Genomic DNA, 229,554 nt, shown 5'->3' with positions numbered 1-229,554 from the left:
CCCTCTATCAAGACGCTATTTTACCTTACGAACGGGAATTAAGCGATTTTCATGGGGGTATTGTCTACTTTCATAGCTGTGGTAATTTGACCAAACTACTACCCGTAATCAGGAAGCTCCCGGACCTGGAAATGCTCCATATCTCGCCGTGGACAGATCCGGGAGAGGCGTTAAAGTTATTTGCCCCGGAAGTGGCCTTTGATGTTTGCCTGGACCCGGTGGACGATGTAATTGAAGCCAGCGAGGAGCAGATGCAAAGCAAGCTGGAATACCTGGTCAATTCCCTGCGGGGTAAAGCAGCCTTCAGTATCCGGGCCGATGCCTTCCAGGTGATGAATGACCATCCGGAAGATGATTACAAGAAAATTTTACGCTGGTGTGAAATTGCCAGGCTGGTAACCGGGCAAAGTTAACAAGGCGAAGGAGAGGAAAAATGTTTAATGGCCTTTTAGATCTAGGTATAGAGGGAAGGGTTGCTATTATCACCGGTGCCGGACGCGGTGTGGGCCGCGCCACAGCCAGGGTTTTTGCTGCCGCAGGGGCAAAGGTAGTTGCTGTAGATATAGATTGTGATGAACTTAACAATACTATGTCGCAATTACCTAACAATCCAGATCTTCATTTGCGTTTGGTCAAAGATCTATCGCAAGTAGAAGAATGTGAAGACGTGGTAAAGGTAACGGAAAGTACTTATGGCCGGCTGGATATCCTGGTAAATATTGCCGCCATCATCCTGCGTATCCCCCTGGACCAGGTAGATGAAGCCTCCTGGCAACGAACCCATGATGTAAATCTGAAGAGCCAATTTTTCCTTGCCCGGGCTGCTGCTGAGGTAATGAAAAAGGCTAAATACGGACGGATCATCAATTTTTCCTCTCAGGGTGCCCATACCGGCGGCTTCGATAATTCTATTGTTTATAACACTTTTAAAGGTGCCGTATTGACCCTTACGCGCGGCCTGGCCCGCCAGTATGCCGCCGATGGCATATGTGTTAACACCATTGCCCCCGGTCCGGTAAATACCCGAATGATGGCCAACCTTCCTCCCGAAAGATTACAGGAGTTTTTAAACCTCGTCCCGTTAAAGCGCATGGCCGAACCGGAAGAAATAGCTTTATGCGCTTTGTTCCTTGCCAGTAAATGGGCGAGCTATATTACGGGAGCTGTCCTGGATGTGAACGGCGGCCTTTATATGAGGTAGCTTTCTTGGCATGAAAAACCTGTTTATGAGGTGGAACAATTATGCTTGCAGGAAGAGTTGCTATTATTACCGGTTCGGGACGGGGTATTGGCAGGGAAATGGCTGCCAGGTTCGTTAACCGGGGGGTGAAAGTAGTCGTAGCTGATTTATATAATGCTCCAGAAACCGCCAGGGAGATAGGCGATGCAGGGCAGGCCATAGGTATTACTGTAGACGTTTCAAAGGTTAAAAGCATTCAAGAAATGGTAGATATTACTCTAAAAACTTACGGCAGGATTGATATCCTGGTGAATAATGCCGGCATATGCCCGACGACACCCCTGGATAAAATTACCGAAGAAGAGTGGGATCAAGTTTTAGCCGTCAATCTCAAAAGCTGTTTTTTCTGTTCGCAGGCAGTAGCGGAGATTATGAAGGGCCAGCAATACGGGAGAATAATTAACATCTCTTCCTTTGCCGGCAGGGCCGGGGGTATAGCACCGGGTTGTCATTATTCGGCTTCGAAAGCCGGCATTATCGGGTTAACTAAAGCTTTAGCCCGGCTGTTAGCTCCCTATAATATTACGGTCAATGCCATAGCGCCCGGTACTATGGTTAGCGAAATGACCCGAGCCTTTTCTGAAGAAAAAATGGAAGAGATCCTAGCGGCCATACCTCTGGGCAAGCTGGGGCAGCCCTGGCATGTGGCCGAGATGGCCGTCTACCTGGCTTCCGATGCAGCCGAGTGGATCACCGGTGCCACCATTGATATTAATGGCGGTATGTATATGGCTTAGGCATTTTGTGAACGGGTTATTTATTACTGGGCCGGAAGGGGAAGTATTAAGTGAGTTGCCGAATCAGTCTACCTTACGGAACCGACCAACTTACCTTTCGTATTCAAAGAGAAAAAATAGCAGCAGTTTTATCACCAATAGCCATGGAAGAAATACCTCCTGCTGCTGAAAAGATTCAGGAGGCTTTAGCAAACCCTATCGGTTGCCAGGCACTGAGCAAGATAGTGTCACCGACGACCAAGGTAGTGATTCTTTGCGACGACAACACCCGCCTGACGCCGGCCAATCTCATTGTCCCGGCCATACTCAGGGAATTAGCCGGCGGGGGCGTCCGCAAGGAAAATATCAAAATCCTCATGGCCCTGGGCACCCACCGGCCCATGACGCCGGAAGAGTTGAAACACAAGCTGGGTGCCGGAGTTTTAACCGAGGTTGAAGTGATAAACCATGATTTCCGTAACCCGGCGGCCCTATATGATTTCGGCCTTACGGAAAACTGCACGCCGGTAAAGGTAAACCGCCTGGTGCTGGCAGCAGATGTCGTTATCGGTATTGGCAGCATCGTTCCCCACCATATACCCGGCTACAGTGGCGGGGCCAAAATTGTCCAGCCCGGTATATGTGGGGAGGATACCACGGCGGCCACCCATCTCTTGAGTGTGCGTACCCGGCGCAACATGCTGGGCATAGTAGAAAATAGGGTACGGGAAGAGATGGAGGCCATAGCCGACAAAGCGGGAGTAAAATACGTCTTTAATACGGTTCTGGACCCCCAGGGACAGGTGGTTAAAGCCTTCTTTGGTGATATACGCCAGGCTTTCCGCGCCGGGGTGGAGACCAGCCGTCGGGTTTATGGCATTCCTGCCCCGTGGCGGACGCCCATTGTCCTGGCCAGCTCTTACCCTTGCGACCTGGAGTTCTGGCAGGCCCACAAGACATTATACCCTTGCGATATGCTGGTGGAAGAGGGCGGCAGCATAATTATTGTTACTCCCTGCCCGGAAGGAGTGGCGGTCACCCACCCGGAGATGCTGGAATTTGCCGGCCAGAGCCCGGAGGATATTGACGCCCAGATTGAGGAGGGGATTATAAAGGATAAGGTAGCCGGGGCCCTGGCCCTGGCCTGGGCCAAGGTGCGGCAGCATGCCGAGGTTTGCCTGGTCTCCCATGGTATCAGCTCCGAGATGGCGGCCAAACTGGGCTTTAAACACGCTGCTACAGTAGAAGAAGCCCTGGACCGGGCCTGGGCGCGGTTGGGCAAAGGAGCCGGGGTGACAGTATTAACCCATGGAGCTGATACATTGCCCCTGGTGCAGGTAGATGATTAAAACGTGGCCAACTCCCAAAAGGTGGAGTTGGCCATGCTTCTTATAGAGGTTTCTTGGTCGTTTCGGTTATTTTTAGCATAGCCCAATGGCGATAAAACTATAGTTATACAGCTAGAGAGATCCAGGACTTTATCGGTTGCTGAATTTTCCAGGGAAATTACAAAGACTGCTAAAGATGCACCATCAGCGAGGTAAGCCTGATCCGCAAGAGAGCAAGAGCTACTAGGGCTTTTACTCAAAATTAATTTCCCATATGGACAGGCAACTGGTGTCTTTGCTAAAATAAGGATAAAGTGATTAGCAACCGGGAGAGATGGAAATAATGGAGGATAAAATCGAAGCCCTTTATGATCTGGTACAGCAGATAGCCGTAGAGCTTAAGCAAACCAGGCAGGAGCTAAACAATACACGGGAAGTTTTGACGTGGCAGATAGCCGGTGTGCGGGATGAGCTCCAGGGGCAGATAGCCGGTGTGCGGGATGAGCTCCAGGAGCAGATAGCCGGTGTGCGGGATGAGCTCCAGGGGCAGATAGCCGGTGTGCGGGATGAGCTCCAGGGACAGATTACGGATGTTCGGAAGGAACTTACCGAAAGGCTTGAGAGAATTGAGCGGCGGCTTAATGCTACTTTTAACCAGGTAGGTATGCTGAGTGAATTCAGGGTTGAAGTACTGCACAAATTAGAAGAACTTAGTAAAAATCAGGAATCTATTTTTAAAGTTCTCGGCGAACATGAGGTAAAAATCCAAAACTTATATAAGAACGTGGGTTAATTGATTTTAGGGGGGTTACTATGCGCTGGTTAGGACATGCGAGTTTTTACCTGGAAACCCCGGCGGGGGTGCGGCTGGTGACCGATCCTTATGGCCCGCAGGTTTCGCCGGCAGCGCCGGTGGTCACGGCTGACGTGGTGACCGTGTCTCATGAGCACTTCGATCACAATTACCTGGACAATATCAAGGGCAACCCGGAAGTCTGGCGGGGTTTGACGCCGGAGGGAGACTGGGCGCAAGTTGACGTGACCTTTAAAGATGTCCACGCCTATACGGTGCCTACATACCACGACGACGCCGCCGGGGCCAAACGTGGGAAAAACGCTGTTTTCGTGCTGGAAGTGGGTGATCTGCGCTTGGCTCACCTGGGTGACCTGGGGCACGTGCTGAATGATGAACAGGTGCAGAAAATTGGCAGGCTTGATGTATTGATGATCCCTGTGGGGGGGTATTTTACCATTGATGCCGGCCAGGCCTGGCAGGTGGTGGAGGCACTAAAGCCGCGGGTAGTCCTGCCCATGCATTACCTGGTTGCGGGCATGCAGGGCTTCCCTATTGCCGGGGTTGATGAGTTCACGGCCGGCCGGGCCAACGTGCGCCGCTTCGGGGAGGGGAAAATCGACCTGCGGCAGGAAAGCTTGCCTCAGGAAACGGAAGTATGGGTCCTGGCGGCCAGCCAGCCGCGGATTTAACCTGGTAGAGGAGATGACTGCTGAACCCCACCGGTGGGCCTTAATTCCCGCGCGGTGGGGGTTTTTATGCCCTGCAAGAGGCATTGAAGGAGCTGTTTGCATTATGAAGAGAAAAGAAGAGCAGCCCGACGGCTTAGCTGCAAAAAGTGGCGCTTCCTACCTCACTGTTGCCCGGGAAGCCACAGCCGAAATTAAAATCGAGCGTTCCCGTTTCATTGGCCATGCCCGCGAAGTTGATAGTGAGGCGGCAGCCAGGGAGTTCATTGCCAGGGTCCAGGCCGAGCACCGCCAGGCGACCCACAACTGCTTTGCCTACCGGCTGGGGATGGGGAAGCAAGAAATAGCCTATTACAGCGATGCCGGTGAGCCCAGCGGTACGGCCGGGCGGCCAATTTTAGGAGCTATTAGCAGCCTGGGCCTTACCAACGTGGCAGTAGTGGTGACCCGTTATTTTGGCGGCAAGAAGCTAGGGGTACGGGGGCTTATCGAGGCCTACGGCCAGGCGGCCCGCCGCGTCCTGGAAGAGGCAGGGAGCATCCGGCGGGTCGTGACCCGTGAGTTAGAATTAACCTGCAGCTATGCTGAGCTGGACCAGTTGCTCTACCAGATTCAGAGCCACGGTGGGAAAGTGATAGAAACGGAATACGGCAGCGAGGTCCGGTTAAAGGTTGCCGTGCCCCTGTCGGCCTGGGAGCAGGGCCTGGTGCCGGAAAAGCCGCTATCGGAATTAAAGGGCTTTTTAAAGGGAATGAAACTAGATGGTATCCGCGATGAGGAGGATCGGTAATTTACCTGGAAAGCCCCAAAGGATAAATATGCAAGTTTGCAGCCCTTTCTTGCCAAACTATACTTAAATCCTGGTAAGGAAGGGTAGAGAAATGGCCTGGCAATCCAGGTGGCGCCAGTATCTGGAGGAAAAATGGCAGCGGTTGAATGAGGTTATGGTTACCCGGCTGCAGGATGCCGGAGACACTGTTAAGAGAAAGGCACTACTGGCTATAGCGGCAGCCGCTGCCTGGTTCCGGTCAGCCTGGCAGGCTATCCGGGGCGAAATGCTGCGCACCTGGCAGAACCTCAAGCCGTTGCGCCTGCCGGAAGGCTGGCAGGCCCGGGTTTTACTGGGGCTGTTCATACTTATTATTTTAATTCCCGGTATCAATTACTACATAGGCCGCCCGGCCCTGCCACCGCCGGCGACCAAACCTTTGCCCGTAGCCGTCCGGGCTGATGAAACCAACCTCCTCGCCCGCCTGGTAGCTGCTGAAGCTGAGGATGAACCTTATGCCGGCCAGGTGGCCGTAGTAGCCGTAGTGTTAAACCGCCTGCGGGACCCGGCCTTTCCCAAGACAATACCTGACATCATCTTTGAACCCTGGGCCTTTGAAAGTGTGGCCAACGGCCATTACTGGGAGGTACAGGTACGGCCGCGGGATTATGCGGCTACCCGGGACGCTTTAAATGACTGGGACCCCAGCAACGGCGCCCTTTATTTCTTTAACCCCGCCACGGCCACCAGCGCCTGGATCTGGACGCGGCCGCAGATTACCCAGATTGGCAATCATATTTTCACCCGTTAACGGCGAAGAACCGGGCTACTTAAAAGCTGACCGGTAGTAGTAATGCCAGCAGGCGCTTGCTCGCCTGCAAGTCCAGATCGTAGCCCTAGCCACAGGGTTATCCTTGTAACCCCCGCCACAGCAGGTAAAGAGCAGCCTGGGTCGACTGCCACTTGATGTTTTCCCGCTCCCCAATAAAAAGCTCCCGCTGGACTTCTACTTTTCCCTGGATGTCCACTCCAATATAAACCAGCCCCACCGGTTTGGCCGGGGTAGCGCCGCCGGGGCCGGCGATGCCCGTAATGCCAACGCCGATATCGGCGGCAAAAGCCCGGCGCACGCCCTGCGCCATGGCGGCGGCAACTTCAGGGCTGACGGCGCCGTGGGCGGCCAGGGTTTCCTCCTCTACTCCCAGGTATTTCATTTTAGCTTCATTGCTGTAAGCAACCACGCCGCCCAGGAAGTAATCGGAACTGCCGGGGATATTGGTCACCCGGTGGGCCAGCAGGCCACCGGTACAGGATTCAGCTATGGCCAGGGTCAGGCGTCGCCCGCCCAGGATGGCGCCGACGACCCCTTCCAGGGTATCATCGTCGCTGCCAAAGATATACTCACCCAGACGCTCCCGGATGGCTGTTTCCAGGGGCCTGATTAATTCCCGCGCCTGCTCCGCGCTGCCGGCCTGGGCTGTCAGGCGTAAGGTTACCTCGCCGGGCGCGGCCAGGGGTGCCAGGGTGGGGTTGTCGCCGTGGAGCAGGTCTTTAATGGCTTCTTCTACTGCAGATTCCCCCATCCCGGCAATCTTCAGCACCCGGGAAAAGATAACCTCCCGCCGGGCACCGTGGGGTTCCAGCAGGGGCAGGAGCCGGTCCACCACCATGGGTTCAAACTCCCGCGGCGGTCCCGGCAATAAAGCATAGATCTTGCCCTCATGTTCCAGGAAAACCCCGGCCGCCGTACCATGGGGATTGTCCAGGGCCCGGGCTCCGGCCGGGAGCAGGGCCTGCTTCAGGTTGTTGGCAGTCATAACCCGCCGCCGGGCGGCAAAATAGCGAGTGATGTTTTCCAGGGCCGCCGGGTCTTCCACCAGGGGTAAATTCAGGGCGGCGGCCAGGGCTTCGCGGGAGAGGTCGTCTTCCGTAGGTCCCAGGCCGCCGCTGACGATGATCAGGTCGGCCCGCCGCCGGGCGTCGTCAATAGCTTCCCGGATGCGCTCCAGGTTGTCGCCGACTACCACCTGGCGGTAAAGGCTGATGCCGGCCGCGGCCAGCTCCCGGCCTAAGTATGCGGCATTGGTATTGACGATCTGGCCCAGGAGCATTTCCGTACCGGTAAAAATGGCTTCCGCGAGCAAGGGAAAACCTCCTCCCAAACTTAAAAAGCGCCCTGGTACTGGCGCTTAACTTAAAGTTTAATGGGCAGTTTCAGTAGCTGTAGCCGTGGGCCCGTGCTCCCCGTGAGCGCCAAGGTTATTGACGGCAGTCACCAGGAACCCCAGGACCAGCCAGCCGGCCAGGAAAAGCACTACCTGCCACTTTTTCATATTTCCCACCCAACCTTTCTGTGCCGCGGCTTCCTTGTACAAAAGTATACCAGAGGCTTTTACCAGTTGCAATGGCCAGCATACGGCTATATAATGCTAATTGATACAACCCAATTTCTTAATTTTTTCTTAGCTTGTCTTAATCGTTTTTTTACTTTTCTATTTTATAATCATCCCAGGAAAAGATAGCAGGAGGTGTGCAGTATGTGGCAGCGCGCAGGCAAAGCTAAAATTACTGTTTTAGCTGTTTTATTGATATTCCTGGCCGGGGTGGCGGCCACGGCAGGTTTTTACCAGATCACCGGAGCGACGGCCGGGACCCAGCAACCGTCCTACCAGCACGCGGTGGCTGTTAGCGACGCGGTGTCTGCCAGCATCCCGCCGGGGCTGGGACCGGAGGCTATTGCCGACATTGTCGATAAAGCCGGCCCGGCAGTGGTACGTATTGATACGGTTACGGAAACCAGGGTGGCCAGCCCCTTTAACGACCCCTTCTTCCGCCAGTTTTTTGGTGACCAGTTTAATATCGGTCCCCAGGAACAACGCGGTTTGGGTTCAGGGTTCATTATTTCTCCAGACGGCTATATCCTGACCAACCAGCACGTCATTGACGGGGCGAAGCAGGTTAAAGTAACCGTTGTCGGTTTCGATAAACCCTTCAATGCCCAGGTGGTGGGCGCCGACGCTCCCCTGGACCTGGCCGTCCTGAAAATCAATGCCGGCAAGCCGTTGCCCTATCTAACGCTCGGTGATGCCAACAAGGTCCGTGTCGGTGAATGGGCCATTGCCATCGGCAACCCCGACGGCCTGGACCATACGGTAACGGTGGGCGTCATCAGCGCCAAAGGGCGGCCCATCGATGTCCAGGACCGCCATTATGAAAACCTGCTGCAGACGGATGCTTCCATTAACCCCGGCAACAGTGGCGGTCCCCTGTTGAACCTGAAGGGGGAAGTGATAGGTATTAATACCGCCGTTAACGCCGGGGCCCAGGGGATTGGCTTTGCTATCCCCAGCAGCACGGTGCAGCCTGTCCTGAACGATCTGATGAATAAAGGCAAAATTGCCCGGCCATGGCTGGGGGTAGCCCTGGCCTCGGTTACGCCGGAGGCGGCCGACATGCTGGGTCTCCAGAGTCCCGGAGGTGCCCTGGTCGGCCAGGTAGTAGCAGGCAGCCCGGCGGCAAGGGCCGGCATCCAGAAATATGACGTCATTCTCCAGCTGGATGGCCAGAAAATAAAGGATGCCAATGACCTGGTAAATAAAGTCCAGGCCCTGAAGATCGGCCAGCAGGTGCAGCTCCAGGTCTTCCGCCGCGGCCAGCTCCTGGATATCAGCGTGGTCCTTGGCGAGAAGCCGAGCCAGTAAGCGTCCAATCACAGGTGACGCCAGGTAGAAAGGCAGAGGCCGGAAAAGAGAAGCCGTGTAGCCGGGCAAGGCCGGGTTAGCTGGTACCATTCAGCGTGGTCCGGACGACTGAAACCCCGGGAGTGATTTCTCCCCGGGGATTTTTATTTTTCTTACAGGCGGTAGTGTCTTTCGGACCATGGCTATTTTCGCCGCCAGGGCAGGCGCAGGCGCAAAAACAGGGGCGCCAGGGCCGGACGGGAGATAAAAAACGGCCGTAAAGGGGAAAAAGGCCGCGGGTCAGGCCGGGGAAGGGGTGACGGTTCTACCCTGGCCAGGACGCTGTGGTGGCGGCTGTAAGCAAAATAAACCATCAGCCCCAGGGCCATCCAGATGGCGAAACGAATCCAGGTTAAACGGGGCAGGTTGAAGAAGAGGTAAAGGGCAAAGGCCATGGTCACCAGGGACGTCCAGGGCATGAAGGGCACTTTGAAGGGGCGTTCCAGGTCGGGCCGGGTACGCCTTAAAATGAGTACACCCAGGGAAACGATGAAAAAGGCCGACAGGGTACCGACATTGGCCAGTTCGGCGATTACATTAATAGGTAAAAAGCCGCCAATGAGAGCAATGAAGGCGCCGACAACAATGGTTGTGAGCATAGGGGTGTGATAGCGGGGGTGGACCCTGGCAAAAAAGGAGGGCAAGAGGCCATCGCGGCCCATGGCCATAAAGATCCGGCTCTGGGCAAAGATGGTTACCAGGAGGACGCTGGTCAAACCGGCCAGGGCGCCAATGCCAACAATCAGCGAAGCACCCCTCACACCGGCAGCCAGAAGACCGGTAGTTACCGGGGAAGGGGTATTGAGCTGGGTGTAGCTTACCAGGCCGGTCAGGACTATAGTTACGGCGATATATAGTAAAGTAGAGATAGCGAGAGAGCCGATGATCCCCCGGGGCAGGTCTTTATTGGGATGGCGCACTTCTTCGGCGGCCGTAGAAACGGCGTCGAAGCCGATATAGGCAAAGAAGATAATGGCCGCACCGTGGATGACACCGGGGATGCCAAAGGGAAGAAAAGGACGCCAGTTGGCCGGGTTAACCCGGGGAATGCCCAGTACCAGGAAGGCCAGGATCACCAAGATTTTGATGGCCACGATAATCTTGTTGGTGGTGGCGCTGGTAGTTGTGCCGATTATGGCTAGTAGAGTCATGAGGGCGGTAATGAGGATGGCCGGCAAATTAACGAGGCCACCGCCGGCAGGAGAATTAACCAGGGCCGCAGGCAGGGAAATATCCACAGAACTGAGCATATCGGTGAAATAACCGCTCCAGCCGGCAGCTACCGCCCCCGAGGCTACCATGTATTCCAGGATCAGGTTCCAGCCGATAATCCAGGCAATAATTTCACCTAAAGAAGCATAGGCATAAGTATAGGCGCTCCCGGCCACGGGGATCATGGCGGCCATTTCGGCGTAGACCAGGGCCGCCAGCCCGGCAGTAATGCCGGAGAGGATAAAGGAAAAGACCAGGGCCGGGCCGGCATAATTGGCCGCCGCTACTCCAGTTAGGACAAAAATACCCGAGCCGATTATAGCTCCTACTCCCAGGGCAATTAATTCCGGCGTGCCGATACTACGTTTTAACTTTTCATTATCCCGGGCTTCCTGCATCAGGTCTTTTATGCTTTTAGTCCGCCAGACACTCACCCTGTTCACCCCCTGGATGTGCTTAAATTTATTATGCACCTGGCCTTTTTCCCTATGCGTGTGGCAGGAGAAAGGGTGATGTTGTCGAAATAAAGGGCAAGGCGGTGGAGCGATGCCCAAAAAAATCCTCACTGGCGCCCTCATTGTCCTGCTGGCCCTGGTCCTTTTTTCCGGCCCGGCAGCAGTACCGGGACCAATTCAAACCCTGCCGGAGGTTATTCTTAAAGAGGCCACATTTAAACAGGTAGTCCTGGACCCGCCACCCCTGGAAGCAGGGGGGCATATACTGGTATCGGCGGGGGATTTTTTACCCCTGGCCGGCGGCAGTGCCGACTGGTACAAGAACAGGGGTATTTTACGGGGGAGCAAAGGAACTGCTGTAGTCGCCGGCAGCCTGGCGGCCGAGGTCGATGGAGTACCCCGGCGACTTGACGCGGCCCCGGTTCTGGTAGACGATAAGCTTTACATACCCTTAAGCCTGGCCCTGGAGGTGCTGGGACTGCCTGCCTCCGGCAGGATGGGAGCTGCTCCAGAGCAGGAAAGTACTGATACATACCTCCCTCCCCTGAAGGGCCGGGCCGGTCTGCATTTCCGTTATTATCCCGTGTATGATCTCCAGGCCAGGTATGACCCTGCCAGAGGACAGCTTACGGGGGAACTCCTCCTGGCTTACCAAAATCCTTATCTTGTACCCCTGCGGAAACTATATTTCAATCTCCCGGCCAATGCTCTGTATGGTAATGGAGCGCAATTAACAGTTAGCAGGGTTTATATAAATAAGCGGCCTGTTCCTTTCAATTCCCGGGGCAGTTCCCTGGAAGTCTTCCTACCCTTGAGCCTTGCTCCCCGGGAAACCCTTTCCCTGGCTCTTTCTTTCACTACCCAGGTACCGGAAGAGGCAGCGCGCCTGGGCCGGACCGGAGACACCCTGATGGCGGCCGGCTGGTACCCCCTCCTCGCCCCTCATACTGGGGATACCTGGGCAGGGGTGGCCGGTACACCCTATGGCGACCCGTATTTCGCCGCTGCCGCCTACTACCGGGTGCGCCTCACTATGCCCTCCGGTTACCGGGTCCTGGCCAGTTCCCGGGAAACAGGGCGGCAGGAAGGGGGTGATTGGACCGTCTGGACCTTTAACAGCGAGCACCCCATCCGGGAATTTGCCTTTACGGCCGCGCCTGACTGGCAGTTGGCCAGCCGCCAGGTGGGGGCGGTCCAGATGGTAATAGCTTCCCGGGGAGAGCCGGCGGCGGCCGCCCTGGAGGTGGCCGGCCAGGCTTTAGACTTTTTCCAGGCAGCCTATGGACTCTATCCCTACAGTTACCTGCACCTGGCTTTTGTCCCTCTGGATAACCTGGCCGGCATGGAATACCCGGGCTTTATTATTTTAAGTAACCGCAAAAGTTATAGTCCTGCTACCGTTGTCCACGAAATCGCCCACCAGTGGTGGTACAACCTGGTAGGGAACGATAGCCTTCATGCGGCCTGGATTGATGAAGGCCTGGCCGAGTACAGCACTCTCCTTTTTTACCGCCAGGGCGACCAGGCCCTCTACCAGGCTAAACTGGCCGAGATCGGGCGCCTGGCGGGCCAGACAGCTCAACCCATTAACTTATCTCTTGAGGAATATGGTAATGAGCAGGCCTACCGCCTGGCCGTCTATAACCGGGGAGCCACATTCTGGCTGGAGCTGGAAGCCGCCGCCGGTACAGCCAGGCTGCAGCAAGCCCTGGCTTATGTCCAGCGTTATTACCGCTATGAAATCGTTCCCCCGCAAGCTATGGTTACTATTCTTACATATTATGGCAGGCTGGCAGCGACCAATTTTACGCCGTATTTACGGAACTAACGGCCCTGAAAAACGTCTAATAATGTAGAAGAAACTTCATGAGGAAAATGGGCAAAAGGGGCGAACCGGCATGAGCCAGGCAGGTAAATATGTGGTGGGGCACTGGCCCTGGGTGGCCAGGATTGGTAAGCACCCGCGGGCCGCCTGGCCGGAAGCGTTGCTGCGGCTGTGGTACCTGGTGACTATAGCTGCCTTAATGGTAGTTGTTACCACCATTGGTGGTGCCGGCTGGCAGCAGGCTGGAGTTACCAGACCGGCATTGGCCTCGCCACCTGTTGCCGGCCCTTACCAGCTGGCCGGGGGCAAGCCAGGATTGTCCATTACCCCGGTTAAACCGGTAGCTGTAGCGCCGATAACTCCACCCCGGCCGGCGCCACCCGTTCCGGAGCCGGAACCCAAGCCCGGGCTCCAGCCCCTACGCCAGGTGCCGGGGGCCGGCCACCGGGTGGCCCTTACTTTTGACGACGGCCCTTTTCCCCGGTGGACTGAACGTTATTTAACAGTCCTGGCAGCCACCAGAACCCCGGCCACCTTCTTTATGGTCGGGCGGCAGGTGGAAGCCCACCCGGAGCTGGTCAGGGCAGCCCTGGACGGCGGCCATGAAGTAGCCAACCACTCCTGGCGCCATGCCAACCTGGGGAAGGTGTCCCAGGCTGAAGCTGAGGCAGATCTCCGGCAGGCGGCTGCCGTCCTGGAGAAAATAAGCGGCCGGCCGGTAAAATATTTCCGCCCCCCCTACGGCGCCATGGGTCCCAATTTGCTGGCGGCAGCAGCCAGGCTGGGTACCCCCATAGTCACCTGGAGCGTAGATCCCCACGACTGGTCCAATCCTGGTCCCAGGGCCATCGTCCAGGGCGTCATGGCTAACGTCCGGGACGGTAGCATCATCCTCCTCCATGAAGGCCACCCCGGCACCCTGGTGGCCCTGCCGCTCTTGATTAAAGAGCTGCGGGATAAAGGCTATCAACTGGTAACCGTGTCAGAACTGATAGCTCAAGGGGAAAAACACGATAATAGCGCCCCTGCCGCAAAAACCCAATAAAAAACTGCCAGTCTCCTGCCTCCAACTTCTCAAATGGTATATCTTGCATAATAGCGAACCCCTGCGGTATAATTAAGGCGAAAATAGAAAAATTTCCCCGAAAAGGCAAACCTGCCGAAAGGCAGGGGCGCAAAGCTACAGGGTCTAAAGCCCGGTTGCGGGCCAGGACAGCCAGTTGCCGCGGGTGGGACGGGGCTACCCAGGGGGTAGCCTTTATTATTTATTTTATTAAACTAAACCGGAGGAGGGGTTTCCTTTTATGCGCTTGCACTTATTTAAGAAAAAAGGCCGGGCAGGAGAACCGGGAGATCAAGGGCCGGCCAGAGCGTTCCGCCCGGGGAAGGCCCGGGCAAGGTTTTTCAGCCGCTGGCGGCTGGGGGCTAAATTAACAGCCGGCTTTATCCTTATCATCGCCATATTTGTCGCCGTGGTAGTCTACGTCAATTTTAATCTCCAGCAGGTAGACCGGCTTTCCAGGGAAGTAACCCTTGCCCATGAGCAGAACATGCTCTTTACCGAGATGACCAATGCTATCTGGGATGCCTACCGCCGGGCCACCGATTACATAATCAACGGTTCCCAGACCCACGTCCTGGGTTTCGACGATGCCCTGAAGCGTTTCCATGATGCCCGGACCCGGCTGGAAGAACAAGAGCTCGACAGCCAGACGGCCGGGTATCTCGCGGCCATGACCCAGGCCTCCAAGAGTTTTACTGATACCTTCAAGAACAGCATCGTAAACACCAGCCGGGAAGACCGCATGGCGGCCCTGCCTATTTTGAGCTTCCAGATGGGGGCTTCCCTGGATAATATCAATAATATCGGCAACCACATGGCCAAAGAGATGACCGAGAAGAACGCTCTCGCCGAGGCCCAGCTAACGGCAGCCATCAGGCGGGCCCAGGCAACTTTGCTTGGCGGTTTACTCCTGGCCCTGGTCCTGGGCCTGCTGGTAGCGTGGTTTATCAGCCGTATGGTCGGCAAGTCCCTGGGCCAGGTGGCAGCCTACGCTACCCGGATCGCCGACGGCGATCTCACCGCCGAACCCCTTCATGTTATAACCAAAGATGAAGTTGGTAAGCTGGCCGCCGCGTTCAACACCATGGGAGAAAACCTGCGCCAGGTTATCGGCCAGGTACGGGATATGACTAACCAGGTAGCCTCGGCCAGCCAGGACCTGGCCCGCATGTCCCAGGAACTGGGGGACGCCGCCCGCCAGGTGGCGGCCACCACCCAGGAAATGGCCAAAGGCGCCGAAGACCAGGCCCAGCAGGTCAGCGAGACGGCGGCAGCGACTGACGCCCAGGTGACCAGGGTGGAAGAAGTCCACCGCAACACCGAGGATATGGCGGCCGCCTCCGACCAGGCCGCGGCTAAAGCCAGCGAAGGTGCCCGGGCGGTAGCCGAAGCTACCCAGCAGATGGAGGCCATCTCCAGGCGCATGGACAGCCTGGCCCTGGCAGTAGGCGAGCTGGGAGCCCGTTCCCAGCAGATTGGCCAGATTGTAGGTGTTATCTCTGGCATTGCCGAGCAGACCAATCTCCTGGCCCTGAATGCGGCCATTGAAGCGGCCCGGGCCGGGGAACAGGGACGCGGCTTTGCCGTCGTGGCCGACGAAGTGCGGAAACTGGCTGAGCAGTCAGCTGAAGCCACCAAGCAGATTGTCGGCCTGATACAGGAGATCCAGCGGGAGACAGAGCGTGTGGTCAACAGCATGGCCGAAGGCTCCCGGGATGTCCGCCAGGGTACGGAAGTGGTTACCCGCACGGGTATAGCCTTTGCCGCCATTGAACAGTCCATCCAGACCCTGGTCAGCAAGATCAAGAATGTGGCCGGCAAGGCGGATGAAATGTATGAGGGTTCCCGCCAGGTCAAAGGCCGGGTCGAAAGTATAGCTGCCGGTATTGAAGAAATGGCTGCCAGCACCCAGCAGGTTTCCGCCTCCACGGAAGAGCAGACGGCAGCAGTGGACCAGATTAGCCAGGCGGCCCAGCAGCTGGCTGCAGCCGCAGGTAACCTCGAAAGGGCTGTGGCCCGGTTCAAGCTATAATAGTTAAGCGAGGTCATTCAAACCTGCCGGTTTACCGGCTTCCTGCTTCCAACTTCCAATCTATGCCCGGGCCTGGAAGGTTTCGCACTCGGTATCGCGGTCGTTGTGGGCGCTGGAGTTATTCGGCGCCCCCTGGACGGCCACGGTAATACTGCCGGCGTGGCAAGCGCCATCCTGCCAGTAGATGCAGTTGGCCACCCGACACTTGACTTTAAGAGGCATATTCAATACTCCTTTCATTAATTCATAACCAGGAGGGCTAGAAACGGCCTGAACGCCAGGTCGCAAAGGCCAGGCTTATTCCCGGTAACTTTTAGCTTGGTCAACGGGGGGCAAAAATATGCCTGCTCCCAGAGGAATTTGCCTTGCAATGCAGAATTTACCTATGAGGTAATAGAAGGGTGGGATATTAATGGCAACGGAAACAGCAGCGGAAATCCAGCTGGTGGTCTTCCAGCTGGCCGGTGAAACTTACGGCGTTGATATTAACCACGTCCAGGAAATCATCCGTATGCAAAGCATTACCCAGATTCCCAGGACACCGGTTTTTATCGAAGGGGTAATCAACTTACGCGGCCGCATCATCCCGGTCATTGACCTCCATAAACGCTTTGACCTGCCGCGGGCTGAGCTCACGAATAACACCCGCATTATGGTGGTGGAGCTGGGCCAAGTGACGGTGGGCATGATTGTCGATTCCGTTTCCGAAGTCCTGCGCCTGCCGGCTGCCAGCATTGAGCCGCCGCCTCCCATGATCAGCGGCATTGATGTGGCCTATCTTAAGGGCGTGGGCAAGTGGAATGAGCGGTTGATTATTCTCCTGGACCTGGACCGGGTGCTGCGGGAAAGTGAACAGCGCCAACTGCAGCAGGAAATAGCTGCCGGGGTGGATTCAAGATGAGCGAGCTGGATATGTCCCAGTACCTGGGTATTTTCCTCGATGAAGCCGGGGAGCAGCTTCAGCAGCTGGATGAAGCCATTGTCAAGCTGGAGCAAACTCCCGAGGATCTTGACCTGTTAAACACCATCTTCCGGGCGGCCCATACCCTGAAGGGCTCTTCAGCATCAATGGGTTTTAACCGCCTGGCCACCCTCACCCATCGCATGGAGAGCGTCCTTGATCTCTTACGCCAGGGGAAGCTCGCCGTTTCCCGGGAGATCATTGACATCCTCCTGGCCAGCCTGGACAGACTGCGAGTGCTAAAAGACAGCATTGCTGCCGGCAACGGGGATGAGGGTGAGGTGGGAGAAATAGTTACCCGGCTGGAAGCCGTCCTGGCCGGCGAGGCGGGGGCCAGTCCCCGGGACAAGGCACCTGGCAGCGAGACCCTCACCCTCGACGACATTGAACAGAATGTCATCCGCGCAGCTCAAGTGAAGGGTTTCCAGGCCTATGAGATCCGGGTGCAGCTCGAAGAAGGCTGCCAGATGAAGGCTGCCCGGGCCTACCTGGTCTTCAACAACCTCAAGGAGGCCGGCGAGGTCATCAAAAGCGTTCCCCACACCCAGGATTTGGAAGCCGAGAAATTTGAGGATACCTTTACCCTGGCCTTTGTCAGCCGGGAAGATGCCGACACCCTGGCCAATATCGTCAAGTCCATATCAGAAATCAAAAATGTAACGGTGCGGCCTATTAGCCTGGAGGAAGACCGGCTGGCGGCAGCTGAAGTTTCTGCCCTTGAGCAGGAGAATGGTAGCCTTGCCGCCAGGGCAAATAGCAAGTCGGGTGAGCAACGCATTACCCAGACAGTCCGGGTAGATGTCCAGCGCCTGGAAAACCTCATGAACCTGGTTGGTGAACTGGTCATTGACCGTACCCGCCTGGCCGAAGTGGGCAATGGGTTGAAGGCCCGCCTGGGCAACGAAGAACTCCTGGAAACCCTGGAAGAAGTCTCCCTGCACATTGGCCGCATTACCTCCGACCTCCAGGAAGAGATCATGAAGGCCCGCATGTTCCCCGTTGACCAGGTCTTTAACCGCTTCCCCCGCATGGTCCGGGACCTGGCCCGGAAGGCCGGCAAGGAGATCGACTTTATTATTGAAGGCCGGGAAACGGAGCTGGACCGGACGGTTATCGAGGAAATCGGCGATCCCCTCATCCACCTGCTGCGCAACGCCATTGATCACGGCATTGAAGCCCCGGAAGCAAGGCTGAAGGCCGGCAAGCCCCGGCACGGTACGGTTCGCCTGCGGGCCTTCCACCAGGAAAACCAGATTGTCATTACCGTAGAAGACGACGGCGCCGGTATGGATCCGGAAAAAATAAAAGCCAGGGCTGTGGCTAAAGGGCTGATCAGCCGTGAGGCGGCCGCCAGGCTGGGTCACCGGGAAGCCCTGGATCTTATCTTCCTACCGGGCCTTTCGACATCAGAGAAAGTTACCGATGTTTCCGGCCGCGGCGTGGGCATGGATATCGTCCGTAACCATATTGAAAAGATCAACGGCACCATTGACATCCGCACCACCCCCGGCAAGGGAACGTGTTTCACCATTAAGCTGCCCCTGACCCTGGCCATTAACCGTTCCCTCCTGGTCCAGGTGGGCGGGCGGGTTTATGCCTTCCCCCTGGCCAATGTGGTCGAAATTATCGCCATCACCCCCGCCGACATCCAGCACGTCCACCGCCAGCAGGTGGTAGTCGTCCGTGGCCGGGTGCTGCCCCTCATTTACCTGGGCCAGGCCCTGGGCCTGGCCAGGGCTATGCCGGCGGGAGAAAATTATGCCGTAGTTATAGTAGGCCTGGCGGAAAAACAGATCGGTTTTATTGTCGACAACCTCATCGGCGAGCAGGAGATTGTCATCAAATCCCTGGGGAATTTTATTGGCAAGATACCGGGCATTGCCGGGGCTACCATCATGGGCGATGGCAGTGTGGCCCTGATCTTAGATGTCCGCAGCCTGGTGGATAACCTGGGGGTGGAGGCGAGCCGTGAACTGGCCGGTTAAGGTCCTGGTCGTCGACGATTCCGCCTTTAGCCGGCGGCTGCTGATGGACATCTTAAAAGCCGATCCCGGTATTCAGGTAGTGGGTTATGCCCGTAATGGCGAGGAAGCCCTGGAAAAAGTCGCTTCCCTGCAGCCGCAGGTCGTAACCCTGGACCTGGAAATGCCGGTCATGGATGGCCTGGCGACACTGAAAAGCCTCATGGCCAGCAGTCCGGTGGCTGTCATCATGCTGTCCGCCCATACGGCCGCCGGGGCTGAGGTGACCATTAAAGCCCTGGAGCTGGGGGCCGTAGATTTTGTCCTGAAGCCGGCAAAATCCGGGGACATAAAAGAGCTGGCCAGGATCTTACCGGAAAAAATTAAGGCTGCGGCCAGGGTACCGGTAGGGCGTCTCTGCCGGGGTAAACCTTGCCGGGAAATTATCCCGGCACCTTTTATTTCTCCCCGGCAGGGCCAGGTAGAGGTTGTCGCCATTGGCACCTCCACAGGAGGGCCGGCGGCCCTGCAGCAGGTCCTGACGGCACTGCCCGGCGACCTGCCTGCCGGTATAGTGATTGTGCAACACATGCCCCCGGGTTTTACCGGCCCCCTGGCCCGGCGCTTAAATGAACTGGCCGCCCTGGAAATCAGGGAGGCGGCAGCAGGGGATGTTGTCCGGCCCGGCCTGGCCCTCATCGCCCCGGCCGGCAAACAAATGCTCCTGGAAAGGCACGCGGGCAGCGTCCAGGTGCAGCTGGCCGCAGAGGCCGAAGTGCCTACTCTCTTTAAGCCCTCGGTAGACGTGCTCATGCTCTCCGTAGCCAGGGTATATGGTCCCAGGAGCCTGGGGGTAATACTCACTGGTATGGGGAACGATGGCGTCCGGGGCCTCAAGGCTATTAAGGAGCGGGGCGGCCAGGTTTTAGCCCAGGATGAAGGGACCTGTATCGTCTATGGCATGCCACGGGCAGCGGTGGAAGCCGGCCTGGCCGACCAGGTGCTGCCCCTGCCGGCTATAGCCGGGGCTATTGTATCCTTAGTTGCTCCTCGCCCTTAACATGTAATGCTTGGAGCGGAGGTTAAATTATACTTTATTTAACTATGGTTTATAAAACGGAGTGGGTACGGAGTGGATACGGAGATGGTAGGGTTTTGCTGTTAAGTTTGATTTAAATCTATGATATTTGCCTGTTGCCGGCCGGGTAAAGTTCATTGCCGACTTGCCGATATAGAGACTAGAGACAAAAAACATCTATCAGGGGTGTAAGGGCTTGAAGATAACAGGACAGGGACCGGTATCCTGGAACCAGGTGCGCGCAGCTTACGAGCAGCCTGCCGGCGTTAAAGGGCAGGGACGGGTGGATAAAGCTCCCCCCAGCGCCGACACCGTCCAGCTTTCCGCGGGCAGCCAGCTCATCCGGGAATTAAAGGCCCGCCTGGAGGAAGTAAACGACACCCGCGCCGGCCGGGTAGAAGCCATCCGCGCCGCCCTGGCCGCAGGTACTTATAACGTATCGCTGGAAGAAGTGGCCGGCGCCATCTTGAAGGAGATGGGCCGGTGAGGGAGCTGGCCGACGTTCTACGGGATGAGCTGGCGGCGGTACGGGAACTCCTGGCCGTGGGCCGGCAGGAACAGGAAGCCCTGATGACCGACGATCTGGCCGGCATCCGGGCGGCTACCGGCCGGAAAGGGGAACTCGCCCGCCGTTTGGCCGTCCTGGAAGAGGAGCGGCAGCAGGTGATGGAGGCAAGCCCGGAGACAAGTGCGGCAGACCCACCTGCCTCCCGGGAAAACGGCCGTGAGGACGACGAGGTAAATCGCCTCCGCGACGCCCTCCGGCAGGCGGTGCGGGAGTTCCAGGAAATCAACGAGAGCAACCGCCTGCTGGCGCGCCAGTCCCTGGCCTACGTGCAGAAGATGCTCTCCCTGTTACTACCGGAAGGCTCAGGCCCCGGAATAATGGACCGGCTGGTCTAGCCGTTGCTTACCGGTGGCAGAGGGCCCGGTTGTACTTTCACGTTTGGCGGCCAGCCAACGATAACAGGACCGGCAAGGTGACTGCAAAAACTTCTAGCAGAGGGTGAAAAGGGGTGCCGGGAACCTTTTTCGGCTTCAATACCGCCCTGCGCGGCATGCAGGCCCAGCAGCGGGGCATTTACACGACTGCCCACAATATCGCCAACGCCAACACCGAGGGCTATACCCGCCAGCGGGTGGTCCTGGCCACCTTACCTGCCTATCCCGTCCCATCCATGAACCATCCTGGCGGTACAGGCTGGCAGATAGGTACCGGTGTCGACAGCCAGGAAACCCGCCGCCTGCGGGACGAATTTTTAGACACCCAAATCCGCCGGGAAACCGGCTCCCTGGGCCAGTGGGAACAGGTCCAGGATGTTTTAAAGCAGGTAGAGATCGTCTTCAACGAGCCCTCGGACACCGGCCTGAGCACTCTAATGAGCCAGTTCTGGGCCGCCTGGCAGGAACTCTCCAAGTACGCCGAAAGTTCCCCAGTAAGGACCACAGTGGTTGAAACGGCTAACGCTCTGGCGGAGGCCTTTAACCATAGTTTCCAGCAACTGGCGACCATTATGGACGATATCAATCAAACAGTCGAATTAAAGGTCACCGAAATAAATTCCCTGGCCCAGCAGATAGCCGACTTGAACGGCCAGATCAAAAATATTATTGCCGTCGGTGACCAGCCCAACGACCTCATGGACCAGCGGGATTTGCTGCTGGACAGGTTGAGCAAGATAATTGATTTTACTATTACAACATCTAGTAATGGTACCATTACCATCACATTAGGTGGTGGCGGAAACTTAGTAGAAGGGGTAGATGGCAGTACCATTCATGAACTTCAATCATCAGGTTCAGCTGTTAGTTGGGTAGAGGCCACTCAACCGGCTTTAAATATTTCTAATGGCGAGTTGTTTGGTTTACAAAAAGCCAAGAGTGAAGTAGATACTTATATAACAAATTTAGATACTTTGGTTAGCGAGCTGGCAACGGCTGTTAATAATATACATACCAGTGGAGATGATTTATCCGGAACAGCTGGAGAAAATTTTTTCGTTGCTAACGGTGGGGGGCCAATTACAGCAGGTAATATTCAAGTAAACCCCAACATTAAAACTAATGTTACCAAAATAGCAGCTGCAAGCAGTGGTGGAGGGCCAGGCGACGGGAGTAACGCCCTGGCCATAGCCCAGCTCCAACATGAGTTGATACCAGGTCTTTCCAACACAACCTTTGACGACTATTACAAAAACTTCACCGCCAAACTGGGCGTCGACGCCCACGAGGCCGTCCGTATGACCACCAACCAGGGCGTCCTGGTTGACCAGCTTACCAACCGCAAAGAATCCATATCCGGCGTCTCCCTGGACGAGGAAATGGCCAGCATGCTCCAGTACCAGCGGGCTTATGAAGCCGCGGCCAGGATGATTACCACCCTGGACAGCATGCTGGATAAAATCATCAATGGCATGGGTGTAACCCGTTAAACCCTTTTGTCCAGGAAAATTACCGTCCATTACGGGGTGAATAAAGGTGCGCATCACCAACCGCATGCTCAACAACAACGTCGTCCGCAACATTAACCGCAACCTGGAGATCATGTCCCGCACTCAGGAACAAATGTCTTCCGGCAAGGCCGTGAGCCGCCCCTCCGATGACCCCATAGTAGTCGCGCGGGTGCTGGCCTTTAAAACCTCCATCGCTGCCAACGACCAGTATAAAAAGAACATGGAAGACGCCCGCGGCTGGCTGGACGCCTCCGAAAGAGCCCTGGACATGGCCACCGCCACCCTGCAGCGCGCCCGCGAACTGGCCGTCTATGGCGCCAATGGCACCATGCCCGATGAATCCATGGAAGCCCTGGCAGCGGAAGTAGATCAGCTAATCGACGAGATGGTGCAGATAGGTAATACCTCTTATGGCGGTCGTTTTCTTTTTGCGGGTACTGATACACCTGAGGCGCCATTTGAAAGGATAACGGATAATACGGATCCTGAATTTCCTGTGAAATATAATGGCGATACCCAGAAGCTGGATTGGGAAGTAGCGCCTCAAGTGACTATAACCGTCAACGAAAACGGTAAGTATGTTTTCAATCAGGCCATTGATACAAATGGCGATAACACCGCTGATAAAGGTATTTTTAAGCTATTGTATGAACTCTACGAGGCATTAAAGAACCATAACAATACTCAAGTATCAAATACCCTGGGCCAGTTCGATCAAGCCATCGACCATCTCCTCGAGATCCGTGCCACCCTGGGCGCTAAGAGCAACCGCCTGGAGATGGCCACTTCCCGCTTAGATGATACCCAGATCGGCCTTACCAAAACCATGTCCAGCCTGGCAGATATCGACCTGGCCGAAACCGTCATGAATTATAAAAACCAGGAAAATGTCTACCGCGCTTCCCTGGCCACCGGCGCCATGGTCCTGCAACCGAGCTTGATTGATTATCTGCGTTAAAGTCCCTGGTGAAAGACGACCCACCTTTAGCGATCTAATCGCTGGGAAGGGGAGACAATCGTTATGAGCTTTAATTTAAAAAAGAGATTAGTATTGCTGCTGGCGATGGTAGCAATATTTTTTTCATGTGGCCAGGCCCTGGCAGCCGCGGCGCCGCAGATAACCAGTATTTCTCCCTCTAGTGGACCAATGACTGGTGGTACCTGGATTACCGTCAACGGCTCTAATTTTGCCGTTGGCGCTTATGTTTATTTTGGCGCTAACCCGGCGGCGGAAGTAATTTTTCGCAGCTCAAGCAAACTTGATGTTAAGACGCCTGCCAGCGCAATTTCCGGTTCAGTAGATGTCAAAGTTGTTAACCCGGACGGCCAGGAGAATGTCAAACTGGCAGGTTTTCGCTATGATCCGGTAGTAACCGAAGTAACGACAGCGGAAGGCCGGACAGGCAGCACCGTTGGCGGCCAGGCAGTTACCGTTAAGGGCGGCGGCTTTCAGAATAACCTGACCCTATATCTCGGTACTGGCCTGGCTACGGGAGTAACTGTTTCTTCCGACGGCACAACCATCACTGCCCTGACGCCACCGGGGTCGGTGGGGAAAGTAGCAGTTAAAGTGGTCAATCCTGATGGTGGTACCGGAATTTTACCGGCAACCGACGAAAAAACATTTGAGTACCGTTTGAGCCAGCCTGTCATCACCAGTGTTTCTCCCAATAGGGGCACCTGGATGGGCGGCACCGAAGTGACTATCAGGGGGCAGGAATTAAGTTCTACAGGCGTTGTCCGTTTTGGCGGTACTCCGGCTACTATTAAACAGGCCAACGGCATTACGGAACTGGTGGTGGTGACGCCGCGCGGTTCGGTGGGAATTCAGGATGTCACCATTACCAATCCCGATGGCCAGACAAGTACCGTAACTAATGACACCAAGTACGAATTTATTATCACGCCGGTTATCGATTCAATTACACCCAACTACGGCAGTCCCCTGGGCGGGACCACAGTAACCATTACCGGTAGTAATTTCCCGCCGGCAGGGCAGGTTGGCGTCACCTTCGGGGGTATAGAGGCCACAGTAACCGAGGTGACTTATGGATATATTAAAGTGAGCACCCCGGCCGGTGCCCCGGGTGCGGTGGATGTAGTAGTATATGACACGGCGGATACAGCTAAGGCTTACAGGGTATTTCAGGGTTTTACCTATGTGACCGAAATGAGCAGTCCAGCTATTACCACCATCAACCCTAACGCGGGCAGTAAAGACGGGGGTACGGAGGTTACCATTATTGGTAGCGATTTTCGCTCCGGCGTTGATGTCCCCCTTAAGGTCAAGTTTGGTAATATCTATGCGGAGCAGGTCACTGTAAAAAGTACTACCGAACTCTTAGTTATTACACCCCCAAGCCCGGTAACCGGGCCCGTAGATGTTACGGTGGAGAACCCTGATGGAGGAAAGTTTACTAAGCCCGACGGGTTTACCTACCTGGCGCCGGAACGGGTACTGTTGATAACTAGTGTCACTCCCAACCAGGGTTCAATGGAAGGAAATACGCCAATTACGGTTAATGGGGCCAATTTTATTAATCCTGGTGATCCTACTGTTGAAAGCATTGAACTCACTATTGGCGGTAATGCTGTAAAAAATCTCACCTGGGATCCCGATAACAAAGCATATAAAGCCGTTACACCTCCAGGTTATGGTACCCAAGATGTTATTTTAATAATAAAACGATGGCAGGATTCAAATTTAATCACTGAAAAGGCCATTTTAACCGGGGGGTTTACTTACAGGGTACCGGAAAGCCGGCCCAGTATTACTAAAGTAGAACCTGCCGGTGGCCCCCTCTCAGGTGGTACATTAATTACCATTACCGGCAGCGATTTCCGGGCGCCAAAAGCGGGGGAAACGGTACAGGTCTTTATTGGCAATTTGCCGGCTACTCAGGTCCGGGTAATTAGCGATACGCAAATTACGGCTGTTACCCCGCCTTCAGCCAATACCGGCATCAGGGATGTCACCGTTATCAACCCGGATCTGGCCACGGCGGTGCTTCCCAATGCCTTTACCTATGTGGCCAACACCATGACCATCGTCAGCGTAACACCTGACAAAGGCCCGGTGGACAGACCTACACCCATTACTATTACCGGCGCTAATTTTAACCAGGATAAGGACGAGCTGGGCAATATTAATATTGTAGTAGAAATAGGCACCCAGGAAGAGGGTTTTTTACCTGCTACCAACATTAACGTTAGCCAGGACGGTTCTACCATCACGGCAGAGACGCCCATTGCTACTGCCGGTACCAAGGACGTGGTGGTGCGCAACCGTTTTGGCAGCGCGACCCTGCCCCAATCATTTACCTATTATGTGCCGCCCAGCACACCGGAAATTACCGGAATAAATCCCTCGCTGGGGCCTACTACCGGGGGTACTCCTGTTACCATTTATGGGGACAGGTTCCAGGCTAAAGCCTCCGTTACCATTGGCGGAGCTACGGCTAGCCAGGTAGAGGTGGTAAGTCCTACCGAAATCCGCGCTATTACCCCGCCCGGCCAGCCCGGACCCCAGGATGTAACGGTCACCAATCCTGATGGCGGCCAAGTAACTCTCCCGGATGGATTTACTTACATCAGCCACCCGGTAATCAACAGCGTCTCGCCTGACCGGGGGAGTGCCGAGGGGGGTACGATTGTAACCCTGCGCGGTACCGATTTTTACCCCGCGATGCAAATGTATGTCGGCAGCATCACAGAAGTAGTTTATGGTACGGTAAGCGGTAGTGTGTACCAGCAGGTACCAGCGGCAGATATCCAGGTTATTGACCAGCAAACGGCAAAGGCCCGTCTCCCGGCATGGACGGCGGGGGGTATCGATCCCCAAAAAGGTTTAAAAGTAGACATTGCAGTGGTAAATACCGACGCCACTCTAAGCGAGGATGGCGGCAGTTTTATAGCCAGGGATATATTTACTTACTATCAGCCCTTAACCTCTCCCCGGGTGGACCAGGTTACACCCAATTTTGGGCCTGCCCAGGGCGGTAACGAAGTCCTCCTTACAGGTAGCGGTTTCCAGCCGGATGTAAAGGTCTATTTCGGCTGGGAAGAAGCCAGGGTATTGGAAGTAACTCCCAATCAGGTCCGGGTCAGCGCTCCGGCCAACACTCCCGGTTTATACGATGTTACGGTAGTCAATGTTTATGATACAGGCATTTTTGTCAAAGAACATGCCTACGAATACCGCCAGCCCTTGACTGCGCCCAGGATTACCGGTGTCTTCCCCTCTTATGGACCTGCTCAGGGCGGGACCCTCTTGACCATCAGCGGGGAATATTTCTGGCCGGGCGTGCGGGTGTTTATCGGGACTAACGAAGCCTTCCTTTATGTCGATAATGAAGGCAAAATAGTACCTAAAGAGCTGGGAACACGCATGATTAATCCCCTGGTAGCCTCTGGTGGAAAGGTTATCTATGTCCATACCCCTGAGGGACCAAAAGTAGGGGATACCTACCTGATAGGGCCGGTAGACGTTAATGTTGTCAATCCCGACGGAGGCAGTGCCACCTTACGCGGCGGGTTTACTTACAAACTGCCCGACAGCCGGCCGGCTATTACCAGCGTCAGCCCCGGAACAGGGACTACCAGGGGCGGTACCCCGGTAACCATTACCGGCAGCGATTTCCGGCCGGAGCTAAAGGTTTACTTTGGCGAGGTGGAGGCCATTGTTAAAAATATCACTCCCACTGCCATTGCTGCCGTCGCCCCGGTCCATGATGCCGGCCTGGTAGACGTCACGGTGGTAAATAAGGACGGCGGCGTTGCTACGGCTTACGGGGTTTTTGAGTACCGCGTGCCGGGAAGCGAACCGGTAATTAAAAGCCTCGACCCCCACGTGGGTAGTGTCCTGGGGGGGACAACGGTGACCATCAGCGGGGAAGATTTCCGGGACGGCGTTAAGATCTTCTTTGGCGGGGTAGAAGCCGCCAATGCCGTACGGGTTGATTACCAAACCATCACTGCCACCACGCCGCCGGGGCCGGCGGGAACGGTGGACGTTACGGTAGTCAATCCCGATGCCGGTTCTTATACCTTAAGCCGCGCCTTTACCTACCAGCGTTCGGTACCCCGGATCGATGCCGTCGTGCCGGAGCGCGGTCCAAGGGAAGGCGGCATTAAAGTAGTTATCCGCGGCGCCGACTTTATAGCGCCGGTGCAGGTCTATTTTGGCAGCGTGGCGGCGCCAGTCTACAGCGTCACCGAGGGCGGCACCATGATTGAAGTTGCCCTGCCACCTGCTGCCGGGGGTCGCCTGGGGGCAGTAGATGTTAAGGTCATCAACGGTGATGGCGCCGGGGCAGTGCGGCCAAAAACCTTTACCTATGTGCTTCCCGACAGCCAGCCGGTCATTACCGGTATTGAACCCGCCAGCGGCAGCACCCTGGGCGGCAACTGGGTGACCATCACCGGCGAGGACTTCCGCGAAGGCCCGGAAGTTTTCATCGGCGGCCAACCGGCCCTGGAGGTAAAACTGGTTGACGGGCAGACCCTGCGGGTGAAGATGCCGCCCCACAGCGAAGGCCCCAAAGATGTCACCGTGACCAACTATGATGGCGGCACGGCTACCCTCCTGGCGGCTTATACCTACAAACTACCGGGAAGCCAGCCGGTTATTAATAAGGTGGAGCCCAATCGAGGTCCCCAGGTGGGCGGGACGGCCATTACCGTGACCGGCCTGGACTTTCGCGAAGGGGTAAAGCTGTATGTCGGCGGCGCCCCGGCCGGGGATGTGCGCCGGGTGGATTACAAGACCATTACGGCGCTGACGCCGCCCGGGGGAGCGAAGGAACGGCCGATGTAACGGTGGTCAATCCCGACGAGGGTACCTATACCCTGGCTAAGGGCTTTACCTATTATCACGTAGAAGCGCCAGTTATTAGCTCTGTTAACCCCAACGAAGGACCGGCCACCGGCGGGACGGCCATCAGCATCAGCGGCAGCAAGTTTGCTCGGGGGGTAACCGTCCTGATCGGCGGTACACCGGCCCAGAACCTTGAAAGGGTGGACGATACCCTGATTAAAGCCACCACCCCGCCCGGAAGCACCGGGTGGCAGGAGTTGCGGGTCGTTAACCCCGACGGTGGCTGGAGTGCCCTGGCCCAGGGTTTTCGCTACCTTAAACCTCGTGGTGTACCTGAGGCGCCTCCATGGTTTACGGCTACGGTTAGTAACGACCATAAAATAAAATTAAGGTGGGGCGCGGCGGAATTCGCCAATGACTATGAAATCTGGGCAAGCAAGGTGCCGGGCGGGCCTTATACATTTTTAACCCGGACTAAGGATACGACCTTTTATAGCGAGGCCTTACCGGAAGAAGCGGGATATTTCTTCCGGGTGAGGGCAGTCAATGAGTTTGGCTATTCTGCCTTTACCGGGGAAGAATATGCCGACGCTGAGGAAGAGAACGACGAGGAAAACGAAAATGCCCAGGTAAGCAAAACGGAGGTTGTCATTAAACCTGTTGCCGGTACAGTGGAAGCCACTTTGAGCCAGGAGGGACTTTTGACCAGAGACTACCAGCTGGACCTGAACTCTTCCCACTATAATAACATTAAACAGTACGTTATCCGGGTGGCGGCCGGGACGGCCAGGCAGGCCAGCGGCACTTTAAGTATCCGCGCCGGGGATGTGACAGTGGCCCTGCCAGGTACCGCCCTGTTTAATGTCTACCGGAGCACCCTGGCCGGCTTTGACGAGCGGGATGCCTGGGTAGAGGTTATCCTGGCGGACCTGGGCCAGGCAGAGGCTGAAGCCGCTTTAAAAGAATTGCCCCGCGGGGCGCGGGTTATCTCCCGCGTCTGGAGCATCAAGCTCCAGGGGCGCACAGGGCGCCGTCTCCATCCCCAGCTTTATTTCCCGGCGGGAACCGTCCTGTCCTTTACCTCATTACCAGTAGCAGTCAGGAAACCCGTCATGTATTTCTTTACTCCCTATAGCGATAGATGGCAACCAGTGAGTACCCTGTATGCGCCCCAGGTTGCCCAACTGCGTTTACCGGGAAAATATGCCCTGGTTGATATGGGGGTACAGTAATTTATGTCAGGTTATAGATACTTTGTTGCCGTTCTTTGTTTACTGATGCTGGCAGGTTCGTTCATCCCGGTGGCCGCTGCTCAGGGGTTAACTAACCCGGGATTTGCCGGGACGGGTTTGCCGGGAGGTATGCTATCAAGCCCGGTTGCCAGTCAGCAGGAACTGGTTACCGGCCAGACCTTCTGGGGCTTGCCCTATCCGGAAGAGCGGCTGGCGGCAGTGCGCTTTACCGATACCCGCGGCCACTGGTCCTTTTTACCTGTCCTGCGCCTGGCGGCCCAGGGGATTATCCACGGCCGCGATGGGGGTTTGTTTGCTCCTGATGCGCCGGTAACCCGGGAAGAAGCTTTGAGCCTCCTGGCGCGGGCGGCGGGCTGGGAAGGGACAACCACTTCGCCGGCAGGAGGTTCATCTAATTCCCCCCTGGCCCTGGCCGCAGCCCGGGGCCTGTTAACGGACCAGGAAAAGGCTTTTACTGCAGCAGACTGGCAGTTGCCGGCCCGGCGCCAGGAGGTGGCGGCCTGGGTAGGACGGGCTCTAGGTCTTACCCCCATAGCCGGAGGGTTATATCCCTACCTGGCCGGTTTTACTGACGGGAATGAAGTAGATAGCCAGCTGGCGCCGTGGGTTGAAGCTGTCTTACAGCGGGGGTTAATGACTGGAGTGGCAGCAGGTACCTTTGCACCACAGCGGGCCATGACCCGGGCGGAAATGGCGGCCCTCCTGGACCGGGTAGATAACGATCTGGCCGGCCGTAGGGGTGCCCGGCGGGTCGAAGGCCAGGTTATGGAACGGACAGATACCTGGTTGGGTAACAGGGAACTGCTTATAACCCTGCGGGTAGCTACCTTTGCCGGTCCCATCATCAACCTGGAAATTAAAAAAGATGCTGGCGGGAATACCCTGGCTGATTTCCTCCTTTATAAAGACGGCCGCTTAACCCTGGGTCAAGAGTTGACTGGGGGCGAGGCAGTCCGGCTGATCCTCCAGGGGGAAAACGTCCTCCTGGCTGAAAGTACTGCCGGGCAGCAATACTTAAATGGCATGGTCCTGGCAGCCGGTGATAAAGAGTTGCTGCTGGTGGACGACCAGGGCCGGCAGTACCGCTATGGCCTCAGCCCCCACCTGGCAGCAGGAAGCGGGGGAGATAGCGGCGGCCCGCCCCTGCCGGGGCAGGTAGTTAACCTTGCGGTCCAGGATGGTACCGTTACCCGGATAGTCCCCCTGGATGGAACAGGCACGCCGGCTTACAGCCCGGGCGACACCAGGGTTGTTACCGGTTATCTGCGGGCGTCAGGGACTGATGCGATAGTAATAGTTAGTGCGGCCGGGAACGAAGAAACGGTCAAAATAACCGCGGCCACAGCCATTACCCGGTCCGGGCGCGCGATAATGCCCGGCGACTTGAAGACCGGTGACCCGGTCAAAGTCCAAGTTGATGCCGCCGGGCAGGCCCTTGAAATCCAGGTGGGGAACAGTACCGGCCGCCTGGGCAGGATATTAAAAGGAAAGTTGGACCAGGTAAATTTCTATGATAATAAGCTTGTCCTCCGGGATACCAGGGAGTTTTACTATGGCACCTGGCTACCTGGGGACCCACTTCGCGCCGTGAACCTGACCCGGGAGGCGGCAACTTCCCTGGCCGGTGCTTCCCGTGACCTGTTGGCACCCTATGGCCCTTATGCAGGTGAAGTGATTGTAGTCCTGGCAGGTGGTCCTCAAGGTGAGGTTGGAGTTAAGGCCATAAAGCTGGATAACTCTACAAGGTTATATGAGGGCTACCTGGATTTCCTCTCCCTGGGGGGCAGGGAAATACTGCTGGCCGGTGTAAGGGACCCTGTTACCTTTAACCAGGAGAGTATAATCATTAAAAACGGCCGGCAGGTTGAGGCAACCGACCTGGAGCCTGGCGATTACCTCTTTACGGTAGTGGAGCCGGTCCTCGGCGGTCGCCGGGCAGTAATGGTCTTCACGGAAGATATTTTACCCTCCTCCTGGCAACTCTACCGGGGGCGGATAGAATCCGTGGCTAAAGAGAGCTTCAGGCTGGAAGATGTGGAAGCGCTGGGTGGCGAGGCAGACCGGCCCTACGACTGGCAGGAAACAGACGATTATACCATGGAGTTCCAGCTGGCCTGGGAACCGGTAATTATGGGCCGCAACGGGCCTTTAAGCCGGGATGAGTTTACCACCGGCCGCTTTACCGGTGAGTATAATGGCTACCAGGTCTATACCCTGGTACGGGGTGAGGAGGCCCAGGGTCTCTTGCTCCTCCCCCCGAGTACAATTGGTCCCACCATGACCAGCCTGGGACGCCTGCAGGAAATCGACCAGGATAGCGGTCATTTAACGATAGCGGCCGTCCGGGACTGGAGCCCGGGCTACCGCAACTGGCAGAACCGGAACTATTCCCTGGAGGTTGAGGCCGGGAAGGCTCTGGTAATGAAGGGGAGGGCAATGGCCGCCCTGGAAGACCTGGCCCCTGGTGATAACGTCTATCTCATCCACGACCAGAAGCAGGCCCTGATGGTAGTGGTTATGGATTAGGGGATAACAACCTCCCCTTAAGTTCATGGCTGGCCGCTCCCCCAGGAGTTTGGTGCGAGCCAGACAATGCCAGCCTGTGACAAAGTTATTTTGGTAGGAAGGTAGAGGTGGTTGGAGTGGTTCAAAACAGGCTAGGGGGCAAATTTTACTGGCTCACCTTTTGGGGTATATTCTTAACCATATATTTAGTTCAAGCCCTCCCGGCCGCTGCCGCCGACTTTTACCGCTACCAGGGCGGTATCAAGGGCGAAAAAGAATATGCCGAAGTCCTCTACCTTACCGGCGAGCCGGTCCTCTTGCAGGGCACGGTCCAGGAAACGACCGGCCCGTCCAGGGATGGCAAAACTACGAGCAGGGTTACCTTTACCCTGGAAAACAAGGAAAAGGCTATCAAGCTGAACCGGAGTTTGAGCTTTATTACGGAAATAGAAAAAAATGGACGCCAGGAAGTAAATACAACCAGGCTGGAACGCTTTAGCGAGACCATCACGGTAGGACAGGATAGGTACGCCCTTCAGGATTTTCAATTCTCACGTTCGGAACTCCTGGACCACCAGCCAGCGGTTGTCTATCAAAGCGGCAACTGGACGGCCCGTAAAGTTTATAGCGTTAATAACGACCTGGCTAAGGTAACTGTGGAAACCTGGGGGCATACGGTCGGCTACCGGCATGCCTGGGGCAGTACCGAGACCAGCCAGGAAGAAGGTACGGTGTTTTTTAGCGGCAAGGTGGCAATAGATAAAGAAAACTTTATTTCCACTACATGGAGCAGCAGCTTCCACCAGGACCTTTCTTACCACCGCTCCCGCTACCTGGAATACCAGGCCAATGAACCTTTGGCCATCAGCTTTCCGGGGGGCTACGTCGAGAATACCCGGACCACCGAAACCCTGCATTACAGGGGCAATTTTCCCGACCTGGAGAATGGCCTGCTGGCCAGCAGCCGGTGGCTGAGAAAAGAGGGTAGTTATGAATTAAAGAGCCTTCCCAGTAAAAAGTGGTTGCGGGTAGCGAATCTGGCCGACATCCGTGGCCACTGGGCCGAAGCGGATATTCGCCAGCTCTACGGTTTAGGCGCCTTGGGGGAGGAAGGAGATTATTTCCGGCCGGCGCTACCCTTCTTCCGCGGCCAGTTTGCCAGGGCCCTGGTAGCTGTGCTGGACCTGCCCCTGCCGGCCGGACAATCAGGGTGGTCCCCGCTCCCGGGTACCGGGGGGCTGCCTTCCCCCAGCCGCGGCTTTCCCGGCCAGCCCGGGCAGATAGGATCCCCGTTTACCCGGCCTAACTTTACCGGCCAGGCCGGGCAACCCTACGGCCAGCCGGTCTGGTCCGGCCAGTCGCCCCTGACCTATGGCAGGCCGGGCCAGCCCGCCCTGCCCCAGGAAAAACCCCTTTTTGCCGATGTGGCCACGACTGACCCGGCTTATAAGTATTACCAAGCCGTCTATGAAGCGGGAGTAATGACCGGTACGGGGCCGGGTCTTTTTGGCCCTACCGAACCCCTGACCAGGGCCGAGGCCCTGGTTATCCTGGTGCGGGCCCTGGGCCTGAAAGGCCTGGCGCCGGCAGGATATGTGCGTACTCCTTTTCGCGATGATTGGGATATACCTGCCTGGGCACGAACTGCCGTTTACGTGGCCAATAAAATCGGCCTGATCCAGGGTGACGAGTACGGCTTCCTGAAGCCCAACGAAACCCTTACCCGGGCCGAAGCGGCAGTATTTCTCAACCGGTTTATTCACTATCTCCAGGAGGAAATGACCGCCGACTACCGGGAGCGGGTGTTGAATTTTAACTAGTGCCCGGCAAGGCGATTTCATTGAATACTGGTCTCGGGTCGCAAAATGACCAGGCGATACCGTTAATTTCCTGTATCATCGTTTTGAAAGGTGGGTTTACTATGAGGGTACAGACGTCACGTTTTGGTATAGTAGAGATCGATCCGGCGGAAGTATTAACCTTCCCTGACGGCATCCCGGCCTTTGAAAACCTGCGGGAGTTTTTCTTTCACCCCATCCCGGAAAACCCGGCCTTTACCTGGCTCCAGGCCGTTAACGACCCGGAAGTGGCTTTCCTGCTGGTCGACCCCTTTCTCTTCTTCCCGGGTTACGAGGTAGAGATCCCCGGCAGCCTGCAAAGAGAGATGGAGATTAAAAATGCTGGCGACGTCCTGGTCCTGGCCGTAGTGACCGTCCCTAACGGCGACGTCCGCCGGGCCACGGCCAACCTGGTGGGCCCCATGGTCATCAACAGGGTCACCCGCCTGGGCCGGCAGTTTGTCATGGAGGGCACTAAATATACCACCCGGCACCCCCTGTTCCGGTGATTGGTCGCCGGGTAAGATGGCTGGGAGAGTGAAACAATAGGAAGTGCCGGGGAAGCCCCGAAAATTTCCAAAAGGAGCGGTAACCAGTGCTTGTCTTAACCCGGCGGGTGAACGAAACCATCGTCATCGACAACAGGATAAAAGTAACGGTCATCAGCATCGAACAGGATAAAATCCGCTTAGGGATAGACGCCCCGCCGGACATCCCCATCGTCCGCCAGGAACTCCTGGCCGCCGTGGTGGATGAAAACAAAGCGGCGGCAAGGACACCGGCCATAGCGGCCGGGGAACTACCCATAAAAACAAAGCAGCGTGAGCAGCAGTAACATTGAGCACCAGCTATTTTTATGATATGATCAATTCAGCAAATTGGTGTAAGGCGGCAGTCATGTCAACTACGTCCTGACGGCAGGTGAAACTGAAATGAGCCAACAGGATAACCATAGCCTGCTCAAAGAAGCCTACGCCCAGTACGCCGTCGCTGATGCCCGCCCTCTCCCGCCTGGCAAAATGACCTTTGAACAATTCCTTATCTGGGCCGATGAAGACACCCTGGCCGAATGGGTAGAGGGAGAGGTCGTACTTATGACGCCGGCGTCATTGCGCCACCAAAGGTTGGCGGGCTTTCTCATGGTTATTTTAAGGGAATTTGTTACTACCTATGATTTAGGCGAAGTACTATTTGCTCCCTTTCTGGTTCGACTACCAGAACCCTTAAAACGCGCCCGCGAGCCCGACTTAATCTTTGTATCTAAAGAGCGCCTGTATCTTTTAAAACCCACCTACCTGGACGGGGCGCCTGATTTAATAATCGAGATAACCTCACCTGAGAGCCTTGAACGCGACCGGGGCGTCAAATATAAAGAGTACGAACAGTCCGGGGTCAAAGAATACTGGCTGATCCATCCCGATACCTGCCAGGGGGAGTTTTTCCAGCTCCAGGAGGGCGGTTACCGGCAAATATACCCCGACGAAGACGACGTTTACCACTCCAGAGTGTTATCGGGTTTTAAGTTGAGATTAAATAAATTGTGGGAAGAGGTACAGTGACCCATGTTGGTGACCCCTGTTCACGTCGCCCCGGTACAGGCCGGGGTATTTTTGTGCCTATCAGAAACCCTGCACTCTGGCGACCAGGCCGGATAAATCTGTCTATGTTTGCAGGAACTTGGCAGAGGGATGCTGAATATAGAATTCGACGCGCTAAAAATTCTCCCGGGGGAAATTTTACCTATGAAGAACCGCTTGCGCAAAAAACAGCAAAGACAGGCCCAACAAAAAGCAAAGGCCGCCAGGCAGGAGCACCCGGTCCGACCGGTGGATGCCGGTTGGCAATTATTTCAGGCCGGGCAGTACCGTGAAGCCATCGCCGCCTGGAAGAACGCGCCCCAGGAGGAACAGCAGCGGCTGCGGCCGGTGCTGGCGGAAACCTATTTTCGCCTGGCCATGGAGCAACATGCGGCCGGTAAAGAGCAGTCGGCCCAAACCTTCCTGCAGCAGGCGGTAAACCTGGCTCCAGACCAGTGGCTCTACCATTACCACCTGGCCTTAGCCTGGCAGCGGTTGGGTAACCTGGCGCGCGCAACAGCAGCCTACCGGCAGGCCCTGGCCGGCCGGCCTGGCAACCAGCGAGTACTCCTGCACTTGGGATGGCTGATGGTTCAGCAGGAATTAGCTTCTCCCGGCTCGTTCCTGGCAGCCTGGCTGGCAGGACCAGAAGGACAGGGGCTGGCCGCCCCCGTGCGCGAGTTTTTGTCATCTCTTCCCGCAATGCTTCGCGGGGAGGTACGAGAGGATATGGGTAGCGGGGCGCCCGTGGCTGTAAAGATAATTAAGCATCCCGGGGATAACCCTTTGCCTGACGAACCCCTGGGCAGCAGTGCTGCTTTCCTCACCGGCATAGCTTACGCCCGGCAAGAGCAGTGGGGTGCGGCGAGGACCTGGCTGGAGCAGGCGGTCCACCGCGCTCCGCATCACCCGCTTTTCTGGCTGGCCCTGGGCGAAGTGCAGGCCCTGAGCGACGACCTGCACGGCGGGAAGGAATCCCTGGAACAGGCCGTAGCCCTAGGGGCCGGCGAGGAAGCCCGGGACTGGCTGGCCGCCGTCCGGCAAGGGCAACTAACCCAGGCCGCAGCTAAGGGTGACCTGAACGCTGTTATCCAACTCTTGGAAGCCGACAGCAACCCCAACGGTGCGCTTTTGGCCCTCGCCTACTTCGTCCGCGGTAACCTGCAGGCTCGTAACGAACAGTGGTCTAAAGCCAGGGAAGATTGGGAAAGGGCCGTAGCCATCGGACCGGCGGCCGAGGACCTGCCGGATATCACCCATAATCTCGCCTTGCTGGCCGAAAGGGAGGGACGACAGGAGGAGGCGGTACGCTACTGGCGGCAGACCATTTCGGGCTGGACGGAATTACTGGGGCAGGGTGAAGACCGGACCTCCCGGGAAGGCTACCTGGCCCTGGCCTACCGCCATTTGGCCGAACTCTTGCTGGCGGACGGCAACCTGACGGAGGCGGCCATTGACCTGGAATTGGCCCTCCGGTACGATCCCGAAGACGTGGAAGCCCGCCTTACCCTGGCCCATACCCAGGAGGCGCTGGAAGAACCGCAGAAGGCCATCCGCACCCTGCTCCCGGTGGTCCAGGAACACCCTGGCAACGTCGAGGCGGTAGGGGCGCTGGCTTCCCTATACATGGAAACAGAAAAGTATGAGGCGGCGAAAGAAGTCTTGCGCAACAGCCTGGCGGTAACCCCTGAGGAACCGGTGCTGATTGGCATGTTGACCCGCATCAGCAACCGCCTGGCGCGTCGGTACATAGCTCTGGAGATGTGGCAAGAGGCGCAGCGGGAGATTGAAGAGACCCTGCGCCTCAACCCCCGCGACCCCGAGGCTCTAGTTTTTACCGGGGTGATAGCCTGCCTGACAGGGAAGGAAAAAGAGGGTGAGCAATGGTTCCAGCAAGTCTTGCAGCTTATGCCGGAGGACCCACGCAGTCATCTCCTCGTTGGCCAGGCTTACTTTGTGGTTGGCCATCCCCGTAAAGCCGGTGCGCAATTAAAAAGAGCCATGGATCTGGCGGGCAATGCTCCGGAAGTCTGTTACCAGGCGGCCCAAATCTACCTGGGGGCTGAAAGGGAAAAGGCGGCTGAAACCGCCCTGCGCCGCGCCCTGGATTGCCCCGGAGCTGACCGGGAAAAGGTTTACCTGGGGGCGTTCAAGGTGTGCTGTAAACACACGGCCTGCGATCTGGCCCAACGCATCTTGCGTTTGGCCATACGTGAATTCCCCCAAAATATAGGACTACAGCTTAAGTATGCTAGGTGTTTAATCGAGACCGGCGATGAGCGGGCCAGGGCTCAATTAGCAGAGGTGGAAAGGATTATCAATACCACCGGCACCCCGGCGGACAAATGGGAATGGCAGAAACAGCGCGCCAAGTGGTACAAGTCCTTGGAAGAGTCCCTGGAAAACGATGATTTATTTTATCTTCTCGGTTGGTAGATAGACGGTCTCGGGAAAGAGTTACGGGAGAGGGTGACGAGAGTGAAGCCTACCCCTGGAAACGGCGATCCTTATCAGATTCTGGGGTTGGAGCCGGGAGCCAGTGCAGCTGCGATTAAGAGGGCCTACCTGCAATTAGTCCGCCGGCATCCTCCGGAACAGCAGCCGGAGGAGTTTAAGCGTATCCGCGCCGCCTATGAACAGCTTAAGGACGCGCGGGCACGGGCCAAAACCGACCTGGGGCTTTTTCATCTAGATACCGGTCGCCTGGCCCGCAAGTTAGGCCCCTTGCGGTGGCCGGGGCGGAGCATCATTCAATATGCTCCCGGGGAACTGTTAACTTGTTGTGGCGACCTGGGCCGCACCGATTTTCACGATGATTATAAGGAGCAGATAACAAAGGATGGGAATTAGGCAGTACTTGGAGCGGTTGAGAACCGGACTGGGATGGCAGAGGACAGCCGGCCCGCTTATGGCCAGGTTGGATAATATCCAGGTCGAAATGGCCGAGCTTACGCAGCAGGTAACCCGGCTCGCCGCTAGATTTGAGCAGTTGACCCAGGAAGTAGCGCGGTTGGGCAAAATGCAGCTGCAACTCGCCGCCGGGAACGAAGACCTGGCCCAAACCTGCGAAGAGACGTTACAAGAATTCCGCCGGGGACATGAGCGTTACCAGGAATTAGTTGAGGCCGTACGGCGGGAAGAAAAAAGGCGGCTGGAAGGGCAGGTGATCGCCGCCCTTGTTAAAGAGCTACTACCTTTATTGGACGGTTTGGAGGCCGGCATCCAGACCTTTACCCCCCCTGCCGGAGCCCGGTCGCCCCAGGCGCCGCCGGAAGGGCTGACCGTGGTCCAGGGCCTGGCCGGCCTGTGGCAGCGCGGGCAACAGGCATTGGCCGGCCTGGGGGTGCAGCGCCTGGAGGCAGTGGGGCAGCCCTTTGACCCGTACTATCACCGTGCCGTAGAGGCTGTACCGGTAGCAGAAGAGCAGCAGGACGGCAGGGTGGTAGCCGAAGTTACGGCCGGATACATCTGGCAGGACCAGGTGCTTCGTTACGCGGAAGTGATCGTCGGGAAACTGGCAGGGACGGGGGAACAACCTGAAGCGAAGGAGGGCGGCATTAGGCAACTAAAAAGTGAGTAGACGCCCACACCGTGGCGTGACACCGACAGTAGGATGAAAATTGTAACGGGGCCGGCATAGGTAACAAGAAGGAGGCTTTTAGCAGCATAATTATGAGTAAGATTATCGGGATTGATTTAGGTACAACCAACTCGGTGGTGGCCGCCATCCAGGACGGCCGGCCACGCGTATTAGTTTCTAAGGACGGAGCCAGGCTCCTGCCCTCGGTGGTGGGCCTTTCGCCGGCAGATGAGCTGCTGGTAGGGGACGCGGCTAAAAACCAGTACCTCCTGTATCCGGAACGGACGATTAAGTCGGTTAAAAGAATGATGGGCCAGGATGTAGCCCTGCCGCTGGGAGAAAAAACCTTCTCACCGCCCCAGATTTCGGCTTTTATTCTTGAGCGTCTCCGGGAGACAGCTGCAGCAACCCTCGGCGAAGAGGTTCGCCAGGCGGTCATTACCGTGCCCGCTTATTTCACTGATGCCCAGCGCCAGGCTACCCGTCAAGCCGGTGAGCTGGCCGGCCTGGAAGTGGTGCGGATCATTAATGAACCTACCGCTGCCGCCCTGGCCTATGGGCTGGAAAGCCGCGACAGCCGGCGAGCCCTGGTCTACGACCTGGGAGGCGGCACCTTCGACGTCTCCGTAGTAGAAATCAATGAAGGGGTGGTCGAGGTTATTGCCACTGCCGGTAATAATCACCTGGGCGGCGACGATTTCGATGCTCGCCTGGTGGATTTTCTCATCCGGCATCTCCAGGAGGAGTCCGGCGTAGACCTGTCCGATAACCGCCGGGCCATGGCCCGTTTAACCCGCGCCGCCGAGGAAGCTAAAATCAAGCTCTCTACCCAGCCTTTCGTGCAGATCAATGAGCCTTTTATTGCTGAACGGGGTGGTCAGGCTATAAACCTGGAGGTGGAGTTGTCCCGCAACCAATTTGAAGCGATGATCGCCGATCTGCTTCAGGAAACAGTAAGCCTGATCCAGCGCGTGCTCCAGGACGCCCAGCTGAAACCTGCAGACCTGGATATAGTGCTTCTGGTAGGAGGCTCGACCAGGATTCCGGCTGTCTTTGAACTGGTCAAAAATCACCTGGGCCAGGTGCCGCGCGGTGAGATCAACCCGGATGAATGCGTGGCCCTGGGTGCGGCGGTGCAGGCAGGCATTATTGCCGGCGAACCCCTGGATATGGTCTTCGTCGATGTGGCCCCTTATTCCCTTGGCATCCAGATTCTGGGAGAGCAGTTCGGCATAGTTCACCCTGATGTCATGCGCGTATTAATCCCGCGCAATACGGCTATTCCCACTTCCCGGGCGGAAGTCTTTTCCACGGTCCATGACAATCAATCGGCAGTTAAGATCTCCGTTTATCAAGGAGAAAGCTTAATGGCCTCGAAAAATACTTTGCTCGGCGAATTCACCCTTTCCGGCATACCCCCGATGCCCGCCGGCCAGCCTCAGATCGTAGTCCAGTTTGACTACGACGTGGACGGCATCGTTCACGTCTCGGCTACGGAGAGATCAACCGGTAAAAATGAGCACATCACCATCACCCGGGCCTCCGAGGAAATGGCGGCCGCCACCGAAACGGCTGGCGCCCAGCCTGAGGCCCCCGACCGGAGAGCGGCCAGGAGACGTCGGGCTGTCCTACGCCAGGCCAAAAAACTAGCTCAGGAACTGGAAGGTGAGGATAAAGCCGCCCTCCTCGGCCTGGTAACGGCCATTGAACGCGCAGAAAAACAGGGCGATACCGCCCAGGCCGCGGCCCTGGTCGAAGACCTCTGGGACTTACTGTATGAGAAAATGTGATTGGGTTTTATCCTGCTGCTGGTGCTGCCGGGGCGACTGGTCGAACCCCTTTGCTTATAATCCTTCATCCTGGCAAATTATCCCCTATATGGTAGCTGCCGATCTGCACCCGGAAGAAAGGGCGGGTCTCGATTTGCCGGAGGTTTGAGCAGGGCTGGATGTTTTGTGGCTTGATATTTTCCCGGATTGTGGTAAAATAATCGTAATACAGTATTACCGTAAGGAGGCATACCATGCCTGACTATACCACAATCACTGCTAAAGGCCAGGTAACCGTCCCCAAAGAAATTAGAGAACGTTTCAACTGGACTGAGGGAACCAAGTTAAGATTTTATGTTGACGGAAATGAAATCAAAGTCAAGGAAGTAACTCTCATTGATGAGATGGAAGATCTTATTATTAAGGACCTCAAGGAAGCGGGGTATAAAGGAGAAGAATTAAAAGCGAAGGTAGTTGAACGTAAAAAGATGTTAGATTCCGCTTTCAAACGACTATTGCAGGAACGAATGGAAGAAAAGACCATTCCCCTGGATGAGGCCATAAGGAGCATTGAGTAATGAATTATCACATTGAATTATCCCAGGGGGCTGTCAGGGATCTAAAAAAGCTTGACCGCCCCTTAAGGGACTTTTTGTATCAACAGTTTCACGAAATTTCCGCCAGCCCATATCATAGTCCCAAATTAAAAGGCGAATTTCAAGATCTTCGTTCATACCATTGTCGTTATCAAGGGGTTGACTACCGGATTATTTATTACATTAATGAGGCAGGCAAACTTATTATCATAGCCCTGGTAGGTAGCCGTGAAAACCTGTATAAGGAATTAAGGCGCAGAATGCAAAAATAACATTAACGCTTTTGACAGTTTCAGCGAACGGGTTGTCAAGAAGGCCGGCCGCCGGGCAGGTCAGGAGGCCTTTCGGAGGCTGGACTTGCTGGACCGGCTCATCGGCATATTAAACCGCATTACATTTAAGCGCCGACCGCCTTAAACCCGGTAACCCGGCTGTTGGAGATGAGCCGGGGCTTTCGCAGTTTCACGCCGTCGATAGGGCGCCGGTTAACTCTATAAGTGGAGTACGAAAAGTTACGTTACATGGTAAAGTTGTTTACCTTGCTCAGCAGAGTGCCAACCAGCTCTTTAAAAAACTCTACGCCAGCTATGCTGGTAGCCCGCCTGACGGGAAATCCTTGTGGAATATCAAATGGGTTACTCCCCAGAAGGAAGTTAAAGCATCATCATGCCGGTTTATAAAGTGTCGGAGATTACCACCAGGGCCTTTGCCGCTATCGGGAAGTGGAAATCCAGACCCTTTGAGATAATAGTCATAGACAACGGCACCGACCCTACTCGCAACCAGGGCCTGGCGGCAAGGGGCGAGTACTTGGTGGTCATGGATAACGGCAAAATCTTATTTCGGCTTCTACAGCCCGACTGTAAAATGTCGATAATCATAGATGTAAAAGGCTGATCAAAAAATAAAGACGAAGGAGAAAAATAATAGACACTCAAAATGGTTTATAAAGGAATCACAAAGGAAATAAAAGGAGAGATATTTTCACTTGCGTATTTTAGTAACAGGTGCCAGCGGTTTCATTGGTTCACATCTAGTGGAGGAGCTTGTAAGAAAGGGTCACGCGGTAAGGGCTTTCATCCACTATAACTCACGCAATAACTGGGGCTGGCTGGAGGAAAGCGAATTTAAGGATGACCTCGAGATCTATACGGGTGATATCCGTGATTACGACAGCGTTAAAGCTTCGTTAAAGGGAATAGAAGCCGTATTTCACTTAGCAGCTTTGATAGGTATCCCTTATTCATACGTCTCACCGATTGCTTATATTAAAACCAATATCGAAGGGACATATAATATCTGCCAGGCCTCCAGGGAGCTGGGGATTGCACGAGTGATTCACACCTCAACTTCAGAGGTTTACGGAACGGCCCGTTATGTACCTATTGATGAAAATCATCCCCTCCAGGCCCAATCACCCTATGCTGCCAGCAAGATTGGCGCCGACCAGCTGGCCCTGAGTTTTTACCGGTCTTTTGATTTACCGGTAACTATTATCCGACCCTTTAACACCTACGGGCCACGGCAGTCAGCCCGGGCCGTTATCCCTACGATTATTACCCAGCTGTTAAGCGGTCAGGAGGAGATACGGCTGGGCAATTTGGCACCGACGAGGGACTTTAACTTCGTTAAAGACACAGTGAACGGCTTTATCACAGCAGGTCTTTCACCACGGACGGTGGGCGAAGTAGTTAACATCGGGAGCGGCCGGGAAATAAGCATCGGCGAGCTGGTTGAGCTGATAGGACAATTGATTGGGACAAAGGTGAAAGTCCGGGTGGAGGCGGAACGTTACCGCCCTGAAGCGAGCGAAGTAGAACGTTTATGCTGTGATAACCGCAAAGCGAACCGGCTGGCAGGCTGGCGACCAGAATACTCCTTAAGTCAAGGACTGGCAATAACAATTGAGTGGTTTAAAAATCACCTGGCTTTATATAAAGCCGGGCAATATAACGTATAAGGCGGCGCCTTTTTGATGCAGGAAATTAAGATACCGCTGGACTGGCCCGATATCGGTGAGTTGGAGAAGGAATATATCTTAAAAGCTTTAGCTAGCGGCTATGTCTCTTCGGCAGGCCCCCTGGTGAGGGAGTTTGAGCAGCGATTTGCCGCTTATTTGGGTATCAACCATGCCGTGGCCGTTGTCAACGGCACGGCCGGCCTGCACCTGGCCCTGAAATTATTGGGGATCGGACCAGGGGACGAAGTTATTGTGCCCGCCCTTACTTTTATTGCCACGGTAAATCCTGTCGTATACGTTGGGGCCAGGCCGGTAGTGGTCGACGTTGATCCCTGTACGTGGAACATCGATCCTGCCGCGATAGAAAAAGCCATTACCAAGCATACACGAGCGATAATACCGGTCCACCTCTACGGCAACCCGGCAGATATGGATGCCATCCTGGGATTGGCCCGGGAGTATGGGCTGTACGTTATCGAAGATGCTACTGAAGCTTTAGGCTCAACTTACAAAGGAAAGAAAGCAGGTACTTTCGGCCATATAGGCGTTTTTAGCTTCAACGGCAATAAAATTATCACTACCGGAGGCGGGGGGATGCTGGTAACAGAGGACCCGGAACTGGCTCGCAGAGCCAGAATCCTGGTCAACCAGGGCAGGGAACCGGGGGAAACCGAGTACGAGCATAAAGAGATAGGCTTCAATTACCGCCTGACCAACCTCCAGGCTGCCCTGGGCCTGGCCCAGCTGGAACGCCTGCCGGAATTTTTGGCGGCTAAAAGGCGCAATGCGGCGATTTATCGCCGGGAATTGCAAGGTATCCCCGGAGTTGACTGGCAGCACGAACTCCCTGGTACAGAGAGTAACTGGTGGTTATTTTCTATATTGATTAATGCAGAAAAGTATGGTGAAAGCAGGGAAGCCTTAATGGCCAGGTTAAGTGGCCGTGGCATTCAATTTCGCCCTCTTTTTAAACCCATTCCTTTGCAACCATGTTATAGTCACTACTCCTTCCCTCCCTGTCCGGTGGCAGTAAATTTATATGCTGAGGGAATAAACTTGCCGAGTGCCAGCTTTCTCGAGAAAGATGATATTATGGCTGTCTGTGCCAATTTATTTCCAGGGTGAAATTTATGCCTCTACCTATAATCCTAATTGGCGGCGGGGGACATGCCCTGGTGATTGTTGATATTATTGAATTAAGTGGTGCCTATTGTATTGTAGGCTTCACAGATCTGCAGGAAAAATGCGTCCTTGCCGGCCGCGGTTTGCCTTATCTGGGGAACGATGAAGTGTTACCGGGATTGATCAAAGAAGGTATAACTAAAGCGGCTATTGGCGTGGGCGGCTTTAATAATAACTTGCGTCGAAAGCTATATAGCAGGTGCTTGAACCTCGGTTTCGATTTGCCGACGTTATGCCACCCCCGGGCAATAGTAGCTCGTAGGGCTTCAATTGGCGGTGGGACGGTTATCATGGCGGGTTCGATAATTAACCCGGGAGTGACCGTTAATGAAAATGTTATTATCAATACAGGAGCTATTGTGGAGCATGACTGTAGGATTGGGCACTCGGCCCAGATAGGACCCGGGGCAATCTTATGCGGTAATGTGACAGTAGGAGAAGAAGCCTTCATAGGGGCCGGGGCATGTATTATCCAGGGCGTAAATGTCGGGGCGGGAGCTTTTATTGGTGCCGGTGCAGTAGTGACTAAGGACGTACCTCCTGGAGTAACAGTTGCGGGTAATCCGGCCCGGATAATAAAAAGTATTGGAGCGATACAATGAGAAAAATAATGGTCTTTACCGCGACGAGGGCGGAATACGGTCTGCTGAAACCCGTTATCCGCCGGCTCGCTGCAAGCCCCCACTGCGAGCCCATACTTGTTGCCGGCGGGGATCATTTGAGTGAAATAAAAGGCCACACTATAGAAGAAATAATAAATGATGGTTTTGAAGTGAAGGACACCATCATTAATACCTGTCTGGGAGACACCCCTGTCAATATTGCCCAAGCAATTGCCCTGGCGACAAGTAAATTTGCTGAAATTATAGCAAGACAAAAACCCGATTTATTATTACTCCTCGGTGATCGCTATGAATTATTGGCCCCTGCCACCTGCGCCCTTCTTTATCGTATCCCCATTGCTCATATCGGAGGGGGAGAAACGACTTTCGGAGTGCTGGATGAACAGGTCCGCCATGCTTTAACGAAAATGGCCCATCTCCATTTTGTTTCAACCTGGGAATATGGCTGGCGCATCAGGCAAATGGGTGAAGAAGCATGGCGTATTTTTATCGTAGGTGCTCCTGGAGTTGAAAATATAAGGCGAACAGACTTCATGTCACCTGAGGAAATATATGACAAATTTGATATAAACCCTGCTTTACCCACATTACTAATTACTTATCACCCTGAAACTTTAACAAATACTCAAGAACCAGTTAAACAAATTAAGGAACTTATAGCAGCATTAAAGGAATTTCCCGAATACCAGCAGGTAATCACTTATCCGGGGACAGAAGTGGGATATTTAAGCGTTATCGAAGCCTGGAAAGAATATGCGGCCGGTAAATCTAACGTAAAATTATATCCCAGTTTAGGGTCCCGTGGTTATCTGGGTCTGATGCGCCTGGCTGCCGCGGTAGTGGGGAATTCTTCGAGCGGCATAATTGAAGCGCCAAGTTTTCATGTCCCTACTGTTAATATTGGTGACAGGCAGAAAGGGAGGATTAAGGCTGCCAGTGTTATTGATGTAGCCGGAGATAAAGAATCAATAGCAGCCGGCCTCAATAAAGCGTTAAAAGATCAGGAGTTTCGCCGGGGCTTATCAAATGTAACCAATCCCTATGATCCATACGGTGATGGGGATGTGAGCGAGCGTATTGTTAAAATATTAGGAACCATTCCACTGGATCGTAAACTATTAGAAAAACATCTTGAGTTTCCTCTTCCTGAGGAAAAGAGGAATTATCATGTTCAATAGGGTTTTCATCATTGCCGAAGCGGGCGTCAACCATAATGGCGATTTGCAGCTGGCCAGGAAACTGGTAGACGCGGCGGCAGAAGCGGGGGCAGACGCCGTAAAGTTTCAGACTTTCAAAGCTGAAGAAGTAGTAACCCCCAATGCTGAGCGGGCCCAATATCAAAAAGATAACATGCCCGGAAAAGACGAAAGCCAGCTGGAGATGATTAAACGGCTGGAATTGAGCTACGCCCAATTTCGGGAGCTTTATGCTTATTGCCGGCAGAAGGTGATTATATTTCTTTCCTCTCCCTTCGACCAGGAAAGCATTGATTTTCTGGCCGAACTGGGAGTGCCTTATTTTAAGATCCCTTCGGGAGAAATAACCAACTATCCCTTCTTGCGTCGCATCGCCGGGAAAAAGCGGCCGGTTATCCTTTCCACCGGCATGGCCACCCTGGGTGAAGTAGAGGGAGCATTACAAGTTTTACGGGAAGCTGGGGCGACGGATATTACCCTCCTGCATTGCACCACCAATTACCCGACCCTGCCGGAGGAGGTAAATTTAAGGGCTATGCTTACCATGAAGCAGGCCTTCGCTCTACCTGTGGGCTACTCAGATCATACCATGGGTATCGCCGTACCCATAGCGGCAGCGGCCTTGGGGGCAGAAGTGATTGAGAAGCACTTAACCTTAGATCGCAACCTTCCCGGCCCGGACCACCGCGCCTCCCTGGAACCGGGAGAATTTAAAGATATGGTCGCGGCCATCCGCCAGGTAGAAAAAAGCCTGGGGGACGGCATCAAACGGCCGGCGCCGGGCGAGCTGGCCGTCATGTCGGCGGCCAGGCGCAGCCTGGTGGCAGCCAGGGACATAGCCGCCGGAGAAATAATCACGGAATCCTGCCTGACCGCCAAAAGGCCGGGGACGGGCATCCCGCCGAATTTGTTGGACATGGTGGTGGGCCGGCAGGCCCGTCGGGATATTGCCGCCGGGAGTATTTTAAGCTGGGATATGATTTAGAGGCCGGAGGGCCCGGGTGGATATTCCGGCTGATACGGTTCTAACCTGGGATATGCTTAGTTAAAAATGTGAGCTTAACCTACAACTCCATGAAAGCAGGGGAAAAAATGGCTATCAACGTTACCTCAGTTCCTGTTAATCCTACCTACCATGAAATCGTAGTAAATGAGAGTGTGCAAGAATGGGAACGAAGTAAAGGACCGGAATATCACGAGTACAGACGAAAATGGGCTTTAAATCCCAAGCATTTTGTACTTGAACACACACCTATCCATTTGGATATTGAGCCAACAAATTCTTGTAACTTAAAATGTCCCATGTGCCCTAGAACTGTTTTAATGCATGAGGGTAATAACAAATTACCCGTCGGTTTTATGGATTTTAACGTATATAAAGAGATTATAGACCAGGCAGCCTCTTTAGGCGTTTCATCTATAAAACTAAACTGGCTGGGTGAACCTCTGCTGCACCCTCGAATTGTAGATATGGTGTGTTATGCCAAAGAGAAAGGTATAATTGATGTAATGTTTAATACCAATGCGGTGCTCCTTACAGAGCAGGTTGCCAGTGAGTTGATAGATGCAGGTCTCGATAAGCTGTTTTTTTCTTTTGATTCTCCCTTTAAAGAGGAATATGAAAATATTAGAGTAGGAGCAAATTATGAGCGGACACTGGAAAACATAAAAGCTTTACAGTTGCTGAAACAGAAAAAGGGTCGGAAATCTCCGCTAACCAGAGTATCAATGGTATTAATGCAAGAAAACCATTCAAGCCTTGAACATTTTATCAATTTGTTCAGCAATATAGTTGATATAGTTGCCTATGTGGATTACCGCCAACCCCTAAATAATAGGAAAGAGAGTTATAATGATAAAATCGCTCAGTCCCTACCCAGCTTTGCTTGTAGCCAATTATGGCAGAGGATGTTTATAGCCTGGGACGGGGAAGTAGTTGTATGTTGTGTTGATTCAGAACGAGAGTTTGTAGTTGGTAATATTAGGGATAACAATATTGACGAGATATGGCACAACGATAAGTACAAATACATGCGTGAGTGCCATATGAAGGGAGAGTATTATCGGGTTAATATTTGCAGCAAATGCTCGCTTCCCGCTAAGAATAAGGACGGCAGTCTCTAAAAGGTTGGAGAAGGGATAAGCCATGAGCTGGCATGCAACGCAATTGGCAAGTATTTTAACTTCTCCCAGAGAAAAACTAGCCGACGCTCTGCCGCGCATGGAAAAGGCCGCTCTCCAGTTGTTGCTGGTGGTGGACGAAGATAAACGCCTTTTAGGCACCGTTACGGATGGAGACATTCGGCGAGCTTTACTGCGGGGCTATGGGTTGGAAATAACCCTGGACAAAGTAATGTACCCTAAGCCGCGGGTGCTGCCGGTAGGGACCTCGCTGGACGCGGCCCGCAAGTTGATGTTAGAAAACAACATTCGCCATGTACCTTTGGTGGATAACCGGGGGCGGGTAGCCGATCTTCTGCTCTGGCTGGATGTTTTTGAACACCGCCGGGCGTCAAGATCGGAACAAGTAGTCATCATGGCCGGGGGTAAAGGTACCCGACTCGATCCCTTTACCAAAATTCTGCCGAAACCCATGATTCCTTTGGGAGATAAACCTATTGTTGAGGTAATTATGGATAAATTCTATGCTCAAGGCTTCACTAGTTTTATCCTGTCTTTAGGTTACAAGGCAGAAATAGTACGCTTATATTTTTCGGAAGAGAATGGTCGGCGGTATAACGTAAGCTTTGTACAGGAAGACGAACCCCTTGGTACTGCAGGGTCCCTGGGATTATTAAAAGAAAAAGTTAGTGGCACTTTTATCGTTACTAATTGTGATGTAATCTTGGAAGTCGATTATAACAGTCTATTAGGTTATCACCGGGAAAAAAGTTATGATTTTACAGTAGTAGGAGCGCTTAAGCAGTTCACCATCCCTTACGGAGTGCTGCGGGCTGAAGATGGAGAATTGAAAACCATTGACGAAAAACCCAATTTTCATTTTCTCGTAAACACCGGTGTTTATGTTCTGGAGCCCTCTATCCTGGATTTAGTTATGGGCAAGGAATTTATACATATGACCGATTTAATAATTCTGGCCAGGGAAAAGGGGTTTAAGGTAGGAGTTTACCCCCATTACGGTGATTGGTTTGATGTAGGCCAGTGGGAAGAATATCGGCAAACGTTAAGGCTGTTAGATACACGATAGGATATGGCTAGAATTCTTTGGAGGAGGGAAAATATTGTATCGACACAAAACTCTTTTGGGTTTTATTCCGGCTCGAAAGGGATCGAAGGGTGTGCCTGGAAAGAATATAAAACCCCTGGCCGGAAAGCCTTTGATCGTATATACCATCGAAACGGCCAGGGTCAGCGGCTTGTTTGACTACTTAATGGTTTCTACCGACGGAGAAGACATTGCTCGAATAGTCCGGGAGGCAGGGGCAGAGGTACCTTTTGTACGCCCCGCCGAGCTGGCTACCGACACGGCCAAAGGTATTGACGTTCTGCATCACGCCATGGTGTGGTTAGAAGCAAAGGGTCAAAAATTTGACTGGGTAATGTACCTGCAACCCACGAGCCCCTTGCGAAGTAGTAGAGATATTGTTGCTGCCTGTGAATTGATGCTCGAGCGAGACGCAGAAGCGGTGGTGGCGGTATGTGAGGTTGAGCATCACCCCTGGTGGAGCAATACTTTACCGGATGATTTGTGCATGGCAGATTTTCTTCGTCCGGAAGCCATTGGCCCCCAGCGTCAAGAGTTGCCCACTTATTATCGCATTAATGGAGCTATTTATTTGGCCCGCTGGGATTTTATCCGTTATCGTGACTCTTGGTATGGTCCCCGTACTTATGCTTACATTATGCCCAGGGAAAGATCGGTGGATATAGATAATCCCTTGGATTTTGTTTTAGCGGAAGCCTTGATATATCAGAAGTAACCTTTTCGCTAGGCCTCAGTGCTTAAGCGAGAAGGTGGGACTGTAGTCCTAGGACTTAAGTCCGGTTTATTTAGGATAAAAAGCTAAATGTTTCTGGATAAGTGACGATATTTTAGAAATGGGGGAACGACAGCATAGAGAAAAGATTTTTTAGGAGGTGGTAAATGACCAGAGCAAAAAGCACCCGTTTTGCTGTTGTGTTTTAGCTAGTGATTAAAGTTTGTCGCTGAACTGAAGTTTAACGGCAAGGATGCTAAACTAAAGTCAAGGAGGATGCAGTAAGTGCGTATTAATCAGAACATCGCAGCGCTGAATGCCTACCGCAACCTGACTGTAACTAATAGTGCTTTGACCAAGTCCATGGAGAAGCTTTCTTCGGGCCTGCGCATTAACCGCGCGGCTGACGACGCCGCCGGTCTGGCCATCAGCGAGAAGATGCGCGGCCAGATAAGGGGATTAAACCAGGCGGTGCGCAATGCCCAGGATAGCATTTCGCTGCTTCAGACTGCTGAAGGTGCTTTGAATGAGACCCACGCAATCTTACAGAGAATGCGTGAATTGGCGGTGCAAGCTTCAAATGATACAAATACAAATAGCGATAGGTTTGAAATTCAAAAGGAAATCAATCAGTTAGCGGAAGAATTAACCCGTATTGGTAATACCACTGAATTTAACACCAAGAAGTTGCTTAACGGCGAATTTTCTAGCGTCTTCCATATTGGGGCCAACCAAGGCCAGACAATAGCTTTAAACATAAATGATATGCGCGCCAGTGCCTTAGCAGTAACAGCCGCTTCAGCGGTGTATACTGCGGATAAAGGCGAAACTAACTATAATCAAGCTAAAGACGCCAATGTGCAGAATCTTAAAGCAGGTACCTACCGCGCGGAGGTTGCTGGGGATGGAAAGGTTATATTATATAATGAACAAGGGACCGCATTAGGAAGCGGAACATTAGCTGATAATGCTAGTTCAGTTACAATTGGCGGTCTTTCCGCGTATATGGTTACAGGCTCTTCAATTACGCTGGGTATCTCAGATACTAACCCAGCAACTGGCGTTACTACCGATGCGGGTACTATTACTATTCACGTATTGGAAAAAGGACAGGGCATTAGCGTGATGACCCAGGCAGATGCGGAAAAGGCCATAACTGCAGTTCAGGCTGCTCTGGATCGTGTTTCCAGCCAGCGTTCTAATTTAGGTGCTATGCAGAACCGACTTGAACATACCATTGCCAACCTGAGCGTCGCTTCTGAGAACCTGACCGCAGCCGAATCCCGAATTCGCGACCTGGATATGGCCCAGGAAATGATGGCCTTTACCAAGAACCAGATTTTGACCCAGGCAGGTACGGCTATGCTGGCCCAGGCCAACCAGCAACCGGCCACAGTGCTGGAATTGTTACGTTAAATTGCCAATCGCTAAGAAGGAGCCCTGATATGTTGGGCTCCTTCTTATATATATTTAAGAAAAAACGCCTTTTACCGATATACTTATTTTGAAGCTTATCTGTTTTTGAAAGGTGTTTGGAAAAATGATGCGCATACTTTTAAATGGCTCTGAGGTTGGCGCCCTGGATGACAAAAAGGGACTTAGCGATTTTTTGGAGGCCCTGGCTAGAGAAGAAAATCGAAAGGGACGGGCTATAGCCAGGATATTATTTAATGGTATTGAAACAAATAATTGGGATAAAATGGTAGACGAAATAGAAATAAATGAAATTGAGTTGGTTACTGCTCCTATAGACAAATTATTCGCGGAAACTTTAAGTGATGCCTACGACTATTTAGCAAGATTAGAGCAGGGTCTGGAAGATATAGGTACTAATCTGCAATTAGGACGAAAAAGAGAGGCTTTAGAACTTTTGGCTAGGGCTATAGAGGGTTTGGAGTGGTACACCCAGGTATTGCAATTGATAATTCAAAGTAAACCCGGTGAAGCTACCAACGTTAAAGAACGGCTTAATATTCTTAACGGCTGGCTGCGGGAAATTTTAGGAGCAGGAGAAAGAGAGGATTACAGTCTCCTGGCAGATCTTTTATTATACGAGTTGGCGCCGGAAATAAAGCGCAATCAAAAGTGGTTGGAGGAAATTATAGCCAATCTGGATTTAAAAACCTAAGGGGGAGGTCTAAATAATATGGACGCTCCTTATTTAGAAATAAATCTTAAGGTTTTACGTTCCCGTTGTTCCGGTTTTATCCCTTTCCTTAACGGGCAACAAGATAGTGAAAGGGTGAAGGTAGAATTAGCGCGTAATGGTTCACCGACTTTGCTTGTTAATCAGGAAGGGCAGGGGTTTTATATACATATACATAGTTGCTATGAGCCTGAGGTTGAAGCTCAACGCTGGTTGAAGAGTCTAGCCTGGGAAAAAAGTCAGTTAACCATAGTTTTGGGCTTTGGATTAGGTTATCACTTGGAAGCGATGCTTGCTCTATATCCTGAACTTAAAATAATCGTTATTGAGCCTGACCTGGAAATATTTTTAAATGCCCTTGCCATTCGTGACTTACGTCATTTGTTGCAAAACCCCAATATTGAAATGATATTAGGGGCAGATATAAATAGTTTAGCCAAACAAATTTTTACAATCATTACCAATGATTTAGCTGCTGGCCTTAATATTTTGAGCTGGCCACCTTACTTGCAGCTATGGGGTAGTTTCTGGCAAAAGAGCCAACAGATGCTGCTGAATTTGATACGTCAGCGGCTGGTGAATATTGCTACATATAAATCTTTTGCCACCCAATGGCTGGTAAATTTCTTTAGAAACCTCCCGATAAGTATTAATGACCCCGGTATAAAAAGCTTATTTTCACTTTTTATAAACCGGCCAGCAATTATTGTGGCTGCCGGTCCCTCCCTGGAAAAAAATATACACCTTTTGCATAGAGCTAGAGGAGCAGCTTTGATTATAGCTGCTGGTTCGGCTATCAACCCTTTGCTTAAAAACAATATCCGGCCTGATTTATTGGTTTCTTTTGACCCCGGCGAAGCCAACTATAAACATTTTACTAATCTCCAGAGAGCAGATATCCCTCTAGTTTATGCGCCTACCATTTACTCGCGGATTACTGACGAATATCGAGGGCCGCGTTTTGCAATGGGGATGGATGTTTTTCCTTTTACTAGCTGGGCTTTTCAAATGATTGGCGATGACAAAGGCATGGTAGCCAGCGGCCCTTCGGTGGCCAATGTTGCCTGGGACCTGGCAAGGCAAATGGGTTGTAATCCTATAATTTTTGTGGGCCAGGATCTGGCTTATACCAACCAAAAAAGCCATGCTGAGGGCGTAATAACAGCCCATCGTATAGAAATTGATGACCAGAACCAGCAAGACTATTTTTATACGGAGGATGTTTTTGGCGAACGGGTTTTAACTAACCGTCCTATGTATGCCATGAAAGTATGGTTTGAGCAGCGTATTGCTACCTTTGGCCATGGTCGGCTTTTTATCGATGCCACTGAAGGCGGGGCTAAAATAGCGGGTACGGAGATAATGCCTCTAGCAGAGGTACTGGAGAAGTATTGCGGGGAGCAGTTTGACCCTTATGGGCATATTATGGAGGTTTACCGGCACCAGAGAAGCTGCTTAGGGGCTAGTTCTTTGGAACAAAGACTAGACCAGCGTTTAGAGGAATGGAAAGAGCAATTGTCCCGCCTAGAAACCATTTACCAAAAGGCCATCAAAATAGCCAGACCATTAGAAATAGAAAGCGCAACCAAGCGGCTTAATGCCCAGCGATACCAGGAGGCAGCAGCTAGATTACAAAGATTGGACCGGGAGATGACAAGTATGGCTGTTTACAAAAATTTTATCCAGCCTTCTATAAAACATATCATTGAAGCCATTAATTTTATGTCTAAAGAATTGGAACGGGAAAGTGACCTGGCCAGGAAAGGCGATCAATTGGTTAAAGTTTATCTCTCTCTCTTTAAAGTTGCCCGGGATTTTGGGACTGAAATAAAAAAATTATTAATAAAGAAAGAAGCCCGCGGCTTAACTTCTTAAGCTGCTTCAGTTATAGCCGATTATAAGTTTATGGAGAGGTGGTACTGAAGGAGGGAACCATGGTGCGCATAGAAGGGGTTGACCCCATTATTTTAAATCGGGTGCAGAACCAGACCAAGGAGCCAATTGTACAGGAGATGAAGAAGATTAGCATAACAGCTGATGAAGAACGACAACAACGGGAACAAAAGGAAAAGGCCCAGGAGTATTTGGAGAGCTCAGTTAAGCAGATCAATACAGCGACAGAGCTTTTTAATATCAAGATACGTTTTAAGCTGGACCATGAGAATGACGAAATTTATGTGTTGGTTATCGATACTTTGGAAGGGAAGGTTATCCGCCGGATACCTCCCGAAAATATTCTTAAAATAGCGAACCAAATGCAGTATATAGTAGGCTTACTGCTAGACGAGTTGATATAGGGGGATTTAAAAATGTATATCAGCGGCCTGGCTTCGGGGTTGGATACGGATACCCTTATTAAGCAGTTAATGGATATTGAACGAATACCTTTAACCAGGTTACAGCAGCGTAAAAGCCAGTATAATCTTGAAAAAAATGCCTGGCATGATGTTTACGTGCGCATTTCATCCTTATGGAACACTTTAGGGGATCTCAAACTGGCATCTACTTTTAACAGTTTTAAAGCTACTTCTAGCAACGAGGCTGCTTTAACGGCGACGGCCGACAGCAATGCTGTTCCCGCTAGCTATGAAATAGATATTACGCAATTGGCTAAACCTGAAACAGTAGCGAGTAGTTCTCAAGTCAGTACTGCTGATAATGTTTCTTTAGGCTTACCTGCTGGTAAGCTTTATATTAACTTTGATGATGGCACATCAAAACAAAGATATATTGATGTTGACTCAAACAGTACTTTGCAATCAATTGTTGAAGCGATAAATATTGTTCCTCCAACGACAAGCGATCCGGGTGCAGGTGATATAGTAACCGCCAGTATAGTAGATCACAAACTGGTCATTACCAGTAAAACGAGTGGTTCGGGTGTATCAATTAGCTTTTCTGATGACGCGAGTGGTGCTATAACAGATAAACTATACCTTACTTCTCCAACTGAAATACAAAGAGGGCAAGATGCCCAATTTAGTGTAAATGGCTTAGCGGTTACCCGCTCAAAAAATACGGTTGATGATGTTATCCAGGGAGTTACTTTAAATTTAAAGGGTGTTACCAATGGTGCTGTAAACTTGCAAATAGCTAGCGATACTCAAAGAGCAATAGATGCCGTCAATGCTTTTGTAGCCCAATATAACTCCGTGATGGACTTTATTGCCACTAAATTAGGCGATAAAGGTGACCTGCAGAGTGATCCCACCCTGATGGCAATCCAAGAAAAACTCAGACAACTGGCTAGTGGTATAGTAAGTGGGGTAACAGGACCATATAAGAGCCTGCAGGATATAGGGATCAGCACGGGTGAAGTGGTGGGTAGCGGCACATTAACTTTTGACCGGAGTGGAAAATTAACAATTAATACCGATAAATTGACTGCAGCGTTGGAAAAGGATGCCGATGCTGTTTACCAGTTATTCTATAATAATTCGGGTACGGGCGGCGTGGCAGTCAGTTTTGATATTTATTTAACCTTCTTAATTAAAGGCACAGGAAATTCGACTTATACGAAAGGAATTTTGGTTGCCCAGGAAGATGCGGCCCAGAATATTATTGACGATATCGACGACCAGATCGCCCGCATGGAAGACCGGCTGGCCATGAAGGAAGAACAGCTCCGGCGGCAGTTTACGGCCATGGAGCAGGCTCTGGCGGCTTTGCAGAGCCAGGGGAACTGGCTGGCCGGGCAGATTGCTGGCCTGGGGGCCTACCAGTGGAAATAGATTAAGACGCCAAAATAGTTAAATCATACTTTATGATACTATGTTCATAAATCGGAGTGGAAGCGGCGAGGATGTGGAGAGGGTTGAAGAGCCCCGTAAGTTAAGTTTAACTTCCTGACGTAGTTTGCCGGCAGGCGTTGTAGGCTTTAAACTAGCGACCCTTTAGGCACAAGGTGAATAAAATCGAGGTGTAATAAAATGGCTGTCAACAACCCCTATCAGGCCTACCAGCAAAACCAGGTCCAGACCCTGTCCCAGGAAAAGCTGGTGCTGATGCTTTATGATGGAGCCTTGCGCTTTTGTCGCCAGGGGCTGGCTGCTATGGAAAAAAAGGATTATGCCGGAGTAAGCAATAACCTGGGCCGGGTCCAGGATATCCTGAGTGAACTGATGGTGACCTTAAACAGAGATGTGGGAGAAATTGCGGAAAATCTTTATAAGCTATACGACTTCATGTACCGTCATCTGGTCCAGGCCAATGTAAAAAAGAGCGCAACTATGATTAATGAAGTAATTGACCTGTTACAGCAGCTACGCGACACCTGGGAAGAAGCAACAAGAATTTACCAGACCCACGATTATCGCACCAGAATAGGGATGAACTGGCAGGGCTAAAAATGAGCGAAATAGAAACAGTGGCCAGGCAGCTTTTAGAGGCGTATGACCAGGAAGTAGAACTGGTGCAGATGTGGCAGCAAAACTTAAAACACCAACAGCAGGTCATTCAAGCCAGTGCCTGGGATGAGTTAAATAATCTCATTGCAGAAGCCGCTACCTGGAGGGAAAGGTTGACCCGGGTGCGGCAGGCTACCCGGCAGCTTGAAAAGCTCCTGGTAATAGTTTCGGGGTGTGAAGGTCTGGAGTGGGAAAGGGTTGAGCTCCTGCCGCTGGCAACCCGCCGGGAACTGGCCGGGGCCTCCCGGCAGGTGCGAGCTTTATGGGAGGAATGCCGGCATCTGCAAGAAGCTAATATAAAAAATATGCAACAAGCTATAGCAACAACCAGGGCTGAGCTGGAGCAAGTACAAACAGCCCGGCAAATGGCGCGGGCCTACCGGCGGGAAAATAAAACCACGGTGCCCCGGTGCCTGGACCGGCGGCTATAAGTTAAGATGAGGTAGAGAGCAGGGGCAGGGGATGGAAGACAATGGGTAAGCAGGTTGAAATAACAAAACTATCAAGCCGGGGGCAAGTAGTAATTCCTAAAGAAATCCGGCAACAACTGGGATGGGAAACAGGCGATCATGTAGCCGTGGAAGTGCAGGGGGATATGGTCATCCTGCGGCGCCTGCAGCTAGAAAGTTTCCGGGAGGCAAGGCACCAGCAGGTCAGGATGAGTTTAATCAAGTAGATGAAGAAACGGGTGCGGGGATGGCGGGAAAAGCCCGGGGCTAATCTCCCGGTATTATATCCTGGACTGGAATGTATAATCCCGGGAAAGCCAGCAACGAAATATGGTCGCCGCGCCCGTATTCTTTAATCTCTCTATACCCGGACGGCGAAGGCAGGCGATAGGCAGTCACCTGCTGCACCTGCAGGTTAACCAGCCATACTTCATTTACCCCGCCCTTCGCATACAGGTTTACCTTTACTTCGCGGTCATAGGCCACCGAAGTGTCAGCCACTTCGACTAACAATAGCACGTCCTCCGGCCGGGGGTGGAAAGAAGCATAATAATCATCGCGCGGCTTGAGTAACATCAAGTCAGGCTGGGGTTCCGAGTTTTGGTCCAAGCGTAAAGGGTTCTGGGTGTCTACCAGGGCATTATTGCCTATTTTGGTGCTAAAGATGCGATCCATCCGTCTCACACACGCGGCGTGCCGGGTCCCTATTGGCACCATCTCTATAATCTCCCCATCAATCAGCTCTACCCGGTCATTTTCTCCTAGAATGCCTGCCCGGGCCATCTGGTAAAACTCCTCAACAGTAAAACGCCGGCGGGCAACCTCGACTGCCGCCATTCTTTAGAATCCCCCTTTCTTCTGTCCTTCCTTCTGTTATATATTATACCCTACATCCTTACCAGGATGATTGTCGTATCCATACGATCCCAGGCTGATTGTGATGGCTATATTATACCACAGTTGGAATCGAAATCTTTAGAGGGATAGAAAAAAAGGAGATAACCCCATTAATCCCTAACTGCTCTTTTCCAACTTGATACCCCTTTTACCGATATAGCTGACCAGTGACTCCTCATCGGGGAAGTGCTTTTCCACCAGGGCCAGGTGCTCCTCCAGCAAGCTTTGGCTATGACCGGTAATCCGCATCATGGCTGAAGCTGGTACGTGGTAGTAGCGTAAGAGCAACACCCGGTCAAATAACCGCAGGTAGTTGTCCACCGCCTCGGGGGTGTGGTAGATCCGCCGGGCAATCTCCTGGGTGGTTAGTCCCTCCAGGGCCATCTCCACCACCAGGGCCTTATGGGTCAGGGTGCGACCCATATCCAGCACCGTACCGGCCGTGGGCAGGAGGACACCGAAGCGTTCGTGGTAGGCCTCCAGAAGCTGGCGGATGAGGCTGGGGGAGATGCCCAGGAGCCACTCCAGGTCCAGGGTAGTTAAGACACCATCCTGCCGCCATGCTTCAGCGGTAATCCGTTCGATCTGCCGTATTTTAAGCCTCTTCAGATCGGCGGTGGTGTTGAGGGGCCAGTGTTGTTCCTCCGGCGTTAGCAAGGTGAGTACTACCGGCTGAAAGAGCCTGGGGTCGGTACGCCTGGATTTCCTGGTCCCGTGGGCCAGCCACACCAGTTGGCCGGGGTCCAGTTCCTCCACCTTGGGGCAGCACCAGGTGTAGAGCCTAGCTGCCAGGGTAACCATCCCTTCGGCCTGGGCGGGCCTGGCACCCCACTGGTCCACCAGGGTGGCAATGGCCGGTTTCAGGGCTTCCGGCGGGATTTCTCCCCCAACGTGCTGGCGGCCTCCTGGCTTTAGCGTTTCAGCATCCAGGGGTCTTTCGGGCAGTACCTCCGCACTTTTACCACCGCGCTTCAGGGAAAGCTCGGCCTGGTTGACGAGATGCCAGAAGTCTTCCACACTGGCGCCGGGGTTTAGCTCCTTAAGCCTCAAGAACTGGAGCATTTCCAGTTCCCGGCGCACTGCCCGGGGAGAGCGCCCCTCTTTGAGGTGCGGCAATACCTCCTGGGTAAGGAGGGGGATGGCGATTTTCCGGCCCTCCTGTTCCAGGAGGAGTTCCCCTGGTTTCAGGCGCCGGGTTCCCTGGTTCTTTTCCCAGGCCTCTATGGCCTGGTTGGTGGCCATACAGGCCGCCTCGGCCAGTTTTGAGGCCGGGGCCAATTCAAAGCTTTCTTTCAGGTGAGCAGTTTGTACTGGTAATACATCCCTGGCAAGAAGGGTGGCGTAGCGGCTGTTCACACCCTTCTTGGCTTCCAAGAGTCTCATCCCTCCTATGCGGGTTAGTTTTTTTTAACCGGGTGGGCCTCGGCCAGGCGGCGGACCTTCGCCATCATGAAGGCGTAGTCGGGGCCGGAAAACTCCCGGTAGAGGTTGACGTATTTTTCTACCAATCGCCTGGAACAGCCTAGAACCTTCCTGATCGCCGGTACCGGCAGGCCCCTTTCCAGGAGGTAGGTGACCCGGGCGAAGTCCAGGAGGTAGTTCTCTATGGCTTCATAGCTGTGCCCGGTGCGCCGGACGATCTCGGTCTCGGTATAGCCGTCCATGTAGAGGCGGATGATCTTGTCGGTGTGGCTTAAGGCCGGTCCCATATCAGCCACCATACCCCTGGTGGGGACCACCACGCCTGGATGTTCCTTGAGCAAGGTCTGTATGGATTTGGTGGAGAGGCCCAATAGGAGGGCCAGATCCGGTTGGTTTAAGGTAGCCCCCTGGGCCCTGGCCTGGGTGGCCAGGCGCAAAAGCCTGGTCCACTTAAGCGCCTCGGCGTTGTCCCGGTTAACCAGTTCCCAGTCCTCAGGGGTGACGTAATCCAGGACTACGGCTTTCAGTTCACACTGGGATAGTTTTTTGCCGGCCGGCTCCCGGTCGCTCACGGCCTGGTACACGATGGCTCCAGGGGCTCGTTCCTGCCTGTTCAGGCGGCTGGCCAGTTCCGCCAGTTCGTCCAAAAACTGCTCTACGGCTGCCGGGGAGTAGCCGTGCCGCCGGCGTAACAGTTCGGCAAAGGCTTGGCGGCTGCCGGTACCGGGTTGTCTTAAAGCTTCCTGGTCCAGGCCCAGTCTGGTGGCTATCCCCGGGTCCTTCTCCCGGTGTTTGGTCCAGATTTCCCACCAGGCTTCCAAAAGCTCCGGCGGCTCCCCCAGTAGCCTTGCCAGTTCCGCCAGGGGTTGGTCCCGGTTTTGCACCAGTTCCTTGAAGCCCTGCCACCACCGCTGCCACCGGCTGGTACTAATGGCCAGATCTTTACGCAAGGCAGTGAGGTCCTCACCGCTTAAGTACCGGTCAATAGCCAGCGCCGCCCGGAGGTTCCGCATTAGCTGGCGGTTCTCTTTCTTCATACCGGCCACCGGCAGCAGGACTCCTTGTTGCCAGAAGGATTGCAGGATGGCGCGAATGCCCCGGTGGGTCTGGGGGAACAGGACGCAAAGCCTGGGAGTGTCCAGAATGGCATCCTGGGCATAGGCTTCTTCCACCAGGCGGGCCAGGCGGCCCCTCTGGAGAGCCACCGTCCCAAACTCGGCCATCAGCTCAATGTCTTCCTCGGCCACCACCGTTAGACTGACCAGCTTTTCCGGCTGGTTGGACCGGGAGCTCTTCTTGTGGTTCTCCCGGCCGGAGATGGCCGGAAAAATGATCTGGCCTAAAGTCCGGGTCAGCAGATTTCGCTCCAGGTACTCCAAAACGTCTCGCGCCGCCAGGACGGCCTCTTCCAGGGGCACTTCTCTCCTCGTCCTGATCTCGCTGACCAGGTAGTTGAAAAGGCCCTTGGCCTCCAGGGAGGCCGCCTGGGTAAGAATACGCCGGCGGAAAAAGGCGGGGCGACCCACGGCTTAAACCCTCGCTTGTCCAGGTTTTGCCTAAAGGGTTCGCCATGCCGGCTTTTTTTCCTGCTGGCCAGAAGCCTAATCTAAGCCGGGTAAGTATTGCCAGGTTCCGCCCTCCAGGTCAGGGGTGGCAAGGACAATTATACCGGTAGGTCGGGAACCATAACTCACCCCTGACCTGGAGGGCGGGTGATAACATCTTATCTCTTACCCTGCCGGCTGCCGCCGCTCCAGCCAGCAGGGTAGGACTAGATTAAGGCGGTGTTGACCGTGGTTCTTCTTGCCAGGGAAAGGGAGCAGAGGGGTTATAGAAGACTGTTCTTGAAGGGGTGAAACGGTTCTATTTTTTTTGGTTAATTTTCTCTCAACCTGCAGGAATTTGGCAAAACGTGTTGAATAAATATCGACAGAATCCAAGTAAAATTTTCTTACACCGGGCGTCAAGGGCAAGCTCTCCGAAAGGAGATGCGCGCAAAGCTATGGGTCTAAGGTCCGGGCAGAGTGGGACCGGACTATGATTGCCAGGCTACCGTTTCCGGTTCTTTAACTGCCCGGTAAACGGGTTTTTCTTTTAGGACCAAAGTCCCGGACAAATTTAGGACTTAAGTCGGATACCCAAATTCCCATAGAAATGCTAAAGTGGTAACTGCTGGAGAAAAAAATCATTTTTCCGGGAAAAAGGGGGAAACATGGATGTTTATGACGCCGGCTATCTATGTCCTGGAAAAGGCCCTGGATACGGCAACTTTGCGTCAGCGGGTTATTGCCCACAATATTGCCAATGTCAATACCCCCGGCTTCAAGCGCTACGAAGTTTCCTTTGAAGAGAAACTCAACCAGGCCCTGGGATTAGAGCCTGGTCTGCCCCTGTATCGTACTAATCCCTATCACCTGCCGGCAGCAGGTTCAGATCTTACCCCGGAGGTTAACCAGGATAACAGTACTAGCATGCGCCAGGACGGCAATAACGTGGATATCGACCGGGAGATGGTCGACCTGGCCCAGAACAGCTTGAACTTTAATTTTGCCACCCAGCAGCTAAACGGCCGGCTGGCCATGCTGCGCTATGTGATCAATGAAGGCAGGCGCTAAGCGGCCCTAACTCTGATAACAAGCGAGGGCGTTATATTTCAGGAAAACACTGCAATGAAGCCTGCGGGGGTTTGTGTTGGCGGCCTCCGGCGGACGAGCCCGTGGATTGGAGGTAGGAGGAGTGGAACTGTTGCCAGCCCTGGCCATCAGCGCTTCTGGCCTTACGGCTGAGCGCCTGCGCCTGGATCTCATTGCCAACAATCTGGCTAATATCAATACCACCAGGACGCCACGGGGTGGCCCGTACCGGCGGCAGGTACCCGTTTTTGCGGAGAAGCTGCGGGAAGCCCTGGGACAATCACCGGAACAGGCCCCTGGCAGGGGCGTGGAGGTGGCGGCCATTGTGGAGGATAATACGCCGCCCCGCCTGGTATATGACCCTTCTCACCCTGATGCTGACCCTAACGGCTATGTGGCTTTACCAAATATTAATATCGTTACCGAAATGGTAGATATGATCACCGCCACCAGGGCCTATGAGGCCAACGTCACCGTCCTGAATGCGGCCAAGGCCATGACCCTGAAGGCCCTGGAGATCGGGCGTTAGGAGCAGGGGGCTTGGCTGCCGCTAAAGTGAGAGGCGGAGATTTAGTTAAAGGAAGTGATTCCCATGCTTCTTACACCGGTTTCCCTGTTAATACCGGCTCCCCTCCAGGAGAGCCAGCAATCCCGGCTCATCCCCCAGGGCACAGAAGCCGTAACCAGGTCTTTTGGTGAAGTCCTGTGGGAAAAACTGGGGGAAATCAACACCCTGCAGCAGCAGGCCGATGTCCTTACCCAGGAGTACCTGGCTGGTAAAATCGAGGACGTCCACCAGGTCATGCTGGCCCTGGAGCAGGCTAACCTTTCCCTCCAGCTGGCCGTGCAGGTGCGCAATAAGGCCATTGAGGCTTATCAGGAAATCTCCCGCATGCAGGTTTAGCAGCAAGCCGGTTGTAGGCCATATTCATATACCGCAGTTGAGCTGGACTAACAGCGGTACAGTACTTCCTGGTAAATCACTCGTTTTTGGGTGGCGCGGCGGCGTGGTGTCCCTGGCTGAGAAAAGCTTTCTGGCAAGGGAGGCATTTTGTCCTGGCATTGATATTAATTATGGTTGTCAAGTAAATTTACCTTCAGGGAGCCCGAGATGAAGGTTAAAGATATACTGGAGAGGATAAAAAATTTCTGGCAGAGTTTAACCCCCGGGCGGCGTTCGGCCCTCATGGCTATGAGTATAGCCGCCCTGCTGGGGGGCGCCTTCCTGGTGCAGTGGCTGCTGAAGCCCCAGTACGCACCCCTGTTTACCAACCTGCAGCAGCGGGACGCGGCAGCGGTGGTGGAAAAGTTAAAGGAAATGAAGGTGCCCTACCAGCTGGCAGGTGAAGGGACGACCATCCTGGTTCCTAAAGACCAGCTTTACCAACTGCGCCTGGACCTGGCCAGCGCCGGGGTTTTAAACAGCGGCCAAGGGTTTGAACTCTTTGACCAGAACAAGCTGGGCATGACCGATTTTGAACGCAACCTGGATTACCAGCGCGCCCTGCAGGGAGAGCTGCAGCGCACGATTGTGGCCATGAATGAAGTGGAAGACGCCCGGGTGCACCTAGTCATCCCCCAGCCCAGTGTCTTTTTACAGGAACAGCAGCCGCCCTCGGCGGCGGTAATGCTGAAACTAAAACCCCTGGCGCGGCTGAAGCCGGAACAGGTCAAGGGCATCATGGAGCTGGTGGCTGCCAGTGTAGCGGGTCTCAAGCTCGAGAATATCCGCGTCATTGATATGTACGGCAACGTCTTGAGCGACGGCCTGGCCGACAGCGAGACGGCGCCTTTAACCCAGAAGCAGCAAACCCAGATGGAATTAAAAAGGCAGTATGAAAGGGACCTGGAACAGAGGCTCCAGGCCATGTTGACCCAGATCTTGGGTCCAGGGAAAGCCGTGGCCATGGTCACTGCCGACCTGAACTTCGACCAGCAGGAAATTAAGCAGACGGTCTGGGGCAAGGAAGGCGCCTTGAGGAGCGAGCAAATTAAAACTGAGCAGGGCACTACCGGTGGCACCGGTGGGCCGGCCGGGACGCCGCCAAACACCCAGCCTCCGGTATACCAGGCGATTAACCCTGCCCCGGGGAATTATAATAAATCCGATACTGTTCATAACTATGAGCTGGACCAGACCCAGACCCATACCATCGTGGCTCCCGGGCAGGTGAGACGGCTTTCTACGGCGGTGGCTGTCAATGGTCCGGTGAGCCCGGATATGGACAACCAGATCCAGCAGATTGTCAGTGCTGCCGTGGGTTACAACCCGGCCCGGGGCGACCAGATTACCGTTACCAGTATGGCTTTTGATAATTCTCTGCAGCAGCAGATGGCCGCCGAAATGGAGGCCCGGCAGCAGCGCCAACAGGTGCTCCAGCAGTACCTCCTCTGGGGAGCAGCAGGGCTGGGGGCCTTGCTCTTAATGGGGGTGTTAATCATACTCCTGTTACGCCGCCGGCGGCAGAAAGCTTTACAAGCGCGGCTGCCCGGCGAGGCTTTACTGGCCGGTATGCAGGCTGGTGTCCCGGTAGAACCCCTGGTAGTTCAGCCGGTAGAACCGGTGGATGTGGAAAAAGAGCGCCAGGAAGCCGAACGCAAGGCCAAACTGGAGCGTTTAAGGGAAATCATCCGCCAGCGGCCGGAGGATGCGGCTTTGTTAATCAAGGCCTGGCTGGCTGAAGATTAGGGGTGGCTTGATTGGCAAAGCAGAAGGCCCTTACCGGCCTGGAAAAGGCAGCGATTTTTTTGATTACCGTCGGGCCGGAGTTATCATCTTTAATTTTAAAGCAAATGGCCCAGGAAGATATCGAGCGCATTACTTACCAGATTGCCAACACTACCTCCATCGACCCGGCAATTATGCAGCAGATCGTCGATGAGTTCCTGCAGCTAAGCGATGCCCAGATGTTCATCCTCCAGGGAGGCATGAAGTATGCCCGGGAGGTGTTGGAAAAAACCCTGGGGCCGGCCCGGGCAGCGGAGATTGTTAAAAAGCTCCTGGCCAGCTCTAAAATCCGTCCCTTCAATATGATCCGCAAGGCCGACCCCAAGCAGCTGGTGAACTTTATTTATAACGAGCATCCCCAGACTATAGCCCTGATCCTGGCTTACCTGGAACCGGAGCAGGCAGCGGTAGTCCTGGGGGCCCTGCCGGACCAGTTACAGGCCGACGTGGCCAAAAGGATTGCCCTCATGGAGCGTACTTCCCCGGAGACACTGCGCGAGCTGGAGAGTATCCTGGAACAGCGTTTGTCTTCCCTTGTAGGCCAGGACTTTGCCGTTGCCGGTGGGTTAAAGAGCCTGGTGGATATCTTGAACCGGGCCGACCGCAGCACCGAGCGGACCATCCTGGAATCCCTGGAACAGGATGACCCTGAACTGGCCGACGAGATCCGCAAGCGCATGTTTGTCTTTGAAGATATCCTGACCCTGGATGATAACTCCATCCGCCGCGTCCTCAGGGAAGTCGACCTCAAAGACCTGGCCCTGGCCCTCAAGGCGGCCAGCGAGGAGGTGGCCAACCGCATTTACCGCAACCTCTCCAAGCGGGCCGGCGAGATGCTCAAAGAGGATATCGAGTATATGGGCCCGGCACGCCTCCGGGATGTGGAAGAAGCCCAGCAGCGCATTGTCCAGATTATCCGCCGCCTGGACGAAGCTGGCGAGATTATCATCGCCCGGGGAGGCGAAGACGCCATTGTTGTCTAGGATACTAAAAAAAGCTGGAGCAGGTTGGGGCGAAAGGGTGATCCCCCTGCGCCCCGTGCAGGTGGCAGCGGCTATAGAATATACCGGAGAGGAGGCCGGCAAGCCGGAAGCACGGGACGAAATGGAAGCTAATCCCGCGCGGGAAGTGACTGCCGCCCGGGAAGAGGCGGCCGCCCTCCTGGAGCAGGCCCGCCGGGAGGCGGCGGCCATTAAGGAGGCAGCCGTGGAGGAGCGGCAGGAAGTCCTGGAGGAGGCCCGGGCCGCCGGCGAAGCCCGGGGCTACCAGGAAGGTCTGGCCCGGGCCGAGGGGGAAGCCGAGCGTATTCGCCGGGAGGCTGAAGCCGCCCGAGAAGAAGCCCGGCAGGTCCTAGCAGAGGCGCAGAAGGCTTATCAGGAGACGATTAGCGCCGCTGAAGGTGAAATTATCGAACTGGCCCTGGCCATTGCCAGCAAAATAATAGGCCAGGAAATAGAACTGCGGCCGGACCTGGTGTTAGAAATCGCCCGTCAGGCCATCCGCCAGGTGGCCGAGGGGCAAAATTACATAATTTACGCCTCCCCGGAGGCAGCCGAGACTATCCGCCAGCGCCGCGCCGAACTCCTGGCAGAAGCAGCACCGGGAGCGCGGCTCCAGGTGATTGCCGACCCGGGCTTTAAGGCCGGTGGCTGCCGGGTAGAGACGGAAAATGGCTTTGTCGACGCCAGCGTCGACAGCCAGCTGGAAGAACTGAAAAAGATCTTCAGGGTAGACGCCCGTGCTGCACATACAGCGCCGGACTTTCTATCTGGAAGTGGCGCAGCCAGTTCCCCCAGTTTTCCGACCTCCGACTTCCAGCCGCCAACTTCTGTTTTGGCAGGTGGCCGGCCGTGAGCCTGGCCCCCGACCTCACTACCTACCGGCAACGCCTGGCAACAGCCAACCTGTGGCGTCGGGGGGGCAAAGTTACCCGGGTGACCGGCTTGACCATTGAAGCCCGGGGCCTCAAGGCTGCCGTGGGCGAACTCTGCTATATTTATAACAACGGCGCGGCGCCCATTGTGGCCGAGGTAGTTGGCTTCCGGGAGGAAGTGACCCTCCTCATGCCCCTGGGGGAACTGGAGGGCATTGGACCCGGCTGCCGGGTGATGGCGGCCGGCCATGGGCACCTCATCCCGGTGGGCCGCGGTCTCATGGGCCGGGTGCTGGACGGCCTGGGCCGACCGCTGGATGGCAGGCCCCTTGTGGGTAGCGATCTCCAGCCGGTCAACAACCCCCCTCCCCATCCCCTGGCGCGGCGGCGGATTAAAGAAATCCTGGCCACCGGGATCAAGGCCATCGACGCCCTCCTCACTTGCGGCTGCGGCCAGCGGGTGGGCATCTTTGCCGGCAGCGGGGTGGGCAAGAGCACCCTCTTGGGGATGATTGCCCGCCACAGCACCGCCGATATCAATGTCATTGCCCTTATTGGCGAGCGGGGCCGGGAGGTGCGGGACTTTATCGAAGGCGACCTGGGGCCGGAAGGCCTGTCACGTTCGGTGGTAGTGGTCGCTACTTCCGACCAGCCGGCTCTAGTACGCATTAAGGGAGCCTTTACAGCAACGGCTATTGCCGAGTATTTCCGCGACCAGGGGCAAAACGTCCTCTTGATGATGGACTCCCTCACCCGCTTTGCCATTGCCCAGCGGGAGGTAGGCCTGGCCATTGGCGAGCCGCCTGCTACCAGGGGCTATACCCCTTCCGTGTTTGCTTCCTTGCCCCGGCTGGTGGAAAGGGCCGGCAACGGGGCGAAGGGTTCTATTACCGGCCTGTACACGGTACTGGTGGAGGGCGATGATATGAACGAGCCGGTGGCCGATACCGTGCGCGGTCTCCTGGACGGCCATATTGTCCTGTCCCGGAAACTGGCGGCCCGCAATCATTACCCGGCCATTGACGTCCTGCAGAGCATCAGCCGCCTTATGCCGGAGATTACCTCACGGGAGCAACAGGCAAAGGCCGGATACTTACGCGACCTCCTGGCTGCCTACCAGGAGGCGGCCGATTTAATCGAGATTGGCGCCTACCAGCAGGGGTCTAACCCCCAGGTAGACGCGGCCTTGAAATATTATGACGCCATCCAGGCTTTCCTGCGCCAGGGCATGGATGAATACTGCGATTTTGACGATACCCTGGCAGCATTGACGGCCATTTTCAGTTAAGAATTTTTCGGAGGCGTTGCCCGGTGGCTGGTTTCCGCTTTTCCCTGGAAAAGGTACGTTCCTACAAGGCATCCCTGGAGGAACAGCTTAAACTGCAACTGGCCGCAGCCCGCCGCCACCAGGAAGAAGAAGAGAACCGCCTGGAACATTACCGGCAGCTCCGGGTCAGCTGTCCGGCCATTCAGGGGGCGTTAGCGGCAGGCGATTTGCTCCGGGAAGTAGCCCTGCTGGAAGCCCTGGATAACCGTATAACCAGCCAGCAGGAAAAGGTGGCCCGAGCCCGGCTGGTAGTGAGGGAGAAATGCGACCAGGTGCAGGTGGCCATGCAGGAGCGGAAAGTCCTGGACCGCCTGCGCGACCGCCAGCTGGCCATCTACCAGTACAACCTGGCCAGGGAGGAACAAAAGCAAATAGATGAGGCAGCAGGTAGCCGTTGCCACCGCCGCTCAGGTGAATAACCTTAGCAATAATATACATCGCCGGAAGGGGGTGAAAAAATGACCGTACAGGCTGTAACAAAGACTGCTGGCTGGGAAGCCCCGGTCCGGGAACGGGATTGGGGTTCAGGAGAAAGAAGCGATTTTACCCTTTACCTGGCCGGCCTGCTGCACCGGCCTGGCTTAACCCAATTTGCCGGCAGACAGGAACTGTCCGGGAAAGGTGAGGGCCAGCGAGAAACGGCAGCCCGGGAAAAGGTAGATACTGTAAGGCCTGACGGCGCTGGCCGGGGAGCGGCCGCTACCGGGCCGGATGACCGGGCGGGCCAGCAGGTACGCGGAGCAGGCCGGGAGGCTGCCGGTGTAGACCGGACACCGCCCGGTGTGAAATCCCAGGAACAAGGGGAAAACCAGGCTGCTCCCGTTAAGCAGGATGAAGCCCCGGAGGGGCAGCAGAGAGTCAAAGAGGCGGGAGGTGAGCCTGGTGCCGCTGCTGGTAAAGCGGCCGCTACCGCCGCCAGGGCCGGTAACTCTCACCAGAACAACATGCCTGCGGGTGAAGGAGTACCGGCAGAGGCTGCTAATCCCTTAGGCCAGGGGAAACCCCATACCCTTTTACCTGGCCAGAAAACAGCTGGCCTTGATGTTGTCACAGGGAGGTTACCTGCAACAACTGTCACGGTGACCCGTGGTAAAGAAGTGGTTACTGTGGTTGCCGGGGAAGGACAGGCGGTCTTAACTACCGCGACTATCCCTGGGGCAGCGGGGAATGAGGTTAGCCTTACTTCGGAAGGTATACTCTTAGAAAAGGGAGCCGGCCTGCCGGGCTATGGCCTTAGCCCAGGGACCACGTCTAGCTTAAGGGCCGCTGGTAGCAAGGGTAGTTTCCAGCAAGGGGTACCCGAAGTACAGGGCCAGGCTAAAAACGGCGGCATGCTATTTTCCCAGGAAGCTGGGCACCAGGCCAGAGCTCCAGGGAATATCCTTAACTCTGCTAATCCCGGCCCGGACAGGAACCATACCAGCGGGCAAAGGGGATCCGGGACTACTGGTGGGCCAGGGATAACCGGTAACGACAGTATAGTGGCCGGACAGGGAAGCTTTCCTGCCCTCTTCCCGGGGATAGGCCAGCAGGCCGGCGGGGTGGTATTACCTGTAAGTAACCTACCGGAGGTGATGGCCACTATCATAGCTTCAGCCCGGATGAGCCGGCCCGGTAGCCAGCAGGAACTGGAAATCCAGCTCCAGCCGGAAAGCCTGGGGAATATGAAGCTCAGGGCTACCCTGGAAGGAGGCCGGCTGGCCCTGCACCTGCTGGTAGAAAACAGCGAAGCCGCCCGGGCCCTCCAGGCGGCAGTACCGGAAATGCGCCAGGCTGTAGCCCAGCAGGGTTTACGCCTGGACCAGGTCCAGGTCCAGGTTGCTGGCGGGGGCCATGGGAGCGATTACCAGACCGGCAGCCGTGGCGAACACCGCCAGAGACCGGGCTGGCAGCACGGGGCGGCCTGGACCGCACATGAGGAAGAAACAGTAACTTTCGGTACCTGGTACCGCCTTGATTACCTGGCTTAGTCACAAGAAATAACTGGTAGATAAACAATAACCAATGGGAGATAGTATTTCACTAAACCCATCCAGCTCGTTTGAAATACAACCACGCTTTTGGTAAAGGTCATCCTAAAGCCTTAAAACTAAAGGAGGGATTAGCCGGTGAACGCCAGCAGTGTGACGGCTACCGGGTCGGGGACAACCACCACCGTAACCACCAGGGGGCTGGGTAAGGATGATTTCCTGAAGCTCCTGGCAGCTCAGCTGCGTAACCAGGATCCCTTAAACCCAATGAGCAACACTGAGTTTATCGCCCAGATGGCCCAGTTCAGTGCCCTGGAGCAAATGCATAACCTAAACGAGAGTTTTAACAAGTTTGGCGATTCCCTTAATGATACTTTAAACACCCTGCACGAAGAACTTAAAGCAGAACTCCAGGCAAACGTAATGCTTCAAACCGTAGGGCTCATCGGCAAAGAAGTGGCGGCCGTGGTTGACGACCAGACCTTAACGGGAACGGTGAGTAAAGTTAGCTGGACAGCAGAGGGGGTCATGCTCCTGGTCGGTGGGCAACAGGTGCCTTTGCAGGCCATTGCGGAAGTAGCTATGCCAGCAACTCCAGCCCAGACGGAGCCTGCCAGTTAAGTACCTGCCCCTGGCCGGTCAAAAGGGTTCCACTGGAGTTTGTTAATAATTGGAACTGGCATAAAGGGCAGGTGATTGCTTTTGAACCGCATCGAGTGGCAGGCCTTGACACCGCCGGTTGCCCCGGCAGCTAAACCGCCGGCAGCCGGGGTGAAGCCTGGTCAGGATTTCCAGGCAATCTTTAATGAAAAACTGGCGGGCCTGAAGTTTTCCCGCCACGCCAGCGAGCGCCTGGAAAGCCGGAAGATAAATCTCTCACCGGAGCAAATGGCCCGCCTGGAGCAGGGTGTTAACAAGGCCGCCGGTAAAGGTGCCCGGGAGTCCCTGGTCCTGCTGGACGACCTGGCCCTGGTGGTCAGTATTAAGAACCGTACGGTAATCACGGCGGCCAGCAGGCAGGAACTGCGGGAGAACGTTTTTACCAATATTGACAGCGCCGTTTTACTGTAGGGCCGGACCCCGGCGGGGAGGCCCGGGGCCGCCGACTGACAGAGGCGGCCCGTAAAAAAGGGGGAATTTACCATGATGCGTTCGCTTTTTTCCGGTGTTTCCGGACTACGTACCCACCAGCTGCGCATGGATGTCATCGCCGACAACATCGCCAACGTGAATACGGTAGGTTTCAAGCGGAGCACGGTGACTTTTAAGGACGTCTTCTACCAGACCTTGCGCGGCGGTTCGGCGGGCGATGCCACTGCCGGTATAGGCGGCACCAATCCCCAGCAAATCGGCCTGGGCGTCGCCTTAAATAGTATTGACGTGATGCATACCCAGGGTGCTGCGTCTTCTACTGGTAATGGAACAGATTTAATGATTCAGGGGGATGGTTTCTTCGAGGTTAAAGATGCCAGTGATAATGTTTATTACACTCGCGCGGGGAATTTTCATTTTGATAGCGAGGGTAATCTGGTTACTCCTGACGGCTTGATAGTTCAGGATTCCAGCGGAAATGGCATAAACATCGGTACAAATGCTACTAGTTATAGCATAGATAAGTACGGTAATGTATATGTAAATGGGACAAAGGATTCTCAGATAAGGTTAGTAAAATTCCCTAACCCGTCAGGTTTAGATAAAATCGGAAGTAATCTATATGCTGCAGCAGATGGAGCCGGTTCAGCAATACAAGGAGTGGCTGGCGATACTAATTTCCCCAACACCACCATCATCCCCTCGGCGTTGGAGATGTCCAACGTTGACCTGGCCCAGGAGTTTACCGACATGATTATCACCGAGCGAGGCTTCCAGGCCAACGCCCGGACCATTACCGTTTCCGACCAGATGCTCCAGGAACTGGTGAACCTGAAGCGCTAGTCTTTAGGCGTTTTCCAGCCGTCAATCTATCTGGCAGCTCAGGGGTGAGGGCAGGTTCCCAGAAGGCGCCCATACGTCTTGAGGCCAAGGCAAAGCGCAGGCCCTGGATAAGGACGCAGCCGGCGCCGGGAGGGTCCTGCCCACTCCCCAAGGAAAGAATGAACGTAAAGAGTTATCTCTAAAGGAGGGCGGCAAGGCATATGATCAAGGTCACCACCCTGGACAGGCGGGAGATAATCCTCAATGCCGAACTCATCGAGCGCCTCGAGAGTGTTCCCGAAACAGTCATTACCCTTACCAGCGGTAAAAAGGTTTTAGTAACCCAGACGGTAGATGAAATTATAGCCCGGGTAATTGCCTACCGGCGTCAGATCCTCCAGCAGGCAAGTTCCCAGGATGAGGTGAAATAAAGGTTGCGGCGCATTGACTACATGACGGTGGCCGGAATTATCGCCGGCATTGGCCTTATGGGTGGGGCCCTGGTCATGGGTGGTAACCCCAAACTCTTCTTGAATATCCCTTCTCTGATGGTGACGGTAGGGGGGTCCTTTGCCGCTGTCCTGATTAATTTCAGCTTCCAGGACGTTAAAAACGTCTTTGGTACGGTAAAACAGGCCTTTACCACCGATCTTATGGACCCCGAAGAACTCATCGAACTCTTTGGCGAGCTAGCCCGCAAGGCCAGGCGGGAAGGGCTGCTCGCCCTGGAGGATGACGCCAACCGCCTGAACGATCCCTTTTTTAGCAAAGGCATCCAGATGATGGTAGACGCCATGGAACCGGAGATGATCCGGGAAATCCTGGAGACAGACATGGCCTACATGGCCCGCCGCCATGAGATTGGCCAGGGCATCTTTAAAACCTGGGGCAACCTGGCTCCTTCTTTTGGCTTGATCGGCACCCTCATTGGCCTGGTGCAGATGCTGGCCAAGCTGGATAAACCGGAAACCCTGGGTCCCAGCATGGCCCTGGCCCTGATCACCACGTTTTACGGCGCTATCATGGCCTATATGATTTTCATCCCCCTGGCGGGGAAACTCAGCCTGCGTAGCGAACAGGAAATGATGCTGCACCAGATGATGCTGGAAGGCATCATCTCCATCCAGTCCGGCGTCAACCCGCGCATCCTGGAAGAGCGCCTGCGTTCCTTCCTGGCACCCAAACCCCGGCGCCAGCCAGCCGGTGAAGCGGAAATAGCTCAGGAAGAAGTATTCCGGCAGCGAACTTAAGAGGTATTTCAACCGGAGGAGTAAAGGAAACATTTAAGCAGGAGGAGAGATAATGCGGGGAAGGCAGGCTTTCGGGGATGGCAGAGATACCTGGAGGGGAAGGAATTAGTCATGGCCATCAAAAAGGAGCGAAAGAAGGTAGAAGAAGGCGCGCCGGCATGGATGACTACATACTCCGACCTCATGACCCAGCTGGTGGTCTTTTTCGTCCTCCTTTTTTCCTTTTCAGTATTGAACCAGCAAAAATTCCAGCAGTTTATTGCTTCCTACCAGGGAATGGGGATTCTGGACGGTGGTGTGTCGCCTATCGTGGAAACAGAGCCGGCGCCGGCGGACTACCCCGAGAACCTGGAAACCCCGGAGGCAGCTGCCGCCCTGGCCCGGGCCCAGGAAATGATGGAGACCTACCAGACGGTCAAAAACTTCCTGACGGCCAACGGTCTGGAGTCCATGGTTGAGGTGCGCTACGAGGAACGGGGCATCGCCCTGGACATCAAAGAGCGTATCCTCTTTGATTCCGGGAGGGCGGATTTAAAACCCGAAGCCATCAAGTTGCTGGACAAACTATCAGGCCTTTTATCTCAGATACCCAATGAGGTGCGCGTTGAAGGCTATACGGATAACCGTCCCATCCATACCATCCAGTTTCCTTCCAACTGGGAGTTATCCACGGCCCGGGCCGCCCGGGTGGTGCGTTATTTTATTGAGGAACACCACCTGAAACCGGAGCGTTTTGTGGCTATAGGTTATGGGGAATACCGTCCCCTTTACCCCAACGATACCCCGGAGCATATGGCGGAAAACAGGCGCGTAGTATTGCTGATAGGGACCACCTGATAGCTCTGGCAAGAAGATGGACACAGCTGCAATAAAGAAAGAGGTGGAAGAAGTGCCCCCCAGAGACGAAGCAGAAAAAAAAGAGAAGAAGAACCGGCCCCGGTTGATCGTTGCCTTACTCCTGGTGATACTCCTTTTAATTGGCGGTTACGTTTACTACTTTTTCTTTGGCGGCAGCAGCAGGAGCTTGACGGCGGCAGCAACGGCCGGCAATCAGGTACCATTGAATATGCAGAAAATGAGCCTGGAGCCCATTGTTGTCAACCTGGCCGACCCGGGCCTGCGCCGCTACCTGCGTTTAAAGATTACCCTGGAGTACAGTGATGCAAGATTGACTACCGAACTCAATGACAAACTTTACCGCATCCGCGATACCATTATTTCGGTGCTGCGCAGCAAGAAGACCGATGACCTGCAAAATGAAGATGCTCTGAAACGAGAACTCTTGACGGCCATTAATTCGCAACTGATTGCTGGCCAGGTGCGGGGCCTTTATTTTGAGGAATTTATCATCCAGTAGGAGAGTCTTTTTATGCCTTTGACGGACGAGGAGATCCAGAAGCTTTTAGAGGCCATGGCTGCCGGCGAGGACCAGCCGCGCATTGAAAAAGCCCGTTTTGCACCCCTGCAGCCGGCCCCGGTAGCCAGGGTGAAGGCCAGCTTTGACCGCATTGATGATGTTCCTTTACGCCTGGTTACGGAACTGGGCCGGACGCGCCTGAAGGTGAAGGAGATCCTAGAGCTGAAGGAAGGGTCCCTGATCATTCTCAACAAGCTCGCCGGCGAGGCGGTGGAGGTCAGGGTCAATGGTATCCTGCTGGCCACGGGAGAGGTGGTGGTGATTAACGATGCCTTTGGTGTCAGGATCAACAACCTGGCAGACGTAAAGAAAGAAGGGCAGGACTAGGTATGGATCGCGATTTTGTCCTGGCTTTACTGCGGCTGGTAATCTTTTTACCCCTGGTCCTGGGCCTGGCCTATGCTACGGTTCGCTTTGGCCTGGGTCGGGCTACGGGAAGAGCCGTGGGGCCGGGACAGCTGGAACTGGTTGAAAGACTACCTTTAAGCAGTAAAAGCGGCCTGGCGGTTATTCGTTGCGGCGACAGGCATTTCCTGGTCGGCCTGGGGGAAGGCGCTCCGGTTTTACTGGCGGAACTGCCTGATTATCCTGCGGTGGCAGCGACGGCGGGGGAAGTAACGGTGTACCCCCTCCAGTCCCTGGTAGAAAAGGAAAAGGAAGCTGTCACCCCGACGGGTCTAAGGGGATTATTGACCGGGTGGTTGTCAACCTGGCAGAGGTTCAGAGGCCATGGAGATTAACAGTTTAATCCAGACCACCGATCCCCGGCAGGTGGTGGATACCGTTAGAATCCTGGTCCTGCTGACGGTACTGGCCCTGGTGCCGGCCATCCTGCTGCTCATGACCTCCTTTACCCGGATTATCATTGTCCTGTCTTTTGTGCGCAGCGCCCTGGCCACCCAGCAAACACCGCCCAACCAGGTGCTGATCGGCCTGGCCATGTTCTTAACCTTCTTTATCATGGCGCCGGTATATAACCAGGTCAAGACCCAGGCCATTGACCCTTACCTGGCCGGGCAGATCACCCAGGAGCAGGCCCTGGCTGCCGGGGCAAAACCGGTGCGGGAGTTCATGTACCGCCAGACGCGGGAAAAAGACCTGGCCTTATTTGTCCGCATGTCGGGCATGGCCCAGCCCCGCACCCGTGACGACGTGCCCATGCACGTCCTCATCCCGGCCTTTATCATCAGCGAGCTGAAGACGGCCTTCCAGATGGGTTTTTTGATCTACATTCCTTTCCTGATTATCGACCTGGTAATTGCCAGCACCCTGATGGCCATGGGCATGTTTATGGTACCGCCGGTGATGATCTCCCTGCCCTTTAAACTCATGCTTTTTGTCCTCGTCGACGGCTGGTACCTGGTAGTCAAGTCCCTGCTGGAGAGTTTTTAGGCCGCTCCTGCCCGGCCGGCCTGCCGGGCGAGGATTGAAACAAACGAACGGGGGAAGAAACATGACCCAGGAGTTCGTCATTCACCTGGCCCGGGAGGCCCTGACCACCGCCCTCCTGCTGGCGGCACCGGCCTTGGGCTTGAGCCTGATCGTGGGGGTGGGGATCAGCATCCTCCAGGCCACCACCCAGATCCAGGAGCAGACCCTGACCTTCGTACCCAAGATTGTCGCCGTCATTCTGGGGATGCTTCTCCTGGGCTCCTGGATGCTCAATACTCTAATTCAGTTTACAACCCGGATCTTCGGCAACCTGGGGAGTTTGGTGAAATAACATGATCTATCTAGCCCAGGCAGAGCTTTTTTTCCTGGTCCTGGTCCGGACGACATCCTTTTTCGTGACGGCTCCCTTCTTCGGCATCCGTGGGGTTCCGCCCCTGGTAAAGGCCGGCCTGGGGTTGCTGGTATCTATGCTTCTGTTCCCTGTTTTACCGGCCGGGCAGCCAACCTTTACCGGTACCGGGGCCTATGCCCTGGCCGTCTTGAACGAATCCCTGGCCGGCCTGGCTCTGGGCTACCTGGCCACCCTGATCTTCAGCGCCGTCCAGGTAGCCGGACAGCTCCTGGACCTGCATATGGGCCTGGGGATGGCCAGCCTCTTTGACCCCCAGAATGCTGCCTCAACTACCCTAATGGGCCAGTTCTTTGCCATCCTGGGTTTACTCCTGTTCTTCCAGCTGGACGGCCACCACATCCTGCTCCTGGCCCTGCAGGAGAGCTTCCGCCTCCTGCCCCTGGGAGGGGTGCATTTTGACGGTAATATCGCCTGGGCCGTGGTCAAACTCTTTAGCGGTATGTTCAGCCTGGCGGTGCGCATCGCGGCGCCGGTAATAGTGGTTCTTCTCATTGCCGACCTGGCCTTAAGTTTAATTGCCCGGACGGTACCCCAGCTGAATGTCTTTATCCTGGGATTCCCTTTGAAAATAGGCCTGGGCCTCCTGGTCTTAATCGCCATTTTACCTATACTGGCAACAGTATTTCATAATCTTTTCAGCCAGATGGAACATGACCTGGCCATGTTACTGCGGGGTTGGCCCCGTTGATGGAAGGCAAAATAGACCTGCAGCTCTTTGCCGAAGAAAAGACTGAGGAGGCTACGCCCCACCGCCTCCAGGAAGTGCGCCGCAAAGGCCAGGTCGCCCGGAGCAATGACCTGAGCGCCGCCCTTGTCCTGCTGGTAAGTATTATTTATCTCTACTGGCGCCGGGAGGCCTTTTACCTGGAGATGGCCGGCCTCATCAGCCGTGTTTTTCAGGACGGTTGGAGACAGGACCTGGATGGGGAAGTCCTGATGGCTATCTTCAGCCACCTTGCTTTTAAGGTCGGCCTGCTCCTGGCCCCCCTGCTACTGCTGGCGGCAGCCGTGGGCCTGGCGGCCAATTTTGCCCAGACGGGTTTCATTTTTTCCCTGGACCCCATTATGCCGCGCCTGGAAAACCTGGACCCGGTGAAAGGGCTGCAGCGGTTCTTTTCCCGCCGCGCCCTCATGGAGCTCATTAAGAGCCTGGGCAAGGTAGTAGTGGTAAGCCTGGTGGTCTGGACCCTGGTCAAGGGGCAGTTTGGCCAGCTATTAATGACCGTCGATATGGGCCTCCCGGCAGCCCTGGACCTGGTGGGTCAGCTCCTCTACCGGGTGGGCCTGGGAGCCCTGGCCGTATTCCTGGGCCTGGCGGCAGCCGACTACATCTTCCAGCGGCGCGAGTTTCAACGCAATTTAAGAATGACCAGGCAGGAAGTAAAGGAAGAAATGAAGCAGATGGAAGGCGACCCCCTGGTTCGTTCGCGCCTGAGGGAGAAACAGAGGAGGCTCGCACGGCACCGTATGATGCACGCCGTGCCTGAAGCCACTGTGGTCATTACCAACCCTATCCACGTGGCCGTGGCCCTGCGTTACCGGGAAACAGAAGGGGCACCGCGGGTGGTGGCCAAGGGGGCAGGCAGCATAGCCGAGCGGATCAAGGCCGTAGCCCGCCAGCATAACGTCCCCATAGTCGCCAACCCGCCGGTAGCCCGGGCCCTGTATCGCCAGGTGGAACTGGGCCAGGAAATCCCGGTGGCCCTTTACCAGGCGGTGGCGGAGATCCTGGCCCAGATCTATCGTTTGCGGGGGAGATTATAAAGAGGCATTTATGGAGGAGCCCCTCATGGTGGCTGACGCCCCCACTAGCGAACCATGAAAATGTAGGCTGAGGCAAAGGGCTGGAGGGTGCAGGCGGAGGGCGACTTGGTTCGAGGCGTAAGTAAACTTAGCACGAAGCCGCATCGTGACGGTAATTTTGGGTGGGGATATGTCCCGGAGCCGCGAATAGCGAAGCGAAGGTCAAAAGAGCAGGCGAGGTGAGGTAACCGTTGCCGCCGCCGAGGACGCCTGAGCGTGCCTTGGCGAGGAATACTGCATGACCTCATAGAAGAATCTTGGCCAGCGGAGCAGGAAGCCTTTTCATTGGCAATCCGGAAGGCGGCGAGCAACAGTCCGAACCGAGCCGTAGTTCTGTCGGCGCGTAGCTCCTGAGCGGCGCAGGGACATATCCCTACCAGAAGGCACATTTTTGACAGAACGCTATTTCCGGAGGAAAAACTGCTCTATGGCGGCAAATACCGGCTTGATTGGCGCCCTGAGGCGCCTCAATCCATATAACGACATCCTGGTAGCGGCCCTGGTCCTGGGGGTAGTCATGCTCATCGTCATTCCCGTCAGTCCCCTGGTCATGGACTTCCTGCTCATCGTCAGCTTGGGCGTAAGCATGGTTATCCTCCTGACAACCATGTTTGTCTCCCGGAGCCTGGATTTTTCCGTCTTTCCTTCCCTGCTGCTGGTGGTGACCCTGTTTCGCCTGTCCCTCAACATCTCCTCCACCAGGTTGATTTTAAGCCGGGCCGATGCCGGTCATGTTATCGAAACCTTTGGCAGCTTTGTCGTCCGGGGGAATTATATCGTCGGCTTTGTCATATTCCTAATCATTACCATCATCCAGTTTATCGTCATTACCAGCGGCGCCCAGCGGGTGGCCGAAGTGGCGGCCCGCTTTACCCTGGACGCCATGCCCGGCAAGCAGATGAGCATCGATGCCGACCTCAATGCCGGCCTGCTGACAGAGGACGAGGCCCGGGCCAGGCGGCGGGAACTGCAGCGGGAAGCCGACTTTTACGGTGCCATGGACGGTGCCAGCAAGTTTGTCCGGGGAGATGCCATTGCCGGCCTGATCATTACGGCCATTAACATTCTGGGGGGGTTGGCCATTGGTGTCTGGCAGCTGAAGATGCCCTTTATGGAAGCCCTGCAGACTTACACCCGCCTGACCATTGGCGACGGCCTGGTGAGCCAGCTGCCGGCCCTCATGGTTTCCACCGGGACCGGCATCCTGGTGACCCGCTCCGGGGCCCTGGACAATTTTGGCAGAGAGGTAATCGGCCAGCTAACGGGCTTTCCCCGCATTGCCGGCCTGGTGGCTGCCATCCTTTTCCTGATGGGTCTTTTGCCGGGGATGCCCCACCTGACCTTTTTCATTATGGCCGGCGGGGTGGGTTATGCCGCTTATGCCCTGGCCAGGGAGGAAAGAATGCAGGGCCAGCGCCGGCAGGAAGCTGCTGCGGCCCAAAAGGCTTCCCAGCGCCAGCCGGAGAATGTTTTGAGCTTTTTCCAGGTGGACCCCCTGGAGGTGGAAATCGGCTACGGCCTGATTCCCCTGGCCGATGAAACCGAAGGGGGCGACCTGCTGGACCGCCTGGCGGCCGTGCGGCGCCAGTGTGCCACCGAGATGGGCATATACGTCAGGCCCATTCGCATCCGGGATAACCTGCAGTTACCGCCCCATGGCTATACCTTCAAGCTGCGGGGCGTGGAAGCTGCCCGGGGGGAAATCCAGCCCGGCCATCTTCTGGTCATGAACCCGGCCGGTAACGAGGGACCGCCGGGAGGTATAGCTACCCGGGAACCTACCTTTGGCCTGCCGGCCTGGTGGGTACCAGCGGCCAGGCGCCAGGAAGTGGAACTGGCCGGTTTCACCGTTGTCGATGCTACTACCGTCCTCATTACCCATTTGACGGAATTTATCAAGGCCCATGCCGCTGAACTCATGGGCCGCCAGGAAACCAGGGAACTCCTGGATAAAATCAAGGAGAATAACCCGGCAGTGGTTGAGGAACTGGTGCCAGATCTCCTGACGGTAGGCGAGGTACAGAAGGTACTGGCCGGCCTCCTCCAGGAACAGGTGCCCATCCGTGACCTGGTAAGTATCCTGGAAGCCCTGGCCGACGCCGCCCGCACCAGCCGGGAGCCGGATTACCTTCTCGGGGCGGCGCGCCAGGCCCTGAGCCGCACCATCAGCCGGCAGTATGCCCGGGAGGGCAAGCTCACGGCCATTACCCTCCACCCCCAGCTGGAGCAGAAGCTGGTGGAGGCCATCCAGCCCACCTCCCAGGGTAATTTCCCGGCCCTGGCCCCGGAGATGGCCCGGGAACTCTTTAACAGGCTGGGACAGGCCGTGGAGAAAGCCGCCATTGGCGGCGTCCAGCCGGTGATCTTATGCTCGGCCAGGGTCCGCCTGCCTTTGCGGCGGTTGCTCCAGCGTTCTTTACCCTATGTCCCGGTCCTGGCCTATAACGAACTGGAACCCGGCCTGGAAGTTGAGGCCGTAGAGGCGGTGAATGTGGCGTGAAGATCAAACGCTATCTCGCCCGTGACATGCAGGAAGCCTACCTGGCCATCCGCCGTGACCTGGGGCCGGAGGCAGTTATTGTGGCCACCCGCCAGGTACGTCAGCCAGGGCTGAAGGGTCTCTTTTTACCGCCCCGCCTGGAAGTGACGGCGGCCCTAGAGGAGGCGCCGGAAAGGAAACTGCCGGAACCGGCGGCGCCGGCAGGTAAGGCGGCGTTACAGCCAGGGAACGGCAAGGGTCAGGTAACGCCTGCCGGGGCAGTGAACCCTGCCGGAGGAAGAAATAACGGCCTGCACGGCCTGGAGGGGCTACAACGGGAACTGGCCGAGATCAAAGCCGCTCTTAACCGCCTGGTCCGGCCTGGCAGCCCTCCGGTACCGGAACACCTGTTAGCCTTGCGGCAGCGCCTGCTGGCCCAGGAGCTGGAGGAGGAGCTGGTGGCTTTACTTTTAGATGGCATTGAGGCCACCGGCGGGACAGAAATTATCGGCGATGTCATCCGTAGCCGCCTGGCCGACCACTTAAGCCACCAGGTAGCGTCCCAGTCCCGGCAGCGGGTTCAGGCCTTTATCGGCCCCACCGGCGTGGGCAAGACAACTACCCTGGCCAAGATAGCGGCCCGCTACAGCCTTTACCAGGAGCAAAAGGTTGGCCTGATTACCCTGGATACTTACCGCATAGGGGCCGTGGACCAGCTCAAGACCTATGCCGAAATTATGGGCCTGCCCCTGGAGGTGGCCATGACACCACGGGAATTGCGCGCATCCCTGGAACGCCTGGAGCACTGCGATGTAGTTCTAGTTGATACTGCCGGCCGGGCCCCGGAAAATAAAGCTATGCTGGCGGAAACGCGGGGGTTCCTGGAGGTTATCCCTGAGCGGGAGGTATACCTGGTCTTGAGCTGTACCACCAGGCGCCAGGACCTGCTCCGGGCGGTGGAAAATTTCCGCAGCCTCAAATACAACCGGTTGATTTTCACCAAACTCGACGAGACAAGCTGCCCGGGGGTAATGCTCACCGTAGCCGCAGCGGCGGGAGTACCCCTGGCTTATATAACTACCGGCCAGGATGTACCTGATGACCTCGAACCGGCCGATCCCCACCTCCTGGCCCGGCGCATCTGGGAAGCGGTGACAAAAGATGGACCAGGCGGGCAGGCTGCGTAAACTGGTGTACAAACGGCTGGAGGAGCGGTCCCGGGTCATTGCCATAGCCAGCGGTAAAGGCGGCGTGGGCAAGACCAATATTGCCGTTAACCTGGGCCTGATCCTGGCCCGCCAGGGCCGGCGGACCCTCCTCTTTGATGCCGATCTGGGCCTGGCCAATGTGGATATCCTCATGGGCCTGGTACCCCGTTACAGCCTGAGGGAAGTCATCGGTGGGCAGTGTAGTTTAGAGGAAGTGATTATCCGCGGCCCCCATGACCTGCTCCTGGTGCCGGGGGCCTCCGGTATCCAGGAACTGGCCGACCTGGACCACCTGGCCCGCGACCGGCTTATTCATGACCTGGCGTTGCTAGCGACTGAGGTGGATATAATCCTGGTGGATTCTGGTGCCGGCATTTCCCGGACGGTTTTCAGCTTTGCGGCTGCCGCCGGGGAAGCCATTGTGGTAGCAACGCCGGAACCTACTTCCATAACCGATGCCTATGGCTTAATCAAAGGATTGCAGCGTTTAAAAGTAAGCATGCATCTTCTCGTTAACAGGGCTGCGAATAAGCTGGAGGGCCAGCAGGCCGCCGGGCGACTCCAGGGTGCCTGCCGCCGTTTTTTGCAGCTGGAACTGCCGTTGCTGGGGATCATTCCCGAGGACCCACGGGTAGGCCAGGCGGTGCGATGCCAGCAGCCATTTAGCGAATTGTATCCCCGCTGCCCGGCGGCCCAGGCCCTGGAAGAAGCCGCCGCCAGGCTCCAGGGCCAGGAACTGCCGGCAGGCCGGAGCCAGGGATTCTGGCAGCGCCTGGGCCGTTTGCTGGGAAGATAAGAAGGGGAGGCATCATGGCCAGGCCAAACTTTATTATGATCAATTTACCCATAATCATCAAAACTCCTGGCAGTAAAGATTTCCGCACCATTATCCAGGATACGGGGGAAGAAGGCTTTGCCGTCCTTGCTCCGGGGAGTGATGAACTAGTCCTGGCACCGGGGAGAGTAGTCGAGGTTGCCTGCAACCGGCAGGATGCCCGTTATGAATTCACTACTAAAGTACAGCGTTACCTGCCGGGAGACCCCCCCCTTTACTACCTGGCCTACCCGGATGATTACCGGCGCATCCAGACGCGCTCCCACGTGCGGGCCAAGGCGGCCCTGGAATTTCGTTATGCCGTCTGGTTGAAGGACGACTGGCCCTACCGCCCGCCCCGGCCCCATAAAAGGGGAGTAACGGTAGATATAAGTGGCGGCGGGGCGCAACTGGTCCTCCGGGACCCCGTTGAGGTGGGCGACCTCCTTTACCTGGAACTTCACCTGCCTGGTCGCCGCCACCATTTACCCATGCGCCTGGCGGGGCGAGTCAAGCGCGTGGCCCCGCGGGAAATAGACGGCGTGACGCGTTATGAAGTGGGTGTGGCCTTTGAGGGTATCAGTGAAAGGCAGGAAGACCAGATTATTGCCTTTGTTTTCCAGCGGCTGCTAGAAGAAAGGCGCCAGAGGAGCTAGGGAAAATGGCTGTTAAGGATAGCGCCCTGTGGGCAACGTACCTGGCCGGGAGCGGGGAGGCCGGGCGCCGGCAACTGGTCCTCAAGTACCTGCCCCTGGTGAAATACCATGTGGGCCGCCTGGCAGTCAAACCGCCGCGGCACCTGGACCAGGAAGACCTGGTTGGCTATGGAATAATCGGGCTGCTGGAGGCCATTGACCGCTTTGATCCCTCCCGGGGCGTTAACTTTGAAAACTTTGCCTCCCAGCGCATTCGCGGGGCTATCCTCGATGCCCTGCGCCAGGCCCACTGGGCCCCCCGCACCCTGGTGGAAAAGCTGCGCCGGGTGAGCCAGGTGTACCGCCGCCTGGAGCAGGAACAGGGGAGCGAGGTTAGTGATGCGGCGGTGGCGGCGGCGGCAGGGATAACGGTGGAAGAACTCAAGGAACTCATGGAACGGGGTTCCCAGATGGCCGTCCTTTCCCTGGAAGACTTTCTCTTTGACCGGGAAGGGGAAGAGGGAGCAACCAGGGGAGAACTGCTGGCCGATCCCCAGAGCCCGGATCCTGCCGGGCGTTATGAGCAGGAGGAACTCCGCCGCGCCCTGGTCGAGGGTCTCAAGCATTTAAACGAGAAAGACCGCCTGGTTCTCACCCTGTATTATTACGAAGGCTTGACCTTGAAGGAGATCGGCAAAATACTGGGAGTCTCCGAATCCCGGGTCTGCCAGCTCCACGGCCGGGCCATCTTAAACCTGCGCCGCTATTTAGCCGATTTTATGTAGGTGGTTAAAGTGGCTTATCTCTTTTTAGTTACAGGAGCGATATTGATTGTAATTACCTGCCTGCCCGCTTTTAAGATACTGCTGGCCGGGGAAGGGAACCCCGGGGAGCCGACGGCATTGGGCTTTGCCCCCCGGGGCGGTCAGGGGCAAACAGGTGGTGACGAACAGCTGGCCGAACGCCTGGCAATACTCCAGGAAGAAGTGACCGCCCTTACGGCCAGGCTGGAGGAGTTAACTGCTGCCTCCGGGGCGGTGCCGGGAACTTTTCGTTCCTACCTGGCAACTGCTCTGGCCGGGGGGACGGCAGGAGCGGTAGCGGCCAGGGAGACAGGAGAAGCAATTGGCCCGCAAAGGACGTCCGCCGGGCCGGCGGGGGAAAAAGCTGTACCCGAAAGGACAACGGCGGCCGGGCCGGCAGGAGGGACCACCCCCGGGCCGGAGACGTTAAGCATCCAGGAGAAAATCCGCCTGGCCCATGCCGCCGGCGAGAGTATCGACAGCCTGGCGCGGCGGTTTGGCCGGGGAAAGGGTGAAATTGCATTAATCCTCAACCTGAAGCGTTAAAGAAAAAACGTATCTTCCTGGCTCCCTTCGGCCTGGGCCTGGGTGTGGGGTTTTTCCTGGCGGGGCTGCTGCTGCTTATTTTCCAGCACGATCCCACCAGGGAGGAAATTATTGCCCGGGCCCGCACCTACGGCATGGTCTTCCGGGAGGAAGTAGTCCCTTTCGCGCCTGCCTCCCGGGATAATGCCCCGCCGGCTCAAGAGATGAAACAGCAGCCCGCCGGGCCGCAGCAGGCCGCTCCCGCGGATACGCATGGAGAAATCCTGGTTACCATCCCGGCAGGGGCCGGCCTGGAGGATATTGCCGCCCTCCTGGAAAAAAAGGGCGTGGCGGCCGCCGCGTCCTTTGAAGCCGAAGTTCACCGCCAGGGTGTAGAACAGAAACTCAAGGCCGGGTCCTATTATCTTCCCGCCGGGGACATAAAAGAGATTATCAGGCGGTTAACCAGTTAGTTAGCAAAAAAGCAGGCCAGCAAGGTTATTGAATGGATTAGCGAAAATGTTAGAGGGCTGGCATTTGTCTTAGGCAAGCGACTTGGTCTGAGTGGCTAAGCGGCCCTGGCGAAGCCGAGGGATGATAAGCGGGGCCGAGGACAGGAGGTCCGAGGCCGGCCTTTGAGGCAAGGACGCCGAATAGGCCGGGAACCCCGCCCGAGCCTGAGGCTGAGCCTTAGGCCGCTCCGCGAGGACCATGGAGCGAAGCCAGACAATGCCAGCCTAAGATAAAGCTATTTTGAGGGGGGAAAACAATTGTTAAGGGGTTTATATCTTTCCGCCACCGGCATGATAGTCCAGGAACTGCGCCAGGATGTCATAACCAATAACCTGGCCAACGCCAGTACCGGCGGCTTTAAGAGCGAGACAGCAACCATCCAGTCCTTTCCCGAGATGCTTCTTCAGCGCCTGGAAAAGGGCCGGGCCACCCCGGTAGGTTACTTTAGCCCCGGCGTTATGGTCGACCGCATCCATACCAACTATGCCTCTGGCCCCCTGGAAGAAACCGGGCGACCCACGGATCTGGCCCTCCTGGATACTGCGGCGGGCACCCCGCCAGCTTTCTTCGCTGTCCAGACAGGGGGTACCGAGGCCTATACCCGCAGTGGCTCCTTCCATGTAGACGCCAACGGCTTTTTAGTTACCCCGGAAGGCTATCAGGTCCAGGGGCAGTACGGCGCCGTCTATGTAGGTACGACAAACTTTAAGGTTGATAGCAGCGGCCAGGTGCTGATTAACGGCCAGGTTGTCGACCAGTTGCGGATTGTAACCTTTGATGCGCAAACCTTACCCCTGCTCCAGCGCCAGGGCAACAATCTTTTTACAGCCCCCCAGGGGGTACAGCCTGTACCGGCTGCCGTTTTCCAGGTCAGGCAGGGTTGGCTGGAGAAGGCCAATGTCAATGTCGCCCGGGAAATGGTGGATATGCTGGCCGTCTTGAGGACCTATGAGGCCAACCAGAAGGCTATCCAGGCCGCCGACCAGACGCTAGGCAAGAGCGTCAACGAAGTAGGGAGTTTACGGTAGAGGAGGGTTAACAAATGATTGGCGCACTTTGGCGCGGGGCCAGCGGTATGCAGGCGCAGCAGCTCCAGGTAGACAGCCTGGCCAATGATCTAGCCAATGTTAACACCACTGGCTACAAGCAGGGCCGGGCGGAGTTTGCCGACCTGGTCTACCGGCCGGTCCAGGAAGGCGGTATGCCCGTAGACCGGCCCCAGGCGCCGGCAGCAGCACCGGCCCTGGGGGCAGGAGTAAAAGTGGCTGCCATAGAAAAAGACTTCAGCCAGGGAGCCCTGGTGAGCACCGGCGACCCTTTAAGCCTTGCCATCCAGGGGGAAGGCTTTTTTGCCGTTTATGGACCGGGCGGGGAATGGTTCCTTACCCGGGACGGCAACTTTCACCGCGACGGTGATGGCTATCTGGTCAACGCCGGCGGCTACTACCTGGATGTACCCTTTGCCCTGCCGCCCGGGGCTGAAAAGATCACTATTACTGGCGATGGCACGGTAACGGCGACAATTAACGGGGAAACGCAGGCTCTGGGAGAGATAAACCTCTATAACGTCCCCAATCCGGCCGGGCTGGAAGCCGTTGGCGATAACCTTTACCGGGAAACGGCCGCCAGCGGGATGGCAGCTGCCGGCAGGCCCGGGACGGCAGGCCTGGGTACTATCCGTTCCGGTTACCTGGAGGCGGCCAACGTCGACCTGGCAACAACCATGACCAGAATGATCCTGGCCCAGCGGGCCTACGAGTTGAATTCCCGTTCCGTACGGGTGGCCGATGAAATGTGGGGCCTGGCCAATAACCTGCGGCGTTAATCCAGCACTCAGCTTTAAAAAGCATCACTCTGTAGCTGGGTGCTGGACCGCCGGTTTAACTAGCGCCTGGCAATAGCAACCTTATTAACCAGGGCCAGGCCGCGCCGGGCACCTTTATGATCTGGGTCCCGTTCCAGGACAAAGGCATATTCCCGCCGGGATGCTTCGAAAAGGCCCAGGAGCAGGTAAACGGTAGCCAGGTTGATGCGGCCCGCCAGGTAGCCTGGTTTAATCCGGCGTACCCGGGTCAGGTGGTAGCGGGCAGCACTTAAATTGCGGTTGTAGAGGAAATAGGTACCCAGGTTAAAATGGGCCAGGTAATTATCAGGGTTTAATTTCAGAGACGCTTCCCAAAAGGTAAGGGCCCGGTCGACATCACCCTGCTGCCAGGCCTGGCACCCCAGGTTGAAACAGGCTTCCCAATTGGCCGGGTCTACCTCAAGGGCGGCCTGGTAGAAAAGGGCGGCCAGCTGGGGGCGCTGGTGCGCGAAAGAAAAATTGCCCAGGAGAAGATACAGGTGAGCCTCTCGCCGGGGATTCCCTGGAACCGGATCAGGTTGACACTCAGGACAGAAACGCCATCCCGGCGGCAAGGCTTGCCCGCACCGGGAACAGTAAAGCATAGCAGGACCTCCCACCATGAATATATATTGTATTATGTCCACGCCGGTGCTAAAATATGTAAGTCAAGCTCAAAAATAAAGAAAACGGAAGAGGAAGGCCCATGGAGGCTGTAATCAAACCAGAAGAGGTTAAAGTTGGCATAGCCGAGTGGCAGGTAGCCCGTGGCCCGTGGCGCCTGGTCACCCTGGGGCTGGGCTCCTGCGTGGGCATTGCCCTTTATGACCCCACCAGCCAGATAGGGGGCCTGGCCCACATCATGCTACCCGACAGCAGCCAATTTCAGGACCGGGGTAACCGGGCGAAATTTGCCGACCTGGCCCTTCCGGACATGCTGGCCGAGATGCTTCGCCGCGGCGCCCGGCGCAGTATGCTAGCAGCCAAAATAGCCGGTGGCGCCCAGATGTTTACTTCCGGTGACCGGCACCTTTCCTTGTTAAATATAGGCCAGCGCAATACGGCCATGGTCCGGCAGACGTTACAGGAGCTGGGTGTTCCCATTATTGGCGCCGATACAGGTGGTAATTATGGCCGCACCATGATCTTTGACCTGCTTAATGGCGATGTACATATTCGCACCATCGGCCGGCCGGTAAAGATAATATAAGTGGAGGCACTTATGGATTTTGCCGAATTCAAGCACGAGGTGCATCGGCGCTTTGGCCTTTACCTCGACGGCTACAAAGAGCCCCAGCTCAAAAGGCGCATTGACAGCCTGATGTCCCTTCTCCAGGTACCGGATTACGCAGCTTACCTGCGCCTTTTGAGCCAGGACAGCCAGCAATGGCAGCGCTTTATCGATAAGATTACCATTAACGTCTCGGAGTTTTTCCGCAACCCGGAGATCTTTGCCCGGCTGGAAAAAGAGGTCCTGCCGTCCTTGCTGGCCCGCCACCGCAACTTGAAGGTCTGGAGTGCTGCCTGTGCCGACGGGCCGGAACCCTACTCAGTAGCCATTTTACTTAACGAGCTGGCTCCTGCCGGCCGGCACCAGATCGACGCCACCGATATTGATACCAGCGCTCTGGCTGCCGCCCGCCGGGGGGTGTATCCCAGCCGGGCCGTCCAGGCAGTTACCCCGGAGCGCCTGGAACGTTATTTTCGCCGGGAAGGAGATCATTTTTACCTCCAGGAAAAAATTAAGCACATGGTTAATTTCCGCCGGCACGACCTTTTAAAAGATCCTTTTAACAGCGGTTATCACCTGATCCTGTGCCGCAATGTTGTCATCTATTTTACCACCGCTACCCAGAATGAGCTTTACCGCCGTTTTTACCAGGCCCTGGCCCCGGGAGGCGTCCTGTTTATCGGGGCTACCGAGAGCTTGTTTCAATACCGGGAACTGGGATTTATGAAAGTGGCACCCTGGTTCTACCGCCGTCCCGAGGTATAATCCTGACGCAGAGATGATTATCGTCGCCAGCGAAGAAAAGGAGGGAGGACACATGGAACCCTGGGAGAAGCTCAATGCTCTCCACCTTGATGCCCTGAAGGAAATAGGGAACATCGGCGCCGGCAACGCGGCTACGGCCCTGGCCAGCATGCTGGGCAGCCGCATCCAGATGACTGTACCCCGGGCAGGGGTATTACCTTTGCAGGAAATAACGGCCCTGGTCGGTTATGAGGAAGACCCCGTCGCCTGCGTCGAATTTACCGTTAGTGGCCCGGCGCCCAGCAAGATTTTTTTCCTCCTAAGTGAGCCCAGCGCTTACCTGTTAATCGATCTTTTACTGGGTAAGCCCCAAGGTACCACCAGGGAACTGGATGAGATGGGGAGTTCCGTCCTGACCGAACTTGGTAATATCCTGACAGGCTCTTTTTTAAATGCCTTTGCTGAATTTTGCCGGCTGGAGTTTAAACCTACGGTACCTGCCTTTGCCTTCGACATGCTGGGGGCCGTTTTAAGTTCGGCTTTCCTGGAAGGGGGTTATTTTTCCGACTGTGCCCTGGTCATCGAAACCAAGTTTTACAGTGAGGCAATAACCATCAGCGGCCATTTCTTCCTGATTCCTGAAAACGAGGCCCTGGGCAAGATCCTGCAGTCCCTAGGCCTGCAGCTGGACTGAACGCCTGCTTAAAATTTTTCTGAGCTTAGGGTGGGGATATGTCCCGGAGCCGCGAATAGGGGAGCGTAGGTCAAAAGGACAGGCGAGGTGAGGCAACCGCTGCCGCAGCCGAGGACGCCTGAGCGTACCTTTGTGAGGGAACAATATTAAACTTATAGAAGGAGTAAAGTTGGCGGAACCAGGAGCCTGTTCATTGGCAATCCGCAGGCGGCGAGTAGCGGTCCGAACCGAGCCATAGTCCTGTCGGCGCGTAACTCCTGAGCGGCGGAGGGACATATCCCCATCAGTAGGCACCATTTTTGACAGAACGCTATTTTCGGAGGGAGACTAGTTCATGGGTAAGCGAGTCTTAGTCGTAGACGATGCCGCCTTCATGCGCATGATGATTAAGGACATCCTTTTAAAAAATGGCTACGAAATAGCCGGGGAAGCAGAAAACGGGCAAAAGGCTGTAGCCATGTACCAGGAACTCCGTCCCGATGTAGTCACCATGGATATTACCATGCCGGAAATGGACGGCATCGCCGCCGTGAAGGCCATCAAGCAAATCGATCCCAATGCCAGGATTATCATGTGCAGTGCCATGGGCCAGCAGTTAATGGTCATGGAAGCCATTCAGGCCGGGGCCAGGGATTTTATCGTCAAACCCTTCCAGCAAGATCGCGTCCTCCAGGCCCTGGAAAAGGTCCTGGCGTAAGCGGGTGGTATAATGGCCGACGTCCTGTCCCAGGCGGAGATTGATGCCCTGCTGCAGGCCCTGACCAGCGGGGAGGTCCAGGCGGAAACCATCAAGGATGATGTAGCGCCGAAAGCCAAAAAATATGACTTCCGCCGGCCCAATAAATTTTCCAAAGAACAGCTGCGCACCCTGTACATGATTCACGAAAATTACGGCCGCATGGTGGCCAACTTCCTGTCGGCATACCTCAGGGCCAATATCCAGGTAAAGATTGTTTCGGTAGAACAGATGACCTATGAAGATTTTATCCTGTCCCTGCCGACGCCGACCTTGATGAATGTCTTTACCCTGGAGCCCCTGAAGGGATCAGCCGTCCTGCAGATCAACATGAATTTTGTCTTTCCCATTATCGACCTGCTCTTTGGCGGCCGGGGAGAAATGCTGGCGTCCAAGAGGGACCTGACGGAGATTGAACTCCATGTCCTGCGGCGGTTAAATAGCCGTATCCTGGAGCAGCTGATCTATTCCTGGGCGGATATCCAGAACTTCACGCCGAAACTGGAATCCATGGAAACCAATCCCCAGTTTACCCAGGCCATTTCTCCCAACGAGACGGTGGCCGTCATTACCTTAAGCACAACGGTCAGCCAGCATGAAGGCCTGTTAAACCTGTGCCTGCCCTATATGCTCCTGGAACCGGTTATTTCCCGCCTGTCGGCCAGCCACTGGTTTGCTGCTCCCGGTGAAGGGGAAGCCAGGTCCGATTACCGGGCCGTGGTCGAACAAATCCTGGCCGGAGTACCGGTGGAGCTGATTGCCTACTGTGGCCGTACCAGGCTGCCGGTGCGGGATTTTATCCAGCTCCAGGTAGGGGATGTCATTACCCTGGAAAAAGTGGTGGGCGAAGACCTGGAACTTTACGTTGACGGTCACCTCAAGTTTAAGGTCCAGCCCGGGGTTGTGGGCCAGAAGATTGCCGTCCAGGTAACGGAGGTGGTATAATAAATGGCCGACTTTTTGTCTCAGGAGGAAATTGACGCCCTGTTAAATGGCAGGCTGGAACCACCAGCAGGAGAAGCAACTTTGACGGACCTGGAAAAGGATACCCTGGGCGAAATTGGCAATATTTCTATGGGCAGCGCGGCCACGGCCCTGTCGCAGATCCTGAATAAACGCGTCCTGATAACAACGCCGTCCATTGCAATAATGACCCCGGCGGAACTTCTCGCCAACTTCCAGGTACCCTATATCCTGGTAGAAGTTAACTTCACCGAAGGGCTTGAGGGGTCCAACCTGCTAATGATAAAAGTCAGCGACGCCGCCGTTATTGCCGACTTGATGATGGGCGGCAGCGGCCGGGATGTTCAACCGGAGCTGGATGAAATTAAGAGCAGCGCCGTGGCGGAAGCCATGAACCAAATGATCGGCAGCGCAGCGACTTCCATGGCGACCATCTTTCAACGCAACGTCAAAATCAGCCCGCCCCGGCTGACGGCCGTGCGCTTTGGCAACGAAAGCTACACTTTTCCCTGGCCCGAGGACCAGGAGATAGCAGTAGTATATTTTAAAATGGAAATTGAGGACCTGATTGATAGCCAGATCATGCAGGTTATGCCGGTGGAAGTAGCTAAAGCTGAAGTGGCAATGCTCATGAACCCCCAGGCACCGGAAGCAGGAGCGGCCCTGGAGGATACTCCTCCAGCTTGGGAAACCATGCCTGGTAACCATACAACGGACCGGGCCGCGGTATCCGTCACAATGACAGCTACACCGGCAGCAGAGAAACCCGGAACTGGAGCAACCTTCGTACCACCGGCAGCACCGGTACCGCCAGCCCAGAGTCCAAATGAGCGCCGCGGGCAGGTATATGGTACGCCGGCGCGCAATATTGACTTGATCCTGGACGTACCCCTGGATGTGGAGGTCATTCTAGGGACAGCCATGAAGCGTATCCGGGATATTTTAAACCTGGCCCCGGGCGCCATAGTCGAACTGGACCGCCTGGTGGAAGAGCCGGTGCAAATTACCGTTAACGGTACACCCATTGCCCGGGGAGAAGTGGTTGTCGTCAACGAAAATTTTGGCGTCCGGATTACCCACATTATGGAGCCCTATGAACGTATTAACCATTTGCGGCAATAGGGGGATAAGAAAATAAGCCGGAAGCCTGCTGGCTTGCCGGCCGGGGGCAGTTACAACTGGTTTTGCCTCACCATTTGTTCAGCTTTTTCAATGGCTAGCCGGACCAGGTTGCCGCACTGCCGGGATGGCACGCCACCCCACCCTTCCCTGGCCACGGTGTCGTAAACACCCAACTCCCGGGCCAGTTCATACTTCAGAGCATCGGACATAACCCCGCGCCTTCTGGCCATGATCAAGCCTCCTTTTTGTACTGCCCTCCTGTCAATTAGCTTCGACAGATATCCTCCTCACCATACAAGACATTACTGGTACGGGCGCCAAAATAAAGGTGGGTACGATAAAAGTGACAGGCCGGGTTTTAGACCCCGGCCTGTTAATTTAAAGCCTAGTGGATGCGTACCCGGTCCGCACCGTGATCCTTCAAAATGCGGTTAGCCTGGTCGGCGCGCTGGTCGTCACAACGAACGGAAACCAGCAATTTCCCCTGGCGGATTTCATTTTCATATTCCCGGCCTTCGGCTTCCGGGATACCCCAGTCGATTAGCCCGCCGGCAACGCCGCCTGTGGCCGCTCCTGAAAGCAGGCCGGCAATGGGACCGGCCGCAATAAGGGGACCCAGCCCGGGAATGAACAGGGCCCCGGCCCCGGCTGCCAGGCCGGCCAGGCCGCCCAGGACACCGCCGGTAGTAACGCCATCGCTAATGCCACCGGCGTCAATGCCCATGTTGAGGCCACCTTCGCCTTCCCGGCCGTTTGCCTCACCGCCCTTGTCGCGGGCCAGGATGGATATCTCCTTGTCGAAACCGGCCCGGCGCAGGTCTTCGACTGCTTCCCTGGCTACCTGTTCATTGCTAAAGATGGCAACTACTGTCTTGGCCATGTCTATATCCTCCTTATGGCAAATCCAAATTCAATCTTATTATGGCCTTTTCCCCGGGCTGTATACGGGTATAATTAAAAGAAAAAGTTACTAAAAAACTATTATTTCCAGAGGAGCAGGTTGACGTGAAGTACGATGTCATCATCTGTGGCGCCGGGCCGGCAGGCAGTACCTGCGGCCGCTTGCTGGCCCGCCGGGGACTGAAGGTTTTAATTTTGGATAAGGCCAGGTTTCCCCGCTACAAACCCTGTGGTGGCGGTTTAACGGGCAAAGCCCTGGGGGAACTGGAACCGGGCTGGGAAAAATTAAGCGAAGATAGCACCCGGGAAGTTATTTTTTACCATCGCCAGGAAAGGCCCATTAACATAGTTTACCAGCAGCCGGTCATCCGAATGGTCGGCAGGGAAAAGCTGGATGCCTGGTTGCTGGAACAGGCGGCCGCCGCCGGGGCCACAATCCGTGATGGCTGCAGGGTAACGGCTGTGGTCGAAACGGCGACCGGTGTAACAATTTACGGAGAAGACGGTAGTATCTTCCAGGGTGATTTCCTGGTCGGGGCTGATGGGGCCAGGAGCCTGGTCCGCAAGAGCCTGCCCTTTAATACTGGGACGGCTGCCGGTGTGACCCTGGAATGTGAAATACCGGTTGACGAAGGGGTCCTGGCTGAATACCGGGGCCGGGTGCATTTGAGCTACGGCGGCATCCCGGCTGGGTATGGCTGGATATTTCCTAAAGGGGATCACCTGTCGGTGGGGATTGGTTCCTTTACCCGGCAGGTGAAGGGCCTGCAGCGCTACTTCCAGGATTTTTGCCGGGGTATGGGGCTGAAAATACCGGAGGGAATACGCTGCCGCGGCGCCGTTATTCCTGCCGCCAGCGGTAAGGCCGGTACTTTACATACGGGCAGGGCGGTGCTGGCCGGTGATGCCGCCGGGCTGGTTGATCCCTTTTCCGGGGAAGGCATCTACTATGCCTTGAGGAGCGGCCGCCTGGCGGCAGAGGCAATTTCAGCCGCCCTGGCCGGCCAGGGCGGGCTGGAAGATTATACAAAGAAAATACACGCCGAGGTATTGCCATCTTTGCATTATGCCTGGCGTATTGCCCGGGTAGTCTATGCCCTGACGCCAATGGTACACCGGCTGGTTGCGGCCAACCCGGAAGTGGCCCGGCGCCTGGTGGACGTCCTTTTCGGCGGGGACACTTATGAAGACCTCTGGCAGTACCTCACAGGGCGCTACGCCATCTTTCGCCTGGCCCGGTAAAAATGTGCTGGCCAAAATTAGTCCGGCAGCAATGTTACCAATAGCCAGGCCAGGAGGCCGACAAAGGGCAGGGCAGCCAGGGAAGAGACCAGGTTAAAAAGGGTGTGGAAATGGGCCACCTGGCGGGGCAGGTCCGGCGTGAGCCAGTTAATGAAATGGAGCGCCATGGGCAAGAAGGGTAGACAGAGGATGGCCCCGGTGACATTGATCACAAAGTGGGCCAGGGCCGTCCTTTTGGCGGCCCGGGAGGAAAAGAGGGCGGCAATGAGGGCCGTCAGGCAGGTGCCGATATTGGCCCCCAGGACAATATGTAGGGCTGCCAGGGGTGGCAGGACGCCGTGGCCGGCCAGGACCATGGCCATACCCGCAACGACACTGCTGGAGTGGAGAAAGCCGGTAAGCAGGGTACCCGCCAGGATTCCCTGCCAGGGGCTGGTGGCGGCGGCGCTCAAAAGGCCGAGGAGGGCGGGGCTGTCTTTAAAAGGCAGGAGGGATGAAGCCATGAGGTCCAGGCTGAAGAAGATTAACCCTATACTTACGCAGGCCGTCCCGGCAGCCCGGGTGGAGGGGGACAGAATTAAAGGGATGCTGATGATCAGGGCCGGCAGGGCAATTTTACTTAACTTTAGAGCCAGGAGCTGGACGGTTACACAGGTGCCGACATTGGCCCCCAGGATTACCCCCAGGCTTTGATAGAAGGAAATAACGCCGCCGTCTACCAGGCCCACGGTGAGGACAGTGACGGCCGTGCTGGACTGGATCAGGGCCGTGGCCACCGTACCCCAGAAGAAGCCCTGCCAGGGTGTAGCCGTAGCCCGGCGGATCATAATTTCCAGGTAAGAACGGCCCAGGGCCACCAGTCCCTGGCGCAACAACTGTACCCCCAGGAGGAGGAGAGTTACCCCGGCGGCAAACTGCAGGAGAGGGAAGAGCATTATTTCACCCCTTAGCTTTTATGTGGGGGATCGTTTTTTTATTCCTGGCTTTTTTTCTATCCAAAAGAGGAATCTGGCCGGTCAGCAAGAATATAAAAGAGGGTATTTTTTGTGGCCGTTTAAGTTCTGGCAGGAACAAGGGAGAGGGTGAAGAGAATGGAACGGGTGGAATTAGCCGGTGCTTTACGCGAAAACCTGGCCCTGAAAAGCCAGGTAGAAGCCGCCAGCGGCGTTACCTTAAGCGACTGCTACCAGTGCGGCAAATGCTCGGCCGGTTGTCCGGTAGCTTTTGCCATGGATTATACGCCGCGGCAGGTTATCCGCCTGCTGCAGCTGGGCCTGGGGGAAGAAGCCTTAAAGAGCCATACCCCCTGGCTCTGCGCCAGTTGCCAGGCCTGTTACACCCGCTGCCCCCGGGAAGTTAACCTGCCGCGGTTGATGGAAGCCGTGCGCCAGGAAGCTCGCCGCCGGGGGATGATTAACGAGAAAAAGGTGGATATTTTTGACCAGGCTTTCTTAAGCAGCGTGGAACGCTACGGCCGCGCCCACGAGATGGGCCTCATGGTCCAGTACAATTTGCAGTCAGGGCAACCCTTTAAGGATGCCCTGCTGGCGCCGCCATTACTATTCAAAGGCAAGATCAGTCCTTTCCCCATGAAGATCAGGGATGTCGCGGACGTGAAAAATATCTTTGCCCGGGTGCGAAGTCACGGAGGTGGCCGGCATTGAAGTACGCCTATTACCCCGGCTGTTCCCTGGAAGCTACTGCGAAAGAATACAACCAGTCGGCCAAAATGGTGGCCAGGCACCTGGGGGTGGAGCTGTGGGAGATCCCCGAGTGGAGCTGCTGCGGTGCCACTGCCGCCCACAATAATGACCACCTCCTGTCCCTGGCCCTGCCGGCCCGGAATCTCGCCCTGGCCGAAGCAGAGGGCCTGGACGTTGCCGTGCCCTGCGCCGCCTGTTTTAACCGCCTGCGGGCTGCCGAGGCCGCCGTCCGGGGGTCGGAAAGTATGCGGGCGACCATCAGTGAAATCATTGGCCGGGATTACCGGGCCACCAATAAGACCCGGGCCTTCCTGGATGTCATGGTCAATGGGGTCGGCCTGGAGAAGATCAAGGAACAGGTGGTCAAGCCCCTGGCGGGGCTGAAGCTGGCGGCCTATTACGGCTGCCTCCTGGTCCGGCCGCCAGAGCTTACGGCCTTTGACGACCCGGAAGACCCCATGACCATGGACCACCTTATTCAAGCCCTGGGCGGCGAGGCCGTCAGCTGGTCCTACAAGACCGAGTGCTGCGGTGGGAGTCTCGCCACTGCCCGGACGGACATTGGGGTACGGATGATCTACCAGGTCCTGCGCCATGCCCGGGACGCCGGGGCCGAGGGCATCGTAACGGCCTGCCCCCTGTGTTTCTTAAATCTGGACATGCGGCAGAATCAAGCCGCCGCATCCCATGGCGAGCAGCTCAATTTGCCCATCTTTTACTTCACCGAACTGATGGGTATAGCCCTAGGCTACGCGCCTAAAGACCTGGGACTCACCACCCACTTTGTTAACCCGGTCCCAATGCTTAAGGCCAGGGAGATCCTGCGGCATCCTGCCACAAGGAGGGAAACAGCATGAAGCGTGTCGGCGTCTTTATCTGCCATTGCGGTACTAATATTGCCTCGGTTGTTGATGTTAAAAAGGTGGCCGAGGCCGCCAGGAGTTTTCCCGATGTGGTCTATGCCACCGATTACCAGTATATGTGCTCCGACCCGGGGCAGGAACTCATTCGCAAGGCTATCAAAGAACAGCGCCTGGACCGGGTGGTGGTCGCCTCCTGCTCTCCCCGGCTCCACGAGCCGACCTTCAGGAAAGCTTGTGAGAGCGCTGGGGTAAACCCTTACCTCTTTGAGATGGCCAACATCCGCGAGCAGTGCGCCTGGGTCCATGCTAAAGACAAGGAAGGAGCAACATTAAAAGCCATTGACCTGGTGCGGACGGCCGTGGCCAAAGTCCGCCGCAATGTCCCCCTTTTTGCCAGTACTATTCCCATTACCAAGAGGGCGCTGGTCATTGGCGCCGGTATCGCCGGCATGCAGGCGGCCCTGGATATTGCCGATGCCGGCTATGAAGTCATGCTCCTGGACCGCGAGCCGACCATTGGCGGTAATATGGTCAAGCTGGACAAGACCTTCCCGACCCTGGACTGTTCCGCTTGAATAAGCACGCCGAAAATGGTTGCTGCGGCGCAGCACCCTAACATTCAACTCATGACCTATGCGGAAGTAGAGAATATAGCCGGTTATGTGGGTAACTTTGAAGTGACGATCCGCAAGAAAGCCCGGTCGGTGGACCCTGTAAAGTGTACCGGCTGCGGTACCTGCTGGGAGAAGTGCCCCACCAAGGTGGACAGCGAGTTTGACCTGGGCTTGGGCAAGCGCAAGGCCATTTACCTGCCCTTCCCCCAGGCGGTGCCGGCGGTGCCGGTGATCGACCGCGAGCACTGCCGCCAGTTTACCAGGGGAAAGTGCGGCGTTTGCCAGAAGGTCTGCCCGGCCAAAGCCATAGATTACGAGCAGCAGGATGAAGTTATCACCGAAAAATTCGGCGCCATTGTCGTGGCCACCGGCTATGACCTCTTTAAATGGGAAGAGGTTTACGGTGAGTACGGCTACGGCAAATACCCCGATGTCATTACCGGCATGCACTTTGAACGCCTGAACAATGCCTCCGGGCCTACGGGCGGCAAGATTGTCCGGCCCTCGGACGGCAAAGAACCCAAAACGGTAGTTTTCATTAAATGTGTTGGTTCCCGGGATGAGGCCAAGGGTAAAAGTTACTGCTCCCGGGCCTGCTGCATGTACACGGCCAAGCACGCCCACCAGGTGCTGGAGAAGATCCCCGACTCCCAGGCCATCGTCTTCTATATGGATATCCGCACCCCCGGCAAGGCTTATGAGGAGTTTCTCCAGCGTACTGTCCATGAAGGGGCCGTCTATGTCCGGGGCCGGGTGAGCCGCGTCTTCCAGGAGGGGGACAAGCTCATCGTCCGCGGTGAGGATACTTTACTCGGCCGCCAGGTGGAGGTGGCGGCCGATATGGTCGTCCTGGCTACGGCCATGGTACCCAGCGAAGGATGGGAGCAGGTAGCCAAGATGCTGGGTCTGCAGGTAGATAAAGATGGCTTCTTCCAGGAAGCCCACCCCAAACTCAGGCCGGTGGAAACCTTTACGGCCGGCGTCTTCCTGGCCGGGGCCTGCCAGGGACCCAAGGATATCCCCGATACGGTATCCCAGGCCAGCGCCGCGGCTGTTAAGGTCTGCCAGCTCTTCGCTAAAGATGAAATGGCCACCGACCCCATGATCGCGGCGGTGGATGAAAGCATCTGCGCCGGCTGTGCCATGTGCGAGAAGATCTGCCCCTACAAGGCCATTTCCATGAAGACCATTACCGAACGGGTAGCCGGCAAGCAGGTGAGCCGCCGGGTGGCAGCGGTCAACAGTGGTCTCTGCCAGGGTTGCGGCGCCTGCTCGGTGGCCTGCCCGTCGAGTGCCATGAACCTCAAAGGCTTCACCAATGAACAAATACTGGCGGAGGTGGATGCGGTATGTCTATAGCGGCCGGAGAAAAAAGCTGGGAGCCCAAGATTGTCGCCTTTTGCTGCCACTGGTGCGCCTATGCCGGTGCCGACCTGGCTGGCCTCAACCGCCTGCAGTACCCGGCCAATGCCCGGATCGTGCGGGTGCCCTGTTCCGGCCGGGTCAATCCCCAGTTTGTCCTGCGGGCTTTCCAGCGCGGTGCCGACGGCGTGCTAGTAGCCGGCTGACACCCCGGCGACTGCCACTATGTTAGTGGCAATTACTTCACCCGCCGCCGTTTCCTCTTAATGCAGCGGGTCTTGCAGTTCATGGGCCTGGAGCCGGAGCGTTTCCAGGCACGCTGGGTGTCGGGTTCCGAGGGACCGCGCTTTGCTGAGATAATCACCCAGATGACGGAGGACATCCGGGCCCTGGGGCCCAACAGAAAGCTGAGGGATGGCGCATGAGCAGCATGCAAGAACAAATGCGTGCCCGGGCCCGGGAGTTGTTGACCAGGGGCGAGGTTAAAATGGTAATCGGCTGGGAGAAGGGTACCTTCTGGTACCTATCGCCGCCCGCCTTTATTACCGAACCGGAGGATTGCGACCGCCTGGTCTGGGATGAGTTCTGCACCAATAACCTGGCCAAGTACCTCCTGGACTACAAGTTCACAGAGGACAAAATAGCCCTTTTTGTGAAGGGATGCGATTCCCGCGGCATTATTCGCCTCCTCCAGGACAACCAGATTGACCGGGAAAAGGTCTACCTCATCGGTATTAAATGCCCCGGCGTCAAGGATGGCCGCCAGGCGGCCGCCCTGGGCGAAGAAAGACGTAGTGAGGTGCCACTGGCCGAGAAGTGCCGCTACTGCACCCATCCTGAACCGGTAATTTATGACGAGCTTATCCAGGCGGATGGCGGGCCTGCTATCAGGGAGGCACAAGCCACGCCGGAAGGCCGGTTTGCCGAAGTAAACAGGCTAGAAGCCATGTCCCCCGATGAGCGCTATGCCTTCTGGACAGGTGAGTACGACCGCTGCCTACGCTGCTACGCCTGCCGCAACATTTGCCCGGCCTGCAACTGCCGGGAGTGCATCTTTGACCGCAGCCAGTCAGGCTGGTGCGGCAAGCAGATGCAGCGCAGCGAAAATATGTTCTTTGCCATTACCCGGGCCATGCACGTGGCCGGTCGCTGCATCGAATGCGGCGAGTGCGAGCGGGTATGCCCGGAAGGGATTCCCATCATGGCCCTCAACAAGAAGATCATCAAAGACCTGAACGAGCTCTTTGGCGAATATGAAGCCGGGGTAGATCTGGAGGCTCGGCCACCCCTGGGCCAGTATAAACTCGATGATCCTGAGGAGTTTCACTAGGAGGGAGGTGGGGAGATGTTAAAGATTGCCAAGGATAAATTACCGGAACTCTTGCAGGCCTGGGCCGGAGGGGCAAAGGTTTTTGTCCCCCAGGATAAAGGGGGAGTAAGCGTTTTCCTGCCCTGGGAAGGCCAGGGGAATCTTACCCTGGGTGAGGGCAATACCCTGGAACCGCCCAAGGATCTCTTCTTCCCCCGGACAGAAACCATGTACCGTTACCAGGTGCAGGGGAAAGAGGCAAGCCTAACGGAGGTACCTTACCTGGAGGAAAAGCGGGTGCTGGTGGGGGTCCGTTCCTGCGATGCCCGCAGCCTCTTGCTTATGGACGATGTTTTTCTAACCAGAGGGTATGTAGACGAATTTTACCGCCAGCGGCGGGAAAATACCCGCGTGGTAGCCCTGGCCTGTACCGCGGCCAGCCCTACCTGCTTCTGCACGGCCTTCGGGATTGATCCCGGGCGGGCCGAAGGAGTCGATGTCCAGATGTGGCCTGTGGCCGATGGTTACCTCCTGGAAGGCGTAACGGAGGCCGGCCGGGAGTTGCTGGGCCAGGGTTCATCCCTCCTGGCGGAGGCCGGGGCCGAAAATATACCGGCAGCAGCCAAACCGGGCCTGGCAGTGGAGACAAGCGGGGTAACGGAAAAGCTGCAGAGAATGTTTGAGCATCCCTACTGGACGGCCGTCAGCCGCAAGTGCCTGGGCTGCGGCGCCTGCACCTACCTCTGCCCCACCTGCCACTGTTTTGACATCCAGGGCGAAAACCGGGGTAACAGCGGCTACAAGTTCCGCTGCTGGGATTCCTGCATGTTCTCGGAATATACCCGTATGGCCGGCGGCCACAACCCGCGGCCGTCGAAAAAGGAGCGCTTGCGTAACCGCTTCCTGCACAAGCTCCAGTATTTCCCGGAGCGGTACGGCAAGTTTGCCTGTGTGGGCTGCGGCCGCTGCCTGGATCGCTGCCCGGTAAATGTCGACATTACCCGGGTAATCCGTGAGGTCAAGGAGGTGACCCTGTAATGGCTAATGAGGCGCGGGTCAACCCCCTGGTGCCCAGGACGGGGCGCATTATCAAGATTGTGGACGAGACGCCCGATGTCAAGACTTTCCACATCACCACCGACAGCGGCAAGCCCTTTACTCCCCTGCCGGGGCAACTGGCCATGCTCTCCCTGCTGGACGTCGGGGAGGCCATGTTCTCCATTACTTCCCAGGGGCCGGAGCACCTGGAGCTGGCCATCAAAAGGGTCGGCATGCTGACCGATGCCCTCCATGAAGCCGAAGAAGGGCAAACGGTAGGCATCCGGGGCCCCTATGGTAACGGCTTTCCCGTGGAGGAGCTTAAAGGTAAGGACCTGCTTTTCATCGGCGGTGGTATCGGCCTGGCGCCGGTACGTTCCCTGATTAATTACTGCATTGAGCACCGGCAGGATTACGGCCACCTGTGGATCATCTACGGTGCCCGCTCGCCGGCCGACCTGTGCTTTAAAGACGACCTCTTTAACAACTGGCCCAGGGTGGAGAACTGCCGGGTCGACGTGACGGTGGACCGGGGCGATGCCGGCTGGCAAGGCCATGAGGGTTTTGTACCAGCCTTTGTGGAAGAGCTGCACCCGGACCCCGCAGGTAAAGTAGCCATCACCTGCGGGCCGCCCATTATGATCAAGTTTGTCCTCCAGTCCATGGAGAAGCTGGGGTATAAAGACGACCAGATCATCACCACCCTGGAAATGCGTATGAAGTGCGGCATCGGCAAGTGCGGCCGCTGCAACCTGGGTAGCTGCTACGTCTGCCTGGACGGCCCCGTCTTCACCCTGGCCCAGCTGAAGCAGCTGCCGAATGAGTATTAGCAAAATGGAATTCATGGCAAAAGGGTGGGGCATGTCCCTCGCCGCTTAAAAGCTATGCGCCGACAGAACGACGGCTCGGTTCGGACCGCTGCATGCCGCCTGTGGATTGCCAATGAAAAGGCTACTGGTTCAACAAACTCCAGTCCTTCTATGAGTTACAGCTGCCTTTCTCTCAAAGGAGCGCTCAGGCGTCCTCGGCGGCAGCAGCGGTAACCTCACCTAGCCTATTCTGTTACCGGCGCTCCGCGCCTCATAGGCTCCGGGACATGCCCTGCCCGGGTTGATGCCAGGTACCAACTTTCTATAGCTAGGGAGTTATACCATGCCAGCTGACTACCATATTCACGGGCTGGCCCATGAAGGGCCGCCCCATACCGTAGAACGCCTTTTGCCCTACGTAGAAGCAGCCAGAGCTGCCGGCCTTACAGAAATAGGTTTTGCCGACCACGACCGCTATCTGGACGGCATCGATTTTAGCGTCTTTCCCGAGCTGGAACGGGTAACCGGGATGCCCATCCGTGCCGGGCTGGAGGTAGATTTCCGGCCCGGCAAAGACCACCGCCGGGAACTGGCCGGCCGGCCCTGGGACTACCTCATTGGCTCGGTCCATGCCATAGGGGACTGGGATTTCGACCGCCCGGGCCAGGAAGCCGGCTTTACCGCCTGGGATATAGATGAACTCTACATGACCTACTTCAATCTGGTGGGCAGGGTCGCGGCTACAGGGATCTTTCATATCATTGGCCACCTGGACCTGATTAAAATTTACGGCCACCGGCCCCGGAAGCCGGTGCTGGAGCTGGCCGAACCGGCCCTCCAGGCTGTTGCCAAGCATGGTGCAGCCATGGAGGTTAATACTGCCGGGATATTTAAACCGGTGGGGGAGATCTACCCGGCCCGGGAACTCCTGGAACGGGCCTTCAGCCTCAATATCCCCGTCACCATCGGGTCGGATGCCCACGCCCCCGGGGAGGTAGCCCGGGAACGGGAACAGGCGCGGGAACTTTTGCGCCGGGTAGGTTATACCTGCCTGGCCACTTTCTGCCGGCAGGAGATGGCTACTGAACCTATAGACTAAATGGACCTTGACAGAGGCCAAACCTGACTTTATGATAAAATATAGAAAATTGCGGTCTAAGGGGAGTAGCCCCGGAGTATTCCGGTACCAGGTTCGTCAACACGGCTGTCAAGCCCGGGCCTGGCAGGTAACGCGCGAGACCTTCACCGCCATGTAGGGCGATGAAGGTTTTTTTATTACCCTCATTGGAACCGGATAATCAGGAGATATATAAAGGAGAAGGGGAGAAATTATGCTGGATGTAGCCTTGCTTTTAATCAGCCTGGGAGTTATCCTTGTGGGGGCCGAGGGGTTTACCAACGGTATCGAATGGCTGGGGAAGAAACTAAAACTAACTGAAGGCGCCGTGGGGAGCATCCTGGCAGCCGTGGGTACCGCCCTACCGGAAACGATGATCCCGATTATTGCTATTCTCTTCGGCGGCGGCGGCCATGCCGGGGAAGAGATAGGCATTGGCGCCATCCTGGGGGCGCCCTTTATGCTCAGTACCCTGGCCTTCTTCATTACAGGTATTGCCGTGATTGCTTATCGCAGTCGCCGGCCCAATTTCCCCAAAATGAACCTGGATACCAGGACCATGGGCCGCGATTTAAGTTTCTTTCTCTGCGTTTATGCCGTGGCCGTCCTGGCCTCTTTCCTGGGGGCCCACATCTGGAAGCAAATAATTGCTATTGGGCTGGTGATAGCCTATGCTACCTATGCTTACCTGACGGTCACCAACGGCCATACCCTGGAAGAAGGGGAGGAACTGAATTCCCTTTACCTGGCCCGGAAGGCGGCCGATCCTGCTACACTGGTCATTTTAGCCCAGGTTATCCTGTCTCTGGGGATGATTGTCGGCGGCGCCCGCCTCTTCGTCAACGGGGTGGAAGACCTGGCACGGATTATGGGTATCCCGCCCTTTGTCCTGGCCCTCATTATTGCCCCCATAGCCACGGAGCTGCCGGAGAAATTTAACAGCATCATCTGGGTGGGCCGCGGCAAGGATACCCTGGCCCTGGGCAATATTACCGGTGCCATGGTCTTCCAGAGTTCGGTGATCCCGGCGTTGGGTATCACCATGACCAGCTGGGAGTTAACCCAGGGAGCGTTAATCAGTGCCATACTGGCTATTGTTTCCGCCGGCCTGGTCTTCCTGCAGATCAGCCGCAAGAAATACCTGACGCCCTACACCCTGGTGGGTGGCGGCGCTTTCTATGGCATCTTTGTCCTCCTAGTTTTTGGTGGATTTATCCGCTAAAAGAGTTGCTTTATCCTTACATGGCAGGAAAAACCCGGTGCGCAGGCGCCGGGTTTTTTAATATACTGGAGCAGGAAGGATGGTGGCCTTAACATGCCCCGGGTAGTCGTAGCAGGTGGTGGCTGGGCGGGCTGTGCGGCGGCCCTGGCCGCCCGCCAGGCAGGCGCGGAGGTAACCCTCCTGGAGCGAACGGATATGCTCCTGGGTACCGGCTTGGTGGGGGGGATTATGCGCAATAATGGCCGTTTTACGGCGGCGGAGGAAATGATTGCCCTGGGCGGTGGGAGGTTGTTCCAGCTTACCGACAGTGTTACCCGGCACCGTAATATACATTTTGCCGGCCACCGCCATGCCTGGCTTTACGACGTGGCCCGCATTGAACCCCTGGTCCGGCAGGCTTTGCAGGAAGCCGGCGTTGAGGTACGTACTTTAAGCTGGGTGACTGCCGTCCAGGTGGCGGGCAACAGCCTTCAGGCTGTTCATACCGAAGGGGGCCGGACTTACCACGGTGAAGCCTTTATCGACGCCACCGGTACGGCGGGGCCGCCAGCCAACTGCCGCCGTTACGGCAATGGCTGTGCCATGTGCATCTACCGCTGCCCCACCTTTGGCGGCCGCCTGGGCCTGGCCGCCCTGGCAGGGGTGAAGGAATATGCCGCCTTGAGACGAGGTGGCGGCCGCGGAGCCTTAAGCGGTTCCTGCAAGCTTCATAAAGGTTCCCTGGCACCCTGGCTGGTGTCCGAACTGGAGGAAAAGGGAATGGCCGTCTTGCCCGTGCCATCCGACCTGCCGGGTAAAGGCGAACTGCTCCAGCGCAAGGCCTGCCAGCAGTATGCCCTGCCCGAGTATGCGGCCAACGTTATCCTCCTGGATACCGGTCACGCCAAACTCATGGCTCCCTTTTTCCCCCTGGAAGCTCTGCGACGGGTAGCCGGCCTGGAAAACGCCCGCTTTGAAGACCCCTATGCCGGCGGCATCGGCAATTCGGTACGCTTCCTGGCCATGGTACCCCGGGATGATACTTTAAAGGTACGAGGCCTGGCCAATGTTTTCTGTGCCGGGGAAAAGGCTGGTCCCTTTGTCGGCCATACCGAGGCCATTGTCACCGGGACCCTGGCCGGTCATAACGCTGTGCGCCTCCTGGCAGGGAGGGAACTCCTGGTTTTGCCTTCTACCCTGGCTGTAGGTGATATAATTGTCTATACCAGCCGCCAGGTGGATAAGGGTGATGGGCTCTACCAGCGTTTTACCTTTTCCGGGTCCGTCTATTTTAAGCGCATGCAAAATCTGGAACTCTACACTACCGACCGGGAGGTTATCAGGAAAAGGGTGGCTGACCTGGCCGGTATTTTTTCCGTACCATTGTTAGGGAGGAAAAAGGCGCCAGGTGCCGAATAATAACTTAAAATTATTATTTTCGAGGAGAGGAACCTTTTGACTGCAGAATTGCTGGCCCTGTTCACTACCGCCTTTATGGTAGGGCTTTCCGGCGCCCTGATGCCGGGACCGTTATTAACCCTGGCCATCGAAGAAAGTACCCGGCGGGGAGCCGGCGCCGGCCCTCTCCTGGTCCTGGGCCACGGCCTCCTGGAATTACTTATGCTGTTTCTGCTCCTCCTCGGCCTGGGCAGCTTCCTGGCCCATCCTACTGTGAGCCGGGTGGTAGCCGTCCTGGGAGGGGCGGTATTACTATGGCTGGGTACAGACATGATCCGCAGCGCCATGGCCGGCCAGCTCCAGTTTACCTTGCTGGGAGATAAAGATAATCTCCCGGCCCTGCCGCCGCGACCGGCTTTACGTACAGTAACTGCCGGCGGTTTAATCAGCCTGGCCAACCCTTACTGGTTGCTCTGGTGGGCAACCATCGGCGCCGCTTTTGTCGCCCAGGCGGCCCGCCTGGGTGCCAGCGGGGTGGCTTTCTTTTTTAGCGGCCATATTTTATCAGACCTCGGCTGGTACTCCTTAGTTACTGCAGGAGTAGCGGCCGGCCGCCGCGTTATCAGCCAGCGGGCCTACCGGTATTTAATCGTGGCCTGCGGCTTATTTCTGCTGGTTTTAGGCGTCCTCTTTATTGTGGCCGGTTACCGCGGCCAGATTAGCCTGTAAATTAGCGAGAGGTGATCCCCTCATGGAAGTCTATGACCGCGCCCATGAATTGGCCCGTGCTTTGAGCAGGAGTAATGAATATAGCGATTTTCGCCTGGCCCGGGCCAAACTGGAAAGCAATCCCGCCAACCTTAACATGCTACGGGATTTCCGCCGGCGCCAGTTGGAGCTGGAAATGGCCATTTTAAGCGGTAAGGAACCGGATCCAGCTTTAAAGCAGGCCGTAGAGGAAAGTTACCGCATTATCAGCCTCAATCCCTCCATAACGGCCTATCTCGCCGCCGAAGAAAGGGTGGCCCGGCTGCTGGCCGATATCCAGAAAATACTACTTGATGCCATGCCTGAATGGGGAAAAGATATAGGTGTGGTAGATTGACAAAAAGTAAAATATTAGCTTATAATAGAAGTGATAATTGTTACCAACAAGTTGGTGAGGATTATGGAGCCAACAGGCAAGCGCATGACCAAACAAAAAAAGGTCATCCTGGACATCCTGCGCAATACCGATACTCACCCCACAGCCGACTGGATCTATGCCCAGGCGCGCAAAATTTTACCCGATATCAGCCTGGGAACCGTTTACCGTAACCTTGGGGTTTTAAAAGAAGCCGGCGAGATTATGGAATTAAATTACGGCAGCACCTACAGCCGCTATGACGGTAACCCGGAAAATCATTACCACTGTGTCTGCCTGGAGTGTGGCCGGATTACCGACCTGGATATGCCGGTACACCAGGAACTGGAAAAAGAAGCTGAAGCCAGCGGTTGCGGTAAAATTCTTTATCACCGCTTGGAGTTTTACAGTATCTGTCCGGAATGCCAGCAGCAAAAATTGCAGCAGCAAAAGAATGACTAAAGCCAGGTGCATAAGCCTGGTTTTTTTAAAGGATTCCCCCATTTAACCGAGAATTAAAATAAAAGTATTAATTTGGGTAGGGGTGGGGGTTGTGGCGGCCGGATGTATAAGGGTCGAAGGCAAAACAGTAGAAGAGGCCATCCGCAGGGCGGCAGGTCTCCTGGAAGTTTTGCCTGAGGAATTAGCGGTGGAAATAATCGATGCCGGGAGCCAGGGTTTTTTAGGTATAGGCCACCGGCCGGTGGTAATTATGGCCCGGCCCGCCGGGGAAGTAACAGCAGCAGAAACAGGAGACGACCGTGGGGTACTGGGAGCCGGGCAGGAGGATAAGCCGGAACCTGATTTAGAGGCCGCTTTGGAAACGAAGCCGGTTTTAGAGACAGGTGCAGTAATGGAGCCGGCAGGAGAGGAACGTCCCGCTTATGCCTGGGTTGAGGCGGGCCAGGTTCATATCGGAGGGGGGGAACCGCCGGCCACCATTATCTCCGGCGACCATTTCGAACTTTATGTTAACGGCCAGTTTATAGCCGGCGAGGTTGCCGTCCGGGCTGGCGATACCATTACCGTCAAGCCCAGGGTGGAGCAAAAAGATGGCGAGTGGAAATTGACGGTAGCCAGCGATGGCCTGACGGCAAAGTTAACAATTAAACCTCGTTATGAACGGACCTGGAAGCTAAAGGACCAATCCCCGGCCAGCCGTCTGGAATTAAAGGGTGAACCAGTAGATATTGCCCTGCCGGCCATTACCCGGGAGGAACTCCTGGCCGAATTAAATCGCCAGCAGGTTGTTTATGGTGTTGACGAAGAAGCCATCCAGCAGGCCTGTACGGCGACCAGGGAGATGGAAATAGTCGTTGCCCGGGGCCAGTCACCCCAGCCCCCTGAGGATGCCCGGGTGGAATATCTTTTTAGTACTAGTGAAATGGCGAGAAGAGAAGTAGGTGAGGAGGAACGGGTGGACTACCGGGAGATGGTGATACGGGTCTCAGCGGCAGTGGGTGACCTCCTGGCCATCAAGATACCGCCGCAGCCCGGCAAGCCAGGAATGACGGTTACCGGCAAAGCCATTCCTCCACCTGAACCAAAGGATATCGAGCTGGTGGCCGGGAAAGGGACGGAGGTTATCGATGGCCAGCGCTGTGTGGCCACGGCCGAGGGTCGTCCCCAGTTAAGCCAGCGGAAGGGGAAAGTAATAATTGATATTATTCCGGTCCTGGTACACCGGGGAGATGTTGACCTCGCTTCCGGTAACATAAAGTTTAAAGGCTGTATCAATATTACCGGCAATGTCACCGAAACCATGCAGGTGATTGCCAGCCAGGATGTAGAAATCGGTGGTGACGTTACCCAGGCCACAGTTCGCGCGGGGGGAACCATTTTTATTCGCCATAACTGCATTGGCTCGCTCCTGGTTGCCGGAGGTATTAACAGCATCTACCAGAGCGCGGAGCCAGTCTTAGCCGACCTGGCCCAGCAATTATCCCTCCTCCAGGCAGCCGCCGGGCAGCTGGAGCAGGGCGCCAGGAGGCAGGGGGGAGCGGCCTACTCCCTGAACACCGGTTACCTGATTAGTGTCCTGGTGGAAAATAAGTTTAAAAAGTTGCCCTCGCTGGTAGCCAGGTTGGAGCAGCTCACCCGGGGCGTGGAAGGAGGACCGGAGGAACAGAAACTAGTCCAGCTGGGGCGTGAACTGGCCCAGGCCTTCGGGACTTCGGCTGCCATCCAGAGTCTCAATACGGTAAAACTGGCCCAAATAGCGGCCGCCGTCGAGGAGATGGCCGCCTACTGCCGGCAGATACCCCATGATGGAGGGAATATTACTTTAAGCTATGCCCTTAACAGCAAAATCCAGGCTAGTGGGTGGGTTAAAGTTACCGGCCGCGGCTGTTTTAATACCGAGATTGTAACCGGGGGCAAGGTGGAGATCCAGGGCGTTTTCCGGGGCGGCAGCGTCTATGCTGGTGATGATGTGTATATCAAAGAAATAGGCTCCAGCGGCGGTGCTAAAACCCTGGTACGGGTTGCCGAAGGCAGGGTAATCAAAGCCAGTAAGATCTGGCCGAACTGCACCCTACAGATAGGCAAGCGTATCCGCCAGATTGATAATGAAGAAAATCGAGTTATGGCCTATTTAAATAGTGAGGGTGATATGATCCTGGGAATATTTTGATGTAAAAGAAGGTGCGGGTAAATGGCCGAGAACTGGGAGTTTTTACGCCAGGTACCGGTATTTGCGGATCTAAGCCCGGAAGAGTTACAGCATATTGTTTCCCTGGCCCTTTTGCGCCGCTATCGTAAGAATATGTATATTTTTATGGAAGGCGAGCCCGGCGACGCCATCTATTTTGTCAAAAAAGGGGCTATCAAACTATTCCAGGTGCTGGAGGACGGCCGCGAAAAGATCCTGCACTTCGTCCGGGAAGGGGAAATCTTTGCCGAAGTCCTTTTATTCGAAGGCGGCCCTTACCCGGCCACGGCCGAGACGCTGGAAGATACCGAGGTGGGTATTATTCGCAACGCCGATATGGAAAGGCTTCTCAGCCAGCATGGGGAGATGGCTGTTAAAATCATTAAAGTTATGAGCCGGCGCCTGCGCCAGGCCCAGGAGCATATCCGGGACCTGGCCCTTAAAGGGGCCTACGGGCGCCTGGCCAGTACCCTCCTCCAGCTGGCCAGGGATTACGGGACGCCCAAGGAAGATGGAATCACCATCGACCTCAATTTGAGCCAGCAGGAACTGGCCAGCCTGATCGGTACTTCCCGGGAAACAGTGGCCCGGATTTTAAGTGACTTCAAACGCCTGGGGGCTGTGGGAGTAGAACGCCAGCGAATTACCATTCTGTCGCCCCAAAAGCTGGCCGGCTGGGATTAAGCCGCTAATGGGGGATTTTATACCTTCCACCAGCTAAATAATACTGTTTAATCCTTAGCCCTTGCGAAAAGAAATAAAGGTATTATAAAATAATAACGAAAGCTAAAGGTTAAGGAGGGTTAAACAGAATGGATGGCCGGCAATCAGCACCAGGCAGGCCGGAATCCAGCCAGGACTGGGTAGAGCGCCTGCAGTGGCTTGGTATTAAAGTGGAAGAACCACGGGATAAGGGCGAGAATCACGCTGCTACCGTGTAAGGGATAATACATTGGCTTTGACCCTGCGGCGACCCCAAAACAAGGGCTTAAAACCCGCAGGGTTTTTCGTGTCTACCCCTTTTACTGCCGGTATGTTATCATGATATCCGGTAGGAGAGGGGTATTTTACTGCCGGTTGACAGGGTAGGGAAACAGGATTTATCCTTAAGATATACACTAGGGGGGTATATAAAGATGGAAAAGTTGCGCATTCTGGTAGCCGATGACGAAGCGGGCCTCCGGCAGCTGGTGCGCTTATATTTAGAAAAAGAAGGCATGGTTGTTGCCGAAGCGGCTACCGGTCGCCAGGCCCTGGAGAAACTCCAGCAGGACAAATATGATCTCCTCATCCTGGACTTGATGATGCCCGACGGCGATGGGTGGAGTGTCTGCCGGGAAGTACGCCAGAAGATGGACCTGCCCATTATCATGCTGACGGCCCGGGGAGAAGAAATGGATCGTTTACTGGGTTTTGAGCTGGGGGCAGACGACTATGTAATCAAGCCCTTCAGTCCCCGGGAACTGGTAGCCCGGGTGAAGGCCCTGTTGCGCCGGGCCGGGGCCGGCCTGCAGCGGGGAGAGGAGTTGCAATTTCCCGGCCTCAGCATTGATATTGCCGGCCGGGAAGTTAAGGTCGACGGGCGGGCGGTAAACAACCTGACGCCCAAGGAATTTGACCTTCTCCTTTTCCTGGCCCGGCACCCAGGCCAGGTCATGAGCCGGGAAAAGATCCTGGAAAAGGTCTGGGGTTATGATTTTTACGGCGACCTGCGGACGGTAGATACCCATATCAAGAATCTGAGGGAAAAACTGGGCCGGGAGCGCGGGTTTATCACTACGGTCTGGGGTGTCGGTTACAAGTTTGAGGTGGGGCCATGATCAGCAAAAGTATTACTACCAAGCTGTGGTTGCTCCTGGTTTCCCTGGTGGTGGTCAGCCTGCTGGCCATTGGCCTTTCTCTGCACCAGTTGCTGGGGAATTACTATTACCGGCAGCAGGTGGAAGATATGCTGGCCACAGGGGAGATGTTGGCCCAGAGCCTGGCTGGCGCTGATGCCGGCAACCTGGCCGGCCAGGCGGAGATCCTCAGTAAAGCAGCTGGCACCGGGGTGATGATCATTGACCGCCAGGGCCTGGTAATTTCCTGCAGCAGTGATGCCGGGACAGGCATGGGTATGGGCATGGGTATGGGCATGAGGATGGGCCCTGGCTGGAGTCATGGCCTGCACCAGCAAGACAATTGGCCGGCAGCCGGCATGCACCTGGACGGTGACGAAATCCGGCAGGTGCTGGCCGGGAATACGGTCATCAAGCGGGGTTACCAAGACATCTTTAATACCAGGATGTTGATCGTGGCTGTGCCTATCAAGGCTGCCGGGGGTGTTGACGGGGCGGTTATCCTGTTTGCTCCCGAGGCTTCTTTGAGTGCAGCCATAGCGGCAGTAGACCGCCTGATCCTTTATTCCGGCGTGGGGGCGGTACTGCTGGCTACCTTGCTTGCCCTCTTTGCCGCCCGCCGGGTAACCAGGTCCTTGAAGCAAATGAGCCTGGCGGCGCGGCAGATGGCCCGGGGCGATTTCAGCGGCCGGGTGCCGGTAACTTCCGAGGATGAACTGGGCCAGCTGGCCGGCAGCTTTAATTTTCTGGCTGAGGAACTGGCCCGGACCGTAGCCGCTCTGTCCCGGGAAAAGGAAAAGCTCGACCGGGTGGTCAGGGGGATGACTGACGGCGTCCTGGCCTTTGCACCTGACGGGCGGGTTCTTTTTGCCAATCCCCAGGCGGAAAAGCTCTTGGGGCTATCCCTGCCACCGGGGTCGGTGTTGCCGGCAGAGTTGCTGGCACCCTTCCGGGCAGCCGCAGAGGGCGAAGGTGCTGCGGGAGAAATCAGGTGGCGGCAGCAAATCTTTGCCGTCCGGGCCGCGCCCCTGCAGGGGGAGGAGCCTGGCAGACAGGCGGCCGTGGCTATTATCCAGGATATAACCGCCCAAAAACAACTGGAGCAACTGCGCCGGGAATTCCTGGCCAGCGTATCCCACGACCTGCGGACACCCTTAAGCTTTATCCAGGGTTATGCCGAGGCCCTGGCGGACGGCCTGGCCGCCGGGGAAAAGGAGCGCCAGGAGTATACCAATTTTATCCTGGCCGAAGCCGGCCGCTTGCGGCGCCTGGTGGATGACCTTTTTGATTTGAATAAAATGGCAGCCGGCCAATTATCTCTGGAAATGGCCGATGTTGATGCCGGGGAATTGCTGGCCGGGGTGGCCCGGAAATACCGGCCCCTGCTGGCGGAGCACAAGCTAGAACTGGAAGTAGAAATACCGCCTTCTTTACCGGGGATCCGGGCCGACGCCGGGCGCCTGGAACAAATCATGGCCAATCTCCTGGATAACGCTCGGCACCATACGCCACCGGGGGGCAGGATCAGGATAACAGCTGGCCGGGCGGGCAATGAAATTAAGGTCAGCGTGGCTGACACAGGCAGCGGCATCCCTCCGGAAGATCTACCTTATATCTGGGAACGTTTTTATAAGGTGGACAAGTCCCGTTCCCGCCGGGACGGGGGTAGCGGCCTGGGCCTGGCCATAGTTAAAAGCCTGGTGGAAGCCCACGGCGGCCGGGTGGAGGTAGAAAGCCAGTTGGGTAAGGGGAGTACCTTCAGTTTCTATCTGCCCCTGCATATTGACAGCGAAAATAGCTGATAGTAAAATAGTTACGGTAAAAATAGTGGGGGTGAACGAAGTGCCAACCTATGATTTCCGCTGCCAGGAGTGCGGTGAACGTTTTACCGTTAAGATGTCCTGGAAGGATAAAGATAAAGCCACCTGCCCCGCCTGCGGCAGCCAGAAGTTACAGCAGCTCTTTACCGGGATTACCATCCTGGGTGGTAGCAGCAGTGGCGGCAGCTGCGCGGCACCGGCCGGCAGCCGCTTCAGCTGAGGGGGTTAAAAGCTAAAGGGCCGGCGGCCCTTAAAAACCATATACTCTGCCGGTAAACGCTAACGGTATTGAGGTCTACCCTGAAGCTATAAAGCTTGGGGTATTTTTTTAATTTTAATTGCACTGTTGTCTTGCCATTGACACTGCCTGTCCCTTAAGTTATGATGGGGCAGAGAGGGGTGGACAAGATGGGTATGATGACTTCCCTGCGCCGGCTGAGCAAAAAGCGGCCGGTCCTGGGAATTTTATTTGTGGTGGTCTTGAGTATCGGGTTAATCGGCAGTTATGCCATATTTGCTTCGCCGAAGGCGCCGGTGGTCCCACCGGAGGCCCAGGCGCCGGCAGCGGATGCGGCCCAGCAGCAGGCTGAGGCCATGCAGAAGATGGCGCAGGAGCAAATAGGCAAACTAGAAACGGAAATCAGCGATTTACAAAAAGAAGTGCAGGCCAACCCCAACGATGTGGCCACAATTCTGAAACTCGGTGATAACCAGTATAACCTGGGGACACTCTATCTCTTTGCGAACGGCGACCAGGATAAGGCTATCGAAAGTTTCAAGGCGGCCGTAGCCAGTTACCAGCAGGTGCTTAAACTTAATCCCCAAGAGAAGGGTGTCAATTTGCGCCTGGCCGGAGCGGCCCTGTACGCTGGTGATGACAAGCTGGCAGAAGAGAACTTCCAGGCTGCCATTAAGGCCGACCCGGGGGATAATAATGCCCGTATGACCTACGGTATGTACCTGGCGTCCATGAAAGGCGACTTGCAGGGCGCTATTGACCAGTGGCAGGAAATTTTAAAGCATAACCCGGATAAGGACCTGGCCGACCAGGTCCAGGAAATGATCAAGCAGGCCGAAGCTGCCAAACAAAAGGCGAACGAGCCTGAAGGCGGCCAATCACAAAGCCAGGAGCAGCAGACGGGAAAGTAGTAGAAAACCTTATAGTGAGAAACCAGCCTTTAAGGGCTGGTTTTTATTTTTGGGAAGAAAAAGGTTAGCTTATAGAAAATCTCTAAAAACCTTTTAGATAAAGAAGGAATTCAAATAAAAACGTCGAATTAATCTATAACACTAAAACGTTTTAAAAACGGAGTTGGAGCGAAACGATGAATTCCTTAACGCGTGCCTTAAAGACCATCAATTTAGAAATACCTGACCGGGTGCCAGTAGACCTCCATTCCTTTGCTGTTGCTGCTTATAATACTGGCAAGCCTTTCGGCGAAGTGTTTAAAAATGGCAAATTGATGGCTGAAGCCCAGTTAAAGCTATGGGAGCGCTTTGGGCATGATGTAATCCTCCTGGAAAACGGAACAACAGCCATGGCAGAAGCCATGGGTTGTCAGGTTGCTTACCCTGATGATATACCACCCAAGGTAGTGGAGCCGGCTTTAAAACGTTTAGAAGACGTGGAAAAATTAACTTTACCCGATCCCGGCAGTACAGCCACCCTGCCGCAGCTTTTAATAGCTACACGGCGGGTAGTAGAAGAACTCGGCCAGGAAGTGTTTATTATGGGCCGGGCTGACCAGGGACCCTTTTCACTGGCAGCCTTGGTGCGGGGTATTGACAACTTCATGCTGGATTTAGCCCTGGGTACCCAGAAGGAACTGATTCACCAATTGTTGGAAGTTTGCACTCAAGCCGTTATCCGTCTGGCCCTGGCTCAGCTGGAAGCTGGTGCCCATGGCACCTCTATAGGTGACAGTCTGGCCGGACCCAGCTTAATTTCCCCGGCCATGTATATGGAGTATGCTTTCCCCTATGAGAAAAAGGTGGTGGAGGCTGTAAAGGCCGCCGGCGGGGTTGTTGCCCTACATATCTGTGGGGATACCACGGCGATTGTTGACCAAATGGTAGAAACTGGTGCACAAATTTTAGAGATTGACGAAAAAACCGTTTTACCGAAAGCCAAGAGCGCCAGCCAGGGAAAGTGTTGCCTCCTGGGGCAGGTATCGCCGACGGCCCTGCGTAATGAAACCCCGGCTGAGATCGAGCGCATGGCCAGACGGACCATTGAAATCGCTGGCCGTGACGGTGGCTTAATCCTTGGTCCCGGTTGCGCTATGGCCGCCGATACCCCGGCAGCCAACATTGAAGCCCTGGTAAGGACGGCCAGAATTTACGGGCAATATAAGAACATGTTGGGAGGAAGAACCAATAATGACTAAAATTACCGCTGGAGAAGGCCAGCAAGGGGAAACGAATAAAGAGCGAGCAGCTTTTAACTGGCTTAAAGCCCAGGAAACAGGGCTTGTAATCCCTCTGGTCCTCTTAATTTTGCTCATTGGCTTTATTAATCCAGCTTTTTACAGCTACGAAAACATTATCAATATCTTCCGCAACACGGCCTTTACCTTTATTGTTGCTGTAGCCATGACCTTTGTCCTGATTGCCGCCGGTCTGGACTTATCAGTAGGTTCGGTGATAGCTCTGGGCGGGGTGGTTACCGGCCTGGCTTTAAAGGCGGGTATCCCCGTGCCTATAGCCATGTTGCTGGGCATATTACTGGGCATTGGTATAGGTCTAATTAATGGTACGATAATTATCAAATTTGGCATCCCTCCTTTGATTGTTACCCTGGGCATGCTTTACATGGCCAGGGGGGCGGTACTGGTATTAACCCAGGGCGCCCCGGTTTACCCCCTCCCTAAAGCCTTCAATGCTATCGGTCAGGGAGACTTGGCGGGCATCCCCAATGTCATCCTGATTGCAGCCGTCATTGGCATAGTGGCACATATCATCCTGACACGGACTACTTACGGCCGGGCTGTCTACGCTGTTGGCGGTAATTCTGAAACAGCCCGCCTGTCGGGTATCAACGTCAACAAGATTAACCTGTCGGTATACGTCCTGACCGGTGCTGCCAGCACCTTGACGGGAATGCTGATGGCCGGGCGTCTGGCTTCGGCCCAGGCCAACGCTGGTGCCGGTTGGGAGCTGCAGGTCATCGCCGCGGTAATTATCGGCGGCACCAGTATGTTCGGTGGTTCGGGGTCAATTTTAGGCACCTTACTGGGCGCCTTCTTCATGAATGTAGTAGCTACTGGCATGATTTTAATGCGAATTTCTGCGTATTGGCAAGACCTGGTCATCGGCGCTATTATCGTCCTGGCTGTTGGTATCGACCAGTACCGGCGGCGGAAAACAGGATTGCATTAATACCTGGCGACAGGAGGAAATGGTCATGGGAGCGGATGCGCTTCTGGAAATGAAAAATATCACCAAAAAGTTTTTTGGGGTTACTGCCCTGGATAATGTTAATCTGGACCTACGCCAGGGGGAAATCTTGGGCCTGGTAGGCGAAAACGGCGCCGGAAAATCGACTTTGATGAAGATACTAAGCGGTGCCTACCCGGCGGGAACTTATGATGGCGAGATCTACCTCGACGGGCAATTGCGGACCTTTCAAAATAAGCACCAGTCAGAAGTAGCAGGCATCGAAATGATCTACCAGGAAATCAGCCTGCACCTGGACCTAACTGTAGCCGAAAATATCTTTCTAGGCCGGTTGCCGTCGAAAAAGAATTTCTGGGTTGACTGGAACCGGGTTTACCAGGAAGCCCGGTTGGCCCTGGAAATGGTTAATCTAAAAGTTGATGTACGGAAGCCAGTTCGTAGTTTAAGCACCAGCCAGCAGCAACTGGTAGCCATTGCCAAAGCTCTGGTGCGCCGGCCCAAGATCCTGGTTCTTGATGAGCCCACATCCGCTTTGACCGAAGCTGAGACTAAAAATTTGCTCGAGCTATTACTGAAGCTAAAAACTGATGGTGTATCCTGTATTTATATTTCCCATAAACTGGATGAAGTCTTTACAATTGCCGACAGGATCACCGTTTTACGCGACGGCCGGACCATTGCCGCTTATGAGCGCCAGGCTGTCGATCCAGAACGGGTAGTGGAAGATATGGTGGGTCGCAAAATTACCAATATGTACCCCAAGTTAGAAGTTACCCCTGGCCCGGAAGCCCTACGGGTGGAACATTTGACGGTCCCCCACCCGCTGGCTACAAAGAAAAACATTATTGAAGATGTAAGTTTTACCGTTCGCAAGGGGGAGATCTTAGGCCTGGCGGGACTGGTAGGTTCGGGCCGGAGCGAACTGGTCAACGCTGTTTTCGGTGCCTTGCCTACCCGGGGCGAGCCAGCTATTTATCTTGAAGGTCGGCAGGTGCGGATTAAGAATCCCCTGCAGGCCATTCAGCTGGGCCTGGGATTAGTTACTGAAGACCGGCGGCGCTCCGGCTTTGTTGGGACATTGAATATTCGCCAGAATATCTCCCTGGCTAGTTTAGGGAAAATCTCCCGGCGCGGCTTTATCATCCCTAGCAAGGAAATGAAAGAAGTCGGCCGGCTGGTTCGGCAGCTCCAGATCAAAGCTCCCAGTACCGAAAAAAGTGTTCTAGCTTTAAGCGGCGGCAACCAGCAAAAAGTAGTGCTGGCCAAGTGGCTGCTGCGGGACGTGAAAGTGCTTTTCCTGGATGAACCTACCCGGGGGATTGACGTCGGGGCTAAGATAGAGATTTATAACTTGATTAACACTTTAGCCCAGAATGGTGTAGCCATTGTTATGATTTCTTCAGAACTGCCAGAACTGCTTTCCATGTGCGATCGCTTCCTCGTCCTGGCTAAAGGCAAAATTCAGGATGAATTTTACCGGCATGAGGCCAGCCAGGAGCGAGTCATGCGGGCAGCAACCGGGTTGCTGGCCTGAAGCGAGCTTATAAGGGGGGAGTGATAGTCAGAGGGTCGAGAATTTAGATTTAAAAAAACAACTAGTTTTGAAACAAAACAATTAATGGAGGGATTGGAGATGCTTAGCAAAAAGAGGATTATTGCTTTATTGCTCATGCTGACCATGATAGCTACCCTGGTAGTAGGTTGTGGTCAAAAAAGCAACCAGCAAAGTAATAGCGCTACTGGATCCAAGGACAAGCAATTACGCCTAGTATTTGTTACACCTTTAATTGGCCACCCGGTATGGCTGGTAGCCAAGGAAGGTTTTGATGATGCCGCTAAAAAGTTTGGTTTTCAGGGTGACTGGGTAGGACCTCAGGGTATTGACGCCAATGCTATGATCCAGCAAATTGAAAACGCCATTGCATCTAAAGCTGATGGTATCATTACCATGGCTCTCAACCCCGAAGCATTTCAACCAGTGCTGGAGAAGGCCCAGAAGGCCGGTATACCTGTGGTGATAGTTAATTCTGATGCTCCCAATGCTCCCAGGCTGGCCTATATTGGTACCGATGAAAAGAATTTAGGAACAATCGGCGCTAAAGAAATAATCAAAAAGCTAAATGGGACACCTGCCAAAGTAATTACCATGCAGAGTACTATGGATGCTAAAGTCGCTAATAAAATGAGGGAAGCCTATGAAGAAGAATTAAAGAAAACGCCGGGAACAGAGATTTTAGCCAGGGAATCTGACAACAGTGATATGATGGTCGCGGTACAGAAGTTCCAAAACCTCCTACGCACTTACCCCCAGGCCAATGTTATTATCGGTGTAGCAGCGGAAGTAGGACCAGCTGCAGCCAAAGTGGTTGAGGAAATGGGCCTGAAAGATAAAGTAACTATCGTCGCCATTGACGATATGAAAGAAACGGTGGATTACATTAAAAGTGGGGTTATCTATGGTACTTTAACCCAGAACTTTTATCGTATGGGTTACCAGGCCGCCCAGCTGCTGGTGGAAAACATTAAGGAAGGTAAAAAGCCGGCCCAGCAGGTCATTGACTCCGGGACAATCTTTGTCACCAAAGACAACATCGACACCTATAAAGAGCAAATGAAGAAATGGTAATTTAAGACCGGGGTGGCTTGCAAGGTCACCCCGACTTCATACAATATGGAGGGGTTTTATATGGCTGAATTAACGCCCCGGGAAAGGGTCAGGCTGGCACTCCAACACCAGGAACCCGACCGTGTGCCCATTGATAACGGCGGTTTTGTTTCCGGAATGCACGAAGTTGCCTATAAAAATCTCCTGGCCTACCTTGGCCTGGAGAAGGAAATTAAAATTACTGATCCGGTGCAGCGGTTAGCCGATGTGGATGAGGAAGTATTAAATAGATTACATGTAGATACGCGCTACCTTTTTGCCAGTGCAGGTTCCAAGTGGGAATATCGTGAAGACGAAAATGGTTACTGGTATGATGAATGGGGGGTATTACATCAGCATACTGGTTATTATGCCGATTCCGTTGGTCATCCTCTGGCAGGAATGAGTCTGGAAGAAATTAAAAGTTATAAATTTCCTGATCCCCAGGACCCGGGGAGGTTTGCCGGATTAAAAGAAAAGGCAAAAAAACTTTACGAAACGACAGATTATGCTTTAGTGGGTGGAACAATTGGTGCTTTATATTGCCCGGCCTGGGATCTGCGAGGATATGAACAGTTCATGTATGATACTGCGGCGGACCCCAAACTGGCCAACTATTTGCTTGATAAGCTGTTAGAGTGGTGGATGGCTTTTTATGAAGGATATTTAGAAGCTATTGGTGAATATATTGAATACCTGTGGACGGGGGATGACTGGGGTCAACAAACAGGACCACTAATTAGCCCGGCAAGTTTTCGCGAGACGGTAAAACCCCGTTTTGCCAAACTCCACGAATTTATCAAATCTAAGACCGGAGCTAAAATTGCTTATCATAGCTGCGGTTCAGTTTACTGGGCTTTAGGGGATTTTGCTGATATGGGCGTTGATATTGTCCATCCTCTGCAACCTACGGCAGCCGAGATGGATGATTCGGAACGGATTAAGAAAAATTTTGGGGACCGTTTAAGCTTTCATGGCGGTACCAATAATCAGGGAGTTTTTCACCTGGATAAAGATTTAGTGATTGCTGATGCCAGGCGGCGTATTAAGGCTCTGGCCCCAGGTGGCGGGTATATTTTTTCATCCGGCCATAATATCCAACCCAACTGTCCACCTGAAAATATCCTGGCCCTTTTTGATACTGGCTATGAATATGGGCGTTATCCTATTAGATAGAGAGGTATTCCATGAAAACTACCCTTAAGGATGTGGCGGCCCTGGCGGGGGTCTCCCTAGCCACGGCCAGCCTGGCTTTAAACAACGGTAAAGGTGTCAGCGCGGAAACCAGGGAGAGGGTACTGGCGGCGGCCCGGAAGCTCAATTATGTCCAGAGTACCATTGGCCGCAACCTAATCACCGGCCGCAGTTACACCGTGGGGCTCTATATTTTAAATGCCAGCAATAACCCCGACTTGACGGGGGAGTGCTCCTATTTTTACCCCCTTTTACGAGGCGTATGGAGTGAGGCCGAAAAAGAGGGATATTCCCTTAATTTCGCTGTAAAACTTTGGGAGGAAATCGAGCAAAGCAATTTTATTGTTCAGAAAGCCCTGGACCAGTCAATTGATGGCATGATTATTATCCCGCAATACAATTATCATTATAGCTTTCTCCAGGAATTGGAGCGGCTCGGTTTTCCCTATGTAATTATCAACCCGATGATTTGCCTGGACCGGGGCAAAAGTATAGCACTGGATAACTATCTCGGGGCAGCCCTAGCGACCCAATATCTTATCGACCAGGGGTTCACACGGCTTGGTTTTATTAACGGACCACCAAACCATCATGACGCCATCATCCGGGAAAAGGGCTTTATAGAAACAGCCGCCAGGGCGGGTATTAAAGTTGATAGAGATTTAATAGAGTATGGCGATTTTACCACCCGCAGCGGCTACCAGGCTATGAACCGCATCCTGACACGGGGCGTGGTACCTGAGGGTCTTTTCTGCGCCAATGACTATATGGCCAGTGGGGCCATGCATGCGCTCTATGATCATGGTTACCTGGTACCGCGGGATGTGGCTATTATTGGTTATGATGATACAGATGTTGCCAGTAGCGTCTACCCCCAGTTAACAACAGTGCGCAATCCCACTTATGAAATCGGCAAAGCTGCCATGCAGCGTTTGTTATCATATATAAAGGGGGAGACCAGCTTACAGGAGATAATCTTTAAACCAGAGCTTATCATCCGGGAATCATGCCGCAAAAAAGAAAACAAATAGGGAGCCAAATAAAAAACGGGTAATAAAAAGAGCCGGTCTATCAACCGGCTTTTTACTACTTAACCAGGGAAGGCCGCGGCACAGTAAAGCTACCGGAGCGGAGTCTTTCAAGAAAATGGTTAAAGCGCTTGCGAATATTTAAATTCAGGGCCCAGAGAATGGCGGCGTGCTTTTTGGCCAGTCCCAGGCGGCGGGAGATGGAACCCAGGGAGTAAAATTCCTGCCAGGCCCAGTTAAAGCCTTCCTGCAGGGTTTTAGCGCTCATGTTTTTAGGCTCAAAGACCACCTTGCTGATGGTATACTCGCTCCAGTCGTTGCTGGTGATCCGACCTTCCCGCTCCAGGGCCTCCCGCAGGGGCGTTCCCGGGAAGGGGGTCAGGATGCCAAACTGGGCCGCCTCCAGGCGGTTGTCCTGGGCAAATTTGACGGTCCGTTCAAAGACGCTTTCATCGTCTTCGTCAAGGCCAAATACAAAGGCACCCTCAATAGCAATGCCGTGGTCGTGGATCTTTTTGATGGCCTCCCGGTATTCTTCCACCCGGTTAACGGCTTTACCTACGGCCTTGAGGTTACCAGGGGACAGGGATTCAAAGCCGATAAAGAGCCCGATGCAGCCACTGGCTGCAGCCAGCTGCAGCAGTTCTTCGTCCCGGGCGATATTCAGGGAACCCTGGCTGAACCATTTTATTTTCTTAGGCAACCGGGCCAGTTCAGTGAAAAGGCGGCGGGCATAGCCGGGATGGCCGACGATATTATCATCGATAAAGGCGATTACTTCGCCTTCCAGCCCGGCGACTTCGTGGATTACCTCCTCCACCGGCCGGAAGCGGAAGCTTTTGCCGAAGAACTGGCTGACGGTGCAGAAGGAGCAGGCAAAGGGGCAGCCACGGGTCGTCTGGACGGTATCGGGTACTAGGTAGCGGTCGCGGAGTAAAAGGTCCCGTCGCGGGTGAACCATATGTTCCAGGGAAGGGCGTTCATGCTGCCGGTAAATGGGCTGCAGCTTTCCGTCTTCCAGGTCGGCGAGGAGCCGTTGCCAGGAGCCTTCAGCTTCGCCGATGACCACCGCGTCGGCATGGGCGCCGGCCTCTTCCGGCAGGGCCGAAGGGTGCATACCGCCCAGGACTACCCTGGTGCCCTTTTTCCTGAAGGCGTCGGCAATTTCATAGGCCCGGGGAGCCAGGGCCGTCATGGCGGAAATACCGACCAGATCGTACTTTGCATCGAAGTCGAGATCGGTTAAACTTTCATCCAGGATAGTCACCTCGTGCTGGGGTGGCGTCAGGGCCGCCAGGGTGATTAAATTCAGGGGTGGGAAAATGGACTTTTCCTTTTCACTCTCCCAGAGAGGGTCATGCCAGGCCGGGGCGATTAAAGCAATTTTCATCTTAATTTACCTCCAGCAAAGGTTTTTAGCAATAATATGGCCATGACGGCGAAGAATTATGTATATTGTTCTCTTTTTGGCGTCGAAATCCTGCATTTAATGGAAGGGATGGGTAAAGTTGTGTCTTTTGGGTGTTGATCTCGGCGGTACAACTATAAAGGCCGGGCTGGTGGATATAAAAGGACGGCTCCTGGTAAAGGGGCAGGTGCCAACCGGCGCTGCTGAGGGAGCAGGGGCAGTTTTGGAGCGTGTCGCAGCCCTGGCCGGTGACCTGGTCCGCCAGCAGGGGCTAACAATGCAGGATATAAAGGCGGCAGGTATCGGCATACCTGGCTCGGTGGATGTGGAAAAAGGGCTGGTCCGCCTGGCCCCCAACCTGTTCTGGCGCGATTTTCCCCTCCGGGCCGAACTGGCTGCCCGGTTAAATTTACCGGTAGCCGTTGACAATGATGCCCACGCGGCTGCCCTGGGGGAGATGTGGCAGGGAGCCGGGCAGGGTTTTAATTCCTTGCTCATGGTGACCATCGGTACCGGCATCGGTTCGGGGTTGATTATTGACGGGCACATTCGGCGCGGCGCCTTTGGTTACGGCGCCGAGATGGGGCACGTTAAAATGGTGCACGAAGGCCCCCAGTGTCACTGCGGTGGCCGGGGCTGCCTGGAAACCCTGGCTTCAGCGACGGCCATGGTGCGGCGGTTCCGGGAATACCTGGCTGCCGGTCAATCGTCCCGGCTGCAGGACAGCCCTGATCTAGGGGCCAGGGAAATCTTAGCGGCCGCCGCCGCGGGCGACGAACTAGCCACCCGGGTTGTAGACTTCGCTGCCAGTTACCTGGGTATGGCCCTGGCCAATGCCGTTTTATTAGTGGGGCCGGAAGCCATCATTATCGGCGGCGGGCCGGCCCAGGCCGGAGAAGTGATCTTAGCGCCCATTCGTAAATACCTGGTTGAAAGCTTAGGAGCCTGGCAGATTAAACCCTTACCGGTCCTGGCGGCCAGGTTGGGCAATGAGGCCGGAATCATTGGCGCCGCTCGCCTGTCCCTGGGTCTACAGGAACATTGAGAATCCTTAAAGCTTACCATGGCTAATTTTGGTCGGGGTATTTTGTATACAGCATTCTTGTTATCCTGGCTAAAAATTTAATGTGGTCAGGGAGGATTTTGTTTCTCCGTATAGAATTAAATAGCAATGGTAAGACCACAGACGTCGGAATAGAGGCGGGAGTATAGATTGAGGCTTCATTTGTGGCCGGGACCTTAAGCCTGGTGGGACTGACCTTCTTTGCCCCTCGCCTGGCCAATGTGGCCCTGGCTTTTGGGCCACCGGAGTACTTCTCCTTGATGTTTATGGCCCTGAGCCTGGTAATCAGCCTTTCGGGGCGGGCTTTGCTAAAGGGGCTCATTGCTACGGCCCTGGGCCTGCTGGTAGCCATGATTGGCCTGGATCCCCTGACAGGGGAAGCCCGCCTGACCTTTGGCACGGTTTCCCTCATGGCAGGGGTTAACTTCATCAGCGTCATCATCGGCCTCTTTGCTATAGGGGAGGTCCTGGTTAATGTGGAACGGGCGGTAGCCTCGATTTATGAAAATAAAATTCGTGACTGGCTACCGACGAAGGAAGACTTAAAACAGAGCTGGGGCGCCATGCTGCGTTCTTCAGTAATCGGCTTTTTCCTGGGGCTCTTGCCGGGGTGCAGCCCGGCGGTAACCACCTTTATCGCCTATGACGCCGAAAAAAGGTTTCCAAACGACCTCACCTCTTCGGCCATGGCGACATAGAGGGGGTGGCGGCGGAAGGGGCCAATAATGCTACCTGCAGCGGTGGTTTTGTACCTTTATTCTCCTTTGGTATTCCTTCCGGGCCGGCCCTGGCCGTCCTCCTGGGCGGGTTTATGATGTATGGCTTGCAACCAGGACCCATGTTGTTCAAGGAAAATCCGGACCTGGTGTGGGCGGTCATCGCCAGCATGTACCTGGGTAATGTTTATCCTGCTGGTTTTAAACCTGCCCCTGGTGGGGTTGTGGGCTCGGATCGCCCTCATTCCCTTCCCCATTTTAGGACCAATGATTATCCTGTTCTCGGTTATCGGTGCCTATAGTGTCCGCTTCTTGATGTTTGACGTTTGGGTGGCCCTTATTTTCGGTGTCCTAGGCTATTTAATGCGCAAACTGGGCTTTCCCTTGGCGCCTATGGTCCTGGCCACCGTCCTAGCCCAGATGCTGGAGACTTCCTTAAAACAGCCCCTGGTTCTTTCCGATGGTTCGCCCCTGATTTTCTTCACCAGGCCCATTGTAGCAGTCTTTATGCTCCTGGCCGTAGTAATGATTGCCTGGGGCCTGTGGCTGCAGTTCAGCGGCTGGGGGCCGAACTGGCGGCTGATGATAGCGATTAAAAAGGTAAGGGAAGACCACAAACTAAAGTTAAACCTCTCTTTATTAATTAGTCTGGTATCTAATTGATGAAGGGAAGCCTTACAGCGGGCTTCCCTGATTGTTGATCGGGCTTAAGACACCCATGCCGCTAACGCGGCACCATAAGAAGGATGAAGATGAAAATAACGGGCTGGCATTTGTTTGGAGCGAGCAAAAACAATGCCAGCCTGGAACGAGGTTATTTTCAGGGTAGACTGTGCCCATTATGGCCTGAAGTAGGGGGGTCGAAATTGACTAAAGTGAAAGTCCCTTACGGGGAAGGGTGCCAGACCGGCGAACTGCCGGCTGGTTTAAGGGTACACGAAATAGCTCCCTGGGAGGTGGCCGGGGTAACCGGTGCTGAAGCTGAGGTACGCCGGGCCCTGGAGAATCCCATTGGTAACCGGGGAGTAGAAGAGCTACGCGGCGCCCAAAAAGTAGTTATTGTCGTTAGCGACCTGACCCGGCCGGTACCCAATGCCGTCATTTTACCGGTCCTGCTGGAAAAACTAAACGCCATCGGTATCAGAGATGAGCAAATTACTATCCTGGTGGGAGCTGGCCTGCACCGGCCAGCGCCGCCGGAAGAATTTCCCCTGATTGTTGGTCCCGAAGTGGCGGCCAGGATCAAGGTGACCAGCCATGACGCCTATGCCCCTGGGATCTTGCGCCAGGTGGGTACCTCTTCCCGGGGGACGCCCATCTGGATCAACCGTCACTACTTGGAGGCCGACGGTCGCATCCTCATAGGTATGATTGACCCTCACCAGATCGTCGGGTACAGCGCCGGCGCCAAGTCCCTGGTCATCGGCTGCGGGGGGGAGGCTACTATCCGCGCCAACCATGCCCACCTGGTGGAGCCGGAAGCTTCCCTGGGGCGGGTTGAGGGCAATCCGGCCCGGGAGGATATTGATGAAATCGGCGGCCTGGTTGGTATCGACCTGATCGTTAACGTGGTCTTGAACAACCATAAAGAAATTGTCCGCGCTGTGGCCGGCCATTACCTGGAAGCCCACCGAGCCGGGGTGGCCGTGGCCCGTGAAGTCAGCGAGGTGCCCGTACCAGAAACGGCGGACCTGGCCATTGTTTCCCCCGGCGGCTATCCCAAGGATATCAACCTCTACCAGGCCCAGAAGGGCCTCTATCACGCCACACCGGTAGTAAAAAAGGGAGGGATAATTATCCTCTGCGCCGAGTGCCGGGAAGGAGCCGGGGAAGATCGCTTTATTGCCGGCATGCGGGCCGGTAACACACCGGCAGCAGTAATGGCGGCCTTCCGCAGCCGTGAATTCCAGATGGGGTTCCATAAAGCTTTTCTCTGGTGCCGCTCTCTGGTCCATGCCCGGGTAATCCTGGTAAGCAGCGGGGTAGACGACGAGCTGGCCCGGGTAATGATGGTCCGTAAAGCGCCAGAACTCCAGGCGGCCATTGACCTGGCCCTGCAGGAGCTTCCAGGAGCCAGGGTAGCTGCCGTACTGCCCAAGGCCAATTCGACGATACCAGTGCTTTAATGAGAAGTTGGAAGTGAGAAGTGAGAATTATGAAGTTTAATGTCCGCCTCTTTGCCAGGGTAAAACCAGGAGGGTTGGAGATAAACTGATGATTGAAGTATGGGTGAATGGCAAACGACTCCAGGTTGATAGAGGTGTTACTGTAACCGGTTTGCTGGCCCGGGAAGGCCTGCTGACTCCCATTGCTACCGTAGCGGTCAACGATAAGCTGTTACCACGGCAAAATTGGGATTACCGCCTCCAGGATGGCGACAGGGTGGAGGTTATCAATTTAATGGAGGGTGGTTGAGGAGGAAAAGGCCATCCGGTGGCGAATTAACCTGGGAGTACCTTATGAGAAAAAGGAGAATCCACATGCCTTTACCTGGTAACTTTTGGGCGGCTGGCATAGGCAGCCTGCCCTATCGGGAGCCCGGGCCGGCCCTGGGCCTCATCTTCAAGCATATGCCCCTGGTACCCCACTGGCCCCAGTTACCCCGGCGGGGGCACCAGGAGCATTTCGTTTACCAGAGCTTATCCCCCCTGGTGCGCCTGGGATTGATTAAAGACCAGCCGGGTGAAATGCCGGTATTTACCGATGCCAGCCCGGAGTGGGCCGATAACCTGACGGCATTTTACAGCCTTTACCTGGAGGCCGAGGCTGGTAGCGAAGAAGCCCTGGCGGCCTTTGCCATTCCCCGGGAAGCCGGAACCGGTTTTTATGCCCTGGTGGAATACCTGGAAAAGGATGGACCCGGTAGAGCCCGGTTTCTCAAGGGCCAGGTAGCCGGCCCCCTTACCGCCGGCCTTTATTTATGCAGCAGCTCCGGGCGCAGCGCCTTTTATGACCCCCAGCTAAGGGATCTCATCGTAAAGACTACTGCCATGCAGGCCTGCTGGCAGGCGCGGGAGCTGGGACGTTTCGGACTGCCGGTGCTGTTATTTGTCGATGACCCGGCCCTGGCCGCGTACGGTACTTCTACCCACGTAGCTCTGCAGCGGGATGACCTGGTGGAGGCCCTGGCCGGGGTGGTGGAGGGGATCAGGGCCGGGGGTGGCCTGCCCGGGGCCCACTCCTGCAGCGGAGTGGAATGGCCCGTCTTTTTTGAAGCGGGCTACCAGATTTTAAGCTTTGACGCCTACAATTACTTTACCTCTCTCCAGGTTTTTGCTCCCGACGTGGCCGCCTTCCTGGACCGGGACGGTGTACTGGCCTGGGGGATTGTACCTACCTACGAGCAGGCCTGGCAGGAAACGGCAGCCAGCCTGGCTGCCAGGCTGAAGGGTGAAATTGAGGAACTGGCCCGGAGGGGTGTGGACCGGGAGCGCCTTTACCGCCAGGCCCTGGTGACCCCGGCCTGCGGTACCGGCGTCCTGGATGCAGATCTGGCGGAACACATCTACAAGTTAACATCCGGGGTGGCAGAACTTATGGCCTGATGGTTCCCTGAGGGCTATGGACCAACTAAAAGAAAGCTTTCTCCCGAAAAACGGCGAAAATATGTTCTATAGCAGAAAAAACTCTCCATTTTGGAGGGTTTTTCTTTTTCTGCAGCAGGAATTTTTATCCTGGCGGCGAATATTATGTGGTGTAAAGTGGGGCATAGTGGCATGAAGTGGTAGGAAAGTGGGATACAGGCCCATGTTCATGGGGGAGTACCAGCATACCATTGATGATAAAGGACGGCTGATTATCCCGGCCCGGTTTCGTGAGGAACTGGGAGAAAAGTTTGTTATCACCAAGGGCCTGGATAACTGTCTTTTTGTCTACCCCATGAGCGGCTGGGCGGAAATGGAACAGAAATTGCGCAGCCTGCCCTTTACGCGGGCCGATGCCCGCGCCTTTGTCCGTTTTTTCTTTTCCGGAGCCACAGAATGTGAACTGGACCGCCAGGGGAGAATACTGCTGCCGGGGAATTTACGGGAATACGCCCGCCTGGAAAAAGAAGTGGTCATTGTGGGCGTTTCCACGCGGGTAGAAATCTGGAGCCGCACCCTTTGGGAGCAGTACTGCCAGGAAACGGCGGCCCAGTACGAGTCCCTGGCCGAGAAAATTGTCGACTTTGATATTTAGAGGTGGCAGCCTTGCCCTATGCTCACCGGCCGGTGTTGCTGGCTGAAGTTTTACACTTCCTTGACCCGCAGCCTGGGGAGATCTTTGTCGATGCCACCGTTGGCGGCGGTGGTCACAGCGCCGCCATTTTACCCCGCCTGCTTCCCGGCGGGCGCTTAATCGGCCTGGACCGCGATGCTGAGGCCATTAACGCTGCCAGGGAGAGCCTGGCGCCCTTTGGGGCAGCCGTAGAACTGATCCAGGCCAATTTCAAGGACCTGGTCCGGGTTTTACAGAGTAGGGGGTTCAGGGCCGTCGACGGCCTCCTCTTTGACCTGGGGGTATCCTCCTATCAACTGGACAACCCGGAGCGCGGTTTCAGCTACCAGGCTGAAGCCACCCTGGATATGCGCATGGGTCGGGAGCAGGAATTAACGGCGGCGACAATCGTCAATACCTGGCCTGAAAGCAAGCTGGCCCAAATCATCTGGGAGTACGGTGAAGAGCGCTGGGCCAGGCGTATAGCCGCCTTTATCGCAGCCGCCCGGCAAAAAGCACCCATTACTACTACCACCCAGCTGGTAGACATTATCAAGGCAGCAATTCCGGCCGGGGCGAGGAGGTCCGGACATCATCCCGCCAAACGGACCTTCCAAGCCCTCCGGATTGCCATAAATGGCGAATTAGATGCCCTCCAGGCGGCCATGGAACAGCTGCAGCAGGTTTTAAATCCAGGCGGCCGAGTGGGGGTTATATCCTTTCATTCCCTGGAAGACAGGATTGTGAAAAGAACCTTCCAGCGTCTAAGCGGCCAGTGCACCTGCCCGCCGGGATTGCCGGTTTGTATCTGCGGCAGGAGGCGGGTTTTAGAACCGGTTACGCGCAAACCGGTAACCCCAGCGGCGACAGAAATCGCCGCCAATCCCAGGGCCCGCAGCGCCAAGCTCCGGGTAGCCAGGAGGGTTCTAAAGGAAAAGGATGGTGAATAAGCTATGTTAGCAGCACCACCACAGGAACTTGCCTATGAAACAAACCTGGTACATAAGCAGTTAGCGGGGAGAAAAAGGCCCGGGCCGCGGGCCCAAAACAGGGCCAGGCAGAAAGTTGTTTTGCTGGGCCTGGTTTTGCTGGCCATTGGCATCGCCTTTGGTAAAACCTACCTGGCCGTACAGCTGGTAATAAAAGGATATGAGCTAGATGCCCTAAAACAAGAAATAAATACTATGCAAAGGGAAAATGAAAGGCTACAATTAGAGGTGGCCCGCTTAAAGGCGCCGGAGAGGATAGCTGCCGTGGCTACCACCCGCCTGGGGATGGTGGAACCCCGGGCTGGCCAGCTTTATTATGTGCCGGGGAAGGCCGGGCAGGGTCAGCAGCTGCAGGTGGCAACAGGAGAACCAGCCGGGAAAGGGGTTGAAACAACAGCGCCTGTGCAGCAGTCCTGGCTGGCAGCCCTTTCCCGGGCCCTGCAAAACTGGTTGGACCCGGTACGTTTAGCCAGGGTCAACAGTTAGTTTGCCGGGGGCCAGCACTAACTTATGCCGTTGTTAGTACTGGCCGAGGCTACACCGGCGGGCCGCCGGTGAGGGGCGAAGGGCATGCAGACCAGTATCAACGTACGTAAGCGTTTAGCTTTTGTTTTTTTTATTTTGGCACTGGGACTGATAACTGTTTTATTACGACTGGCATGGTTGCAGTTTGTCCGGGGTGGAGAGCTACAGCAAAAGGCCCTGGAAAACCGTCTCAATGTCATGCCGGTAGCGGCCCAGCGGGGGGTTATTTACGACCGTAACCGGCATGAACTGGCCATTAGTATAGCCACCGACTATATTGGGGCCTTTCCCCCGGAAATAAAGGATTCGGGTAAGGCTGAGGAAATAGCGGTCAAATTAGGGGCCATCCTGAACATGCCTCCGGATAAAATTTTGGAAAAAATAACCCGTAACACGGGTTTTGAATTTGTTGATCGTCAGGTGGAATTTGATAAAGCCCAAAAAATTAAAGACTTGAAATTACCGGGTATTGAAGTGGTGCCTGAGAACCGGCGCTATTACCCCAACGGGTTACTCGCAGCCCATGTGCTGGGTTTTGCCGGTATCGACAACCAGGGCCTGGAAGGCCTCGAGGCCATGTATGATATGGAACTGGCCGGGAAACCGGGTAAAATTGTCCTGGAATTTGATGCCCTGGGCCATGAAATTCCCCGGGCTACCCACCGTTATATACCGCCGCAGAATGGCCACAGCCTGGTTCTTACCATTGACCAGACCATCCAGTATATTGCCGAGCGCGAACTTGATAAAATCATGGCCAGCCCTACCAGCCCCCGCAAGGCCAATATTATTGTTATGGACCCTAAAACCGGGGAAATCCTGGCTATGGCCAGCCGGCCGGCCTTTGACCCGAATAATTTTAGTAAATACCCCAATAACCTCTGGGGCAACCCCCTGGTCCGGGATGCCTATGAGCCGGGGTCGGCCTTTAAGATTATCACCGCCGCGGCAGCCCTGGAGGAAGGGGTCGTCAAGCCGGGTGACCGCTTTTACGATCCTGGCTATATCAAAGTGGGGCCGGATACCATTAACTGCTGGCTGCCCGGAGGGCACGGCAGCGAGTCCTTTACAGAAGGGGTAAAAAACTCCTGCAACCCGGTCTTTGTCCAGGTGGCCCTGCGACTGGAAGAGAAGAAAGCCGGTCTTTTTTATGATTACATCAAGGCCTTTGGTTTCGGTGAACCAACAGGTATTGATTTAACCGGTGAGGGGACGGGGTTATTGATTCCCGAGAATGAACTGAAGCCCATTAACATTGCCACCATTGGTATCGGCCAGGGCATTGCCGTTACTCCCATCCAATTAATTACGGCTGTAGCGGCGGTGGCCAACGGCGGCCAGCTGATCCGGCCCCACCTGGTCAAGGAAATCCTGGACAATAAGGGTAATGTTATTAAAAAGTACGAGCCTGAAGTGGTACGCCGGGTCATCTCGCCGGCAACGGCCAAGATGCTTGGCGAAATGTTAGAAGGTGTCGTCAGTGAAGGAACCGGGCGCAATGCCTATATCCCCGGCTACCGGGTGGGGGGCAAAACGGGTACGGCCCAGAAGGCCGGTCCCGGCGGGTACATGGAAGGAAAATACGTGGCCTCCTTTATCGGTTTTGCGCCGGTAAATGATCCCCGCCTGGTGGCCCTGGTAACCATTGATGAACCCCAAGGATATCCTTATTATGGTGGGACGGTGGCCGCCCCCATTTTTCAGCGGGTGATGACCGATGCCCTCCACTATCTCAAAGTACCGCCCCAGTATGACAGCAAGCAAAAGGACCTGGAAAAACCCCCGGCGCCGGTTACCGTACCCAATGTTGTCGGCCGTGACCTGGCTGCGGCCCGGGCTGAACTGGAGAAAGCTGGCCTGGCGGTCCGGGTGGAAGGCAGCGGGGGACAGGTAATTGCCCAGGTGCCCAAAGGAGGAGCCGTCGTCCCAGCGGGCACCCATGTGATCCTGTATCTCCAGGGCGATCCCGGGAAGCCCCGGGTGCCGGATGTTGCCGGCCTGCGGGTTAGCGAGGCGGCGGAAATCCTCGAGGCCTATGGCCTGGGCCTGGTACCGGAAGGGACCGGGCAGGCGGCCGGGCAGGACCCTGCCCCGGGAACGGTGGTCTCTCCGGGCACGAAAATAAAGGTCAAGTTCTTTGAACCATCCCTGGAAGTACTGGGACCGTAGCATAATAGCCCGGCGCTTTAGGCGCCGGGCTAACCATTACAAGGTTAAATTGCCAACAGATGGTAAGAATATAGCTAAACCACTCAGGGCAGGTAGGGGCGTGGATATATCCCGGAGCCGCGAATAGTGGAGCAAAGGTCAAAAGGACAGGCGAGGTGAGGCAACCGCTGCCGGCGCCCCGAGGAGCCTGAGCGTACCTTTGTGAGGGAACAACGTAATCTTATAGAAGGAGTAAAGTTGGCGGAACCAGGAGCCTGTTCATGGGCAATCCACAGGCGACGAGCAGCGGTCCGAACCGAGCCGTCGTCCTGTCGGCGCGTAACTCCTGAGCGGCGGAGGGACATATCCCCCCACAAGGCACCATTTCTGACAGAACCTTTTTTCCGAGGAGGAACATTTTGCCGTGACCCTGGAGGAATTAGTAGCTGCGATAGACGTTATAGACCGCGGCGGCGACCAGCAGGTTTACCTGGCCGGTCTCCATTATGATTCCCGGCAGGTGCAGCCTGGTTTTCTTTTTGTTGCCATCAAAGGCTTTAAGACTGACGGCCACTTATATATTAACGACGCCCTGGCTAGAGGCGCGGTAGCCGTCGTCCTGGAGGAGGAAGTCCCCCTGCCACCCGGGGTGGCCTGGGTACGGGTAGGCGACAGCCGCCGGGCCTTAGGAATGCTCGCGGCCCGTTTTTACGGTTATCCCAGCCACCGGTTGCGTCTCATCGGGGTAACCGGCACCAACGGCAAGACTACGACCACCCACCTCATCCAGGCTGTACTGGAGGGCGCCGGCCGGCCTACCGGTTTGCTGGGCACCATTGGCAACCGCTTAGGCGATAAGGTCTTACCGACCGCACACACCACACCAGAAGCCCTGGACTTGCAGGCCCTCCTGCACCAGCTGGTTAACCTCGGGGCTCAAGGGGTAGTCATGGAAGTATCCTCCCATGCCCTGGCCCTGCACCGGGTGGAAGGGGCCGAGTTTGACGTCGCCGTCTTTACCAATTTGACCCAGGATCACCTGGACTTCCACCGGGACATGGAGGACTACTTTAAAGTCAAAGCCAGGCTCTTCCAGGCCCTGGGCAAGGGCGTTAAAGGAGGACCCAAATACGCTGTTATCAACGGCGATGACCCCTATAGCGCCCGCTTAATAACCTTGACCCCGGTACCGGTAGTTACTTATGGCTGCAGTCCTGAATGCCAGGTCCGGGCCCGGGATATAAATTTGACGGCGGGCGGCGCTACCTGCCGGGTGACCTGGCCGGGAGGAGAAGTGGAACTCAACCTCAAACTCACCGGTCGCTTTAATATTTATAATGCCCTGGCGGCCTTTACCGTAGCCTGGCGGGAAGGCCTTGACCCCGTGGCGATTGTGAAAACTTTAGGAGAAGTCAAGGGTGTGCCCGGCCGCCTGGAGCAGGTGCGCCAGGGCCAGCCTTTCACTGTGGTCGTCGATTATGCCCATACCCCCGACGGCCTGGAGAATGTCCTCCAGGCGGCCCGGCAGGTAACAACGGGGAACCTGATTGTTGTTTTCGGTTGCGGCGGTAACCGGGACAGGGGCAAGCGGCCCCAGATGGGCAAAGCAGCCGCCCGGTTAAGCGATTACTGTATTATTACTTCTGATAACCCGCGCGATGAAGATCCGGAGGCCATAATTACTGATATTCTTCCCGGGGTAGAAGAAGTACCTGGCGCCCGCTACCAGGTGGTGGTGGACCGGCGCCGGGCCATTGCCGCGGCCCTGGCCCAGGCCCGGCCGGGGGATATGGTGGTTATTGCTGGTAAGGGGCATGAGACCTACCAGATCGTCAAAGGCCGGACACTGCCCTTTGATGACCGCCAGGTGGCCAGGGAAGAACTGGCAGCACTGGGTTATACCGGGGAGGGATCTTCGTGTTAGTGGCCATGGCCGGGGAAATATGTACCGCCGTTCAAGGCCGGCTGGTTGGCGGGGAAGGGACAACCCCGGTCAGGGGGGTCAGCACCGATAGCCGCTCCATCAAGCCGGGGATGCTTTTTATCGCCCTTAAAGGGGAGCGCTTTGACGGCCATGACTTTATAGGGATGGCCCTGGCTGGTGGCGCGGCGGCAGCCATAGGTGAACATTTCCCCCCGGAAATAGTGGCCGGCCGGCAGCCGGCACAGGCCCTGATCCAGGTGGATGACACCCTCCAGGCCCTGCAACGGCTGGCCGCTTACCACCGGCAGAAAAATTTTACCGGTCCCCTCATCGCCGTAACCGGCTCCAGCGGCAAGACCACGACCAAAAATCTGGTGGCCGCCGTGTTAAGTACGGGTATGAAGGTTTTAAAGACCCCGGGCAATTTTAACAACGAGATTGGCCTGCCCCTGACCCTTTTGAGCCTTTCACCTGAACACGAGGCCGCCGTGGTAGAGATGGCCATGCGGGGGCCAGGAGAGATAGCTGCCCTTTGTGCCATCGCCCGGCCTACCATGGGCATCATAACCAATATCGGTACGGCCCACCTGGAACGCCTGGGTTCAGTGGCAAATATCGCTGCGGCTAAGGGGGAACTCCTGGCCGCCCTGTCCCCTGGAGGGGTGGCCATTTTAAACGGCGACGACGAATGGTGCCGCAAGCTGGCAGCTACCTGCCGCTGCCGGGTAATCTTTTACGGTATCAAGAGCGAGGCGGATGTCATGGCCCGGGACATTACCGTCCTGGGAGCGCAGGGCACGATCTTCACCGCCGTTTTTCCGGGCGCTGAGATCCGGCTGCAAATACCGGTGCCGGGCCTGCATAATGTTTATGATACCCTGGCGGCCCTGGCCACCGGCTACATCTTAAGCCTGGCTCCGGGCACCATGACCGCCGGGTTGAAAAACTGGCCGGCTGAGAACTTACGCCAGGAGTTGCGGACGGGCCCGGGAGGTTGCCTGGTTTTTAACGATGCCTACAACGCCAACCCTGAGTCCATGCAGGCCGCCCTCCAGGTCCTGGCCACTATGCCGGGCCGCAAGGTGGCCGTCCTGGGGGATATGCGCGAACTGGGACCCGCGGCGCCGGCCCTCCACCGTGAGATAGGCAGGTTTGCCGCTGGCACGGGTCTTTTCCGCCTGGTTACCGTGGGGGAACTGGCCCGGGAAATAGCTGCCGGGGCAATAGCCGCCGGCATGCCGCCGGGACAGGTTTTCAGTTGCGCCAGTCACCGGGAAGCAGCAGGACACCTGCGGGACCTGGGGGCCGGGGATGTCGTCCTTTTTAAAGGCTCTCGCCTGGCGGGCATGGAGCAGGTCCTGGCCGCCTGGGAGGTGGAGGTCAATGGCTGAGGCTTTAAAAACCCTGGGCCTGGCAGCGGCGATTACCATTATCCTGGGGCCAGCAGTGATTGCTATCTTAAGGCGGTTGAAGGCCGGGCAGACAATCCGCAATGACGGTCCCCGCCGCCACATGACCAAGACCGGTACCCCGACCATGGGCGGCATTTTATTTTTAACCAGCTTGACCATGGCTTCCCTGGTAATGGCCCCGCCTTCACCGTTAATGTTATCGGCCCTTATCCTGACCTGGGGATATGCTTTGATTGGCCTTGCTGACGATGGTTTGAAGGTAGTTTTTCACCGCCCTTTAGGCCTTTACGCCCGCCAGAAGCTGGGCGGCCAGGTGCTTTTGGGCCTGGTGGGCGGGGTGGTGGCCATGCTCTGGCTGGGCCGGGGCAGCGCCCTCCAGGTACCCTTAACCGGCTTAACCCTGGACCTGGGCTGGTCATACCCGCTGCTGGCGGCCCTGCTCCTGGTGGCTACAACTAACGCGGTTAACCTGACGGACGGGCTGGACGGCCTGGCGGCGGGCATTACCCTCTGGGTGGCCTTGGCCTACGGTCTAATAGCCCTGGCCGGCGGAGAGCGGGAGCTGGTAATATTTGCTGCTGCCCTGGCGGGAGGATGTCTGGGTTTTTTAGCGTATAATTTTCATCCAGCGAAGGTTTTTATGGGTGATACCGGTTCCCTGGCCCTGGGGGCGGCCATCGGCTTCCTGGCCATCATGACCCGGACGGAACTGGTATTGCCGGTCCTGGGTGGGGTTTACGTTATCGAAGCCCTTTCAGTGATCCTGCAGGTAGCGTCCTTTCGCCTTACCGGCCGGCGCCTCTTTCGCATGAGCCCCCTGCACCATCACTTTGAACTGGCCGGCTGGCCGGAAACTAGAGTGGTGATCTTCTTCTGGGCCCTGGCCATAGTGCTGGCTATAGCCGGACTTTATGTTTTAACTATTTAAAAGTGGACAGGAAGAAGGTAGAAAAATGTCCTGGCAGGGTAAAAAAGTACTGGTAGTAGGCCTGGGAAAAAGCGGCCGGGCAGCAGCAGCCGAACTGGCCCGGCTGGGCGCCAGGGTTACTGCCTGTGACCACAAATTGCTGGACGGGGAAGAATTAGATGCTTTAAACCGGGCCGGGGTGGAGCTTATCTTAGGCCGCTACCCGGAGGTAGCTTTGCTGCAACCCTACCTGGTGGTAACTAGTCCTGGCGTGCCCTCCTGGGAACCGCCCCTGGCCGAGGCGCGGCAACTGGGGATTCCCATCTGGAGTGAACTGGAGCTGGCCTATCGCCTGCTGCCGCCGGGGGTAAAGATAGCGGCCGTTACCGGGACCAACGGCAAGACAACTACTACGGCCCTGTGCGGCCAGATCCTCCAGGATGCCGGCCTGCCGGCGGTAGTGGGGGGCAATATCGGCATTCCCCTGGTAAAGGAAGTAAGGGAGGTAATCCCGGGGGGCTATGTCGTCTGCGAGGTTAGCAGTTTCCAGCTGGAGGCCGTAACCTCTTTCCGCCCGCGGGTAGCGGTGATTTTGAATATTACCCCGGACCACATGGACCGCCATGGGGATCTGGCCAGCTACATAGCCGCCAAAGCTCGCATCATGGCCTTCCAGGAGCCGGGAGATTTTGCCGTTTTAAATTACGATGACCCCCTGATCAGGGAACTGGCTAACAACTCAAAAGCGCAGGTGTTATTTTTCAGCCGCCGGCAGCGGCCGGAGCGGGGAGCCTTTCTCAAAGACGGTGTAATTTACGCCAATCTTGGCAGCGGGGAAGTCAAGCTATGCCACCGGGAAGAGCTTTCTTTAAAAGGCAACCATAATCTCGAAAACTGCCTGGCAGCATCCCTGGTTGCCCTGGCTCTAGGGGTAAAGCCGGAACAGTTAATGGCCACTCTAAAAACCTTCCCCGGCGTTCCCCACCGCCTGGAACGGGTAGCCAAGGTGGGCGGCGTCCTCTATATAAACGATTCCAAAGGAACCAACCCCGAGGCTACCATGAAGGCCCTGGAGGCCTATCCCAACCCTATAGTCCTTATTGCCGGGGGGAGAAACAAGGGTAGTGACTTTACCCCGCTGGCCCAGAGAATGGCCGGCCGGGTCAAGTACCTGGTCCTGGTGGGCGAAGCGGCTCCGGACCTGGAGCAGGCAGCCAGGGGGGCAGGGATTAAGCATATTTACCGGGCCTCCGGTTTTAAAGATGCCGTCCTGGAGGCAGCCCGGCAAGCCTCTCCGGGGGACATCGTCATGCTCTCGCCGGCCTGCGCCAGCTGGGATATGTTTAATAACTATGAAGAACGGGGCGACCTGTTTAAAAGTATAGTACGGGAACTGGCGGAAAACAGCGATGGAGGAGGTAACCATCATGCGCCGCAGGGCAGGGCCCATTGATTTCTGGATCTTACTGCCGGTTGTGCTCCTGCTCGGGATAGGGATTATCATGGTTTTCAGCGCCAGCGCCCTTACTTCTTCCTACAACTACGGCGATGCCTTCTACTTTTTAAAACGCCAGCTGGCCTGGGCGGCCATAGGCTTGAGCGGCCTTTTTTTTACCATGCAATTCGACTACACCCATTTACGCCGCCTGGCAACGCCTTTTCTGGGGCTGGCCATTATCCTCCTGGTGCTGGTCTTAATTATCGGCACCGCTTCCCGGGGTTCGACTCGCTGGTTGGGAGTAGGATCCTTAAGTTTCCAGCCTTCGGAAACCATTAAACTGGCCATGGTCATCTTCCTGGCAGCCAGCCTGGCCCAGAACCGCCAGCACCTTCATTACCTGGTGCAGGGGATAGGCCCCTATCTTGCCCTGATGGCCCTGGTTTGTCTCTTAATCCTGGCCCAGCCCGACCTTGGCACGGCTGTGGCCGTAGCCGGGACTACCTACCTCATGCTCACGGTAGCCGGGGCAGATAAACGTTACCTGGCCCTGCTGGCCGTCCTGGGTGTGGCGGCGGTGGCTCTAGCTATTGTCATTGCCCCCTACCGCATGGCCCGCTTTACAGCTTTTCTGGACCCCTGGGCCGACCCCCGCATGTACGGTTGGCAGACTATCCAATCCCTGCTGGCCATTGGCTCCGGCGGTCTCTTTGGTACCGGCCTTGGTGAGGGACGGCAGAAGCTGTATTACCTCCCGGAAAACCATACAGACTTTATCTTCGCCATTATCAGCGAAGAGCTGGGGTTTATCGGCGCCGCCCTGGTGGTAATCCTCTTTTTAATCCTGGTCTGGCGGGGTTTCCATACGGCCTTTAAAGCTCCCGACGCCTTTGGCAGCCTCCTGGCCGCCGGCCTGACCATTATGCTGGCCCTCCAGGCCCTGATCAATATGGGGGTGGTCACCGGCATGCTGCCGGTAACGGGCATCACCCTGCCCCTGGTAAGCTACGGCGGCTCTTCCCTGATATTTTCCTTGCTGGGTATCGGCATCTTGCTCAATATATCCCGCTATGCCCAGCACTGACGCGTGCGCCAGTGCTGGATTAGAGGTGACCTGACTTTGCGCATTATTATTACCGGCGGGGGTACCGGGGGTCACGTCTACCCGGCCCTGGCCATTGCCCGGGGCCTGCAGCAGGTCCGGCCGGAGGCAGAATTATTGTATATTGGTACAGCCAGGGGGCTGGAAGCCGATGTTGTCCCCAGGGCCGGCCTGCCTTTCGCAACCATTACCGTCCAGGGACTGGAGCGGCGCCGGATCTGGAAAAACGTCCCTGCCCTGGCGAAAATAGCCCGGGGCCTGGGGGAAGCCTGGTTCCAGGTGCGGCGCTTCCGGCCTGAGCTGGTTGTAGGTACCGGCGGCTACGTCAGCGGCCCGGTGTGCCTGGCCGCGGCCCTGCAGGGCATACCGGTGGTTCTCCATGAACAGAATGCCTTTCCCGGCCTGACCAACCGCCTGCTGGCTACCATGGCCCGGGCCGTTTGCCTGACCTTCCCCGAGGCGGCCGGCCGTTTCCCCCGCCGCGCCCTCCTGGTAACCACCGGTTTACCGGTACGACCGGAAATTCTCTGGGCCGACCGTAGCGTTAGCCGCCAGCAACTGGGCCTCCGGGAAAACCAGTTATTCATAGTGGTTGTCGGCGGCAGCCAGGGGGCCAAAAGCATTAATCAAGCCATGTTGCCGGTATTGAAAGAATTGGCCGGGCGGCCTGACGTGAGTATACTTCAGGTAACAGGGCGCCGTGACTACGAAGTTTACCTGCAGCAGGTCCGGGAACGGGGAATAGACCTGGACAAATATGGCAATATTACCATTAAACCCTATATTTATGATCTGGAGCATGCCCTGGCGGCAGCCGACCTGGTAATCGGACGGGCAGGGGCTTCTTTTTTGGCAGAGGTCCTGGCCAGGGGCTTGCCTTCCATCTTGATCCCTTACCCCCACGCTGCCGCCAACCACCAGGAGTATAACGCCCGCGCTGTGGCCAGGAAGGGGGCGGCCATCCTTATCCTGGACCGGGAACTTAAAGGAGGACGTCTCCACCAGGCCATCAACCATCTCCTGGCTGATCGCGGGCGCCTGCAGGCCATGGCGGCAGCAGCGGTGAGACTGGGCCGGCCCAATGCCCTGGAGGCCATCGTAGAGGTAATTTTAGCTGAGCTGGAAAGATCTAAACGTTAAATTCAACCCAGGACAAGCTCATGCCCCGCCTGACTTGTTATTCTCCCATGCCAGAAAGAAGCCGGCCTCACGGATGGCGAGCAAGGGAGGACAGCTCTGCCCAGGCACCTGTTATGCAGGCTATGCATATGATGCAGATGTAGCAGCCAGGGCGGGAGTAGCTCCGCGGGAAGGAGATGAAAGATTTGGGAGCAGGGGGTTGGACCCACTTCGTCGGCATTGGCGGGGTGGGTATGAGCGGCCTGGCCCAGCTGTTGCTGGTCCAGGGTTACCGGGTATCAGGCTCGGACCCCAAGGAAAATCAATTTACCCGGCAACTGGCAGCGCAGGGTGCTGTAATCTACCATCGCCATGAAGCAGGGAATATAGCTCCCGGGGTACAGGAGGTTGTTATTTCCTCGGCAGTGCCGCCTGACAATCCGGAAGTTATTGCCGCTCGCCACCGGGGTTTACCCGTTATCAAGCGCGGGGAACTGCTGGCCCGGTTATTTAACGCCCGGCGGGGTATTGCTGTGGCCGGTGCCCACGGTAAAACCACGACTTCAGCCCTGGTAGCCCTGGCCCTGAAGGAAGCCGGCCTGGACCCGGCAGCCGTCATTGGCGGTTATGTCCGCGAATTTGACAGCAATACCCTGCCGGGGAGGGGACCTTATTTTGTAGCCGAGGCCGATGAAAGCGATGGTTCTTTTTTATGGTTAAAGCCGGAAATCGCCCTGGTAACCAATATTGAGAGTGATCACCTGGATCACTACGGTAGCCTGGAAAGGATCGTCGCCGCCTTTGCCGCATTTTTGGACCAGGTCCGGCCGGGTGGCAAGGCCGTTTTATGTACCGAAGATCCCCGGGTGGCGGAGATTGCTACTAGGAGCGGGCGAGCGGTAATTACTTATGGCTTTAGTGGTGAGCCCGACTACCGGGCCAGCGAAGTAACCTTGAGTGGCCTGGGGGGACGTGCTGCCATATATTACCGTGACCGGTACCTGGGAGAACTAGTTTTAAAGGTACCGGGGCGTCATAATATTTTGAATGCCCTGGGGGCTATTGCGGTAGCCCACCAGCTGGAGACACCCTTTCCGGTCATCGCCTCGGCCCTGGGGGCGTTTCGGGGTGTAGGCCGGCGCTTTGAGGTCCTCTGGGATGATGGTGCTACCCGGGTGGTTGATGACTATGCCCACCACCCGACGGAAATCGAGGCTACCCTGGCGGCGGCTGGCCAGGTGGGAGCGCGAAGGGTAGTGGCCGTCTTCCAGCCCCACCGTTATACCCGGACCTACCACCTCTACCGGGAATTCGGTCGTGCCTTTAACCGGGCTGATGTCGTTATTATCAATGATATTTATGCGGCCGGGGAAGAGCCCCTGGACGGAGTAACTTCCCGGCTCATCCTGGAAGAAATCAAAAGAAACGGGCACTCGCAAGTCTATTACCTGCCTACCCTGGAAGAAACTATGGCCTTTCTAAAAAAATCCTGTACTGCCGGGGACCTGATTTTAACCATGGGCGCAGGGGATGTCTGGCAGGTAGGGGTTGAGCTGGCCCGCTTCCTGGCGGCGAAACAGGCTTTATCTGAGGTGGGCGCTGGCAGATGCATTTAGCGACCCTGGCGCGAGAACTACAGCAGGGTTTACAGGGGGAAGTATTGATCAACGAACCCCTGGCCCGCCACACGACCTGGCGCATAGGCGGGCCGGCCGATTTGCTCGCCCGGCCCGCAACCGGAGAAGAAATTGATTTTTGCCTGGGTTTCGCGAGGCAAAAGGGTTTACCCCTGCATATTATGGGTAACGGCTCCAATCTTTTAGTTGGTGATGGTGGTGTCCGCGGCCTGGTGGTCCAGACCAAAGCCTGGCGCCAGGTTCTGGTCCAGGGCCGGGTCATAAGGGCTTGCGCTGGCGCCTTTATTGCCAGGGTGCTGGATGTAGCCGGCCGAGCCGGCCTGGGGGGCCTGGAGTTTGCTGCCGGCATCCCGGCTACCATTGGCGGGGCTGTGGTGATGAATGCCGGTACCCCGGAGGGTTGCCTGGGAGATATTGTCCGTGGTGTGGAGGTAATTGCCCCTGACGGTAGCCGGTATTACCTGGAGCGCCGGGATATAACCTTTAGCTACCGCTACAGTTCCTTACGCCAAGAGGGAACGGTTGTGGCTGTCGATTTAGCAATGACTGCCAGTGATCCCCTGGTTATCCAGGAGAGGGTGCGAAAAAATCTTGAGGGACGGCAGGCCAGGCAGCCCCTGGAATGGCCCAATGCCGGCAGCGTCTTTAAAAACCCGGCGGGCTATTATGCGGGTCAACTGATTGAAGAGGTGGGGGCCAAGGGGTGGCAGGCCGGCCAGGCGCAAGTGTCGACCAAACACGCTAACTTTATCATAAACCTGGGCCGGGCTACGGCTGCCGATGTCCTGGAACTCATAGCCAGGATCCAGGAGGCAGTAGCCAGGGCTTTCGGGATCAACCTGGAACTGGAAGTGGAAATTTGGGGTGATAGCCAATAACTTGAATGGCTACCCTGGTGGCGAACCGCCGTGAGCCGTATTTTTGGGGGGATAGGCCTTGGAGTGTCTGGTCATCAACGGGGGGCGACGCCTGGAAGGGTCGGTGGCCGTCAACGGGGCCAAGAATGCGGCTTTACCCATTATGGCGGCCATGCTCCTGGCAACAGGCGAATGCACTTTGAGGCGGGTACCCAGGCTGCAGGATGTTACCGTGATGGCGGCTGTCATTCGCTCCCTGGGATTAAAGATAGAACGGAGTAATACTACCCTGCATGTGAGCCCGGCAACGGTAACGTTGCCCGAAGTACCGGGAGAATTGATGCGGCAACTCAGGGCTTCCAACCTGGTCATGGGGCCCCTCCTGGGGCGCTACCACTACTTCCGGGTTCCCTATCCCGGTGGTTGTGCCATCGGCTCCCGGCCCATGGACCTGCACCTGAAAGGTTTTACGGCCATGGGCGCCGAAGTAACGGAAAAACAGGGCTATATTGAGGCCAGGACGACCGGCCTCCAGGGAACTACCATCTACCTGGACTTCCCCAGCGTCGGGGCGACGGAAAACCTGATGATGGCCGCCGTCCTGGCTGGGGGGGTTACCATCCTCCACAATGCCGCCCGGGAGCCGGAAATCGTCGACCTGCAGAATTTCCTTAATAGCCTGGGAGCCCGGATTCAAGGCGCCGGCCAGGATACCATCCGCATTGAAGGAGTTAAGGAACTTAAACAGGCAGACTATCAGATTATCCCGGACCGGATTGAAGCCGGCACCTTCCTGGCGGCAGCAGCCGGAACCGGTGGCGATGTTTTTATAAAGGATTGCCAGGCGGAACACCTCCTGGCCGTCCTGGCCAAGTTAACGGAGATGGGTGCGAGAATTACGGTTAAAAGAGACGGCATTCGCCTCCAGGGGCCGGCACGTTTAAAAGCCATCGACTGCAAGACTTTACCTTACCCGGGTTTTCCCACTGATATGCAGCCCCAGCTCATGGCCCTGATGACGGTGGCCGAGGGGACCAGCGTCCTGGTGGAGAGTATCTTTGAAAATCGTTTCAAACATGCCGCTGAATTACGGCGCCTGGGAGCCGATATTAAAATTGAAGGGCGGGTGGCAGTCATCAATGGCGTCCCGGGCTTAAGCGGCAGCTTAGTGGAAGCTTCCGACCTGCGGGCCGGGGCAGCCCTGGTAATTGCCGGTCTCATGGCCGAAGGGCAAACCAGGGTGGAAGGCGTTTACCACCTGGACCGGGGCTATGAACAACTGGAAGCCCGCCTCAGGAGCCTTGGAGCGGATATCCGGCGGCTAGATGAGAGGTGAGAAGTGAGATGTCACCTCCCATTACTGGACAGGCCTGCATTTTCTGGTATAATGGCAGTAAATGAGGTGGGTAGATGGTTGTCCAGGCCCATTCACCCCGGGTTTACCGGCGGCGCCGGCAGCGGATGCGGCGATTATTGTTTTTCTTGTTAACGGTAGCGGCCTTATTTTATTTTATCCATTCTGGTTTCTTTAGCCTGGAAAACATAGAGATTACCGGGAACGAGCATATCCCAACGGCTGAACTAGAAAATTTAATTGGCGTTGCCAGGGGCATTAACCTCTGGCAGGTGGATACTGCCGCGATAGCCAAACGCCTGGCCACCCATCCCCTGGTAGCTAAGGCCAGGGTAAGTCGTCGCTGGCCCCGCACCCTGGCCATTCAGATCGAGGAAAGGACCCCGGTGGCTATCCTGGTGCAGGATGGGAGTTTTTTACTGGTCGATGGGGGTGGTGTGGTCATGGAAAGGATACCGCGTATAGGCCACTTAAAGTTGCCCCTCATTTCCGGCCTGGGCAAGCTGGAGAACACCGGTCCTGGCAGGGAGATTAACCATGCCGGCCTGCAGGCTGCCCTGGCAGTGGTCCGGCAGGTGCCCCCTGGAGATTTAAACCAGCTCCAGGAAATAATAGCCTCTTCCCCTGTTAACCTCCAGCTAATCTGGGCGGGCAATATCCTGGTGAAGTTTGGCGACGGGCAACAGGTGGCGGAAAAGCTAAACAGGTTGCATGAAGCCCTCCAGGGCCTTGCCGGCAGGGAGGCTATTGATTATATTGATGTTAGCTTTGCGGGACCGCCGGTAGTAAAATTTAACCAGCCTGAAAAACAGGGGAAGAAGGGATGAAGAAAAATATGTGGATACCCTTAATCGGCCTTATCTTAGGAGTATTGATTGGCCTCCTGCTGCCCGTAAAGATACCGGTTGTCTATAGCAAGTATATGTCGGTAGCCGTCCTGGCGGCCCTGGATTCCGTTTTTGGGGGCTTGAGGGCCAGCATGGAGGAAAACTTTGATAATGCCATTTTCCTGACGGGCTTTTTTTCCAATACTTTGCTGGCAGCCTTTTTAGCCTATATAGGTGACCAGCTGGGGGTTGAGTTATATCTGGCGGCCGTCCTGGTCTTTGGCGTGCGTTTATTCCAGAACCTTGCTATCATCCGGCGCCATCTGCTAAAAAGATAAGAAAATCTATTTGCAAAAAAAGGGAAAGCGAAAGTTATGTTGAATTCTCCTTCTTAAAGAAGGCCGGGGAGCCTGGAGGTGCCAGAGTTTGCCCAAGGATAACGTGGTGGTCGGTCTCGATATAGGCACCACCAAGGTGGTTGCAGTAGTGGCGGAAGTCACGCTACAGGGCCGCCTGAATATCATTGGCCTGGGGGAAACACCGTCCGGAGGCCTGCGTAAAGGTATAATTGTCGATATTGAAAATACAGCCCGGGCCATTGAAAAAGCGGTGGAACAGGCCGAGCGCATGAGCGGTTGCCGTATTTCTTCGGCCTTTGTTGGCCTGACAGGTCCCCATATCGGCTCCATTAACAATCGCGGGGTAGTAGCCGTTACCGGCGAAGACGGTGAAGTCGGGCCCGAGGATGTGGAGCGGGTCCTCCAGGCAGCCCGGGTAATACCCCTGCCGGCCGACAGGCGGATCATCCACGTCCTGCCGCGCCAGTATATTGTCGATGGCTATGACGGCATTATGGACCCTATCGGCATGAGTGGTTCGCGCCTGGAAGTGGAAACTCAGATTGTCACCGCTGCCGGGGCCGCCGTCCAGAATACCCTGAAAAGCGTGCAGCGGGCCGGCCTGGCAATTGAGGAACTGGTATTAAATCCCCTGGCTTCGGCCGAGGCGGTACTCCAGCAGGCAGAAAAGGAACTGGGTACCGTGGTGGTCGATATCGGCGGGGGCACGACGGAGATCGCCGTGATCTCCCAGGGGTGCCTGTGGTTTGCCGCCGTCCTGCCCATAGGCAGCGAGCATATAACCAGTGATCTGGCGGTAGGTTTACGTACCCCCCTCACCCAGGCCGAGGCCATTAAAAAGGAACATGGTTGTGTCCTGGCGGAGCTGGTAGCTGAAAATGAATTTATAGAGGTGCCGGCGGTAGGGGGCAAGGAGAAGAAGCGGGTACCCAAAAAGATGCTGGCGGCCATTATCGAGCCCCGGGTAGAGGAGATTTTTACCCTTGTCCGCCGGGAGATTAACGGCTCCCATTTCCAGGGCCTTTTACCGGGAGGGGTGGTCTTGACAGGTGGCGGCGCATTACTAGAGGGGATAACCCAGCTGGCAGGCGAGGCCCTGGCCATGCCGGTCCGCCTTGGCTGGCCTGAGAATAGCGGCGGGCTGGCCGATATGGTGGCTTCTCCGGCTTATGCCACCGCGGTGGGCTTGGTGAATTATGGCGCTGGTCGCCTGGCTCATACCCAGGCTGCCGCCGGCCGCGAAGCCATCTGGGAAAACTTCTGGGCACGGCTAAAAAACTGGTGGCGGGAACTTTTTTAAATAAAAGCATGAAACTCATCAGGGCGATTTCGTGTCAAAGGAGGAGTTCCGGGTGCTGGAATTTGAGGATGGCGATCTCAATCAATTTGCTGCCATTAAGGTGGTGGGAGTAGGTGGAGGCGGCAATAACGCCGTTAACCGGATGATTGCTGCCGGCCTGCGGGGAGTAGAATTTATCAGCGTTAATACGGATGCCCAGGCCCTGCGCCTTTGCCAGGCAGAACAAAAGATCCAGATTGGGGCCAAGTTGACCAAAGGCCTGGGGGCGGGGGCTAATCCGGAAATTGGTAAAAAGGCAGCGGAAGAAAGCCGGGAAGAGCTGGCCCAGCGCCTGCAGGGGGCCGATATGGTTTTTGTCACTGCCGGCATGGGGGGCGGTACGGGTACCGGTGCAGCGCCGGTGGTGGCCCAGATCGCCAAGGAGGCCGGGGCCCTGACTGTTGGTGTTGTCACCCGTCCCTTTAGCTTTGAAGGCCGGAAACGGGCCAGCCAGGCCGAAGCTGGTATAGCCGAGTTAAAGACAAAGGTTGACACCCTGATTATTATCCCCAACGACCGGTTACTGCAGGTAGCCGACAAGCAGACCTCTATCCTAGAGGCCTTCCGCATTGCGGATGATGTTTTGCGCCAGGGCGTCCAGGGCATTTCCGACCTGATTGCTGTGCCTGGATTGATCAACCTGGATTTTGCCGATGTCAAGACCATTATGTCCGATGCAGGTTCGGCCCTGATGGGTATAGGCAGGGCTACCGGCGAAAAAAGGGCCGCGGAAGCAGCCAGGATGGCCATTTCCAGTCCACTGCTGGAAACCTCCATTGAAGGGGCCCGCGGTGTGCTGCTAAACATTACCGGTGGCACCAACCTGGGCCTGCTGGAAGTTAATGAGGCGGCTGAAATCGTGTCCGCGGCGGCCGACCCGGAAGCGAACATAATTTTTGGCGCCGTCATTGATGAAAGCTTGAAGGATGAAATCCGCGTTACCGTCATTGCTACCGGTTTTGAAGCCGTGCCAGCAGCCCAGAAAGAGGCAGCGGCAGCCCGTGATGTTGATATGAACATTAAGCCCTTTAATATTGACGACCTGGACATACCGGCCTTCCTGCGGCGAAGGTAATACTTTCGCTAAGGCCGCTTAACCCCCCGGTTGAAGTCGCTCGCTACAAATGAAGCCAGCCTTTTACCATTTTTCATTCTCCAGCAAACTACTCCTTCCGTTAGGACATAATTTTCCATCCCATGTGGCGTGGTACTGTTGCTTAAACCTGTTACCCTGGTAACAGGTTTTTTTCTGTCCACCATTTGACAAAATTTCCCATAACAGCGTTATATAATAAATATGGTTATGAAACTGCCATAATGCTCATATCATGGTAATAATTAGTGTAACCTCCGGGGAAGGGAGGCTGGTCTATCTGTGGTTTATTTAGATGTCCTGCTGGCCATTAACCTGGTTATGGATTACCTCATCCTCTGGACGACGGCCAGGCTGGGACAGCTGGCAACTACCGGCTGGCGGCTGCTGGCCGGGGCAGCGGTAGGAGCAGTTTATTCCCTGGCCATCCTGTTTCCCGGTGGTGAATGGGAGCAGGTCCTGCTTGTCAAGATTTTATTTTCCGTAATTATGGTCCTGGTAGCCTTTTTCCCCTTAAACGGGCAGCGGTTTCTCCAGGCCCTGGTTTATTTTTACCTGGCGGCCTTTGCCATGGGTGGGGCGATGCTGGGGGCTATTTACCTGGCCAGCGGGGAGGCGGCAACACCGGTCATAGGGGGAACGCTGGTCCTGGTCCATAATATCCGTTACACGTGGCTGCTGGTGGCCGTGGCGGCTGCCGGGATGCTGGCCGTTCTCGGGACAGGCTGGCTTAAAAAAAACTTCTGGCAGCAGGTGCTGCGTTTGCCGGTGATCATAACCTTTGCCGGCCGGCAGCGGGCTTTAAAGGCCCTGGTTGATACTGGTAACAGCCTGCGGGACCCCCTTACCCAGCGGCCGGTAATTATTGTAGAATACAGTGCCCTGAAGGGCCTCCTCCCGGAAGAGATTATTAAACACTACAGCAGCCAGGAGGAGCCCGACCTGGAAAGCCTGGTAAAGTCCCTGGCCAGTTCACCCTGGGTGACAAGGCTACGCCTGTTACCATACCATTCCCTGGGCCAGAGCCAGGGTATGTTGCTGGGCCTTAGACCAGATGAAGTAATCGTCATTACAAATGAACGCATGATCAAGATAAAAGATGTTATTGTGGGCCTGTACCGGGAGCGGCTGTCGCCGGAGGGCAATTACCGCGCGTTATTACACCCGGATTTGCTGCAACTTAGTATGGGCCTCTAGGGGGAAGAGCTCATGCAGCAGCTATTTATATTGGCGAAATTAAAAATCCAGGAGTTTTATGGCCGCCTGGTAGTAAGGTTGAAATGGCTGGGCGAAGTTTTTTATGTCGGCAGCAGTGAAGCCCTGCCGCCCCCCCTTTCCAGCGATGAAGAGATGAGCCTTCTCCTGCGCCTGGAGGACGGCGACGCCGGTGTAAAAACCGTACTTATTGAGCGCAACCTGCGCCTGGTAGTCTACATTGCCCGCAAATTTGAAAATACCGGCGTGGGGATTGAAGACCTGGTCTCCATTGGTACCATCGGCCTCATTAAAGCCGTCAATACCTTTGACCCCAAGAAGCGCATCAAGCTGGCCACCTATGCTTCCCGCTGTATTGAAAATGAAATTTTAATGCACCTGCGGCGCAATAATAAGACGCGGGCCGAGGTTTCCTTTGACGAGCCGTTAAACATTGACTGGGACGGCAATGAGCTTTTGCTTTCCGATGTCCTGGGCACTGATAATGATATTATTTATAAATCCATTGAAGAAGAGGTCGACCGCAAGCTCCTGCAGATGGCCATGCGGAAGCTCTCGGCCCGGGAGCGCAAGATCATGGAATTTCGTTTTGGCCTCCTGGACGGCGTGGAAAAAACCCAGAAGGAGGTAGCCGACATCCTGGGCATCTCCCAGTCCTACATTTCCCGCCTGGAAAAACGGATTATCAAACGCTTGCGTAAAGAGATCGCCCGGATGGAATAAGATAATTGATCTGGGTTCGAGGCGCAAAGATACTGTGCGAAGCCAACAGTCTCGGTGGCTATTGAAGTAGTGATGCTGTGTCCCGGAGCCGCGAATAGTGGAGCGAAGGTCAAAAGAACAGGCGAGGTGAGGTTACCGCTGCCGTCGCTTAAGGCAAGCCTTGAGCGTGCTTTTGAGAGGAAACAAGCGTAATCTCATAGAAGGTTCATAGCTTGCGGAACCAGCAGCCTTTTCATTGGCAATCCACAGGCGGCGAGCAGCGGTCCGAACCGAGCCGTAGTTCTATCGGCGCGTAACTTTTGAGCGGCGAGGGACACAGCATCACCAACCGAGAACCACCGGAGCCCGCCCTGCTTTTCCCGGGAGCTTAAATAGCTCCCTTTATTTTGCCCTTTTGCCGGGCCGGTATAAAAGCAGGGAGGCATGGTAATAATTATCCCAGAGCCACCGTCAGGAGGTTTCTCGCCAGTGATGCTCAATAAAGTAGAAATTTGCGGTGTGAATACCTCCAAGTTACCCTTGCTGACCAGCGAGGAGATGCGGCAGCTTTTTGAGGCCATGCAAAAGGGGGAACCGGAGGCCCGGGAAAAGCTCATTAAAGGCAATTTACGCCTGGTCCTGAGCGTCATCCAGCGCTTTACCAACCGGGGCGAGTATGTCGACGACCTTTTCCAGGTAGGCTGCATCGGCCTGATGAAGGCCATCGATAACTTTGACCTGAGCCAGAATGTCAAGTTCTCCACCTATGCCGTACCCATGATTATTGGAGAGATCAGGCGTTACCTGCGGGATAATAATCCCATCCGGGTAAGCCGCTCTTTGCGGGATATTGCCTACAAAGCCCTCCAGGTAAGGGACGTGCTGGTAAATAAACTGGCCCGGGAACCTTCGGTAACGGAAATTGCCAGGGAAATCAATCTCCCCCAGGAAGAAGTAATCTTTGCCCTGGACGCCATTCAGGAACCGGTATCCCTCTTTGAGCCCATCTACCATGACGGCGGCGATCCCATCTATGTCATGGACCAGATAGGTGATGAAAAAAACCAGGATGGCAGCTGGCTGGAAAGCATAGCCATCCAGGAAGCCATGAATAAATTAACCCCCAGGGAGCGCCTGATTTTATCCCTGCGCTTCTTTGAAGGTAAAACCCAGATGGAAGTAGCCGATGAAATCGGCATCTCCCAGGCCCAGGTTTCCCGGCTGGAAAAAGCCGCCCTCCAGCATATGCGCAAATATATTTGATTTCCAATTTACAGAGGTGTCAAGGAGTGTCTTTATTGAAGAGGTCGATATTAATCTTTGTCCTGGCCAGCTTATTATTCCTCGGCGGGGATGCGTCCTGGACGGGCAGGGAGGTAGCAGTACCGGCCTATAACTCCCATAACTTAATCCGGCTCCACGTCATTGCCAACAGCGATACTACTGCCGACCAGGAATTGAAACGTCATGTCCGCGACGCCGTCCTGGCCAGTATAGGCCGGAGCCTGGCCGCAGCCGGGGATATTGGTGCCGCCAGGCAGCTGGTCAGTCATAACCTAGCCGCCATAACAGCTGCGGCCGAGGCGCAAATCCGGCGGGAAGGGCAAAATTATACCGTGAGGACGGAATTCGGTGACTTTGCTTTCCCCACCCGGGCTTACGGGGATATAACTCTCCCGGCAGGAAACTACGAAGCCGTCCGCCTGGTGATTGGCGCCGGTAAAGGGGAAAACTGGTGGTGCGTCCTGTTCCCGCCCCTGTGCCTGGTAGATGCCGCCGGTAAAGCAGATGACGATGCCCTTACCAGCCGGCCGGTAATGGCCGGGGAGGAAGGGCAGGCAAAAATCCGGGTAGGATGGAAGATCTTAGAGATATTTCAATCCTCACGCCACCGCCTGGCGGGATTATGGCCTTAAACCAGCAACGCTGGTTTTTTTCTTTTTTGGCCTTCAGGTCCTATCCAGGTCATATAAATATAACAGGGAAGACCCCGGGCTACAGCCGGAGGTGGTGACCGTGATCCGGGTGACCGAACTGCGCCAGCGGGAGGTAATCAATGTCATTGACGGGCGGCGGCTGGGGACAATCAAAGATATTGACCTGGACCTGGAGGCCGGACGGGTAAAGGCTTTAATCGTACCTGGACAGGGAGGCAGGTTTTTTTTCTTTTTTGGCCGGGACGAAGATTTAATCATCCCCTGGGAGAACGTAGTTAAAGTAGGAATTGACGTTATCCTGGTAGAAAGTTATAGCTGCACGGCTCCTGTGCACCGGGAAAAGGCTTAAGACGGCGCCATCTTATGGTATAATAAAGGCCAGGGGTGGTTTTCTTTGCTGCCCTTTATCAGGGAGAACAGGGAAGGGATGAGCCTCTGGCGGGTTGTCTTTTTAGAAGAGCAGGCGCCGGTAAAGGCTTTTTATAGCACCCGTGCAGGGGGTGTCAGCCGGCCACCCTATACCGGCTTAAACCTGGGCTTACATGTGGGCGATGAACCGGCAGCAGTACTGGCTAACAGGCGCTTGCTGGCAACGGCCCTGGACCTGCCCCTGGAGGACTGGGTTATCGGCGAGCAGGTCCATGGTAACAGGGTGGCCCTGGTGGGACGGCAGGATACCGGCCGGGGTGCCGCGGAATTGGCTACGGCCCTGCCGGGTGTTGATGCTCTGGTGACCGCTGCACCGGGGGTTACCCTGGTGGCCTTTTTTGCCGACTGCGTACCCCTTTACCTGGTGGACCCGGTAAGGAGTGTTATAGGTCTGGCCCACGCTGGCTGGAAGGGTACGGTCTTACAGGTGGGAACGCGGGTGGTGGCCAGGATGGTGGCAGAATATAACAGTGACCCCGCCGAACTCCTGGCAGCCATCGGGCCGGCCATCGGTCCCTGCTGCTACCAAGTAGATAACCGGGTGGCGGGGGCAGTCAAGGAGCATCTCCCCTGGGCTGGCGAAGTTTTAACGCCCGACGGGCCCGGCCACTATCGCCTGGACCTTCCCCGGGCCAACTACCTGGAACTCCTGGCCGCAGGACTAAAGCCGGAGCATATTACCAGTGCCGGTCTCTGTACCTGCTGCCGGGCTGACACCTTTTTCTCTTACCGGGCAGCCGGTGGCCCTACCGGGCGCCAGGCAGCATTATTATCCATCTTGAGGTAGATATTATGAGGCCAGCTTATAATCCAGCCCTCCCGGCCCGGCCACGGCAACGCCGGCGGCGGGGGCGTTTTATCTTGCCGGTCCTGGGCTTGATGCTTTTTGCCCTGGCGGCCTGGCTGGGTTTCCAGCAGGTCTTTAGGGCCATTGCCTGGCACTTTTTAAAGGTCGAACGGGTTGATTACGGCGTCCTGGAGGACATCCTCCCCCTGGAGGTTTTTATTGCCAGGGAAGAGGAGGTCCTGGTAGCCCCGGCCACTGGGGCCTTAGTCCCGGTAGTACCAGAAGGGGAGCGGGTACCGGTAGGAGCTACCATTGCCCGGGTATTACCCGTGGCAGCCGCACCATTAGGGCAGGGTCCCCTGGAAATCAAAGCCTCCTTTCCCGGCCAGGTTTCCTACCACACCGACGGTCTGGAAAAGGCCCTGCAGCCGGCCAGCCTGGGCAATATCAATTACCAGGAACTAAAGCGCCTGGTGGAACTGGCCGGCCCGGTGACGGCTGAGGGCCAGGTTAAAGCCGGTACGGCCATCGGCCGCCTGGTCAACAACCTGGCTCCCCTGGCCGTGTATGCCCCCCTGGAAGACTTCCCCCCCGGCTGGCAGGCAGGCAAAAGGGTAAATCTTAAATTGCCGGGGTCCGGGGACGAGGTCCGGGCCAGCATTACCAGGTTGCAGGATGAAGGCCGGCAGAAGGCCGTCCTCATGACCATTGACTCCTGGGACGAGCGCTGGCTTAAACCCCGCCGTCTGGAAGTAGCTGCGGTATTGAACCGTTACCGGGGGATAATATTACCGGCTGCTGCTTTGAGTAGCGGGCCAGGGGGAGCAAAGGGGGTCTACCTCCTGGGGGACCGGGGGATCAAATGGCAGCCGGTTAGCATTGAAGGCCAGGTAGGGGACAGGGTGGCCGTCCGGGGCCTGGAAGCCGGGACGGAAGTGGTTGTCACCCCTGGTCTGGTCCGGTGGTTGCGGGAATAGAGACCTCCACATCTTACTTCCCACTTCTCAAATTGTAGCAGGATTTAATATAAAGATGTAGAAATTATAGAGGATTGGCGGAGGAAAAAAGATGGTTAACCTGGCAGAAAATATCGCCCTGGTACGGGAAAGGATGGCCGCGGCCGCCCGCCGCAGCGGGCGGCGGCCGGAAGAGATAACCCTGGTGGCGGTGACGAAAACCATTCCCCCGGAGCGCATCCAGGAGGCCGTAAGTTTAGGTCTCAAAGACCTGGGGGAAAACCGGGTCCAGGAACTCCTGGCCAAGCAGCCCTACATAACCGGTGTCAACTGGCACCTGATCGGTCATCTCCAGCGCAATAAAGTCCGCCAGGTCTGGGATAAGGTGTGCCTGATCCATTCCGTTGACAGCCTGGAACTGGCCCGGGAACTGGACAGGCGGGCCACGGCTGCCGGGCGCCGGGTTAATATCCTCCTGGAGGTTAATGTGGCCGGGGAGGAGAGTAAATTTGGCCTGGCACCTGAAGCGGTAATCCCCTTCGTCCGGGAAATCACGGGTTTTACAGGCCTCCGCCTTCTGGGCCTGATGACAGTAGCTCCCCTGGTAAAGGATGCCGAAGAGGTGCGGCCGGTTTTCCGCCGGCTGGCCGCTTTGCGGCGGGAGGTGGAAGCCCTGCACCTGCCGGGGGTGGACATGCGTTACCTTTCCATGGGTATGACCAACGATTTTGAAGTAGCCATTGAAGAAGGTGCCAATCTGGTGAGAATTGGCACGGCAATCTTTGGTACCCGGGGATAATAAAGCTATGGCGGAGGTGCAACAAAAATGGCTTTCTGGGATGGTTTGCTCAACTGGCTGGGTTACGGCCATGAAGAGGATGCCTCGGTTACAGACAACCTGGTCAAGGAACCGGAATTGCGCCCAACCCCTCCTAACACCGGGAAAGCTAAGCTGGTAAGCTTACCGACAGCACGCCAGGCCCTGCGCCTGGTAATCGCCCGGCCCCAGTCCTTTGACCAGGCGGCAAACTTAGCGGAGAACCTGAAAAACTACCGGCCGGTAATTGTCAACGTAGAAGCCCTGCCGGTTGATGAGGCCAGGCGGATTATCGACTTTTTAAGTGGTGCTACCTATGCCCTGGGCGGGCGGGTGCGCCGGGTGACGAGCGGCATCTTTTTATTTACCTCCAGCAATATTGATTTGAGCGGTGATCTGGAAGATCAGGTGGCAGGCGGTATCAACTGGCTGGAAGCAGCCGGCCGCAAGTAATCAGGGGGGCATATTTATGGAGGGTAATATTGGCTTTCTGGGCGCCGGGGCCATGGGCGAGGCGCTGATTCGTGGCCTGGTGCAGGGCCGGCAGGTGCCTCCGGAGAGAATCCTGGTTTACGACATCCGGCGGGAAAGGCTACAGGAACTGGAGCAAACTTATGGCTTGCAGGCCGTGACCGGCAGGGAAGAGCTGGTAAGAAAGGCGGATATCATCATCCTGGCCGTCAAACCCCAGAACGTGAAGGAGGCCCTGGGTGGCCTTCAAGTCGGGAAGGAAAAACTGGTAATCTCCATCATTGCCGGCGTTACCCTGGCCAGGCTGGCATCTTACCTTGGGGAAGTGCCAGTAGTGCGGGTGGTGCCCAATACTCCGGCCCTGGTAGGGGAGGGTATGACTGCCCTGGCGGCCAACAAATTTGTCCGGCCGGAAGCCCTGGAGAAGGCCATGGCTATTTTCCGCTCTGTCGGCCGGGTCATGGTTTTACCGGAGGAACAGCTCAATGCCGTCACCGGTTTGAGCGGCAGCGGGCCGGCCTATATTTATATGCTTATTGAAGCCCTGGCCGACGGCGGCGTGCGCCAGGGGCTTACCCGGCCGGTGGCTTTAGAACTGGCGGCCCAAACCGTCCTGGGAGCGGCGCGGATGGTGCTGGCCACCGGCGAGCACCCGGGGGTCCTGAAGGATAAAGTAACTTCGCCGGCGGGAACCACCATCGCCGGCCTGGCCGTCCTGGAAGACCGGGGTATGCGGGGAGCCATCATCCGTGCGGTGGAGGCAGCCACCCTCCGGGCCGAGAGTTTAAGTAAGGAGTAGAGTTCATGCCAACTTTAGCAATCTTAATTCGAGTCGCCTTTGAGGTGTTAAACTGGCTGATTATTGCCCGCATCCTCATATCCTGGTTTCCCCATGACCCCTATCACCCCGTTATGCGTTTTATTTACGAAGTTACAGAACCGGTCCTGGCCCCCTTTCGCCGCCTCATGCCGCGGACCAGTATCCCCATTGACTTTTCCCCCATTATCGCCGTCCTGGTTTTACAGCTGGTTGAACGCCTGCTCATCAGTTTTATTCTGCGCCTGGGATAGGAGAGGGACACAATGCTGACACCCCTGGATATCAACAAAAAAGAATTCCACCGGTCTTTTCGCGGCTACAGCTGCGAAGAGGTTGATGAATTCCTGGAGCAGGTCTTAAGGGACTACGGCCAGGTCTTCCGGGAAAACCAGGAGTTGCGGGAAAAAAACCTGCGCCTGACAGAGGAACTGGAACGCTATGCCCGCCTGGAACAAACCCTCAAGGATGCCCTGGTCATGGCCCAGCAAACGGCCAATGAGATGCGCCAGAACGCCCAGCGGGAAGCGAGCCTGATTGTCCAGGAGGCGGAGAATAAAGCCCGGGAGATTTTAAACCAGGCCCGGCTGCAGGTGGAAAAGGCCGAGCGCTACCAGAGCGACCTGGAAGCCAGGGCCGCAGCCTTTAAGATGCGCCTGCGTTCCTTCCTCCAGGCCCAGCTGGAACTCCTGGCCACGGAAGAAGCGGCAGCCACCGCCGTTTCCGAGGCGCAACCGGCTGGGGATACAGGAGAAACAGAAAAGACCGGGCCCGGCCTTGATCCTGGGCTCTAAATATGGATATAATTTGAGAAATGATAGGTAAGCCGCTAAAGTACCTTCGCATAAGGCGAAAGCAATGGCAAGTGCTATAAAGTTGGCTTTTGGTTAGAGCGAGCTTTTGACCTGAGCGGCGAAGTGGCTGCAGGTTTCGCCGCAGAGCGAGGCCGGATTTTAAAGGAATTCAAGGAGTGACGACGCTAAGTGGATTATAGCAAAACGCTGAATCTTCCCCGGACCGATTTCCCCATGCGGGCCAACCTGCCCCAGCGGGAGCCGGAGATCCTCAAATTCTGGGAAGAACACGATATTTACCGGCAGGTCCAGGAAGCCAACAAAGGTAAGCCCAAATTTATTCTCCATGACGGGCCGCCCTATGCCAACGGCCATATCCACCTGGGGCATACTTTAAATAAAATCCTCAAAGACATCATTGTTAAATATCACTCTATGAACGGCTACGATGCCCCCTATGTGCCGGGGTGGGATACCCACGGCCTGCCCATTGAGCAGCAGGCCATTAAGGACCTGGGGCTCAACCGCCGCACCATTGATGTCGTCGACTTCCGCAACCGCTGTCGCGATTACGCCTTAAAATACGTCAGCATCCAGCGGGAGGAATTCAAGCGCCTGGGCGTCCGGGGCGACTGGGAACACCCTTATCTCACCCTGGAGCCGGAATACGAGGCCATCCAGATCGGCATCTTTGGCGAGATGGCCAAAAAGGGCTATATCTATAAGGGACTCAAGCCGGTTTACTGGTGTACCGACTGCGAAACGGCCCTGGCCGAAGCTGAGGTGGAATACGGGGAAAGGCGCTCGCCTTCCATTTATGTCAAGTTCCCGGTGGTTGATGCCCGCGGTCTTTTTGAAGCGGAAGGAAGTTTTATCGTTATCTGGACGACAACGCCCTGGACCTTACCGGCCAATGTGGCCATTGCCCTGCACCCGGAGTTCAAGTATGTCCTGGTCCAGGTGGGGGATGAACGCTACCTCATGGCAGCGGAACTTTACCGCCAGGTCTTGGAACTGCTGGCAATTAAAGATTACCAGGTGGTGGCTGCCTTCACCGGCGCCGAACTGGAAGGGGTTCTCTGTCGCAACCCCCTTATGGACAGGGATTCTGTCGTTATCCTCGGCGAACACGTTACCCTGGAACAGGGTACAGGTTGCGTCCACACGGCCCCCGGTCATGGCCTGGAGGACTACGAAGTAGGTATGCGCTATAACCTGCCGGTACTCTCGCCCCTGGATGACCGGGGCCACTTTACCGAAGAGGGCGGTCAGTTTGCCGGCCTTTTCGTGGAAGAGGCCAATAAAGCCGTGGTCAAAGAGCTGGAAGCCAGGGGGGCCCTGCTGCATTTTAGTTTTATCAAGCACCAGTACCCCCACTGCTGGCGCTGCAAGCATCCTGTTATCTTCCGGGCTACGGAGCAGTGGTTTGCTTCTATTGACGGCTTCCGGCAGCAGGCCCTGGAAGCTATTAAAAAAGTAAAATGGATCCCGGCCTGGGGCGAAGACCGCATTTACAACATGGTGGCCGAACGCAGCGACTGGTGTATCTCCCGCCAGCGGACCTGGGGCGTGCCCATTCCCATCTTTTACTGCGTAGACTGCGGCAAAGAAATCATCAACGATGCCACCATCAGCCACTTGCAGGAACTTTTCCGGGAATTCGGTTCCAATGTGTGGTTTGCCCGGGAGGCGCAGGACCTGGTGCCGGAAGGGTTAAAATGCCCTGCCTGCGGTGGCCGGGAATTCCGCAAGGAAACGGATATTATGGACGTATGGTTTGATTCCGGTTCCAGCCACGCCGCCGTGCTCACCACCAGGCGGGAACTGGGCTGGCCCGCCGACCTGTACCTGGAGGGCAGTGACCAGCACCGGGGCTGGTTTAACTCCTCCCTGTCGACGGCAGTGGCCACCCGTGGGCAGGCCCCTTACCGCCAGGTACTGACCCACGGCTTTCTGGTAGATGAGGAAGGACGCAAGATGTCCAAGTCCCTCGGTAACGGCATCGACCCGGCGGATGTCATCCGGGAAAAGGGGGCCGATGTCCTGCGCCTGTGGGTGGCTTCGGCCGACTACCGGCGGGATGTAGCTGCTTCACCCGGCATCATGCAGCAGCTTACTGAGGCTTACCGCAAAATCCGCAATACCTGCCGGTTCCTGCTGGCCAACCTTTACGATTATGATCCCGAAAAAGATAAAGTAAGCCGGGAGGAAATGCTGGAAATAGACCGCTGGGCCATGGATAAACTCCAGCGCCTGGTGGCCAGGGTCACGAAAGCCTATGAAGATTATGAGTTCCACGTGGTCTACCATACCATCCACAATTTCTGTGCCGTCGATTTAAGTGCCGTCTACCTGGATATCATTAAGGACCGCCTCTATACCTGGCCGGCCGCTTCCCGGGGGCGGCGTTCGGCCCAGACGGTGCTTTATGAAACTATCAACGTCCTGGTACGACTGTTAACGCCAATACTCGCCTTTACCACGGAAGAAATCTGGCGTTATCTACCAGCAACTCCTGGAAAACCCTTCAGTGTCCAGCTGGCCGGCTGGCCGCAGGTGCAGGATGCATTCCTGGATGACGAGCTGCAGGCCCGGTGGGATAAAATTTTCCAGGTCCGGGATGTTGTTACCCGCGCCCTGGAGCGGGCCCGCCAGGAGCAGGGCCTGGGCAATTCCTTAAACGCCGCCGTCCACCTTTACCCTGATACCGGGCTGTACCGGTTCCTCCAGCCCCTGGAAGGGGAACTGGCGACCATCTTTATTGTTTCCCTGGCAGTTTTACATTCCCCGGGGGAAGAGGCTCCGGCCACTGCCTTTGCCGCCGAGGACCTCCCGGGTCTCAAGGTTCTGGTCGAGATGGCTCCTGGTGAAAAATGTGAACGCTGCTGGATGGTCAGCCCCACCGTAGGCCGGGACAGCGACCATCCTACCCTGTGCGAGCGCTGTGCTGCTGTTTTGCGCCAGGCTTAAAAGAACCAGCCATAAAAATGGAGGAGTTGGCCATACTAAAAAAGCCTGTAACTTGCTACTAGATCATTCCAGGCGGAAGTAATAACCAGGAAAGGATGGGCAGGGACGGTGAGGCTATTCCAGGCAGAAGACTTTTTGCCCGTGGAAGTTCCGGTGGGGGTTTCTGGTCGCCATATCCATCTCTGCCGGGAGGATCTCGACGCCCTTTTTGGCCCCGGCTATGAACTGACAGTCTACCGGGAACTCAGCCAGCCCGGGGAATTTGCCGCCAGGGAGACGGTGACCATCGTCGGTCCCCGTGGCGTCCTGGAGGGGGTCCGGGTCCTGGGGCCGCTACGGCCCTACTCCCAGGTGGAAATAGCCATGACCGACGGTTTCCGCTTGGGACTAAAGCCGCCAGTACGGGAATCCGGCGACCTGGCTGATACGCCTGGCATCGCGGTGGTCGGGCCGGCCGGAGCCATCAACCTGCCCCGGGGGGTTATCTTAGCGGCCCGCCACATCCATATGGAAGAAGACCGGGCTAAGGCCCTCCACCTCAATGACGAGCAGCTGGTCCAGGTCTGGGTCCCCGGTATAAGGGGCATGATCTTAGATAACGTTATTATCCGGACCAGCCCCCACTACCGCCTGGAGCTGCACCTGGATACCGACGAAGCCAATGCCGCCCTCCTCGCCGGCGGTGATAAGGTTAGAATCCTGCGACCGTAAGACGCAGGATTTTTTGTTTTAAGACGCCTGGTGGCAGGGAAAGATATTTATTGCGGGAAGTTGGGTAGTACAGGCGGGGTGTAATATTTTTGGCTGAAGCAGAGCGCGGGGCTGCTTTCCTGGCCGAAAAGGTGCAGCAATTAATCACCACCATAGAAAAGGCCAACGTCGCCGAGTGGATAGAACTCTACCACCGGCCCTGGCGGCTCCTGTACTTGAACTTTGCCGCCGGGGTAGCCAGGGGCCTGGGTATAGCTGTGGGTTTTACCATCCTGGGCGCCATTGTGATCTACATCATCCGCGAGCTGGCCCTGCTCAACCTGCCGGTTATCGGTAAACTTATTGCGGAAATTGTCCGCATGGTCCAGCAGGAGGTTTATTAAAAGGAGGCATCTAATATGTATGCAAAATTCCTGGAGCATTTTCGCCAGAAATTGCTGGAGGAAAAGAAAAGGCTGGAAGAACAAATAGATACCTTTAACAGCGGGGGATTGCGGGAGTCCCTGCTGGAGTCCACCCAGGAGCTTTCCCGCTACGATAACCACCCGGGGGATCTCGGCAGTGAAGAATTCGAGCGCAGCAAAGACCTGGCCTTGAGGGATAACGCCCGCATCCAGCTGCAAAAGATAGACGATGCCCTGGAGAGCATCCAGGAAGGGACCTACGGCTACTGCCGGGTGTGTGGACAGGAGATACCCCGGGAACGGCTGGAGGCTATCCCGGAAACTACCCTGTGCCTGGAGTGCCGTAAAAAAATGGAAGGAGCAGGAGACATTAACCGGCGCCCCATCGAAGAGCAGGTCATCTTGCCTCCCTTTGGCGGCCAGTTCTCTGACCCGTATCAAAAACACCCGGATGAGGAAGAAGCCATCATGTATGACGGCGAAGACACCTGGCAGGACCTGGCCCAGACTATTGAACACGCTTCGGAATCCCGCAGCGGGGCCTACTTTGGCCCCCTGGACCTGGATGAAGACCAGGGTTATGTTGAGCCGGTAGAAGGCATCCCCTATTTTAAAGGTGCCGACGGCATGTTTTACGAAGATACCGGAGCCTACATTGATGACGAAGGGGCCCCGGAGGAAAAGGTAATTGGCGATGCCGGCTGGGACCGGGTGCTGCGGGATAGGGACGAAAAAGATAGTTAGTCATAGGGTATAGTTTCCATGGTATCATTGGCCTTGCCAAAGGAAAAGACGGTGGTGGTATCCTTTTCCGGCAGCAATCGTTGAAAATCGCCGCAGTTGGTATCCAGTCCGTTCCTGGTGATGTGGATGGTCTCCAGCTTGCAGAAACCGGCCCCATCGTGGTGGACGCAGATATCTACCTCACAGTATATGCGGGGCAAAGCAAATCCCCCTTCCTACATCTCACTTCCCACTTCCTCAAATGGCCTCGCCCTCGCTCTCCAGCAAAACCTGCGGCCGCTGCGTCGCCCGGGAGAAGCTCGCTCGCTCCAAACAAAAGCCACCCCTCAAAAGTAGTTTACCCATACCGGCTGACGTGGTATGATAGAGAACTAGAGAACGGGGGAGGAGTTTATGCACAAAGCCTTAACCATTGCCGGTTCCGATTCCGGGGGCGGGGCCGGTATTCAGGCCGACTTGAAGACCTTTGCCGCCCTCAAAGTTTACGGTACCAGTGTGATTACTTCCGTGACGGCCCAGAATACCCTGGGGGTGCAGGGGACCTTCGACCTGCCGCCGGAGTTCGTCGGCCGGCAACTGGACGCTGTTTTAAGCGATATCGGTGCCGACGCCGTCAAAACCGGCATGCTGGCCAATGCCGGTATTATCGAAGTCGTAGCCGCCAAGGTGCAGGAGTACGGGATAAAGAACCTCGTTATTGACCCGGTCATGGTGGCCAAGAGCGGCCATCTCCTGCTGGCCCGGGAAGCCCGCCGGGCTTTGCAGGAAAAACTGCTGCCCCTGGCCCTGGTCATTACCCCCAACCTGGATGAGGCCGGCGTTCTCACGGGACGCGAGATTAGCAGCGAAGATGAGATGGTAGCCGCGGCCCGGGAGTTGCATGACCTGGGTGTACCCTATGTTTTAGTCAAGGGAGGGCACCTGGCCGGCGCGGCAACTGATATTCTCTTTGATGGCCGGGAAGCCCGGCGTTTTACCGCTCCCCGCCTGGATAACCGCCACACCCACGGGACGGGCTGTACCCTGTCGGCAGCCATCGCCGCTTTCCTGGCCCTGGGTTTGACGGTACCCGCAGCGGTAGCGGAAGCCAAGGAGTATATCCAGACGGCTATCAGCCAGGCCCGGGCCGTAGGTCAAGGCTACGGGCCGGTGCACCACCTGGCACCCTATTATTCCTGGGGGGATTGATCTTGCCCTTTTTATTACTGGTAGCCCTGGTACTGGGCATTGACCAGTTGAGCAAGTATATCATCCGGGCCAATTTCCGGCCCAATGAGAGCCTGCCGGTAATCAATTCAGTTTTTCATTTAACTTACGTCAATAATCCCGGGGCGGCCTTTGGCCTCCTGGCCTATAAAACTCCGGTTTTTATAGGCGTGACCCTGCTGGTGGCGGTTATTATCCTGGTAGCTTACCGCTTCCTGCCGCCAGGCCGTATACTCTTGCGCCTGGCCCTGGCCTTGATGCTGGGCGGCGCCCTGGGTAACCTCATTGACCGCCTGCGCTTTGGTTATGTAGTTGACTTCCTCGATTTCCGCATCTGGCCGGTTTTTAACCTGGCTGACATGGCTATCGTTAGCGGCGTTATTCTCCTCTGCTGGGAACTCCTGGGGCCGGCAGGTGAACAGGGGAAGAGCCTGTGAGCCGTCGCATAGAGCTGGAAGTTCCCCCGCAAGACAGGGGAAAGCGCCTGGATGCCTGGCTGGCCGGCGAGCTGGAAGGGGTATCCCGTTCCCGCGTCCAGCAACTGCTGGATGCCGGCGAGGTTACTTTCCCCGGAGGGGGACAGCCGAAAGCCAATTACCGCCTGCGGGGCGGGGAAAAAATCCAGGTCAACCTGCCGGAGCCGGCGCGGCTGGAGGTAGGACCTGAACCTATCCCCCTGGACATCCTCTACGAAGATAAGGATATTATTGTCGTCAACAAGCCCCAGGGTATGGTTGTCCACCCGGCTCCCGGCAATGAGCACGGTACCCTGGTCAATGCCTTATTGTACCACTGTGGTGATCTATCGGGTATAAACGGCGTCCTGCGGCCGGGTATAGTGCACCGCCTGGATAAAGATACCTCCGGCATCCTGGTGGCAGCTAAAAATGATGCGGCCCACCAGGGGCTGGCGGCCCAGGTCAAGTACCACAGCATGAAAAGGGTTTACCTGGCCCTGGTCCACGGGGTAGTGACCGAGCCCCGCGGCCGTATTGAGGCGCCCATCGGCCGGCACCCTGTCGACCGGCAGCGCATGGCGGTTACTGAGAAAAATTCCCGGGAGGCCATCACCCATTACCGGGTTCTAGAGCAGTTTGACCGGTATACCCTGCTGGAGGCGCGGCTGGAGACGGGGCGCACCCACCAGATCCGGGTGCACATGGCTTTCCTGGGTCACCCGGTGGTAGGTGACCCCAAATACGGCCCCCGCCACTGCCCCTTTGTCCTGCCGGGGCAGCTCCTGCATGCCGGTTGCCTGGGTTTTAACCACCCCGTACGAGGCGATTACCTGGAGTTTACGGCACCGCCGCCGCCGGTCTTTTTACAGGTCCTGGAAACTTTAAGGCGGGAGAAAAAGGGAGAGGGGTAGAGAAGATGCCTGGCGGATGGGTTACTGTGGCCGTAAGGGAGAGGGTAGAAGCCCTGATGGTCCAGGGCTTACTCGAGGCTGCCGGCCTGCCGGTACGCCTGCTGGGAGAGGCCCTGGGGAACATTTATGGCTTTAATACCGGCCCCCTGGGGATGGTCCAGGTGCAGGTACCGGCGGAAGTTGCCGGTCAGGCGCGGGACCTCCTGGCAGCAGGATTCCAGGGTGAGGTGCCCCATGACCGGTAAACTCCAGAATCCCCTCAACGATCTAGACGGCCGGGAATGGCTGTACTGGACCGACACCCTCTACATTACCACCTACCCCCCCGATGCTACCCACCCTCTGCGCAAGCAACACGGGGCCATGAAGCCGCCGGAGGTCATGGCGGAAATTGTCCGTTTTTTTACCAAAAAAGGCGAGCTGGTCCTGGACCCCTTTGCCGGGGTGGGGGGAACCCTCCTGGGGGCGGCCCTGGCCGGGCGGCCGAGTCTTGGTTTTGAACTCGACCCCCGCTGGGTAGCTATCTACCGGGCCATCCAGCGAGATTTTGTCATTGAGAATGGGGTTATCCGCCGCCGGGAAGGGGCGGTTGCCGGCGGGGAACCCCTGACCGGGGAAATGCGCGAGGGCGACTGCCTGTGCCTCCTGAAGGAGTTACCAGCCGAATCCATACCGGCGGTAATTACCGATCCTCCTTACGGGATTAACCATGGCGCTACAGGCTTCAGCAAGGAGACCAACTTTAATATGCTCTCTCCTTTGCTGGAAAATGACCTGGGCCAGGCCCCCGACCTGGCCAGTTTCCTGGGGCGCCTGCAGGAGATCGGGCAGGAAATCCGGCGGGTACTCATGCCCGGCCGCTACCTGGTCATGCTGGTGGGGGACCGTTACCAGCAGGGAGAATATGTTCCCCTGGGTTTTTTAGTAGCCCAGGCCATGCGCGAGATCGGCTTCAAATTTAAAGGAGTGAAGATCTGGTCCAACAAGGCCACCCGCCGCCACCTGAAGCCCTATGCCGTTAAATCAGTCTTTGTACCAAACATTACCCACCAGAACATCCTTATCCTGAGGAAGGAATGAAGCAAAGTTGACCCAGCTATTGGCTGTCGGGGCCCAGGTAGGAGCCCTGTTTTTCTATGTCTTCCTGGGGTTCCTGGGGCGCCGGCGTAAGATTTTGACCGCCCAGGGCGATCAAGTTATTTCCGACATCATCTTTTATTTTACTATGCCAGCCCTGACCGTCACCTCCATGAATCTCAAGGTGTCCGGCCAGGAATTAACAAACGCCTTCCTGGTCCTGGCCGCCGCGGTGGTACTGGTCCTTGGCTCCTACGCCCTGTGCGTCCTGGCGGTGAGCCGGCTGCGCCTGCCCCTGAAGACGAATTATGCCTTTCGCTTTACCACCGCCTTTGGTAATGTGGCTTACCTGGGCTTCCCGGTGGCCTACATCCTGTGGGGCCAGCTGGGGGTCTTTTATGCCGCCATGTATGCCCTGGGCCACAATGTCCTCTTCTGGACTTTAGGGGTCTGGTTAATGCAGGATCACCAGGAACCCAAAGGCCTCGACTGGCGCCAGATTTTGAACATCAATGTCCTGGCCATTATCCTGGGCCTCGTCCTGGCCCTCTGCCATTTCCAGCTACCGCCCCTTATTTCCCGTCCCCTGGATGGCCTGGGCCAGGCTACCATACCCCTGGCCCTCCTCCTGGTGGGTTCCATGCTGGCCGAATCTCCTATCCGTACCCTGGCCGGCAATAAGATAGTTTACCTTATAGTGGCAATCAGGTTGATAATCTTACCCCTCCTGGCCCTGGGGGCCATGTTCCTTGTCCCAGGTTGGGATAAGAATGTCCGCCTGCTGGTTATTATGGAGATGGCCATGCCGGCAGCGGCCATTGCCCCGGCTGTGGCGCGGAAGTATGACGGCGATTACAACCTGATCTCCGAAGGGGTGGTAGCTACCACCCTGGTTTCCCTGTTAACCATCCCCCTCTGGGCCTGGTTGTTAAATTACCATATATTGACATAAAATTCTATTTTTCTGGCAGGAAAATCCAGGCCGGGTGTCAAATAATACCAGGCAAATAATGGTTAATCCTTAAAAACTGGAAGAGGTGACACCCATGGCCAAAAAGCCTAAAAATGCTACGGCTCCCAAGATAACTAAAGTTAAAGTAACGGGAAAACTGGATTCCCTCACCGACCTGCTCAAATTACGCTTATTCGAGTACTCGCCCCAATCGGTGGACGAGCTGGTCCAGGAAGCGCAGCAGCACCTGCTGGCCAACCATAACCTGGCCAAGATCCAGAAAAACGTTAACCGCTGCCTGACCAAAAACCCCTGCTTTCGCAGTGAAGGCAAGGGACTCTGGTGCCTGCGCCTGGACGGCTTGAAGGAAAACGATGCCGCTCACCGCGTCCTCCAGGCGGAAGGGGATGCCCTGCGCTTGAGTGAAATCAACGAGGAGTTAAAGGAAGCCGGCAAGCCGGAAGTACCGGGGGAACAAAAACTGGTGGCCGACGGCCGTTTCTTGAGGCTCAAGGATGGTCGCTGGGGCCTCATCCACTGGGCTTATGTCGAACCGGAGCCCGCGGTAGAGTCGGCTAAAGGGGTGCAGGAAGTGGCGGCCACCAAGGCAGGAACTCCCCCGGCCATGGGGAGCCAGCAACCCCCTGCCCGGGCAACAGCAGCAACTGCTACTGCCTTAACGGGGGAAAAGTCCCGGTCCCAGCCGGAAAATCCGGGCGGGATTACCGGTAATGCCCGGGAATCACAGCCTCCGGGATCTCCCGCCAGGACAGCGCCAGGGGGAGGTAGCAACAGTCCCCAGGTAGTGGAACTACCCCGGGCCGGCGAGCAGATTCTCCCCCTGGCCCAACCGGCGCCGGCGGCTAAAGAAAGCGATTTCTGGGATAAGTTATTCCCACTTAAGCCCACCGGCGAGAAGCCGGCACCGCCGGCAGCGTCGAAGTTTACCCCGGCGGCGACTGCACCCAAGGAACCGCCGGCCTGGGAGGAAATAGCCGCCGGGGCCGAAGCCGCCGCCCTTTCCCTGGAAACAGAAAAGTTATCCTTTGCCCCCAAGGAATTTAGCCTGATTAACGGCGGCAGGGCTGCTGCCGGCCGCCAGGTGGAGCAAAAGGATGAGGAAAAAGAAAAGCTGCGCCGGGAAATAGAAGACCTGCGCCAGGAGAACAAAAACCTGCTGGGCGACCTGGAAAAACTCCACCGGCGCAAGGAAGAGCTGCGCCAGGAGCTGACCCAGGTAGAAGAGCAGCTGGTAAACTTGCGGGTTGAGCGGGATACCCTGAAGAAAAGGGTCAGCCACCTGGAGACCCGCCTCATGCAGCTCCAGGGAACCCTCAATAAAACCGTCAGCGATGCCCAGGCCGAACAGTCGCGCCTGAAGCAACAGCTGCGGGAGCAGGAATACCGCCTCCAGACGACCCTCATTGCCAATGAAGACCTGGAACGGACGGTGGCCGACCTGCAAAAGGAACGGCAGGAGTTAAAGCGCCAGCTCTCCTTCTGGCCGGTGCGCCTGGCCTTGCGCCTGGCGGCCCTCTTCGGTTTCAGCCTGCCCCGCGAGAGGACGCGGGCCAGGGCCTACAGCCGCTAGGCCCTTGCTAAAAATGGCAACCATGGCTTATAATATTATTAAACCTTTACCCCGGTCAAAGCGGGGTATTTTTATTGAGGCAGGGTGGTTGGCTTTGACGGATGTTGTCCGGGCCCGGGGCCTGGTAAAAAAATATGATGATTTTACGGCTGTGAAAGGGATAGATTTTGCGGTCCATCCCCGGGAATGTTTCGGCTTTTTGGGACCCAACGGTGCCGGGAAAACTACCACCATCAAGATGATCCACTGTTTTACCCCGGTTACTGCCGGTAGTTTAGAAGTGCTTGGCTATGACGTGCGCCGCCAGCCGCGGGAAATTAAGGCCCGGCTGGGGGTCGTACCCCAGGAAGATAATCTAGACCCGGAGTTAACAGTGCAGGAAAACCTGCTTCTCTATGCCGGCTATTTCGATATCCCCCGGGGGGAGGCCAGGCAGCGGGTCCAGGAACTCCTCGCCTTTGCCGGCCTGGAGGAAAAGGCCGGCGTTGAGGTTGAGCACCTCTCCGGGGGAATGAAGCGGCGCCTGGCCATTGCCCGGGCCCTGGTAAATAAACCGCAGCTTTTAATCTTAGATGAACCTACCACCGGCCTGGACCCGGAAGCCCGCCACCTGGTCTGGGAGAAATTGCGCCAGCTCAAAGCGGCCGGGGTGACCCTGATTCTCACTACCCACTACCTGGAAGAGGCGGCCCAGCTATGTGACCGGCTGGTGATCATGGACGGGGGAATAATCCTGGAAGAAGGGGCACCCCGGGAGCTGGTCCAGCGCCATATTGGCCGGGAAGTCCTGGAACTGGCGCCGGTAGACGGCGAGGCCAGGGCCTTTTTACCCCTGGTGGCCGGCAGCATTCTTGCCCACCAGACCATCGGCCAGACCCTGTATTTATATACCAACAACGGCCGCGAGGTCTGGCGGCAGGTCCAGGGCTTAAACAGTCACTTCAGCCACATGATGTTAAGGCCGGCCACCCTGGAGGACGTTTTCCTTAAGCTCACCGGGAGGGGCCTGGATTAAAATGGATATTTCTTACCGTGCCTGGAAGGTTTTCTGGCGTAATTTTGTCGTCTTTCGCAAGACCTGGCTGACCAACATTATGTTCAATTTCCTGGAACCCCTGCTATACCTTACGGCCATGGGTTACGGCATGGGCCACTATATCCCGGCCATCCAGGGTATGAGTTACCTCCAGTTCCTGGCTCCCGGGCTGATTGCCTCTTCGGCCATGTGGGCCACGGCCTCCGAGTGTACCTATGACAGCTTTGTCCGCATGAAGTTTCAAAAGACCTACCATGCCATTGTGGCCACCCCGGTGAGCCTGGATGAGGTAGTGGTGGGGGAGATGCTTTTCGGGACCTTTAAAAGTGTCCTCTATGGCACGGTGATTTTGCTGGTAATTTTGTTCCTTGGCCTGGTGCGATCGCCGGCAGCCCTGCTGGTACCACTGGTCCTGGTGTTATGCGGCTTTGTCTTTGCCGAATTGGGGATGATCTGGACCGGCCTGGTACCCAAGATAGACACCTTTAGCTACTTTTTTACTCTCATCATTACCCCTATGTTTCTCTTTGCCGGGGTTTTCTTCCCCCTGGATGCCCTGCCGTTAATCGTCCAGCGCCTGGCCTGGCTGATCCCCCTTTACCATGTGGTGGAGCTAGTCCGGCCCCTGGTCCTAGGGCAATTAAGCCCAGTTCTCCTGGTCCATGCAGCCTGGCTGGTAGTTTTTATTGCCATCTTTTTCTACCCACCCCTTTACCTCCTGCGCCGGCGGCTGAGGGGGTGAACCGCTAGAATTACCCGACGGCCTGCGCGGGGATACCCTGAGGTTATACTACGAAATCAAACCCCGGTACAGCGGGGTATTTTTATAGGTATGGGGTACCATAAGGAAAAAAGCCATACCGGACACAACAAACTATCGCCGGGTGATTGTTGAACAGGAGGCTTCCACGGCGGTAATGGCGATAGCTTTACAATTTCCGGGAATTCATGATAAGATTATTTTGCGGTTAAACTTTGTAAAAAGAAGCAGGTTAAAGGGGGGTGCTCAATGGGTACTGCAGCTCAGAAATTGAGCGACCTGGAAAGGGGCCTGATGGAACTCGTTTACCAGTCCCGGCTCAGTGAAATGAAGATCAAAGAGCTAGCCGAGGAAATGATCGATTTCAAGGATGAGATGAAGGAATTCAAGGATGAGATGAAAGAGTTCAAAGACGAGATGAAAGTATTCGTAGACGAGATGAAGGAATTCAAAGATGAGATGAGGGAATTCAAGGATGAGATTAAGGAATTTAAAGAGGAGATGCGGCAATCGAAGCGAGACATGGATAAGAAGTGGGGCGACCTGGCCAGGAAGATGGGAACCCTGATTGAGGATATCTTTATCCCCTCTTTTGACCTGGCCATTGAAAGATATTTCCACCTTACGCCCCGGGATGTCATGCCGCGGCGGAAAATAAGAAAGAGCGGTGATACCCTGGAAGTGGATATCCTGGCTTACGCCGGTGAAATGGCTTTTATCGTGGAGGTCAAGGCTTCTCCCAACAGGTTGGAATATGTCGATGATTTTATCGGCAAGTTAAAAATCCTGCCTGATTTCCTGCCGGAGATACAAAATTATAAAATTGTACCCATCTATGCGGCCCTGGATATGGAGGACAAAACCATCGCCCTCCTGACCCGAAATAATATTTATGCTATGGTTGTCCGGGGAGATATTTTGGAACTGGTCAATTTCCAGGACCTCGAAAGGAAAAATGACTAACACCAAGGCCATAAAAGCGGAGCAAGGGGGTAAAGGCTATTATCACCGTTGGTACTTTATTCAGCCCTTATGCCTGGGTGCTCATTATCCTGGCGGCAGTGGTTATTTTCGGACCGAAGCGGCTACCCGACATCGGCCGCGGCCTGGGCCGGACCATCAAAGAGTTTAAAAAAGGCCTGGATGCTGGCGATAAGCCGGAGAAGAAATAGGGTTGGAGGAATGGCAAATGCTCAACCGGCCTTTGCTGGCTATCGATATCGGTGGCGGTACCCAGGATATCCTGCTCTACCGGCCGGACCAGCCGCTGGAAAACTGCGTCCAGCTTATTTTACCCTCGCCGACGGTCATCTGCGGCCGGCAGGTGGAGGCGGCCACAGCCGCCCGCCGGGACGTCTTTCTTACCGGCTATCTCATGGGCGGCGGTGCCCTGGTGGGTGCCCTGCGCCGCCACCTGGCTGCCGGTTTAAAAGTCTATGCAACGGCCACCGCAGCGCGGACGGTTTATGACGATCTGGACAGGGTACGTCAACTGGGCATTGAAATAACGGAAGAACCGCCCGGGGATGCCGTGACCATTAAAACGGGCGATGTTGATCTTGATACCCTGGCCGGGAGCCTGGCTCCCTATGGCGTCAGTCTTCCGGCGGAAGTGGCCATAGCCGTCCTGGATCACGGCGAGGCGCCGAAAGGCACGAGCGACCGCCTCTTTCGCTTCCAGCACTGGCAGCGCTTTGTGGCCGGCGGTGGCCGCCTGGCAGACCTCCTCTACCGGGAGCCGCCGCGTTATCTGACTCGTATGCAGGCCGTGCGGGAGCAGGTGCCGGGGGCCTGGCTCATGGACACCGGCGCGGCCGCCCTGTGGGGCGCCCTGGGCGATGAAAAGGTGGCAGCCTATAGCGCGGAAGGGTTAATTGTTGTTAACTGCGGCAACCAGCACACCATCGGCGTCCTCCTCCAGGGCCGGCGGGTTTGGGGCCTCTTTGAGCACCATACCAGTTGCTTAAGCGGTCACAAGCTGGCGGGTTACGTGGAAAAGCTGCGGGCCGGGGATCTTACCAATGAGGAAATCTTTAATGACGGCGGTCATGGCTGCTATATTGACCCCGGCTACCGGCCAGGTGGGGGTTTCCGCTTCGTTGCCGTAACGGGACCGCAGCGCCGTTTGACCATTCATCAGGATTACTACTGGGCCGCTCCCTATGGTGACATGATGCTTAGCGGCTGCTTCGGCCTGGTAGCCGCGGTGGCCAGTAACACCGGTAAAGTTGCCCCTTGACAGGGGACAAACTTTGGGCTAAACTACCATAGCGAAGGTCCTTTTAAGTTAGTCCGGTGAGGCTAGCAAGGGAGTAGTAAAGGTATACTAGTGGTATGCTAAGCCTGCGCCAACCTTCATGCGCAGGTTTTTTAATGCCCGTAGGAGGGGTTAAGATGGAGCTGGCGGTCAAAGCCAGGATCATGGATGCCGATAAGCTGCGCCGGGCCCTGACCCGCATAGCCCATGAGATCCTGGAGCGCAACCGCGGGACGGGAAACCTGGTCCTGATCGGCATCCGGCGGCGGGGCGTACCCCTGGCCGAACGACTGCAGAAACTCATTGAGGAGATTGAAGGGGTGAAGGTACCCTTAGGTATTCTCGATATCACCCTCTATCGCGATGATCTCACCACCTTGAGTGTCCAGCCGGTTATTCACCGTACCCAGATCCCCTTTAATATCAGCGGTAAGAAGGTAGTCCTGGTGGATGATGTCCTCTTTACCGGCCGGACGGTCCGGGCGGCCCTGGATGCCTTGATTGACCTGGGCCGGCCGCAGAATATTCAACTGGCAGTAATCATTGACCGGGGCCACCGGGAATTACCCATTCGCGCCGATTATGTGGGGAAAAATGTTCCCACCTCCCGTAAAGAAGAGATTGCCGTTCAACTTGAGGAAATTGACGGTGTCGACCAGGTATTGATCAGGGAATTGCCTCAAGAAGCCGATGTCAGTCCTTGAAATTAGTCCCGTGAGGCTAATAAGGACGGGCGACAGCGGTCCTCCTTATTAGCCGGTAAGCTGATAAGGAGTTTTTTATGCCCGGGAAACGGAGGGATTTGATTTGCGCTTACAGCACAAGGACCTGCTGGGGTTAAAGGACCTCACGGCAAAAGAAATCGAACTCATCCTGGAGACGGCTGGCCCTATGAAGGAGATCCTCGGCCGCGATATTAAAAAAGTCCCTACCCTGCGGGGCAAGCTGGTGGTTACCCTTTTCTACGAACCCAGCACCAGGACGCGGACTTCCTTTGAGCTGGCGGCCAAGTACATGGGCGCCGATACGGTGAGCATCGCTACCGCCACCAGCAGCATCCAGAAGGGCGAGTCCTTAAGGGATACGGCCCGTACCCTGGCGGCCATGGGTACCGACGCCGTCATCATCCGCCACAGTGCTGCCGGCAGCCCGGCGCTTTTAGCCCGTACTATTGAAGCGTCGGTTTTAAACGGCGGCGACGGCATGCACGAGCATCCCACCCAGGCCCTGCTGGACATGTTTACTATCAAGGAAAAGCTGGGCGGCTTCAAGGGCTTGAAGGTGGCCATCCTGGGGGACATCCTCCACAGCCGCGTGGCCCGTTCCAACATCTGGGGCCTGACCAAGATGGGCGCCGAAGTGCGGGTAGTCGGCCCGGCGACCCTGATGCCCCCAGAGGTCGAAAAGCTGGGCGTCAAGGTTTACTACAACGCCGAAGAAGCCCTCAAAGATGTGGATGTCATTAACGTCCTGCGCATCCAGAAGGAGCGGCAGAAGAAGGGCCTCTTCCCATCCCTGCGGGAATACGCCCGCCTGTACGAATTGACCCCCCAGCGTCTCAAACTCGCCCGGCCCGGCGCCCTGGTGCTGCACCCCGGTCCCATGAACCGCGGCGTGGAGATTGCCCCGGCGGTAGCCGACGGCCTGCAGGCAGCCATCAACGAACAGGTTACCAACGGCGTGGCCGTACGCATGGCCCTGCTTTACCTGCTGATTGGAGGTGCCAACTGATGGCCATTTTAATCAAAGGCGGGCGGGTAATTGACCCGGCCCAAAACCTGGACGCCCGGCGCGACCTGTTACTTGAGGGCGATAAAATAGTTGCCCTGGAAGCCGACATCACAGCCCCGGCGGGGGCCAGGGTAATTCCTGCCGAGGGAAAGATTGTTACCCCTGGTCTCATTGATATGCATGTTCATTTGCGCGAACCGGGGTACGAGCAGAAGGAGACCATTGCCACCGGTACCCGGGCGGCGGCTGCCGGGGGATTTACGGCCGTGGCCTGCATGGCCAATACCAATCCCGTGGCCGACAGCGCCAGCGTCATAACCTTTATCAAAGAAAAGGCGCGGCAGGAAGGGGTAGTCCGGGTTTATCCCGTAGGTGCCCTGTCCAAAGGGCTGGAAGGTAAGGAGATAGCGGAAATCGGGGAACTGGCGGCGGCCGGCGCAGTAGCTATTTCCGACGACGGCCACCCGGTAATGAACGCCCTGGTCATGCGGCATGCCCTGGAGTATGCCAAAATGTTCAACCTGCCGGTAATTAGCCACTGTGAAGATACCGATCTGGCTAACGAAGGTCTCATGCATGAAGGCATTTTGTCTACTATCCTGGGCCTTCGGGGGATACCGGCGGCGGCGGAGGAGGTGATGGTCGCCCGGGATCTTATCCTGGCGGAAATTACAGGAGGAAGGCTGCACCTGGCCCACGTCAGCACGGCCGGTTCCGTCCGTCTCCTCAAAGAAGCCAGGATGCGAGGTGTTAAAGTAACGGCTGAAGTTACACCCCATCACCTCTGCCTGACGGACGAACTGGTCCAGAGCTATGACACCAGCACCAAGGTCAACCCGCCCCTGCGGCCGGCGGACCACGTGGCGGCCGTGGTGGCAGCCCTGGCGGCCGGTGAGATTGATGCCATCGCCTCTGACCACGCTCCCCACGCCGATGAGGATAAGGATGTAGAATACGATTACGCTCCCTTCGGCATGGTGGGCCTGGAGACGGCCGTCCCTCTGGTGGTGACGGAGCTGATTCTACCTGGCAAATTAACCTGGCTGCAGGCCATCAGGGCCTGGACGGTGAACCCGGCCTGGATTTTAAATGTACCCGGGGGCAACCTGGCGCCGGGGGGAGTTGCCGACGTGACCATCATTGACCCGGAGTTGGAGAAAGAAGTCAATGTCAACGAATTTTACTCCCTGGGTCATAACTCGCCCTTGCATGGCCGCAAGCTAAAGGGCTGGCCGGTAGCGACCATCGTCGGCGGCCGCATCGTTATGGAGCAGGGGAAGGTCATAGAGGATTGACTTATGAGGGCCAACAACCCCGCCACGAAGGCAAATAATTTGGCGAAGGAACCTAACCTCTCCTGCAAGAAGATATCGAAACGTTATTTTTAGAGGAGTGAACGCCGGTGCAAGGGTTTTTGGTGCTGGCAGACGGTACGGTTTTTACCGGTGAGGCCTTAGGTTATCCCGGCCGCTGCCATGGGGAAGTGGTTTTCAATACCAGCATGACCGGTTACCAGGAAATCCTGACCGATCCCTCTTACTGCGGCCAGATTGTCGTCCTTACCTATCCCCTGATTGGCAACTACGGCATTAACGCTGAGGATTGGGAATCCCAACGCCCCCAGGTAGCCGGCTTTATCGTCCATGAAGCCTGCCCGCGGCCCAGCAACTGGCGGGCCACCGGGGACATTAACCATTATTTAAAGGAAAACCGCATCCCGGCCCTCCAGGGGGTGGATACCCGTGCCCTCACGCGGCACCTGCGCCACCACGGTACCATGCGGGGTATCCTGGCCACCGGGGAGGTTGATATCGAGGCGCTAAAGGCCTTGGCCGCCACGGAGCCACCTTTAAGCGGGCCCAAACTGGTACCGGCCGTGACCAATAAGGAACCATTTACGGTTGAGGGCGGCGAGCGCCGCATCGTCCTCTATAATTTCGGTGTCAAAGAGAATATCATTCGCTGGCTCCACCGCGTGGGCTGTACGGTCATTGTCATGCCGGCCCGGAGTACCGCGGCTGAAATTTTAGCCGCCCGGCCCCACGGGGTGGCCATTTCCAACGGCCCGGGCGACCCCAAGGATGTCCCCTACGGGGTGGCTACCATCCGGGAACTCCTGGGCAAAGTACCCATGATGGGCATCTGCCTGGGCCACCAGCTCCTGGCCCTGGCCCTGGGGGGCGATACCTATAAGCTCCCCTTCGGTCACCGGGGCGGCAACCACCCGGTCAAGGATTTAAGTACCAGCCGGGTCTACATCACCTCCCAGAACCACGGCTACGCCGTCCGGGCCGAATCCCTGCCGGGAGAAGTGGCCGTCTCCCACGTCAACCTTAATGACGGCACCGTTGAGGGCCTGCGCCACCGGCAACTGCCTATCTTTTCCGTCCAGTACCATCCCGAGTCCTCGCCGGGACCGACTGATTCAGAGTACCTTTTCCATGAATTTATCCAGATGGTAGATGGCAACCTGGGAAAGGAGGGCCACTGAGATGCCGGTTAAACCGGGGTTAAAAAAGATCATGGTCATAGGATCCGGGCCCATTATTATCGGCCAGGCGGCGGAATTTGATTACGCCGGCACCCAGGCCTGCCGGGCTTTAAAGGAAGAAGGGATGGAGGTTGTCCTGGTCAATTCCAACCCGGCTACCATCATGACCGACCGGGACATGGCCGATCGCGTTTACCTGGAACCCCTGACCCTGGATTTTGTAGCCAAGATTGTCCGCCAGGAGCGGCCCGACGGCCTGATCCCCACCCTGGGGGGGCAGATGGGGTTGAACCTGGCCCTGGAGCTGGCCGAAGCCGGCGTCCTGGAGGAAACCGGGGTAGAGCTGCTGGGGACGCCTTTAAAGGCCATCCAGCGGGCCGAGGACCGGGAGCAGTTCAAGGCTATGATGCTGGAACTGGAGGAGCCGGTACCCGAGAGCCGGATTGTCAACACGGTCGAGGAAGCCCTGGCCTTTGCCGGGGAAATCGGTTACCCCATCATTGTGCGGCCGGCCTATACCCTGGGCGGTACCGGCGGCGGGGTGGCCCGTAATGAGGCAGAGCTGGAGTCCATTGCCCTGAAGGGTCTGAAGCTTAGCCTCATCAAACAGGTCCTGGTGGAGCGCTCCGTCGCCGGCTGGAAGGAGATCGAATACGAAGTCATCCGCGACGGGGCCGATAACTGCATTACCGTTTGCAATATGGAAAATATTGACCCGGTAGGCATCCATACCGGCGACAGCATCGTCGTCGCCCCTTCCCAGACCCTTTCCGACCGGGAGTACCACCTTCTCCGCCGTTCAGCTCTAAAAATCATCCGCGCCCTGGGGATCGAAGGGGGCTGCAATATCCAGTTCGCCCTGGATCCCGGTAGTATGCGCTATTACGTCATTGAGGTCAATCCCCGGGTCAGCCGCTCCAGCGCCCTGGCCTCCAAGGCTACCGGCTACCCCATTGCCCGGGTGGCCACCAAGATCGCCCTGGGCCTGACCCTGGATGAGATTCCCAATGCTGTCACGCAGGAGACTAAAGCCTGCTTTGAACCGGCCCTGGATTATGTCGTCGTTAAGATACCGCGCTTTCCCTTTGATAAATTCTCCCTGGCCGAGCGCCTCCTGGGTACCCAGATGAAGGCCACCGGGGAGGTAATGGCCATTGACCGCACCTTCAGCGGCGCCCTCTTAAAGGCCATTCGCTCCCTGGAATTAAAACTCGATGGTTTAAGGGTGCCGGCCTTCCAGCGTTTCAGCGACGGCGCCCTGCGCCGCAAAATGGCCGAGGCCGACGACGAGCGCCTGTTTGTCATTGCCGAAGCCCTGCGCCGGGGCTGGACCATTGCTGCCATCCATGAAATCACCGGCATTGACCCGTATTTTTTAGGCGAGATTGAAGCCATTGTCGCCATGGAAGAAAAACTTATAGCGGCAGGTCCTACCCTGGATAGGGCTACCTTAAGGCGCGCCAAGTCCATGGGCTTCAGCGATGGAGAGATTGCTAACTTTACCGGCCTGCCGCCGGCGGCCATTGCCCGGCAGCGGCAGGAAGAGGGGATCAGGCCTACCTTTAAGATGGTGGATACCTGCGCGGCCGAGTTTGAAGCCGTTACGCCCTATTACTATTCCAGCTACGATGTCGAAGACGAGGTGCGGCCCCTGGACGGCCGCAAGGTTGTGGTCCTGGGAGCAGGGCCCATTCGCATCGGCCAGGGGATCGAGTTTGACTACTGCTCGGTCCATGCCGCCTGGGCTCTGCGCCGCGCCGGGGTGCATCCCATAATGATCAATAACAACCCGGAAACGGTCAGCACCGATTTTGATACCTCAGACCGCCTCTACTTTGAACCCCTGACACCGGAAAATGTCTTGAACGTCCTGGAACGGGAGCGGCCGGAAGGGGTGATTGTCCAGTTCGGCGGCCAGACGGCCATCAACTTAGCCAAGGTAGTGGCCGATGCGGGCTTTAAGGTCCTGGGTACTACGGTGGCCGATATTGACCGGGCCGAAGACCGGGAAAAGTTTGACGCCCTGCTGAATGAACTCCACATCCCCCGGCCCCGGGGCGGGACGGCGACTTCCGTAGCCGGGGCGGCGAGGATTGCCAAAGAACTCGGTTTCCCGGTGCTGGTGCGGCCTTCCTACGTCCTGGGCGGCCGGGCCATGGAGATCGTCCATAGTGAGGGCGAACTCCTGGAGTATGCCACCACCGCCGTCAGGGTGGCCCCAGAACACCCCATCCTGGTGGATAAATACCTGCCGGGGACCGAGGTGGAAGTGGACGCCGTCAGTGACGGTGAGACCGTCCTTATCCCCGGCATTATGGAACACGTCGAGCGGGCCGGCGTCCACTCCGGCGACAGCATTGCCATTTACCCGGCCCACAGCTTACCACCGGGAGTGGCGGAAAAAATTGTTTCCTATACCGAACAGCTGGCCCGGGCCCTCCAGGTGCGCGGCCTCCTCAATATCCAGTTTGTCATTCACCAGGGGGAGGTCTATGTCCTGGAGGTCAATCCCCGCTCCAGCCGGACGGTGCCCTATCTATCCAAGATTACCGGCGTGCCCATGGTAGCCCTGGCCACCAATATTATGCTGGGCCAGAGCCTGGCTGAGCAGGGCTACCAGGGAGGCTTAATGCCGCCACCGGATTTTACCGCCGTGAAGGTCCCCGTCTTTTCCTTCGGCAAGCTCCTCCAGGTGGATACCTCCTTGGGACCGGAAATGAAGTCCACCGGCGAAGTTATGGGCATTGATCCCGTCTATGAGAGGGCCCTTTATAAAGGCCTGGTGGCTGCCGGCTGCGCCATCCCCGGCCAGGGCACCCTGCTGGCCACCATTGCCGATAAGGATAAGGCGGAAGCGGTACCCATCATCAAGGGTTTTGCCGGACTGGGCTTCAAGGTGGTGGCTACCGCCGGCACGGCCGGCGCCCTGGCCGCGGCCGGGCTCTTTGTGGAGAGGGTGGGGAAGATCCGCGAGGGTTCGCCCCATATCCTGGATTATATCCGCGAAGGGAAGATACACTTCGTCCTCAACACCCTGACTAAGGGCAAGATGCCCGGCCGGGACGGCTTTAAGATCCGCCGCGCCGCAGCCGAACTGGGTATCCCCTGCCTGACCTCCCTGGACACGGCCCGGGCCCTGCTGAAAGTGCTCCAGTCCCTGCAGGCCGGGGATGAATTTGAACTTAAACCTTTGCAGGAGTATGTATCCCGCACTTAACCCAAACGTGCCGGCAAATCGCTTAATTGCCTGGTCCGGCCGCCGGACTATCTCCACACCCACTCCGCTTTTACTCCGCTTTTTGAACTAATGGTTCATAAAGTGAGATTAAAGAGCGCCTGTTCTATCCATTTTTAGTACGGGAGATGATTTATATGCCTGCCAGAGATAAAATAATTGTCGCTTTAGATGTCCCCGACCTGGTAGCCGGGAAAAAGCTGGTAGACCAACTTTTCCCCTACGTCGGCATGTTTAAAGTAGGCCTGGAGTTTTACACGGCCGCTGGACCGGCGGCCATCCGTATGATCAAGGAACGAGGCGGCAAAGTCTTTGCCGACCTGAAGCTCCACGACATCCCCAACACCGTGGCCGGAGCGGCCCGGGCCCTGGTGCGCCTGGGGGTGGATATGCTCAACGTCCATGCTGCCGGCGGCAGGAGCATGATGCAGACCGCGGCAGCGGCTGCCAGGGAAGAAGCTGCCGCAGTTGGACGCCCGGCGCCGGTCCTCATTGCCGTTACCGTCCTGACGAGCCTGGATGGGGAAGCTCTGCGCCACGAGGTGGGAATTGAGCGGGAGGTAGAGGAGCAGGTGGTCCGCTGGGCGCGACTGGCCCGGGACTCTGGCCTGGATGGGGTGGTGGCCTCACCCCGGGAGATCCGGGCTATCCGGGAAGCCTGCGGACCGGAATTCGTCATTGTAACGCCGGGGGTGCGCCAGGCGGGAGCCGACCGGGGCGACCAGCGCCGGGTCATGACCCCGGCCGAAGCCCTGAAGCAGGGGGCATCCTACCTGGTTATCGGCCGCCCCATTACGGCTGCCCCCGACCCGGCTGCCGCCGCCAGGGCCATCGGGGAGGAAATGGAGGACGTTATATAACGTTATGAAGGATTACCTGGTGCGGGCTACGGCGGGCGAGGGCCAGATCCTGGCCATAGCGGCGCAAACTACCCTGCTGGTGCAGGAAGCGAAGGACTTGCACAACACTTCGCCTACGGCGACGGCGGCCCTGGGCCGGGTGTTGACCGGGGCGGCCTTGATGGCGGCAACCCTCAAGGAGGGTCAGGGCATTACCATCCGTATCCTGGGTGACGGGCCCCTTGGCAGCATTGTGGCTGTGGCCCGCCCGGGGAGCGTCAAAGGCTATGTGGCGGAACCGGGGGTAGACCTGCCTTTAAGGAGTGACGGCAAGCTGGACGTCGGCCGGGCGGTAGGCAGGGGAATGCTGTATGTGGCTAAAGACCTGGGGTTGAAGGAGCCCTACAACGGCAGCGTGCCGCTTGTTTCCGGCGAGATCGGGGAGGACCTGGCCTACTATTTTACCGCCTCTGAACAAAAACCTTCAGCCGTCGGCTTAGGGGTTCTGGTAGAACCCGGCGGAAAGGTGGGGGCTGCCGGCGGTTATCTTTTGCAGCTCCTGCCGGGAACTGCCGGAGGAATAGCTGAAACCCTGGAAAAAAATATTAAGGCGGCAGGCCCTGTAAGCCGCCTCATCTCCCGGGGGCACACGCCGGAAGATATCCTGGCCCTGCTTTTGCAGGGATTTTCCCTCAAAATCCATGAGCGCCAGCCCTTGCACTACGCCTGCGATTGTTCCCGGGAGCGCTTGCAGGATATTCTCCTGGCTTTAGGCCAGGAAGAACTCCAAAGGCTTCTGGAAGAACAGGGCGGCGCCGAGGCCAGGTGCGCCTTCTGCAGTCGGAAATATCGTTTCAGCCGGGAGGAAGTGACTGAACTTCTCGCTTCCGTTCCAGGCAGGAAGCAGGAAGGTGATTGAGAACAACCGCTCGAGGAGTTAAACCTGGCCCGGCCTTTTAAAGTACAGGGGGATTAGCATTGGTAAAGCTAAGCGGTAGTTCCAGGGAAATGAGGGGTATGTTTTTAGCGGTCCTGGCCGCGGCTGCCCTGGGAACCGAAGGGATAGCGGCCAAATTGGCCTATGCCGGCGGGGCCAACATCCAGACCGTCCTTGCCCTTCGTTTTCTCATGGCGGCGGTTTTTTTCTGGGGCAACCTGTTATTATCTCCTTCAATCCGGAAAATAGACACGACCACCTTTTACCGGCTGGTAGTCCTCTCTACAGGAGGGCAGGGTGTTACGGTGTTGCTGCTTTTTTATTCTTTCTGCCTCATCCCTGCCGCAGCAGCCATACTCCTTTTTTATCTTTACCCGGCAGTTGTAGCTATCCTGGCCGCAATCTTTCTTCAAGAATCTCTGACCAGGTCTACGTTCGGAGCCCTGGCCATTACCTTTTTGGGCCTGATTATAATCCTGGGGGTACCGGCAGGGGGGTGGAACACAGGAGGGGTTGTGGCCGCCCTCCTGGCCGCTGTGACCAACGGCATCTATATGGTAGGCCAGGCCTATATGCTCAAGTGCCTGGACCATAGAACCTTTAATTCTTATATGACTTTGATCGTAGGTGTGGTATTTTTGGCGGTAGCTTTGATGACGGGGGATTTTGACCTTTCCTTTAATATTCAAGCTCTCCTGGCCATTACCGCCCTGGCCTTAATCACTACCGTCCTGGCCTTCACCGCTATGGCTAAAGGGTTGCAATACATAGGCGCACAGCGGGTTGCTATTATCTGTACCTTGGAACCGGCAATTACCGCCGTCCTGGCTAACCTGGTCCTGGGGGAAAAATTGCTGCCCGCTCAGGCCCTGGGAGGGGTTCTTATCATCCTGGGAGTTACCTGGCAGCAATTAGCCCGGCAGGGTAGCGCTTCCCGGAACAGGTCTTAATAAAGCCCCATGCTTTAGCTACCCTGTCTCTGCCGGGTAGGGAGGTCATGTTTCTATACCCTGGCCTTTCTTAGGTTAAAGAAACCCTGGATATTATATAATCAACCGGCATTTATGATCGGCTCCTACCCCATACCAGAGTGGCGCTAGGTTACGCCGGTGGCGGAATCCTAATTTTTCCCGGGAAAAAGGCTGCGACAGATGGCCTGTGGGCTTGAATAGAGTCAGGGGCTGCCTGCCGGCAGCCCCTGGTCCTCATGAGCTTAACCAAACGCCTTTCTTATCTTCGTCAGGCCTGGCGGACCGCCGGAGGCGGACCAACCAATACTGTTCTCGTTTCTCCCATTACTATTTCCTGTAACGCGGAATCGTATCCACATCCCGGTCTTCATTGCGGATCAGATCAATATACGGGAAGCGAGCAACTATAACGCGAATCTCCTTCTGCGGCGTACCCGGGGTTCCCCAGATTAATGTGAGCTCTTTTCCTATTTCCGCATAGTTGGGGTCAATAAATCCGAGAGAAATCATTCTATTATAATAATAGCTGCAGATACGGCCTGTGCTGATGCCGATCCGTTTACCGTCTGCTATGACCCAGTCCGCCCGGTAAATGAATCCCTCCCCAGGTCCTGCACTCACATTCTCCACAAAGGCAATATCAAACGGTTCTGCATCGATTCTTTCGCAGGGTTCGATTTCCTTGCCCCGGAACTGAGTGGCATAGACCGCAGCGATATCATCTGCATTCCATTCCAGGGTTACCACGGTCCGCGGGGGATGTTGAGCAATCTTCTCCAGGGACTTCCTGCCTGGAAATTCATGATTGAACTTTACAAGGTATCCCCAGCCGACATCATAAGGGGTAACAAAGCGGACGTTCAGGTCGTCCCCTACGCTTCCCCACAGCCGGCGGTTTAAATTATAGTAAGCTAAATTAGGATGATTTTTCAGATAGGCTGACAACCCCCCATCTACCGCATAACGACCTTCATCTGATTCGAACCAAGGCAGAGGATAATGCAAATTAATATTCGGGAAGCCACCCTCGGTATGGCTCAGGCAATAGGCATGGAAACCGAGTTTTTTAGCACCGAACGACCTGCCTGCCTCCCAGATCCTCTGATAGACTTCATCAAAGTCTTCTATAGGCCCGTGAACTTCATAGGCCAGGTTACCAGTCATGCCAAGCCTCATTATCCGTACGTCCTTGTTACCCATCTTTGCTATACGGTGAGTTGCGAATTTGATATCATGCAGGTCGCACTCGCAGGCTTTCTCCAGAATTTCCAGCGACTTTTCCCCTGCGATCTGGATAAAGTATTCCCGCCCGCTGACGTCTTCGCCTTCTACGTCCATACCGCTTGTTTTAATGAGATAATCGATGGGAGGATTCAGCCAGTAGGTGCGGAAGGTATCTTCTGCAATTTTAATCACCACGCCGTCCGTAAGGATCTGCCCTTTTTCATTGCAGATGACGGCATGACGGATTCCTTTATCACCCAGGGCGGTAAAATCGTTAACACAGACGGAATTAAAAAATCTCACCGCATCCGGGCCTTTTACATCATAAACCGGGGACATCATCAGGCTTAGTCCAATCCAGGCACTTGTTTTTGAAGCTAGAATCTCATCTTTGTATCCAGTATATTCAAAAGGTACAACGAACCCCGGACCCAAAGGAAATAAAAGAGTAGCGCCTTCGTACACCGGGCTGTTTGGTGAATACATAATCCCATCTCCTTTTTAAGATAAATTAAATAAATTTACACATCTGGCCTGGAGCAACCCGGATATCCGGTTAGGCCGCGGCCGGTCTGTCTCCCGGTCTTATATCTATCATAACTCCGCCCGTAGTCCCGGATCACCGTCAGAATGAACAGATACCGGGCGCGTTTTTTCGTCATTTTTGCACAAAGCATGGTATAATTACTGGAGGGATATAAAAACGTGGTGAGGAGGAAAAAGATAATGAACCTCAATATGCATATCCTCCTGGATGAGTTGAGACCCTTCCACCCCAGGGCAAAACTCGATGAGACCATCGATCTCCATCTGAAACAGGCGAGAATCATGAAAGGGGATCTCCGGCTTCTGTCCAGAGACTATGTTTATATAACTGAGGCGGGAAAACTGCAAGACGGTATGAGCGAGCTTCCGGCAGATGCCAACATCGTCTGTGTTGGCCACCTGGACGACAAACGATTCGACGAGCTCTCCTGCAATCTTATAAATATAGACGCTGGCCTCGATCTCCCGGAGGTCTTCAATATTTTACAGGAGATTTTCGAGAAATACGCCGCCTGGAACCGGCAGATGATCGATGCTATTATACAAAACGAACCCCTGCAAAAAATATTCGACATCGGTGCCGCTGTTCTGGAAAACCCCATAGCCCTGTTCGATGCCTCACTGGCCCTGATCATGACTGCAGGGGAACTGCCGGAGAACTACCAGGGCACCATCTGGGAGGAGGTAATACGGTACGGATATTCCCCCGTGGAAGAACTGCCCTTTCAAGAGCGAAAGAGGATTAGCGAAATGATCCGTACCATAAAAGAACCATTTTTTTATAAAAGCGCCCCCACGGACAGGTATACTCGGATGATAGCCGGTCTCAATATCAATGGAAAACACTTCGGGAACTTTGGTCTCATCGACATCAACAGGCCATTCACAATGGGCCAGCTATCTCTCGTCTATCACTTGAAAAACGTAATGGAGCTAGCTCTTTCCAAAAACCGCGAGCTTACAGACATAACAGAAGAACCCCTTTACTTCATCGAGAGGTTAATCAACGGATTTGGAGTGGAAAAGAAGGTGGTGGAATACCACTTAAAAAAGAGAAAGTGGGGCCTCGAAGACGGTTTTTACATCCTCAATTTCTCACCTCACGAAGAGAGCCTGGATGAGAAGCTGTTTAGGACTTACATTTACCGCATTAAAAAGCTGATCGGGAAATCCATAATCTTTACCTTTGAGAATTCGATCATTGCCATCCTCCGGGAAAGGGACTACTCTCTCGACGATCCGGTCCTTTTACGGGAGCTCGACGACCTGCTTTCCCGGATCGGCATCATATGCGGGATCAGCCTGGAGTTCTATAACTTTATGAACCTCAAATATCCTTATATTCAGAGTAAAATCGCCCTAACGGAAGGGGCCAAAAGGGAGCCCCGCAAATGGAGGTATTACTTTCAGGATTATTACACAGACCATATCATGAACTCCCTGGACAATTCGACCAGCCTGAAGAGCCTTTACCATCCTCAAGTACAGAAACTGAAAGAATACGACGAAAAAAACAACACCGAATACGTCCGGTGTTTGTATACCTACCTTCAAAACGGCCTTAATGTCTCGCAAACCGCCAGGAAGCTTTTCATCCATAGAAATACCTTGACCTACAGGCTAAATCGCATAATCGAAATCCTGGGGATCGATTTCCGCCGCGAAGAGGAGCTTTTTCCGCTCTTCTTCTCCTGTTTAATAGCGGAACACCTTTCCCAGCCCCAAGATAGTAGTTAGTTCCTACGGTGCTGACGCGTTAACAAAAAGGGCAACGCTGGTATAGACGGGGTCATAGTAGCCGCAAATATCACCCAGGAGAATAAAGCTACGTCACCGGGGCGGCTCGTGCTTGTTTATTCCTCCGGCGATGCAAAAACAGTCCGCTGGTGGTCGTAAATTACCATGCCGGGCCTGGCGCCGGCGGGTTTGCGGACGTTTTTCACCAGGGTGTAGTCGACCGGTACCCGGCTGGATTGGCCGGCGCGGCTGTAGCGGGCGGCCAGGCGGGCGGCCATTTCCAATGTGGGGGCGGGCACTTCCCGGCCCCCGGTACGGATGATCACATGGGAGCCTGGGATGTCCTTGGCATGGAGCCAGAGATCGCTTGAAGCAGCATATTTTAAGGTCAGCCAGTCGTTCTGGCGATTATTTTTGCCGACCAGGATTTTAAAACCATCGGGTGAAGTAAATTCCAGGGGGCGGGAGGGCCGGGCGGTCTCTTTTTTATCACCCTTTTTTCCCGGCTTTTCTTTTTCCTTTTCTCCCGGCAGGTACCCTGCCTGGCGCAGCTCCCGCCGAATTTCCGCCAGGTCGTCGAAAGTTGCGGCCATGCTCAAGGCCTGGGCGATGCTTTCCAGGTAAGCTATCTCGGCGCGGGTTTGTTCCAGCTGCTCAGCGGCCAGGCGGGCGGCATTCTTAGCCTTGTTATAGCGGTGGAAATACCTCTGGGCGTTTTCGGCCGGGGTCAGAGACGGGTCCAGCTCGATGGTCACCTGTTCGCCCGCCGGATCATAGAAGTTGGGGGCCGTTAAAGTAGACTGCCCTTTTTCCAGGCGGTAGATATTGGCTGTGATGAGCTCCCCGGCGAGGCGGAATTTTTCCGCATCAGCGGCTTCGGCCACCGTAGCGGCTTGGAGGCCTTCTTTTTTATAGCAGCGTTTTAATTCCCGCTCCAGGATATGCTCTAAGCTGCGCCTGGCCCCTTCCAGGAGCTGCCGTTCCCGCCGGGCCTGATAAAAACTGTCGCAGGCGGCCGAAGGGGTTGAAAAATATTCCCTCGGCAATCCCTGGTACTGGGAAAGTTCAAAGGCAGCAAAGGCCAGGGGCCGGCGTTCCTGCCCCAGGACGACAACCGGCTGCCAAGCGGCCGGGCCGGTAGCCGCCAGTATTTCCCGGAGGGCCTGGTAGATGCGGGCCAGTTCATATTCGCCGCAGCCTTCCATGGTTGTTCCAGCCGGCAGGCCGGCCCGGCAGACGACTTCCCGGGCGGTTTCCGGCCCCAGGCCGGCCAGTTTCTCCACCAGCAGGCGCTCCAGGGGTGTATCCCAGGGGCCTTCCCACAGGAGGCGGGTAAAGGCTTCGTCGTCGAGGCCGCGGGGATCGGCCTTAACCTGAGCCGGCGGCGGGACATAAGGGCGCCCGGGCAGGACTTCCCGGTGGCGGCTGACGGCATGGGTGTAACGGCGGGCGGCGTCAATAATGCTGCCATCGGGGTTAAGCAGGATGATATTGGAGTGCTTGCCCATGATTTCAATTAACAGTACCCGCGTTCCCGGCCGGCCCAGTTCATCGGTCGTCTGGAAATGTAATGACAGGACCCGCTCCAGGCCCGGCTGCTCGACGGCCACTAGGGTCCCACCCTCCAGGTGTTTGCGCAGGACCATGCAGAAGAGGGGTGGTGTGACGGGATTGGTAAAGCTGGCCGCCGTTAGATGCACCCGGGCCTGGTCGGCCAGGCTGCAGAGGAGGAGTTTCCTGGTGTCGCGACCTTTACGCAGGTGGAGAATGATGGTTTCTTTTTCGGGTTGAAAAATGCGGTCAACACGGCTACCTACCAGTCCGGTTAATTCTTCCTTAATGGCAGCAAGGAAAAGACCATCAAAAGCCATTACATCTCGCCCCTTCCCACATAGTATACCATGCCCCCCGGTGACTGGAAACTCCCTGCCCGGCTGTTCTTTTCTTCCAGGGACAGGCATAGACTGATGGTGATTCTGGAAGAAAGAAGGGGCGAGGGGAATGCAGTCACGACTGTGGTACCAGTTGAGTCCTGGAGAGGCCTTGCAGGTTTTGCAATCAGACGGCCAACGGGGCCTGGCAGGGGCGGAAGCGCGCCGGCGCCTGGAGGAAGCTGGTCCCAACCAGCTCAAGGCCAAACCCAAGGTGCCGCCTTATAGAATTTTCCTGGCCCAGTTTCAGGATTTCATGGTCCTGGTCCTCCTAGCGGCTACGGCCGTTTCAGCCTTCCTCGGGGAAACGGCCGATGCCATTACCATTGTGGCTATAGTAGTCATCAATGCTATCCTGGGCTTTGTCCAGGAATACCGCGCCGAACGTTCCCTGGAAGCCTTGAAGGAAATGGCGGCGCCGGAGGCCCGGGTCAGGCGGGATAATGAGGTCCGGCGGGTACCGGCGCGGGATATCGTACCCGGCGATATTTTGCTTCTGGAAAGCGGTGACCGGGTGGCGGCCGACGCCCTGCTGCTGAAAGCCATTAACCTCCAGGCCGATGAGGCGGCCCTCACAGGGGAGTCGGTACCGGTCCACAAGGAGCCCGGTCCTTTGAGAGGGCCGGTAGCCGTCGGCGACCGGCGCAACATGGTCCACCAGGGAACGGTGATCACCAGCGGCCGTGGGGAAGCCGTAGTGGTAGCTACGGGCATGAACACGGAAGTAGGCCAGATTGCTGGAATGCTCCAGGAAGTGGAAGATGAAGATACCCCTTTACAAAAACGCCTGGCATCCTTAGGCCGCTGGCTGGTGCTGGCTTGCCTGGCCATCTGCGCTACAGTGGTTATTATCGGTACCATGCGGGGCGAAGAGCTCTATGGCATGTTCCTGGCTGGCGTAAGCCTGGCTGTGGCAGCCATCCCCGAAGGCCTGCCGGCCATTGTCACCGTCTGCCTGGCCCTGGGGGTGCAGAAGATGGTGCAGCGCAATGCCATCATCCGCAAGCTGCCGGCCGTGGAAACCCTGGGCTGTGCGACAGTGATTTGCTCGGACAAGACCGGCACCCTGACCCAGAACCAGATGACCGTGCGCCGGGTTTGGGCCGGTGGCCGCAGCCTCCAGGTAAGCGGGACGGGTTATATTCCCCAGGGTGAATACCAGGATCAGGGGCAGCGGGTGGCGGTGGATGGCGACCTCAAGATGTTGCTCACCATTGCCGCCCTGTGCAATAATGCCCTGCTGCAAAAGGCCGGGCTGACCATTGGCGGCTGGCTGCGCCGGGGCAACGGGCGGGAGAAGGCCGGTGAGGGACAAAAGACCGGTTTCTTCAGTAAAATGTTTGGCGGCCGCAACGGCGGCAACTGGAGTATCAGCGGCGACCCCACGGAAGGCGCCCTGCTGGTGGCGGCTGCCAAAGGGGGTCTCTGGCGGGAAAGGCTGGAGCGGGAAGAGCACCGAGTAGCCGAGATTCCCTTTGATTCCGACCGCAAGCGCATGAGTGTTATCTGCCGGGCGGGCCGGGGCTTACGGGCCTATGTCAAAGGGGCCCCGGATGTCATCCTCGACCTCTGCGACCGTATCCTCGTGGACGGCAGGGTCCTGCCCCTGGATGCCACCCGGCGCGAACTCATCAGAGCCGAAAATGAAGCTATGGCCGGGCAAGCCCTGCGGGTCCTGGCCCTGGCCTACCGCGACCTGGAGGCAGGGGCGGAAATAAAAGGAGAAACGGTAGAAAAGAACCTCATCCTGGTGGGCTTAATGGGCATGTTAGACCCGCCACGGCCGGAAGCGGCGGCGGCCATCCGCGTCTGCCACCAGGCCGGGATTAAAGTGGTCATGATTACCGGTGACCACCAGGTAACGGCCCGGGCCGTGGCCCGCGAACTGGGCCTGCCGGCAGGGGCAGGGCAGGTTTTAAACGGCCGGGAACTGGAAACGCTGAACGATACCGAGCTGGCCAGGGTAGCCCCGAAAGTCAATGTCTACGCCCGGGTATCTCCCCACCACAAGCTGCGCATTGTCCGGGCCCTAAAGGCCAACGGCCATATTGTGGCCATGACCGGGGACGGGGTCAACGATGCCCCGGCCATTAAAGAGGCCGATATCGGTATTGCCATGGGCCGCAGCGGTACTGACGTGGCCAGGGAAGCCGCCGCTATGGTCTTGGCCGACGACAATTTCGCCACCATTGTGGCCGCCGTGGAAGAGGGCCGCGGCATTTACGATAATATCCGCAAATTTATCCGCTACTTGTTGTCCTGTAATATCGGGGAAGTGTTTACCATGTTCGTGGCGGCCATCAGCGGCCTGCCCCTACCCCTCTTACCCATCCAGATTCTCTGGATGAATCTGGTTACCGATGGCCTGCCGGCTATGGCCCTGGGGGTGGACAACAAGGAGCCGGGCCTGATGCAGCGGCCGCCTCACCCGCCCGGGGAAAGTGTCTTTGCTCGCGGCCTGGGGAAGGGTATGGTCGTCCTGGGTCTCCAGATTGGCCTGGCCACCCTGGCCGTTTTTATCCTGGGATTGTACCTGGGTGATGGGGATTTAATCACCGCCCGCACACTGGCTTTTACCACCCTGGTCATGGCCCAGCTCTTCGCCGTCTTTGAATGTCGCTCGGAACATCTTTCGCCCTTTGCGGTAGGTTATTTTTCCAACCCCTACCTGGTGCTGGCCGTAGCCTGCTCAGTCACCATGCAACTGCTGGTACTTTACGTGCCCTTTCTACAGGTTGTTTTTAAAACAGCACCCTTAAACTCCTTCCACTGGGGTATAGTTTTACTGGCAGCCGGGTGGCGCACCCTCCTCCAGGTCATCAGCCTCTACCTGGTGGTCCCCGTCTGGCGCTTGGTCTGGCAGAGATAATAAAGGTAAAATAAAGGTGGTAAAAATTAAAAGGTAATGCTAAAATAAAAGAATGAAATGCCGCGAATGATAGGGTGATTACCATTGCATTTTGTCAAGATGCATGGCCTGGGTAATGATTTTGTTCTGGTAAACGCCCTGGAAGAAAAAGAACAAGAACTGGGCGATTTACCAACCCTGGCGCGGCGGGTCTGCCACCGCCGCTTTGGTATTGGAGCCGATGGGCTGATCCTGGTTTTGCCTTCAGCCCGGGCGGACTTAAGGATGCGGATTTTTAACCCCGACGGCAGTGAGCCGGAGATGTGCGGCAATGGCATTCGCTGCTTTGCCCGCTATGCCTATGAAGAGGGGCTGGTGCGGGGACCGGAAATCCAGGTGGAAACCCTGGCCGGAATTATAAAGCCCCGGCTGATCCTCAATGGTAATAAAGTTGCCGGTGTCCGCGTAGACATGGGCGAGCCTCGCCTGGAGCGGGGCCAGATTCCCATGGCCGGCGAAGGTTCACCGGTGGTGGATGAGCCGGTGACAGCGGCCGGGACTACCTGGCGGGGAACCTGCGTTTCTATGGGAAATCCCCATTGCGTTTTTTTTGTTGAGGATGTAGCGGGGGCTCCCGTGACTACGGTGGGGCCAGCGGTAGAAAACCACCCCCTCTTTCCCCAGCGCACCAACGTCGAGTTCATCGAGGTCCTGAACCGCGGCGAGCTAAAAATGCGCGTCTGGGAGCGGGGAGCCGGGGAGACCATGGCCTGCGGTACCGGTGCCTGCGCTGCCGCCGTCGCCGGCGTCCTCACCGGCCGCAGCAACCGGGAAGTGACGGTCCACCTGGCCGCCGGTGACCTGCAGATCGAATGGTCGAGGGAGAATAACCATGTTTACATGACCGGACCAGCAGTAGAAGTCTTCCGGGGCCATTTCCCCCTCCATGAGGAGTAAAACGACCACCGCAGGTGGATGTAATGGTTCGAACTGAGTCATCGTTCTACCGGTGCGTAGCTTTAAGCGGCGGGAGGACAAACCCTCGCTGAAAAGCATGCTATTTTGGTAAGGAGGCTAAATTATGCAAGAAGCCAGGCGTATCCGCGAGTTACCACCCTACTTATTTGCCCGCATTGAGAAAAAAATTGAAGTGGCCCGGGAACAGGGAGTTGATATCATCAGCCTGGGTATCGGCGATCCTGATCTCCCTACCCCGGCCCATGTCATAGATAAACTGGTGGAACAGGCCCATAACCCTGAAAACCACCGCTACCCCACTTCAGTAGGCATGCTGTCTTTTCGCCAGGCCGTGGCCGACTGGTACCGCAACCTTTACAATGTTGACCTTGATCCCCGCCGAGAAGTAGTAACCCTCATTGGGTCCAAAGAGGGTATCGCCCATATCTCCTTCTGCTATGTTGACCCCGGCGATATCAACCTGGTACCCGACCCCGGCTACCCCGTCTACCATATCGGCACCCTGCTGGCCGGTGGGGAATCCTACTTTATGCCCCTCACGGCGGCCAACGGCTTTTTGCCTGACCTTAAGGAGATTCCCAGCGATGTCGCCCGGCGGGCGAAGCTAATGTTTATCAATTACCCCAATAACCCTACCGGTGCCGTGGCCGACCTTAAATTTTTCCAGGAAGTGGTCGAGTTCGCTAAAAACTACGATCTCATTGTCTGCCACGATGCCGCTTACAGCGAAATTACCTACGACGGCTACCGCGCCCCTTCCTTCCTGCAAACTCCCGGGGCTAAAGACGTGGGTATTGAATTTAATTCTGTCTCCAAGCCCTACAATATGACCGGCTGGCGCCTGGGCTGGGCCTGCGGCCGCGCCGATGTCATCGAGGCCTTGGGCCGGCTCAAGTCCAATATTGACTCCGGGGCCTTCCAGGCCGTCCAGTATGCCGGCATTGCCGCCCTGACGGGGCCCCAGGACGGTCTTGCTGAAGTCCGGCGCATTTACCAGGAGCGGCGGGACATCATTGTTGAGGGACTTAACTCCCTGGGCTGGCAGCTGGAGAAGCCCAAAGCTACCTTTTACGTCTGGGCGCCGGTACCCAAAGGCTATACTTCGGCCGGGTTTGCCGAGATGGTCCTGGAGAAGGCCGGCGTGATTATAACTCCAGGTAACGGTTATGGTAATTATGGCGAAGGTTATTTCCGTATTGCTTTAACCATCAGCAAAGAACGCATGCAGGAGGCCATTGAACGCCTGCGGCGTGCCTTGGGAAAAGTAGAATTTTAATGGCAATCAGGGGCGCAAAACTTTTGCGTCCTTCCTTAAATGGAAGGGGCAGGCCATGCTGAACAGTATGACGGGTTATGGCCGGGGTGAAGCCAGCGGCACCGGCAGGACTGTTATTATAGAGATCAAGGCCGTAAACCAGCGTTTCCTGGATGTGGTGATCCGGCTACCCCGCCTTTATACGGCCCTGGAAGAAAAGATACGCCAGGTTATTAAAAATAGCCTCAGCAGGGGCCGCGTGGAAGTAATGGTGAGCATCAGCGAAGAAAATGTGGAAAAACGGCCGCTAACCGTTGACATGGGCCTGGCAATGGCGTATTATAATGCCTTGAAGGAATTGGCGCAAAATCTGGCTATTCCGGCGGATATTACCGCCGAGAAGCTATTAGCTATGCCAGAGGTCGTTAAAGTTGCCGAACCGGAATGGGACGAGGCCACCCTCTGGCCGGTAGTAGCCGGAGCTTTAGAAAAAGCCCTGGCGAATTTACTCGCCATGCGCCGGGCCGAAGGGCAACGCCTGCAGGCTGACCTGGAAGAACGGGTCGCCATTGTCCGTCGGCAGGTGGAAGCTATCCGGGAACGGGCGCCGGAAGTACCCCGGGAGTATGCTGAGCGTCTTAAAGAGCGGGTAGCCGAACTAACCGGGGGCCTGGCCCTGGATCCCGGGCGCCTGGAGATGGAAGTAGCCCTGCTGGCCGAACGGGCTGATATCACCGAGGAAATCATCCGCCTTTTAAGTCACCTGGAGCAAATGGCAACGGCCATGGCCGGGGCGGAACCGGCGGGGCGGCGGCTGGATTTTATCCTGCAGGAAATGTGGCGGGAGATTAATACCATCGGCTCCAAGGCCAGTGACCTGGCCATTAGTAATCTAGTAGTAGCGGTTAAGGGTGAACTGGAGAAGATGCGCGAACAGGTCCAGAACGTGGAGTAGGTAAAGGAGGGGGAGTATATGGACCTCAAATTAATTAACATTGGCTTTGGTAACATTGTTTCCGCCCGGCGCATAGTAGCCATTGTCAGCCCCGAGTCAGCACCCATTAAACGAATTATCCAGGAAGCCCGCGACCGCGGCATGTTAATTGATGCCACCTATGGCCGCCGGACCAGGGCGGTGATTATTACCGACAGCGATCATATCATCCTGTCGGCCGTCCAGCCGGAAACGGTGGCCCACCGCCTGTCTTCCCGGGAACCTATTAATACAAGTGAGGAAGCGGAAGAATAAATTCCGGCCGGATAACAGCAGAGCACTACCGGGACGCGGGTGGCCACGATAAATGGCAGCGCGAATATATCCTTGTCCTTGATCCCCAGGGAAAAACGTATAAAAGAGCGTTTTCCTGCGGGTGTTTTTATCTTTTCGGGAGGAAGAAATATTGAAACAGCCATCCCTGGATCAACTGGAAAAGCGAGTTGGCAGCAAATACGCCCTGGCGGTCCTGGCCGCCAAGAGGGCGCGGACGCTGACAGAAGGACAGTTTGCCAACCTGTACCCTAAGGGGACCAAGCCAGTAACGGTAGCCCTCATGGAGATTGCTGAGGGCAAGATAAAATATGAGTGGGGCAAGAAGAAGGCGTGAAGTTCTTAGAGGGTAAAACCATCATTTTAGGGGTCTGCGGCGGCATTGCCGCCTACAAGGCGGCCGAGCTCTGCCGGCTTTTGGTCCAGGAAGGGGCTACCGTCCGGGTGATCATGACAGCAGGGGCAACGGAATTTATTGCCCCCCTGACCTTCAGCACCCTGACGGGGCAACAGGCCCTGACAGAAATTTTCGGGGCCGGGAGCGGGGGACCCTTGACCCATATTGACCTGGCTAACAAAGCTGATCTTTTCCTCGTTGCCCCGGCGACGGCCAATATCCTGGCCAAGCTGGCCACCGGCCTGGCCGATGACCTCCTGAGTACCACAGCCCTGGCGGTAAACTGTCCCACCCTGGTGGCACCGGCTATGAATGTGAATATGTATGCAAAAGCAGCCGTCCAGGAAAACCTGGCGACATTAAAACGGCGCGGCTGGGGCATTATTGAACCGGAGGAAGGCTTCCTGGCCTGCGGTACTACGGGCAAAGGCCGGCTGGCCAGTTTAGAGCGTATAGTCGCTGCCTGCCGGCGAGCCCTGGCACCCCAGGATTACAGGGATCTGGTGGTGCTGGTGACTGCCGGCGGCACCAGGGAACCCCTGGACCCGGTAAGGTACATAGGTAATTATAGTTCCGGTAAAATGGGTTATGCCCTGGCCCGGGCGGCCTGGGAGCGTGGTGCCAGGGTGACGCTAATCACTGCCAGCCCGCTACCGCCACCACCTGAGGTAGAAGTGGTACGGGTCCAGACGGCAGCCGAAATGCTGGCCGCCCTGGAGGAGCGGTTTGCGGGAGCAGATATAGTCCTCAAGGCAGCCGCGGTAGCCGATTTCCGGCCTGTAGCTAAGGCAACACAGAAGATCAAAAAGGGGCAACAGAGGGAATTATTTATTCACCTCGAACCGACTGTGGATATCCTGGCTTGCTTAAGCAGGATGAAAGAAAGACAAATATTAGTCGGCTTTGCCGCCGAAACGAAAGACCTGCTAACAAACGCCGGCCAAAAGCTCAAGGAGAAACAGCTGGACTTAATCGTAGCCAACGATGTTACCAGGCCCGGAGCAGGATTTGGCAGCGAAACAAATATTGTCACTTTGCTTTTTCCTGGCGGCCGTAAGGAAGAATTACCGCAGTTACCAAAGCTAGAAGTGGCCCATCGTATCCTGGATGCCGTCACAACTTTGCCGCGCTTTCCGGGGAGGAGCGCAGGGCCGGAAAGGGAGGAATAAAGAAATGGCACGCAAGTTATTTACATCCGAATCTGTAACTGAAGGACATCCTGATAAAATTGCCGACCGCATTGCCGACGCCGTCCTGGATGCCATTTATGAAAAGGATCCCCTGGCTAGGGTGGCCTGCGAGTGCCTGGTCAGTACCGGACTGGTCCTGGTGGCCGGGCAGATAACCACCGATTGCTATGTGGATATACCGCGGGTGGCCCGGGAAACCATTCGCGAGATTGGCTACACCAGAGCCAAATTTGGCTTTGACTGCGATACCTGTGCTGTGGTCACATCCATTGATGAGCAGTCGCCGGATATTGCCATGGGCGTCAATGAAGCCTGGGAGAAAAAGCAGGGGGTAGCCAGGGATGAATTGGAGACCCTGGGCGCCGGCGACCAGGGGATGATGTTTGGCTATGCTACCCGGGAGACGCCGGAGTATATGCCCATGCCTATTGCCCTGGCCCATAATCTCACGCGCCGGTTGGCTGAGGTGCGGAAAGAAAGGATCCTGCCCTATTTACGGCCGGATGGTAAATCTCAGGTGACGGTGGAATATGAAGACGGCCGGCCCGTAAGGGTGGATACTGTTGTTATTTCCACCCAGCACCGGCCCGACATCGAGATGGCCACCTTAAGGGACGACATCCTGGAAACCGTCATCAAACCGGTAATTCCGACAGAGATGCTGGATAACCGGACGAGATATTTTATTAATCCCACCGGGCGCTTTGTCGTTGGCGGCCCCCAGGGCGATACCGGCCTCACCGGTCGCAAGATTATTGTCGATACCTACGGTGGTATGGCCCGCCATGGCGGCGGTGCCCTCTCCGGCAAGGATCCCACCAAGGTGGACCGCTCGGCTGCCTATGCTGCCCGCTATGTGGCCAAAAACGTGGTGGCGGCCGGCCTGGCCGACCGCTGTGAGGTCCAGGTAGCCTACGCCATCGGCGTGGCGCGGCCGGTATCTATCAGTGTTGAGACCTACGGCACCGGTAAAATCAGTGACGAACGGCTGGTGGAATTAATCCAGGCCCACTTCGACCTGCGTCCGGGGGCTATTATCCGCGACCTGGATCTGCGCCGGCCCATATACAAGCAGGTGTCCGTCTATGGCCATTTCGGCCGTCCCGATTTGGACCTACCCTGGGAGCGCCTGGATAAGGTAGAGGACTTAAGGGAGGCTGCCGGGCTATAAGCCGCTATAGCCGCAGCCCACGGCCCTTGCCCTTATTCACCGGAAGCAGGTCCGTCAATGCTAAAAAGGATAATCATTACGGCAGTCCTGGTAGTTATTATAACTACAGGGTTGATGTATGGTTACATTGAGTGGTATGGGCGAAACTTAGAGCCCGGAAGTGCCGATGTGATCATCGTGCTGGGCGCCGCCGTTTGGCAGAATAGTCCCAGCCCGGCTTTGCTGGAACGGGTTTCCCTGGCTGAAGAACTCTTTCGCGGGGGATATGCACCGGCGATAATAACGACGGGCGGTACCGGTACCTTGAATCCAACCCCCGAGGGTACCGCCGCCCGCTTAACCCTGATTGCCCGCGGCATACCCCCTGACGTAATCCATGAAGAAGTAAAATCACGCAATACCAGAGAGAACCTCGACGGGGCCAGGAAAATCATGCAAAAGTACGGGTGGCAGGAAGCCATTATTGTCACCCATGATTACCACCTGCTGCGGGCCATCACCGAGGCGCGGCGGCTGGGCATAGAAGCCTCCGGCGCCGGTGTCCGCAGGACGGCCATGTTTCGCCCGCCGCTGGTCCTGCGGGAAGTGGTCGCCAACCTGGTGAGATGGATTATTTGAGGAAAGACCACTATTATGCCGGTATCCAATTGGACACTGCATGCACAGGTGAAGCAGTATTGATTCCCCGCCCCGGGGATGTTATAATATCACCTGTGACGAATGCTGATGTGGCTCAGGGGTAGAGCAGCGCACTCGTAATGCGCAGGTCGAGGGTTCGAATCCCTCCATCAGCTCCAGAAAAAAGCTAGACGCCGCAAGAGTTTGCGGCGTTCGCTGTTTCTTCCGACAGGGATAACTCCAGACGGGCCGGTTGGTTACGGCGGTTTTTAAACTTTAAGACCAGGTGTTTTTCAATCCTGGCGAACATAAATTTTATCTATGTAGTCCGGCATTGTAGGCTTTTTCCCTGCAAAGAAAAAGGCTGTTGACCTACTAACTTGTCAACAGCCTTTGGTGTCTTTGTAATGCTAAGGGATACCAATGGTGTTCAGATTAGGGGTCCACTTGCACGGGTTCAATTTCAATAGCACAAATACGGCCTACAGGAATTATGATTTTCCTCATGATCTGTTTATCAACGAGTTGACCACCACTGAAAACCTTCATGAAGAGGCAATCGCCCGGTGCCGGAAGCAGAACTGCAAAATTAAAGACGAAAAATAATTTGGATCCGTTTATAACTTTTTTGCAACAATCTCCACACTCGAATTCAATGCCAATTTTTTTGTCTCCGTCGAGTTGCATTTCGTTGAGGGCGGCCTCCAACCCTTCCAATGCTGGATCTTTTTTTTCGGGTGAACCATCTTTAATCTTGTCAAAAATTGTGTTCAACTCAGCCTCTTGAGACATAGGAATCACTCCTCCTTTTATTCTTTGATAATATAATATGGCTTCATACGGAAAAGGTTCCATATTAAGCCAAATATATTAAGCTACACCAAATTCTTCCCCCTACCCGCAGGAAAGACAGGGAGCATTGCCGGAGATTCGGCGACTCCTGGCTAATTCCATGCGGTACCATTACCGTCTGGTAACCAGTGCCTTCAGAGCCCTCGCCTACAAACCTTTGACACGCACCAATGTAGATCTAAGGTTGTATTTTTCATCATTAAGTTTTACAATAAATTTAGAGGTAAAGCAAAAGAGAGGTGAGGGTTAATGCCGACGGTGAAGATTTCCGCTAAGGGTCAAGTGGTTATCCCTGCTCATTTACGCCAAAAATATGGCCTCCAGGCGCCGGGAAGGGCCATAATTACAGAGAAGGAAGGTCAAATCATTATTACCCCTGCCCCGGCTGACCCGGTTAGAGGGGCGCGAGGCATGTTGAAAGCAAAACAATCATTGACAAAAACCCATGCCGCCTATAAGCGGGAAGAACGTAAATTAGAGGCAGACCATGAACGGCAGTTACCATAAAAATTTTGTCCTTGACGCTTATGCCGTCATTTGTTACCTGGAAGACGAAACTGGAGCTGATGAAGTAGCTCTGCTACTAAAAAAGGCCGGGGATAACACCGTGCGGCTATTCATGACGTGGATAAATTTAGGTGAAGTATATTACCGGGTACACCGGAAATATGGGGAAATAGAAGCTGAAAGGGTCCTGGAAACGGTAAAAAACTGGCCGGTTGAGTTTTTGGCAGGTGACGAAGATTTAACGCTGGTGGCCGCCAGAGTAAAGGCTTCCTATGCCCTGTCTTACGCCGACGCCTATGCCATTGCTGCGGCGTTAAAAAATAATGCTGCTGTAGTGACGGGTGATCCGGAAATTAAGAATGCCAGTGTTAAAATGGGTTTTCCTTTAACCTGGCTGGGACAAGGTAATCCAGAGTAATCCCTTACCCTTGTTAGGGTTTTCGCTTATAAGGTCATACCGAATTCGTAATGCACAGGTAAAGGCGTGTGAGCATGAAAAACATGGCTCGGTGCCGAACTAACCTTAAACAGGAAGGAAACCGGCTTTAAGAGGCGATTGATTTGCAGGCTTCCCTACAGCAAAAGCTGGCAAGGATTGTCGGGAAGGACCGGGTACTGGCGTCACCCGAAGATCTCCTTTGCTATTCTTACGACGGTACTTTTGTGTCCTACAAGCCGGATGTGGTAGTTAAGCCGGCCAGTACCGAACAGGTGGCCCGGGTCCTGGAACTTGCTTACCGGGAGGGGATCCCGGTCCACCCCCGCGGCGCTGGCACGGGCTTGAGCGGCGGATCGGTGCCCCGGGGCGGGGGTATAGCCCTGGTAATGACGGCTATGAACGCCATTTATGAGATTAACACAGAGGACATGTTGGCTGTAGTAGGTCCGGGGGTAATTACCGCTGAACTGCACCGGGCGGTAGAAGATAGGGGGCTTTTCTATCCCCCGGACCCCGGCAGCGCGGAAGTTTGCACCCTAGGTGGCAACGTTGCCGAGTGTGCCGGGGGGCCCCGCGCCCTCAAGTATGGCGTTACCAGGGACTACATCCTGGGCTTGGAAGTAGTGCTGGCCGACGGTCGGGTAATTCACCCTGGGGGCCGGACCGTCAAAAACGTTACCGGCTATGACCTTTGCCGGCTGTTTACAGGGTCTGAAGGGACCCTGGGGGTGATCACCAAAATTACCCTGCGCCTTATCCCTAAGCCCCAGGCCGTTAAAACCATCCTGGCAGCCTTTAAGGACCTGGTGCAGACAGGTGAAGCAGTCAATGCCATCCTCAGCGCAGGGATAATACCCAGGACCCTGGAGATCATGGACAGTGTCTCCATTGCCATCGTGGAACAGTTCAGCCCCTGCGGGTTACCCCGGGAAGCAGCAGCCGTGCTCCTTATCGAGACTGATGGGGAGTGGGAGCAGGCCCAAAGGGAAGCAGGGAGGGTAGTAGCGGTCCTGGAGGAAGTGGGAGCTACCGAAATCAGGTTGGCTGCTGAAGCCCGGGAAGCAGGAGAATTATGGCGGGCACGGCGGGCCGTCTCCCCGGCCATAACCCGGATTAAACCCACCAAAATTTCCGAGGATGCTACTGTCCCCCGCAGCCAGGTGCCGGCCATGATCCGGAGGCTGGGACAAATTCGAGAAAAATACCAGATAGACCTGGTCATCTTTGGCCATGCCGGTGACGGCAACCTCCACCCCAACATAGCCTGTGACCGCAGGGATGCCGGAGAGATGCAGAGGGTGGAAAAGGCCATTGCCGAAATCTTCCAGGCCGCTTTAGAATTGGGGGGGACCCTTTCAGGAGAACACGGCATCGGCCTCCTCAAGGCACCTTTTCTGATGGCAGAACTGGGAGAGGCCGGCTACCAGGCCATGCAGGATATTAAAAGATCCCTGGACCCGAAAAACATTCTCAACCCCCACAAGATTTTCTCTGAGTGACAGGGTTATCGATATCCAGGCGGCGGGTACGGGTCCATGTGGCCAAGTTATAAGCTATAAGCAGGTAGAAAATGGGAGAATAAATCTGAAACCGGGAGCATCCATCCGTTCAGCTCTGGCTACTCTGGCTCCCCCCTGGATGCTGTAAGTCTCTCCGGTGTACTTTTCCGCGGGCCAAAGAAAAGGGAGGTCTCCCGGGGGTTAAATTTTACTTGATGATACTAAAGTTTAAAAAGCGAAGTGGAAGCGGAGAGAAAGTGGAGAGGGTCCGGGCTGGCCAGTTAAATCACCTTTAACTGCAGGGAACCCCCGGCAGGCTTAAAACTGGGGATACCCAAACATTCACTACCGGCTTCAAATCTGCTATAATATTTCTGGTGGATCAGTTAACCAGGAGGGGGTCGAGTTGGCGAATTTGCTGGTAGAAGTGGCCGTCAACTCGGCCCCTGGTTGCGCCCGGCTCCCATGCTGGGCGAGGATGGAAACTATCACTGGAACGTTAACCTACCAGGTACCCCTGGAGCTGGCTTCCCAGGTAAAAGAAGGCTCCCTGGTCCTGGTAACGGTGGGGAAGCAGCTGGCCACGGGAGTGGTAGTTGCCCTGCCTGATAAAGCGGACCGGGCCGGGCTGAAGGCCATCAAGGCTGTCCTGGAAAGGGATTTCCTGTCACCGGGAATGGTAGAACTTAGTCGCTACCTGGCGGAGCGTTATTTATCTCCCCTGGCGGTAGCCCTGAATACCCTCCTGCCGCCGGCAACAGGCAGGCGCCTGGAACGCCGTTGGTGCTGGCTACCGGGCGCAGGAGGCGAAACGGAAGAGGCTTTAAACCTGGCTAACTGCCTGCCCCCGCCGGCCGGAGCTGTGGCCGCCTACCTGGCCAGCCGCCGGGTGGCCGGGGAAGGCCAGTTAAAGCAGTTAGGCCGCCGCCGGGAACTTAGCGAGGCTTTAGCCTCTTTAAAATCCCACGGCCTGGTCCGGGAAGAGTGGTCCTGGCGGGAGGCGCCCCGGGAGAGGCGGCCCCGGTGGGTAGTACCCGGGGAAGGGGTGGCAGCGGCAATAGAAACCCTGGTAAAAAAAGCGCCGCGCCAGGCGGCCATCCTGAAGGACCTCCGGGACGGCGGACCCCGGCCGGTGACCAGCTTTGCTGCCGGCGGGGGATATGCCGCCCTGAAGCTCCTGGAAGAACAGGGCTTAATTACGATTACCTCGCTACCTCCCGGGGATAATAAAGAAATATGTCCTGAAATCAAACTTAATGCAGCCCAGGAAGAAGCAGTGGCAATTATTAATGCCGCTCTGGGACGGGGAGGGACCTTTTTACTCCACGGTGTTACCGGCAGCGGCAAAACCGAGGTGTACTTGCGCTGCGCCGGCGAGGCCCTGGCAAAGGGCTACCAGGTCCTGTTCCTGGTTCCGGAACATGCCCTCATCCCGCAAATGGTAGCCCGGTTAAGGCAAAGGCTGGGGGACCGGGTGGCCGTTATCCACGGGGATTTGCCTGCCGGTGAAAGGGCTACCGTCTGGGAGCAGGCCCGCCGGGGAGAAATCCAGGTTATCACCGGCAGCCGGTCGGCCCTTTTTGCCCCTTTCCCGCGGCTGGGGCTCATCGTCGTTGATGAAGAACACGCCGGCAGCTACAAGCAGGATACCGCACCACGCTATGACGCCCGGGAGGTTGCCATCAAGCGAGGGCAGCTGGAAGGAGCGGTGGTGGTTCTGGGGAGTGCCACCCCCAGCACTGAGAGTTTTTACCTGGCCCGGCGAGGGAAAATACAGTTATTACAGCTACCCCGGCGGGCGGGGAATGTAAGCCTGCCCCGGGTGGAGATAGTCGATTTGCGGGCCGAATTCCGGGCCGGTCACAATGGTATTTTAAGCCGGCGGCTGGAGCAGGGGATAACTGCCGCCCTGGCAGCGGGACAGCAGGCCATCCTCTTTTTAAACAGGCGGGGCTATGCCCCCCATGTTCTTTGCCGCCGCTGCGGCCACGTTCCTTTATGCCGGCATTGTGCTGTAGCCCTGACCTATCACCAGGATGGTACCCTGCGCTGCCATTACTGCGGCTACGTCCAAAAAGCAGGAGCCAATTGCCCGGTGTGCGGGGGCACCGTGGTACGCTTGGGTTCCGGCACCCAGCGGGTGGAAGAAGAAGTGCGGGCTTTATGGCCTGGGGCTAGAATTTTACGGGCCGATGGGGATACTACAGCCAGGAAGGGCCAGTGGGAAAAGATCTACCGTACCTTTGCTGCCGGACAAGCTGATATCCTTATCGGTACGCAGGCCATTACCAAAGGTATGGATTTTCCTGGTGTTGCCCTAGTGGGTGTGGTTAACGCCGATTTATCCCTGTACCAGCCGGACTTTCGCGCCCGGGAACGTACCTTCCAGCTGTTAACCCAGGTAGCCGGCCGGGCCGGCCGCCGGACCGGCGAAGGGGAAGTTATTATTCAAACTTATAACCCCCAGGACCCGGCTATTACCCTGGCCGCGACCCAGGATTACCATAAGTTTTACGAGCAGGAGATAGCTATGCGGCGTAATTTGAGCTATCCTCCCTTTATAAAACTGGTGCGGCTGGGTTTTACCGGCCCGGATGAGGCCAGGGTTATTGAAACCGCCCATGAGGTGGCGGGACTAATCAACAATAAAGGCAGCAAGATCCAGGTCCTGGGGCCGGCGCCGGGGTACCCGTCCCGGGTCAAGGATAATTACCGCTGGCAGTTGATTCTCAAGGTGCCTGCCTGGTCGCGCTATAAGGGCCACCTGGCTGCAAGCCTGGCAGCTTACCGCAACCGCCATGATGTCCGTATGATAGTAGATGTAGGGCCCATTAATCCCTGGTAGAAAACAGGAGGCAAAGAGGTTGGCAATTCACCAGATTTTAATCCACCCTGACCCCATCTTACGGGAAAAGTCGCAGCCGGTAAAAAAGATTACCCCCAATATCTGGAAGCTCCTGGATAACCTGGCCGATACCATGTACGATGCCCCCGGGGTGGGCCTGGCCGCCCCCCAGATAGGGGTCTTAAAGCGGGTCATTGTCGTTGACGTGGGGGAAGGGCTGATTGAACTGGTTAACCCGGAAATAATAGCGGCCAGGGGAAGAGATGTAGGGCCGGAAGGGTGTCTCAGCGTCCCCGGGGCCCAGGGGGAAGTACCCCGGGCCGCAGTCGTAACTGTGCGGGGCCTTGACCGCCACGGCCGGGAGAGGGAAATCAAGGCGGAAGGCCTCCTGGCGCGCGCCCTGCAGCACGAGATTGACCACCTGGACGGGGTCCTCTTTATCGATAAAGTAATTCGCTGGTTGGAGGATAAACCTTAATTCCGGCTTCGGACTTCTTGCCTCTGAATTCCGAAAAGGAGCGGTAGACATGCGCCTGGTATTTATGGGGACGCCGGATTTTGCCGTACCCTCTCTAAAGGCCCTGCTTAATTCCGGCCATGAAATCGCCGGGGTGGTTACCCAGCCCGACCGGCCCCGGGGACGAGGCAAAAAACTCCAGCCGCCCCCGGTTAAGGAGACGGCGCTGGCAGCGGGACTGCCGGTGAGCCAGCCAGCGGCCATGAAAGAGGAGGAATTCTTAACCAGGCTACAGCAATGGCAGCCAGAAGTCATTGTGGTCGTTGCCTTTGGCCGTATCCTCCCGCAGGAGATTTTGGACCTGCCAGAAAAGGGCTGTATCAATCTGCACGCTTCCCTCTTACCCCGCTACCGGGGGGCAGCCCCCATCCACCGGGCGGTAATGAATGGTGAAAAAGAAACCGGAGTCACCACCATGTGGATGGTGCCGCAATTAGATGCCGGCGACATCATTCTCCAGGAGAAGCTGCCCATTGGGCCGGATGCCACCACCGGGGAAATCCACGACCGGCTGGCCATCCTGGGTGCAGAACTCCTGGTACATACCCTGGACCTGGTGGCCACCGGCCGGGCTCCCCGCCAGCCCCAGGATGATGCTCTGGCCACCTACGCGCCTCCCCTGCAACCGGATGAAGAGAAAATTAACTGGGAGCGGCCGGCAGGAAAAATTTATAACCTTATCCGCGGCCTGAACCCCTGGCCGGGGGCCTACACCCTGCGGGCTGGCGAACGCCTGAAGGTATATGGCGCCAGAATTTTAGATGAAGCAACTACCGGGGTACCGGGCCAGGTGGTGGCGGTGACGAGTGAAGGCTTTGTTGTCCAGGCAGGAAGAGGTAAGCTGCTCATTACCACGGTCCAGCCCCAGGGGAAAAAGATCATGCCGGCGGATGCCTACCTGCGTGGTTATCCCCTGGCCACCGGGGAGGTGCTGGGATGCGCATAAAAAAGCGCCTTTTCATTGGCCTCCTGGCCCTGAGCCTTTTGTTTATAACTGCCGTGCTGGCAGGCAGCTGGTATCTCCTGGTTAACCATACCAGTTTTCTCAATCGTCTCCTCCTGGTTCTGGGTTTTTTTACCCTGGCCGTCCTCTTCCTCATCATTGCCCTGGGAATCGCCGGGCTGGTATTGATCCTCTGGCAGGAACGCAGCCGGCCCTTCCTCCAGCGCCTGGGCTTAATAGCCGTCAATACCCTTTTTCCCGTGGCCCTGGCCCTAGGCAGGCGCCTGGGTGTTAAGGCAGAAACCATTAAAGCCTCGTTTATTGAGATGAATAACCAGTTAGTCCGCCTCCAGGGCCTGCTGATAGAACCCGGGAAGATCCTTCTCCTGGCTCCCCACTGCCTGCAGTGGAGCGGCTGTCCCCATAAAATCACTGTTGACGTCTATAACTGTCGCCGCTGTGGCCACTGCCCCATTGATTCCCTTCATGCCCTGGCCGAAAGATACGGTGTCCGCCTGGCCGTAGCTACCGGAGGTACCCTGGCCCGGCACTTTGTCAAACAGTACCGGCCGCGGGCCGTGGTGGCCATTGCCTGCGAGCGCGATTTAACCAGTGGCATCCAGGACACCCAGCCCATGCCTGTCCTGGGGGTTTTAAACTCAAGGCCCCAAGGCCCCTGCCTCAATACCCAGGTTAATTTAAACCAGGTAGAGCAAGCCATCCAGTTTTTCCTGTACGGTCAAACAATCAGCCAGCCCCAGGTGCGCAGCGAAGGCTGGGGAGTTGGTAGCAGTGTTTAGAGGAGGTAACAGAGGGTGAAACTCAGGCCGGCTGCTTCGGCCCGGGAGGCGGCCCTGCAGGTCATTTACCGGGTGACGGAGGAAGGGGCCTTTGCCAGCCTGGCCCTGGATGAAGTCTTGCAGGCCTCCAACCTGGAGGGCCGCGACCGCACCCTGGCCACGGAGCTGGCCTACAGCGCCATCAAGGCCTGGCAAACCCTGGACTGGGCCCTGGGCCTCTTTTTAAAACACCCCCTGGCGAAACTGCCGCCCTGGATCCGCTGTCTTTTGCGCCTGGGTGGGGTGCAGCTCATGTATTTACCCCGGATACCGGCGCGGGCGGCCATCTATGAAACAGTGGAACTGGCCAAAAAATACGGTCACCGGGGCACTGTGGGCCTGGTAAACGGCGTCCTGCGCCATTTAGATCGCCGGAAAGATGATTTACCTTATCCGGATCCCGGGAATGATCCTGCCGGCTACCTCTCCTTGCGTTACTATCACCCCCGCTGGCTGGTAGAGAAATGGCTGGCGCAGTTTGGCTACGAAGAGACGGAGGCCCTCTGCCGCGCGGATAATGAACCGGCCCTGATGGTTATCCGCACCAATACCCTGAAGACGACAGTAGCCGGCCTGGCCGCGCGCCTCCAGGACGAGGGAGCTACCGTCAGGCCGGCCCGCTATGCCCCCGAGGGCCTTATAGTTGAAGGCCTGGGGGCGGTAAAGGCTAGCCCTTCCTTCCGGGAAGGGTTGTTCTATGTCCAGGATGAAGGTTCCCAGCTGGTCGGTCATGCCTTAAAACCCGAACCGGGGTCTATTGTTATCGATGCCAGTGCCGCCCCCGGCGGCAAGACCACCCACCTGGCCCAGCTCATGGTCAACCGGGGCACGATTCTGGCCTGCGATGTCCATCCTTCCCGCCTGGAGTTAATTAAAGAAAACTGCCGGCGCCTGGGGGTGACTTGTGTCCGGGCGGTTCTGGCGGATGCCCGGGAACTGGGGCAACGTTACCCGGAGGTTGCCGATTATTTGCTCATTGACGCCCCCTGTTCGGGGCTGGGGGTGCTACGCCGGCGGCCAGATGCCCGCTGGCGCAAGGAGCTGGCCGGGACCTGGGAAATGGCCCGGCTACAGCTGGAGATCCTCCTGGGAGCCAGGCGGGCTTTAAAGCCGGACGGGGTTTTAGTCTACAGCACCTGCTCCCTGGCCCCGGAAGAAAACCAGGAAGTTATCCGGCAATTCCTGGACCGGGCGCGGGAATTTTCCCTTGTTTCCCTGGAACCATGGCTGCCGGTCCTACCAGCCGACCTGGAGGTCCCGGCCCGGCAGGGCTGGGTCCAGTATCTACCCCAGCGCCACGGTACCGACGGCTTCTTCATAGCGCGCTTAAAAAGGGAGGAAAATAGAGGATTTTGACCTGCGATGCAGAATTTGGTTTAGGTGGATAGGCGGTAAACTGGGGGGAAATTTATGGACATCATGCCCTGGACGGCTCTGGTCTTCCAGTCTATACCGGAGGAAATAATTTTAGTTACTTTAGGTTTGGCCCTAGTTGGTGAGTACCCCAGGATGAAAGGGATTGTAGTGGTCGGGATAATCGGGGCGGTGTTTTCTTTTTACTTCCGGCGTTTATCCCTGGATTTTGGCGTTCATACTTTAGCTTTAATTATTGCACTAGCTCTTGCAATACGACTGATTTTACGGCTAAATTTTTTTAAAGGGCTTATAGCCTCTTCCCTTGGTATCCTTGCTTTAGGTATTGTTGAGAGTATATCTATTCCTATTGTATCCAATCTTACTGGTATCAGTGTTGCAACAGCCTTACATGATCCATGGTTAAGGGTTCTTTTTCCCTTACCGGATGAAATAGTCCTGGGCCTGGTGGCATACTTCTGCCGGCGCCGGCATTTCTCCTTAATATTTGGGGATGGACTGCTGCGTAGTCATAAGAGAAAGGAAAAAGAGGATGAAAAGTAAAAATTTAACCTGGGTTATTATCACCTTGGTCCTACTGCAGACCTTTTTGATTGTGCTTCTAAATTTAAGCTATTATGTCCGGCAAATTTTTCACATTTTTACCCTGGAGCAGACACCAGCTGCCAATCTGATTCTCTCATTTTTACTTTTGCTGACTTCCATGGGTATGATTTATGTTTTATTTTCAGCAGCCGGCCGGGACATGCAGCTCCTGCGCCAGGAATTGTACATCGAAAATTTAAAGGAGAGCCTGAAGAATTTACGCACCCAGCGCCACGACTTCATCAGCCACCTGCAGACGGTCTATGGCCTGCTGCAGTTGAACATGGCCGATGCTGCCCTGGAGTACATAACTTCGGTCTGCAACGAGGTGCGCCAGCCCACCCGCATCATTGAAGTCAACCAACCGGTCCTGGCGGCCCTCTTCCAGGCCAAGGCCGCGGCGGCGGAAGCGCGGGGGATAAACTTTCAATACGAGATCAACAGCGATTTAAAGGGGTTCTTGCTGTCCCAGACGGATGCCACCAGCATCTTTGGCAACCTCCTGGATAACGCCATCGAAGCCACCCTGGCCGCCCTGCCTGGTATGGAAAAGCGCATCTGGTTACGGATCTTTAATGCGGGCAATTACTACTGCTTTGAGGTGGGCAATACCGGCCCGGTCATTACCTTGGAGCTGCAGAAAAAGATCTTTGAACGGGGTTTTACCACGAAGAAGGTCGATAAGGAGAACCACGGCCAGGGGCTTTACATCGTCCAGAAGCTGGTGGCAGCCCATAACGGCCGGATCGAGGTCCGCAGCAGCGACCAGGGCACGGTTTTTACCGTGAAAATTACCATTTTATCGATATAATTTGCCAGGGCAGCAGGAATCTGGAGAATCATGTAGAATAATATGGTAGAATTAGCAAACCCTTATGGAGCAGGTAAGACTTGCTAAGTATCCACTATTTAGCCCAAAGCAGTGCCGCTTACCTGGTAGCCAGGTTGCCGGAGGGTCAAAATAAACCACAGGTAGAAGTAGTAGCCTTTGGCCTGGAGGTGGCCCTGGGGGCTAGCCTGCAGTTAATCGCCTTTGTGGCCGTTGCCTGGTACCTGGGCTTGCTGCCAGAGATGATGGCGGCCCTCATAACTATGGCCACTTACCGCCTCCTGGCTGGCGGCGTGCACTGCAGCGCCTATTACCGTTGCTTGATTTTATCGTTGTTAACCTTAGTCCTCTTGGCCTCCCTGGGCCGCTGGCTGGCGAGTATCTTGGGAGGGAGTTTAATGGTTGGCGTGGTGGCGGTATTTGCGGCGAGCCTGGTAATTGCTTGGCGCCGGGCGCCGGCAGACACGGCTGCGGCCCCCATTATCAACCCGGTACGCCGGGCCAGGTTAAAGAAAGCCTGTTATTTGTGGTTAGTTCTATGGTTAGCAGTCGTTAGCCTGGGTTATTACCTGGGGTGGCCTGGCAGCAGCACCCTGGCCAGCAGCCTCATGGCCCTGGTTTTCCAGGGCTTTGCCCTGACACCTCCGGGTTTTGCCGTCGTGGGGCGGGCAGACGGCCTGTTAAAACGTCTCCTGCCCCTCGATAAAAAGCTAGAGGGAAGGAGGTGAAGTTTCATGTTGAAGAAGCTAGCGGCCACTGTAGTTTCCCTGGGCGTGGCCCTGGCCGTCCTGGTGGCCAACGGCAGTGTGCTGCCGACCAGCGCGTGGGTCTGGCACCAGCCGGAAGTCCCGCCCGGTTTAAGGAAGTAGCGTAAGGGGGATTACATAGTTAAGGGGAGGTTTCACTCCCCTTTTTTTTCTTTATCTTGACCCCTACCCGGCGCAATGTGGTATATTATGGTATGGCTTCATTCATAATAATGCCAGGGGATGGTTATGACTACCAGGATTGACCTGCGGGGCCTGCTGCCTGAGGAACTGGCGCAACTGGCGACCGGACTGGGTGAAGCGCCCTACCGCGGCCGGCAGCTCTTTCACTGGCTCCACCGCCGCCGGGCTACTAGCCTGGATGAGATGACCGACTTGCCCGGGGCTTTCCGGGCCCGGCTGGCCGGGCGGGCGTTATTGCCGCCGGTAGAGATTAAAAACCGCCGGGTGGCGGCCGACGGCCTGACCCGGAAATTATTGCTGAGCCTGGCGGACGGCGAATTGATTGAATGTGTCCTTATGTCCTATGAAGATGGCCGCCGGCGGCAGACTGCCTGCCTGTCCAGCCAGGTGGGCTGCGCCATGGGCTGCAGCTTTTGTGCCACCGGCCAGGGTGGTTTCCGGCGCAACCTTACGCCGGGGGAAATTGTCCTCCAGGCCCTGGCCCTGGTGGGAGAAGGGCAGCAGCGGGACCCGGAGGGCCGCTTGAGCAATATCGTCTTTATGGGCATGGGCGAGCCCCTGCTTAATTACCAGGCCGTCCTGAAGGCCACGCGGATATTTGAACACCCGGCAGGGTGGGGCATAAGTCACCGGCGGATCACCATTTCTACCTGTGGCCTGGTACCCCAGATTTTGCAGCTGGCCGGGGAGGAGCCGCCCCTGGAACTGGCCGTTTCCCTCCATGCGGCCACCAATGAACTGCGGGAGCGGTTAATGCCCATTAACAGGCGTTATCCCCTGGAAAAGTTGATCCCGGCCTGCCGCCACTATAGCCAGGTGACGGGACGGCGGGTCACCTTTGAATATGCCCTCATTGCTGGGGTCAATGACCGCCGGGAAGACGCCCGCCGTTTGATCGAGTTGCTCCGGGGAACGCTGGCCTTTGTCAACCTGATCCCCTTAAATCCGGTTCCCGGCAACCCTTTCCAGGGTGTAAGCGGGGAAAAGGCACGGCTTTTTGCTACCTGGCTGCAACAGGCCGGCCTGGCAGCTGCCGTGAGGGAAAGCCGGGGGCAGGATATCGCCGCCGCCTGCGGCCAGCTCCGCTATAACGCCAGCAGGGAGGTGCTTTAATGGATTGGCTGGAAAAAAACGAGCGTTTCTGGCAACGCCTTTTTGATGGACTTTTTCGCCGCGGGGCCGATGTTTCCCTGCAACCCGTGGAGATTGCCAAAAAACTGGCTAAAACCATGGCAGCCCGGCGGACGGTAAGCGTCAGCCGTGTTTATGTTCCCAATGTTTACCTGGTTAATCTCAATCCAAAGGATTTTGAACGCCTGGCGGCCTTTGAAAATTCCCTGGCCAGGGAACTGGCCGACTACTTAAAGAAGAAGGCGGCCGAGCAAAATTTTACCATGGTCGGCGAGCCCCGGGTAGAGCTGGAGGTAGAAGATGAACTGGCCCCAGGTGAGGTGCGTATCCACGCCCGGATGGAAGAAGGGCGGCCGGAGGAAGATGCGGAAACCAATCATGTTGAAGGCGATACTTTAATTTACAAGGCGATCGACGAAGAGGTTGACCGGCCAGGCCGGCCCTCCTTAAAACTAGCCGTCATTGCCGGGCCGGATGCGGGGCGTACTTTCCTCTTGCGGCCCGGGAAGCAGGTCCTGGGGCGCCATCCGGCCTGCGACTTTATCCTTACCGACGAGCAGGTTTCCCGGCGCCACTGCCAGCTGGAAGAAAGCCATGACCGGGTCTTGCTGACGGACCTGGGCAGCCGCAACGGTACCCTGGTTAACGGGAAGAAGGTGGAACGGGCCTTTTTGAACCCCGGCGACCGTATGCAGGTGGGCCGGACTGTGTTAGAATTACAGGTAAGCTAGGCGGGAACGGGTGGTTACTTTGGCGGAAATTTTACTGGCCGGGTTGAGATTTGTCTTTGTAGTTTTAATCTACCTTTTCCTGTGGCATGTCTTAAGGCTCATGTACCTGGAGCTGGGGCCGGGACATACCCTTAAGCGTTCCCCTGCCGCCAGGGGCCGGCCCGTTTTAACCGTCCTGGAAGCAAAAAACGGGAACATAAAAAGAGGAGAAAGATACTTCCTCGGCGAAAATATTACCATTGGCCGCGATAAACATAACGATATTGTCATCAATGACATTCACGTTTCGGCCCGCCACGCTGTAATTACCCGTAGCGGAGAAGAATGGCAGTTGCTTGACCTGGATAGCACCAATGGGACTTACGTTAACGGCCAGTTACTAACCGGTCCGCAGAGTTTACGGCCCGGCGATCAAGTACGGATTGGCGGCGTGACCTTTAAAGTGGGGTGGGAAGATGCGAGCCGACGCCCTTTCCCATACCGGACTGGTGCGGCCCGGTAATGAAGATTATTTTATTATCGACGTTGAACGGGGGCTTTTTGCAGTAGCCGATGGTATGGGCGGGCACCAGGCCGGGGAAGTTGCCAGCCACCTGGCTCTACGGGCCCTGCAAGACAGGCTTTTTAACGGGACAACGGGGGAACCATTGTCCCGGTTGCTGGCAGCGGCAGCCTTTGCCAACGAAATAGTTTACCGTTCTTCCCTGTCCAGCCGGGAACGGGCGGGGATGGGTACGACCATGACGGCCGTCTGGATAGTGGGGCCAAAGGGTTTCCTGGTCCACATCGGTGACAGCCGTGCTTACCTTTTCCGGGACGGACAGTTAGAGGTCTTAACTAACGATCATTCTTATGTTGGCGAACTAGTCCGCTGCGGCGGCCTGACGGCGGAAGAGGCCCGCCAGCACCCCCAGCGCAATATTCTTACCCGGGCCCTGGGTACCGGGGGTACGGTGAATATTGACAGCCGGGAAATTGAGCTTAAGCCGGGGGACCGGTTGCTTTTATGTACTGACGGCCTTTATGAGGTCATTCCCGATCAGGAGCTGGCGGCTATCATGAACCGCCACCAGGAACTGGCTGGAGCTACCCGGGAATTGCTGCGGTTGGCCCTGGAACGGGGCGGGCCGGATAATGTTACGGTGGTGTTGGCCCTTTATGAGTAGCAGCGGCACCAGCACGAACCGGGGGCAGGAGATGGCCCTGCTCATCTGGCCGTCTTTAATCCTGACTGCCGGGTACGGTTATATGGTAACCTTTGTCCCCCGCCAACCAGGCTGGCAGCCGGCCTATGCCCTGGCCCTGCTGCTGGGGGGCTTCTGGGGGGTGCACTTGATTTTAAGGGTTACCCGCCATGGTGGCGATCAATTTCTCCTTCCCCTGGCGGCCAGCCTGACGGCCCTGGGCCTTACCTTTTTGTTCCGCCTGGATCCCGGTCTGGCTTACCGCCAGATTATCTGGACCATACTGGGGCTTTTAGTCCTGATAGTCGTAGCCACTGGTTTTCGGGATTACCAGCGCCTGGAGCAGTACCCCTATCTCTTTTTATCCCTGGGGCTTTTTTTCCTCTTCATTACCGTCCTGGCAGGGACGCGCATCGGTGGGGCCAAGAGCTGGCTGACCCTTGGTTCCTTCCGCATGCAACCGGTAGAAGCTGTCAAGGTTCTCATGGTCATGTACCTGGCCGGCTATTTAAGCGACAAAAGGGAACTACTGGTCCAGGGAGCAGGGCGGATATCCTGGGGCCCCCTCCTGGTCGCTGTAGCTATGGCCGTTCTATTGCTGGTCCTGCAGCGGGACCTGGGTTCAGCCCTGATTCTCCTCGTTACTTTCCTGGCCATGCTTTACCTGGCCACCGGGAAATTACGCTTTTGTGTGGCGGGAGGAGCCTTATTTAGCCTGGGGGCGGTACTGGCTTACCTGGCTTTTCCCTATCTCCGGGCGCGCATTGCCGTGTGGATCAACCCCTGGGCTGATTATACCGGGGCAGGTTACCAGGTTGTCCAGGCCCTGATCTCCCTGGGCAGCGGCGGTATCTTTGGTACTGGCTTGGGCCTGGGTTATTCCCAGGTGATCCCGGCCGTAGCCACGGACTTTATCTTTGCTACCATGGGCGAGGAAATGGGATTAATGGGCAGCCTGGGGGTTATTCTTTTCTACCTGTTATTTGCCCTGCGAGGTTTCCGGGCCGCCCTCCGGGCCCCCGAGGAACAGGGCATGTTGCTGGCTGGCGGGCTGACCGTCCTCTGTACTTTCCAGGCCCTGGTCATCATGGCCGGGGTCAGCAAACTCCTGCCCCTGACGGGGGTGACCCTGCCCTTTGTCAGTTATGGCGGTAGTTCCCTGGTGATTAGCTACCTGCTGTTAGCTTTACTCCTCAATGTCAGTGCTGCCGGCCGGGAGGCCAAACCATGAAAACCAGGGTGCGCCGCCTGGCCCTGGCGACAGGCGTAATTTTCGTCATTCTTATTGTTCACCTGACCTACATCCAGGCCATAGCCGGCGAGAGGTTATATTTAAACCCGCTAAATCCGCGCTTGAACCTGGTGGAGCAGCAAACCGAGCGCGGGGCGATTTATGATCGCGCCGGCAGGGTCCTGGCCCGGACAGTGGGGAACCCGGGCCAGTTCCAGCGCCAGTACCCTTACGGCCCGGCAGCAGCCCTGGTGGTAGGGTATGTTTCCGGGCGCTTTGGCAGCAGTGGCCTGGAAGCCAGCCGGGATGGGGACCTCCTGGGTTTTACCGGCTGGCAGCACCTCCTTAATCAAGGGCGGCGTTTAATGGGCCAGGTGGCCCGGGGTAATGACCTGACCCTGACCCTGGATGCCGATTTACAACGCCTGGCAACCAGCTTGCTGGCCGGCCGGCGGGGAGCGGCTGTGGCCCTGGACCCGCGTACCGGTGCCGTCCTGGCCCTGGCCAGCAGCCCGACCTTTGACCCCAACCGGCTGGAGGAGGAATGGCAGCGGATTAATAGCCCCGGCGCCGGCAGTCCCCTCTTGAACCGGGCCATCCAGGGCCTCTATCCCCCTGGTTCGATTATGAAGCTGGTAACGGCCACCGCGGCCCTGGAAGTCGACCCTGGTATTTTGCAGCGTGATTTCTACTGCCCGGGCTACCTGGAGGTCCAGGGTTGGAAGCTTACCTGTCCCCGGCCCCATGGCCACCTGAATTTCCAGCAGGCCATGATGTATTCCTGCAATGTTACCTTTGCCACCCTGGCCCTGGAAGCCGGGGCGGATAAATTCAAAGAAACGGCAGCCCTGTATGGCTTTGATAAACCTTTAAAATTTGACCTGCCAGTCGAGGAATCCCGGGTGCCGGGCCGCCTGGATGCCAGCGCCCTGGCAGAGGGCGCCATTGGCCAGGGGGCCGTCCTGGCAACGCCCCTGCAAATGGCCATGGTCACGGCGGCCATTGCCAATAAGGGTATCTTAATGCAACCTTACCTGGTCGAGAAGATAACGGTAGCAGGTGGCCGGCTCCTCTGGCAGGCTGTGCCGCGGCCTCTCCAGGTGGTAACCGGGGCTAAAGTAGCGACGGATATTAAAGAAGCCATGGTGGCTACAGTTAACGGTGGGACAGCTACGGCCGCAAGCTTACCGGGGATCCAGGTGGCGGCCAAAACAGGCTCAGCCCAGAACCCCGGGGGCGAAGCCCATGCCTGGCTGGTGGCCTTTGCCACGGCGGATGAACCCCGGATCGCTGTAGCCGTAGTAGTGGAAAATGCCGGTGCGGGCGGCGTTATAGCAGCTCCCCTGGCCCGGGAAATTCTGGCGGCAGCCTTGAGGCGGTGATAAGATGGATAAAATGATTGGCAAAATCCTGGAAGGTCGTTATGAGATAATTGATGAACTGGGGGGCGGGGGTATGGCCCGGGTCTACCGGGGCCAGGACCGCCTGCTGCACCGCTATGTGACCATCAAAATTTTGCGGGAACAGTATGCCAGCGATAAGGATTTTTTAACCCGGTTCCAGAGGGAAGCCCAGGCTGTAGCCAGCTTGTCCCATCCCAATGTGGTCAGTATTTATGACGTCGGCCAGGAAGACGGCATCCATTACCTGATTATGGAGTATGTTGAGGGGCGGTCATTAAAGGATCTTATCACCGAACGGGCGCCCCTGCCGCCCCTGGAGGCTATAGATATAGCCCTGCAGATTTGTGACGCCCTGGAGCATGCCCATGAAAATGGCGTTATCCACCGGGATATTAAACCCCATAACATCCTCATTACCCGCAATGGCCGGGTCAAGGTAACTGATTTTGGTATCGCCCAGGCCGTCAACGAAGCGACCATGTCTTACAACGGCACCATGGTCGGTTCTGTTCATTATCTGGCGCCAGAGCAGGCCAGGGGCGGGGTTACCGGCGCAGCGGCCGATATTTATTCCTTTGGTATTGTCCTGTATGAAATGCTGACCGGGGATCTTCCTTTCCACGGTGAGACCCCGGTAGCCGTGGCCATCAAGCATATCCAGGAATCCCCACGGCCCTTGCGGGAAATAAACCCCGGTGTCCCGCCGGCCCTGGAGCGTATTGTCATGCGTACCCTGGAAAAGGAGCCGGAACGACGCTACCCGTCGGCGGCCGCCTTACGTTCCGACCTGCTGGCCGTAAGAAATGCCCTGACGGAAGATACCTTTGCCACCCAGGTCCTGCCAGCGCTGGAGGCTCCCGACCCACCGGCCAGTCCCGCCCGGCCGCGCCGGCGGCCGCGAGTGTGGGCCTGGGTTTTAATGGTCCTCCTCTTTTTAGGCCTGGCTGCCGCCGGCCTGTGGGCTGGATTTCGTTATTACCTCCTCGTCGGGGAGACGGTGGTACCGCCTGTAACTGGCCTTACTGAAGGCCAGGCCATGGACCGGCTGGCGGCAGCCGGTTTGCGTGGCCAGGTTGGCAGCAGGCAGTATAATGCCGAGATACCGGCGGGACAGGTTATGGCCCAGGAGCCCGCAGCCGGGGAACGGGTCCGCCGCGGGCGGGTTGTAACCCTGACCGTCAGCCAGGGTAGCCGTATGGTGACGGTGCCCCCCGTCGTTGGTTTTACGGAACGGGAGGCCCGCCTGCAGCTGGAAAATGCCGGTTTACGGGTTGTAGGCGATTCACTGAAAGTATATCATCCCAGTATTCCCGCCGGATCAGTAGTAGAGCAAAATCCTCCCGGTAACACCAAGCAGCCCGAAGGTACCGAGGTCAGGCTGATTGTCAGTAAAGGACCGGAACCCCAGTTGGTCCCTGCTCCCAGGCTGATAGGCTATTCCCTGGCTGAGGCCCAACAGCAGCTGGCGGCGGCGAAGCTGCAGCAAGGGACCCTGACTTACCAGCGCAGCGAGGAGCAATTCCCTGGGATAGTTATTGACCAGGACCCGCGACCGGGGTCCAGTGTCCTGCAGGGTAGTGCCATTAATTTAGTTGTCAGCCAGGGGCCGGGACCGGCTCAGAAACAACTGGGCGTCACTGTTCCCCCGGCGCCAGATGATAAAGATCACGAGGTGCGGATCGTTGTTACCGATGCGAAAGGGACCAGCGAGGTATTGAATAAGAAGCAGGAGAAAGGCCAGCAAATCCAGACCGTGATCACGTACTTTGGTAAGGGTAAGCTCCAGGTCTTCCGCGATGGCAATCTTATTTACGTGCGGGATTTACCGTAGGGAGGATGGCATGGAAGGCATCCTTTTACGGCGTTACGGTGGTTTTTACTATGTGGAAAGCGGGGGCCAGGTCTGGACCTGCCGCCTGCGTGGCCGCTTTCGACGGGAGACAGACCTCCTGCCAGGTGACCGGGTGGAAATGGTGCCCCTGGGTCCCGGGGAAGGGGTGATTGAAGCTGTAAAACCCCGGCGTACCCTCCTGGAGCGTCCGGCCGTGGCCAATGTGGAGCAGGCTATTATCGTTTTCTCCTTAAGCACGCCGCCACCAGACCTGGAACTGCTGGATCGCCTACTTTTTTTGAGTGGCGTTAAGGATATTCAGGCCATTATTGTCTGGAATAAAGTCGATGTCGCCCGGAAGGACTACCAGGATTTACCCGGTATTTACCGGCAAATCGGCTATCCGAATTTAATCGCCAGTGCCCGCACTGGCCAGGGTGTAGAGAAGCTCAGGGAGGTCCTGGCAGGGCGGCTCAGTACCTTTGCTGGCCCCTCCGGCGTGGGCAAGTCCTCCCTCCTCAATGCCCTCCAGCCGGAACTCAACTTACGGACGGGCGAAGTGAGCGCCAAAGGGGGCCGTGGCCGCCATACCACCCGTCATGCCGAATTAATCCGTCTCCCGGGCGGGGGCTGGGTAGCCGACACTCCGGGCTTCAGCCGCCTGGATTTACCATCCCTGGACAGGTTAGAGGTAGCTGGCTATTTTCGTGAGATGGAACCCTTAATAGGCCGTTGCCGTTTTAATTCCTGCCTGCACCGGGGTGAACCCGGCTGTGCCGTAGCAGCAGCGGTAGAGGCCGGGGAAATTGCCAGGCACCGTTATGAGCATTACCTGAATTTTTTAGCTGAGGTTATTGCCAGGGAAAGGAGTTATTAATAATGCCCTTTATTGCTCCCTCACTGCTGGCTGCCGACTTCGGTAACCTCCAGGCTGAAATAGAAGACGTAGCTGCCGGGGGTGCTGACTGGTTGCACCTGGATATCATGGATGGCCATTTTGTCCCCAATATTACCTTCGGGCCGGACCTGGTGGCCGCCTTACGGCCAAAAAGCCGGCTGATTTTTGATGTGCACCTGATGCTTTCCCACCCGGAAGACTTTATCGCTCCCTTTGCGGCAGCTGGCGCCGACTATATCAGCGTCCACGCCGAAGCCTGTACCCACCTCCACCGGGTGCTGCAGCAAATCCGCGCTGCCGGCTGCCGGCCGGCAGTAGCCTTAAACCCGGCCACACCGCTCTCGGTGCTGGATCATATCTTAGGTGAGGTGGATATGATTTTATTAATGACAGTAAATCCGGGCTTTGGGGGCCAGGACTTTATCCCGGCCATGTTGCCGAAAATAGCCTCCCTGTCCGCCAGGTTGCGGCAGAATAAACAGGACATCTTGCTGGAGGTAGACGGGGGCATTACCCCGGTCACAGCCCCGGCCGCCTGCCAGGCGGGAGCCACCGTCCTGGTAGCCGGTTCGGCCATCTTTGGCAGCCCTGACCGGGCGGCAGCCATCAACACTTTACGACAGGCAGGGAGGTTAACACCTGCTCCTTGACGCCGGCGGGCTATAGGTCTATAATTACAGTAACGTCCTTCGGGGTTAGGTGCAATTCCTTACCGGCGGTAAAAGCCCGCGAGCCGCAAAGGCAGACCCGGTGCAATTCCGGGGCCGACAGTGACAGTCTGGAAGGGAGAAGGCGTTTTGTATCCTTTGCCCTGTCTAACCCCGGAGTACAACCCCGGGGTTTTTTAATACCTTGAAAAGAAATTAAAAAGAAATTAAGAGGAGCAAGCGGAAATGTCTCCAGAGGATGTCGAGTACATGCGCCGGGCTCTGGAACTTGCCCGGCTGGGCCTGGGCCGTACCAGCCCCAACCCGGCCGTGGGCGCCGTTATTGTCCGGGACGGCCGGGTGGTAGGTGAAGGCTACCACCAGCAGGCCGGTACCCCCCATGCCGAGGTCCATGCCCTGCGGGCCGCCGGTGAAGCAGCTAGGGGCGCCACCCTCTATGTTACCCTGGAGCCCTGCTGTCACTATGGCCGCACACCGCCCTGCACGGAAGCCATCATTACCGCTGGTATCCGGCGGGTGGTGGCAGCCATGGCCGACCCCAATCCCAAGGTGGCCGGTGGCGGCTTCCAGGCCCTCCGCCGGGCCGGGATTGAAGTGGAGATGGGCCTCTTAGAAGATGAAGCCCGGCGGCTGAATGAAGCCTTTATCAAGTATATTACCACCGGGCAGCCCTGGGTGACCCTCAAGATGGCCCTAACCCTGGACGGTAAAATCGCCACCCGTTCCGGGGCTTCCCGCTGGATTACCGGCCCGGCAGCCAGGCAAAAGGCCCATGAGCTACGGGATACCCATGACGCCATCCTGGTGGGAATCGGCACCGTCCTGGCCGATGACCCCGAGCTCACCACCCGCCTGCCGGGGGGCAAGGGCCGTGACGCCGTGAGGGTAATCCTGGACAGCCATTTAAGGATACCTTTAACGGCCAGGGTGTTGAACCTGGCTTCCCCGGCGCCCACCCTGGTGGCCACCACCGCGGCAGCGCCGGTAGAAGCCCGGCAGCAGCTGGCTGCCAGGGGCATCGAGGTCATAGTCTTACCGGCAGAAGACGGCCGGGTGGCCTGGCAGCCCCTGCTGGCTGAACTGGCCCGGCGCCAGATTACCAGTATTCTTGTAGAAGGCGGGGCCGGGGTAAATGCTACCGCCCTGGCTGCCGGGGTAGTAGATAAGGTGGTGGCCCTTATTGCTCCCAAGATCTTTGGCGGCATTGCCGCCCCTGGACCGGTAGGGGGCCTGGGGGTAGCCAGCCCGGAAGAAGCCTGGCAGCTGGAAAGAATCCAGGTGGAACCCTGTGGCGTGGATATTATGTTAAGTGGATACTTGGCTAAAGAGGGGAAAGAGCTTGTTCACCGGCTTGATTGAAGAAATAGGCACCATCCAGCGGGTAGAACCCAGGACCCAGGGAGCGCGGTTAACCATTGCCGCCGCGAAAGTCCTGGCCGGGACCAGGTGTGGCGACAGTATTGCCGTTAACGGCGCCTGCCTGACGGTAATTGAGTTAAAGGCAGGAGCCCTGGTAGCCGAAGTTATGGCTGAAACCTTGAGGGTTACCACCCTGGGCTATTTAAAAGCTGGAGATAAGGTCAACCTGGAACGGGCCCTGCAGCTGGGCGAGCGGCTGGGCGGCCACCTGGTCAGCGGTCACGTGGACGGCGTAGGGGAAATTAAAACGAAGCGGCAGGCAGGCATCGCCTGGGAACTGGTGGTGGCGGTACCTCCCGGCCTGGAACGCTACATTGCTCCCAAAGGATCCCTGGCCCTTGATGGTACCAGCCTGACGGTCATTGCCGTAGAAGGGAACATGGTAACAGTCGGCATCATTCCCCATACGGCCCGGCATACCATCTTGGGGACCAAAGGGCCGGGGGACAAGGTGAATATTGAAGTCGACCTGCTGGCCCGTTACCTGGAAAGGCTCCTCACCGGGCCGCAAGAGGAGCCGGCCCGCAGGGGTTTGACCGTGGAGTTTCTGGCCGCCAATGGCTTTATTTAATATTTGGGGAAGAAGGTGGTTCGCCATGGGCGAAGGAGAAATTAAATTTAATACCATTGAAGAAGCCCTTGCCGATATACGGGCCGGGCGCATGGTGGTGGTGGTGGATGACGAGGACCGGGAAAACGAAGGCGATTTGATTATCGCTGCGGAGAAGGTTACCCCGGAAGCCATTAATTTCATGGCCACCCATGCCCGGGGCCTGATCTGTGTCCCCGTGGAGGGCAAGCGCCTGGATGAACTGGAGCTGGGCCCCATGGTCACTCAGAATAACGAGTCCATGGGGACGGCCTTTACCGTTTCCGTGGATGCAGCCGAGGTGACTACCGGCATTTCCGCCTATGAAAGGGCCCTGACGGTAAAAAAGATTATTGATCCCCGCACCCGGCCCGAAGACCTGCGCCGGCCGGGACACATTTTTCCCCTGCGGGCCAGAGAAGACGGGGTGTTGAGGCGGGCCGGCCATACGGAAGCCGCCGTTGATCTCGCCCGCCTGGCCGGCCTCTACCCGGCCGGGGTCATCTGCGAAATTATGAATCCCGACGGCACCATGGCCCGGGTACCCCAGCTCTATGCCTTCTGCCGGGAACACGGTTTAAAGCTCATTACCATCGCCGATTTAATTAAATACCGCCGCCGGACGGAGAAACTGGTCCGCCGGGTGGCTGAGGCCGACCTGCCCACCAGTTACGGCCATTTTAAAGCCATTGCCTATGAAGAAATAATGAACGGCAAAGGGCACCTGGCCCTGGTCAAAGGGGATATTGACGGCGGCCAGCCGGTCCTGGTCCGGGTCCACTCCGAGTGCCTGACGGGGGATGTTTTTGGATCCTTACGCTGCGACTGCGGCGAGCAGCTCCAGCAGGCCATGGCCATGATTGAAGCGGAAGGCCGCGGCGTTATCCTCTATATGCGCCAGGAAGGGCGGGGGATAGGCCTTCTCAACAAAATCAAGGCCTACAAGCTCCAGGAAGAGGGCAAGGATACGGTGGAAGCCAATGAAGCCCTGGGTTTCCCGGCCGATTTGCGCGATTACGGCATCGGTGCCCAGATCCTGGCCGACCTGGGAATCCGCCAGATCCGCCTCCTCACCAATAATCCCAAAAAGATTGCCGGCCTGGAAGGATATGGCCTTAAGGTTGTCGAAAGGGTTCCCATCGAAATGTGCCCCAACCGGGTTAACAGGCATTACCTGAAAACGAAAAAGGAAAAAATGGGCCACCTGCTGCAGATAAGTTGAGATAACAAAGCGTATGCAGGCAAATGGCGGGGTATGTCCCGGCTGGTATTTGTTGAAGCGAGCGAGCTTCTACCGAGCGGCTAAGCGGCCACGGCGAAGCTGAGGGATGATAAGCGGGGCCGAGGACAGTGAGGCCTTCGGCCGGATTCTAAAGGCAAGGATGCCGAATAGGCCGCCCAGCACTCACAGTAACCAAGTTACAGTAACCAGTTCTTCGGTTTATGCAGTCGTACTACCTTTGGAAGTACCTGAGTTTAGTGAGTGCTGGGCGCCCTAGCCCGAAGCTGAGCCATAGGCCGCTTCGCGAGGACCACGGAGCGAGCCAAACAATGCCAGCCCATGAGAGAGTTATTTTTACGGTATTAGCCTGTTCATTGGCAAGCAGATTAGATATTTCGAGAAGGAGGCCTTTTTCCCATGCCCAACATCTTAGAGGGCCAGCTGCAGGCCCGGGGACTAAAATTCGGCATTGTTATCAGTCGCTTCAACGAGTTTATCACCTCCAAACTGCTGGAAGGGGCCCTGGATGCCCTGAACCGCCACGGCGCCGACCCGGCGGCCATTGATGTGGCCTGGGTGCCGGGAGCCTTTGAAATCCCCCTGGCGGCGCAAAAAATGACGGCCCGGGGTTACGACGCCGTCATTTGCCTGGGGGCAGTCATCCGCGGGGCCACCCCCCACTTTGAATATGTAGCCGCCGAGGTGACCAAGGGCATTGCCCAGGTAAGCCTGAATAGCGGCGTACCGGTAATCTACGGGCTGATAACTGCCGACAATATTGAGCAGGCTATAGAGCGGGCCGGTACCAAGGCCGGCAATAAAGGCTTTGATGCCGCCATGGCCGCCATGGAAATGGCCAATCTCTTTAAAACAATGGCAGGGGCAGGGAGTTAAGATGCGGGTAGGTATCATCAGCGATACCCATGGCGACGGCACCGCCTGGGAACAGGCCCTGGCCAACTGCTTTCAGGGTGTAGACCTGATCATCCATGCCGGCGATGTCCTTTACCACGGCCCCAGGAATCCCATTGTGGCCGCCTATGCTCCTAAGGACCTGGCCGGGCTTTTGCAGCAGTCTCCGGTACCCCTCTTGATTGCCCGGGGCAATTGCGACGCGGAAGTAGATGCCATGGTCTTAAATTTACCAATGCCTGAGCAGGTAGTTGTCCAGATGGGTAAGCACCGCCTCATCGCCCAGCACGGCCACCGTTTAGGTGAAGGCGAAGCAGAAACCCTGGCCGCCTATTACCGGGCCGACCTGTGGATAACCGGTCATACCCATGTAGCCATGCTGGCTGCCAGGGAGGGGCGCCTCTTTGTCAACCCGGGCAGTCCCAGCCTGCCCCACAGCGGCCCCCTGGGCAAGTTCAAAACAGTAGCCGTCGCCGACGACGCTAGCGTGAAAATCTTGGCCCTGGCAACCGGCGAAGTCCTGAAGGAGTTGCCCTGGCCGGTATAAATAAGATAAAACCCGGGGTTAGTGACCCCGGGTTATTTAAATGCTTCTTAGATAGCCCGTTGCACTTTGCCTGAACGCAGGCAGCGTGTACAGACGTAAACCTTTTTAGGAGTACCGTTTAAAATAATCTTCACCCGCTGGAGATTAGGAGACCAGGTGCGTTTGGTCTTAATATTGGAGTGGCTGACCTGATTGCCGGTAGTCGTCCTTTTGCCACAGATACTGCAGACGGCCATTTATTTCACCTCGCTTTTTCAACCCTACGGGCGATATTTTACCAGAGAAAGGGTTAGAAAGCAAGGAAATAAATTTCTCCTGGCAGGCAGGGACTTGCCGGAACCTGTTGAAAATAATAGTCAGGGGGTGGAGGGAATGCCCAGGGAAGGGCAAAAAAACATCGTTCCTTTACAAATAACTAAAGATCTCTCCATTATGGAAGTATTGCAGGCCTATCCCCAGGTGCGGCAGGTATTTCACCGCTATGGCATGAGCTGCCTGGAATGTATGGGTGCCATGAATGAAACCATTGCCAGCGGTGCCCGCAGCCACGGGGTTGACCTGGAAGACCTGCTAAAAGATCTAAATGAAGCCATCAGGAACCGGGGATGAGACTGGATGTACGACCGGCCGGTGGCATCTTTAAAATATGTAGGTCCCCAGAAGGCCGCCCGCCTGACCCGGCTCGGCATCCAGACGGTGGGCGATCTCCTCTGGCATTTTCCCAGGCGTTATGAAGACCGGCGCCAGTTAAAGGAGCTGGCGGCGGCAACGCCCGGGGAAATAATTACCGTTCAGGTAACCATCAAAGCCTGGGAAGAAAAGGAAATACGTCCTCGCCTGCGCCTCTTCCGGGCCCTGGTCCAGGGCCGGCAGGGAACAGGCTATGCCCTCTGGTTTAACCAACCCTTCATTAAGCGCCAGCTACCGGCTGGCAGCGAGGTTATCCTAACCGGGAAGGTAAATTACCGGGGTTATGTTCCCGAAATCCAGGTGAGTGACTATGAAGCCCTGGGGCAGGGGGATAGCGGCCTCCATACGGGGCGCATTGTACCTTTTTACCCCTTGACGGCGGGCTTAAGCCAGCGCTGGCTGAGGCTGATTGTCTACCTGGCCCTGGAGGAAGTCCAGGGAGAATTGCCGGAGATTTTACCCCCTTCCTTATGCCAGCGTTACCGCCTTTTACCCCGCTACCAGGCCATAAAATATATGCATTTTCCTCCCGACGCCACCGCCCTGCACCAGGCCCGGCGGCGCCTTAAGTATGAAGAACTGCTGGTCTGGGAACTTGGTTTAAGCTTAAGCCGCTGGCAGCGTGAAGCCGGGCTCAGGGGAGTTGCCCACACTCCTGACAACGGGCTGGTGCGGCAGTTAATCGCCAGCCTGCCCTTTAAACTGACCCGGGCCCAGGAAAGGGTGCTAGCCGAGATCCTGGCCGATATGGAAGACCCGCGGCCCATGGCCCGCCTGCTCCAGGGGGATGTGGGTTCAGGTAAAACGGTAGTAGCGGCAGCAGCCATGGTCAAGGCCGTAGCCGGCGGCTGGCAGGCTGCCCTCATGGCCCCTACAGAAGTCCTGGCCGAGCAGCACGGGCAAACTTTGCAGAAGATCCTCGCGCCTTTAAAAATCCCGGTGGCCGTCCTTACGGGCAGTACTTCCCGGGCCGGGCGAGAAGTTATCCTGGCCGGCCTGGCCACCGGCCGGTTACCCCTGGTAGCAGGTACTCACGCCCTGATCCAGGAAGATGTAACCTTTAAGGCTTTAGGACTGGTGGTTATCGATGAGCAGCACCGCTTTGGCGTTGACCAGCGGGCCGCCCTCCAGGCCAAAGGGCAGGCTCCCGACCTGCTGGTCATGACAGCCACGCCTATTCCCCGGACCCTAGCCCTGGCAATCTACGGCGACCTGGACGTGTCCCTTTTGGACGAACTACCACCGGGCCGGCAACCGGTAACTACCCGCATTTTAACGGAAAAGCAGCGCGCAAAAGCTTACCAGCTAATCCGCCGGGAGATTGAGAAGGGCCACCAGGCCTACGTTATCTGTCCCTTAATTGATGAAAGCGACAGCGTAGCTGCAGAAGCCGCCATAGCCATGGCGAAAAAGCTCCAGGAAGAAGTCTTTCCTGAATACGCGGTGGGACTGGTCCACGGGCGCCTTAAGCCCGCTGAAAAGGAGGAGGTAATGAATGCTTTCCGGGAGGGCAAAATCGCCGTCCTGGTAGCGACGACGGTAGTTGAGGTAGGAGTCGACGTACCCAACGCTACGGTAATGTTAATCGAAGGGGCGGAGAGGCTGGGCCTGGCCCAGCTCCACCAGCTGCGGGGCCGGGTGGGGCGCGGTACAGCACCGTCCTACTGTTTGCTCATCACCGGCAACAGCCAGGCGGCCCGGGAGCGGCTGGCCGTTCTGGCCTCCAGCCAGGACGGCTTTGCCATTGCCGAAGCCGACCTGCGCCTCAGGGGGCCGGGGGAATTCTTTGGTACCCGCCAGCATGGCTTGCCGGAATTCCGCCTGGCCAGGCTACCCGAGGATGGCCGCATCCTGGAACAGGCTCGCCAGGATGCCCGCCTGATTTGCCGGGAAAACCTCTGGCAGCAACCGGAATACCGCCAGCTTTACCTGGCAGCCAGGCAAAAACTGGCCAGCCTGCAATTATAAAAACAACCAAAATTTACCAGAAAAAGGGGGCATGTTTAAATTATTTTTCAGCCACACTAAGCTTAAAATTAACGCAAAGGTGGTCCTATGCAATTAGAAAAGGATGAGCGCTCGCTTTTGGCTTATTTTTCCAGCAGCACCAGAGCCCAGGAAGCCATCAATGCCCTGAAAGCGGCTGGTCTAACTGAGGTCCAGTTTGACCGGGTAGGACGTTTTGGTACCCGTTATAATGACCAGTACAATAATCCCCTGGCCAACCAGGCCAATACTATTACCGGCTTAACCCTCTATTCAGCTGACATTAACCCCCTGGTAAAAACCGATACCAGGGCTCTGCTGGCCGCCGACCCTTCTGTCAGCGGTGTGGGTTTAAAGGATTACGGGGTGGCCGGCAATGAGGGCTTTTTAGTTACCATAGTAACAACGCCGTCCCGGGTGAATGAAGCCCGGGAGATCATTGAGGCCCATGGCGGACGGCTTTAAAAAACACCCTGGTGGGTGTTTTCCTTTTTTGTAGTATAAATGTAAAGTTACGCTAGCCAAATAATACTAAGCATAAAAAAAGACCACCGGCTCATACTAAGACTGCACAACAAAAAAGGAGGTGAAACTGAATGCCGCGTGGAGGAAGGACCAACCGTCTCCTGATCCCCCAGGCCCGCGGCCAGATGGAAAGGTTCAAGCAGGAAGTGGCCAGCGAACTGGGGATCTCCAATTATGACGGTTACCTGGGTGACCTGCCCTCCAAGGTTAACGGTTCTGTAGGGGGGCTCATGGTCAAGAAGATGATCGCTGCTTATGAGCAGACCCTGAGCAATCAGGCAGCCGGCGGCCTTGGAGGTACTGACGTTGAACTGGGTGCCGCCCAAAATGTTACCGGCCGCATCAGCGGGCCCAACCCCGCTTATACTACCAGTGGCCAGAAGTTAAACATCAATGCCCAGCAGTACAATCCCGGTGGGCTGGGTGGATTGACCCAGTAACGGCAATTTCGGATGGCGGGTTTTTAACCGCCATCCTTTTTTAATGTAACGGTATGGCAGCCTTAGCCTGCAGGAGAGTGGTATGCAGGGTCCTGTTCAGGGCATTACCAATGACCCAGGCCAGGTTATGTACCAGGTCGTCAACCTCTTTGGGAGTTACTGTCAGGTTACCGCCAAAGGGTGCCAGGACATTACGGGTAAGGTTTTGGGCCACGGCCTGGTCGAGCTGCAGGTTGACATTAGGAAAAGCTTGCTGGATCTGGCTAAGGGCTTCATAGATAATCACCCCGGCATGAACTACAGTAGGAATACCGATGGCAATAACGGGAATACCCATGGTTTGTTGATTGATACCGGTACGTTGATTTCCCACCCCTGAGCCGGGGCTAATGCCGGTATCGGTAATTTGAATGCTGCTGCCTATGCGTTGCAGATCGCCGGCAGCAAGGGCATCAATGGCAATCAGTACCCTGGGCCGGGTTTTTTCTACCACACCCTTGAGGATTTCAGCTGTTTCAATTCCGGTAGTACCCAGGACACCGGGGGCCAGGGCACTGACGGGTCTTGTTCCCGGGGGCATATTTTGTGGCACGTATTTTAATAAATGCCGGGTAACCGTAAACTGGTTGATTACTTTTGGGCCCAGGGAGTCCGGCGTGGCTTCCCAATTACCCAGGCCCACCACCAGCACCGGGTCGGCAGGACCAATATTCCATTTTTGTAACAACAGGTTGAGCTTCCGAGCCAGGAGACCCGCTATTTCTTCGTGAACGGGCGGGTTTTCAAAGCGGAGGGCCGGTGCATCGATGGTTATGTAAGTACCCTGGGGCTTGCCCATGGCCTGTTCACCAAGGGCATTCATTATGGTAATAGTTGTAACGGCGGCGTTGGGATAGTTTTCCTTATCTTCCCTTACACCAGGCACTTCCTGCTGGGTAGCCCCGCGTAATAAAGCATGGGCTTCTACCGCCAGGTCCAGGATAACTCCCGCAAGCTGGTAAAATTCGGCGCGCTGCAAGGTGGTTCCCTCCGAACTTTTAAGGCCTGCATTCAGGTTATCCAAAATGAAAAAAAATATACGTCGAAAAGGAAAAGTTTCCTGGCGTGTTGAATATTTGCCCTCAGGGAAGGTGAGACTGATGGAAGTAAAGTGTACCTTCTGCGGTCGTAAAGAAGAAATTACCAAGGTCCATAAGGATTATCGCAAACTGGCGCGAGATAAAAATGCCGTCTACACCTGCGAAACCTGCCGCGCCCGGCTGCGTTACCAGGCCCTGCAGGCCCAAAAAGCAGAGAAACCATTATAAATGCCTTATTGACAGCGTAAAATAATTATAGTATAATCGCAGCGAGAGAGGGGGATAAAAGATGGAAATCCGTATCACTCCTAAAGCGGAACAATATATCAAAGAGAAATCCGATACCATTACCATTAAACTGGAGATGTGCGGCGGTTGAGCTGGACTATCAATTCGTCCTGCCGTGTATGCAGGCGCGCCAGCTGACGTGAAAAACTTTATTGTCCAGCAGCTAAATGGCTTAAAGGTTTACCTGCAAAAGGGGATTAAAGCTTCACGCGGCCTGGATGTAGACCTGGTGGGCTTTGGACCCTTTAAACAGCTGGTTGTTGATGGAGTGCAAAATTATTAAATTTAGGAGGCACCAAAACATGAGCAAGCCCGTTAATGTTGATAGCAGCGCCTTTGAAGCTGAAGTATTGTCAGCACCGCTGCCAGTAGTAGTTGATTTCTGGGCCGTCTGGTGCGGTCCCTGCCGGATGATGGCCCCGGTGCTGGATCAACTGGCCGAAGACTACGATGGTAACGTTAAATTTGCCAAGGTAAATGTTGACGAAAACCAGGAACTGGCCGCCCGCTATGGTATTATGAGTATACCTACCCTGGTTATCTTTAAAGATGGCCAGGAAGTGGGACGGGTCATTGGCTATATGCCTAAGGAAAAGCTAAAGGAACAGCTGGAAGCTGCTATACATTAAGGGGAGATTACATGGCCCGCCATGCCTTTATTGATGCCAGCATTTGTGACGGCCGGGCCGATTGCCAGGCCATGAGCGCCTGCCCTACTAAATCCTTCCTGCGCGAAGAGGATGGCGAACCCTGGTTTATTGGCCCTACCTGCCTGGGCTGCGGCCGCTGCCTGCTGGCCTGTGACCGGCAGGCAATAAGCCTGATCTAGTAACTAAGGGTCACCGGTTAATTATCGGTGGCCCTTAATGTTTTATTATCAAATTTAACCTTAAGCGGCAGGCTTTTTTCCAGGGATGTCGAATTATAAGCTCAAGGAGGTAGGAAAAATGCTCCAGAAAGTCCGGGTCGAAGATAGCGTGGGCACGGTCCTGGCCCACGACCTGACCAAAATCGTTCCTGGCGAGTTCAAGGGAAGGCGATTTAAGAAAGGACATATTATTCAGCCGGAAGATA

The 229,554-nt window shown here is 56.1% G+C and carries 235 protein-coding genes, 1 tRNA gene, 2 pseudogenes and 3 riboswitches (1 of these 241 only partly in view); of the genes and pseudogenes, 220 read left to right on the top strand and 18 right to left on the bottom strand.

What is annotated here, in order from left to right; all coding sequences use genetic code 11:
• From MOST_RS10400 to MOST_RS10365, 8 genes are all read left to right on the top strand, one after another.
• A protein-coding gene (locus MOST_RS10400; protein WP_129588679.1) for a uroporphyrinogen decarboxylase family protein crosses the window boundary here: on the top strand, positions 1 to 413 show its 3' end. 766 nt of this gene lie to the left of the window's left edge; only the last 413 of its 1,179 coding nucleotides appear in the window; the start codon falls outside the window, past its left edge; the stop codon is at positions 411 to 413.
• Positions 414 to 433: 20 nt separating this feature from the next.
• Complete coding sequence (locus MOST_RS10395; protein ID WP_054936532.1) at positions 434 to 1,201, top strand: SDR family NAD(P)-dependent oxidoreductase; 768 nt, start codon at positions 434 to 436, stop codon at positions 1,199 to 1,201.
• 41 nt (positions 1,202 to 1,242) lie between these two features.
• A complete protein-coding gene (locus tag MOST_RS10390) occupies positions 1,243 to 1,977 on the top strand; it encodes a 3-oxoacyl-ACP reductase family protein (RefSeq protein WP_054936531.1) in 735 nt (244 codons plus the stop codon).
• A gap of 50 nt (positions 1,978 to 2,027) precedes the next feature.
• Positions 2,028 to 3,305, top strand: a complete 1,278-nt coding sequence (locus MOST_RS10385) for a nickel-dependent lactate racemase family protein (RefSeq protein ID WP_054936530.1) — start codon at positions 2,028 to 2,030, stop codon at positions 3,303 to 3,305.
• 322 nt (positions 3,306 to 3,627) lie between these two features.
• Positions 3,628 to 4,077: a hypothetical protein gene (locus MOST_RS10380; RefSeq protein WP_106007127.1), complete on the top strand. Its 450-nt coding sequence runs from the start codon at positions 3,628 to 3,630 to the stop codon at positions 4,075 to 4,077.
• A 20-nt stretch (positions 4,078 to 4,097) separates the two neighbouring features.
• Positions 4,098 to 4,769 (top strand): MBL fold metallo-hydrolase, encoded by a 672-nt coding sequence (locus MOST_RS10375; RefSeq protein WP_054937776.1) that lies wholly within the window; start codon positions 4,098 to 4,100, stop codon positions 4,767 to 4,769.
• A gap of 103 nt (positions 4,770 to 4,872) precedes the next feature.
• Positions 4,873 to 5,556: an IMPACT family protein gene (locus MOST_RS10370; protein WP_054937777.1), complete on the top strand. Its 684-nt coding sequence runs from the start codon at positions 4,873 to 4,875 to the stop codon at positions 5,554 to 5,556.
• 91 nt (positions 5,557 to 5,647) lie between these two features.
• On the top strand, positions 5,648 to 6,346 hold the full coding sequence (locus MOST_RS10365; RefSeq protein ID WP_106007126.1) for a cell wall hydrolase: 699 nt from the start codon (positions 5,648 to 5,650) through the stop codon (positions 6,344 to 6,346).
• 97 nt (positions 6,347 to 6,443) lie between these two features.
• Here MOST_RS10365 and MOST_RS10360 read toward each other — a convergent pair whose 3' ends face one another.
• Positions 6,444 to 7,679, bottom strand: a complete 1,236-nt coding sequence (locus tag MOST_RS10360) for a competence/damage-inducible protein A (protein WP_083476776.1) — start codon at positions 7,677 to 7,679, stop codon at positions 6,444 to 6,446.
• Positions 7,680 to 7,736: 57 nt separating this feature from the next.
• Positions 7,737 to 7,868, bottom strand: coding sequence for a hypothetical protein (locus tag MOST_RS18250; RefSeq protein ID WP_269085191.1), 132 nt, complete (start codon positions 7,866 to 7,868; stop codon positions 7,737 to 7,739).
• Between the two features lie 204 nt (positions 7,869 to 8,072).
• On the opposite strand from MOST_RS18250, the gene MOST_RS10355 reads away from it, so the two are divergent.
• Positions 8,073 to 9,236, top strand: a complete 1,164-nt coding sequence (locus MOST_RS10355) for a S1C family serine protease (protein ID WP_054937778.1) — start codon at positions 8,073 to 8,075, stop codon at positions 9,234 to 9,236.
• Between the two features lie 182 nt (positions 9,237 to 9,418).
• On the opposite strand, the gene MOST_RS10350 is transcribed toward MOST_RS10355, so the two are convergent.
• Entirely contained in the window at positions 9,419 to 10,921 is a 1,503-nt protein-coding gene (locus MOST_RS10350) for an amino acid permease (protein ID WP_054937779.1), read from the bottom strand.
• 112 nt (positions 10,922 to 11,033) lie between these two features.
• Between MOST_RS10350 and MOST_RS10345 the strand changes: the two genes are divergently transcribed.
• The 3 genes from MOST_RS10345 to MOST_RS10335 all read left to right on the top strand — a co-directional run bounded on the left by MOST_RS10345 (position 11,034) and on the right by MOST_RS10335 (position 15,862).
• Complete coding sequence (locus MOST_RS10345; RefSeq protein ID WP_054937780.1) at positions 11,034 to 12,770, top strand: M1 family aminopeptidase; 1,737 nt, start codon at positions 11,034 to 11,036, stop codon at positions 12,768 to 12,770.
• 70 nt (positions 12,771 to 12,840) lie between these two features.
• Positions 12,841 to 13,812, top strand: coding sequence for a polysaccharide deacetylase family protein (locus MOST_RS10340; protein WP_054937781.1), 972 nt, complete (start codon positions 12,841 to 12,843; stop codon positions 13,810 to 13,812).
• 94 nt (positions 13,813 to 13,906) lie between these two features.
• Positions 13,907 to 13,995: riboswitch (cyclic di-GMP riboswitch) on the top strand.
• Positions 13,996 to 14,071: 76 nt separating this feature from the next.
• Positions 14,072 to 15,862: a methyl-accepting chemotaxis protein gene (locus MOST_RS10335; RefSeq protein ID WP_054937782.1), complete on the top strand. Its 1,791-nt coding sequence runs from the start codon at positions 14,072 to 14,074 to the stop codon at positions 15,860 to 15,862.
• 60 nt (positions 15,863 to 15,922) lie between these two features.
• Here MOST_RS10335 and MOST_RS10330 read toward each other — a convergent pair whose 3' ends face one another.
• Entirely contained in the window at positions 15,923 to 16,084 is a 162-nt protein-coding gene (locus MOST_RS10330) for a DUF1540 domain-containing protein (RefSeq protein WP_106007125.1), read from the bottom strand.
• 190 nt (positions 16,085 to 16,274) lie between these two features.
• Between MOST_RS10330 and MOST_RS10325 the strand changes: the two genes are divergently transcribed.
• The 39 genes and pseudogenes from MOST_RS10325 (at position 16,275) to MOST_RS10145 (ending at position 57,375) form a co-directional block, all read left to right on the top strand.
• On the top strand, positions 16,275 to 16,763 hold the full coding sequence (locus MOST_RS10325) for a chemotaxis protein CheW (protein WP_054937783.1): 489 nt from the start codon (positions 16,275 to 16,277) through the stop codon (positions 16,761 to 16,763).
• On the top strand, positions 16,760 to 18,808 hold the full coding sequence (locus MOST_RS10320; RefSeq protein WP_054937784.1) for a chemotaxis protein CheA: 2,049 nt from the start codon (positions 16,760 to 16,762) through the stop codon (positions 18,806 to 18,808). The genes MOST_RS10325 and MOST_RS10320 overlap by 4 nt, the downstream gene beginning before the upstream one ends.
• On the top strand, positions 18,792 to 19,844 hold the full coding sequence (locus MOST_RS10315) for a protein-glutamate methylesterase/protein-glutamine glutaminase (RefSeq protein ID WP_106007124.1): 1,053 nt from the start codon (positions 18,792 to 18,794) through the stop codon (positions 19,842 to 19,844). Before MOST_RS10320 ends, MOST_RS10315 begins: the two co-directional genes overlap by 17 nt.
• A gap of 214 nt (positions 19,845 to 20,058) precedes the next feature.
• On the top strand, positions 20,059 to 20,349 hold the full coding sequence (flgM, locus tag MOST_RS10310) for a flagellar biosynthesis anti-sigma factor FlgM (RefSeq protein ID WP_054937786.1): 291 nt from the start codon (positions 20,059 to 20,061) through the stop codon (positions 20,347 to 20,349).
• Positions 20,346 to 20,765: a flagellar protein FlgN gene (locus tag MOST_RS10305; protein WP_054937787.1), complete on the top strand. Its 420-nt coding sequence runs from the start codon at positions 20,346 to 20,348 to the stop codon at positions 20,763 to 20,765. The genes flgM and MOST_RS10305 overlap by 4 nt, the downstream gene beginning before the upstream one ends.
• Positions 20,766 to 20,878: 113 nt before the next feature.
• Complete coding sequence (flgK, locus tag MOST_RS10300) at positions 20,879 to 22,294, top strand: flagellar hook-associated protein FlgK (protein ID WP_054937788.1); 1,416 nt, start codon at positions 20,879 to 20,881, stop codon at positions 22,292 to 22,294.
• A 46-nt stretch (positions 22,295 to 22,340) separates the two neighbouring features.
• On the top strand, positions 22,341 to 23,273 hold the full coding sequence (gene flgL, locus MOST_RS10295) for a flagellar hook-associated protein FlgL (protein ID WP_054937789.1): 933 nt from the start codon (positions 22,341 to 22,343) through the stop codon (positions 23,271 to 23,273).
• 63 nt (positions 23,274 to 23,336) lie between these two features.
• Positions 23,337 to 28,130, top strand: a complete 4,794-nt coding sequence (locus tag MOST_RS10290; RefSeq protein WP_054937790.1) for an IPT/TIG domain-containing protein — start codon at positions 23,337 to 23,339, stop codon at positions 28,128 to 28,130.
• Positions 28,131 to 28,132: 2 nt separating this feature from the next.
• Positions 28,133 to 29,362 carry an IPT/TIG domain-containing protein gene (locus tag MOST_RS10285; RefSeq protein WP_054937791.1) on the top strand — a complete coding sequence of 410 codons (1,230 nt, stop codon included), beginning with the start codon at positions 28,133 to 28,135 and terminating at the stop codon, positions 29,360 to 29,362.
• A 3-nt stretch (positions 29,363 to 29,365) separates the two neighbouring features.
• The gene (locus tag MOST_RS10280; protein WP_054937792.1) at positions 29,366 to 31,909 is read left to right on the top strand and encodes an S-layer homology domain-containing protein; all 2,544 of its coding nucleotides are present in this window, start codon (positions 29,366 to 29,368) and stop codon (positions 31,907 to 31,909) included.
• A gap of 107 nt (positions 31,910 to 32,016) precedes the next feature.
• The gene (locus tag MOST_RS10275) at positions 32,017 to 33,708 is read left to right on the top strand and encodes an S-layer homology domain-containing protein (RefSeq protein ID WP_054937793.1); all 1,692 of its coding nucleotides are present in this window, start codon (positions 32,017 to 32,019) and stop codon (positions 33,706 to 33,708) included.
• 101 nt (positions 33,709 to 33,809) lie between these two features.
• The gene (gene fliW / locus MOST_RS10270; RefSeq protein WP_054937794.1) at positions 33,810 to 34,235 is read left to right on the top strand and encodes a flagellar assembly protein FliW; all 426 of its coding nucleotides are present in this window, start codon (positions 33,810 to 33,812) and stop codon (positions 34,233 to 34,235) included.
• A gap of 86 nt (positions 34,236 to 34,321) precedes the next feature.
• Positions 34,322 to 34,561 (top strand): carbon storage regulator CsrA, encoded by a 240-nt coding sequence (gene csrA, locus MOST_RS10265; RefSeq protein ID WP_054937795.1) that lies wholly within the window; start codon positions 34,322 to 34,324, stop codon positions 34,559 to 34,561.
• A 97-nt stretch (positions 34,562 to 34,658) separates the two neighbouring features.
• Entirely contained in the window at positions 34,659 to 35,285 is a 627-nt protein-coding gene (locus tag MOST_RS10260; protein ID WP_054937796.1) for a Uma2 family endonuclease, read from the top strand.
• A 129-nt stretch (positions 35,286 to 35,414) separates the two neighbouring features.
• Positions 35,415 to 37,739, top strand: a complete 2,325-nt coding sequence (locus MOST_RS10255) for a tetratricopeptide repeat protein (protein WP_054937797.1) — start codon at positions 35,415 to 35,417, stop codon at positions 37,737 to 37,739.
• 42 nt (positions 37,740 to 37,781) lie between these two features.
• On the top strand, positions 37,782 to 38,153 hold the full coding sequence (locus MOST_RS10250) for a J domain-containing protein (protein ID WP_054937798.1): 372 nt from the start codon (positions 37,782 to 37,784) through the stop codon (positions 38,151 to 38,153).
• Between the two features lie 58 nt (positions 38,154 to 38,211).
• Positions 38,212 to 38,883, top strand: a complete 672-nt coding sequence (locus tag MOST_RS10245; RefSeq protein ID WP_161952832.1) for a nucleotide exchange factor GrpE — start codon at positions 38,212 to 38,214, stop codon at positions 38,881 to 38,883.
• 92 nt (positions 38,884 to 38,975) lie between these two features.
• A complete protein-coding gene (locus tag MOST_RS10240; RefSeq protein ID WP_054937800.1) occupies positions 38,976 to 40,673 on the top strand; it encodes an Hsp70 family protein in 1,698 nt (565 codons plus the stop codon).
• The gene (locus tag MOST_RS17265; protein WP_161952831.1) at positions 40,660 to 40,821 is read left to right on the top strand and encodes a hypothetical protein; all 162 of its coding nucleotides are present in this window, start codon (positions 40,660 to 40,662) and stop codon (positions 40,819 to 40,821) included. Before MOST_RS10240 ends, MOST_RS17265 begins: the two co-directional genes overlap by 14 nt.
• 85 nt (positions 40,822 to 40,906) lie before the next feature.
• A complete protein-coding gene (locus MOST_RS10235) occupies positions 40,907 to 41,230 on the top strand; it encodes an AbrB/MazE/SpoVT family DNA-binding domain-containing protein (protein ID WP_054937801.1) in 324 nt (107 codons plus the stop codon).
• Positions 41,230 to 41,520 (top strand): type II toxin-antitoxin system RelE family toxin, encoded by a 291-nt coding sequence (locus MOST_RS10230; protein ID WP_054937802.1) that lies wholly within the window; start codon positions 41,230 to 41,232, stop codon positions 41,518 to 41,520. Before MOST_RS10235 ends, MOST_RS10230 begins: the two co-directional genes overlap by 1 nt.
• Positions 41,521 to 41,914: 394 nt before the next feature.
• The gene (locus MOST_RS10225; protein ID WP_054937803.1) at positions 41,915 to 42,145 is read left to right on the top strand and encodes a glycosyltransferase family 2 protein; all 231 of its coding nucleotides are present in this window, start codon (positions 41,915 to 41,917) and stop codon (positions 42,143 to 42,145) included.
• A gap of 91 nt (positions 42,146 to 42,236) precedes the next feature.
• Positions 42,237 to 43,208: an NAD-dependent 4,6-dehydratase LegB gene (locus MOST_RS10220; protein WP_054937804.1), complete on the top strand. Its 972-nt coding sequence runs from the start codon at positions 42,237 to 42,239 to the stop codon at positions 43,206 to 43,208.
• A 15-nt stretch (positions 43,209 to 43,223) separates the two neighbouring features.
• Complete coding sequence (locus MOST_RS10215) at positions 43,224 to 44,333, top strand: LegC family aminotransferase (RefSeq protein WP_054937805.1); 1,110 nt, start codon at positions 43,224 to 43,226, stop codon at positions 44,331 to 44,333.
• A gap of 5 nt (positions 44,334 to 44,338) precedes the next feature.
• A complete protein-coding gene (locus MOST_RS10210) occupies positions 44,339 to 44,992 on the top strand; it encodes an acetyltransferase (RefSeq protein WP_054937806.1) in 654 nt (217 codons plus the stop codon).
• Positions 44,989 to 46,191, top strand: coding sequence for a UDP-N-acetylglucosamine 2-epimerase (gene neuC, locus MOST_RS10205; RefSeq protein ID WP_054937807.1), 1,203 nt, complete (start codon positions 44,989 to 44,991; stop codon positions 46,189 to 46,191). The genes MOST_RS10210 and neuC overlap by 4 nt, the downstream gene beginning before the upstream one ends.
• Positions 46,181 to 47,194, top strand: coding sequence for an N-acetylneuraminate synthase (neuB, locus tag MOST_RS10200; protein WP_054937808.1), 1,014 nt, complete (start codon positions 46,181 to 46,183; stop codon positions 47,192 to 47,194). The genes neuC and neuB overlap by 11 nt, the downstream gene beginning before the upstream one ends.
• 1 nt (position 47,195) lies before the next feature.
• Positions 47,196 to 47,258, top strand: a pseudogene (locus tag MOST_RS18545) (SAF domain-containing protein); the annotation flags it as partial.
• A gap of 43 nt (positions 47,259 to 47,301) precedes the next feature.
• On the top strand, positions 47,302 to 48,333 hold the full coding sequence (locus tag MOST_RS10195) for a radical SAM/SPASM domain-containing protein (protein ID WP_054937809.1): 1,032 nt from the start codon (positions 47,302 to 47,304) through the stop codon (positions 48,331 to 48,333).
• A 22-nt stretch (positions 48,334 to 48,355) separates the two neighbouring features.
• Complete coding sequence (locus MOST_RS10190) at positions 48,356 to 49,417, top strand: nucleotidyltransferase family protein (RefSeq protein ID WP_054937810.1); 1,062 nt, start codon at positions 48,356 to 48,358, stop codon at positions 49,415 to 49,417.
• 34 nt (positions 49,418 to 49,451) lie between these two features.
• Positions 49,452 to 50,150 (top strand): acylneuraminate cytidylyltransferase family protein, encoded by a 699-nt coding sequence (locus tag MOST_RS10185; RefSeq protein WP_054937811.1) that lies wholly within the window; start codon positions 49,452 to 49,454, stop codon positions 50,148 to 50,150.
• Positions 50,151 to 50,432: 282 nt separating this feature from the next.
• The gene (locus tag MOST_RS10180) at positions 50,433 to 51,563 is read left to right on the top strand and encodes a flagellin N-terminal helical domain-containing protein (RefSeq protein WP_054937812.1); all 1,131 of its coding nucleotides are present in this window, start codon (positions 50,433 to 50,435) and stop codon (positions 51,561 to 51,563) included.
• Between the two features lie 124 nt (positions 51,564 to 51,687).
• Complete coding sequence (locus MOST_RS10175; RefSeq protein ID WP_054937813.1) at positions 51,688 to 52,275, top strand: DUF8042 domain-containing protein; 588 nt, start codon at positions 51,688 to 51,690, stop codon at positions 52,273 to 52,275.
• A gap of 18 nt (positions 52,276 to 52,293) precedes the next feature.
• Positions 52,294 to 54,168 carry a motility associated factor glycosyltransferase family protein gene (locus MOST_RS10170; protein WP_054937814.1) on the top strand — a complete coding sequence of 625 codons (1,875 nt, stop codon included), beginning with the start codon at positions 52,294 to 52,296 and terminating at the stop codon, positions 54,166 to 54,168.
• A 59-nt stretch (positions 54,169 to 54,227) separates the two neighbouring features.
• On the top strand, positions 54,228 to 54,590 hold the full coding sequence (locus tag MOST_RS10165; protein ID WP_054937815.1) for a flagellar protein FlaG: 363 nt from the start codon (positions 54,228 to 54,230) through the stop codon (positions 54,588 to 54,590).
• A gap of 12 nt (positions 54,591 to 54,602) precedes the next feature.
• Positions 54,603 to 56,024, top strand: coding sequence for a flagellar filament capping protein FliD (gene fliD, locus MOST_RS10160; RefSeq protein ID WP_054937816.1), 1,422 nt, complete (start codon positions 54,603 to 54,605; stop codon positions 56,022 to 56,024).
• Between the two features lie 198 nt (positions 56,025 to 56,222).
• Positions 56,223 to 56,639 (top strand): flagellar export chaperone FliS, encoded by a 417-nt coding sequence (fliS, locus tag MOST_RS10155; RefSeq protein WP_054937817.1) that lies wholly within the window; start codon positions 56,223 to 56,225, stop codon positions 56,637 to 56,639.
• Positions 56,640 to 56,641: 2 nt separating this feature from the next.
• Positions 56,642 to 57,130 carry a flagellar export chaperone FlgN gene (locus tag MOST_RS10150; protein ID WP_054937818.1) on the top strand — a complete coding sequence of 163 codons (489 nt, stop codon included), beginning with the start codon at positions 56,642 to 56,644 and terminating at the stop codon, positions 57,128 to 57,130.
• A gap of 41 nt (positions 57,131 to 57,171) precedes the next feature.
• The gene (locus MOST_RS10145) at positions 57,172 to 57,375 is read left to right on the top strand and encodes an AbrB/MazE/SpoVT family DNA-binding domain-containing protein (protein ID WP_054937819.1); all 204 of its coding nucleotides are present in this window, start codon (positions 57,172 to 57,174) and stop codon (positions 57,373 to 57,375) included.
• A 40-nt stretch (positions 57,376 to 57,415) separates the two neighbouring features.
• On the opposite strand, the gene MOST_RS10140 is transcribed toward MOST_RS10145, so the two are convergent.
• The 3 genes from MOST_RS10140 to MOST_RS10130 form a co-directional block, all read right to left on the bottom strand.
• Entirely contained in the window at positions 57,416 to 57,985 is a 570-nt protein-coding gene (locus MOST_RS10140; protein WP_054937820.1) for a Uma2 family endonuclease, read from the bottom strand.
• Positions 57,986 to 58,162: 177 nt separating this feature from the next.
• A complete protein-coding gene (locus MOST_RS10135; RefSeq protein ID WP_054937821.1) occupies positions 58,163 to 59,419 on the bottom strand; it encodes a DUF1670 domain-containing protein in 1,257 nt (418 codons plus the stop codon).
• Between the two features lie 23 nt (positions 59,420 to 59,442).
• Positions 59,443 to 60,993 carry a DUF1670 domain-containing protein gene (locus tag MOST_RS10130; protein WP_054937822.1) on the bottom strand — a complete coding sequence of 517 codons (1,551 nt, stop codon included), beginning with the start codon at positions 60,991 to 60,993 and terminating at the stop codon, positions 59,443 to 59,445.
• Positions 60,994 to 61,425: 432 nt separating this feature from the next.
• Positions 61,426 to 61,524: riboswitch (cyclic di-GMP riboswitch) on the top strand.
• 159 nt (positions 61,525 to 61,683) lie between these two features.
• On the opposite strand from MOST_RS10130, the gene flgB reads away from it, so the two are divergent.
• From flgB to flgG, 31 genes are all read left to right on the top strand, one after another.
• On the top strand, positions 61,684 to 62,082 hold the full coding sequence (gene flgB / locus MOST_RS10125) for a flagellar basal body rod protein FlgB (RefSeq protein WP_054937823.1): 399 nt from the start codon (positions 61,684 to 61,686) through the stop codon (positions 62,080 to 62,082).
• A gap of 121 nt (positions 62,083 to 62,203) precedes the next feature.
• Positions 62,204 to 62,629 carry a flagellar basal body rod protein FlgC gene (flgC, locus tag MOST_RS10120; protein ID WP_054937824.1) on the top strand — a complete coding sequence of 142 codons (426 nt, stop codon included), beginning with the start codon at positions 62,204 to 62,206 and terminating at the stop codon, positions 62,627 to 62,629.
• Between the two features lie 63 nt (positions 62,630 to 62,692).
• Positions 62,693 to 63,004, top strand: coding sequence for a flagellar hook-basal body complex protein FliE (fliE, locus tag MOST_RS10115; protein ID WP_054937825.1), 312 nt, complete (start codon positions 62,693 to 62,695; stop codon positions 63,002 to 63,004).
• A 207-nt stretch (positions 63,005 to 63,211) separates the two neighbouring features.
• Entirely contained in the window at positions 63,212 to 64,789 is a 1,578-nt protein-coding gene (gene fliF, locus MOST_RS10110; RefSeq protein WP_054937826.1) for a flagellar basal-body MS-ring/collar protein FliF, read from the top strand.
• A gap of 11 nt (positions 64,790 to 64,800) precedes the next feature.
• Positions 64,801 to 65,811 (top strand): flagellar motor switch protein FliG, encoded by a 1,011-nt coding sequence (fliG, locus tag MOST_RS10105; protein WP_054937827.1) that lies wholly within the window; start codon positions 64,801 to 64,803, stop codon positions 65,809 to 65,811.
• The gene (locus MOST_RS10100) at positions 65,804 to 66,682 is read left to right on the top strand and encodes a FliH/SctL family protein (RefSeq protein WP_161952830.1); all 879 of its coding nucleotides are present in this window, start codon (positions 65,804 to 65,806) and stop codon (positions 66,680 to 66,682) included. Before fliG ends, MOST_RS10100 begins: the two co-directional genes overlap by 8 nt.
• Positions 66,679 to 67,989, top strand: a complete 1,311-nt coding sequence (fliI, locus tag MOST_RS10095) for a flagellar protein export ATPase FliI (RefSeq protein WP_054937829.1) — start codon at positions 66,679 to 66,681, stop codon at positions 67,987 to 67,989. The genes MOST_RS10100 and fliI overlap by 4 nt, the downstream gene beginning before the upstream one ends.
• Positions 67,990 to 68,012: 23 nt before the next feature.
• Positions 68,013 to 68,447 carry a flagellar export protein FliJ gene (gene fliJ, locus MOST_RS10090; protein WP_054937830.1) on the top strand — a complete coding sequence of 145 codons (435 nt, stop codon included), beginning with the start codon at positions 68,013 to 68,015 and terminating at the stop codon, positions 68,445 to 68,447.
• A gap of 39 nt (positions 68,448 to 68,486) precedes the next feature.
• A complete protein-coding gene (locus tag MOST_RS10085) occupies positions 68,487 to 69,998 on the top strand; it encodes a flagellar hook-length control protein FliK (RefSeq protein ID WP_054937831.1) in 1,512 nt (503 codons plus the stop codon).
• Positions 69,999 to 70,136: 138 nt separating this feature from the next.
• Positions 70,137 to 70,619: a flagellar hook capping FlgD N-terminal domain-containing protein gene (locus MOST_RS10080; protein WP_083476783.1), complete on the top strand. Its 483-nt coding sequence runs from the start codon at positions 70,137 to 70,139 to the stop codon at positions 70,617 to 70,619.
• Positions 70,620 to 70,700: 81 nt separating this feature from the next.
• Complete coding sequence (locus MOST_RS10075) at positions 70,701 to 71,069, top strand: TIGR02530 family flagellar biosynthesis protein (protein ID WP_244267208.1); 369 nt, start codon at positions 70,701 to 70,703, stop codon at positions 71,067 to 71,069.
• Positions 71,070 to 71,141: 72 nt separating this feature from the next.
• Positions 71,142 to 71,933, top strand: coding sequence for a flagellar hook-basal body complex protein (locus tag MOST_RS10070; protein WP_054937833.1), 792 nt, complete (start codon positions 71,142 to 71,144; stop codon positions 71,931 to 71,933).
• A 200-nt stretch (positions 71,934 to 72,133) separates the two neighbouring features.
• Positions 72,134 to 72,343 (top strand): flagellar FlbD family protein, encoded by a 210-nt coding sequence (locus MOST_RS10065; RefSeq protein WP_054937834.1) that lies wholly within the window; start codon positions 72,134 to 72,136, stop codon positions 72,341 to 72,343.
• 3 nt (positions 72,344 to 72,346) lie between these two features.
• Complete coding sequence (locus MOST_RS10060; RefSeq protein ID WP_083476784.1) at positions 72,347 to 73,162, top strand: motility protein A; 816 nt, start codon at positions 72,347 to 72,349, stop codon at positions 73,160 to 73,162.
• A 111-nt stretch (positions 73,163 to 73,273) separates the two neighbouring features.
• Positions 73,274 to 73,999, top strand: a complete 726-nt coding sequence (locus tag MOST_RS10055; protein ID WP_054937835.1) for an OmpA family protein — start codon at positions 73,274 to 73,276, stop codon at positions 73,997 to 73,999.
• A 52-nt stretch (positions 74,000 to 74,051) separates the two neighbouring features.
• A complete protein-coding gene (locus tag MOST_RS10050) occupies positions 74,052 to 74,519 on the top strand; it encodes a flagellar basal body-associated FliL family protein (protein WP_054937836.1) in 468 nt (155 codons plus the stop codon).
• A gap of 12 nt (positions 74,520 to 74,531) precedes the next feature.
• Positions 74,532 to 74,906 (top strand): flagellar motor switch protein FliN, encoded by a 375-nt coding sequence (gene fliN, locus MOST_RS10045; RefSeq protein WP_054937837.1) that lies wholly within the window; start codon positions 74,532 to 74,534, stop codon positions 74,904 to 74,906.
• 2 nt (positions 74,907 to 74,908) lie between these two features.
• Complete coding sequence (locus tag MOST_RS10040) at positions 74,909 to 75,319, top strand: flagellar biosynthetic protein FliO (protein ID WP_054937838.1); 411 nt, start codon at positions 74,909 to 74,911, stop codon at positions 75,317 to 75,319.
• Positions 75,309 to 75,971, top strand: a complete 663-nt coding sequence (gene fliP, locus MOST_RS10035; protein ID WP_054937839.1) for a flagellar type III secretion system pore protein FliP — start codon at positions 75,309 to 75,311, stop codon at positions 75,969 to 75,971. Before MOST_RS10040 ends, fliP begins: the two co-directional genes overlap by 11 nt.
• A 61-nt stretch (positions 75,972 to 76,032) precedes the next feature.
• Positions 76,033 to 76,302, top strand: coding sequence for a flagellar biosynthesis protein FliQ (gene fliQ, locus MOST_RS10030; RefSeq protein WP_054937840.1), 270 nt, complete (start codon positions 76,033 to 76,035; stop codon positions 76,300 to 76,302).
• A gap of 1 nt (position 76,303) precedes the next feature.
• Positions 76,304 to 77,071: a flagellar biosynthetic protein FliR gene (fliR, locus tag MOST_RS10025; protein WP_054937841.1), complete on the top strand. Its 768-nt coding sequence runs from the start codon at positions 76,304 to 76,306 to the stop codon at positions 77,069 to 77,071.
• Positions 77,071 to 78,147, top strand: coding sequence for a flagellar biosynthesis protein FlhB (gene flhB, locus MOST_RS10020; RefSeq protein ID WP_106007137.1), 1,077 nt, complete (start codon positions 77,071 to 77,073; stop codon positions 78,145 to 78,147). The genes fliR and flhB overlap by 1 nt, the downstream gene beginning before the upstream one ends.
• A gap of 466 nt (positions 78,148 to 78,613) precedes the next feature.
• On the top strand, positions 78,614 to 80,686 hold the full coding sequence (flhA, locus tag MOST_RS10015; protein WP_054937843.1) for a flagellar biosynthesis protein FlhA: 2,073 nt from the start codon (positions 78,614 to 78,616) through the stop codon (positions 80,684 to 80,686).
• Positions 80,683 to 81,852: a flagellar biosynthesis GTPase FlhF gene (flhF, locus tag MOST_RS10010; RefSeq protein ID WP_054937844.1), complete on the top strand. Its 1,170-nt coding sequence runs from the start codon at positions 80,683 to 80,685 to the stop codon at positions 81,850 to 81,852. The genes flhA and flhF overlap by 4 nt, the downstream gene beginning before the upstream one ends.
• Positions 81,827 to 82,669, top strand: coding sequence for a MinD/ParA family protein (locus MOST_RS10005; RefSeq protein ID WP_054937845.1), 843 nt, complete (start codon positions 81,827 to 81,829; stop codon positions 82,667 to 82,669). Before flhF ends, MOST_RS10005 begins: the two co-directional genes overlap by 26 nt.
• 14 nt (positions 82,670 to 82,683) lie before the next feature.
• Positions 82,684 to 83,343 (top strand): flagellar brake protein, encoded by a 660-nt coding sequence (locus MOST_RS10000; protein ID WP_054937846.1) that lies wholly within the window; start codon positions 82,684 to 82,686, stop codon positions 83,341 to 83,343.
• Between the two features lie 5 nt (positions 83,344 to 83,348).
• Positions 83,349 to 84,107: a FliA/WhiG family RNA polymerase sigma factor gene (locus MOST_RS09995; protein WP_054937847.1), complete on the top strand. Its 759-nt coding sequence runs from the start codon at positions 83,349 to 83,351 to the stop codon at positions 84,105 to 84,107.
• Positions 84,108 to 84,116: 9 nt separating this feature from the next.
• Positions 84,117 to 84,671: a hypothetical protein gene (locus tag MOST_RS09990; protein WP_054937848.1), complete on the top strand. Its 555-nt coding sequence runs from the start codon at positions 84,117 to 84,119 to the stop codon at positions 84,669 to 84,671.
• 44 nt (positions 84,672 to 84,715) lie between these two features.
• Positions 84,716 to 85,123, top strand: coding sequence for an MltG/YceG/YrrL family protein (locus tag MOST_RS09985; RefSeq protein WP_054937849.1), 408 nt, complete (start codon positions 84,716 to 84,718; stop codon positions 85,121 to 85,123).
• Between the two features lie 297 nt (positions 85,124 to 85,420).
• Complete coding sequence (locus MOST_RS09980; protein ID WP_054938413.1) at positions 85,421 to 86,191, top strand: flagellar hook-basal body protein; 771 nt, start codon at positions 85,421 to 85,423, stop codon at positions 86,189 to 86,191.
• A gap of 14 nt (positions 86,192 to 86,205) precedes the next feature.
• Positions 86,206 to 86,988 (top strand): flagellar basal-body rod protein FlgG, encoded by a 783-nt coding sequence (flgG, locus tag MOST_RS09975; RefSeq protein ID WP_054938412.1) that lies wholly within the window; start codon positions 86,206 to 86,208, stop codon positions 86,986 to 86,988.
• Positions 86,989 to 87,047: 59 nt separating this feature from the next.
• Here flgG and MOST_RS09970 read toward each other — a convergent pair whose 3' ends face one another.
• Complete coding sequence (locus tag MOST_RS09970; RefSeq protein WP_054938411.1) at positions 87,048 to 87,611, bottom strand: zinc ribbon domain-containing protein; 564 nt, start codon at positions 87,609 to 87,611, stop codon at positions 87,048 to 87,050.
• Between the two features lie 101 nt (positions 87,612 to 87,712).
• Here MOST_RS09970 and MOST_RS09965 point away from each other — a divergent pair, with 101 nt between their 5' ends.
• The 6 genes from MOST_RS09965 (at position 87,713) to fliY (ending at position 92,496) form a co-directional block, all read left to right on the top strand.
• Complete coding sequence (locus MOST_RS09965) at positions 87,713 to 88,216, top strand: chemotaxis protein CheD (RefSeq protein WP_054938410.1); 504 nt, start codon at positions 87,713 to 87,715, stop codon at positions 88,214 to 88,216.
• Positions 88,217 to 88,228: 12 nt separating this feature from the next.
• A complete protein-coding gene (locus tag MOST_RS09960) occupies positions 88,229 to 89,002 on the top strand; it encodes a CheR family methyltransferase (RefSeq protein WP_054938409.1) in 774 nt (257 codons plus the stop codon).
• A gap of 52 nt (positions 89,003 to 89,054) precedes the next feature.
• Positions 89,055 to 89,675 (top strand): chemotaxis protein CheC, encoded by a 621-nt coding sequence (locus tag MOST_RS09955; RefSeq protein ID WP_054938408.1) that lies wholly within the window; start codon positions 89,055 to 89,057, stop codon positions 89,673 to 89,675.
• 334 nt (positions 89,676 to 90,009) lie between these two features.
• Positions 90,010 to 90,372: a response regulator gene (locus MOST_RS09950; protein WP_054938407.1), complete on the top strand. Its 363-nt coding sequence runs from the start codon at positions 90,010 to 90,012 to the stop codon at positions 90,370 to 90,372.
• Positions 90,373 to 90,384: 12 nt separating this feature from the next.
• Positions 90,385 to 91,356, top strand: a complete 972-nt coding sequence (fliM, locus tag MOST_RS09945; protein ID WP_054938406.1) for a flagellar motor switch protein FliM — start codon at positions 90,385 to 90,387, stop codon at positions 91,354 to 91,356.
• Positions 91,357 to 91,359: 3 nt separating this feature from the next.
• Positions 91,360 to 92,496 (top strand): flagellar motor switch phosphatase FliY, encoded by a 1,137-nt coding sequence (gene fliY / locus MOST_RS09940; RefSeq protein WP_054938405.1) that lies wholly within the window; start codon positions 91,360 to 91,362, stop codon positions 92,494 to 92,496.
• A 50-nt stretch (positions 92,497 to 92,546) separates the two neighbouring features.
• On the opposite strand, the gene MOST_RS09935 is transcribed toward fliY, so the two are convergent.
• Positions 92,547 to 92,726 carry a small, acid-soluble spore protein, alpha/beta type gene (locus MOST_RS09935; RefSeq protein ID WP_054938404.1) on the bottom strand — a complete coding sequence of 60 codons (180 nt, stop codon included), beginning with the start codon at positions 92,724 to 92,726 and terminating at the stop codon, positions 92,547 to 92,549.
• A gap of 155 nt (positions 92,727 to 92,881) precedes the next feature.
• A complete protein-coding gene (locus MOST_RS09930) occupies positions 92,882 to 93,376 on the bottom strand; it encodes a hypothetical protein (RefSeq protein ID WP_054938403.1) in 495 nt (164 codons plus the stop codon).
• A 125-nt stretch (positions 93,377 to 93,501) separates the two neighbouring features.
• Here MOST_RS09930 and MOST_RS09925 point away from each other — a divergent pair, with 125 nt between their 5' ends.
• A complete protein-coding gene (locus MOST_RS09925; RefSeq protein WP_054938402.1) occupies positions 93,502 to 94,638 on the top strand; it encodes a geranylgeranyl reductase family protein in 1,137 nt (378 codons plus the stop codon).
• Positions 94,639 to 94,655: 17 nt separating this feature from the next.
• On the opposite strand, the gene MOST_RS09920 is transcribed toward MOST_RS09925, so the two are convergent.
• Entirely contained in the window at positions 94,656 to 95,573 is a 918-nt protein-coding gene (locus tag MOST_RS09920; RefSeq protein WP_054938401.1) for a Na/Pi cotransporter family protein, read from the bottom strand.
• 156 nt (positions 95,574 to 95,729) lie between these two features.
• On the opposite strand from MOST_RS09920, the gene MOST_RS09915 reads away from it, so the two are divergent.
• The 26 genes from MOST_RS09915 to MOST_RS09795 all read left to right on the top strand — a co-directional run bounded on the left by MOST_RS09915 (position 95,730) and on the right by MOST_RS09795 (position 121,748).
• Positions 95,730 to 96,302 (top strand): 4Fe-4S dicluster domain-containing protein, encoded by a 573-nt coding sequence (locus MOST_RS09915; RefSeq protein WP_054938400.1) that lies wholly within the window; start codon positions 95,730 to 95,732, stop codon positions 96,300 to 96,302.
• Positions 96,299 to 97,198, top strand: a complete 900-nt coding sequence (locus MOST_RS09910) for a CoB--CoM heterodisulfide reductase iron-sulfur subunit B family protein (protein ID WP_054938399.1) — start codon at positions 96,299 to 96,301, stop codon at positions 97,196 to 97,198. The genes MOST_RS09915 and MOST_RS09910 overlap by 4 nt, the downstream gene beginning before the upstream one ends.
• Positions 97,195 to 99,177: a CoB--CoM heterodisulfide reductase iron-sulfur subunit A family protein gene (locus tag MOST_RS09905; protein WP_083476871.1), complete on the top strand. Its 1,983-nt coding sequence runs from the start codon at positions 97,195 to 97,197 to the stop codon at positions 99,175 to 99,177. The genes MOST_RS09910 and MOST_RS09905 overlap by 4 nt, the downstream gene beginning before the upstream one ends.
• Entirely contained in the window at positions 99,168 to 99,605 is a 438-nt protein-coding gene (locus MOST_RS09900; protein ID WP_153060781.1) for a hydrogenase iron-sulfur subunit, read from the top strand. The genes MOST_RS09905 and MOST_RS09900 overlap by 10 nt, the downstream gene beginning before the upstream one ends.
• Complete coding sequence (locus MOST_RS09895; RefSeq protein WP_054938398.1) at positions 99,602 to 100,510, top strand: 4Fe-4S dicluster domain-containing protein; 909 nt, start codon at positions 99,602 to 99,604, stop codon at positions 100,508 to 100,510. The genes MOST_RS09900 and MOST_RS09895 overlap by 4 nt, the downstream gene beginning before the upstream one ends.
• Before the next feature lie 15 nt (positions 100,511 to 100,525).
• Positions 100,526 to 101,527: a 4Fe-4S dicluster domain-containing protein gene (locus MOST_RS09890; RefSeq protein WP_054938397.1), complete on the top strand. Its 1,002-nt coding sequence runs from the start codon at positions 100,526 to 100,528 to the stop codon at positions 101,525 to 101,527.
• Positions 101,527 to 102,357 (top strand): FAD/NAD(P)-binding protein, encoded by an 831-nt coding sequence (locus tag MOST_RS09885; protein ID WP_054938396.1) that lies wholly within the window; start codon positions 101,527 to 101,529, stop codon positions 102,355 to 102,357. Before MOST_RS09890 ends, MOST_RS09885 begins: the two co-directional genes overlap by 1 nt.
• 322 nt (positions 102,358 to 102,679) lie before the next feature.
• Positions 102,680 to 103,435 (top strand): histidinol-phosphatase HisJ family protein, encoded by a 756-nt coding sequence (locus MOST_RS09880; protein ID WP_054938395.1) that lies wholly within the window; start codon positions 102,680 to 102,682, stop codon positions 103,433 to 103,435.
• Between the two features lie 232 nt (positions 103,436 to 103,667).
• Entirely contained in the window at positions 103,668 to 104,675 is a 1,008-nt protein-coding gene (locus MOST_RS09875) for a sodium:calcium antiporter (protein WP_054938394.1), read from the top strand.
• Positions 104,676 to 104,768: 93 nt separating this feature from the next.
• Positions 104,769 to 106,073, top strand: a complete 1,305-nt coding sequence (locus tag MOST_RS09870; protein WP_106007122.1) for an FAD-dependent oxidoreductase — start codon at positions 104,769 to 104,771, stop codon at positions 106,071 to 106,073.
• 36 nt (positions 106,074 to 106,109) lie between these two features.
• Positions 106,110 to 106,781, top strand: coding sequence for a LysE family transporter (locus tag MOST_RS09865; protein WP_244267290.1), 672 nt, complete (start codon positions 106,110 to 106,112; stop codon positions 106,779 to 106,781).
• 22 nt (positions 106,782 to 106,803) lie between these two features.
• Positions 106,804 to 107,157: a YlbF/YmcA family competence regulator gene (locus MOST_RS09860; RefSeq protein WP_054938392.1), complete on the top strand. Its 354-nt coding sequence runs from the start codon at positions 106,804 to 106,806 to the stop codon at positions 107,155 to 107,157.
• Positions 107,158 to 107,241: 84 nt separating this feature from the next.
• Positions 107,242 to 107,637 carry a Fur family transcriptional regulator gene (locus MOST_RS09855; RefSeq protein WP_083476870.1) on the top strand — a complete coding sequence of 132 codons (396 nt, stop codon included), beginning with the start codon at positions 107,242 to 107,244 and terminating at the stop codon, positions 107,635 to 107,637.
• Between the two features lie 91 nt (positions 107,638 to 107,728).
• Positions 107,729 to 109,807: a flagellar assembly protein A gene (locus tag MOST_RS09850; protein ID WP_054938390.1), complete on the top strand. Its 2,079-nt coding sequence runs from the start codon at positions 107,729 to 107,731 to the stop codon at positions 109,805 to 109,807.
• Between the two features lie 21 nt (positions 109,808 to 109,828).
• Positions 109,829 to 110,509, top strand: coding sequence for a Crp/Fnr family transcriptional regulator (locus MOST_RS09845; protein WP_054938389.1), 681 nt, complete (start codon positions 109,829 to 109,831; stop codon positions 110,507 to 110,509).
• Positions 110,510 to 110,637: 128 nt separating this feature from the next.
• On the top strand, positions 110,638 to 110,766 hold the full coding sequence (locus tag MOST_RS18245; protein WP_277995741.1) for a hypothetical protein: 129 nt from the start codon (positions 110,638 to 110,640) through the stop codon (positions 110,764 to 110,766).
• A gap of 195 nt (positions 110,767 to 110,961) precedes the next feature.
• Positions 110,962 to 111,645 carry a response regulator transcription factor gene (locus tag MOST_RS09840; protein ID WP_054938388.1) on the top strand — a complete coding sequence of 228 codons (684 nt, stop codon included), beginning with the start codon at positions 110,962 to 110,964 and terminating at the stop codon, positions 111,643 to 111,645.
• Positions 111,642 to 113,465, top strand: a complete 1,824-nt coding sequence (locus MOST_RS09835; RefSeq protein ID WP_054938387.1) for a sensor histidine kinase — start codon at positions 111,642 to 111,644, stop codon at positions 113,463 to 113,465. The genes MOST_RS09840 and MOST_RS09835 overlap by 4 nt, the downstream gene beginning before the upstream one ends.
• Before the next feature lie 40 nt (positions 113,466 to 113,505).
• On the top strand, positions 113,506 to 113,703 hold the full coding sequence (locus MOST_RS09830) for an FmdB family zinc ribbon protein (protein ID WP_054938386.1): 198 nt from the start codon (positions 113,506 to 113,508) through the stop codon (positions 113,701 to 113,703).
• Between the two features lie 179 nt (positions 113,704 to 113,882).
• The gene (locus MOST_RS09825) at positions 113,883 to 114,632 is read left to right on the top strand and encodes a tetratricopeptide repeat protein (protein WP_161952828.1); all 750 of its coding nucleotides are present in this window, start codon (positions 113,883 to 113,885) and stop codon (positions 114,630 to 114,632) included.
• 176 nt (positions 114,633 to 114,808) lie between these two features.
• Complete coding sequence (locus tag MOST_RS09820; protein ID WP_054938384.1) at positions 114,809 to 115,870, top strand: uroporphyrinogen decarboxylase family protein; 1,062 nt, start codon at positions 114,809 to 114,811, stop codon at positions 115,868 to 115,870.
• Positions 115,863 to 116,861, top strand: a complete 999-nt coding sequence (locus tag MOST_RS09815) for an ABC transporter permease (RefSeq protein ID WP_054938383.1) — start codon at positions 115,863 to 115,865, stop codon at positions 116,859 to 116,861. Before MOST_RS09820 ends, MOST_RS09815 begins: the two co-directional genes overlap by 8 nt.
• Positions 116,862 to 116,886: 25 nt before the next feature.
• On the top strand, positions 116,887 to 118,413 hold the full coding sequence (locus MOST_RS09810; protein WP_054938382.1) for a sugar ABC transporter ATP-binding protein: 1,527 nt from the start codon (positions 116,887 to 116,889) through the stop codon (positions 118,411 to 118,413).
• A gap of 99 nt (positions 118,414 to 118,512) precedes the next feature.
• Positions 118,513 to 119,505, top strand: coding sequence for a sugar-binding protein (locus MOST_RS09805; RefSeq protein ID WP_054938381.1), 993 nt, complete (start codon positions 118,513 to 118,515; stop codon positions 119,503 to 119,505).
• A gap of 60 nt (positions 119,506 to 119,565) precedes the next feature.
• Positions 119,566 to 120,699 (top strand): uroporphyrinogen decarboxylase family protein, encoded by a 1,134-nt coding sequence (locus MOST_RS09800; protein ID WP_054938380.1) that lies wholly within the window; start codon positions 119,566 to 119,568, stop codon positions 120,697 to 120,699.
• 11 nt (positions 120,700 to 120,710) lie between these two features.
• The gene (locus tag MOST_RS09795; protein ID WP_054938379.1) at positions 120,711 to 121,748 is read left to right on the top strand and encodes a LacI family DNA-binding transcriptional regulator; all 1,038 of its coding nucleotides are present in this window, start codon (positions 120,711 to 120,713) and stop codon (positions 121,746 to 121,748) included.
• A 55-nt stretch (positions 121,749 to 121,803) separates the two neighbouring features.
• Here MOST_RS09795 and MOST_RS09790 read toward each other — a convergent pair whose 3' ends face one another.
• On the bottom strand, positions 121,804 to 123,135 hold the full coding sequence (locus MOST_RS09790) for a B12-binding domain-containing radical SAM protein (RefSeq protein ID WP_054938378.1): 1,332 nt from the start codon (positions 123,133 to 123,135) through the stop codon (positions 121,804 to 121,806).
• Positions 123,136 to 123,253: 118 nt separating this feature from the next.
• On the opposite strand from MOST_RS09790, the gene MOST_RS09785 reads away from it, so the two are divergent.
• From MOST_RS09785 to MOST_RS09600, 39 genes and pseudogenes are all read left to right on the top strand, one after another.
• A complete protein-coding gene (locus MOST_RS09785) occupies positions 123,254 to 124,198 on the top strand; it encodes an ROK family protein (protein WP_054938377.1) in 945 nt (314 codons plus the stop codon).
• 182 nt (positions 124,199 to 124,380) lie between these two features.
• Positions 124,381 to 125,234: pseudogene (locus MOST_RS18540) on the top strand (tripartite tricarboxylate transporter permease).
• A complete protein-coding gene (locus MOST_RS17655) occupies positions 125,116 to 125,595 on the top strand; it encodes a tripartite tricarboxylate transporter permease (RefSeq protein ID WP_054938375.1) in 480 nt (159 codons plus the stop codon). The pseudogene MOST_RS18540 and the gene MOST_RS17655 overlap by 119 nt, the downstream one beginning before the upstream one ends.
• Before the next feature lie 212 nt (positions 125,596 to 125,807).
• Complete coding sequence (gene larAH5 / locus MOST_RS09775; protein ID WP_244267295.1) at positions 125,808 to 127,058, top strand: nickel-dependent malate racemase, LarAH5 family; 1,251 nt, start codon at positions 125,808 to 125,810, stop codon at positions 127,056 to 127,058.
• A gap of 88 nt (positions 127,059 to 127,146) precedes the next feature.
• Positions 127,147 to 127,347 carry a sulfur carrier protein ThiS gene (thiS, locus tag MOST_RS09770; protein WP_054938373.1) on the top strand — a complete coding sequence of 67 codons (201 nt, stop codon included), beginning with the start codon at positions 127,147 to 127,149 and terminating at the stop codon, positions 127,345 to 127,347.
• A gap of 65 nt (positions 127,348 to 127,412) precedes the next feature.
• Positions 127,413 to 128,477, top strand: a complete 1,065-nt coding sequence (locus MOST_RS09765) for a uroporphyrinogen decarboxylase/cobalamine-independent methonine synthase family protein (protein WP_054938372.1) — start codon at positions 127,413 to 127,415, stop codon at positions 128,475 to 128,477.
• A 202-nt stretch (positions 128,478 to 128,679) separates the two neighbouring features.
• Entirely contained in the window at positions 128,680 to 129,111 is a 432-nt protein-coding gene (gene mraZ / locus MOST_RS09760) for a division/cell wall cluster transcriptional repressor MraZ (protein WP_054938371.1), read from the top strand.
• 11 nt (positions 129,112 to 129,122) lie between these two features.
• Positions 129,123 to 130,079: a 16S rRNA (cytosine(1402)-N(4))-methyltransferase RsmH gene (gene rsmH / locus MOST_RS09755; protein WP_054938370.1), complete on the top strand. Its 957-nt coding sequence runs from the start codon at positions 129,123 to 129,125 to the stop codon at positions 130,077 to 130,079.
• A 3-nt stretch (positions 130,080 to 130,082) separates the two neighbouring features.
• On the top strand, positions 130,083 to 130,604 hold the full coding sequence (gene ftsL, locus MOST_RS09750) for a cell division protein FtsL (RefSeq protein ID WP_054938369.1): 522 nt from the start codon (positions 130,083 to 130,085) through the stop codon (positions 130,602 to 130,604).
• Positions 130,605 to 130,688: 84 nt separating this feature from the next.
• The gene (locus tag MOST_RS09745) at positions 130,689 to 132,812 is read left to right on the top strand and encodes a stage V sporulation protein D (protein WP_054938368.1); all 2,124 of its coding nucleotides are present in this window, start codon (positions 130,689 to 130,691) and stop codon (positions 132,810 to 132,812) included.
• Between the two features lie 403 nt (positions 132,813 to 133,215).
• Positions 133,216 to 134,715, top strand: coding sequence for a UDP-N-acetylmuramoyl-L-alanyl-D-glutamate--2,6-diaminopimelate ligase (locus MOST_RS09740; RefSeq protein ID WP_054938367.1), 1,500 nt, complete (start codon positions 133,216 to 133,218; stop codon positions 134,713 to 134,715).
• Positions 134,709 to 136,106 carry a UDP-N-acetylmuramoyl-tripeptide--D-alanyl-D-alanine ligase gene (locus tag MOST_RS09735; protein WP_208974893.1) on the top strand — a complete coding sequence of 466 codons (1,398 nt, stop codon included), beginning with the start codon at positions 134,709 to 134,711 and terminating at the stop codon, positions 136,104 to 136,106. Before MOST_RS09740 ends, MOST_RS09735 begins: the two co-directional genes overlap by 7 nt.
• Complete coding sequence (mraY, locus tag MOST_RS09730) at positions 136,099 to 137,055, top strand: phospho-N-acetylmuramoyl-pentapeptide-transferase (RefSeq protein ID WP_054938366.1); 957 nt, start codon at positions 136,099 to 136,101, stop codon at positions 137,053 to 137,055. The genes MOST_RS09735 and mraY overlap by 8 nt, the downstream gene beginning before the upstream one ends.
• 25 nt (positions 137,056 to 137,080) lie before the next feature.
• Positions 137,081 to 138,487, top strand: a complete 1,407-nt coding sequence (gene murD, locus MOST_RS09725; RefSeq protein ID WP_054938365.1) for a UDP-N-acetylmuramoyl-L-alanine--D-glutamate ligase — start codon at positions 137,081 to 137,083, stop codon at positions 138,485 to 138,487.
• The gene (gene ftsW / locus MOST_RS09720; protein ID WP_054938364.1) at positions 138,462 to 139,556 is read left to right on the top strand and encodes a putative lipid II flippase FtsW; all 1,095 of its coding nucleotides are present in this window, start codon (positions 138,462 to 138,464) and stop codon (positions 139,554 to 139,556) included. The genes murD and ftsW overlap by 26 nt, the downstream gene beginning before the upstream one ends.
• Positions 139,557 to 139,592: 36 nt before the next feature.
• On the top strand, positions 139,593 to 140,714 hold the full coding sequence (gene murG / locus MOST_RS09715; protein WP_054938363.1) for an undecaprenyldiphospho-muramoylpentapeptide beta-N-acetylglucosaminyltransferase: 1,122 nt from the start codon (positions 139,593 to 139,595) through the stop codon (positions 140,712 to 140,714).
• Between the two features lie 176 nt (positions 140,715 to 140,890).
• The gene (gene murC / locus MOST_RS09710; protein ID WP_054938362.1) at positions 140,891 to 142,309 is read left to right on the top strand and encodes a UDP-N-acetylmuramate--L-alanine ligase; all 1,419 of its coding nucleotides are present in this window, start codon (positions 140,891 to 140,893) and stop codon (positions 142,307 to 142,309) included.
• Positions 142,300 to 143,208 carry a UDP-N-acetylmuramate dehydrogenase gene (murB, locus tag MOST_RS09705; RefSeq protein ID WP_054938361.1) on the top strand — a complete coding sequence of 303 codons (909 nt, stop codon included), beginning with the start codon at positions 142,300 to 142,302 and terminating at the stop codon, positions 143,206 to 143,208. Before murC ends, murB begins: the two co-directional genes overlap by 10 nt.
• Before the next feature lie 58 nt (positions 143,209 to 143,266).
• Entirely contained in the window at positions 143,267 to 144,523 is a 1,257-nt protein-coding gene (murA, locus tag MOST_RS09700; RefSeq protein WP_054938360.1) for a UDP-N-acetylglucosamine 1-carboxyvinyltransferase, read from the top strand.
• Between the two features lie 74 nt (positions 144,524 to 144,597).
• Positions 144,598 to 145,368, top strand: coding sequence for a cell division protein FtsQ/DivIB (locus MOST_RS09695; RefSeq protein ID WP_054938359.1), 771 nt, complete (start codon positions 144,598 to 144,600; stop codon positions 145,366 to 145,368).
• Positions 145,369 to 145,376: 8 nt separating this feature from the next.
• Positions 145,377 to 145,706, top strand: coding sequence for a small basic family protein (locus MOST_RS09690; RefSeq protein ID WP_054938420.1), 330 nt, complete (start codon positions 145,377 to 145,379; stop codon positions 145,704 to 145,706).
• Between the two features lie 88 nt (positions 145,707 to 145,794).
• The gene (gene ftsA / locus MOST_RS09685) at positions 145,795 to 147,027 is read left to right on the top strand and encodes a cell division protein FtsA (RefSeq protein ID WP_054938358.1); all 1,233 of its coding nucleotides are present in this window, start codon (positions 145,795 to 145,797) and stop codon (positions 147,025 to 147,027) included.
• Between the two features lie 52 nt (positions 147,028 to 147,079).
• Entirely contained in the window at positions 147,080 to 148,141 is a 1,062-nt protein-coding gene (ftsZ, locus tag MOST_RS09680; protein ID WP_054938357.1) for a cell division protein FtsZ, read from the top strand.
• Positions 148,142 to 148,441: 300 nt separating this feature from the next.
• Positions 148,442 to 149,356 (top strand): sigma-E processing peptidase SpoIIGA, encoded by a 915-nt coding sequence (gene spoIIGA, locus MOST_RS09675; RefSeq protein ID WP_054938356.1) that lies wholly within the window; start codon positions 148,442 to 148,444, stop codon positions 149,354 to 149,356.
• Between the two features lie 12 nt (positions 149,357 to 149,368).
• Complete coding sequence (sigE, locus tag MOST_RS09670) at positions 149,369 to 150,097, top strand: RNA polymerase sporulation sigma factor SigE (RefSeq protein ID WP_054938355.1); 729 nt, start codon at positions 149,369 to 149,371, stop codon at positions 150,095 to 150,097.
• 471 nt (positions 150,098 to 150,568) lie between these two features.
• Positions 150,569 to 151,339, top strand: a complete 771-nt coding sequence (gene sigG / locus MOST_RS09665) for an RNA polymerase sporulation sigma factor SigG (protein ID WP_208974896.1) — start codon at positions 150,569 to 150,571, stop codon at positions 151,337 to 151,339.
• A 35-nt stretch (positions 151,340 to 151,374) separates the two neighbouring features.
• Complete coding sequence (gene spoIIR, locus MOST_RS09660) at positions 151,375 to 151,992, top strand: stage II sporulation protein R (protein WP_054938353.1); 618 nt, start codon at positions 151,375 to 151,377, stop codon at positions 151,990 to 151,992.
• A gap of 100 nt (positions 151,993 to 152,092) precedes the next feature.
• Complete coding sequence (locus tag MOST_RS09655) at positions 152,093 to 152,362, top strand: PRC-barrel domain-containing protein (RefSeq protein ID WP_054938352.1); 270 nt, start codon at positions 152,093 to 152,095, stop codon at positions 152,360 to 152,362.
• Between the two features lie 45 nt (positions 152,363 to 152,407).
• Positions 152,408 to 153,229, top strand: coding sequence for a peptidoglycan editing factor PgeF (gene pgeF, locus MOST_RS09650; protein WP_054938351.1), 822 nt, complete (start codon positions 152,408 to 152,410; stop codon positions 153,227 to 153,229).
• Positions 153,230 to 153,234: 5 nt separating this feature from the next.
• Positions 153,235 to 154,206, top strand: a complete 972-nt coding sequence (locus tag MOST_RS09645; protein WP_054938350.1) for a biotin/lipoyl attachment domain-containing protein — start codon at positions 153,235 to 153,237, stop codon at positions 154,204 to 154,206.
• 91 nt (positions 154,207 to 154,297) lie between these two features.
• Positions 154,298 to 154,984 (top strand): YggS family pyridoxal phosphate-dependent enzyme, encoded by a 687-nt coding sequence (locus MOST_RS09640; RefSeq protein WP_054938349.1) that lies wholly within the window; start codon positions 154,298 to 154,300, stop codon positions 154,982 to 154,984.
• Between the two features lie 27 nt (positions 154,985 to 155,011).
• On the top strand, positions 155,012 to 155,455 hold the full coding sequence (locus MOST_RS09635; RefSeq protein WP_054938348.1) for a cell division protein SepF: 444 nt from the start codon (positions 155,012 to 155,014) through the stop codon (positions 155,453 to 155,455).
• 16 nt (positions 155,456 to 155,471) lie between these two features.
• Entirely contained in the window at positions 155,472 to 156,272 is an 801-nt protein-coding gene (proC, locus tag MOST_RS09630; RefSeq protein WP_054938347.1) for a pyrroline-5-carboxylate reductase, read from the top strand.
• Between the two features lie 5 nt (positions 156,273 to 156,277).
• Positions 156,278 to 156,544 (top strand): YggT family protein, encoded by a 267-nt coding sequence (locus tag MOST_RS09625; RefSeq protein WP_054938346.1) that lies wholly within the window; start codon positions 156,278 to 156,280, stop codon positions 156,542 to 156,544.
• Between the two features lie 12 nt (positions 156,545 to 156,556).
• On the top strand, positions 156,557 to 157,084 hold the full coding sequence (locus MOST_RS09620; RefSeq protein WP_083476864.1) for a DivIVA domain-containing protein: 528 nt from the start codon (positions 156,557 to 156,559) through the stop codon (positions 157,082 to 157,084).
• A 189-nt stretch (positions 157,085 to 157,273) separates the two neighbouring features.
• On the top strand, positions 157,274 to 160,054 hold the full coding sequence (ileS, locus tag MOST_RS09615) for an isoleucine--tRNA ligase (protein WP_054938345.1): 2,781 nt from the start codon (positions 157,274 to 157,276) through the stop codon (positions 160,052 to 160,054).
• A gap of 141 nt (positions 160,055 to 160,195) precedes the next feature.
• A complete protein-coding gene (gene pduL, locus MOST_RS09610) occupies positions 160,196 to 160,765 on the top strand; it encodes a phosphate propanoyltransferase (protein ID WP_244267293.1) in 570 nt (189 codons plus the stop codon).
• Positions 160,766 to 160,854: 89 nt separating this feature from the next.
• Positions 160,855 to 161,148, top strand: coding sequence for a DUF5665 domain-containing protein (locus tag MOST_RS09605; protein WP_244267286.1), 294 nt, complete (start codon positions 160,855 to 160,857; stop codon positions 161,146 to 161,148).
• 15 nt (positions 161,149 to 161,163) lie between these two features.
• Positions 161,164 to 161,913, top strand: a complete 750-nt coding sequence (locus MOST_RS09600; protein WP_054938343.1) for a TraR/DksA C4-type zinc finger protein — start codon at positions 161,164 to 161,166, stop codon at positions 161,911 to 161,913.
• Here MOST_RS09600 and MOST_RS09595 read toward each other — a convergent pair.
• Positions 161,910 to 162,113, bottom strand: a complete 204-nt coding sequence (locus MOST_RS09595) for a DUF1540 domain-containing protein (RefSeq protein ID WP_054938342.1) — start codon at positions 162,111 to 162,113, stop codon at positions 161,910 to 161,912. The two genes, MOST_RS09600 and MOST_RS09595, sit on opposite strands and share 4 nt — an antisense overlap.
• Positions 162,114 to 162,306: 193 nt before the next feature.
• On the opposite strand from MOST_RS09595, the gene thiD reads away from it, so the two are divergent.
• The 20 genes from thiD (at position 162,307) to MOST_RS09495 (ending at position 182,344) form a co-directional block, all read left to right on the top strand.
• Positions 162,307 to 163,101, top strand: a complete 795-nt coding sequence (gene thiD, locus MOST_RS09590; RefSeq protein ID WP_054938341.1) for a bifunctional hydroxymethylpyrimidine kinase/phosphomethylpyrimidine kinase — start codon at positions 162,307 to 162,309, stop codon at positions 163,099 to 163,101.
• A gap of 2 nt (positions 163,102 to 163,103) precedes the next feature.
• The gene (gene lspA, locus MOST_RS09585; protein WP_054938340.1) at positions 163,104 to 163,556 is read left to right on the top strand and encodes a signal peptidase II; all 453 of its coding nucleotides are present in this window, start codon (positions 163,104 to 163,106) and stop codon (positions 163,554 to 163,556) included.
• On the top strand, positions 163,553 to 164,488 hold the full coding sequence (locus MOST_RS09580) for an RluA family pseudouridine synthase (RefSeq protein WP_244267284.1): 936 nt from the start codon (positions 163,553 to 163,555) through the stop codon (positions 164,486 to 164,488). Before lspA ends, MOST_RS09580 begins: the two co-directional genes overlap by 4 nt.
• Positions 164,489 to 164,493: 5 nt before the next feature.
• Positions 164,494 to 164,733, top strand: coding sequence for a putative signal transducing protein (locus tag MOST_RS09575; RefSeq protein WP_054938339.1), 240 nt, complete (start codon positions 164,494 to 164,496; stop codon positions 164,731 to 164,733).
• Positions 164,723 to 165,568 (top strand): TRM11 family SAM-dependent methyltransferase, encoded by an 846-nt coding sequence (locus MOST_RS09570; protein ID WP_054938338.1) that lies wholly within the window; start codon positions 164,723 to 164,725, stop codon positions 165,566 to 165,568. The genes MOST_RS09575 and MOST_RS09570 overlap by 11 nt, the downstream gene beginning before the upstream one ends.
• 7 nt (positions 165,569 to 165,575) lie before the next feature.
• Positions 165,576 to 166,517 carry an AEC family transporter gene (locus MOST_RS09565; protein ID WP_054938337.1) on the top strand — a complete coding sequence of 314 codons (942 nt, stop codon included), beginning with the start codon at positions 165,576 to 165,578 and terminating at the stop codon, positions 166,515 to 166,517.
• A 94-nt stretch (positions 166,518 to 166,611) separates the two neighbouring features.
• The gene (locus tag MOST_RS09560; protein WP_054938336.1) at positions 166,612 to 168,108 is read left to right on the top strand and encodes a hypothetical protein; all 1,497 of its coding nucleotides are present in this window, start codon (positions 166,612 to 166,614) and stop codon (positions 168,106 to 168,108) included.
• Positions 168,109 to 168,202: 94 nt separating this feature from the next.
• Positions 168,203 to 169,123 carry an ABC transporter ATP-binding protein gene (locus MOST_RS09555; RefSeq protein ID WP_054938417.1) on the top strand — a complete coding sequence of 307 codons (921 nt, stop codon included), beginning with the start codon at positions 168,203 to 168,205 and terminating at the stop codon, positions 169,121 to 169,123.
• A gap of 1 nt (position 169,124) precedes the next feature.
• Entirely contained in the window at positions 169,125 to 169,886 is a 762-nt protein-coding gene (locus tag MOST_RS09550; protein ID WP_054938335.1) for an ABC transporter permease, read from the top strand.
• A gap of 267 nt (positions 169,887 to 170,153) precedes the next feature.
• Positions 170,154 to 170,867 (top strand): hypothetical protein, encoded by a 714-nt coding sequence (locus MOST_RS09545; RefSeq protein WP_054938334.1) that lies wholly within the window; start codon positions 170,154 to 170,156, stop codon positions 170,865 to 170,867.
• 38 nt (positions 170,868 to 170,905) lie between these two features.
• Positions 170,906 to 171,076 carry a twin-arginine translocase TatA/TatE family subunit gene (gene tatA / locus MOST_RS09540; protein WP_083476861.1) on the top strand — a complete coding sequence of 57 codons (171 nt, stop codon included), beginning with the start codon at positions 170,906 to 170,908 and terminating at the stop codon, positions 171,074 to 171,076.
• Positions 171,077 to 171,093: 17 nt separating this feature from the next.
• Positions 171,094 to 172,143: a DUF1786 domain-containing protein gene (locus MOST_RS09535; RefSeq protein WP_054938333.1), complete on the top strand. Its 1,050-nt coding sequence runs from the start codon at positions 171,094 to 171,096 to the stop codon at positions 172,141 to 172,143.
• Positions 172,144 to 172,298: 155 nt separating this feature from the next.
• Positions 172,299 to 172,865 carry a bifunctional pyr operon transcriptional regulator/uracil phosphoribosyltransferase PyrR gene (gene pyrR / locus MOST_RS09530; RefSeq protein WP_054938332.1) on the top strand — a complete coding sequence of 189 codons (567 nt, stop codon included), beginning with the start codon at positions 172,299 to 172,301 and terminating at the stop codon, positions 172,863 to 172,865.
• 103 nt (positions 172,866 to 172,968) lie between these two features.
• The gene (locus MOST_RS09525) at positions 172,969 to 173,892 is read left to right on the top strand and encodes an aspartate carbamoyltransferase catalytic subunit (protein WP_054938331.1); all 924 of its coding nucleotides are present in this window, start codon (positions 172,969 to 172,971) and stop codon (positions 173,890 to 173,892) included.
• Positions 173,892 to 175,187: a dihydroorotase gene (locus MOST_RS09520; protein ID WP_054938330.1), complete on the top strand. Its 1,296-nt coding sequence runs from the start codon at positions 173,892 to 173,894 to the stop codon at positions 175,185 to 175,187. Before MOST_RS09525 ends, MOST_RS09520 begins: the two co-directional genes overlap by 1 nt.
• Positions 175,188 to 175,294: 107 nt before the next feature.
• Positions 175,295 to 176,383, top strand: coding sequence for a glutamine-hydrolyzing carbamoyl-phosphate synthase small subunit (carA, locus tag MOST_RS09515; RefSeq protein ID WP_054938329.1), 1,089 nt, complete (start codon positions 175,295 to 175,297; stop codon positions 176,381 to 176,383).
• 1 nt (position 176,384) lies between these two features.
• Entirely contained in the window at positions 176,385 to 179,600 is a 3,216-nt protein-coding gene (gene carB, locus MOST_RS09510) for a carbamoyl-phosphate synthase large subunit (RefSeq protein ID WP_054938328.1), read from the top strand.
• Between the two features lie 155 nt (positions 179,601 to 179,755).
• Positions 179,756 to 180,478: an orotidine-5'-phosphate decarboxylase gene (pyrF, locus tag MOST_RS09505; RefSeq protein WP_208974892.1), complete on the top strand. Its 723-nt coding sequence runs from the start codon at positions 179,756 to 179,758 to the stop codon at positions 180,476 to 180,478.
• Between the two features lie 4 nt (positions 180,479 to 180,482).
• Positions 180,483 to 181,376 carry an Hsp33 family molecular chaperone HslO gene (gene hslO, locus MOST_RS09500; protein WP_054938326.1) on the top strand — a complete coding sequence of 298 codons (894 nt, stop codon included), beginning with the start codon at positions 180,483 to 180,485 and terminating at the stop codon, positions 181,374 to 181,376.
• Between the two features lie 59 nt (positions 181,377 to 181,435).
• The gene (locus MOST_RS09495) at positions 181,436 to 182,344 is read left to right on the top strand and encodes a DMT family transporter (RefSeq protein WP_054938325.1); all 909 of its coding nucleotides are present in this window, start codon (positions 181,436 to 181,438) and stop codon (positions 182,342 to 182,344) included.
• A gap of 348 nt (positions 182,345 to 182,692) precedes the next feature.
• Here the strand turns inward: MOST_RS09495 and MOST_RS09490 are convergent, their stop codons facing one another.
• The gene (locus MOST_RS09490; RefSeq protein ID WP_054938324.1) at positions 182,693 to 184,075 is read right to left on the bottom strand and encodes an aminomethyltransferase family protein; all 1,383 of its coding nucleotides are present in this window, start codon (positions 184,073 to 184,075) and stop codon (positions 182,693 to 182,695) included.
• 240 nt (positions 184,076 to 184,315) lie between these two features.
• On the opposite strand from MOST_RS09490, the gene MOST_RS09485 reads away from it, so the two are divergent.
• A complete protein-coding gene (locus MOST_RS09485) occupies positions 184,316 to 185,872 on the top strand; it encodes a PucR family transcriptional regulator (RefSeq protein ID WP_083476860.1) in 1,557 nt (518 codons plus the stop codon).
• A gap of 116 nt (positions 185,873 to 185,988) precedes the next feature.
• Here MOST_RS09485 and MOST_RS09480 read toward each other — a convergent pair whose 3' ends face one another.
• Positions 185,989 to 187,743, bottom strand: coding sequence for an Rqc2 family fibronectin-binding protein (locus tag MOST_RS09480; RefSeq protein WP_054938321.1), 1,755 nt, complete (start codon positions 187,741 to 187,743; stop codon positions 185,989 to 185,991).
• A 130-nt stretch (positions 187,744 to 187,873) separates the two neighbouring features.
• Here MOST_RS09480 and MOST_RS09475 point away from each other — a divergent pair, with 130 nt between their 5' ends.
• The 10 genes from MOST_RS09475 (at position 187,874) to MOST_RS09430 (ending at position 197,706) form a co-directional block, all read left to right on the top strand.
• A complete protein-coding gene (locus tag MOST_RS09475) occupies positions 187,874 to 190,672 on the top strand; it encodes a cation-translocating P-type ATPase (protein WP_054938320.1) in 2,799 nt (932 codons plus the stop codon).
• Positions 190,673 to 190,756: 84 nt separating this feature from the next.
• A complete protein-coding gene (dapF, locus tag MOST_RS09470) occupies positions 190,757 to 191,608 on the top strand; it encodes a diaminopimelate epimerase (protein ID WP_054938319.1) in 852 nt (283 codons plus the stop codon).
• A gap of 124 nt (positions 191,609 to 191,732) precedes the next feature.
• Positions 191,733 to 192,905, top strand: a complete 1,173-nt coding sequence (locus MOST_RS09465; protein ID WP_054938318.1) for an LL-diaminopimelate aminotransferase — start codon at positions 191,733 to 191,735, stop codon at positions 192,903 to 192,905.
• Between the two features lie 55 nt (positions 192,906 to 192,960).
• Entirely contained in the window at positions 192,961 to 193,839 is an 879-nt protein-coding gene (locus tag MOST_RS09460) for a YicC/YloC family endoribonuclease (RefSeq protein WP_054938317.1), read from the top strand.
• Between the two features lie 18 nt (positions 193,840 to 193,857).
• On the top strand, positions 193,858 to 194,133 hold the full coding sequence (gene remA, locus MOST_RS09455) for an extracellular matrix/biofilm regulator RemA (RefSeq protein WP_054938316.1): 276 nt from the start codon (positions 193,858 to 193,860) through the stop codon (positions 194,131 to 194,133).
• 151 nt (positions 194,134 to 194,284) lie between these two features.
• Positions 194,285 to 194,488, top strand: a complete 204-nt coding sequence (rpoZ, locus tag MOST_RS09450) for a DNA-directed RNA polymerase subunit omega (RefSeq protein ID WP_054938315.1) — start codon at positions 194,285 to 194,287, stop codon at positions 194,486 to 194,488.
• Complete coding sequence (gene coaBC, locus MOST_RS09445; protein WP_054938314.1) at positions 194,485 to 195,717, top strand: bifunctional phosphopantothenoylcysteine decarboxylase/phosphopantothenate--cysteine ligase CoaBC; 1,233 nt, start codon at positions 194,485 to 194,487, stop codon at positions 195,715 to 195,717. Before rpoZ ends, coaBC begins: the two co-directional genes overlap by 4 nt.
• Positions 195,718 to 195,721: 4 nt before the next feature.
• Positions 195,722 to 196,909, top strand: a complete 1,188-nt coding sequence (gene metK, locus MOST_RS09440) for a methionine adenosyltransferase (protein ID WP_054938313.1) — start codon at positions 195,722 to 195,724, stop codon at positions 196,907 to 196,909.
• A gap of 57 nt (positions 196,910 to 196,966) precedes the next feature.
• Complete coding sequence (locus MOST_RS09435) at positions 196,967 to 197,527, top strand: YdcF family protein (RefSeq protein WP_054938312.1); 561 nt, start codon at positions 196,967 to 196,969, stop codon at positions 197,525 to 197,527.
• A gap of 104 nt (positions 197,528 to 197,631) precedes the next feature.
• Positions 197,632 to 197,706 (top strand) — tRNA-Thr (locus MOST_RS09430).
• Positions 197,707 to 197,962: 256 nt separating this feature from the next.
• Here the strand turns inward: MOST_RS09430 and MOST_RS09425 are convergent.
• On the bottom strand, positions 197,963 to 198,319 hold the full coding sequence (locus MOST_RS09425) for a hypothetical protein (RefSeq protein WP_054938311.1): 357 nt from the start codon (positions 198,317 to 198,319) through the stop codon (positions 197,963 to 197,965).
• 309 nt (positions 198,320 to 198,628) lie between these two features.
• On the opposite strand from MOST_RS09425, the gene MOST_RS09420 reads away from it, so the two are divergent.
• From MOST_RS09420 to yfcE, 26 genes are all read left to right on the top strand, one after another.
• A complete protein-coding gene (locus MOST_RS09420; protein WP_054938310.1) occupies positions 198,629 to 198,886 on the top strand; it encodes an AbrB/MazE/SpoVT family DNA-binding domain-containing protein in 258 nt (85 codons plus the stop codon).
• Positions 198,867 to 199,304, top strand: a complete 438-nt coding sequence (locus MOST_RS09415; protein WP_054938309.1) for a type II toxin-antitoxin system VapC family toxin — start codon at positions 198,867 to 198,869, stop codon at positions 199,302 to 199,304. Before MOST_RS09420 ends, MOST_RS09415 begins: the two co-directional genes overlap by 20 nt.
• A 143-nt stretch (positions 199,305 to 199,447) precedes the next feature.
• Entirely contained in the window at positions 199,448 to 200,824 is a 1,377-nt protein-coding gene (locus MOST_RS09410; RefSeq protein WP_054938308.1) for an FAD-binding oxidoreductase, read from the top strand.
• Between the two features lie 406 nt (positions 200,825 to 201,230).
• Positions 201,231 to 203,669, top strand: coding sequence for a replication restart helicase PriA (gene priA / locus MOST_RS09405; protein WP_054938307.1), 2,439 nt, complete (start codon positions 201,231 to 201,233; stop codon positions 203,667 to 203,669).
• A gap of 19 nt (positions 203,670 to 203,688) precedes the next feature.
• Positions 203,689 to 204,147 (top strand): peptide deformylase, encoded by a 459-nt coding sequence (gene def, locus MOST_RS09400; RefSeq protein ID WP_054938306.1) that lies wholly within the window; start codon positions 203,689 to 203,691, stop codon positions 204,145 to 204,147.
• A gap of 49 nt (positions 204,148 to 204,196) precedes the next feature.
• Positions 204,197 to 205,132: a methionyl-tRNA formyltransferase gene (fmt, locus tag MOST_RS09395; protein WP_054938305.1), complete on the top strand. Its 936-nt coding sequence runs from the start codon at positions 204,197 to 204,199 to the stop codon at positions 205,130 to 205,132.
• The gene (locus MOST_RS09390) at positions 205,123 to 205,929 is read left to right on the top strand and encodes a DUF116 domain-containing protein (RefSeq protein ID WP_054938304.1); all 807 of its coding nucleotides are present in this window, start codon (positions 205,123 to 205,125) and stop codon (positions 205,927 to 205,929) included. Before fmt ends, MOST_RS09390 begins: the two co-directional genes overlap by 10 nt.
• A 15-nt stretch (positions 205,930 to 205,944) precedes the next feature.
• Positions 205,945 to 207,324, top strand: coding sequence for a 16S rRNA (cytosine(967)-C(5))-methyltransferase RsmB (rsmB, locus tag MOST_RS09385; protein WP_054938303.1), 1,380 nt, complete (start codon positions 205,945 to 205,947; stop codon positions 207,322 to 207,324).
• Between the two features lie 54 nt (positions 207,325 to 207,378).
• Positions 207,379 to 207,885, top strand: coding sequence for a hypothetical protein (locus tag MOST_RS09380; protein WP_054938302.1), 507 nt, complete (start codon positions 207,379 to 207,381; stop codon positions 207,883 to 207,885).
• Positions 207,875 to 208,738, top strand: coding sequence for a sensor histidine kinase (locus MOST_RS09375; RefSeq protein ID WP_054938301.1), 864 nt, complete (start codon positions 207,875 to 207,877; stop codon positions 208,736 to 208,738). The genes MOST_RS09380 and MOST_RS09375 overlap by 11 nt, the downstream gene beginning before the upstream one ends.
• Positions 208,739 to 208,818: 80 nt before the next feature.
• Positions 208,819 to 209,484 carry an accessory gene regulator ArgB-like protein gene (locus tag MOST_RS09370; RefSeq protein WP_054938300.1) on the top strand — a complete coding sequence of 222 codons (666 nt, stop codon included), beginning with the start codon at positions 208,819 to 208,821 and terminating at the stop codon, positions 209,482 to 209,484.
• A 6-nt stretch (positions 209,485 to 209,490) separates the two neighbouring features.
• The gene (locus MOST_RS09365; RefSeq protein WP_083476857.1) at positions 209,491 to 209,625 is read left to right on the top strand and encodes an AgrD family cyclic lactone autoinducer peptide; all 135 of its coding nucleotides are present in this window, start codon (positions 209,491 to 209,493) and stop codon (positions 209,623 to 209,625) included.
• A 126-nt stretch (positions 209,626 to 209,751) separates the two neighbouring features.
• Positions 209,752 to 210,819 (top strand): dual-specificity RNA methyltransferase RlmN, encoded by a 1,068-nt coding sequence (gene rlmN, locus MOST_RS09360; protein WP_054938299.1) that lies wholly within the window; start codon positions 209,752 to 209,754, stop codon positions 210,817 to 210,819.
• A complete protein-coding gene (locus MOST_RS09355) occupies positions 210,819 to 211,568 on the top strand; it encodes an FHA domain-containing protein (RefSeq protein ID WP_054938298.1) in 750 nt (249 codons plus the stop codon). The genes rlmN and MOST_RS09355 overlap by 1 nt, the downstream gene beginning before the upstream one ends.
• 19 nt (positions 211,569 to 211,587) lie before the next feature.
• Positions 211,588 to 212,070: an FHA domain-containing protein gene (locus MOST_RS09350; RefSeq protein ID WP_161952827.1), complete on the top strand. Its 483-nt coding sequence runs from the start codon at positions 211,588 to 211,590 to the stop codon at positions 212,068 to 212,070.
• Positions 212,024 to 212,734, top strand: coding sequence for a Stp1/IreP family PP2C-type Ser/Thr phosphatase (locus tag MOST_RS09345; RefSeq protein ID WP_054938296.1), 711 nt, complete (start codon positions 212,024 to 212,026; stop codon positions 212,732 to 212,734). The genes MOST_RS09350 and MOST_RS09345 overlap by 47 nt, the downstream gene beginning before the upstream one ends.
• Positions 212,727 to 213,983 carry an FtsW/RodA/SpoVE family cell cycle protein gene (locus tag MOST_RS09340; RefSeq protein WP_054938295.1) on the top strand — a complete coding sequence of 419 codons (1,257 nt, stop codon included), beginning with the start codon at positions 212,727 to 212,729 and terminating at the stop codon, positions 213,981 to 213,983. The genes MOST_RS09345 and MOST_RS09340 overlap by 8 nt, the downstream gene beginning before the upstream one ends.
• Complete coding sequence (locus tag MOST_RS09335) at positions 213,980 to 215,365, top strand: peptidoglycan D,D-transpeptidase FtsI family protein (RefSeq protein ID WP_054938294.1); 1,386 nt, start codon at positions 213,980 to 213,982, stop codon at positions 215,363 to 215,365. The genes MOST_RS09340 and MOST_RS09335 overlap by 4 nt, the downstream gene beginning before the upstream one ends.
• A 4-nt stretch (positions 215,366 to 215,369) precedes the next feature.
• Positions 215,370 to 217,217, top strand: coding sequence for a Stk1 family PASTA domain-containing Ser/Thr kinase (gene pknB / locus MOST_RS09330; RefSeq protein ID WP_054938293.1), 1,848 nt, complete (start codon positions 215,370 to 215,372; stop codon positions 217,215 to 217,217).
• 10 nt (positions 217,218 to 217,227) lie between these two features.
• Positions 217,228 to 218,094, top strand: coding sequence for a ribosome small subunit-dependent GTPase A (rsgA, locus tag MOST_RS09325; protein WP_054938292.1), 867 nt, complete (start codon positions 217,228 to 217,230; stop codon positions 218,092 to 218,094).
• 2 nt (positions 218,095 to 218,096) lie between these two features.
• On the top strand, positions 218,097 to 218,765 hold the full coding sequence (gene rpe, locus MOST_RS09320) for a ribulose-phosphate 3-epimerase (protein ID WP_054938291.1): 669 nt from the start codon (positions 218,097 to 218,099) through the stop codon (positions 218,763 to 218,765).
• Between the two features lie 30 nt (positions 218,766 to 218,795).
• A riboswitch (FMN riboswitch) is annotated at positions 218,796 to 218,913 on the top strand.
• Positions 218,914 to 219,008: 95 nt separating this feature from the next.
• Positions 219,009 to 220,142 carry a bifunctional diaminohydroxyphosphoribosylaminopyrimidine deaminase/5-amino-6-(5-phosphoribosylamino)uracil reductase RibD gene (gene ribD, locus MOST_RS09315; protein WP_054938289.1) on the top strand — a complete coding sequence of 378 codons (1,134 nt, stop codon included), beginning with the start codon at positions 219,009 to 219,011 and terminating at the stop codon, positions 220,140 to 220,142.
• On the top strand, positions 220,123 to 220,773 hold the full coding sequence (locus MOST_RS09310; protein ID WP_054938288.1) for a riboflavin synthase: 651 nt from the start codon (positions 220,123 to 220,125) through the stop codon (positions 220,771 to 220,773). The genes ribD and MOST_RS09310 overlap by 20 nt, the downstream gene beginning before the upstream one ends.
• A 25-nt stretch (positions 220,774 to 220,798) precedes the next feature.
• The gene (locus MOST_RS09305; RefSeq protein ID WP_054938287.1) at positions 220,799 to 222,013 is read left to right on the top strand and encodes a bifunctional 3,4-dihydroxy-2-butanone-4-phosphate synthase/GTP cyclohydrolase II; all 1,215 of its coding nucleotides are present in this window, start codon (positions 220,799 to 220,801) and stop codon (positions 222,011 to 222,013) included.
• Positions 222,014 to 222,430: 417 nt separating this feature from the next.
• Positions 222,431 to 222,907, top strand: coding sequence for a 6,7-dimethyl-8-ribityllumazine synthase (gene ribH / locus MOST_RS09300; RefSeq protein ID WP_054938286.1), 477 nt, complete (start codon positions 222,431 to 222,433; stop codon positions 222,905 to 222,907).
• 1 nt (position 222,908) lies between these two features.
• Entirely contained in the window at positions 222,909 to 223,472 is a 564-nt protein-coding gene (gene yfcE, locus MOST_RS09295; protein WP_054938285.1) for a phosphodiesterase, read from the top strand.
• Between the two features lie 47 nt (positions 223,473 to 223,519).
• Here the strand turns inward: yfcE and rpmB are convergent, their stop codons facing one another.
• Positions 223,520 to 223,708 (bottom strand): 50S ribosomal protein L28, encoded by a 189-nt coding sequence (gene rpmB / locus MOST_RS09290; RefSeq protein ID WP_083476854.1) that lies wholly within the window; start codon positions 223,706 to 223,708, stop codon positions 223,520 to 223,522.
• A gap of 136 nt (positions 223,709 to 223,844) precedes the next feature.
• On the opposite strand from rpmB, the gene MOST_RS09285 reads away from it, so the two are divergent.
• From MOST_RS09285 to MOST_RS09270, 4 genes are all read left to right on the top strand, one after another.
• A complete protein-coding gene (locus MOST_RS09285; protein WP_054938416.1) occupies positions 223,845 to 224,081 on the top strand; it encodes a DUF1858 domain-containing protein in 237 nt (78 codons plus the stop codon).
• Between the two features lie 6 nt (positions 224,082 to 224,087).
• Entirely contained in the window at positions 224,088 to 226,130 is a 2,043-nt protein-coding gene (gene recG / locus MOST_RS09280; RefSeq protein WP_054938284.1) for an ATP-dependent DNA helicase RecG, read from the top strand.
• An 87-nt stretch (positions 226,131 to 226,217) separates the two neighbouring features.
• Complete coding sequence (locus tag MOST_RS09275; RefSeq protein WP_054938283.1) at positions 226,218 to 226,613, top strand: hypothetical protein; 396 nt, start codon at positions 226,218 to 226,220, stop codon at positions 226,611 to 226,613.
• 131 nt (positions 226,614 to 226,744) lie between these two features.
• Positions 226,745 to 227,113 carry an alpha/beta-type small acid-soluble spore protein gene (locus tag MOST_RS09270; protein WP_083476853.1) on the top strand — a complete coding sequence of 123 codons (369 nt, stop codon included), beginning with the start codon at positions 226,745 to 226,747 and terminating at the stop codon, positions 227,111 to 227,113.
• A gap of 40 nt (positions 227,114 to 227,153) precedes the next feature.
• Here the strand turns inward: MOST_RS09270 and gpr are convergent, their stop codons facing one another.
• Positions 227,154 to 228,131 (bottom strand): GPR endopeptidase, encoded by a 978-nt coding sequence (gene gpr / locus MOST_RS09265; RefSeq protein ID WP_054938282.1) that lies wholly within the window; start codon positions 228,129 to 228,131, stop codon positions 227,154 to 227,156.
• Between the two features lie 121 nt (positions 228,132 to 228,252).
• On the opposite strand from gpr, the gene MOST_RS09260 reads away from it, so the two are divergent.
• The 5 genes from MOST_RS09260 to MOST_RS18535 form a co-directional block, all read left to right on the top strand.
• Complete coding sequence (locus MOST_RS09260; protein WP_106007119.1) at positions 228,253 to 228,420, top strand: DUF2197 domain-containing protein; 168 nt, start codon at positions 228,253 to 228,255, stop codon at positions 228,418 to 228,420.
• Between the two features lie 61 nt (positions 228,421 to 228,481).
• Positions 228,482 to 228,763: a CC/Se motif family (seleno)protein gene (locus MOST_RS18240; RefSeq protein WP_277995738.1), complete on the top strand. Its 282-nt coding sequence runs from the start codon at positions 228,482 to 228,484 to the stop codon at positions 228,761 to 228,763.
• A 19-nt stretch (positions 228,764 to 228,782) separates the two neighbouring features.
• Positions 228,783 to 229,109, top strand: a complete 327-nt coding sequence (trxA, locus tag MOST_RS09255) for a thioredoxin (protein ID WP_054938281.1) — start codon at positions 228,783 to 228,785, stop codon at positions 229,107 to 229,109.
• A gap of 11 nt (positions 229,110 to 229,120) precedes the next feature.
• Complete coding sequence (locus MOST_RS09250) at positions 229,121 to 229,309, top strand: ferredoxin family protein (RefSeq protein ID WP_054938280.1); 189 nt, start codon at positions 229,121 to 229,123, stop codon at positions 229,307 to 229,309.
• A gap of 118 nt (positions 229,310 to 229,427) precedes the next feature.
• On the top strand, positions 229,428 to 229,554 hold a 127-nt coding region (locus tag MOST_RS18535), incomplete at its 3' end, for a DUF8806 domain-containing protein (RefSeq protein ID WP_489676595.1).

It is taken from the genome of Neomoorella stamsii, assembly GCF_002995805.1.
GTDB lineage: Bacteria > Bacillota > DSM-521 > Neomoorellales > Neomoorellaceae > Neomoorella > Neomoorella stamsii.
Note: the sequence above shows the minus strand (reverse complement) of the source record. Positions and strands in the feature narration are given on the sequence as shown.

Bases quoted from the DNA above. Each gene is read 5' to 3' on its own strand.
- MOST_RS09965 (WP_054938410.1), top strand. From the start codon at position 87,713: ATGGAGGCTGTAATCAAACCAGAAGAGGTTAAAGTTGGCATAGCCGAG.
- MOST_RS09480 (WP_054938321.1), bottom strand. From the start codon at position 187,743: ATGGCTTTTGATGGTCTTTTCCTTGCTGCCATTAAGGAAGAATTAACC.
- MOST_RS10260 (WP_054937796.1), top strand. From the start codon at position 34,659: ATGAGCCAACAGGATAACCATAGCCTGCTCAAAGAAGCCTACGCCCAG.
- MOST_RS09895 (WP_054938398.1), top strand. From the start codon at position 99,602: ATGAGCAGCATGCAAGAACAAATGCGTGCCCGGGCCCGGGAGTTGTTG.
- MOST_RS10225 (WP_054937803.1), top strand. From the start codon at position 41,915: ATGCCGGTTTATAAAGTGTCGGAGATTACCACCAGGGCCTTTGCCGCT.
- MOST_RS09600 (WP_054938343.1), top strand. From the start codon at position 161,164: ATGTATGCAAAATTCCTGGAGCATTTTCGCCAGAAATTGCTGGAGGAA.
- MOST_RS09860 (WP_054938392.1), top strand. From the start codon at position 106,804: ATGGAAGTCTATGACCGCGCCCATGAATTGGCCCGTGCTTTGAGCAGG.
- thiS (WP_054938373.1), top strand. From the start codon at position 127,147: ATGATTGAAGTATGGGTGAATGGCAAACGACTCCAGGTTGATAGAGGT.
- MOST_RS10190 (WP_054937810.1), top strand. From the start codon at position 48,356: ATGAGCTGGCATGCAACGCAATTGGCAAGTATTTTAACTTCTCCCAGA.
- flhB (WP_106007137.1), top strand. From the start codon at position 77,071: ATGGAAGGCAAAATAGACCTGCAGCTCTTTGCCGAAGAAAAGACTGAG.
- MOST_RS18250 (WP_269085191.1), bottom strand. From the start codon at position 7,868: ATGAAAAAGTGGCAGGTAGTGCTTTTCCTGGCCGGCTGGCTGGTCCTG.
- neuB (WP_054937808.1), top strand. From the start codon at position 46,181: ATGTTCAATAGGGTTTTCATCATTGCCGAAGCGGGCGTCAACCATAAT.
- MOST_RS10230 (WP_054937802.1), top strand. From the start codon at position 41,230: ATGAATTATCACATTGAATTATCCCAGGGGGCTGTCAGGGATCTAAAA.
- MOST_RS10165 (WP_054937815.1), top strand. From the start codon at position 54,228: ATGGTGCGCATAGAAGGGGTTGACCCCATTATTTTAAATCGGGTGCAG.
- MOST_RS09575 (WP_054938339.1), top strand. From the start codon at position 164,494: ATGCCTGGCGGATGGGTTACTGTGGCCGTAAGGGAGAGGGTAGAAGCC.
- MOST_RS09305 (WP_054938287.1), top strand. From the start codon at position 220,799: ATGGGCGAAGGAGAAATTAAATTTAATACCATTGAAGAAGCCCTTGCC.
- MOST_RS09435 (WP_054938312.1), top strand. From the start codon at position 196,967: ATGCTAAAAAGGATAATCATTACGGCAGTCCTGGTAGTTATTATAACT.
- mraY (WP_054938366.1), top strand. From the start codon at position 136,099: ATGGCTGAGGCTTTAAAAACCCTGGGCCTGGCAGCGGCGATTACCATT.
- MOST_RS09275 (WP_054938283.1), top strand. From the start codon at position 226,218: ATGCAATTAGAAAAGGATGAGCGCTCGCTTTTGGCTTATTTTTCCAGC.
- MOST_RS09625 (WP_054938346.1), top strand. From the start codon at position 156,278: ATGCCAACTTTAGCAATCTTAATTCGAGTCGCCTTTGAGGTGTTAAAC.
- MOST_RS09490 (WP_054938324.1), bottom strand. From the start codon at position 184,075: ATGTATTCACCAAACAGCCCGGTGTACGAAGGCGCTACTCTTTTATTT.
- MOST_RS09475 (WP_054938320.1), top strand. From the start codon at position 187,874: ATGCAGTCACGACTGTGGTACCAGTTGAGTCCTGGAGAGGCCTTGCAG.
- MOST_RS09535 (WP_054938333.1), top strand. From the start codon at position 171,094: ATGCTCAACCGGCCTTTGCTGGCTATCGATATCGGTGGCGGTACCCAG.
- MOST_RS10210 (WP_054937806.1), top strand. From the start codon at position 44,339: ATGCCTCTACCTATAATCCTAATTGGCGGCGGGGGACATGCCCTGGTG.
- fliD (WP_054937816.1), top strand. From the start codon at position 54,603: ATGTATATCAGCGGCCTGGCTTCGGGGTTGGATACGGATACCCTTATT.
- MOST_RS10290 (WP_054937790.1), top strand. From the start codon at position 23,337: ATGAGCTTTAATTTAAAAAAGAGATTAGTATTGCTGCTGGCGATGGTA.
- murC (WP_054938362.1), top strand. From the start codon at position 140,891: ATGAAAGATTTGGGAGCAGGGGGTTGGACCCACTTCGTCGGCATTGGC.
- MOST_RS09340 (WP_054938295.1), top strand. From the start codon at position 212,727: ATGAGTAGCAGCGGCACCAGCACGAACCGGGGGCAGGAGATGGCCCTG.
- MOST_RS09745 (WP_054938368.1), top strand. From the start codon at position 130,689: ATGCAGACCAGTATCAACGTACGTAAGCGTTTAGCTTTTGTTTTTTTT.
- MOST_RS10170 (WP_054937814.1), top strand. From the start codon at position 52,294: ATGGACGCTCCTTATTTAGAAATAAATCTTAAGGTTTTACGTTCCCGT.
- yfcE (WP_054938285.1), top strand. From the start codon at position 222,909: ATGCGGGTAGGTATCATCAGCGATACCCATGGCGACGGCACCGCCTGG.
- MOST_RS09960 (WP_054938409.1), top strand. From the start codon at position 88,229: ATGGATTTTGCCGAATTCAAGCACGAGGTGCATCGGCGCTTTGGCCTT.
- MOST_RS10280 (WP_054937792.1), top strand. From the start codon at position 29,366: ATGTCAGGTTATAGATACTTTGTTGCCGTTCTTTGTTTACTGATGCTG.
- MOST_RS10330 (WP_106007125.1), bottom strand. From the start codon at position 16,084: ATGCCTCTTAAAGTCAAGTGTCGGGTGGCCAACTGCATCTACTGGCAG.
- fliP (WP_054937839.1), top strand. From the start codon at position 75,309: ATGGAGATTAACAGTTTAATCCAGACCACCGATCCCCGGCAGGTGGTG.
- MOST_RS09250 (WP_054938280.1), top strand. From the start codon at position 229,121: ATGGCCCGCCATGCCTTTATTGATGCCAGCATTTGTGACGGCCGGGCC.
- rpmB (WP_083476854.1), bottom strand. From the start codon at position 223,708: ATGGCCGTCTGCAGTATCTGTGGCAAAAGGACGACTACCGGCAATCAG.
- MOST_RS09415 (WP_054938309.1), top strand. From the start codon at position 198,867: ATGAACGGCAGTTACCATAAAAATTTTGTCCTTGACGCTTATGCCGTC.
- MOST_RS09465 (WP_054938318.1), top strand. From the start codon at position 191,733: ATGCAAGAAGCCAGGCGTATCCGCGAGTTACCACCCTACTTATTTGCC.
- MOST_RS09345 (WP_054938296.1), top strand. From the start codon at position 212,024: ATGCGAGCCGACGCCCTTTCCCATACCGGACTGGTGCGGCCCGGTAAT.
- MOST_RS10070 (WP_054937833.1), top strand. From the start codon at position 71,142: ATGATGCGTTCGCTTTTTTCCGGTGTTTCCGGACTACGTACCCACCAG.
- MOST_RS10355 (WP_054937778.1), top strand. From the start codon at position 8,073: ATGTGGCAGCGCGCAGGCAAAGCTAAAATTACTGTTTTAGCTGTTTTA.
- MOST_RS09845 (WP_054938389.1), top strand. From the start codon at position 109,829: ATGGCCGAGAACTGGGAGTTTTTACGCCAGGTACCGGTATTTGCGGAT.
- MOST_RS09355 (WP_054938298.1), top strand. From the start codon at position 210,819: ATGGATTGGCTGGAAAAAAACGAGCGTTTCTGGCAACGCCTTTTTGAT.
- fliY (WP_054938405.1), top strand. From the start codon at position 91,360: ATGGCCGACTTTTTGTCTCAGGAGGAAATTGACGCCCTGTTAAATGGC.
- MOST_RS10375 (WP_054937776.1), top strand. From the start codon at position 4,098: ATGCGCTGGTTAGGACATGCGAGTTTTTACCTGGAAACCCCGGCGGGG.
- sigG (WP_208974896.1), top strand. From the start codon at position 150,569: ATGCTCAATAAAGTAGAAATTTGCGGTGTGAATACCTCCAAGTTACCC.
- mraZ (WP_054938371.1), top strand. From the start codon at position 128,680: ATGTTCATGGGGGAGTACCAGCATACCATTGATGATAAAGGACGGCTG.
- MOST_RS09765 (WP_054938372.1), top strand. From the start codon at position 127,413: ATGCCTTTACCTGGTAACTTTTGGGCGGCTGGCATAGGCAGCCTGCCC.
- MOST_RS10085 (WP_054937831.1), top strand. From the start codon at position 68,487: ATGACCGTACAGGCTGTAACAAAGACTGCTGGCTGGGAAGCCCCGGTC.
- MOST_RS10140 (WP_054937820.1), bottom strand. From the start codon at position 57,985: ATGGCGGCAGTCGAGGTTGCCCGCCGGCGTTTTACTGTTGAGGAGTTT.
- MOST_RS10365 (WP_106007126.1), top strand. From the start codon at position 5,648: ATGGCCTGGCAATCCAGGTGGCGCCAGTATCTGGAGGAAAAATGGCAG.
- MOST_RS09520 (WP_054938330.1), top strand. From the start codon at position 173,892: ATGGCCATTTTAATCAAAGGCGGGCGGGTAATTGACCCGGCCCAAAAC.
- MOST_RS10055 (WP_054937835.1), top strand. From the start codon at position 73,274: ATGGCCATCAAAAAGGAGCGAAAGAAGGTAGAAGAAGGCGCGCCGGCA.
- MOST_RS17265 (WP_161952831.1), top strand. From the start codon at position 40,660: ATGAGAAAATGTGATTGGGTTTTATCCTGCTGCTGGTGCTGCCGGGGC.
- recG (WP_054938284.1), top strand. From the start codon at position 224,088: ATGTACGACCGGCCGGTGGCATCTTTAAAATATGTAGGTCCCCAGAAG.
- ribD (WP_054938289.1), top strand. From the start codon at position 219,009: ATGTCTCCAGAGGATGTCGAGTACATGCGCCGGGCTCTGGAACTTGCC.
- MOST_RS10040 (WP_054937838.1), top strand. From the start codon at position 74,909: ATGGATCGCGATTTTGTCCTGGCTTTACTGCGGCTGGTAATCTTTTTA.
- MOST_RS09790 (WP_054938378.1), bottom strand. From the start codon at position 123,135: ATGAAAATTGCTTTAATCGCCCCGGCCTGGCATGACCCTCTCTGGGAG.
- MOST_RS10240 (WP_054937800.1), top strand. From the start codon at position 38,976: ATGAGTAAGATTATCGGGATTGATTTAGGTACAACCAACTCGGTGGTG.
- MOST_RS10335 (WP_054937782.1), top strand. From the start codon at position 14,072: ATGCGCTTGCACTTATTTAAGAAAAAAGGCCGGGCAGGAGAACCGGGA.
- MOST_RS10235 (WP_054937801.1), top strand. From the start codon at position 40,907: ATGCCTGACTATACCACAATCACTGCTAAAGGCCAGGTAACCGTCCCC.
- MOST_RS09390 (WP_054938304.1), top strand. From the start codon at position 205,123: ATGCGCATAAAAAAGCGCCTTTTCATTGGCCTCCTGGCCCTGAGCCTT.
- MOST_RS09915 (WP_054938400.1), top strand. From the start codon at position 95,730: ATGGAACGGGTGGAATTAGCCGGTGCTTTACGCGAAAACCTGGCCCTG.
- MOST_RS09695 (WP_054938359.1), top strand. From the start codon at position 144,598: ATGGTTGTCCAGGCCCATTCACCCCGGGTTTACCGGCGGCGCCGGCAG.
- MOST_RS09995 (WP_054937847.1), top strand. From the start codon at position 83,349: ATGGCTGTTAAGGATAGCGCCCTGTGGGCAACGTACCTGGCCGGGAGC.
- MOST_RS10380 (WP_106007127.1), top strand. From the start codon at position 3,628: ATGGAGGATAAAATCGAAGCCCTTTATGATCTGGTACAGCAGATAGCC.
- fliW (WP_054937794.1), top strand. From the start codon at position 33,810: ATGAGGGTACAGACGTCACGTTTTGGTATAGTAGAGATCGATCCGGCG.
- pyrR (WP_054938332.1), top strand. From the start codon at position 172,299: ATGGAGCTGGCGGTCAAAGCCAGGATCATGGATGCCGATAAGCTGCGC.
- MOST_RS09645 (WP_054938350.1), top strand. From the start codon at position 153,235: ATGAGGCCAGCTTATAATCCAGCCCTCCCGGCCCGGCCACGGCAACGC.
- MOST_RS09955 (WP_054938408.1), top strand. From the start codon at position 89,055: ATGGAACCCTGGGAGAAGCTCAATGCTCTCCACCTTGATGCCCTGAAG.
- MOST_RS10370 (WP_054937777.1), top strand. From the start codon at position 4,873: ATGAAGAGAAAAGAAGAGCAGCCCGACGGCTTAGCTGCAAAAAGTGGC.
- MOST_RS09285 (WP_054938416.1), top strand. From the start codon at position 223,845: ATGCCCAGGGAAGGGCAAAAAAACATCGTTCCTTTACAAATAACTAAA.
- MOST_RS09920 (WP_054938401.1), bottom strand. From the start codon at position 95,573: ATGCTCTTCCCTCTCCTGCAGTTTGCCGCCGGGGTAACTCTCCTCCTC.
- MOST_RS10320 (WP_054937784.1), top strand. From the start codon at position 16,760: ATGAGCGAGCTGGATATGTCCCAGTACCTGGGTATTTTCCTCGATGAA.
- murD (WP_054938365.1), top strand. From the start codon at position 137,081: ATGTCCTGGCAGGGTAAAAAAGTACTGGTAGTAGGCCTGGGAAAAAGC.
- MOST_RS10150 (WP_054937818.1), top strand. From the start codon at position 56,642: ATGAGCGAAATAGAAACAGTGGCCAGGCAGCTTTTAGAGGCGTATGAC.
- flhA (WP_054937843.1), top strand. From the start codon at position 78,614: ATGGCGGCAAATACCGGCTTGATTGGCGCCCTGAGGCGCCTCAATCCA.
- MOST_RS18245 (WP_277995741.1), top strand. From the start codon at position 110,638: ATGGATGGCCGGCAATCAGCACCAGGCAGGCCGGAATCCAGCCAGGAC.
- proC (WP_054938347.1), top strand. From the start codon at position 155,472: ATGGAGGGTAATATTGGCTTTCTGGGCGCCGGGGCCATGGGCGAGGCG.
- flgG (WP_054938412.1), top strand. From the start codon at position 86,206: ATGATTGGCGCACTTTGGCGCGGGGCCAGCGGTATGCAGGCGCAGCAG.
- MOST_RS09460 (WP_054938317.1), top strand. From the start codon at position 192,961: ATGCTGAACAGTATGACGGGTTATGGCCGGGGTGAAGCCAGCGGCACC.
- MOST_RS09365 (WP_083476857.1), top strand. From the start codon at position 209,491: ATGTTGAAGAAGCTAGCGGCCACTGTAGTTTCCCTGGGCGTGGCCCTG.
- fliF (WP_054937826.1), top strand. From the start codon at position 63,212: ATGAAGGTTAAAGATATACTGGAGAGGATAAAAAATTTCTGGCAGAGT.
- MOST_RS09805 (WP_054938381.1), top strand. From the start codon at position 118,513: ATGCTTAGCAAAAAGAGGATTATTGCTTTATTGCTCATGCTGACCATG.
- pyrF (WP_208974892.1), top strand. From the start codon at position 179,756: ATGCCTGCCAGAGATAAAATAATTGTCGCTTTAGATGTCCCCGACCTG.
- MOST_RS09800 (WP_054938380.1), top strand. From the start codon at position 119,566: ATGGCTGAATTAACGCCCCGGGAAAGGGTCAGGCTGGCACTCCAACAC.
- MOST_RS10195 (WP_054937809.1), top strand. From the start codon at position 47,302: ATGGCTATCAACGTTACCTCAGTTCCTGTTAATCCTACCTACCATGAA.
- MOST_RS09840 (WP_054938388.1), top strand. From the start codon at position 110,962: ATGGAAAAGTTGCGCATTCTGGTAGCCGATGACGAAGCGGGCCTCCGG.
- murB (WP_054938361.1), top strand. From the start codon at position 142,300: ATGCATTTAGCGACCCTGGCGCGAGAACTACAGCAGGGTTTACAGGGG.
- MOST_RS10395 (WP_054936532.1), top strand. From the start codon at position 434: ATGTTTAATGGCCTTTTAGATCTAGGTATAGAGGGAAGGGTTGCTATT.
- MOST_RS09485 (WP_083476860.1), top strand. From the start codon at position 184,316: ATGAACCTCAATATGCATATCCTCCTGGATGAGTTGAGACCCTTCCAC.
- fliM (WP_054938406.1), top strand. From the start codon at position 90,385: ATGGCCGACGTCCTGTCCCAGGCGGAGATTGATGCCCTGCTGCAGGCC.
- rsgA (WP_054938292.1), top strand. From the start codon at position 217,228: ATGGAAGGCATCCTTTTACGGCGTTACGGTGGTTTTTACTATGTGGAA.
- trxA (WP_054938281.1), top strand. From the start codon at position 228,783: ATGAGCAAGCCCGTTAATGTTGATAGCAGCGCCTTTGAAGCTGAAGTA.
- ribH (WP_054938286.1), top strand. From the start codon at position 222,431: ATGCCCAACATCTTAGAGGGCCAGCTGCAGGCCCGGGGACTAAAATTC.
- MOST_RS09935 (WP_054938404.1), bottom strand. From the start codon at position 92,726: ATGGCCAGAAGGCGCGGGGTTATGTCCGATGCTCTGAAGTATGAACTG.
- MOST_RS09260 (WP_106007119.1), top strand. From the start codon at position 228,253: ATGGAAGTAAAGTGTACCTTCTGCGGTCGTAAAGAAGAAATTACCAAG.
- thiD (WP_054938341.1), top strand. From the start codon at position 162,307: ATGCACAAAGCCTTAACCATTGCCGGTTCCGATTCCGGGGGCGGGGCC.
- fliE (WP_054937825.1), top strand. From the start codon at position 62,693: ATGCTTCTTACACCGGTTTCCCTGTTAATACCGGCTCCCCTCCAGGAG.
- MOST_RS09560 (WP_054938336.1), top strand. From the start codon at position 166,612: ATGGCCAAAAAGCCTAAAAATGCTACGGCTCCCAAGATAACTAAAGTT.
- MOST_RS09870 (WP_106007122.1), top strand. From the start codon at position 104,769: ATGCCCCGGGTAGTCGTAGCAGGTGGTGGCTGGGCGGGCTGTGCGGCG.
- MOST_RS09375 (WP_054938301.1), top strand. From the start codon at position 207,875: ATGAAAAGTAAAAATTTAACCTGGGTTATTATCACCTTGGTCCTACTG.
- neuC (WP_054937807.1), top strand. From the start codon at position 44,989: ATGAGAAAAATAATGGTCTTTACCGCGACGAGGGCGGAATACGGTCTG.
- rlmN (WP_054938299.1), top strand. From the start codon at position 209,752: ATGACTACCAGGATTGACCTGCGGGGCCTGCTGCCTGAGGAACTGGCG.
- MOST_RS10000 (WP_054937846.1), top strand. From the start codon at position 82,684: ATGGCCAGGCCAAACTTTATTATGATCAATTTACCCATAATCATCAAA.
- MOST_RS09835 (WP_054938387.1), top strand. From the start codon at position 111,642: ATGATCAGCAAAAGTATTACTACCAAGCTGTGGTTGCTCCTGGTTTCC.
- MOST_RS10145 (WP_054937819.1), top strand. From the start codon at position 57,172: ATGGGTAAGCAGGTTGAAATAACAAAACTATCAAGCCGGGGGCAAGTA.
- fmt (WP_054938305.1), top strand. From the start codon at position 204,197: ATGCGCCTGGTATTTATGGGGACGCCGGATTTTGCCGTACCCTCTCTA.
- MOST_RS09640 (WP_054938349.1), top strand. From the start codon at position 154,298: ATGGTTAACCTGGCAGAAAATATCGCCCTGGTACGGGAAAGGATGGCC.
- MOST_RS09690 (WP_054938420.1), top strand. From the start codon at position 145,377: ATGTGGATACCCTTAATCGGCCTTATCTTAGGAGTATTGATTGGCCTC.
- fliN (WP_054937837.1), top strand. From the start codon at position 74,532: ATGCCTTTGACGGACGAGGAGATCCAGAAGCTTTTAGAGGCCATGGCT.
- MOST_RS10065 (WP_054937834.1), top strand. From the start codon at position 72,134: ATGATCAAGGTCACCACCCTGGACAGGCGGGAGATAATCCTCAATGCC.
- MOST_RS10340 (WP_054937781.1), top strand. From the start codon at position 12,841: ATGAGCCAGGCAGGTAAATATGTGGTGGGGCACTGGCCCTGGGTGGCC.
- MOST_RS09890 (WP_054938397.1), top strand. From the start codon at position 100,526: ATGTTAAAGATTGCCAAGGATAAATTACCGGAACTCTTGCAGGCCTGG.
- MOST_RS17655 (WP_054938375.1), top strand. From the start codon at position 125,116: ATGTTTATCCTGCTGGTTTTAAACCTGCCCCTGGTGGGGTTGTGGGCT.
- MOST_RS10390 (WP_054936531.1), top strand. From the start codon at position 1,243: ATGCTTGCAGGAAGAGTTGCTATTATTACCGGTTCGGGACGGGGTATT.
- hslO (WP_054938326.1), top strand. From the start codon at position 180,483: ATGAAGGATTACCTGGTGCGGGCTACGGCGGGCGAGGGCCAGATCCTG.
- MOST_RS09855 (WP_083476870.1), top strand. From the start codon at position 107,242: ATGACCAAACAAAAAAAGGTCATCCTGGACATCCTGCGCAATACCGAT.
- MOST_RS09885 (WP_054938396.1), top strand. From the start codon at position 101,527: ATGGCTAATGAGGCGCGGGTCAACCCCCTGGTGCCCAGGACGGGGCGC.
- MOST_RS09420 (WP_054938310.1), top strand. From the start codon at position 198,629: ATGCCGACGGTGAAGATTTCCGCTAAGGGTCAAGTGGTTATCCCTGCT.
- MOST_RS10245 (WP_161952832.1), top strand. From the start codon at position 38,212: ATGGCCAGGTTGGATAATATCCAGGTCGAAATGGCCGAGCTTACGCAG.
- MOST_RS10255 (WP_054937797.1), top strand. From the start codon at position 35,415: ATGCTGAATATAGAATTCGACGCGCTAAAAATTCTCCCGGGGGAAATT.
- MOST_RS10215 (WP_054937805.1), top strand. From the start codon at position 43,224: ATGCAGGAAATTAAGATACCGCTGGACTGGCCCGATATCGGTGAGTTG.
- MOST_RS09820 (WP_054938384.1), top strand. From the start codon at position 114,809: ATGAATTCCTTAACGCGTGCCTTAAAGACCATCAATTTAGAAATACCT.
- MOST_RS09950 (WP_054938407.1), top strand. From the start codon at position 90,010: ATGGGTAAGCGAGTCTTAGTCGTAGACGATGCCGCCTTCATGCGCATG.
- MOST_RS09425 (WP_054938311.1), bottom strand. From the start codon at position 198,319: ATGTCTCAAGAGGCTGAGTTGAACACAATTTTTGACAAGATTAAAGAT.
- MOST_RS09875 (WP_054938394.1), top strand. From the start codon at position 103,668: ATGCTGGATGTAGCCTTGCTTTTAATCAGCCTGGGAGTTATCCTTGTG.
- MOST_RS09635 (WP_054938348.1), top strand. From the start codon at position 155,012: ATGGCTTTCTGGGATGGTTTGCTCAACTGGCTGGGTTACGGCCATGAA.
- MOST_RS09815 (WP_054938383.1), top strand. From the start codon at position 115,863: ATGACTAAAATTACCGCTGGAGAAGGCCAGCAAGGGGAAACGAATAAA.
- fliR (WP_054937841.1), top strand. From the start codon at position 76,304: ATGATCTATCTAGCCCAGGCAGAGCTTTTTTTCCTGGTCCTGGTCCGG.
- MOST_RS10345 (WP_054937780.1), top strand. From the start codon at position 11,034: ATGCCCAAAAAAATCCTCACTGGCGCCCTCATTGTCCTGCTGGCCCTG.
- MOST_RS09795 (WP_054938379.1), top strand. From the start codon at position 120,711: ATGAAAACTACCCTTAAGGATGTGGCGGCCCTGGCGGGGGTCTCCCTA.
- rpe (WP_054938291.1), top strand. From the start codon at position 218,097: ATGCCCTTTATTGCTCCCTCACTGCTGGCTGCCGACTTCGGTAACCTC.
- ftsL (WP_054938369.1), top strand. From the start codon at position 130,083: ATGTTAGCAGCACCACCACAGGAACTTGCCTATGAAACAAACCTGGTA.
- MOST_RS09620 (WP_083476864.1), top strand. From the start codon at position 156,557: ATGCTGACACCCCTGGATATCAACAAAAAAGAATTCCACCGGTCTTTT.
- MOST_RS09550 (WP_054938335.1), top strand. From the start codon at position 169,125: ATGGATATTTCTTACCGTGCCTGGAAGGTTTTCTGGCGTAATTTTGTC.
- remA (WP_054938316.1), top strand. From the start codon at position 193,858: ATGGACCTCAAATTAATTAACATTGGCTTTGGTAACATTGTTTCCGCC.
- MOST_RS09810 (WP_054938382.1), top strand. From the start codon at position 116,887: ATGGGAGCGGATGCGCTTCTGGAAATGAAAAATATCACCAAAAAGTTT.
- MOST_RS10325 (WP_054937783.1), top strand. From the start codon at position 16,275: ATGGCAACGGAAACAGCAGCGGAAATCCAGCTGGTGGTCTTCCAGCTG.
- metK (WP_054938313.1), top strand. From the start codon at position 195,722: ATGGCACGCAAGTTATTTACATCCGAATCTGTAACTGAAGGACATCCT.
- MOST_RS09880 (WP_054938395.1), top strand. From the start codon at position 102,680: ATGCCAGCTGACTACCATATTCACGGGCTGGCCCATGAAGGGCCGCCC.
- MOST_RS10175 (WP_054937813.1), top strand. From the start codon at position 51,688: ATGATGCGCATACTTTTAAATGGCTCTGAGGTTGGCGCCCTGGATGAC.
- sigE (WP_054938355.1), top strand. From the start codon at position 149,369: ATGCAGCAGCTATTTATATTGGCGAAATTAAAAATCCAGGAGTTTTAT.
- MOST_RS09380 (WP_054938302.1), top strand. From the start codon at position 207,379: ATGGACATCATGCCCTGGACGGCTCTGGTCTTCCAGTCTATACCGGAG.
- MOST_RS09930 (WP_054938403.1), bottom strand. From the start codon at position 93,376: ATGGCCAAGACAGTAGTTGCCATCTTTAGCAATGAACAGGTAGCCAGG.
- MOST_RS10005 (WP_054937845.1), top strand. From the start codon at position 81,827: ATGGACCAGGCGGGCAGGCTGCGTAAACTGGTGTACAAACGGCTGGAG.
- MOST_RS09545 (WP_054938334.1), top strand. From the start codon at position 170,154: ATGGGTACTGCAGCTCAGAAATTGAGCGACCTGGAAAGGGGCCTGATG.
- carB (WP_054938328.1), top strand. From the start codon at position 176,385: ATGCCGGTTAAACCGGGGTTAAAAAAGATCATGGTCATAGGATCCGGG.
- fliQ (WP_054937840.1), top strand. From the start codon at position 76,033: ATGACCCAGGAGTTCGTCATTCACCTGGCCCGGGAGGCCCTGACCACC.
- ftsW (WP_054938364.1), top strand. From the start codon at position 138,462: ATGCGCCGCAGGGCAGGGCCCATTGATTTCTGGATCTTACTGCCGGTT.
- fliS (WP_054937817.1), top strand. From the start codon at position 56,223: ATGGCTGTCAACAACCCCTATCAGGCCTACCAGCAAAACCAGGTCCAG.
- MOST_RS09570 (WP_054938338.1), top strand. From the start codon at position 164,723: ATGACCGGTAAACTCCAGAATCCCCTCAACGATCTAGACGGCCGGGAA.
- pknB (WP_054938293.1), top strand. From the start codon at position 215,370: ATGGATAAAATGATTGGCAAAATCCTGGAAGGTCGTTATGAGATAATT.
- MOST_RS09970 (WP_054938411.1), bottom strand. From the start codon at position 87,611: ATGCTTTACTGTTCCCGGTGCGGGCAAGCCTTGCCGCCGGGATGGCGT.
- MOST_RS09270 (WP_083476853.1), top strand. From the start codon at position 226,745: ATGCCGCGTGGAGGAAGGACCAACCGTCTCCTGATCCCCCAGGCCCGC.
- MOST_RS09335 (WP_054938294.1), top strand. From the start codon at position 213,980: ATGAAAACCAGGGTGCGCCGCCTGGCCCTGGCGACAGGCGTAATTTTC.
- flgB (WP_054937823.1), top strand. From the start codon at position 61,684: ATGTTTATGACGCCGGCTATCTATGTCCTGGAAAAGGCCCTGGATACG.